Annotated in this window: 222 protein-coding genes, 1 tRNA gene, 1 other RNA gene, 1 pseudogene, 2 riboswitches and 6 other annotated features (2 of these 233 only partly in view); of the genes and pseudogenes, 37 read left to right on the forward strand and 188 right to left on the reverse strand. The window is 37.7% G+C overall.

The window, feature by feature from the left end:
• The 10 genes from OU989_RS15160 to OU989_RS15205 form a co-directional block, all read right to left on the reverse strand.
• A protein-coding gene (locus OU989_RS15160) for a helix-hairpin-helix domain-containing protein (RefSeq protein WP_274793847.1) crosses the window boundary here: on the reverse strand, window positions 1-413 show its 5' portion. The gene continues 217 nt to the left of window position 1, outside the view; 413 of the gene's 630 nt are visible here — the first part of the coding sequence; it begins with the start codon at window positions 411-413; its stop codon lies off the left edge, out of view.
• A 223-nt stretch (window positions 414-636) separates the two neighbouring features.
• Window positions 637-1,377: a class I SAM-dependent DNA methyltransferase gene (locus OU989_RS15165; RefSeq protein WP_274793848.1), complete on the reverse strand. Its 741-nt coding sequence runs from the start codon at window positions 1,375-1,377 to the stop codon at window positions 637-639.
• A complete protein-coding gene (gene rsfS / locus OU989_RS15170; RefSeq protein WP_274793849.1) occupies window positions 1,378-1,722 on the reverse strand; it encodes a ribosome silencing factor in 345 nt (114 codons plus the stop codon).
• Window positions 1,719-2,291, reverse strand: coding sequence for a bis(5'-nucleosyl)-tetraphosphatase (symmetrical) YqeK (gene yqeK, locus OU989_RS15175; RefSeq protein ID WP_274793850.1), 573 nt, complete (start codon window positions 2,289-2,291; stop codon window positions 1,719-1,721). Before yqeK ends, rsfS begins: the two co-directional genes overlap by 4 nt.
• Window positions 2,260-2,850: a nicotinate-nucleotide adenylyltransferase gene (locus tag OU989_RS15180; protein WP_274793851.1), complete on the reverse strand. Its 591-nt coding sequence runs from the start codon at window positions 2,848-2,850 to the stop codon at window positions 2,260-2,262. Before OU989_RS15180 ends, yqeK begins: the two co-directional genes overlap by 32 nt.
• Window positions 2,851-2,859: 9 nt before the next feature.
• Entirely contained in the window at window positions 2,860-3,162 is a 303-nt protein-coding gene (gene yhbY / locus OU989_RS15185; RefSeq protein ID WP_205444536.1) for a ribosome assembly RNA-binding protein YhbY, read from the reverse strand.
• Window positions 3,163-3,167: 5 nt separating this feature from the next.
• Window positions 3,168-3,998: a shikimate dehydrogenase gene (gene aroE / locus OU989_RS15190; protein WP_274793852.1), complete on the reverse strand. Its 831-nt coding sequence runs from the start codon at window positions 3,996-3,998 to the stop codon at window positions 3,168-3,170.
• 32 nt (window positions 3,999-4,030) lie between these two features.
• A complete protein-coding gene (yqeH, locus tag OU989_RS15195) occupies window positions 4,031-5,134 on the reverse strand; it encodes a ribosome biogenesis GTPase YqeH (protein WP_274793853.1) in 1,104 nt (367 codons plus the stop codon).
• The gene (locus OU989_RS15200) at window positions 5,131-5,652 is read right to left on the reverse strand and encodes a YqeG family HAD IIIA-type phosphatase (RefSeq protein WP_274793854.1); all 522 of its coding nucleotides are present in this window, start codon (window positions 5,650-5,652) and stop codon (window positions 5,131-5,133) included. The genes yqeH and OU989_RS15200 overlap by 4 nt, the downstream gene beginning before the upstream one ends.
• Window positions 5,653-5,688: 36 nt before the next feature.
• Entirely contained in the window at window positions 5,689-6,471 is a 783-nt protein-coding gene (locus OU989_RS15205) for a phosphatidylserine decarboxylase (protein WP_274793855.1), read from the reverse strand.
• A gap of 136 nt (window positions 6,472-6,607) precedes the next feature.
• On the opposite strand from OU989_RS15205, the gene pssA reads away from it, so the two are divergent.
• Complete coding sequence (pssA, locus tag OU989_RS15210) at window positions 6,608-7,108, forward strand: CDP-diacylglycerol--serine O-phosphatidyltransferase (RefSeq protein WP_274797356.1); 501 nt, start codon at window positions 6,608-6,610, stop codon at window positions 7,106-7,108.
• An 86-nt stretch (window positions 7,109-7,194) separates the two neighbouring features.
• Complete coding sequence (gene sigK, locus OU989_RS15215; protein ID WP_274793856.1) at window positions 7,195-7,902, forward strand: RNA polymerase sporulation sigma factor SigK; 708 nt, start codon at window positions 7,195-7,197, stop codon at window positions 7,900-7,902.
• A gap of 129 nt (window positions 7,903-8,031) precedes the next feature.
• On the opposite strand, the gene OU989_RS15220 is transcribed toward sigK, so the two are convergent.
• From OU989_RS15220 to recD2, 17 genes are all read right to left on the reverse strand, one after another.
• Window positions 8,032-8,172: a 5'-methylthioadenosine nucleosidase gene (locus OU989_RS15220; protein ID WP_274793857.1), complete on the reverse strand. Its 141-nt coding sequence runs from the start codon at window positions 8,170-8,172 to the stop codon at window positions 8,032-8,034.
• A gap of 67 nt (window positions 8,173-8,239) precedes the next feature.
• On the reverse strand, window positions 8,240-8,932 hold the full coding sequence (gene mtnN / locus OU989_RS15225; protein ID WP_274793858.1) for a 5'-methylthioadenosine/S-adenosylhomocysteine nucleosidase: 693 nt from the start codon (window positions 8,930-8,932) through the stop codon (window positions 8,240-8,242).
• Window positions 8,933-8,991: 59 nt separating this feature from the next.
• Entirely contained in the window at window positions 8,992-9,657 is a 666-nt protein-coding gene (locus OU989_RS15230; protein ID WP_274793859.1) for a YrrS family protein, read from the reverse strand.
• A 156-nt stretch (window positions 9,658-9,813) separates the two neighbouring features.
• Complete coding sequence (gene greA, locus OU989_RS15235; RefSeq protein WP_274793860.1) at window positions 9,814-10,302, reverse strand: transcription elongation factor GreA; 489 nt, start codon at window positions 10,300-10,302, stop codon at window positions 9,814-9,816.
• Between the two features lie 175 nt (window positions 10,303-10,477).
• Complete coding sequence (gene udk, locus OU989_RS15240) at window positions 10,478-11,116, reverse strand: uridine kinase (RefSeq protein WP_274793861.1); 639 nt, start codon at window positions 11,114-11,116, stop codon at window positions 10,478-10,480.
• A complete protein-coding gene (locus OU989_RS15245; RefSeq protein WP_274793862.1) occupies window positions 11,116-12,396 on the reverse strand; it encodes a peptidase U32 family protein in 1,281 nt (426 codons plus the stop codon). Before OU989_RS15245 ends, udk begins: the two co-directional genes overlap by 1 nt.
• Window positions 12,397-12,411: 15 nt before the next feature.
• Window positions 12,412-13,344: a peptidase U32 family protein gene (locus OU989_RS15250; RefSeq protein ID WP_274793863.1), complete on the reverse strand. Its 933-nt coding sequence runs from the start codon at window positions 13,342-13,344 to the stop codon at window positions 12,412-12,414.
• A 5-nt stretch (window positions 13,345-13,349) separates the two neighbouring features.
• A complete protein-coding gene (locus tag OU989_RS15255) occupies window positions 13,350-13,982 on the reverse strand; it encodes an O-methyltransferase (RefSeq protein ID WP_274793864.1) in 633 nt (210 codons plus the stop codon).
• A 283-nt stretch (window positions 13,983-14,265) separates the two neighbouring features.
• The gene (mltG, locus tag OU989_RS15260) at window positions 14,266-15,393 is read right to left on the reverse strand and encodes an endolytic transglycosylase MltG (RefSeq protein ID WP_274793865.1); all 1,128 of its coding nucleotides are present in this window, start codon (window positions 15,391-15,393) and stop codon (window positions 14,266-14,268) included.
• A gap of 148 nt (window positions 15,394-15,541) precedes the next feature.
• On the reverse strand, window positions 15,542-16,072 hold the full coding sequence (locus OU989_RS15265) for a DUF1292 domain-containing protein (protein ID WP_274793866.1): 531 nt from the start codon (window positions 16,070-16,072) through the stop codon (window positions 15,542-15,544).
• A gap of 867 nt (window positions 16,073-16,939) precedes the next feature.
• On the reverse strand, window positions 16,940-17,248 hold the full coding sequence (locus OU989_RS15270; protein ID WP_274793867.1) for a DUF1292 domain-containing protein: 309 nt from the start codon (window positions 17,246-17,248) through the stop codon (window positions 16,940-16,942).
• A gap of 18 nt (window positions 17,249-17,266) precedes the next feature.
• Window positions 17,267-17,683: a Holliday junction resolvase RuvX gene (gene ruvX, locus OU989_RS15275; RefSeq protein WP_274793868.1), complete on the reverse strand. Its 417-nt coding sequence runs from the start codon at window positions 17,681-17,683 to the stop codon at window positions 17,267-17,269.
• A gap of 2 nt (window positions 17,684-17,685) precedes the next feature.
• Entirely contained in the window at window positions 17,686-17,952 is a 267-nt protein-coding gene (locus tag OU989_RS15280; RefSeq protein ID WP_004226839.1) for an IreB family regulatory phosphoprotein, read from the reverse strand.
• Between the two features lie 88 nt (window positions 17,953-18,040).
• The gene (alaS, locus tag OU989_RS15285) at window positions 18,041-20,701 is read right to left on the reverse strand and encodes an alanine--tRNA ligase (protein WP_274793869.1); all 2,661 of its coding nucleotides are present in this window, start codon (window positions 20,699-20,701) and stop codon (window positions 18,041-18,043) included.
• A 115-nt stretch (window positions 20,702-20,816) separates the two neighbouring features.
• Window positions 20,817-21,032, reverse strand: a binding site (T-box leader).
• A gap of 68 nt (window positions 21,033-21,100) precedes the next feature.
• A complete protein-coding gene (locus tag OU989_RS15290; RefSeq protein ID WP_274793870.1) occupies window positions 21,101-22,066 on the reverse strand; it encodes a magnesium transporter CorA family protein in 966 nt (321 codons plus the stop codon).
• Window positions 22,067-22,313: 247 nt separating this feature from the next.
• A riboswitch (M-box (ykoK) riboswitch) is annotated at window positions 22,314-22,479 on the reverse strand.
• A gap of 56 nt (window positions 22,480-22,535) precedes the next feature.
• Window positions 22,536-23,969: a 4-hydroxyphenylacetate 3-monooxygenase, oxygenase component gene (gene hpaB, locus OU989_RS15295; RefSeq protein ID WP_274793871.1), complete on the reverse strand. Its 1,434-nt coding sequence runs from the start codon at window positions 23,967-23,969 to the stop codon at window positions 22,536-22,538.
• Window positions 23,970-24,120: 151 nt separating this feature from the next.
• Window positions 24,121-26,550: an SF1B family DNA helicase RecD2 gene (recD2, locus tag OU989_RS15300; protein WP_274793872.1), complete on the reverse strand. Its 2,430-nt coding sequence runs from the start codon at window positions 26,548-26,550 to the stop codon at window positions 24,121-24,123.
• A gap of 190 nt (window positions 26,551-26,740) precedes the next feature.
• On the opposite strand from recD2, the gene hisA reads away from it, so the two are divergent.
• The 3 genes from hisA to OU989_RS15315 all read left to right on the forward strand — a co-directional run bounded on the left by hisA (window position 26,741) and on the right by OU989_RS15315 (window position 28,735).
• Window positions 26,741-27,508 (forward strand): phosphoribosylformimino-5-aminoimidazole carboxamide ribotide isomerase, encoded by a 768-nt coding sequence (gene hisA, locus OU989_RS15305; RefSeq protein WP_274793873.1) that lies wholly within the window; start codon window positions 26,741-26,743, stop codon window positions 27,506-27,508.
• Complete coding sequence (locus OU989_RS15310) at window positions 27,505-27,792, forward strand: hypothetical protein (RefSeq protein WP_274793874.1); 288 nt, start codon at window positions 27,505-27,507, stop codon at window positions 27,790-27,792. Before hisA ends, OU989_RS15310 begins: the two co-directional genes overlap by 4 nt.
• 214 nt (window positions 27,793-28,006) lie before the next feature.
• A complete protein-coding gene (locus OU989_RS15315; protein WP_274793875.1) occupies window positions 28,007-28,735 on the forward strand; it encodes a GTP pyrophosphokinase in 729 nt (242 codons plus the stop codon).
• Between the two features lie 84 nt (window positions 28,736-28,819).
• On the opposite strand, the gene OU989_RS15320 is transcribed toward OU989_RS15315, so the two are convergent.
• From OU989_RS15320 to cymR, 5 genes are all read right to left on the reverse strand, one after another.
• Window positions 28,820-30,256: a DHA2 family efflux MFS transporter permease subunit gene (locus OU989_RS15320; RefSeq protein ID WP_274793876.1), complete on the reverse strand. Its 1,437-nt coding sequence runs from the start codon at window positions 30,254-30,256 to the stop codon at window positions 28,820-28,822.
• Window positions 30,257-30,420: 164 nt separating this feature from the next.
• Window positions 30,421-31,080, reverse strand: coding sequence for a tetratricopeptide repeat protein (locus OU989_RS15325; protein ID WP_274793877.1), 660 nt, complete (start codon window positions 31,078-31,080; stop codon window positions 30,421-30,423).
• 75 nt (window positions 31,081-31,155) lie between these two features.
• A complete protein-coding gene (gene mnmA, locus OU989_RS15330; protein ID WP_274793878.1) occupies window positions 31,156-32,280 on the reverse strand; it encodes a tRNA 2-thiouridine(34) synthase MnmA in 1,125 nt (374 codons plus the stop codon).
• 74 nt (window positions 32,281-32,354) lie between these two features.
• Window positions 32,355-33,503, reverse strand: a complete 1,149-nt coding sequence (locus tag OU989_RS15335) for a cysteine desulfurase family protein (RefSeq protein ID WP_274793879.1) — start codon at window positions 33,501-33,503, stop codon at window positions 32,355-32,357.
• A gap of 140 nt (window positions 33,504-33,643) precedes the next feature.
• Entirely contained in the window at window positions 33,644-34,063 is a 420-nt protein-coding gene (gene cymR / locus OU989_RS15340) for a cysteine metabolism transcriptional regulator CymR (RefSeq protein ID WP_008181126.1), read from the reverse strand.
• Between the two features lie 205 nt (window positions 34,064-34,268).
• Here cymR and OU989_RS15345 point away from each other — a divergent pair, with 205 nt between their 5' ends.
• On the forward strand, window positions 34,269-35,549 hold the full coding sequence (locus OU989_RS15345; RefSeq protein ID WP_274793880.1) for a replication-associated recombination protein A: 1,281 nt from the start codon (window positions 34,269-34,271) through the stop codon (window positions 35,547-35,549).
• A gap of 67 nt (window positions 35,550-35,616) precedes the next feature.
• On the opposite strand, the gene OU989_RS15350 is transcribed toward OU989_RS15345, so the two are convergent.
• From OU989_RS15350 to OU989_RS15425, 16 genes are all read right to left on the reverse strand, one after another.
• Window positions 35,617-36,333, reverse strand: coding sequence for a hypothetical protein (locus OU989_RS15350; protein WP_274793881.1), 717 nt, complete (start codon window positions 36,331-36,333; stop codon window positions 35,617-35,619).
• Window positions 36,334-36,608: 275 nt separating this feature from the next.
• Window positions 36,609-37,127: a hypothetical protein gene (locus OU989_RS15355; RefSeq protein ID WP_274793882.1), complete on the reverse strand. Its 519-nt coding sequence runs from the start codon at window positions 37,125-37,127 to the stop codon at window positions 36,609-36,611.
• A gap of 209 nt (window positions 37,128-37,336) precedes the next feature.
• Window positions 37,337-37,723: a hypothetical protein gene (locus OU989_RS15360; RefSeq protein WP_274793883.1), complete on the reverse strand. Its 387-nt coding sequence runs from the start codon at window positions 37,721-37,723 to the stop codon at window positions 37,337-37,339.
• A gap of 123 nt (window positions 37,724-37,846) precedes the next feature.
• The gene (locus OU989_RS15365; protein WP_274793884.1) at window positions 37,847-38,608 is read right to left on the reverse strand and encodes a tRNA threonylcarbamoyladenosine dehydratase; all 762 of its coding nucleotides are present in this window, start codon (window positions 38,606-38,608) and stop codon (window positions 37,847-37,849) included.
• A gap of 183 nt (window positions 38,609-38,791) precedes the next feature.
• Complete coding sequence (locus tag OU989_RS15370) at window positions 38,792-39,760, reverse strand: N-acetylglucosamine kinase (protein ID WP_274793885.1); 969 nt, start codon at window positions 39,758-39,760, stop codon at window positions 38,792-38,794.
• A 61-nt stretch (window positions 39,761-39,821) separates the two neighbouring features.
• Window positions 39,822-40,904, reverse strand: a complete 1,083-nt coding sequence (locus tag OU989_RS15375) for a DUF871 domain-containing protein (RefSeq protein WP_274793886.1) — start codon at window positions 40,902-40,904, stop codon at window positions 39,822-39,824.
• Window positions 40,905-40,928: 24 nt separating this feature from the next.
• A complete protein-coding gene (locus tag OU989_RS15380) occupies window positions 40,929-42,257 on the reverse strand; it encodes a PTS sugar transporter subunit IIC (RefSeq protein ID WP_274793887.1) in 1,329 nt (442 codons plus the stop codon).
• Window positions 42,258-42,303: 46 nt separating this feature from the next.
• Window positions 42,304-42,624, reverse strand: a complete 321-nt coding sequence (locus OU989_RS15385; protein ID WP_274793888.1) for a PTS sugar transporter subunit IIA — start codon at window positions 42,622-42,624, stop codon at window positions 42,304-42,306.
• Between the two features lie 18 nt (window positions 42,625-42,642).
• Complete coding sequence (locus OU989_RS15390) at window positions 42,643-42,954, reverse strand: PTS sugar transporter subunit IIB (RefSeq protein WP_274793889.1); 312 nt, start codon at window positions 42,952-42,954, stop codon at window positions 42,643-42,645.
• A gap of 224 nt (window positions 42,955-43,178) precedes the next feature.
• Complete coding sequence (locus OU989_RS15395) at window positions 43,179-44,354, reverse strand: GNAT family N-acetyltransferase (protein ID WP_274793890.1); 1,176 nt, start codon at window positions 44,352-44,354, stop codon at window positions 43,179-43,181.
• Between the two features lie 202 nt (window positions 44,355-44,556).
• Window positions 44,557-45,276 (reverse strand): SIS domain-containing protein, encoded by a 720-nt coding sequence (locus tag OU989_RS15400; RefSeq protein ID WP_274793891.1) that lies wholly within the window; start codon window positions 45,274-45,276, stop codon window positions 44,557-44,559.
• A gap of 4 nt (window positions 45,277-45,280) precedes the next feature.
• Window positions 45,281-46,003, reverse strand: coding sequence for a GntR family transcriptional regulator (locus OU989_RS15405; protein ID WP_274793892.1), 723 nt, complete (start codon window positions 46,001-46,003; stop codon window positions 45,281-45,283).
• 516 nt (window positions 46,004-46,519) lie between these two features.
• A non-coding RNA gene (gene ssrS / locus OU989_RS15410) (6S RNA) lies at window positions 46,520-46,719 on the reverse strand.
• 139 nt (window positions 46,720-46,858) lie between these two features.
• Window positions 46,859-48,628 carry an aspartate--tRNA ligase gene (aspS, locus tag OU989_RS15415; RefSeq protein WP_274793893.1) on the reverse strand — a complete coding sequence of 590 codons (1,770 nt, stop codon included), beginning with the start codon at window positions 48,626-48,628 and terminating at the stop codon, window positions 46,859-46,861.
• A gap of 61 nt (window positions 48,629-48,689) precedes the next feature.
• Window positions 48,690-49,958, reverse strand: coding sequence for a histidine--tRNA ligase (hisS, locus tag OU989_RS15420; protein ID WP_274793894.1), 1,269 nt, complete (start codon window positions 49,956-49,958; stop codon window positions 48,690-48,692).
• Between the two features lie 42 nt (window positions 49,959-50,000).
• The gene (locus OU989_RS15425) at window positions 50,001-50,123 is read right to left on the reverse strand and encodes a hypothetical protein (RefSeq protein WP_274793895.1); all 123 of its coding nucleotides are present in this window, start codon (window positions 50,121-50,123) and stop codon (window positions 50,001-50,003) included.
• A gap of 131 nt (window positions 50,124-50,254) precedes the next feature.
• Window positions 50,255-50,501, reverse strand: a binding site (T-box leader).
• A gap of 164 nt (window positions 50,502-50,665) precedes the next feature.
• On the opposite strand from OU989_RS15425, the gene OU989_RS15430 reads away from it, so the two are divergent.
• Window positions 50,666-52,249 (forward strand): N-acetylmuramoyl-L-alanine amidase family protein, encoded by a 1,584-nt coding sequence (locus OU989_RS15430; RefSeq protein ID WP_274793896.1) that lies wholly within the window; start codon window positions 50,666-50,668, stop codon window positions 52,247-52,249.
• 46 nt (window positions 52,250-52,295) lie between these two features.
• Here OU989_RS15430 and OU989_RS15435 read toward each other — a convergent pair whose 3' ends face one another.
• The 8 genes from OU989_RS15435 to OU989_RS15470 form a co-directional block, all read right to left on the reverse strand.
• A complete protein-coding gene (locus OU989_RS15435; protein ID WP_274793897.1) occupies window positions 52,296-53,702 on the reverse strand; it encodes a YfcC family protein in 1,407 nt (468 codons plus the stop codon).
• A gap of 119 nt (window positions 53,703-53,821) precedes the next feature.
• Window positions 53,822-55,129 carry a MarR family transcriptional regulator gene (locus OU989_RS15440; RefSeq protein ID WP_274793898.1) on the reverse strand — a complete coding sequence of 436 codons (1,308 nt, stop codon included), beginning with the start codon at window positions 55,127-55,129 and terminating at the stop codon, window positions 53,822-53,824.
• A 113-nt stretch (window positions 55,130-55,242) separates the two neighbouring features.
• The gene (locus OU989_RS15445; RefSeq protein ID WP_274793899.1) at window positions 55,243-55,458 is read right to left on the reverse strand and encodes a DUF2642 domain-containing protein; all 216 of its coding nucleotides are present in this window, start codon (window positions 55,456-55,458) and stop codon (window positions 55,243-55,245) included.
• A 70-nt stretch (window positions 55,459-55,528) separates the two neighbouring features.
• Window positions 55,529-55,969, reverse strand: a complete 441-nt coding sequence (dtd, locus tag OU989_RS15450; protein WP_274793901.1) for a D-aminoacyl-tRNA deacylase — start codon at window positions 55,967-55,969, stop codon at window positions 55,529-55,531.
• Window positions 55,970-56,004: 35 nt separating this feature from the next.
• Complete coding sequence (locus OU989_RS15455) at window positions 56,005-58,200, reverse strand: RelA/SpoT family protein (RefSeq protein ID WP_274793902.1); 2,196 nt, start codon at window positions 58,198-58,200, stop codon at window positions 56,005-56,007.
• A 206-nt stretch (window positions 58,201-58,406) separates the two neighbouring features.
• The gene (locus tag OU989_RS15460) at window positions 58,407-59,321 is read right to left on the reverse strand and encodes a pseudouridine-5'-phosphate glycosidase (RefSeq protein WP_274793903.1); all 915 of its coding nucleotides are present in this window, start codon (window positions 59,319-59,321) and stop codon (window positions 58,407-58,409) included.
• A gap of 4 nt (window positions 59,322-59,325) precedes the next feature.
• A complete protein-coding gene (locus OU989_RS15465; RefSeq protein WP_274793904.1) occupies window positions 59,326-60,417 on the reverse strand; it encodes a carbohydrate kinase in 1,092 nt (363 codons plus the stop codon).
• 111 nt (window positions 60,418-60,528) lie between these two features.
• Window positions 60,529-61,779 (reverse strand): MFS transporter, encoded by a 1,251-nt coding sequence (locus OU989_RS15470; RefSeq protein WP_274793905.1) that lies wholly within the window; start codon window positions 61,777-61,779, stop codon window positions 60,529-60,531.
• Between the two features lie 376 nt (window positions 61,780-62,155).
• On the opposite strand from OU989_RS15470, the gene OU989_RS15475 reads away from it, so the two are divergent.
• A complete protein-coding gene (locus OU989_RS15475) occupies window positions 62,156-62,614 on the forward strand; it encodes a MarR family winged helix-turn-helix transcriptional regulator (protein WP_274793906.1) in 459 nt (152 codons plus the stop codon).
• 41 nt (window positions 62,615-62,655) lie between these two features.
• On the opposite strand, the gene OU989_RS15480 is transcribed toward OU989_RS15475, so the two are convergent.
• From OU989_RS15480 to OU989_RS15515, 8 genes are all read right to left on the reverse strand, one after another.
• Complete coding sequence (locus OU989_RS15480) at window positions 62,656-63,168, reverse strand: adenine phosphoribosyltransferase (RefSeq protein ID WP_274793907.1); 513 nt, start codon at window positions 63,166-63,168, stop codon at window positions 62,656-62,658.
• A 31-nt stretch (window positions 63,169-63,199) separates the two neighbouring features.
• On the reverse strand, window positions 63,200-65,521 hold the full coding sequence (recJ, locus tag OU989_RS15485) for a single-stranded-DNA-specific exonuclease RecJ (RefSeq protein WP_274793908.1): 2,322 nt from the start codon (window positions 65,519-65,521) through the stop codon (window positions 63,200-63,202).
• A 160-nt stretch (window positions 65,522-65,681) separates the two neighbouring features.
• The gene (gene trpA, locus OU989_RS15490) at window positions 65,682-66,473 is read right to left on the reverse strand and encodes a tryptophan synthase subunit alpha (RefSeq protein WP_274793909.1); all 792 of its coding nucleotides are present in this window, start codon (window positions 66,471-66,473) and stop codon (window positions 65,682-65,684) included.
• Window positions 66,470-67,681: a tryptophan synthase subunit beta gene (gene trpB / locus OU989_RS15495; RefSeq protein WP_274793910.1), complete on the reverse strand. Its 1,212-nt coding sequence runs from the start codon at window positions 67,679-67,681 to the stop codon at window positions 66,470-66,472. Before trpB ends, trpA begins: the two co-directional genes overlap by 4 nt.
• Window positions 67,681-68,295 (reverse strand): phosphoribosylanthranilate isomerase, encoded by a 615-nt coding sequence (locus OU989_RS15500; RefSeq protein WP_274793911.1) that lies wholly within the window; start codon window positions 68,293-68,295, stop codon window positions 67,681-67,683. Before OU989_RS15500 ends, trpB begins: the two co-directional genes overlap by 1 nt.
• A complete protein-coding gene (trpC, locus tag OU989_RS15505) occupies window positions 68,282-69,082 on the reverse strand; it encodes an indole-3-glycerol phosphate synthase TrpC (RefSeq protein WP_274793912.1) in 801 nt (266 codons plus the stop codon). The genes OU989_RS15500 and trpC overlap by 14 nt, the downstream gene beginning before the upstream one ends.
• Window positions 69,079-70,110 carry an anthranilate phosphoribosyltransferase gene (gene trpD, locus OU989_RS15510; RefSeq protein WP_274793913.1) on the reverse strand — a complete coding sequence of 344 codons (1,032 nt, stop codon included), beginning with the start codon at window positions 70,108-70,110 and terminating at the stop codon, window positions 69,079-69,081. The genes trpC and trpD overlap by 4 nt, the downstream gene beginning before the upstream one ends.
• Entirely contained in the window at window positions 70,110-71,465 is a 1,356-nt protein-coding gene (locus OU989_RS15515) for a chorismate-binding protein (RefSeq protein WP_274793914.1), read from the reverse strand. The genes trpD and OU989_RS15515 overlap by 1 nt, the downstream gene beginning before the upstream one ends.
• A gap of 95 nt (window positions 71,466-71,560) precedes the next feature.
• Window positions 71,561-71,795, reverse strand: a binding site (T-box leader).
• A 321-nt stretch (window positions 71,796-72,116) separates the two neighbouring features.
• Here OU989_RS15515 and OU989_RS15520 point away from each other — a divergent pair.
• The gene (locus OU989_RS15520) at window positions 72,117-73,805 is read left to right on the forward strand and encodes a methyl-accepting chemotaxis protein (RefSeq protein WP_274793915.1); all 1,689 of its coding nucleotides are present in this window, start codon (window positions 72,117-72,119) and stop codon (window positions 73,803-73,805) included.
• 102 nt (window positions 73,806-73,907) lie between these two features.
• Here OU989_RS15520 and secDF read toward each other — a convergent pair whose 3' ends face one another.
• Window positions 73,908-76,175 carry a protein translocase subunit SecDF gene (gene secDF, locus OU989_RS15525; RefSeq protein WP_274793916.1) on the reverse strand — a complete coding sequence of 756 codons (2,268 nt, stop codon included), beginning with the start codon at window positions 76,173-76,175 and terminating at the stop codon, window positions 73,908-73,910.
• 342 nt (window positions 76,176-76,517) lie between these two features.
• Window positions 76,518-76,826: a post-transcriptional regulator gene (locus OU989_RS15530; protein WP_274793917.1), complete on the reverse strand. Its 309-nt coding sequence runs from the start codon at window positions 76,824-76,826 to the stop codon at window positions 76,518-76,520.
• 93 nt (window positions 76,827-76,919) lie between these two features.
• On the opposite strand from OU989_RS15530, the gene OU989_RS15535 reads away from it, so the two are divergent.
• A complete protein-coding gene (locus tag OU989_RS15535; protein ID WP_274793918.1) occupies window positions 76,920-78,437 on the forward strand; it encodes a putative polysaccharide biosynthesis protein in 1,518 nt (505 codons plus the stop codon).
• On the opposite strand, the gene OU989_RS15540 is transcribed toward OU989_RS15535, so the two are convergent.
• Window positions 78,434-79,069, reverse strand: coding sequence for a DUF421 domain-containing protein (locus tag OU989_RS15540; protein WP_274793919.1), 636 nt, complete (start codon window positions 79,067-79,069; stop codon window positions 78,434-78,436). The genes OU989_RS15535 and OU989_RS15540 overlap by 4 nt on opposite strands.
• A 156-nt stretch (window positions 79,070-79,225) precedes the next feature.
• Between OU989_RS15540 and OU989_RS15545 the strand changes: the two genes are divergently transcribed.
• Window positions 79,226-80,056, forward strand: a complete 831-nt coding sequence (locus tag OU989_RS15545; RefSeq protein WP_274793920.1) for a polysaccharide deacetylase family protein — start codon at window positions 79,226-79,228, stop codon at window positions 80,054-80,056.
• Between the two features lie 113 nt (window positions 80,057-80,169).
• Here OU989_RS15545 and yajC read toward each other — a convergent pair whose 3' ends face one another.
• The 7 genes from yajC to OU989_RS15580 all read right to left on the reverse strand — a co-directional run bounded on the left by yajC (window position 80,170) and on the right by OU989_RS15580 (window position 86,632).
• Window positions 80,170-80,436, reverse strand: coding sequence for a preprotein translocase subunit YajC (yajC, locus tag OU989_RS15550; protein WP_274793921.1), 267 nt, complete (start codon window positions 80,434-80,436; stop codon window positions 80,170-80,172).
• Between the two features lie 212 nt (window positions 80,437-80,648).
• Window positions 80,649-81,794, reverse strand: coding sequence for a tRNA guanosine(34) transglycosylase Tgt (gene tgt / locus OU989_RS15555; RefSeq protein WP_274793922.1), 1,146 nt, complete (start codon window positions 81,792-81,794; stop codon window positions 80,649-80,651).
• 57 nt (window positions 81,795-81,851) lie between these two features.
• Window positions 81,852-82,892, reverse strand: coding sequence for a tRNA preQ1(34) S-adenosylmethionine ribosyltransferase-isomerase QueA (gene queA / locus OU989_RS15560; protein WP_274793924.1), 1,041 nt, complete (start codon window positions 82,890-82,892; stop codon window positions 81,852-81,854).
• An 18-nt stretch (window positions 82,893-82,910) separates the two neighbouring features.
• A complete protein-coding gene (gene ruvB / locus OU989_RS15565) occupies window positions 82,911-83,915 on the reverse strand; it encodes a Holliday junction branch migration DNA helicase RuvB (protein WP_274793925.1) in 1,005 nt (334 codons plus the stop codon).
• A gap of 18 nt (window positions 83,916-83,933) precedes the next feature.
• Complete coding sequence (gene ruvA / locus OU989_RS15570; RefSeq protein WP_274793926.1) at window positions 83,934-84,554, reverse strand: Holliday junction branch migration protein RuvA; 621 nt, start codon at window positions 84,552-84,554, stop codon at window positions 83,934-83,936.
• Window positions 84,555-84,666: 112 nt separating this feature from the next.
• Window positions 84,667-85,545 carry an aminoglycoside phosphotransferase family protein gene (locus OU989_RS15575; RefSeq protein ID WP_312506780.1) on the reverse strand — a complete coding sequence of 293 codons (879 nt, stop codon included), beginning with the start codon at window positions 85,543-85,545 and terminating at the stop codon, window positions 84,667-84,669.
• Window positions 85,535-86,632, reverse strand: coding sequence for a LysM peptidoglycan-binding domain-containing protein (locus tag OU989_RS15580; protein WP_274793927.1), 1,098 nt, complete (start codon window positions 86,630-86,632; stop codon window positions 85,535-85,537). The genes OU989_RS15575 and OU989_RS15580 overlap by 11 nt, the downstream gene beginning before the upstream one ends.
• 141 nt (window positions 86,633-86,773) lie before the next feature.
• Between OU989_RS15580 and OU989_RS15585 the strand changes: the two genes are divergently transcribed.
• Window positions 86,774-87,307 (forward strand): transcription repressor NadR, encoded by a 534-nt coding sequence (locus OU989_RS15585; RefSeq protein ID WP_274793928.1) that lies wholly within the window; start codon window positions 86,774-86,776, stop codon window positions 87,305-87,307.
• Window positions 87,308-87,402: 95 nt separating this feature from the next.
• Here the strand turns inward: OU989_RS15585 and OU989_RS15590 are convergent, their stop codons facing one another.
• The 38 genes from OU989_RS15590 to OU989_RS15780 all read right to left on the reverse strand — a co-directional run bounded on the left by OU989_RS15590 (window position 87,403) and on the right by OU989_RS15780 (window position 128,984).
• Window positions 87,403-87,795, reverse strand: a complete 393-nt coding sequence (locus tag OU989_RS15590; protein WP_274793929.1) for a thiol-disulfide oxidoreductase DCC family protein — start codon at window positions 87,793-87,795, stop codon at window positions 87,403-87,405.
• A gap of 18 nt (window positions 87,796-87,813) precedes the next feature.
• On the reverse strand, window positions 87,814-88,695 hold the full coding sequence (gene pheA / locus OU989_RS15595) for a prephenate dehydratase (RefSeq protein WP_274793930.1): 882 nt from the start codon (window positions 88,693-88,695) through the stop codon (window positions 87,814-87,816).
• 166 nt (window positions 88,696-88,861) lie between these two features.
• Window positions 88,862-89,317 (reverse strand): ACT domain-containing protein, encoded by a 456-nt coding sequence (locus tag OU989_RS15600; protein ID WP_004226679.1) that lies wholly within the window; start codon window positions 89,315-89,317, stop codon window positions 88,862-88,864.
• Window positions 89,318-89,341: 24 nt separating this feature from the next.
• Window positions 89,342-90,631: a GTPase ObgE gene (gene obgE / locus OU989_RS15605; RefSeq protein WP_274793931.1), complete on the reverse strand. Its 1,290-nt coding sequence runs from the start codon at window positions 90,629-90,631 to the stop codon at window positions 89,342-89,344.
• A gap of 5 nt (window positions 90,632-90,636) precedes the next feature.
• A complete protein-coding gene (locus OU989_RS15610; RefSeq protein ID WP_274793932.1) occupies window positions 90,637-91,164 on the reverse strand; it encodes a Spo0B domain-containing protein in 528 nt (175 codons plus the stop codon).
• Between the two features lie 269 nt (window positions 91,165-91,433).
• Window positions 91,434-91,733, reverse strand: coding sequence for a 50S ribosomal protein L27 (rpmA, locus tag OU989_RS15615; RefSeq protein WP_024363181.1), 300 nt, complete (start codon window positions 91,731-91,733; stop codon window positions 91,434-91,436).
• Complete coding sequence (locus OU989_RS15620) at window positions 91,730-92,086, reverse strand: ribosomal-processing cysteine protease Prp (RefSeq protein ID WP_274793933.1); 357 nt, start codon at window positions 92,084-92,086, stop codon at window positions 91,730-91,732. Before OU989_RS15620 ends, rpmA begins: the two co-directional genes overlap by 4 nt.
• A 16-nt stretch (window positions 92,087-92,102) precedes the next feature.
• Window positions 92,103-92,411, reverse strand: coding sequence for a 50S ribosomal protein L21 (gene rplU, locus OU989_RS15625; RefSeq protein WP_274793934.1), 309 nt, complete (start codon window positions 92,409-92,411; stop codon window positions 92,103-92,105).
• Between the two features lie 14 nt (window positions 92,412-92,425).
• Window positions 92,426-92,504, reverse strand: a sequence feature (ribosomal protein L21 leader region).
• A 45-nt stretch (window positions 92,505-92,549) separates the two neighbouring features.
• On the reverse strand, window positions 92,550-93,161 hold the full coding sequence (locus OU989_RS15630) for a zinc metalloprotease (protein WP_274793935.1): 612 nt from the start codon (window positions 93,159-93,161) through the stop codon (window positions 92,550-92,552).
• Window positions 93,151-93,705 (reverse strand): peptidoglycan DD-metalloendopeptidase family protein, encoded by a 555-nt coding sequence (locus OU989_RS15635; protein WP_274793936.1) that lies wholly within the window; start codon window positions 93,703-93,705, stop codon window positions 93,151-93,153. Before OU989_RS15635 ends, OU989_RS15630 begins: the two co-directional genes overlap by 11 nt.
• 93 nt (window positions 93,706-93,798) lie before the next feature.
• Window positions 93,799-94,596, reverse strand: coding sequence for a septum site-determining protein MinD (gene minD, locus OU989_RS15640; protein WP_274793937.1), 798 nt, complete (start codon window positions 94,594-94,596; stop codon window positions 93,799-93,801).
• 1 nt (window position 94,597) lies between these two features.
• Window positions 94,598-95,266 (reverse strand): septum site-determining protein MinC, encoded by a 669-nt coding sequence (gene minC / locus OU989_RS15645; RefSeq protein ID WP_274793938.1) that lies wholly within the window; start codon window positions 95,264-95,266, stop codon window positions 94,598-94,600.
• Window positions 95,267-95,293: 27 nt separating this feature from the next.
• A complete protein-coding gene (gene mreD, locus OU989_RS15650) occupies window positions 95,294-95,818 on the reverse strand; it encodes a rod shape-determining protein MreD (RefSeq protein ID WP_274793939.1) in 525 nt (174 codons plus the stop codon).
• Window positions 95,818-96,732 (reverse strand): rod shape-determining protein MreC, encoded by a 915-nt coding sequence (gene mreC, locus OU989_RS15655; RefSeq protein ID WP_274793940.1) that lies wholly within the window; start codon window positions 96,730-96,732, stop codon window positions 95,818-95,820. Before mreC ends, mreD begins: the two co-directional genes overlap by 1 nt.
• A gap of 13 nt (window positions 96,733-96,745) precedes the next feature.
• Window positions 96,746-97,765 (reverse strand): rod shape-determining protein, encoded by a 1,020-nt coding sequence (locus OU989_RS15660; protein ID WP_274793941.1) that lies wholly within the window; start codon window positions 97,763-97,765, stop codon window positions 96,746-96,748.
• 621 nt (window positions 97,766-98,386) lie between these two features.
• Window positions 98,387-99,058 carry a RadC family protein gene (radC, locus tag OU989_RS15665; RefSeq protein WP_274797358.1) on the reverse strand — a complete coding sequence of 224 codons (672 nt, stop codon included), beginning with the start codon at window positions 99,056-99,058 and terminating at the stop codon, window positions 98,387-98,389.
• Window positions 99,059-99,085: 27 nt separating this feature from the next.
• Window positions 99,086-99,679 carry a Maf family protein gene (locus tag OU989_RS15670; protein ID WP_274793942.1) on the reverse strand — a complete coding sequence of 198 codons (594 nt, stop codon included), beginning with the start codon at window positions 99,677-99,679 and terminating at the stop codon, window positions 99,086-99,088.
• Between the two features lie 98 nt (window positions 99,680-99,777).
• Window positions 99,778-100,422, reverse strand: coding sequence for a hypothetical protein (locus OU989_RS15675; RefSeq protein WP_274793943.1), 645 nt, complete (start codon window positions 100,420-100,422; stop codon window positions 99,778-99,780).
• Between the two features lie 188 nt (window positions 100,423-100,610).
• Entirely contained in the window at window positions 100,611-101,861 is a 1,251-nt protein-coding gene (locus OU989_RS15680) for a bifunctional folylpolyglutamate synthase/dihydrofolate synthase (protein ID WP_274793944.1), read from the reverse strand.
• Entirely contained in the window at window positions 101,858-103,138 is a 1,281-nt protein-coding gene (locus OU989_RS15685) for a bifunctional folylpolyglutamate synthase/dihydrofolate synthase (protein ID WP_319023464.1), read from the reverse strand. Before OU989_RS15685 ends, OU989_RS15680 begins: the two co-directional genes overlap by 4 nt.
• 325 nt (window positions 103,139-103,463) lie before the next feature.
• Window positions 103,464-106,109, reverse strand: a complete 2,646-nt coding sequence (locus OU989_RS15690; protein ID WP_274793946.1) for a valine--tRNA ligase — start codon at window positions 106,107-106,109, stop codon at window positions 103,464-103,466.
• An 81-nt stretch (window positions 106,110-106,190) separates the two neighbouring features.
• Window positions 106,191-106,450 (reverse strand) — a binding site (T-box leader).
• Window positions 106,451-106,722: 272 nt separating this feature from the next.
• Window positions 106,723-107,478, reverse strand: a complete 756-nt coding sequence (locus tag OU989_RS15700) for a valyl-tRNA synthetase (protein WP_274793947.1) — start codon at window positions 107,476-107,478, stop codon at window positions 106,723-106,725.
• A gap of 92 nt (window positions 107,479-107,570) precedes the next feature.
• Window positions 107,571-108,017, reverse strand: a complete 447-nt coding sequence (locus OU989_RS15705; RefSeq protein WP_274793948.1) for an SRPBCC family protein — start codon at window positions 108,015-108,017, stop codon at window positions 107,571-107,573.
• Between the two features lie 244 nt (window positions 108,018-108,261).
• The gene (gene hemL, locus OU989_RS15710) at window positions 108,262-109,554 is read right to left on the reverse strand and encodes a glutamate-1-semialdehyde 2,1-aminomutase (RefSeq protein WP_274793949.1); all 1,293 of its coding nucleotides are present in this window, start codon (window positions 109,552-109,554) and stop codon (window positions 108,262-108,264) included.
• Window positions 109,555-110,535 (reverse strand): porphobilinogen synthase, encoded by a 981-nt coding sequence (gene hemB, locus OU989_RS15715; RefSeq protein WP_274793950.1) that lies wholly within the window; start codon window positions 110,533-110,535, stop codon window positions 109,555-109,557.
• Window positions 110,532-111,293: a uroporphyrinogen-III synthase gene (locus OU989_RS15720; protein ID WP_274793951.1), complete on the reverse strand. Its 762-nt coding sequence runs from the start codon at window positions 111,291-111,293 to the stop codon at window positions 110,532-110,534. The genes hemB and OU989_RS15720 overlap by 4 nt, the downstream gene beginning before the upstream one ends.
• Complete coding sequence (gene hemC, locus OU989_RS15725) at window positions 111,283-112,215, reverse strand: hydroxymethylbilane synthase (protein ID WP_274793952.1); 933 nt, start codon at window positions 112,213-112,215, stop codon at window positions 111,283-111,285. The genes OU989_RS15720 and hemC overlap by 11 nt, the downstream gene beginning before the upstream one ends.
• 18 nt (window positions 112,216-112,233) lie before the next feature.
• Entirely contained in the window at window positions 112,234-113,061 is an 828-nt protein-coding gene (locus OU989_RS15730) for a cytochrome C assembly family protein (protein WP_274793953.1), read from the reverse strand.
• Window positions 113,062-113,229: 168 nt separating this feature from the next.
• Window positions 113,230-114,594: a glutamyl-tRNA reductase gene (hemA, locus tag OU989_RS15735; protein WP_274793955.1), complete on the reverse strand. Its 1,365-nt coding sequence runs from the start codon at window positions 114,592-114,594 to the stop codon at window positions 113,230-113,232.
• Between the two features lie 232 nt (window positions 114,595-114,826).
• Window positions 114,827-117,745: an S-layer homology domain-containing protein gene (locus OU989_RS15740; RefSeq protein ID WP_274793956.1), complete on the reverse strand. Its 2,919-nt coding sequence runs from the start codon at window positions 117,743-117,745 to the stop codon at window positions 114,827-114,829.
• 18 nt (window positions 117,746-117,763) lie between these two features.
• A complete protein-coding gene (locus OU989_RS15745; protein ID WP_274793957.1) occupies window positions 117,764-119,212 on the reverse strand; it encodes an S-layer homology domain-containing protein in 1,449 nt (482 codons plus the stop codon).
• A 185-nt stretch (window positions 119,213-119,397) separates the two neighbouring features.
• The gene (locus OU989_RS15750) at window positions 119,398-121,056 is read right to left on the reverse strand and encodes a hypothetical protein (RefSeq protein WP_274793958.1); all 1,659 of its coding nucleotides are present in this window, start codon (window positions 121,054-121,056) and stop codon (window positions 119,398-119,400) included.
• Between the two features lie 146 nt (window positions 121,057-121,202).
• Window positions 121,203-121,376, reverse strand: a complete 174-nt coding sequence (locus tag OU989_RS15755; RefSeq protein WP_081011007.1) for a YjfB family protein — start codon at window positions 121,374-121,376, stop codon at window positions 121,203-121,205.
• Window positions 121,377-121,513: 137 nt separating this feature from the next.
• Window positions 121,514-122,095, reverse strand: coding sequence for a ribosome biogenesis GTP-binding protein YihA/YsxC (yihA, locus tag OU989_RS15760; protein WP_274793959.1), 582 nt, complete (start codon window positions 122,093-122,095; stop codon window positions 121,514-121,516).
• Between the two features lie 4 nt (window positions 122,096-122,099).
• Window positions 122,100-124,424: an endopeptidase La gene (gene lon, locus OU989_RS15765; protein ID WP_274797359.1), complete on the reverse strand. Its 2,325-nt coding sequence runs from the start codon at window positions 124,422-124,424 to the stop codon at window positions 122,100-122,102.
• Window positions 124,425-124,654: 230 nt separating this feature from the next.
• Window positions 124,655-125,926, reverse strand: a complete 1,272-nt coding sequence (clpX, locus tag OU989_RS15770; protein WP_274793960.1) for an ATP-dependent protease ATP-binding subunit ClpX — start codon at window positions 125,924-125,926, stop codon at window positions 124,655-124,657.
• A gap of 665 nt (window positions 125,927-126,591) precedes the next feature.
• Window positions 126,592-127,881 (reverse strand): trigger factor, encoded by a 1,290-nt coding sequence (gene tig / locus OU989_RS15775; RefSeq protein WP_274793961.1) that lies wholly within the window; start codon window positions 127,879-127,881, stop codon window positions 126,592-126,594.
• Between the two features lie 119 nt (window positions 127,882-128,000).
• Entirely contained in the window at window positions 128,001-128,984 is a 984-nt protein-coding gene (locus tag OU989_RS15780) for a hypothetical protein (RefSeq protein WP_274793962.1), read from the reverse strand.
• A gap of 212 nt (window positions 128,985-129,196) precedes the next feature.
• Between OU989_RS15780 and OU989_RS15785 the strand changes: the two genes are divergently transcribed.
• From OU989_RS15785 to OU989_RS15815, 7 genes are all read left to right on the forward strand, one after another.
• Entirely contained in the window at window positions 129,197-129,661 is a 465-nt protein-coding gene (locus tag OU989_RS15785; RefSeq protein WP_274793963.1) for a hypothetical protein, read from the forward strand.
• Between the two features lie 243 nt (window positions 129,662-129,904).
• The gene (locus tag OU989_RS15790) at window positions 129,905-130,747 is read left to right on the forward strand and encodes a DUF2785 domain-containing protein (RefSeq protein WP_274793964.1); all 843 of its coding nucleotides are present in this window, start codon (window positions 129,905-129,907) and stop codon (window positions 130,745-130,747) included.
• Between the two features lie 827 nt (window positions 130,748-131,574).
• A complete protein-coding gene (gene qoxA, locus OU989_RS15795; protein ID WP_274793965.1) occupies window positions 131,575-132,480 on the forward strand; it encodes a cytochrome aa3 quinol oxidase subunit II in 906 nt (301 codons plus the stop codon).
• 61 nt (window positions 132,481-132,541) lie between these two features.
• Window positions 132,542-134,485, forward strand: coding sequence for a cytochrome aa3 quinol oxidase subunit I (gene qoxB / locus OU989_RS15800; RefSeq protein ID WP_274793966.1), 1,944 nt, complete (start codon window positions 132,542-132,544; stop codon window positions 134,483-134,485).
• A gap of 1 nt (window position 134,486) precedes the next feature.
• The gene (gene qoxC, locus OU989_RS15805) at window positions 134,487-135,086 is read left to right on the forward strand and encodes a cytochrome aa3 quinol oxidase subunit III (RefSeq protein WP_274793967.1); all 600 of its coding nucleotides are present in this window, start codon (window positions 134,487-134,489) and stop codon (window positions 135,084-135,086) included.
• Window positions 135,086-135,370 carry a cytochrome aa3 quinol oxidase subunit IV gene (gene qoxD, locus OU989_RS15810; RefSeq protein WP_274793968.1) on the forward strand — a complete coding sequence of 95 codons (285 nt, stop codon included), beginning with the start codon at window positions 135,086-135,088 and terminating at the stop codon, window positions 135,368-135,370. Before qoxC ends, qoxD begins: the two co-directional genes overlap by 1 nt.
• A 247-nt stretch (window positions 135,371-135,617) precedes the next feature.
• Window positions 135,618-136,475 (forward strand): DUF6612 family protein, encoded by an 858-nt coding sequence (locus OU989_RS15815; protein ID WP_274793969.1) that lies wholly within the window; start codon window positions 135,618-135,620, stop codon window positions 136,473-136,475.
• Window positions 136,476-136,550: 75 nt separating this feature from the next.
• Here the strand turns inward: OU989_RS15815 and OU989_RS15820 are convergent, their stop codons facing one another.
• The 7 genes from OU989_RS15820 to OU989_RS15850 form a co-directional block, all read right to left on the reverse strand.
• On the reverse strand, window positions 136,551-136,970 hold the full coding sequence (locus OU989_RS15820) for a universal stress protein (RefSeq protein WP_274793971.1): 420 nt from the start codon (window positions 136,968-136,970) through the stop codon (window positions 136,551-136,553).
• A 47-nt stretch (window positions 136,971-137,017) separates the two neighbouring features.
• Window positions 137,018-138,094, reverse strand: coding sequence for a PQQ-dependent sugar dehydrogenase (locus tag OU989_RS15825; RefSeq protein WP_274793972.1), 1,077 nt, complete (start codon window positions 138,092-138,094; stop codon window positions 137,018-137,020).
• 61 nt (window positions 138,095-138,155) lie between these two features.
• Window positions 138,156-138,320, reverse strand: a complete 165-nt coding sequence (locus OU989_RS15830; RefSeq protein ID WP_274793973.1) for a hypothetical protein — start codon at window positions 138,318-138,320, stop codon at window positions 138,156-138,158.
• Window positions 138,321-138,472: 152 nt separating this feature from the next.
• A complete protein-coding gene (locus OU989_RS15835; protein WP_274793974.1) occupies window positions 138,473-138,889 on the reverse strand; it encodes a YugN family protein in 417 nt (138 codons plus the stop codon).
• Between the two features lie 148 nt (window positions 138,890-139,037).
• On the reverse strand, window positions 139,038-139,994 hold the full coding sequence (locus OU989_RS15840; protein WP_274793975.1) for an alpha/beta hydrolase: 957 nt from the start codon (window positions 139,992-139,994) through the stop codon (window positions 139,038-139,040).
• Between the two features lie 31 nt (window positions 139,995-140,025).
• Window positions 140,026-140,757, reverse strand: a complete 732-nt coding sequence (locus OU989_RS15845) for an SDR family NAD(P)-dependent oxidoreductase (RefSeq protein WP_274797360.1) — start codon at window positions 140,755-140,757, stop codon at window positions 140,026-140,028.
• Window positions 140,758-140,777: 20 nt separating this feature from the next.
• Entirely contained in the window at window positions 140,778-142,403 is a 1,626-nt protein-coding gene (locus tag OU989_RS15850; RefSeq protein WP_274793976.1) for a flavin-containing monooxygenase, read from the reverse strand.
• Window positions 142,404-142,547: 144 nt separating this feature from the next.
• Between OU989_RS15850 and OU989_RS15855 the strand changes: the two genes are divergently transcribed.
• Window positions 142,548-143,243, forward strand: coding sequence for a response regulator transcription factor (locus tag OU989_RS15855; protein WP_274793977.1), 696 nt, complete (start codon window positions 142,548-142,550; stop codon window positions 143,241-143,243).
• 195 nt (window positions 143,244-143,438) lie between these two features.
• On the opposite strand, the gene OU989_RS15860 is transcribed toward OU989_RS15855, so the two are convergent.
• The 4 genes from OU989_RS15860 to OU989_RS15875 all read right to left on the reverse strand — a co-directional run bounded on the left by OU989_RS15860 (window position 143,439) and on the right by OU989_RS15875 (window position 148,078).
• On the reverse strand, window positions 143,439-144,629 hold the full coding sequence (locus tag OU989_RS15860; RefSeq protein ID WP_274793978.1) for a Ger(x)C family spore germination protein: 1,191 nt from the start codon (window positions 144,627-144,629) through the stop codon (window positions 143,439-143,441).
• Window positions 144,626-145,723 carry a spore germination protein gene (locus OU989_RS15865; protein WP_274793979.1) on the reverse strand — a complete coding sequence of 366 codons (1,098 nt, stop codon included), beginning with the start codon at window positions 145,721-145,723 and terminating at the stop codon, window positions 144,626-144,628. The genes OU989_RS15860 and OU989_RS15865 overlap by 4 nt, the downstream gene beginning before the upstream one ends.
• Before the next feature lie 21 nt (window positions 145,724-145,744).
• A complete protein-coding gene (locus tag OU989_RS15870) occupies window positions 145,745-147,274 on the reverse strand; it encodes a spore germination protein (RefSeq protein ID WP_274797361.1) in 1,530 nt (509 codons plus the stop codon).
• Between the two features lie 291 nt (window positions 147,275-147,565).
• On the reverse strand, window positions 147,566-148,078 hold the full coding sequence (locus tag OU989_RS15875) for a GNAT family N-acetyltransferase (RefSeq protein ID WP_274793980.1): 513 nt from the start codon (window positions 148,076-148,078) through the stop codon (window positions 147,566-147,568).
• A gap of 93 nt (window positions 148,079-148,171) precedes the next feature.
• Between OU989_RS15875 and OU989_RS15880 the strand changes: the two genes are divergently transcribed.
• Window positions 148,172-149,176, forward strand: a complete 1,005-nt coding sequence (locus OU989_RS15880) for a nucleoid-associated protein (protein WP_274793981.1) — start codon at window positions 148,172-148,174, stop codon at window positions 149,174-149,176.
• 31 nt (window positions 149,177-149,207) lie between these two features.
• Here OU989_RS15880 and OU989_RS15885 read toward each other — a convergent pair whose 3' ends face one another.
• Complete coding sequence (locus tag OU989_RS15885; RefSeq protein WP_274793982.1) at window positions 149,208-151,220, reverse strand: helix-turn-helix domain-containing protein; 2,013 nt, start codon at window positions 151,218-151,220, stop codon at window positions 149,208-149,210.
• Between the two features lie 137 nt (window positions 151,221-151,357).
• Here OU989_RS15885 and OU989_RS15890 point away from each other — a divergent pair, with 137 nt between their 5' ends.
• The 5 genes from OU989_RS15890 to OU989_RS23750 all read left to right on the forward strand — a co-directional run bounded on the left by OU989_RS15890 (window position 151,358) and on the right by OU989_RS23750 (window position 157,532).
• Window positions 151,358-152,602, forward strand: a complete 1,245-nt coding sequence (locus OU989_RS15890; RefSeq protein ID WP_274793983.1) for an MFS transporter — start codon at window positions 151,358-151,360, stop codon at window positions 152,600-152,602.
• 13 nt (window positions 152,603-152,615) lie between these two features.
• Complete coding sequence (locus tag OU989_RS15895) at window positions 152,616-154,061, forward strand: M20 family metallopeptidase (protein WP_274793984.1); 1,446 nt, start codon at window positions 152,616-152,618, stop codon at window positions 154,059-154,061.
• 284 nt (window positions 154,062-154,345) lie between these two features.
• Entirely contained in the window at window positions 154,346-155,479 is a 1,134-nt protein-coding gene (locus tag OU989_RS15900) for a hypothetical protein (protein ID WP_274793985.1), read from the forward strand.
• Between the two features lie 165 nt (window positions 155,480-155,644).
• Entirely contained in the window at window positions 155,645-157,129 is a 1,485-nt protein-coding gene (locus OU989_RS15905; RefSeq protein WP_274793986.1) for a serine hydrolase domain-containing protein, read from the forward strand.
• 187 nt (window positions 157,130-157,316) lie between these two features.
• Window positions 157,317-157,532, forward strand: coding sequence for a YjcZ family sporulation protein (locus tag OU989_RS23750; protein ID WP_396631778.1), 216 nt, complete (start codon window positions 157,317-157,319; stop codon window positions 157,530-157,532).
• Window positions 157,533-158,306: 774 nt separating this feature from the next.
• On the opposite strand, the gene OU989_RS15915 is transcribed toward OU989_RS23750, so the two are convergent.
• The 19 genes from OU989_RS15915 to OU989_RS16005 form a co-directional block, all read right to left on the reverse strand.
• On the reverse strand, window positions 158,307-160,268 hold the full coding sequence (locus tag OU989_RS15915; protein WP_274793987.1) for a lipoteichoic acid synthase: 1,962 nt from the start codon (window positions 160,266-160,268) through the stop codon (window positions 158,307-158,309).
• A gap of 575 nt (window positions 160,269-160,843) precedes the next feature.
• Window positions 160,844-161,587 (reverse strand): LytR/AlgR family response regulator transcription factor, encoded by a 744-nt coding sequence (locus tag OU989_RS15920; RefSeq protein ID WP_274793988.1) that lies wholly within the window; start codon window positions 161,585-161,587, stop codon window positions 160,844-160,846.
• Window positions 161,588-161,596: 9 nt separating this feature from the next.
• Entirely contained in the window at window positions 161,597-162,895 is a 1,299-nt protein-coding gene (locus OU989_RS15925) for a sensor histidine kinase (protein ID WP_274793989.1), read from the reverse strand.
• 100 nt (window positions 162,896-162,995) lie between these two features.
• Entirely contained in the window at window positions 162,996-163,127 is a 132-nt protein-coding gene (locus tag OU989_RS15930) for a cyclic lactone autoinducer peptide (protein WP_274793990.1), read from the reverse strand.
• A 2-nt stretch (window positions 163,128-163,129) separates the two neighbouring features.
• Window positions 163,130-163,732, reverse strand: a complete 603-nt coding sequence (locus tag OU989_RS15935) for an accessory gene regulator AgrB (RefSeq protein WP_274793991.1) — start codon at window positions 163,730-163,732, stop codon at window positions 163,130-163,132.
• 203 nt (window positions 163,733-163,935) lie between these two features.
• Window positions 163,936-164,775 carry an ABC transporter permease gene (locus tag OU989_RS15940; RefSeq protein WP_274793992.1) on the reverse strand — a complete coding sequence of 280 codons (840 nt, stop codon included), beginning with the start codon at window positions 164,773-164,775 and terminating at the stop codon, window positions 163,936-163,938.
• A 19-nt stretch (window positions 164,776-164,794) separates the two neighbouring features.
• Entirely contained in the window at window positions 164,795-165,526 is a 732-nt protein-coding gene (locus tag OU989_RS15945; protein ID WP_274793993.1) for a SagB/ThcOx family dehydrogenase, read from the reverse strand.
• 23 nt (window positions 165,527-165,549) lie between these two features.
• Entirely contained in the window at window positions 165,550-166,383 is an 834-nt protein-coding gene (locus tag OU989_RS15950; RefSeq protein ID WP_274793994.1) for a thiopeptide-type bacteriocin biosynthesis protein, read from the reverse strand.
• 14 nt (window positions 166,384-166,397) lie between these two features.
• Window positions 166,398-167,564: a hypothetical protein gene (locus OU989_RS15955; protein WP_274793995.1), complete on the reverse strand. Its 1,167-nt coding sequence runs from the start codon at window positions 167,562-167,564 to the stop codon at window positions 166,398-166,400.
• A 19-nt stretch (window positions 167,565-167,583) separates the two neighbouring features.
• Complete coding sequence (locus OU989_RS15960; protein ID WP_274793996.1) at window positions 167,584-169,260, reverse strand: YcaO-like family protein; 1,677 nt, start codon at window positions 169,258-169,260, stop codon at window positions 167,584-167,586.
• Complete coding sequence (locus OU989_RS15965) at window positions 169,260-170,684, reverse strand: hypothetical protein (protein WP_274793997.1); 1,425 nt, start codon at window positions 170,682-170,684, stop codon at window positions 169,260-169,262. The genes OU989_RS15960 and OU989_RS15965 overlap by 1 nt, the downstream gene beginning before the upstream one ends.
• Before the next feature lie 5 nt (window positions 170,685-170,689).
• On the reverse strand, window positions 170,690-171,430 hold the full coding sequence (locus OU989_RS15970; RefSeq protein WP_274793998.1) for an ABC transporter permease: 741 nt from the start codon (window positions 171,428-171,430) through the stop codon (window positions 170,690-170,692).
• 12 nt (window positions 171,431-171,442) lie between these two features.
• On the reverse strand, window positions 171,443-172,168 hold the full coding sequence (locus OU989_RS15975; protein ID WP_274793999.1) for an ABC transporter ATP-binding protein: 726 nt from the start codon (window positions 172,166-172,168) through the stop codon (window positions 171,443-171,445).
• An 11-nt stretch (window positions 172,169-172,179) separates the two neighbouring features.
• A complete protein-coding gene (locus OU989_RS15980) occupies window positions 172,180-174,657 on the reverse strand; it encodes a lanthionine biosynthesis protein (RefSeq protein ID WP_274794000.1) in 2,478 nt (825 codons plus the stop codon).
• A complete protein-coding gene (locus tag OU989_RS15985; RefSeq protein ID WP_274794001.1) occupies window positions 174,626-175,663 on the reverse strand; it encodes a hypothetical protein in 1,038 nt (345 codons plus the stop codon). The genes OU989_RS15980 and OU989_RS15985 overlap by 32 nt, the downstream gene beginning before the upstream one ends.
• A gap of 141 nt (window positions 175,664-175,804) precedes the next feature.
• Window positions 175,805-175,978, reverse strand: coding sequence for a thiazolylpeptide-type bacteriocin (locus tag OU989_RS15990; protein WP_312507378.1), 174 nt, complete (start codon window positions 175,976-175,978; stop codon window positions 175,805-175,807).
• Between the two features lie 77 nt (window positions 175,979-176,055).
• Complete coding sequence (locus OU989_RS15995; RefSeq protein WP_100795899.1) at window positions 176,056-176,229, reverse strand: thiazolylpeptide-type bacteriocin; 174 nt, start codon at window positions 176,227-176,229, stop codon at window positions 176,056-176,058.
• A 79-nt stretch (window positions 176,230-176,308) separates the two neighbouring features.
• On the reverse strand, window positions 176,309-176,482 hold the full coding sequence (locus OU989_RS16000) for a thiazolylpeptide-type bacteriocin (RefSeq protein ID WP_100795898.1): 174 nt from the start codon (window positions 176,480-176,482) through the stop codon (window positions 176,309-176,311).
• A 525-nt stretch (window positions 176,483-177,007) separates the two neighbouring features.
• Window positions 177,008-177,081: transfer RNA gene (locus OU989_RS16005), tRNA-Arg, on the reverse strand.
• A gap of 220 nt (window positions 177,082-177,301) precedes the next feature.
• Between OU989_RS16005 and OU989_RS16010 the strand changes: the two genes are divergently transcribed.
• Together OU989_RS16010 and OU989_RS16015 are read left to right on the forward strand one after the other, a co-directional pair.
• Window positions 177,302-178,048, forward strand: coding sequence for an SDR family NAD(P)-dependent oxidoreductase (locus OU989_RS16010; RefSeq protein ID WP_274794004.1), 747 nt, complete (start codon window positions 177,302-177,304; stop codon window positions 178,046-178,048).
• An 89-nt stretch (window positions 178,049-178,137) separates the two neighbouring features.
• The gene (locus OU989_RS16015; RefSeq protein ID WP_274794005.1) at window positions 178,138-178,788 is read left to right on the forward strand and encodes a hypothetical protein; all 651 of its coding nucleotides are present in this window, start codon (window positions 178,138-178,140) and stop codon (window positions 178,786-178,788) included.
• Here the strand turns inward: OU989_RS16015 and OU989_RS16020 are convergent, their stop codons facing one another.
• The 13 genes from OU989_RS16020 to OU989_RS16080 form a co-directional block, all read right to left on the reverse strand.
• Entirely contained in the window at window positions 178,789-179,466 is a 678-nt protein-coding gene (locus OU989_RS16020) for a YqjF family protein (RefSeq protein WP_274794006.1), read from the reverse strand. It abuts the gene before it with no gap.
• Between the two features lie 59 nt (window positions 179,467-179,525).
• Window positions 179,526-179,696: a DUF2639 domain-containing protein gene (locus OU989_RS16025; RefSeq protein WP_274794007.1), complete on the reverse strand. Its 171-nt coding sequence runs from the start codon at window positions 179,694-179,696 to the stop codon at window positions 179,526-179,528.
• A 93-nt stretch (window positions 179,697-179,789) separates the two neighbouring features.
• Entirely contained in the window at window positions 179,790-181,250 is a 1,461-nt protein-coding gene (locus OU989_RS16030) for a protein adenylyltransferase SelO (protein ID WP_274794008.1), read from the reverse strand.
• A gap of 133 nt (window positions 181,251-181,383) precedes the next feature.
• A complete protein-coding gene (locus tag OU989_RS16035) occupies window positions 181,384-181,887 on the reverse strand; it encodes a metallophosphoesterase (protein WP_274794009.1) in 504 nt (167 codons plus the stop codon).
• Between the two features lie 12 nt (window positions 181,888-181,899).
• Window positions 181,900-182,493, reverse strand: coding sequence for an XTP/dITP diphosphatase (locus tag OU989_RS16040; RefSeq protein WP_274794010.1), 594 nt, complete (start codon window positions 182,491-182,493; stop codon window positions 181,900-181,902).
• Window position 182,494: 1 nt separating this feature from the next.
• On the reverse strand, window positions 182,495-183,244 hold the full coding sequence (gene rph, locus OU989_RS16045; protein ID WP_274794011.1) for a ribonuclease PH: 750 nt from the start codon (window positions 183,242-183,244) through the stop codon (window positions 182,495-182,497).
• A 132-nt stretch (window positions 183,245-183,376) separates the two neighbouring features.
• The gene (gene racE / locus OU989_RS16050; protein ID WP_274794012.1) at window positions 183,377-184,174 is read right to left on the reverse strand and encodes a glutamate racemase; all 798 of its coding nucleotides are present in this window, start codon (window positions 184,172-184,174) and stop codon (window positions 183,377-183,379) included.
• A gap of 10 nt (window positions 184,175-184,184) precedes the next feature.
• Complete coding sequence (locus tag OU989_RS16055) at window positions 184,185-184,637, reverse strand: MarR family winged helix-turn-helix transcriptional regulator (protein WP_016991542.1); 453 nt, start codon at window positions 184,635-184,637, stop codon at window positions 184,185-184,187.
• A gap of 74 nt (window positions 184,638-184,711) precedes the next feature.
• On the reverse strand, window positions 184,712-184,933 hold the full coding sequence (locus OU989_RS16060; protein WP_004226437.1) for a helix-turn-helix domain-containing protein: 222 nt from the start codon (window positions 184,931-184,933) through the stop codon (window positions 184,712-184,714).
• Window positions 184,934-185,199: 266 nt separating this feature from the next.
• Window positions 185,200-185,664 carry an acyl-CoA thioesterase gene (locus OU989_RS16065; RefSeq protein ID WP_274794013.1) on the reverse strand — a complete coding sequence of 155 codons (465 nt, stop codon included), beginning with the start codon at window positions 185,662-185,664 and terminating at the stop codon, window positions 185,200-185,202.
• 260 nt (window positions 185,665-185,924) lie between these two features.
• Window positions 185,925-186,704: a succinate dehydrogenase iron-sulfur subunit gene (gene sdhB, locus OU989_RS16070; RefSeq protein ID WP_016991544.1), complete on the reverse strand. Its 780-nt coding sequence runs from the start codon at window positions 186,702-186,704 to the stop codon at window positions 185,925-185,927.
• Window positions 186,705-186,709: 5 nt separating this feature from the next.
• Window positions 186,710-188,464, reverse strand: a complete 1,755-nt coding sequence (gene sdhA / locus OU989_RS16075) for a succinate dehydrogenase flavoprotein subunit (RefSeq protein ID WP_274794014.1) — start codon at window positions 188,462-188,464, stop codon at window positions 186,710-186,712.
• Between the two features lie 65 nt (window positions 188,465-188,529).
• Window positions 188,530-189,138: a succinate dehydrogenase cytochrome b558 subunit gene (locus tag OU989_RS16080; protein ID WP_274794015.1), complete on the reverse strand. Its 609-nt coding sequence runs from the start codon at window positions 189,136-189,138 to the stop codon at window positions 188,530-188,532.
• Between the two features lie 272 nt (window positions 189,139-189,410).
• Here OU989_RS16080 and OU989_RS16085 point away from each other — a divergent pair, with 272 nt between their 5' ends.
• The gene (locus OU989_RS16085; RefSeq protein ID WP_274794016.1) at window positions 189,411-189,845 is read left to right on the forward strand and encodes a YslB family protein; all 435 of its coding nucleotides are present in this window, start codon (window positions 189,411-189,413) and stop codon (window positions 189,843-189,845) included.
• A gap of 90 nt (window positions 189,846-189,935) precedes the next feature.
• Here the strand turns inward: OU989_RS16085 and OU989_RS16090 are convergent, their stop codons facing one another.
• The 14 genes from OU989_RS16090 to zapA form a co-directional block, all read right to left on the reverse strand.
• A complete protein-coding gene (locus tag OU989_RS16090) occupies window positions 189,936-191,162 on the reverse strand; it encodes an aspartate kinase (RefSeq protein WP_274794017.1) in 1,227 nt (408 codons plus the stop codon).
• A 134-nt stretch (window positions 191,163-191,296) separates the two neighbouring features.
• A riboswitch (Lysine riboswitch) is annotated at window positions 191,297-191,475 on the reverse strand.
• Between the two features lie 105 nt (window positions 191,476-191,580).
• On the reverse strand, window positions 191,581-193,371 hold the full coding sequence (uvrC, locus tag OU989_RS16095; protein WP_274794018.1) for an excinuclease ABC subunit UvrC: 1,791 nt from the start codon (window positions 193,369-193,371) through the stop codon (window positions 191,581-191,583).
• 100 nt (window positions 193,372-193,471) lie between these two features.
• The gene (trxA, locus tag OU989_RS16100) at window positions 193,472-193,783 is read right to left on the reverse strand and encodes a thioredoxin (protein WP_274794019.1); all 312 of its coding nucleotides are present in this window, start codon (window positions 193,781-193,783) and stop codon (window positions 193,472-193,474) included.
• 118 nt (window positions 193,784-193,901) lie between these two features.
• Complete coding sequence (locus OU989_RS16105) at window positions 193,902-195,221, reverse strand: amino acid permease (RefSeq protein ID WP_396631780.1); 1,320 nt, start codon at window positions 195,219-195,221, stop codon at window positions 193,902-193,904.
• Between the two features lie 83 nt (window positions 195,222-195,304).
• Window positions 195,305-195,539 (reverse strand) — a binding site (T-box leader).
• 137 nt (window positions 195,540-195,676) lie between these two features.
• Window positions 195,677-196,654 carry an electron transfer flavoprotein subunit alpha/FixB family protein gene (locus OU989_RS16110; protein ID WP_274794021.1) on the reverse strand — a complete coding sequence of 326 codons (978 nt, stop codon included), beginning with the start codon at window positions 196,652-196,654 and terminating at the stop codon, window positions 195,677-195,679.
• A gap of 50 nt (window positions 196,655-196,704) precedes the next feature.
• Window positions 196,705-197,478: an electron transfer flavoprotein subunit beta/FixA family protein gene (locus tag OU989_RS16115; RefSeq protein ID WP_274794022.1), complete on the reverse strand. Its 774-nt coding sequence runs from the start codon at window positions 197,476-197,478 to the stop codon at window positions 196,705-196,707.
• 111 nt (window positions 197,479-197,589) lie between these two features.
• On the reverse strand, window positions 197,590-198,363 hold the full coding sequence (locus tag OU989_RS16120) for an enoyl-CoA hydratase (RefSeq protein ID WP_274794023.1): 774 nt from the start codon (window positions 198,361-198,363) through the stop codon (window positions 197,590-197,592).
• Between the two features lie 14 nt (window positions 198,364-198,377).
• Entirely contained in the window at window positions 198,378-198,959 is a 582-nt protein-coding gene (locus OU989_RS16125; protein WP_274794024.1) for a fatty acid metabolism transcriptional regulator FadR, read from the reverse strand.
• A gap of 147 nt (window positions 198,960-199,106) precedes the next feature.
• Window positions 199,107-200,801 (reverse strand): AMP-binding protein, encoded by a 1,695-nt coding sequence (locus OU989_RS16130; protein WP_274794025.1) that lies wholly within the window; start codon window positions 200,799-200,801, stop codon window positions 199,107-199,109.
• A 444-nt stretch (window positions 200,802-201,245) separates the two neighbouring features.
• Window positions 201,246-201,659 carry a DUF350 domain-containing protein gene (locus OU989_RS16135; protein WP_008179180.1) on the reverse strand — a complete coding sequence of 138 codons (414 nt, stop codon included), beginning with the start codon at window positions 201,657-201,659 and terminating at the stop codon, window positions 201,246-201,248.
• Window positions 201,660-201,681: 22 nt separating this feature from the next.
• Window positions 201,682-204,048, reverse strand: a complete 2,367-nt coding sequence (locus OU989_RS16140; protein WP_274794026.1) for an endonuclease MutS2 — start codon at window positions 204,046-204,048, stop codon at window positions 201,682-201,684.
• Between the two features lie 18 nt (window positions 204,049-204,066).
• Window positions 204,067-205,776 carry a DNA polymerase/3'-5' exonuclease PolX gene (gene polX, locus OU989_RS16145; protein ID WP_274794027.1) on the reverse strand — a complete coding sequence of 570 codons (1,710 nt, stop codon included), beginning with the start codon at window positions 205,774-205,776 and terminating at the stop codon, window positions 204,067-204,069.
• A 59-nt stretch (window positions 205,777-205,835) separates the two neighbouring features.
• Window positions 205,836-206,375: a CvpA family protein gene (locus tag OU989_RS16150; RefSeq protein WP_274794029.1), complete on the reverse strand. Its 540-nt coding sequence runs from the start codon at window positions 206,373-206,375 to the stop codon at window positions 205,836-205,838.
• A gap of 5 nt (window positions 206,376-206,380) precedes the next feature.
• A complete protein-coding gene (zapA, locus tag OU989_RS16155; RefSeq protein ID WP_016991554.1) occupies window positions 206,381-206,641 on the reverse strand; it encodes a cell division protein ZapA in 261 nt (86 codons plus the stop codon).
• A 135-nt stretch (window positions 206,642-206,776) separates the two neighbouring features.
• Here zapA and rnhC point away from each other — a divergent pair, with 135 nt between their 5' ends.
• On the forward strand, window positions 206,777-207,703 hold the full coding sequence (gene rnhC, locus OU989_RS16160; RefSeq protein ID WP_274794030.1) for a ribonuclease HIII: 927 nt from the start codon (window positions 206,777-206,779) through the stop codon (window positions 207,701-207,703).
• 119 nt (window positions 207,704-207,822) lie between these two features.
• On the opposite strand, the gene OU989_RS16165 is transcribed toward rnhC, so the two are convergent.
• From OU989_RS16165 to OU989_RS16190, 6 genes are all read right to left on the reverse strand, one after another.
• Window positions 207,823-208,320 (reverse strand): hypothetical protein, encoded by a 498-nt coding sequence (locus tag OU989_RS16165; protein WP_274794031.1) that lies wholly within the window; start codon window positions 208,318-208,320, stop codon window positions 207,823-207,825.
• A gap of 47 nt (window positions 208,321-208,367) precedes the next feature.
• Window positions 208,368-209,306 carry a nuclease-related domain-containing protein gene (locus OU989_RS16170; RefSeq protein WP_274794032.1) on the reverse strand — a complete coding sequence of 313 codons (939 nt, stop codon included), beginning with the start codon at window positions 209,304-209,306 and terminating at the stop codon, window positions 208,368-208,370.
• Window positions 209,307-209,487: 181 nt separating this feature from the next.
• Entirely contained in the window at window positions 209,488-210,222 is a 735-nt protein-coding gene (locus tag OU989_RS16175) for a hypothetical protein (RefSeq protein ID WP_274794033.1), read from the reverse strand.
• Window positions 210,223-210,260: 38 nt separating this feature from the next.
• Window positions 210,261-212,678 (reverse strand): phenylalanine--tRNA ligase subunit beta, encoded by a 2,418-nt coding sequence (gene pheT / locus OU989_RS16180; protein WP_274794034.1) that lies wholly within the window; start codon window positions 212,676-212,678, stop codon window positions 210,261-210,263.
• A 12-nt stretch (window positions 212,679-212,690) separates the two neighbouring features.
• Entirely contained in the window at window positions 212,691-213,728 is a 1,038-nt protein-coding gene (pheS, locus tag OU989_RS16185) for a phenylalanine--tRNA ligase subunit alpha (RefSeq protein ID WP_274794035.1), read from the reverse strand.
• Window positions 213,729-214,120: 392 nt separating this feature from the next.
• Window positions 214,121-214,885 carry a TrmH family RNA methyltransferase gene (locus OU989_RS16190; protein WP_274794037.1) on the reverse strand — a complete coding sequence of 255 codons (765 nt, stop codon included), beginning with the start codon at window positions 214,883-214,885 and terminating at the stop codon, window positions 214,121-214,123.
• Window positions 214,886-215,079: 194 nt separating this feature from the next.
• On the opposite strand from OU989_RS16190, the gene OU989_RS16195 reads away from it, so the two are divergent.
• On the forward strand, window positions 215,080-215,475 hold the full coding sequence (locus tag OU989_RS16195) for a (deoxy)nucleoside triphosphate pyrophosphohydrolase (protein WP_274794038.1): 396 nt from the start codon (window positions 215,080-215,082) through the stop codon (window positions 215,473-215,475).
• Window positions 215,476-215,737: 262 nt separating this feature from the next.
• Here OU989_RS16195 and OU989_RS23800 read toward each other — a convergent pair.
• Both OU989_RS23800 and OU989_RS16200 read right to left on the reverse strand, forming a co-directional pair.
• Window positions 215,738-215,794 (reverse strand): annotated as a pseudogene (locus OU989_RS23800) (hypothetical protein); the annotation flags it as partial.
• 90 nt (window positions 215,795-215,884) lie between these two features.
• Window positions 215,885-217,234, reverse strand: coding sequence for an FAD-binding oxidoreductase (locus OU989_RS16200; RefSeq protein WP_274797363.1), 1,350 nt, complete (start codon window positions 217,232-217,234; stop codon window positions 215,885-215,887).
• Between the two features lie 143 nt (window positions 217,235-217,377).
• Here OU989_RS16200 and OU989_RS16205 point away from each other — a divergent pair, with 143 nt between their 5' ends.
• The 3 genes from OU989_RS16205 to OU989_RS16215 all read left to right on the forward strand — a co-directional run bounded on the left by OU989_RS16205 (window position 217,378) and on the right by OU989_RS16215 (window position 219,296).
• The gene (locus OU989_RS16205) at window positions 217,378-218,787 is read left to right on the forward strand and encodes a glycoside hydrolase family 18 protein (protein WP_274794039.1); all 1,410 of its coding nucleotides are present in this window, start codon (window positions 217,378-217,380) and stop codon (window positions 218,785-218,787) included.
• A 140-nt stretch (window positions 218,788-218,927) separates the two neighbouring features.
• Window positions 218,928-219,092, forward strand: coding sequence for a YfhD family protein (locus tag OU989_RS16210; protein WP_274794040.1), 165 nt, complete (start codon window positions 218,928-218,930; stop codon window positions 219,090-219,092).
• 12 nt (window positions 219,093-219,104) lie between these two features.
• A complete protein-coding gene (locus OU989_RS16215) occupies window positions 219,105-219,296 on the forward strand; it encodes an H-type small acid-soluble spore protein (protein ID WP_274794041.1) in 192 nt (63 codons plus the stop codon).
• Between the two features lie 48 nt (window positions 219,297-219,344).
• Here OU989_RS16215 and OU989_RS16220 read toward each other — a convergent pair whose 3' ends face one another.
• Both OU989_RS16220 and OU989_RS16225 read right to left on the reverse strand, forming a co-directional pair.
• The gene (locus OU989_RS16220; protein WP_274794043.1) at window positions 219,345-221,471 is read right to left on the reverse strand and encodes a putative bifunctional diguanylate cyclase/phosphodiesterase; all 2,127 of its coding nucleotides are present in this window, start codon (window positions 221,469-221,471) and stop codon (window positions 219,345-219,347) included.
• Window positions 221,472-221,668: 197 nt separating this feature from the next.
• On the reverse strand, window positions 221,669-222,193 hold the full coding sequence (locus OU989_RS16225; protein ID WP_274794044.1) for a sigma-70 family RNA polymerase sigma factor: 525 nt from the start codon (window positions 222,191-222,193) through the stop codon (window positions 221,669-221,671).
• A 236-nt stretch (window positions 222,194-222,429) separates the two neighbouring features.
• On the opposite strand from OU989_RS16225, the gene sspI reads away from it, so the two are divergent.
• Both sspI and OU989_RS16235 read left to right on the forward strand, forming a co-directional pair.
• The gene (gene sspI / locus OU989_RS16230; RefSeq protein ID WP_274794045.1) at window positions 222,430-222,639 is read left to right on the forward strand and encodes a small acid-soluble spore protein SspI; all 210 of its coding nucleotides are present in this window, start codon (window positions 222,430-222,432) and stop codon (window positions 222,637-222,639) included.
• A 78-nt stretch (window positions 222,640-222,717) separates the two neighbouring features.
• Entirely contained in the window at window positions 222,718-224,097 is a 1,380-nt protein-coding gene (locus tag OU989_RS16235; protein ID WP_274794046.1) for an FAD-binding oxidoreductase, read from the forward strand.
• 278 nt (window positions 224,098-224,375) lie between these two features.
• Here the strand turns inward: OU989_RS16235 and argF are convergent, their stop codons facing one another.
• The 3 genes from argF to OU989_RS16250 form a co-directional block, all read right to left on the reverse strand.
• Window positions 224,376-225,341 (reverse strand): ornithine carbamoyltransferase, encoded by a 966-nt coding sequence (argF, locus tag OU989_RS16240; protein ID WP_274794047.1) that lies wholly within the window; start codon window positions 225,339-225,341, stop codon window positions 224,376-224,378.
• A 194-nt stretch (window positions 225,342-225,535) separates the two neighbouring features.
• Window positions 225,536-226,624, reverse strand: a complete 1,089-nt coding sequence (locus OU989_RS16245) for a M42 family metallopeptidase (RefSeq protein WP_274794048.1) — start codon at window positions 226,622-226,624, stop codon at window positions 225,536-225,538.
• 95 nt (window positions 226,625-226,719) lie between these two features.
• The gene (locus OU989_RS16250) at window positions 226,720-227,205 is read right to left on the reverse strand and encodes a dUTP diphosphatase (protein WP_274794049.1); all 486 of its coding nucleotides are present in this window, start codon (window positions 227,203-227,205) and stop codon (window positions 226,720-226,722) included.
• A 105-nt stretch (window positions 227,206-227,310) separates the two neighbouring features.
• Here OU989_RS16250 and OU989_RS16255 point away from each other — a divergent pair, with 105 nt between their 5' ends.
• Entirely contained in the window at window positions 227,311-227,706 is a 396-nt protein-coding gene (locus OU989_RS16255; RefSeq protein WP_274794050.1) for a sigma-w pathway protein ysdB, read from the forward strand.
• A 23-nt stretch (window positions 227,707-227,729) separates the two neighbouring features.
• Here the strand turns inward: OU989_RS16255 and OU989_RS16260 are convergent, their stop codons facing one another.
• From OU989_RS16260 to thrS, 5 genes are all read right to left on the reverse strand, one after another.
• On the reverse strand, window positions 227,730-227,993 hold the full coding sequence (locus OU989_RS16260) for a DUF1294 domain-containing protein (RefSeq protein ID WP_274794051.1): 264 nt from the start codon (window positions 227,991-227,993) through the stop codon (window positions 227,730-227,732).
• A gap of 172 nt (window positions 227,994-228,165) precedes the next feature.
• Window positions 228,166-228,525 carry a 50S ribosomal protein L20 gene (gene rplT, locus OU989_RS16265; protein ID WP_004226314.1) on the reverse strand — a complete coding sequence of 120 codons (360 nt, stop codon included), beginning with the start codon at window positions 228,523-228,525 and terminating at the stop codon, window positions 228,166-228,168.
• A 57-nt stretch (window positions 228,526-228,582) separates the two neighbouring features.
• Complete coding sequence (gene rpmI, locus OU989_RS16270; RefSeq protein ID WP_004226312.1) at window positions 228,583-228,783, reverse strand: 50S ribosomal protein L35; 201 nt, start codon at window positions 228,781-228,783, stop codon at window positions 228,583-228,585.
• 31 nt (window positions 228,784-228,814) lie between these two features.
• Window positions 228,815-229,318, reverse strand: a complete 504-nt coding sequence (gene infC / locus OU989_RS16275) for a translation initiation factor IF-3 (protein WP_016994853.1) — start codon at window positions 229,316-229,318, stop codon at window positions 228,815-228,817.
• Window positions 229,319-229,733: 415 nt separating this feature from the next.
• Window positions 229,734-230,686, reverse strand: partial view of a threonine--tRNA ligase gene (thrS, locus tag OU989_RS16280; RefSeq protein ID WP_274794052.1) — the 3' end only. The gene runs 979 nt beyond the window's last position; the window shows 953 of its 1,932 coding nt (coding positions 980-1,932); its start codon lies off the right edge, out of view; its stop codon occupies window positions 229,734-229,736.

Below are 230,686 nucleotides of genomic sequence, written 5' to 3' on the forward strand. Positions count from 1 at the left end.
GGCAAACTAATAAAATTAGTAGTTCCTTCCTCTAGTTGTTCACCTTTTTCGGGAATATAAATGACCATTTCGTCCCGCACTTTTTGAGCATGATTTATAAGCTGTGTGTCTGCATCCTCTGTATAGCCGCCTGCAAGTTGGACAGCATCTCGAATACGTTGGTCTTGCTGAAGCTCATAAACACCTGGGTATAGTACAGCACCCTTTATATCAACAAACACTTGCTGTATAGCCGTTTCTTTAGTCGAATCAATAAGGTTATTTTCTTCAATAGGTTGGATTGTTTCGATGAGCTCTTCTTGGGGAGGTGAAGAGTCTGAACTCGAAAAATAGAAGTAACAAAGTCCACTGAGTACGAGTATGCCGGGGAATAACATACTTTTTTTATACTTTTGCCATAAAGATTGGAGCATAGCACCACCCTTTCTTTGCAAAAGATAATCATATGGAGGTACATATATCTTACACTATCTCATGTTATTTGCAAACCGGTAAAGAATATAGTTTTAGAACAGTCGTTCCTCTCATTTTATCCTAGAGTTCTATCCATCACTCTAGCCTTTCTATCGACCAATTCAAAGACTTTTCCATCAAAAGAGCCACACTGTTACTTGAACAATGTGGCTCTTTTCTAAATTATTTTACTGCACGAATAAAAATGCGCTCGCTGTCATATTCTGGTGCTTCATCTGTAAAATCTGCTGTAATTTCAACATGATCAAAACCTATGGTACGCAACCAAGTCATATACTGGTCAATAGAGAAGGTGCGTTGAATATGCTCTTCGTCAAAACGCTCATATAATTCACTCGCGATATCTCGAACATAAAAAGTCATTTGATGGATAACGGAATGCTCGTAATCTGCAGGTTCTGTATGCCATACATAGCTAATATCTCCATCATCATACGTAAACGGTCCATCTAAAAAGATCTCATTCATTTTAAATAAGGAGTGGACGTCAAAAAATAGCTGTCCCCCGTCTCGCAGAGCATGATAGATACGTTCTAATGTCGTATAGACAGCTTGCTCCTCTATCACATAATTAAGGGAGTCTATAGTAATTGTAACAACGTCCAATGCCTCAAAGCCGTCTAATTCATCCATAGACATACAATATAAAGGTGCATGATATCCTGCAGCAGTAAAACGTTCTGTAGCAATGGATAACATCTCTTCTGATAAATCTATACCGCTGACCTTATAGCCAGCCTGTGCAAATAACAAGCTAAGCACACCCGTTCCACAACCAATATCTAACAATGCTGGATATTGACTACTTGGTGCATGTTGTACAACCCAATCTACATAAAGATTATAAGGAATATCCTTTTGTAGCTCATCATAGACATGGGCAAAGCGTTCGTAACTACTCACTTAGGCCTCAGGCATGTCTAATTGTGGTGCATCGCCCCATAGACGCTCTAAATTATAATAAGCACGCTCATCCTTATGGAAAACATGTGCCACTACATCACCTAAGTCTACAAGTACCCAACGAGCTGCATCGAAGCCCTCGATACGGCGGATTTCATAGCCCTCTTTTTCCGCTATATCTTGCAATTCACGCGCAATAGCTTGCACTTGGCGATCTGAGTTACCGTGAGCAATGATAAAATAATCCGCTAAAAGGGAAATTCCTTGCATATTTAAAACGACAATATCCTCACCATGTTTGTCGTCGATTGCTTTGTACGCTGCTTGTAATAAAGTTGAAGTCATCCTTCACTATCCTCTCTGTTCATCATATCGTTATAACATTCTATTGATAAAGGAAAAATTGGCTGCTTTGTGTCTATTAAAAATGCCAATGTATGGCGGACACAAGCACTCATGGCCTTATCCAAATTTTTTTGAGCTTTTTTGCGCAGACGATCGACACCTTCAAATCGGCGATTCGGTTCAATCATATCTGCTACAAAAATGATTTTTTCTAAACGACTCATACTAGCGCGTCCTGTTGTATGGAAACGAATCGCATTTAGTATCTCTTGATCAGTGATGCCAAACTCGCTTTCTGCTATATATGCACCAACCGGACCGTGTAGTAATTCACTGCCCCAGCCAATTAGTTTTGGATCTAATTTTTTTTCACGAACGATGTCCTCCATCCATTCAATGTCGGCATATTTAGCAATATCATGGAGGATTGCTGCTGTTTCAGCTTTTTTCGCATCCTCCCCATATTTTTGTGCTAAAGAAATTGCCGTTTCCATTACACCGATTGTATGGACATACCGTTTTTCAGGCATTCTTGGCTTAATCGCCGCTAAATACTGTTCGCGTTCCATATAGACCTTCCTTCCGTATGAACGTCTCTACCGCTTCTGGTAGCAAAAATGTCACCGTTCCTCCAGTAGCAAGGCGTTCACGAATCAGTGTGGACGATAAATCGATTTGAGGCACTTCCACCATACATACAGGGTAATCTGTCGTAGCCGTTGTTCCTGGACGCTTTACTCCAACAAATTGCACAAGTTTCACTAAATCATCGATACAATGCCATGTATGGAGCGAATCAATCATATCTCCTCCGATGATAAAGTGGAATTTCACATTTGGTTCTCTTCTACACAATGCTGAAAGTGTCTCATAGGAATAGGATACGCCACCCTTCTCAACCTCATACGACTCTACAGAAAAATGTGAAAATGGACGAATAGCCAGCTTCACCATTTCAAGTCGTTCAGCATTACTTGCATCGAAACGAGCATGCTTATGTGGTGGTATTGCATTAGGCATAAAACGAATTTCATCTAATTCTAGCGCATGAAAAACTTCATTTGCCATCATTAAATGCCCTATATGCGGAGGATTAAATGTTCCTCCCAGTAAACCGACCCTTTTCATCGTTTCACCTTATTTCGTTGCTTTTGGTAATACAATCTTTTTATGATTGCGTGATTCTTTATATAAAACAACTGTAAGACCGATTAATTGGACAAGCTCTGCATGTGCGCCTGTTGCAAGTGCTTCAGCAACTTCATGTTTATCTTCTTCACAGTTATCTAAAATACGTACTTTAATTAGTTCACGTACTTCTAATGCCTCACGAATTTGCTTTGTCATTTCGTCATTAACGCCGCCTTTTCCTACTTGGAAAATAGGTGTTAAATGATGTGCTTCCGCACGTAAAAAACGTTTCTGTTTACCTGTTAACATAAAAATTAGTTTCCTCCTAATTGTGCCTTAAGCTGCACAATCATTGAATTTGTATTTGGATACTTTCCTATCCAGTGCTCAAAAGCGATGGCTCCTTGATGTACAAACATTCCTAGACCTGTAACAATCGTTGCTCCCCTTTTTTCTGCTGCTTGTAAAAAAGGCGTCATTAATGGATTATACACAATATCTGCAACAATTGCTCCTTTCGAAAGCAAATCTAAAGAAAATGGCATGGAAAAATTGCCCGTGGCAAGGCCAGCCGATGTCATTTGCACAATAATGCTGAAATCAGCTAAAGTCTCTTCTGCTTCTTTTAATGAAATCGCACGACCTATTCCCATTTCATCAATAATAGCTTGAGCATTAGCCACTGTACGATTGGCAATGGACAAATGGCTATAGCCTTGCTGCTGCATAGCAAAAGCAATACCACGAGCAGCGCCTCCAGCACCAACAAGTAACACAGGCTTGTCTTTATGCGACGTACCAACGGCTTCTTCAAGTGAGCGAACAAAACCGATACCATCTGTATTATAGCCTTTCAGCTTTCCTTCCATTGTTCGTACGACTGTATTCACTGCACCCATTTTTTGGGCCAGCTCATCTAGCTCATCTAAATAGGGTATGATGGCTGTTTTATGGGGAATTGTAACGTTCCAACCACTTGCTCCTAATGTTTTCAAACCAGCCACTGCTGACTCTAATTGATCAGAAGGGACATGTAAAGGAATATATGTCGCATCTATCGACATGTCCTCGAACCAAGCATTATGCATGGCTGGTGATTTTGAGTGTTCAATTGGATCACCCATCACTGCAAACCACTTCTTCATTTTCTAGCCCTCTCTCTACTTTATCCTTCGATTTATATAAGGGAAGGACGAATTGAAACTTGTACACCTTTTGGTGCATAAGCTGCCACTACTACATTGGCATGTTGAACTGTAATCCAGCCCAGCCCAGAGAAAACAACATCTGTTTTGGCTTCTTTAATAGAAAACTCATGACGAACTAATGGCGGTAGTTGATCGATGAAATCTGCAGTTGGTGGTGCCAGAAGTTCTCCTTTATGTTCTGCGTACAACGTATCTGCCTTCTCTAGCTTTGTTCGATGAATTGGTAAATCGTTGGCTACATGAATTGTAAAGGCAGAGCGATCTCCCTGAATGAAATCAAATCGAGCTAAAGCCCCAATAAATAAAGTTTGTCCAGCATTTTGCTGATAAACTTTTGGTTTAATTTCTTTTTTCGGCATAATATATTTTAATTCACTGGAATCAATATGATGAGCCATTTGATGATGATTAATAATACCAGGTGTATCATATAATGCACTACCATCATCTAATGGAATTTCAATCATGTCTAATGTTGTGCCAGGGAAATGAGAAGTTGTAATGACTTCACCTTCACCTGTTGCCTGTTTAATAATACGATTAATGAACGTAGATTTCCCAACATTTGTACAACCAACAACATAAACATTTTGCCCTTTTCTGTACGCGTCGATAGCTTCCATTGCTTCAGCCATCCCCTTGCCTTTATGAGCACTTACTAACAGGACATCGACAGGCTGAAGTCCAAGAGCCTTTGCTTCTCGTTTAAGCCAGTTGATTACTTTTTTAGGTTTTACCGATTTTGGTAATAAATCTGCTTTATTGGCAATCAACAGGACTGGGTTATTTCCTACAAAGCGGTGAAGCCCCGGTAACCAGCTCCCATTGAAGTCAAAAATATCAACAATTTTTACGATTAAGCCTTGCTGTGTACCAAGACCATTTAAAATACGTAAAAAGTCATCATCTGTTAATGACACTGGTTGAATTTCATTGTAATTTTTCAAACGGAAGCAACGTTGGCAAATGACCACATCCTTCTCTAAAGATGATGGGGGTGCATACCCAACTGCTGTTTTATCTTCTGTTTGAATTGTTGTACCACAGCCAATACAATTTGGCATTTCAATCATTCTTGTTCCTCCCAAGTTATAATTCCTTTTCGTTTCAAATCATTAAACACGCGACGTTCAATGAAACGATTCAATTTTGTTACAAGCCCATCCGATTGGGCAACAGGTTTAACTAACACTGTATGCAGACCTAAGCGATTGGCACCCATCACATCTGTAAGCAGTTGATCTCCTACCATCACTACTTCATTTGGACGCAAACCTAGCTGAATTAGCGCATTATAAAAAGCATTTTGAAGTGGCTTTCTTGCCTTGTGAATATATGGGATACCTAATGGCTCAGCAAAATGTTTTACACGTGCCTCATTGTTATTCGACGCAATAATAACACGAATTCCTGATTCTTTCATAATGCGTAACCATATGATTAGCTCTTCAGTGGCATCTGGACGATCCCATTCAACCAGCGTATTATCCAAATCTGTAATGATTCCTCTAATACCTAATTCTTGTAACTTCTCTGGTGTAATTTCAAAAATATTCGTCACAAATTCGTTTGGTAATAAAAAATTATACAAAATAGCGACCCCTAATCTTAACGTATTATTCGACCATTATAGCATATTTGCAAAGGCTTCACCCATTCTAATTGGGCTTCCTTTAACAACATTATCCGTAAATTCAATCGCATCCTTTTCAAACAGCATCACAACGGTAGAACCAAATGAGAAATAACCAACTTCTTGCCCTTTACGCCATTTCGTTGTTGTATTAGTAAGCACAATTGAATTAACAAAGGTTGCGCCCACTTTTATAAATGCTACATGTTGCTTATTGTCTACTTTCAATTCCGTCACTAAACGATAATTATGAGAAATTGGTTTTTTACCGTATGTAAGACCAAGCTGATTCACAGGATAAGATTTCTGACCAAGTGTATATTGTCGTAATACTTCTCCATCAATCGGACTATGGATACGATGATAATCTGCAGGACTTAAATAAAATACGATATAATGTCCATCCGCATATTGTGCTGCTCGTTCTGTATTGCCGAGTAAATCCTGTAATGCATAGGGTTTACCCTTTACAAGAAATGTCATATCCCACTCAATGCGTCCAAAAGATTCCACTTTAGCATCTACTGGACTGGTAAAAATGGCTGGATCTTTTTCAATTGGCCGAGCATCTTCTAGCAGTTCTCTTGTAAAAAAATCATGTAAACATGAAAATTGTTGTTGTTTTTTTGAAACTTCTTCAAGGTTAATATCGTATAACTTCATGTAGCTTGGAATTATACGTTTACTCCACTTCGCTTTTGCAATTGTCTGCAAAAGATGGGAAGATTGCTTACCATTCGTTAGTTCTATCAAGCGTTGATATAGTTTTTCTTTCATTCAGTAAAACCCCTATCCATTAATTTAGACTGTCAATTTTTTCGCATTCGAAGTATAATGGTACAATATCTTAAGTGCAAAGGAGTGATCCCCCTTGTTTTTTTATCACAAGTTGGTGGATACCACGGTTAAGAAAATGAAATCGCACGCTGCTAACTTCATCACAATTAGTAATATGTCCTTTGGAGGCGCGGCTATTATGGCCACTTTACATGAATACTATAGCTATAGTGTCTTGTTTATCTTTATTGCAGCTCTTCTTGATCGCTACGATGGTAAGGTAGCGAGAGCGCTCGGACAAGTGTCAGAGCTAGGTAAACAATTAGATTCTATGAGTGATATTATATCATTTGGCGTGGCGCCTGCATTACTAATGTATGAAGTTGTTCTAGTTGATTTTGGTTTTGCCGGCATGATGATGGCCGTATTATTTATCGTCTGTGGTGCGATGCGTTTAGCTCGCTTCAATATTAGTGAAGCGAATGGTTATTTCACAGGTTTACCTATTACAGCTGCAGGTACGTTCTTAACTTTAACGTATTTCGCGGCCAATACGTTCCATCCGGCATTTTATCTTTTCCTTTTTCCCATTTTAGCTTTACTAATGATTAGTACATTTACGTTAAAAAAAGTGTAACAGCGCATTTGCTGTTGCACTTTTTTCATTTCCCACAGCTTTTAAACATATACTGTCGAAAAATGGGGAAAGGATGAAATCATTCAATGAGCGGAATTTTCACATCAATGTTGCAGTTATGGCTTGAGATCCCTGCGTTGCTTGGCTACTTAAAGGGGCAAACATTCCATAAACCCTTTTCAAAAGAAGAGGAAGCTGCTTGTATTGAACGATTTTTAGGTGGCGATGAGCAAGCGCGTCTTGATCTGATCGAACGTAATATGAGGCTTGTCGCGCACGTCGTTAAAAAATTCCATCCAAAACATGAGCAACTCGATGATTACATTTCCATAGGAACAATCGGTCTAATGAAAGCAGTAGAGAGCTATACCCCTGACAAAAAAACACGACTCGCCACATATGCAGCTCGTTGTATTGAAAATGAAATTTTAATGCATCTACGGACACAAAAAAAGGTTCAGAAAGACGTTTCTTTGTTTGAGCCTATCGGGACTGATAAAGACGGAAATGCACTGCAAATTCGTGATTTACTTCAATGTGATGAAGAAAGTGCAACAGAGAAGTTGGAGCATAAAGAGCATGTAGCACAGTTATATCATTATTTGCATATGCTTGATGAACGCGAACTTGAAATTGTAACACTGCGATATGGCTTAAATCAACAGGATGCACTTACACAAAAGGAAATTGCTGCTCGATTAAATATTTCACGAAGCTATGTATCTCGCATTGAAAAACGAGCACTTATTAAACTCTACCAACTGTACAAACGAGACCAAAAGTCGGTTGAATAATTTATTGTAAAATGGACAATAGAAAAATTCAATGCTTCTTTGGCGGAAGATGTGCCTATTTCATGGCATAGAAAAAAGCCCCTTGCGACACTACTATGTCGCAAAGGAGCTTTTCCGTCATACATACTATTAATGTGCTGATTCTGATAGTTCTGCTGAAATCAGTGTGCCGATTAAAGTTGTTAAAATGACTACACCCGCTGTTAGAAATAACATCGTGAATGCCTCCCATTCTATTATGAAGAGATTGATTAGTCTAAAGTGTAGCATTTGTCCTTTATTCTAACTGTGATTTTTCTCACAGAAAAATCAGCACATTTTGACCATTTTGTGTAGTTTATAGTGAGGCAATGGCTTTTAATACTACTTGTGTCGAATGCTTTGCAGCAACTGGTAAAAACTCATCAAAGCTAATATTCGATTCTTTCCCAGCAATGTCTGATAGCGCACGAATAACAACAAAAGGTGTCGCAAATTGATAACACACTTGTGCAACCGCTGCTGCTTCCATTTCTACAGCCTTCATTTGAGGGAAATGACGACGAACAGCTTCTACGCGTTCAGGATCATTCATAAAAGCATCCCCAGAGCAAATTAATCCAATACCATACTGATGCTCTCCAACCGCCTTAACAGCCTCTTCAGCTACTTTCATCAATTGTTCATCTGATTTATAGGCTGCCGGCATACCAGCCATTTGTCCGATTTCATAGCCGAAAATAGTGACATCTACATCATGATGACGAACTTCATCGGAAATGACTACAGCGCCAACATCAAGAGCTTCATCATACCCACCTGCAGATCCTGTATTAATGACAACATCTGGCTTAAACTCATGTAAAAGTATTGTCGTAGACATGGCAGCATTCACCTTACCAATACCACTTTTTAATAACACGACTTCCTTACCCTCATAAGTTCCTGTTGTGTATTCACTACCTGCGATGGTTGTACTTTGTGCATCGTTTAATGCTGCTCTTAGTAGCTCTACTTCCTCTTCCATTGCGCCAATTACTGCAATTTTCATGAACTGTTACTTCCCTTCTTTATCAACTCTATTAAAAATAATCAAAAGAGTGATTTTCGTCAATAGGCGCCTTCTAATGTGTTCAGTTGCTCTAGCTTCACAGGCAACCAGCCTTCATTGTCAACCCATTCCATGCTGACACGGTACATTTGAGATTTATCTTTACTTGAAACCGTTGCAATGGCTGAATTAGGACCACCATTATTTTGCATACGCCAGATGATCATATTGCTTTGGTCGATACCTGTCACAGTAGAAACTGTTGCTACTTTTTCAGCCCAGTCTACAGACGTATCGTCATATGAAGACACATGCTGGCCTGTTTGTGTTGTAGGTGTTGGCTGCCAGTTTTTATTCGTGATGACCTTGTCTACAATAGGATTATCTGAAGTCGATTCCTCAGGTGTCCCTTGCTCCTCTTGTGATGTCTCAGATTCCGCTTCTTCCTCTTCCTGTGAAGGTTTTTCTTCGTCGACAGCAAGATCTTTATCCTCTTCATTCGCATGCTCTTTGTCCACTTCTTTTTCTTTATCACCGCTCTTTTCCTCTTGAGCTGGCTCATCTTTTACTGCTTGATCTGCATCATCTTGCCATTTAAACACATAGGTTGCTGTGATAATAATAAGTACGACCACAACGCCAATTAAAACATTCAATAGTTTATCTAGCTTTTTATTACGAGATGGCTGCAAATGACGACTACTTCGAGTTTGTCGTTCACTCATAATGTCTCCCCCTCTCTAGCAAATATTCTATCAAGTTCGACAGCACTTGCAAAATAATTATACTCACTAAATTACTAGGAAGCCTGATAATCAAATAATGGTAAAAGCAGTTAGCCTCTCTTGGAAAGAATGGCCAACTGCTTGTACATGTTAACATTATTTAATAGAAATAATTTTTACTTTCATTTCGCCACCAGGTGTTTGAACAACTACTTCTTCGCCTTCAGCGCGGCCTAGTAGACCTTTAGCAATTGGTGATTCATTTGAGATACGGAATTCCATAGGATCTGCCTCTGCTGAACCAACAATTGTATAAGATTCTTCTTCTGTCGAAGGTTTACCATTAATAATTTCTACAAATGTAACCGTTTTCCCAAGTGATACTACACTGTTATCTGTCTCATCCTCAGAAATAATGACTGCGTTACGAATCATTGATTTTAATGTAGAAATACGACCTTCTAAAAAGGCTTGTTCTTCTTTTGCTGAATCATACTCAGCGTTTTCAGAAAGATCTCCAAAATCACGTGCTATTTTAATACGTTCAACGATTTCTTTACGTGTTTCAGTTTCTAATTTTACTAATTCTTCTTCTAATTTACGTTTCCCCTCAGCTGTCATAGGGTACTGTTTTTCATTTGCCAAAGTCCTTCACTCCTTGTTTCTTCAATATAAAAACATAAAACTCGACTAAATGCTTGGAAATTGCACTTAATCGAATTTTATTATTTTTAAACGTTTTCAAATTACGCTTTGACCTAATAGTATGCATACCTTTTTAAAATATGCATGAAAATATTGTCAATACCACTCTATCTTATTACAATACGTTGTCGGTTTCAAGAATAGTTTTAATTTTCGTGACCATTAAATCAATTGCTACCTCATTATCCCCACCTTCTGGAATAATGATATCAGCATAGCGTTTTGTTGGTTCAATAAATAAATTATGCATAGGTCGAACCGCCGATAGATACTGCTCAATTACTGAATCTGTTGTACGTCCACGCTCTTTAATATCACGCATGATACGACGAATAATTCGTAAATCCGAGTCTGTATCCACAAATAACTTAATATCCATTAAATCACGTAAATCAGCATCCTCTAGCACTAGAATACCTTCTAGTATAATAACATCCACTGGCTCAACATGAATGACTTCTTGTGCTCTCGTATGCTGCACGTAATCGTAAACAGGTTTTTCAATTGGTTGACGCACTAAAAGTTTTTTTATGTGCTCAATTAATAAATCGTTATCAAAAGCTAACGGATGGTCATAGTTAGTTCCTAGGCGCTCTTCAAATGTTAAATGACTCTGATCTTTATAATAAAAGTCTTGTTCAATGACAACAACTGAATGATCGCGAAAAACATCATAAATAGCACGTGTCACACTCGTTTTCCCTGAGCATGAACCACCAGCGATTCCGATGACAACTGGACGCTTTACTGCCATTAGTTATTCTCCTTTCGCATCATGTTATGCGGCTTTAATGGTGTCTCACATTTAAATTTAACAATTTGTAATGGATGACGGGCTGCATCTAGGCTATTGCCATCCTCATCCCATATTTCTCCCATTGTCATTCGGAAGTTCTCGATTTCAGGTCCAAAGAACTCCACTTCATCACCTGGTTTAAAATAATTACGTTGCTGCATTGTGACAATTTTTGTCTCTGGATCATGATCTAAGATCAAACCAGCAAATTCATACGTTGTTTTACGACCATGCAAACCAAACATTTGCTCTTCGAAGCCAGGTGCATCATGGAAGAATGCTTCAGCTGTATCACGATTTGCACATTTATCTAGCTCTTCAAGCCATTCTCGTTTAATTTTAAAGTTATCTGGATCAGCACAATAGGCATCAATTACTCTACGATAAACTGAAACAACTGTCGCTACATAGTGAATGGACTTCATACGACCTTCAACTTTTAAAGAGTCGATGCCAAGCTCAATCATATGAGGAATTGCTTCGATTAATTTTAAATCTTTTGGGCTCATAGCAAATGGTGCATGATTATCATCGAAAAGTGCTTTTTCTTCACCATCTTCTAATTCGTATAAATCATAGTCCCAACGACATGATTGGCAGCAACCACCACGGTTGGAATCACGCGCAGTCATATGATTGGACAGAACACAGCGACCAGAATAGGCAATACACATTGCACCATGAACAAAGGCCTCGATTTCAATATCAACCTTTTCCTTCATTAGCTTCATTTCTTCGCCGCCTACCTCACGTGCTAAAACGACACGATGTAAGCCTTCTTCTTTCCAGTACTGTACTGCCTTCCAGTTAGATAGCGATTGCTGTGTTGAAAGGTGAATTTCAAGCTTAGGTGCTGCTGTACGGCATGTTTCGATAATCAGCGGATCCGCGACGATAATACCTGTTACGCCTGCTGATTCAATATCCTTTAGGTAACGCTCTAAGCCATCCATATTTTCATTGTGGGCAAAAATATTTGTTGTCACATAAATTTTTGCGCCGTATTTATTGGCAAACTCCACACCCTCACGCATTTCCTCAATCGAGAAGTTATCTGCATTGGAACGAAGACCAAACTCTCGTCCACCGATAAATACTGCATCTGCTCCATAATGAACAGCGACTTTTAATTTTTCTAAGCTACCTGCTGGGGCAAGTAGCTCTGGTTTTTTAGTAATGACACGTTTACCGTCGACAATCTCACGGATTTTGTCATTTTGTTCTAACGCTAATGCCATGTTATTGCCCCCCTCCTAGTAAACTGTTTCCTTGAAGATAAAGCCTGTATCTAATGGTCTAATGGCTGGTTGAATATCTTCAATTTTTGCTAATAAAGTATCTTTTATCTCTTCATACGCTTCTTCGGATTCATCAAAATACGCATCAATAGCTTGACGATAGGCTTCTGTTACCGTTACGACATAGTCAGCCGTTTGTAGAACACCTTCAATTTTCAGAGCATCAATGCCACCTTCAAATAATTCGCCCAGCTCATCAATAATACACATATCATTTGGACTGAAAATATGTGTTCCATTCACATCTTCGTAAATTGGATATTTATTATTTCGCTCATCATCATGTAGGAACATATTGCGATTTTCTTGACGATTTTCAATAGCCATTACTTTATCTTGGTATAAGAAATAATGACCAAGTAAAGGACGTTTAGATTGGAACATACAAGTCATACCATGTACTTGTACCTCAATTTCCACCTCGGCATTTTCTTTAATTTCTAATACTTCATCAAGAGAAAGCTCACGTGCTAACACGGCACGAGTTGCACCACGTTTTCCCCAATAGTTCGCTGTAAACCAGTTTGTAGCAGTTGTCTCTGGGTTCCAATGTAATGGAATTGTAACGCCCTGCTCACGACGAATAATTAATACCGCTGGATCCCCGTAAATTAAACGATCCACTCCGATACGTTGCATTTCTTTTAAATAGTCAGCAAGTGCGTCTAGTTTCTCATTATGGAATAGTGCATTGACCGCAACATAAACCTTTTTACCTGCTGCGTGAATAAGCTTCGTTGCTTCTTCCACTTCAGCAACAGAGAACTCCCCTGCTAGACGTAGACCAAATTGTTGTTCACCAATAACAAAAGCATCTGCTCCAGCATCTAATAGTGCTTTTAAATGTTCTACTGATTGTGGTGTCACAAGCAATTCCGGTTTTTTCATAGTAGTCACCTCTTCAAGCATAGTAATAAACCGTCACCGACTGGTAAAAAAGCACTTGTATAATCCGGGTGCTTCATGATCCAATCTGTGAAGTTTTTTAAATTGCGAATCATTGTCCGCTTACGACGTGGAACATCCTTCAAATCTAAATCAGACAACCCATGCATGTACATATTATCGATATACAAAACTCCACCTGATTTTACTAAAGGGGCATATTTTTCAAAAAAGCGTTGGTATTGTCCCTTTGCGGCATCGATAAAAACAGCATCGAATGTCGTGTGAATGGCCTCATCGTCCACCTCTAAAGCATCACCTTCAATGACCGTAATTCGTTGTGATACGGTTGAACGTTCAATATAGGCTTTCGCCCTTGTTACACGCTCTACATCACGTTCAATTGTAACAATATGGACGTCAGGCAAGGCCTCCGCCATTCGAATAGCAGAATAACCAATTGCCGTGCCAATCTCTAAAATTTTTGACGGATTTTGAATACGTAACAGTTGATTTAATGCATCAATCCCTGCTAGTTGCATTATCGGTACATGATTCTCCTCCGCATATGCTTCCATTTCTAAAAGCAATTCATTACGTGGCTGTATAAATGATTGTATATATGCATCTGATAATTCCATTGTTTCACCCTCATTTAAAAAGCAACAAGCATTTTGCTGTTGTCTGTACTTCATCATTTATCAACAAAAAGAAAAAGACCAAACGTGATGTCTTGGTACTTTGCCATACAAAAATGAGCAATTGTTTAGATATGCAAACAATTGCCACCACGCATATTTGTCCCGCATAAATGAACGGATTGATCAAAAATCACACTTTATAATAGCATGAAAATAGAAGGAAAGCTATTTTTCTTTCCTTCTATCCATCTGTTTGCTATATGCTTTTAAGCTTTACATAAGCTTACTCTTCTTTTTGTAAATATTTTGCTATTTTCTGTAAATGTTCATCATATGTTTTCGAGAAGTGGTTGACACCCTCTTTATCTGCTAAGAAATAGAAATAATCTGTTTGACTTGGGTTCAAGGTAGCCTCAATCGAAGTCTTACCAGCACCAGCTATTGGTCCAGGTGGTAGGCCTTTATTTTTGTAAGTATTATAGGCATTATCGACTTCTAAGTCCTCAAATAGAACACGATCTTTATGATCTCCAAGTGCATATAAAACAGTTGGGTCTGTTTGTAAAGGCATTCCTTCGTTAATACGATTATAGAAGACGCTTGCTATTGTCTCTCGATCTGTTTGAGCAGTAGCTTCCTCCTCCAATAATGAAGCAAACGTTAATAGTTGATGAACTGACATTTGTTTTTCTGCTAAAACATCATGATAGTTCTTAACCACATTATTTGTGGCTGCTATCATCTCTTCTACGATTGCTTGTAAAGATGGTTTTTCTTCAAAGTAAGAATAGGTCGCTGGGTATAAATAGCCCTCTAAGTCATAGCGAATGTTATCTGCTAACACAGCATCTGTTACAAGCTCAGGATAGTTTGCCATCATTTGTTGCACAAATTCGTCACTTGTCACAAGATCCATAAATTCTTTTTGTGTGTATGGTGTTTTCTTTTCAATTACCTTACCAATTTGCTCAAGTGTTAAGCCTTCCGGAACAGTCATCGTAAAGACTGGCTTACGATATACTTTCCCTGTTTTCAAGCTTTCAATGAGTTCATCAAATGTCATTGACTGTGTTAAATCATAATTTCCTGCCTGGAATTGAGATTCATTTTTAAATTTAGCATAGTATTTAAAAACACGTGCATCTTTAATGACACCTTTTTTCTCTAGTAATGTAGAAATGGAGGTTAAACTCGAACCTATTGGTACTTCTACTGCTATTGTTTTTGTTGCATTAGGATCAAGTGGTTTTAATGCACCCTTTACATAGTTGTACCCAAATAATCCAACTACACCTATTATTAGCACGAAAACAACGGCAATAATTGCAACGATTTTTCTCACAACTTTTACCTCAGATTTTCTTTCTTGCATTTTTGAAAACATTTCTTGTTTTTTAGAACCGTTATCCACGGGTTTCCCCCCTATCACTAAACATTATCATACTAGAAATCAACTTTCACGACAAACAGAAATCGACAATTCAGGAGAAATTACATATGTAAAAAATCTGCCAACAATCATTGTTAGCAGATTTTTGAGCTTAAAGAAATCGTTCAAACTATAAAGTATTTAATACTTCCTCAACAAATTCCCACTCTTCATCCGTCTCAATCGGCAACAATTCTTCAATTTGTCCATCGTTTCCAGCAATATATTGTGCAGCAAATATATCTCGTTCGTCAATAGGTTCATCCGTCGCTTGAACATATAAAACATACGATTTGCCAAATTGTTCAGATGAAAACGTATGAATTACCTCACAAACATGATCTGTCCCGTCTTCCTCTGTCACCGTAATAAGTTGTGGTTCATCTTCCTCAAACTCATCAAGAAGTGTTAACACCACTTCATTAATCATTTCCCACTCCGCATCTGTTTCAACAGGTTGTAAATTTATCATCTCACCACTATTGTCATCATAATCAAATGTCATCGCTGAAAGATCACCTGGGATTTCTTGACCACTCTCATCTAAAATTGAAAATAACACATAGGACTTGTCTTCTGCATCAAATGTAAAGACCACATGGCAGCGTTGTTCCTTCCCATCTTTTCCGATTATCATAAATTCTTGCGTTTCTTCATTCATTCGATTTCCTCCTTTTATGACAGTTTATTGTCATGTTATTGAGTATTTTTTGTTTTCTTAATTAAGCTAGTTACTTTTTAAATGCTTTCATCCTATATCTAGGTAGGATTGGGGATTACCTTTTGAGCAGTTTCACTCTGCTTGCGAGCGGGGCCTGCCTATGTTTGAGCGCTTTCTACTCACTTCCGAGCGGCTACCACCTGTTTATGAGCGCTTACCCTTCACTTCCGAGCGGCTTCAGCCTGTTTATGAGCACTTACCCTTCACTTCCGAGAGGCTTCAGCCTGTTTATGAGCACTTACCCTTCACTTCCGAGAGGCTTCAGCCTGTTTATGAGCGCTTTCTACTCACTTGCGAGCGGCTACAACTAGTTTATGAGCGCTTACCCTTCACTTCCGAGCGGCTACAACTAGTTTATGAGCGCTTACCCTTCACTTCCGAGCGGCTTCAGCCTGTTTATGAGCACTTACCCTTCACTTCCGAGCGGCTACAACTAGTTTATGAGCGCTTTCTACTCACTTGCGAGCGGCTCCTACCTGTTTATGAGCACTTTCTCCTCACTTGCGAGCGGCTACAACTAGTTTATGAGCGCTTACCATTCACTTCCGAGCGGCTACCACCTGTTTATGACCGCTTTCTACTCATTTGCGAGCGAGTCCTGCCAATACATGAGCGCTTATCCTCTATTCTTAAGCGAACCCTGCCAGTTTATAAGCAATCTCATTTATCATTAACAACCTTTCTACTCTCTAAACACAATCGGATTCACATATTTAAGGTTTTCCGCACCCCTATAAAATAGACCCCAATAAAAAAGGAACAAGGACTGCAAGTTGCGATCCTTGTTCCAAGCTTTAAGTAAGAAGATTAGTCTTCGTATTCATCCTCTAAAGCGTTTAAAACGTCCTCTACCATATCCCACTCTGCTTCAGTTTCGATTGGTGTTAATTCACCATCTTCACCATTTTCAGAAGGTACGAATGAAGATACGAAAATTTCAACTGAACCATCTTCATCTTCTTCTGCGCCTACCATTGAGTAAAATACGTATGATTTCCCAAACTCTGGAGATTCATGAACGTGAATCACTTCACAAAGCTGCTCATTTCCGTTCTCGTCAATCACTGTAATGTGTTGAACGTGTAATTCTTCTTCATGGTTATGCTCTTGTGCCATGTATTGTCACCTCATCAATTAATTTTTGCTATCTAAGTAGCCTTGTAAAATCATCACTGCTGCCATTTTATCAATGACCTGCTTACGCTTTTTGCGACTCACGTCCGCCTCGATTAACATACGTTCAGCAGCCATCGTTGTTAGACGTTCATCCCATAATTTGACCGGTAGTGAGAAATGTTCTTCTAATAGCTTTTTATAGTTCTCAGAAGCCTCTCCACGCGGTCCAACCGTATTATTCATGTTTTTCGGAAAACCTACAACAAATTCTGTTATAGTGTATTCCTTTACTAGCTCGGCGATACGTTCAATGCCGAACTCACCATTCGCTTCATCAATTTTTACGGTTTCAATACCTTGGGCGGTCCAACCGAGTGCATCACTTACAGCAACGCCTACGGTTTTTGACCCAACGTCTAATCCCATAATTCTCATTTCTAGTCCTCGTTATTCTTTTTGATATAAAATTTAACAAGCTCTTCTAGAATTTCGTCACGCTCAAGCTTGCGAATTAAATTACGAGCATCCTGATGGCGAGGAATATACGCCGGATCACCAGAAAGTAAGTAACCAACAATCTGATTGATAGGATTATATCCCTTTTCCTCTAATGAAGAATGTACTTTCAACATTACCTGCTTGACTTCCTGTTCCATTGATTCTTCTGGAAAATTAAATTTCATCGTTTGATCAAATGAACTCATGACCAGCACCTCGCTTTCAGAAATAAGGAGATGTGCAAACAAGCTCATCTCCAATTTCTCTTTATTATAACATGTTTTGGTGAATTAATTAAATGGATTTAACATAATCATACACAGAAAGTAGTGCTTCATCAAGTTTTGAAGCATCTTTTGCACCTGCCATCGCCATATCTGGACGACCGCCACCTTTACCACCACATGCTTCTGCGACCATTTTCACAATATTCCCTGCATGGTAATTGCCACCAACTAATTCTTTGGAAACACCTGCACATAGCATTACTTTTTCGCCATCAACAGCGCCAAGTACGATAACTGCTTTTGGCATTTTCGCTTTCAGGTCATCCATCATTTGACGCAGTTGATTGTTATCCTTCGCTTCTACTTTTGTAGATAGAACCGTCACATCTCCAATTGTCTGTGCTGCATCAACAATAGCTCCTGCTTGAGCATTAGCGATTTTTTGCGATAAAGCTTCATTTTCACGTTGTAATTCTTTATAGTCAGCTTGTAATGCCTGAACTTTCGTTACGATATCTTTAGGGTTTGCTTTTAATAATGCAGCTGCTTCATTTAAAAGAGCCTCTTCTTCTTTAACCGCTTCATAAGCAACTTTACCTGTAACAGCTTCAATACGGCGAGTCCCTGCACCAATACCACCTTCTGAAACAATTTTGAAGAAGCCGATTTCAGAAGAACGTTTTACATGAATACCACCACATAGCTCAATAGAATAATCCCCGATTGAAACTACACGAACAACATCACCATATTTTTCACCGAACAATGCCATTGCACCCATTGCTTTCGCTTCATCTATAGCTTTTTCTTCAATAATGACCTCTATATCATCCCACACTTTTTCATTTACAATACGTTCGATTTGTTGTAACTCTTCTTTTGTGACTTGACCAAAGTGTGAGAAGTCAAAACGTAAACGGTCAGGACCTACATAAGAACCAGCTTGGTTAACATGGTCGCCTAACACATCTTTTAATGCACGTTGCATAATATGTGTTGCTGTATGGTTTTTAATAATTAAATTACGGTCATCACGATTTACTACTGCTTGCACTGCATCTTCTACATGCATTTCACCAGATTCAACTACTACAGTATGAAGTGGTTGCCCATTTGGTGCTTTTTGAACATCTTTTACTACAGCAGTAAAGCTATCATTTGAAATTGTACCGCTGTCGGCAATTTGACCGCCCATTTCAGCGTAGAAAGGTGTTTTAGCTAAAATGACTAATGCTTCTTGACCTTCTGAAGCTACTTTGGCAACTTGGCCATTGACGATCATTGCAGCAATTTCAGTATTAGCTGTTAACGTATCATAGCCAACAAATTCACTTGCAACTGTTAAGTTTGCTAATACCTCATTTTGTACTTGCATGGAATCAACATCTTGACGTGCTGCACGAGCGCGCTCACGTTGCTCTTCCATCGCCGCCTCGAAGCCATCATGATCAACTTTCATGCCTACTTCCTCTGCGTATTCCTCTGTTAATTCGATAGGGAAGCCATAAGTATCATATAAACGGAAAGCATCTGCACCTGGAATATAATCATGGCCTGCTGCTTTTTGTGATTCAACTACTTCATTAAAGATAGCAAGACCTCCATCTAATGTTTCATGGAAACGAAGTTCTTCATTTTTAATAACGCGTTGAATAAATTCACATTTTTCCGTTACCTCTGGATAGAAGTCTTCCATAATTTTACCCACAGTTGGCACTAATTCAAACATAAATGGTTTTTCAATACCAATTTGTTTTGCATAACGAACAGCACGACGTAATAAGCGACGAAGTACATAGCCACGGCCTTCGTTTGAAGGAAGTGCTCCATCACCAATTGCGAATGCTACTGTACGAATATGGTCTGCAATCACTTTAAACGGTGTATTAATATCTTCCTCTGAGCCGAAAATTTCATTTAAATCTACTTCGGACGGACGTTTATATTGACGGTTAGCAAATTCCTCGATTTTTTCAATAATTGGCATAAATAAATCTGTATCAAAGTTCGTTGGTACATTTTGAACAACGGATACAATACGCTCTAAGCCCATACCTGTATCAATATTTTGTTTTGGTAGTGGCGTGTAAGTGCCATCAGGATTATGGTTAAATTGAGAAAACACAAGGTTCCAAATTTCAAGATAACGTTCATTCTCCCCACCTGGGTACATCTCAGGGTCATTTTCATCTGAGCCGTATTCTACGCCACGATCATAAAAAATCTCTGAGTTCGGACCAGATGGACCTTCTCCGATATCCCAGAAGTTCCCTTCTAAACGAATTAAACGTTCTTCTGGAATACCAATTTCATGATGCCACACATCATAAGCTTCTTGATCTTCAGGGTGAATTGTAATCGATAATAATTCTGGATCAAAGCCCATCCACTTCTTATCTGTTAAAAACTCCCATGCATAATGAATAGCCTCTTTTTTGAAGTAGTCACCAATAGAGAAGTTTCCAAGCATTTCAAAGAACGTATGATGACGAGCCGTTTTCCCAACATTCTCAATATCGTTTGTACGAATTGATTTTTGTGCGTTTGTAATACGTGGATTTTCAGGAATGACACGACCATCAAAATACGGTTTAAGTGTCGCAACACCAGAGTTAATCCAAAGTAATGATGGATCATTTATTGGCACAAGAGGTGCTGATGGCTCATGATGATGCCCCTTTTCTTTAAAAAATTCCAAATACATTCGGCGAATATCTACTGCTTTCATTGGATAAATTCCTCCTATTTTTTATATTGTAAAATCACGATATGAATCCTGCAATCTACATGAATTACACCTTTAAGGTTCTACCGAAGAAAATAAAAAAAGCCCTCATCCCCAAAAAAGGGACGAGGACTTGTCATTTGTCTCGCGGTACCACCCTAGTTGTAAGTAAACGCTCTTACTTACCTCTTTAGCACTTGTAACGTCAGTGAACGGCAGGGATTAGCTGCACTCTGGAGTAGCTTTCGGCATTTGCTGTTGTGAGGATTTTTTCAGCCTAGAAATCCCTTTCTTTTCACATACAAATACGTACTGTCTCCATCATCGTTTTTACTTTTTCTATCGAAAATTATAAAAAAAATTTGTTGTGCTGTCAATTAGTACTAGTATAACAAACGATAGCTATGCAATCATTTTTTTGAAGTAGACCCACATGCCCCATGTAAATAACACTAAGAAGGCACTGATCGTAATTGTTGTAATCGGCGAGTCTTGATAAGGTAAAGGTACATTCATACCAAAAAAGCTAGTAATCACAGAAAGTGGTAACATAATCGTCGAGATTACAGTTAATAAGTTTAGTTTTTCAATAGATTTCCCACTAATAATTGAAAAATACGTATCTAGCGTACTGTTGACTAAATCACGATAGGTCTCCGTAGAATCAACAAGACGTTCTAAATGGTCATTTAAATCTTTATAGAATGGAATATTATCTTCTTGAATGTCAAATTTCCATTGACCATTCATAGTTGAAAAAATTCTTCTTTGCGGCATAATAGCTTGGCGAATTAAAATAATGTTCCGCTTCAGCGCAAGAAATTCCTCGGTAACGACTTTTGGTTGATAATCATAAATTTCCTCTTCCAGTTCATCAATGCGTGCTCGGATGCGCTCTAATACCGGAAAATACTCATCTGTAATTCCATCAATAATCGTATGCAGTAAAAAATCAGTGCCTTTTTCCATATACGTTGAACTATTGAAGCAAACCTTTTCCATATGACCAAGCCATTGTAATTTCTGTTTATGAACAGTGACTACATAATTTGGCCCCATAAAAATATTTAACTCAACAGTTGTAATTTCATTGTTACTTTTTTCATTGTAGATAGGCGCATGGAAAACAAAAAATTTATAATCACCATAGTTATCCATTTTAGGACGTGATCCTTCATGTAAGCAATCTTCCACTGCTAGTGGATGAAAGCCAAAGACATCTGCTATATTATTTAATTCATTATATCGATAAGCATATAAATCCACCCATAATAAATCTCCGTTAGGAATAGGAAGTTGTATATCAAGCATATTGAAATCATGTTGCACTGTCTTACTATTGCTTTCATAATAGTGAATTTTAATCATTATACTTCACCTCGTGTTTCGTTATGAGAAAGTAACAAAAGGTAATCAAACTTACCTTTTGTCTGCGTCGGTGATCAGAAATTGACGACTTTTTAATTGTTGCTGTTTACCTAAATAGTACTTATTCGGCTCAGGACTACTATCCATTTCTCATCACCTTCCTTTCATAACAAAAACACGCCTTCTACGAATGAAGGCGTGTTGAATACACATATCAAAAAAATAGCAATAAAAAACATTGCATGCTTGTTACCTTCAAACGTTGAGTTTTAGCACTATGCGGCATAGGATTATGTCCAGCTACGTTAAAAAACACCTTATTTCGATGATTTCTGTTGACCCATTGGCGTCTCTCGACATTTTTGGGTAGTAGCGTATCTCCAGCATAGGAGCCTCACCTAACGAAGGGAGTTTATTCTTTTATTCCTACAAATCATAGCGGATACAATCACAACTGTCAAACAATTAATCAATCACTCTTCAAGAAATCTTCCACTCTCTGAACGAAATACTCCCGATGATAAGACTGATAGAGCAGGCTAGTTAAACGTACAGGGTCACCAAAGAAAAAGCGTTCATAAAGTGTTTGTCTTGTGCCAAAACTACTCATCGTTAAATCCCAAGCCAAACGGAACTTTTTTACTCGCTCTTCGCCTGTATCTCGGATTGATTGTAAGTAGTGATCAAGATCACCGTCATCTGTTGCAAATGCTTTTGCACTTGGTATAGACATTAAACCGCTTGCCCCAAGTAGCTGGACAATATCTGTGAAGGTTGGATACACTTTCGGGAAAATTTGAATCGCGACCTGTAGCGTGGATAGGTCAGGTCGTATAAAGCCAAACAAATCTCTCTGTGCCTCTATTTCTGATTTTAATTGTAATGCTTTCATCGTTTCTAAAGCCACAATGACATCCACCACTTTTTGATGTACATGTTGGTATTCTCCAATATTAATTGTATCCACAATTGATTGTATGACCCCTAGGATAAACTCCGTCTTGGCAATTTGACGAGACAGTACTTGATGCAAGCCATAGGCCTGGAATCCACTCACATTCATAAATTGATTAGCAACGTCGACATTTTCATAGTAAAAAACACGATCCCATGGGACAACTACATCATCAAATACAACGATCGCATCCATTTCTTCAAAACGAGCACTCAAAGGGTGATCAAAAGTAGAATGTCCGCCTACAAAAGATTGTCGACATAAAAACTTTAAGCCCTTCGTATTACTCGGTATAGAAAAGCCGAAACCTTTTCCTTCATCATAGCCATTTGTAGATAAAACGAGCAATTCATCTGTTATACCACCCTGTGTTGCTAATAATCTTGCCCCTTTAATGACTAAACCTTCACTTGTCTTCTCGGTAATTTTTGCCGCAATCGTAATATCTTCATTTTCATGGTAGTAGCGCTGACGATTCACTTGTGGTTCGATAAAGGTATGTGTCATCGTTATATCATTTTCACGAGCATACTCATAAAACTTTAGTAAATGCTCAGGAAAACAGTTTGGTTTATCTTTTAAAAAATCTGATGCAGAAGCTAGGGCCATTAACGTCGTATTCATATAATCAGGACTTCTTCCTAAAAAACCGTTAGATGCTAAGGCCCATTCCCTTGCAGCTTGGCGTCTTTTCACAAGATCTTCTGGGGTCAAAACCTGAAGAAATGACATGCCGACTCTCTCTTTACTAGTTGGCGATTCGTATGTCATTTTTTCAAGAAGTGCCCTTTGATGTTGTAGATCAAAAAGTTTCGCTTGACTTTGCATAACCCCTTTAAAGGCAGGATGTTCTGACACCTTTCCTGTCACAACTTCTCCATCAATCGAAATATACGTTTTCAAAGCATCAATGCGCTCAATATACTGCTGCCCTGTCATTATTGCCATACTGTCACCCCTATACATTTCCTATGTTTTTGTACTTATCTAGTATATGAAATGTTCAAAAATTAGGTGACGACACAGCTAAGTAGAAAAAACCCGATTAGATACTGTCAGTCTAATCGGGTACATGTTCTTATTGATCGAGGTAACTACTTTAGTCATCCAAAAAATCATACGGAGAGATATCCTCCATACCAATCATCGGATGAATATAAGGTGCTGTTTCTGCCGTTAGCTTTTGTTCATTGGATAGCTCTTTACTCTCTTCTTCTTCCACTGAGACTGCATCGACTTCAATAATCTCATCATTCAGATCCATTGGGTTGAGTCTAGCTCGTAAGGAAGTGAATCGCTGTAGATCGTCCGTACGCTGTAAGCCATCTGCCAGCACATCAGGTTCGCCACAAAGTATCAAGAAATTTTTTGCACGTGTAATGCCTGTGTATAAAAGGTTACGACGCAACATTTTTGAATATCCTCTGACAACAGGCATAATAACGGTTTGAAACTCAGAGCCTTGTGATTTATGGATTGAACAACAATAGGCTAATGTCAATTGATTTAAATCACTACGTTGATAGGTTACTTCAATACCATCAAAGGAAACGACTAGTAAATCTTGCTTTTCTATTGTTTCCTTCGCCTTAATAATACTTATGACTTCCCCCATATCACCATTAAAAACATTACTTTCAGGTTGATTGACTAGCTGCAGGACTTTATCCTTTATCCTATAGGTGACATCGCCGAAGACAAGCTCTTTTCGAGTACCCGTATCATTTGGATTGATGAGCTCTTGTATCATTTTGTTTAAATTATCAATGCCAGCAGGTCCTTTATACATGGGGGCTAGCACTTGAATATTACGAATTTCTTGACCTTTTGCCACCGCACTTTTTACAACTTGCGTAACGACATTCGCAACCTGATCAGCTGAAGCCTTAATAAATGAACGATCTGATGTTTTGGCTGTAAGATCATTGGGAATGGTTCCTTTTTTTATTTGATGGGCAAGTTCAATAATCGTAGAACCTTCAGCTTGCCTGTAGACATCAGTTAATTCAACCGTCGGCAATTGCTTGGATGCTAATAAATCCTTTAACACCTGTCCTGGACCTACGGGTGGAAGCTGATCCTGGTCACCAACAAAGACAACCTGAACATCTTCATGTAATGCTTTTAATAACTGATGAGCAAGCCATGTATCCACCATGGACATTTCGTCCACAATAATCAGCTTGCCAGTCACCTCACGCTCTGTCTCTTCTTCTTTTTCTTGCCCTGTAAAGCCAAGTAGTCGATGAATAGTCATTGCAGGAAGTTCAGTCGATTCAGCTAATCGTTTAGCAGCACGTCCAGTTGGTGCACAAAGAATGATTGGAAAAGGCTCCTCTTTTTGCGCATATTCTTTTGGGTTTAATGATAAGCCATGCAGCTTTGCATATACTTCAACGACTCCACGGACAACAGTCGTTTTCCCAGTCCCAGGGCCGCCCGTTAAAATCATGACCGCTGAATTTAAGGCTTGCTCAATAGCATTGGCCTGTGTTTCGGCATAGGTAACATTAAGTAACTCCTCTGTTTCACCAATAGCTTTACGAATTTCATCTTTACTAAAATGCTCCGCCTTATTATTTCGTTCAATGAGCGAAACAATTTTCGATGCAATGCCTACCTCAGAAAAATAAAGTGATGGTAAATATAACCGAGTTTCTTCACCACAAATTTTTCCCTCTTCACGCAGTTCGATACACGCTTTAGAAATGTCTTCAAATGGGATCTCCTGTCGTTGGCTTTGTTCAAGCATATCCTTAACGAGGGGCAAAACATCTTCAGCATCAAGATATACATGTCCATCCGATAATGCAGCCGTATTTAAAACATGGAAAATCGCTGCTTTGACACGATCAGGATGTTTGCCAGTAATGCCTAATTTCGCACCTAATTCGTCAGCTCGAAAGAAACCAACCCCCTCAACATCTTCAATCAAACGGTATGGATTTTCTGTTAATAATTCAATTGTTTCAGTTCGATAGGTTTGATAAATTTTCATCCCGAGCTGTGGTCCAAAGCCCCACTCATTTAACTGAATCATCACTCGTTCTAAGCCTAAGTTTTGCTCAATGGTGCGATGAATCACTTCTTTTTTTTCAGTAGATAGCCGTGGTACAGCATCGAGCGCGCTAGGATCTTCCAAAATAACACGGAGTGCATTAGCTCCTAATTTTTCAACAATCGTTTCAGCCGTTTTTTTCCCAATTCCTACGAATAAATCACTGGATAAGTAATGTATAATGCCTTGTTCGGTTGCAGGTACCTCTTTTGTAAAAGTCTCAATTTGAAATTGAGCTCCATATTTAGGATGTTGCTTTAAAATCCCTGTAAAACGATATTGCTCATCCATTTGTAGCGGTGGAAAATAACCAACAACGATAATCTCTTTATCTTCATATTGTAAGTTTGTCTCTTGAATTTTCACACGTACAATCGAATACATATTTTGTGCATTATGAAAAATGGAGACGATTGGACGTCCGAGTATAAAAAATTTATTGAGCTCGAATAAATCTAAATGATCTGTCATGTTCGGATCGTCCTTTCTTAATTGTTTTCAATCTTTTTATTTTACCATAGCCTAGGAAAAATATCGTAGAGAAAAATGTTTTCCTCTCTTTATTTTTACATTATTTTGACAAATGACAATTCTCCGCCTTTTACTATCGTTCCATGCTATGATGAATATGAATTAGTAGCACGGAAGGATTGTGAAGTCATTGGAATTTAGACCTTGCATCGATTTACATGAAGGCAAAGTAAAACAAATTGTCGGGAGCACTCTAGGGTATACGGATCAAGCCGTCGTAGAAAATTATATTTCTAATCATGATGCTAGCTACTTTGCTCAACTGTTTGCAAAAGATCAGTTGACGGGTGGTCACGTCATCATGCTTGGTTCAGGAAATGAAGAAGCCGCTTTAGCTGCTTTAGCTGCCTACCCCCAAGGCTTACAAATTGGTGGTGGCATTACAGCTGAAAATGCACAAAAATTTATAGATGCAGGGGCTTCACATGTCATTGTCACATCCTATATTTTTCATGATGGTCAGCTAGATTTAGTACGTTTAAAACATTTAAACCAATTAATTGGTAAAGAACGTCTCGTCATTGACCTCAGTTGTAAGATGCGTGATGGAAAGTGGTTTGTCGTAACAGATAAATGGACCAGATTTAGTCATTTCGAAGTCAATGCAACGTCCATAGCCTATATTGAGCAGTTTTGTGATGAACTTTTAATTCACGCTGTTGATGTGGAAGGGAAAAAAGGCGGAATGCAAGAAAGTTTGGTACGGGATTTAGCTGCTTGGACTTCCATCCCAACCACTTACGCTGGCGGTGTTCGTTCAGTTGAAGACTTAGAAAAATTTAACCTATTAGCCAACGGAAAACTGCATGTGACCATCGGAAGTGCCCTCTCTCTTTTTGGCGGAGATTTACCATATACAGATGTAGTGAAATATTGTAAAAAGGACGGGATTTTGTGAAGCTAATTTATAAGGATTTTGTTTTCCCTTTTCAAGAAACGAATTTAGAACGTATCATTGACGGAAAATATTTCAAGGTTAATAAAAAAGACGATTCTCTTGCGATTCACGTACAACTGGATAACGAGCAAATGTTACTAGAGTTTTCAAAATCATTAAAGGCTACATGTGGCTTCTTACGTGATCAAGAGACCGAACCTTATATTGGAACCTATATAGATTTACAAGTTTTTGTAGATGAGTTTAATAAGCGTTATAACTTAAATGCTGAAATAATTAGTTAAAATAAAGGGGCAACTCATTCCCCTTTGTTTAATCCCCACTTCTCATCCTATTAATCCATTCTTGTCTTTCTGAAACCTTTTATTTGTAATGGGAGTTCTATATTGTATAGCATATAAGCGTATTGGAGTATCATCGCCTACTACATTAAAAGCTACATAAACGAACCATCGCACAAATAATAAGTATTTTACTAAGAGAAAGGATTTATGAGGTATGAAAACCGAATTTGAAGTAAACTCTTTAAAGTCATTTCAAACTGAACTCACACGCTTCTTTTTAGCCTATAAATTTGCCCTACAAGAAGTGGAGACGAAAATTAATATCTTACAAGAAGAATTTAAGTTAATACACGAATATAATCCAATTGAGCATATATCGACACGTGTAAAAACACCAAAAAGTATTTTAGCGAAGATGATGAAAAAAGAGCTTCCTCCTTCAATGGAAGCCGTTCGTGAAAACATCCGTGATATAGCAGGGGCTCGGATCACCTGTTCTTTTGTAGAGGATATTTACAAGGTAAGCGCCATGTTACAGGCGCAGCATGACATAGAGGTTGTAGAGGTAAAAGATTATATTGCCCATCCAAAAGAAAATGGTTACCAAAGCTTACATCTCATTATTAAAATCCCGATCTTTATGTCAGACCATATGGAAAAGGTTTATACAGAAATCCAAATTCGTACAATAGCAATGGATTTCTGGGCAAGCTTGGAACATAAAATTTATTATAAATATAACAAAGAAGTACCCGAGCATATACGAATTGAATTAAAAGAAGCCGCCCTACAAGCAGCTGAGTTAGATCGAAAAATGGAACGACTAAATAAAGAAATCAATATTTTAAAAGAAAATGAGACTGAGCCTTCATTGTTAGATAGTACCCCTATCTCTCATTTAGCTAACTATTTAGCAGAATTTCCTAGCAAAAATAAAGAATAAGATGATAAAAATCCACTTGGTGTTCTGCGAGAAAAATAAATCATGTTCCTTCCCGCAGAAGGTCAAGTGGATTTTCCAATTAAACTATGCTTTGGACTTTGTTGCTACAAAGAAAGAGAAAATCAGGGTACAAACTGCAAAAATAAGGGTAGCTATATATACATAGCTTACACCATTTGCAATAGTTTCCTTTAAAAAGCTAATTTCTTCTAGACTAAAGCCACCTTTTGCAAATTCCCCATTTAATTGAATTTCACCTTTGGCCAATGAAGCCATTTTTTCACTCGTTGCAAGGTTAAAAATCATCCCAAATAGAGCTGCGCCCATTGCTTGACTAAATGTATTGGTAAATGAGTTCAAGCCTATAGATATACCAAGTTGCTTTGGATTGGCAACCTTTTGGATTGAAATCATTAACATCGGCATAATAAAGCCCATACCCAATCCAATTAAGGAGGAACCAAAATAGGCACTGAAATCACTGGAGCCTTCAGATAATCTTGCAAGCAATAGTGTACCTATAACAAGCAAAATCGTTCCCATTTGAATAATGCGCTTATTCGTTAAACGTCCAATTAAATAACCAGCCAAAATGGAATTCACCGTCCAGAAAACTGACATCGGTGTTAATATTAAGCCTGCTTGTGTTGCATTTTTTCCAAGAACACTTTGTGCAAATATCGGTATATAAACTGTTACACCAATGACAATAGACATTGCGCTTAATGTTAAGGCATTAATGACCATGAGTCGACCATTTTTAAACAGTGTTAATGGAATAATGGGTTCTTCAGCTCGTAGCTCTACCCAAATAAAAACACCTAAGAATATAGCTGCGATTCCATACATAAGAATTGATTGACTTGATAACCAAGCCTGCGTTTTGCTGTTTTCAATTATGACAAATAACAACGCCACCATACCAATAGTAAATAACATAGCACCGAGGTAATCAATTTTACGCTTTACGGCCTCAAGCTGTTCCTTATAATGTTTAGCTATTAAATAAATAGAAGCTAAGCCGAATGGGATGTTAATGAAAAAGATAAAATGCCATGACACTTGGTCAACGATAAAGCCACCAAATAAAGGACCAACCACGCCAGACACGCCCCATACCATACTTAAATAGCTTTGTCCTTTGGCACGTTCTTTCTCAGATTTAAACAGCTCTCCAACCATCGTTAATGTGATTGGTAAAATGGAACCTGCACCAATCCCTTGGATCGCACGAAACACAATTAATTGCTCCATCGATTGTGCTAAGCCACATAGCATGGAACCCGTTAAAAAAATAATGATTCCGATAATAATCATCCGTTTGCGACCAAATAAATCGGCTAGCTTTCCAAAGATAATGGCGGCAATTGCAGAAGCCAGTAAATAAGCGGAATATATCCAGCTTATTAAGTCAACTCCTAATAAATCAGCGGTAATACTTGGAATGGCTGTACTAACAATGGTACCTTCAATGGCAGCAAGTGCTGTTACAAGTAATAGTGCAGTAAATACTTTATTCATTTTGTCACCTTTTCCTTTCCTGCATGACATACATTACCAAGTTTGAACTGAAAAGAAAAGAGGAAGGGATTATTTTTATGTAATAGATTGACGGTAACACCACCGATTGAGATAAAATACAAAAGCAGCAAGTTGTCAATTCGGCTCTTGCTGCTTAGCATGTATTAGTTAAATCGTTGTGCAATCATATCGTAAATATAACGTGCTTGATCATATTCAGGCTCTAATGTAAATGCTTGTTTCAAATGATACATCGCATCTTCTGTTTGTTCTGTGGACACGGCATACAGTACACCTAAATTATAGTGTGCATCTGCATTATTCCAATCCTGCTCAATTAAAAGATCCAGTTCCTTCTTCCCTTCCTCAAACATTTCTAACGCACATAGCACAATGGCATAGGCTAATCGAATCTGTGTATCTTCGGGAGCAAGCTCCACGGCACGTTGTAAATAAGGCAATGCCAATTTTGAATTTTCCATGCGTTCAAAACATTTGCCCATCATATAATAGACATCCGCGCCTTCAATATGATGCTTTAATGCTTGCTCATAAAGCTTCACTGCTTCATTATAGCGTTCTGCATTGTAATATAGATTGGCTAAACCATAATAAGCTGTAGCCGCTGTTTCATCCACAGTAATGGCCTTCTGAAAGAAACGCTCAGCACGTTCTGTATCTTCGAGCACCGCTAATAGATTCCCAAAATTCACATATCCAATAGCATTTTCTGGCTCTGCTTCAATTGCTTTTGTAAATAATTGTGCAGCATCCTCATAACGTTTTTCTTGAAATGCTTGAATGCCTTGTTCATTAAAATTCATTCGTTCTTCACCTCTTATGTAGCGAAAGACTGCTTCTATGAAGCCAAGAGGCAGTAAAAGCAGTCTTAACGCAAACTATCCAACATATGTTAGTTTTTCATTACCTTTAAAGACTTCGTCAATTGTTCCGCCACCCATACATTCTTCTCCATCATAAAGAACAACTGCTTGTCCAGGAGTGATAGCACGAACAGGCTCAGCAAAAATAATATGAGCACGGCCATCTGGTAAAACTTCAACTTCTACTGGAGTATCAGTTTGACGGTAACGGAATTTTGCTGTACATGAAAATTTCCCAGGCAATTTTTTTGTCGAAGTATAATTCATTTTCACAGCAGTTAAAGATGTAGAGTATGAATACTCGTTGTCAAATCCTTGTCCTACAAGTAGAACATTTCGCTCTAAATCTTTTCCTAATACAAACCATGGCTCACCATCTCCACCAATACCAAGACCATGTCGTTGACCAAGTGTATAGTACATTAAACCATCATGCTGTCCCATCACAACGCCATCCATCGTTTCCATTTTGCCAGGTTGAGCTGGTAAATATTGACTTAAAAATTCTTTGAAATTACGTTCTCCGATAAAGCAAATGCCCGTTGAATCTTTTTTCTTTGCAGTTGCTAATCCTGCTTCTTCTGCAATTTTACGCACTTCTTTTTTCTCAATATCACCAATAGGGAACATGACGTGAGATAATTGCTCCTGTGATAGTTGGTTTAAAAAGTATGTTTGATCCTTATTGTCATCAACACCGCGTAACATTTTGACTTCCCCGTCATCACTGCGGTCAATACGTGCATAGTGACCTGTTGCTAAGTAATCAGCGCCAAGGTTCATGGCATGCTCTAAAAATGCTTTAAATTTAATCTCTTTATTACACATTACATCAGGGTTCGGAGTACGTCCTGCTTTATATTCTTCTAAAAAGTATGTGAAAACTTTATCCCAGTATTGTTTTTCGAAATTAACGGCATAATATGGGATACCTATTTGATTACATACTTTTATTACATCATCATAATCTTCTGTTGCTGTACAAACACCGTTTTCGTCCGTATCATCCCAGTTTTTCATAAAGATCCCGATTACTTCATACCCTTGTTGTTTTAACAAGTATGCAGCCACCGAGGAATCAACCCCACCAGACATGCCGACAACAACGCGAATTTGTGAGGGGTCACGTGTTTCTTTCATTGTGTTCACCTTTTCTTTTATCTATTTACAGTTCGTTCTTCAAAATTTGTAGAACATAACATTCGTTTCGCAAATTATTTTTTAGCTAGTTTTTTCACAATTTGTGCCGTCTTCTCAGCTGCACTTCGAATATCATTTTCCGTTAAATCCTGACCAAAGCTAAATCGAATGGAGTTTCTTAATTCCTCTGAACCTTGTCCAAACATAGCGACTAACACATGTGATGGATCAATTGATCCAGCAGTACATGCCGATCCACTCGATACACAAATTCCTGCTATATCAAGATTTACTAAAAATGATTCTACTTCCATGCCATCAAAACTGATATTTAGAATATGCGGTAATGACTGCTCCTCATTGCCATTCACATGGAACGCTAACTTTTCCTGTGAAAAAACATCAAGCATAATTTGCTTAAAGTGATTGTATAGTGAACGCTTTTCTTCACGCAACTCATTTGCAACTTGTACAGCTTTTGCAAAACCAATAATAGCTGGTATATTTTCAGTACCTGCGCGACGTTTTTTCTCTTGTGCGCCTCCTAAAGCATAACTCGCTAACGGTGTGCCCGTCTTTTGGTAAAGGAATCCAATTCCTTTAGGACCATTGATTTTATGAGCGGATACACTTAATAAATCAACTTGTAATTGGTCTACATCTATCGCCTCTAAGCCATAAGCCTGTACAGCATCTGTATGGAATGTAGCCTTATGATTACGCAATAGCTCACCAATTTCCGCAATAGGCTGAATCGTACCTACCTCATTATTACCATACATAATCGTTACTAAAATGGTATCTTCACGGAGTGCTTTTTGGACATCCTCCACCGCTACACGTCCCATTTGGTCTACTGGTAAATAGGTCACGTCGAAGCCTTCCCGTTCAAGTTTTTCACAAGTATGTAACACCGCATGATGCTCAACTTGAGTTGTAATAATGTGTTTTCCTTCATTCGCACGGGCATAGACAGTCCCAAAGATAGCCGTATTATCAGCTTCCGTACCACCACTTGTTAAAATAATCTCCCCCGCCTGAGCACCAATGGAATTGGCTAATACCTCACGAGCATCGTCCAAATATTTTCGTGCTTCTCGACCTGCTCCATGAATACTTGATGCGTTGCCAAATACTTGCTGCATAGCAGTTGTCATCGCTTCTATGACTTGGCCGTTCATCGGAGATGTGGCTGCATGATCGAGATAGATATATGAATTCATGTTTAAAAAACTCCTTTTTGATAAAAAGCGCTGGAACCCACATTGATTATCATTCGCTTGTCAAAAGCATTCAGCTTGAAGTCCATTACTTCAACCAACATATGATAAGAATGGGGGAGCAGCGCTTTAGCCTAAACATTTTAAATATAGAACATATAGCCTTCTGCTACATTTTCTTCTGTATATTGTGCTAAATCTTCAATTGTTGTTGTATCTAATACATTTTTTACCGCATCACGAATACGAAGCCATAGCTCTCGTTGTGGTGCTTCCTCATTTTCGATACCCTCTACAGGTTGAATCGGCCCTTCTAGTACACTAATAACATGGGCAGCTGAAATTTCGCTAGGTGGATTCGCTAGCATATAACCACCATAAGCACCACGTACACTTTTTACTAAGCCTGAATTACGAAGCGGGGACACTAATTGCTCTAAATATGCTTCAGAAAGCTCTTTTTCCGCAGCAATTTTACGCAATGGAATAGGTCCTTCCCCATAATGCTTTGCTAATTCAATCATAATCGTAAGCCCATAACGGCCCTTTGTTGAAATTTTCATTTTATCACCCTCAATTAGTCTAGTCAAAAATACTACCAACAGTATATCATAATCTCCTCTTGAAGAACTCGGAAATACACCTAGAAGGATATGATATACTAATAAATGCGATTCTTACTCGTTCAAAAATGACCATCAGCGCTTTATTTTAACGTAAAAACATGGTCGAAGCAAAACATGACAACGACTGAAAGGGGGAATTATTATGCACAATGAACCACTCGCTTTTCGAATGCGTCCTTTAACCCTTGATGAGATTGTTGGTCATCAGGATTTCATTGGTCCCAACACAGCCCTTTATAAAATGATTCAAAACGAACATGTACCTTCGATGTTGCTATACGGAGAGCCCGGCATTGGTAAAACATCTATCGCGAATGCTATTGCAGGAAGCTCAAAGCTCCCTTTCTTTGCACTGAATGCAACTCGTGCTGGTAAAAAAGATGTGGAAGATATTGTACAAGAAGCTAGAATTTCCGGAAAAGTACTCCTTTTTTTAGATGAGATTCATCGTTTCAATAAATTACAGCAGGATACTTTATTACCACATGTTGAAAACGGCTCCATTGTATTGATTGGTGCTACAACGGAAAATCCTTACCATGATGTGAATCCAGCTATCCGTTCACGTTGTGGGGAGATTTATCAACTAAAACGGCTAACAAAAGATCATTTAATTGAGCTTATAAAAAAAGCTCTAGCGGATGAAAAACGAGGCCTTGGTAAATATCATTTTGCATTAACTGATGCTCAAATCGAACAAATTGCTGGAGCAGCTAATGGAGATGCACGAAAGGCATTGACTTTACTTGAATCTATTTACTATGCAAGCGATGAGGTGGATGGGCAAGCCATTGCAGCTGACCACATCATTGAGCACCTCATTAGCCGCATTGGTGTTTATGGCGATAAAAAAGGTTCTCATTTTTATAATTTACTATCTGCCTTGCAAAAATCTGTACGAGGTAGTGACACAAATGCCGCTTTATATTATTTAGCGCATTTATTAGAAACAGGTGATTTAGTAGCTGTCTGCAGACGACTCCTTGTTATGGCCTACGAAGACATAGGTTTAGCCAATCCTGAAGTCGGCCCTCATATGTTGGCAGCAGTCCAAGCAGCAGAACGACTCGGATTACCAGAAGCGCGAATACCACTTGCAAGTGCTGTTATTGAAATGTGTTTATCATCCAAATCCAATTCCGCTATTGCTGCAATTGATGCTGCCATAACGGCCATTCATGAAGGGAGAACAGGTGATATTCCACACCATTTACGCGATGCTCATTATGAAGGTGCGAAAGATTTAGGGCATGTCGGCTACCAATACCCACATAACACGCCGATTGGCACTTTTGGCGGTTGGGTGGATCAGCAATATTTACCCGATGAGCTTGTAGGAACAGAATTTTATAAACCGGTGATTGCTGGTGAAGAAAAACGAATGGCAGGCATTTACGAAAAGCTCAAATCATTTCATCAATAAAAGCACAAAAGCAAAGTCACGATTGCTAGTGACTTTGCTTTTTTTATAATGAAGACTACACTGGCAATCATCCTGTAAAGCTCGGGTTATTAGTTGTGTAACGTTCCTTGTAAAATTGTTTTAAAGGTTCAGCTATATGGCGAAGCGATGGCAAAATGGATTCTTCTCCATCTTCTTCATTTGCCTTACTATGCAAAAAAACAATTAAATTATACGATTGATACAATAAACTTGCGAACTCTTGATTGTTTTCTCTTACTTCAAAGCGAATGGCTTTTACAGCAACTGCTTCTGCAATTTTTTGTTCCCTTGTTTCAAAAAACTCCTCATCAAGTACTTCATCATCTGACACCCGATATAATAGTTTTAATGAACCATATACTTCTTGATTGTTACTAAAACGATCCTTTAACCACTGCAAGACAAATTGTAAAAGAATAACGGCATAAATAAGGGAAAGACATTCATCATCTCGTGACTTTTCAGCTAAACGTTGAAAGTATTCTGCTTGTGTAACTAACTCAAAAAGAATTAAACGGATTGGAAATAGCATGGCATGACCGCTATTGACGTATAATTTATCTCGATCCCTATACAGCGCCAACCAAATATCTTTGACTAATGAAATCGATTTTCTTGTAGAAAGAGCTAATTGACATTGAATCAACTCATGCTCAATCGTTGAGTGGATAAGTCGTTGAAATAGATGCTCATCTTCCTCGCTGATTAGTAATAGTGGTTTTTCCAAATTCGCCAGATCTATTTCTATTCCGTTTACTATCATTGCCTAGCCCCCTTCCAATAAGTTTGACAACATCAAATAGAGTGAGCATATGTACTACCAATTTTTTAACTAATTCGACAAAAATTCATAAATACCTTTTAAAAAAACATGTCTTTTTTATGCTTGTATAAAAAAAGAATCTACAAGACTTAATAAGCAAGTAAATCGATTATCTTCTACACCGTACACTGTAGAAAAAGCTAGAATTAATTGAATAAGTTATGTAGATTCTTGTCTAATATGCTATTTTCTGAAAATAGATGGTCTAGTCTTGTCTATGCTGACAGTTCTTGATCAACAAATAATTTAAACTGTTTTAGACAGCTCTTCACATCACCTTTTTGGGACAACACTTCATCGCGTATTATTGTCGTTTTTTCTTCATCCTCTAGCACTTCCGCTAAAAGGGCCAAGATATCTGTTAATAATTGTTCATTCTCTTCCTGTTCGATACTTGGTAAAGAATAGGCAGCTATTGTTAATAAACGCTCCACTTTTTCAGGTGTTTTTTGTAAAGCATTTGAGGAATAATAAGTCGATGCTGCTAAAAAGTAACATAATTTTGCACAGCAATCGATAAATAAATGCCAATACGTATTCGCACTTGGTAATTCTCCAGCACGCTGATCAATATACGCCTTATAATATGTTGTTACTTGTGTATATAAAGGATTTAATTCTCTCATGGCTTTCGGATAATTGTTGGAGGTATCCAAATAGTCAAATACAATGGCATTCATTTTCTCTTGAAGTTTAACAATATCTAAATGATCACGAATTACTTGAATTTCCATTTTCCCACTCTCCCATATGTCATTTGTTGTTTTCGCATTTTGCTATTCATTGAGTAGCAATGAGCAACCCAAACAAACTGATCGATTATCTTATGGATGATTCAAATTATAGCAATAAACCATATGAAGAAGTGTAGACATGAAAAAAATAAGACAATTTCGTGAATTAATAGCATTTTATGTACATAAGAGGAACTATTTTGGTAAAATTATACCCTTTGTACATATTCATCAAATAACCATTGTTCCTGTGCTTGATCAACAATTTCGAGAATACTACCCTGCATATATTTTTTAATGCGCTTTTTTGGTGTATAAAAATAAGCATTATTCCTAATTAACCACTCACTTAATGTTAAATCACCCTCTACATATTGATCTGTTAATATTTTCTTATGGCGCAGAACATCCGCCATTTTATAAAAACCATCTGATAATTCATAAGCCGATACATCGAAATTAAAAATGGGGCTGACAACCTGTCCAACGTCAAAAATATGGATGGTTTGCTTTTCTTCATCTATAGCTAACTCTACTGTGCTAATTTCATCGAAAAGATTTAAACCTCTATATTCCATTTGATAAATTTTTTCCATCTGTTTACGCCTCCTTTTTAGAACGGTCTAATTGTAACACAGAAAAAGTAGCTACCTCTAAAAATTGAAGGTAGCTACTTCTACAAAAATAATCCATGATATTGTTTGTTGCAATGTATGGCTTTAACCTTGTACACGAGTAATTTTAACATCTTTTAAGATGGTATTGACTACCCAACTAGCAGCAATTAAACCTGCAACTGACGGCACAAAAGCATTGGACGATGGCGGCATCTTTGCTTTGCGGATCGCCGCATCTGGCTTCCCAACATGTTCTACAACATCTGGTCGAACGACAATCGGGCTCTCATCCGAAAATACAACGGTTACCCCTTTATGAATTCCGTCTTTTCGTAGCTTTGTACGTATGATTTTAGCTAGAGGGTCTGTGTGTGTTTTTGATATATCAGCAATTTGGAAGCGAGTAGGATCCATTTTATTTGCTGCACCCATACTTGATATAATAGGAATATTACGCTTTAAACATTCCTTCATTAAATGAATTTTGTACATAACTGTATCACTTGCATCGATTACATAATCAATGTTTTGTGCAAAAAATTCCTCATATGTTTCTTCCGTGTAAAACATATGCATATCAATCACTTCACATGCTGGATTAATATCTGCTATGCGCTCTTTCATTACAGCTGATTTAGATTTGCCCACAGTAGATAGATATGCCACTAATTGTCTGTTGACATTTGTAATATCTACATTATCTTTATCAACTAAAATGATGCGGCCGATCCCACTGCGTGCACATGCCTCAGCAGCGAATGATCCCACACCACCCACACCAAGAATGGCAACCGTTGTTTTTTTTAATTTTTCGAGACCCTCTGTTCCTATTGCGAGCTCGTTACGTGAAAATTGATGTAACATCCTGACACTCTCCATCTATGAAATTTTATTAGTAAACCTAGTTATATACTAAGATAAAAAACACAACCTATCTTACATTTTATCATGTTATTCATCAAGTGAAAATTATAAAGAAAAAAATAGTTGCCTACTTATAGTCATACTATAAAGAGCAATTGAATCACTTCAACTACTCTTTGATTACTACATATAATTTTTTTGAAATGCTTCAACAAAAGACATATGAGGCTGAACGTTAAGCTGTTGAAATGCTGCTATTACTGCCCCACCAATTGGTGGTAAAGCTGGTGTCTTAAAGCTAAAAGGTAATGCTTCCTCTAGTGCCATAGCTTGAAGTCTTGGAACAAAATGAGCTTCATTGGTAAACACCCCACCTACTAAGACGACTGGTACTTCGTCTTGCTCCCACTGCATATCCAAATAGCAAGCCCTAATCGCCTTATAATAGTTTTGACAAGCATTTTCTATTATTTGCTTAGCTACAAGATCCCCATTGTCAGCTGCTTCAAAAATATACACACTCAATGGGGCGACGACCGTACGTGGATGTTCCTCGCCATAAATATGGGCTATTAATTGTGGCACAGTTTTTACAGAAAAATGATGCAGCACAGCTTCGGTTAAGAGTGTAGCTGTTGCTCTTCCATCATAACTTTGAAATACGGCTTTTAGCAGCTGAACACCTAAATCATAGCCGCTACCTTCATCATCAAAAAGATAGCCCCAGCCACCTACTCGATGAAAGCGTTGGTGACAATCGTACCCCATCGTAATGGCCCCTGTTCCAGCAATTTGAACAATCCCTGCTTTGCCAAGTGTACCTGCATAAAGAGCAATTAATGCATCATTATCCACCCTAATTGTTGCGGCTTTGGAAACATAGTGTCGTAAAACAGCTTCAACCATGCCTCCTGCTTGTAGCTCCTGAACTCCTGCCATACCAGCAAAACAGCTAGCAACTTCTGCAAGTGCTTGTGGATTTTGCTGCTGTAAATTTTGCATGATTGTATGCAAAATTGCCTCAAAATAGGTTCTATCCATCGCTGTTGGATTACTTCTTGTCGTCACCACTTGAGCATAAATATTCCCCTTTTCATCACAAATAACTGCTGACGTTTTCGTTCCACCACCATCAATTGCTAATACATACATAACAATGTTTCCCCCCATAAAGAAAAAGAGATTGATAACTCAATCCCTTCCTCTCCATTCTTTACTTTGTAAACCCAAATGATGCCCATGGTTGAATATATGGTAATAAAAATCGCTCTTCCTCGACAATGCTAGCAACGACATTGCTGGAACCAGCATTTGGAATGTCCTTCAGAACAATTTGGAGCTCACCTTTATAACGAACATCAAGATTATTATCAATCGTAACATCACCTAGTTTAAGTGGACGTGTATCATGGATAGGAAAATCCTCATTTTTATATTTAACTCGAGATTGAGTACTCCGAATGACATAATCAGAAACATCACCACGATTAAAATGAGGCTCCTGAAAAAGAATGGTCTCCTCTAAACTACTAGTATCTGAGGACTGGCTCACCTTTAATTCAAGCTTATAGCGATTTAATTGACCTAATGCTCGTATTTCTTCCTCTGAAGCATACATATTGCCAATAATACAATCATCAATTAGCCCCGTGTGCCATAAATCTTTTGCCTGTACAGTAACTGGTAGTTGACGGTGCTCCTCTAGTGTTGGTAAACCATGTTCCGTTTGCTCCCAAGGTCCAAATTTACCATGCTGTGAGGAAATCATCGCTGCCGTTCTTATATTGTGTTCCTTAAAGCATTGTGATGTTTGTAAAAAATGCTGACGAGATAAACCAGTAAAGCGTCTTGGATAAAAATTATGACAGCCAATAATATTCTCTTTATTTGCCTGGTAAGATAACACATTATCGACATACTTCGTACCATTACTAATATTTAATTCTATCTTCAGATTACTTGCGTCAAATGACATCAGCGCTTCTTCCTGACCTGAAAATCCCATGTCTAAACGTATAGCTGCCAAAGAAAAATGTTCTTTTAAATAGCCAATATCCCTATAGGTATAGCCTAAATCATCAAAAACGGCTGGTGCGATATCAGCTGAAATGTCAAAACCTAACTGTTGAGCAAATTGGTTAATTTGCTGTAATTTCTGGCGTTCTTCCTTCTGCTTTAATGACATCAGACATGTAAAAATACGGTCAAAGCCATTGTCATGGGCAAGCTGAACATAGCGCTTCATTTCGTCAAGTGTAGTATGCTGCGGATAGAGCGAAATTCCTAATCTTCTCACTTTAAACCCTCCATTAGTTCACGCTTAAACTTCTACTTTTTGCCCTTCTGCTTGGACAACAGCTTGTTGTTCATTTTGTGCTGCTAAAGCAGCTTTTTGCTCATTCTGCCTTGCCATACGGTTTGCCATCGAAATAAATGGCAAATAAATACAAACGGCAATGACAATTAACACAATACTTAAGACTGCCCCACGCCAAGATTGAGTTGCTAGGAATCCGTTAATAATCGGAGGTGTTGTCCATGGTGGTGCTACAGTAGCTGCTGGCACCCAGCCCAACTTCGTTGCAAAGAAGGCAATCGTTACGTTTACCATTGGTGTCAAAATGAAAGGTACGAATAAAACCGGGTTTAATACAATTGGCAGTCCGAAAAGTAATGGCTCATTAATATTGAAAATCCCAGGAGCTGCGGATAATTTTCCAACTGTATTATATTGCTTATTCTTTCTTGCAAATAGGAATATCGCAATAATAAGTGCTATTGTCGTACCAGAGCCTCCCATGTTAATAAATGCATCAAAGAATGGTTTATTTACAATGTAAGGCGCTACTTTACCAGCAGAGATAGCAGCAACGTTTTCGTTAATAGCTGGTAAATTAATCGTTTGCATAAATGGTTCAATGATATTTGCTCCATGAACGCCAAGTGTCCATAAAAATGTAGGGATAAATGCCAAAATTAAAGCCGCAAGCCATGTATTTGTTAGACCCATAAATGGCTCCTGAATCGCCGTGTAGAAGGAACCCACAATATCTGGTATATCAAAACCTGCCGAAATAATTGTTCGAACTAGAGCAAATAATCCAATAGTTATTATGGCAGGTAGTAACGCTGCAAATGATTTCGCAACAGCTGGTGGTACACCATTTGGCATTTTAATTAGTAACTTGGGATTGCCAGACAATTTACAAAACAATTCTGTAGAAAGTAGTGCAATGATCAGAGCAATGAATATACCACCTGTACCTGTAGTTAATCCTGTTAATCCACCTTCACCAAACGTACCAAATGTCATATAGCTAGCAAGCCCTATTACTCCACCAGATAATGCATCTTTGTCATAGCTTTTCGTCAAATGATAGGCAACACAAAAGGCTAGTAATAGTGAAATAATTCCAAATGTAGCTCCCCAAATATTGCCACCAAACTGTGTCCATGTCTCATGCTTCCAAATGGCATCGAGTGCATTTTGATAAAATTTGATAGGCAAATTGTTAATAAGTACAGCCAGAGATCCCACAATCGTTAAAGGCATAATCGTAATAAATCCATCACGAATGGCAACTAAATGACGCTGATTTCCAACCCTTGCAGCAACCGGTACAAATTTCTCTTCTAAAAAACGGAACATCCCCATACACTCCCTTTGCTTTTTATTGTGACATCAAAATTTGATGTTACTCCCCTTTGATTCGTTCATATAGCTCAATCATTTCCTGTGCTAAATCACGAAATGTAATAGCATTCATTAAATGATCTTGTGCATGAATTAATAACATAGAAACCTCTACTTTTTCTCCCCTTGCTTCTTGAGACAGTAACCCCGTTTGAGCGTGATGTGCATCAATTAGAGATTCATTCGCTAATTTGATTTTCTCCTTCGCCGCCTCAATTTCCCCTTTTTTTGCTAGCTGAATAGCTTCCATACACTCACTTTTCGTATTACCACTATGCACAATAAGACCCATAATCGATTCCATTAATGCTACTTCTCCCATTTCCCGTTGTCCCCTCTTTCATCCTATTAATTGCAGGGCTTGCTTCAAGACATTCTCCCCATTCATCATGCCGTAATCCGCCATATTAATAACATCAATAGGAAAACCCATATCCTTGTATTTTGATTCAAACGTGCCCTTTAAGTAGCGTACCTGAGGGCCTAGTAAAAGCACATCCGCCTTTTTCGCAGCTAATACTTTTTCAACCTCTCCTTCTGCAATAGCATAAATATCAGCTTCAATATTTTTCTCCTGTGCGGCTTTTTGCATCTTCGATACTAATAAGCTAGTACTCATGCCTGCTACACACACTAACATGATGTTTTTCATTCGAAACACTCCTTTAATGTTTTTATTTTGTAATCGCTTACTTATGTTGAGAATAGCACCTATTGGTATATACCACAATACAATTTTTACATTAAATATATGCTAAGCTAATAAATTACAAAATTGGGCTATTGCAGTTGTATAGCATAATTAACGATTCTTTTTAACTGGTATAGTCCAGAAAAAAGTTCAAAAAATTTTTATATTTCCATCAAATTTAATGCCTAAAAATACTCATAAAAAGCAGGTTTTTCTGAAGGTAACGCCCTTTGCCAATGATCAATTATCTTTTTCTCTATAGGCTGATTAGCATAGATAACTGCTTCTTTTACAGAAAGATAGCCCACCATCATTGCAGAAAAAAGATTAATTGGTAGTGTTAACATATGCATGGTATCGGTTGAATTTGTCTCAATTATTGAGACATGACCATTTTTATTTATTTGATAGACATGCTCATTCCAATGACAAAAAGAATCTTCAATACGAATAGTCAAAATGTCATTAATCTCTCCCCATGGATACTGCTGCATGAATGCATAAACGTCCACCACCCTAATCATGACATCCTGAACGACTTCCTTTTTGAATTGTGGCTCTTTGAAATAAAAGCCAAATGGATAATGATTGCTAGTAACTCCTGTAATGTTACTAACACTTGCTGCGTGCGACGTAATATAACGCCATATTGCTTGTTCCGCTAAATGATTGGCTACAATAAAATCTTGAACTTCAAATGTCTCCTGCCTTATTGCATAACGAATATACCCCTCTAGATGCCCATCTAGAAAATAAGCTGCAAAATGACTATCAGGGCTCCTTCTCTCAATTCGTTTCCACCAAGCATCATCACGTACCATGCCACCATGTTGTACGATTGCCATTGCATTATGAAATTCCTTAATACCCTGAAAAAGATCGGGATCTAACCATTCAAAGCTCATCCTTTTAACGACATCTAGTTGTTTACCTAAATCTGGAAAATTCGCTTGTGGAATCGTATAATGAAGCTTCTCAAAAAATAGTTCCCACCCAAAATATCGATAGAATGACACGGAATAAGGTGCTAAAACAGAAATCGTCTGCCCATTGTTCCGCATTTTTTGCAGTGCTTCCGTCATGAGCCTTTTCACAATTCCCTGTTGCCGATACTCTGGATATGTAGCGACAAATCCTATCCCCCCCATTTTGTACTGGACGCCATGCACCGTCATGTTTAATGGTAATATTAGAAGCTGCCCAACGACTTTTTTATCATCATAAGCCCCTAGTGTTGTGCTATGCTCAATCCAATAGTGAAAATCGTCTCGACGAGCCTTTGTATATTTATTTGAAAAACAATAATCCCTCAATTGATGTATTTGCCAATAATCGTTAGGTGAGACAATGTTAATGTTCATACTTAACCACCTCTGTTTAATGAATATTCTGATAAATATTGATAAATAAATGCTTTTTCCAAGGGCTCTTTTGCAGTGGTATAACAACAACCACTGCAAAATCCCTTAACACTCTTCTCCAAAATTCCCTTAACATCTTTGTTATTCCTAGTGACGAACCGCACTTAACCCATTTTCAACGTAAATTTCCTTTTGCTATTGCTCATGTAAAATCTATACGATGCTGGTATTTTGCAATCATTGTTTCATTATGTGACCAATCTGAATCCACATTATTACTAACAAAAATAGGTAATTCAGTTGAGTTCTTTGCTATCTCCTCAATGATTTCGCTAAATAACGCATTTAATAGTAGTGAACCAATAACAGTAGATGCTGGCGCATATTGCATTTCATGTTTATGCAAAACGCCATCACCAATAGGTATATGTGTGTTGATGATGAAATCTACCACTTCTTCTAGTCTTTGCCCGCTATGATGACGTGTAGGCTGCTCTTTATAGAAGAGCGATTGTAGGGATAGAACAAAAACACCTCTAGCCTTTGCTAATAAAGCGGCGTCAATAGGTGCTGAATTTCTCCCGGAAGTCGAAATCACAATGCACACGTCATTTTCACGAAAATCAAACTGTTCCTTATGTTGTTCAATAATAGTCGGGTCCTTCTCATTACTTGAGGAAGCTAAAGCCCCCGCATGTAATGCTAACGGTTCAATAAAAATAGGACGCACAGGAACTAAACCACCTGCTCGGTAAAATGCCTCCTGAGCTAATAACTGCGAATGTCCACAACCAAAAAGTTGGATAATGCCACCTCGCTGAAGGCGCTGCACAATGATACGAGCAGCTTCATTAATCCGTACAGCTTCCTGCTCTTTTACAACTTGGATTAGCTTTTCGATTTCAGAAAAATATGCATGCATATGATCACCTTTTAATTTCACTTATAAATTTGTAGCGATCCGCTCGATAAGTACTACGTACAAGCTCAAACGGCTTACCATCCGATAAATAACTTGTTCGTTTAATAATTAAAACTGGTGCTGTTTGATTAATCTGCAAAAACTTACTATCTTCTTTTGATACAATGGCTGCCTCCATTTGCTGAACAGCATTTCCAATTTTTTGATGGAATTTTGCTTCAATTAAGGCATAAAGCGAGCCCATAATTTGCTTTTCATCCAATTCAGGATATATTTTCACAGGGATATACGTTCTTTCAATCGCCATTGGCTGAGAATCCGCATTTCTAATCCGAACTACAAAGAATACCTCTTCTCCTGACTCAATCATTAAGTCTCTGGCGATATCCATCGGCGGTACGATTTTCTCAAATCGTAAAACTTTACTGCTCGGTTCCATGCCTCGTGCGCGCATATCCTCAGTAAAACTCGTTAATCCCTTTAATGGCTGCTCTAATTTTGGATTGGCAACATAAGTACCTCTCCCTTTTTCTCGATAAAGAAGACCACTATTTACTAGATTGGTAATGGATTGACGTACAGTCATTCTACTAACGTCAAATTGCGCGGAAAGCTCTCGTTCTGAAGGAATTGTTTCACCAATTTTGTATTCTTCTAAATAAATTCGTTGTTTAATAATCTCTTCTATTTGTATATAAATAGGAATATGGGAATTTTTCTCTAACAAATCTTGCACCTTCCTTATGCCTCATTTATGATATTCCAAATACAACTTTACCTGACAAATCGTTTTTTGCCCATGCAAATGTTGAGTAAGCAATACACAATTCACATGAAAACCATCCTTAGCTTTCTTGGTAAGTCGTAATTTTTTAACATTGGCTTACACTATTTTTTGTATTGACTACTTTGTCATGGCATCTCTATTTCTACTGTCTACTCCATCATTAATTGAATGCCTTTTTATGCATCGTTTGCTAATGGAGACTTTTTTGCTTCCAACTCATGTTCATCATATTACTAGCCAATTACGAAGATAATGTTTGCCTGAGCATTTTTTCTGTAAGGCTAACTTTGCCATTGATGAAGGTATAGTTGTCTATACCAATTATATGCTGATTAACCAAAAATAAAAAGTAATTCTTTCATATTTTCAAAATTTTCCTATTTTTCAATAGCTATGTCCCTTTTTCAACATAAAAAAAGGAGCTATACTCAAGCTCCTTTTAATCCTATGTATAGGACGAATCCCAATTGTGCCGTAATGCCAAGAAACATTCGTTTTGAACCCGCAATTTGCAGGGGGGTGCCCGCTTTGCAGCTTTAAACGTCCCGCTCCGCTAGGGGCATGTTTGCGACTACAAAATGAAGGCTCCCGATTCGATAATGTTCGGTCAAAACTGTGAAGTAGAGTTAGCAGTTAGACAAACACATCAGGATTCGTATTACAGATATCATACCACCACTTTTCTGATAATTCAAACGATTTTCTCTAACAATCTATAATTTCATAAGAAAACGCAAAAAATACCTAGGTTCCCAACAATATTTGCTAGGAAACCTAGGTATTCTGTATTATTGTTTATTTTCTAAATGGTTTAATTGCTAAACTTAATTCGCTTAGTTGCTCTGGTGATACTTCACTTGGTGCTTCTGTCATTAAGCAGCTAGCACTTGCTGTTTTCGGGAATGCAATCGTATCCCGTAAATTGTTACGTCCCGCTAATAACATAACAAAGCGATCAAGACCAAAGGCAAGACCAGCATGTGGTGGTACACCATATTCAAATGCTTCTAATAAGAAACCAAATTGCGCCTGAGCCTCTTCTTCTGTAAAGCCAAGTAATTCAAACATTTTTTCTTGTAGATCACGTTCATAAATACGTAATGAACCACCACCAAGTTCGTAGCCATTTAATACAATATCATATGCTTGAGCACGAACTGCTGAAGGATCTGTGTCCATTAACGGGATATCTTCATCAAACGGACGTGTGAATGGATGGTGTGCTGCATAGTAACGTCCATCTTCCTCAGAGTATTCAAATAATGGCCAGTCAGTAATCCATAGGAAGGCAAATTGAGATTCGTCAATTAAATTTAGATCCTGCCCTAATTTTGTGCGAAGTGCCCCTAAAGATGCGGCTACTACAGCTGCTGTATCTGCTACGAATACTAGAATATCGCCCACTTCTGCACCCATACGTTCTATTAATGCAGCTGCTAATGCTTCATCAAAGAACTTCGCGATTGGACCATTTAAGCCTTCTTCTGTAACCTTTAACCAAGCAAGACCTTTTGCCCCATAGATACCAACAAACTTTGTTAATTCATCCATGTCTTTACGTGAATATTTGTCGGCTGCCCCTTTAATATTGATACTTTTTACTTGCTTCCCTTGTGCCACTGTATCTGCAAACACTTTAAAATTACAACCTTCAAAAACATCATTTAATGCTACTAATTCTAAGCCAAAACGAACATCTGGTTTATCTGAACCATAACGATCCATTGCTTCTTGGTATTTCATGCGTTGGAATGGTGCAGGGATATCAAGCCCTTTCACTTCTTTCATTACGGCTTGGATTAAACGCTCATTCATTTCTAATACTTCTTCTTGTGTTAAGAAACTTGTTTCAATGTCTACCTGTGTAAACTCTGGTTGACGGTCAGCACGTAAATCTTCATCACGGAAACAACGTGCAATTTGGAAATACTTTTCAAAGCCAGCAACCATTAATAACTGTTTAAATAACTGTGGTGATTGTGGTAAAGCATAAAATTCACCTTCATGTACACGTGATGGCACTAAATAATCACGAGCACCTTCTGGCGTTGACTTTGTTAAAATTGGTGTTTCAACTTCTAAGAAGCCTTCATTTTGTAGGAAGTTACGAATTGTACGTGTAACATCAGAGCGCATTTTAAAGGTATCGAACATCACTGGACGACGTAAGTCCAAATAGCGATATTTTAAACGTAGATCTTCTGACACGTCTGTACGATCTTCAATTTGGAATGGCGTTGTTTTGGCCGTATTAATGACAACCAATTTTGTAGCTTCTACTTCAATTTTACCGTTCGGCACATTTGGATTGATTTGGTCCTCTGTACGAAGGATAACCGTTCCTTCTACTTCAATTACATATTCACTACGCACTTTATCCGCTAAAGCATGTGCTTCTGCAACGTCTGGACTAAAAACAACCTGAGTAATACCTGTACGGTCACGTAAATCAATAAAGATTAAACCACCAAGGTCGCGACGACGCTGTACCCAACCTTTTAATACGACTTTTTCGCCTTGTAACGCTTCTGAAAGTTCGTTACTAGCATGTGTTCTTGTAGCCATTGTTAAATTCCTCCAAAATATCTTCTTTTTATGTAGCATTTAACGAGAAATGCCATGTCTTTTAGGATTGTTGAGATAAATAGTTCACTAATTCTGAAAATGCAACCTTATGCTGCTCACCAGATTCCATATGCTTCACTGCTGCTGCTTGCTCTTCCAGCTCCGTTTCACCAAGGACAATCGTAAACTTCGCCCCTAGGCGGTCCGCTGATTTCATTTGTGCCTTCATTTTTCGATCTAAATAATCCATTTCTGTGGCAAGGCCTTTTGCGCGGAACGTACTAGTTAACTCTACAGCCTTTTGTTTCGCCTCATTGCCCATTGCAATAATATAAACATCTAGTCCAGAAGCCGTATCTAATTCCACACCTTCTGCCTCAAGCGCTAATAATAAGCGTTCAATACTTAGTGCGAATCCAATACCTGGCACATCTGGCCCTCCTATTTCTTGTACGAGACCATTGTAGCGTCCACCACCACAAAGTGTTGTAATAGCACCAAAGCCAGAAGCAGTCGACATAATTTCGAATGTCGTATGATTGTAATAATCAAGTCCACGCACAAGATTTGGATCAACTTCATACGTAATGCCCAATGTATCCAAATACGCTTTCACTTGAGCAAAATAGGCAGCTGAGTCCTTAGTTAGGAAATCTGTCAATGCTGGAGCCGTTTGCATTAATGGATGCTCGCGATCTACCTTGCAATCTAAGATTCGCAATGGATTTTTTTGTAAACGATTTTGACAATCGGAGCAAAACTCCTCTATATGTGGCTCAAAATGTTGTAATAATGCTGTACGATGCGTATCACGAGTTTCTTTGTCACCAAGTGAATTGATGACCAATTTCAAATCCTTTAAGCCCGCTGATTCATAAACATCCATCGCAAGAGCGATAACTTCTGCATCAATGGCAGGATCTGCTGAACCGATTGCCTCTACACCGAATTGCACGAATTGACGGTAGCGACCGGCTTGTTGGCGCTCATAGCGGAACATAGGTCCTAAATAAGAAAGTTTAACAGGTTGGTCTGGGGCACCAAACATTTTATGTTCTACATACGCACGGACAACTCCAGCTGTATTTTCAGGACGCAATGTTAACGAACGCCCCCCGCGATCTTCAAATGTATACATTTCCTTTTGCACAACATCCGTTGTTTCACCAACACCACGTGCAAATAAATCTGTCTGTTCGAAAATCGGTGTACGAATTTCGTTATAGCGATACACACGGCAAATATCACGAATAATCGCTTCAACCTTTTGCCATTTTTCAGATTGACCTGGCAAAATATCTTGTGTTCCTCGTGGCACTTTAAAACTCATGTAATTTCCCTCCTATATTGATTGCTTATGATTGAGCAGCTGTCATTCCACTTGGAGCGGCTTCGAGCTTTCTTTGAGCGCTTTCCTCTCCACTTGGAGCGGCTTCGGTCCTTCTTTGAGCGCTTTCCTCTCCATTTGGAGCGGCTTCCACCCTTGATTAAGCACTCCGCTCACCAGTTGGAGCTATTTTTCTTGCTGTTCAGTGAAGCATCTTCCACATAGCGCAGAATTCACCCCATTTTCAGCAGGGTCGATTGCTTTTTAGACAACAAAAAAGCCCTCGTCTCCTTGCCATTGCAAGGGACGAGAGCTGTATAAGCTTCCGCGGTTCCACCCTAGTTGACACAAAATATAAATCTGTGTCCTCCTCATAATCGGATAACGGCCGATTCCGTTTTTTCCTAGTAGGCATTGCTGCTTTTCAGAAAAAAGCCTCTCAAGTGTTATTCGCATCATACATATTTGTAGGAAAGATTGCAGCCTAAGTCTTCCCCTCTCTTTTCCAATAGAGGTACACGCTACTTGCTTGGTCATAAGCGATTAATCATTTTTCGATTACCCTTTATGTTAGTCACTAGCCAAGCCAATGTCAACTATTTTTATATTTTTCATCAAACAGCAATGAAAATGACAAATTCCATTACCTTTTTACCACGAATTTTTATACAAAAGCATGGTAAAATAGCACAAGGAATAGGAGGAATCTGATGAGGACAAAAATTTTACATAGTATAATGATCTTCATACTAATGGTAACTATTGCGATGCCAAATAAGAACTTTGTTCAAAAAGCTTCCGCAGACACTAGTGATCTAAAAGTCGCTGGAACAATTCTTCATTTACGTGAGGGTCCTGGTTTGTCTTATCCTATCATTACAACATTAGAAGAAGGTGATCCTTTATCCTCAATTGGTCGTGAAGGTGATTGGATTCAAGTAAAAACAGGTAACTACGAAGGATGGGTTGCCTCTTGGCTGACAGCTCCTACAAATGCTAAACAAGCCTTAGATAAAACTGTCATCGCACAAGTTGACCGTTTAAATATTCGAACAGAGCCAGATATCTCATCAGCAGTGCTTGGGCAACTTTCGACGGGCAACCAAGCAAACCTCATTGAAGAAAATAGTGAATGGGCCAAAATTGATTGGAATGGACAAACTGGATGGGTTTCAAAGGATTATGTCACGATAAACGATAATCCTAAAAAAGAAATAGAACCAAAAGAAGATGCAGTAGAAGTAACTACTACTACAACACCAGTAAACAAGGATACTACTTTTACAATCTTAGTGGACGTTCTAAATGTCCGTAAAAAACCTGATTTAAATACTAAAAAAGTTGGTACTGTGACAAAAGGGCAAGCCTTTAAAGTACTGGCTCAAGAGCATAATTGGGTACAAATACAGTACAATGATAAAAAAACAGGATGGGTCTATAGTTTTTACGGTACATTCTCTAATAAAGTGAAGAGTACTTCCAAAACTTCCTCTTCTAAAGAGTTGGAGTCTGTTACGATTATTTATAATGGGACAAACCTACGAACAGATGCGTCAACAGATGCTGAAGTTGTTGAACGTGTCGATGCTGGCATTAATTACCCGATTGTCGGCGTGAAGAATGATTTTTATGAAATACAATTAGATGATGAAAAAACGGCATTTGTCGCGAACTGGGTAGTAACAACAAGTTCAAATAAAGCAACAATACCTCAAAAGGATAAAGAAGAACCTCGTAAAAAAGGAACTTTAAATGGACTGACGATTGTTGTGGATGCAGGACATGGTGGGAATGATCATGGAACAACAGGGCAGCGTGGTACAGAGGAAAAAGGCATTACTTTGAAAACAGCTACTCTACTTGCTTCTAAATTAAGTGCTGCTGGTGCAAATGTGGTCATGACGAGGGAATCAGATGAATATGTAGCTCTACGTAAGCGTGTATCAATTGCCCATCAATATGAGGCAGATGCCTTTATTAGTCTTCATTATGATGCAACAGACGACAGCTCTATTAACGGCTTCACATCCTATTATATGAATAGTAATCAAAAAGGACTTGCTGAAGCGATCCATGATGGCCTTTCAGGTAAATTAGAATTGAGAGATCGTGGGACACAGCAAGGTAACTATTTAGTACTTCGAGAAAATCGTCAAAAGGCTGTACTTATTGAGTTAGGCTTCTTGAGTAATTCAAGCGAGGAGCGAGTCATCACGACAGCAAAGTTCCGTGAGCAGGCCACTCTCGGTATTTATCAAGGTATACTCAACTATTTTAATAAGCAAGAGGAATAAACAAAAAGCTGTGGAAAGAATAATCTTCCACAGCTTTTTTCACGTTTTAAGTGATCCCTATTGCTACTGCAGCAATCAATGCAAGACATGCAATCACTGCCCAACCAAGTATCATCTTCCAAATAAATTTGATCCACTTTTCATATGGGATACCTGCTACAGCTAAATACGCCATTAGCGCAGATGAAGTAGGAATGATAGAATTTGTTAAGGAATCCCCATATTGAAAGGCTAACACAGCCACTTGACGTTCCAATCCTAATAAATCAGTAATTGGAATCATAATTGGCATTGTTGCTGCTGCCTGTCCACTACCTGATGAAATAAATAAATTCAAAAGTGCTTGGATAAATAACATGCCAATTGCGCTAATAGCATGTGGCAAATGGCCAATGGTTTCTGATGCTGCATAAACAATCGTATCAATAATTTTTCCTTGCTCTAACACAACAGTGATTGCACGGGCAAAGCCTACAATTAAGGCACCGAACGTTACAGCTTTTGCCCCATCAATAAAGGAATCAAAAATAGTCGCAGGTTTTAAACCGCCAATTAGCCCCGCAATTAACCCCATAATTAAAAAGGATGCTGTTAATTGTGTTAGGAACCAGCCCCAATTAAAGACACCATAAATATTAAAGCCAATTCCGCAAGCCATCACAATAAATACAAATTTATGCTTACCTGTTAATGTAGGAATGTCAATTTCGGATACAGTAGATTTAGCCTTTTGCTCAATGTCATAAATAACACTTGCTTGTGGATTCTTTTTTACTTTAAAAGCATAGCGAGACACATAAAATATGGCAAAACCTAGAACAAAAATATAGACAACTGCACGGAAACCTATTCCAGAAAATAGCGGTACATCTGCTAATGATTGCGCAACACCTACTGTAAAGGGATTAAGCATACCTCCAAAAAATCCACTGGCTGCACCAAGAGTAATCATAGCTGTCCCTGTTACAGCATCAAAGCCCATTGCACGAGCAATCGCTACACCAATCGGTACGAAAATAATTGTTTCTTCTGCCATCCCCATTGTAAAACCGCCAACAGAGAACAAGATCATCGATAATGGAATGAGTAATTTTTCTCTTCCCTCTAGCGCTTTTACACCTTTATAGACACCAGCTTCAATTGCACCTGTTGAACGGATAATGCCAAAAACACCGCTGACTAAGAAAATGTAGAAAATAATTTGAGCTCCTTTTTCAAGCCCCATTGGAATCGCTGTAAACATTTCGAAAAATGAAACTGGATCACTCTCAATATGATGATAGCTTCCATCTACAACGAGCATTCGCCCTTCCTCATCCTCTACACGGTCAAACTCACCCGCCGGAATAATATAGCTTGCAATACCTGCTAAAAAAATAATAGCAAAAATAATGGTATATGTATGAGGTACTTTGAGCCAACTTCTCTTTTTAACATTCTGTTCATTTTCCATAAATTCACTCTCCTTTTCATAGATTTAGACATCGGAACAATGTTGTCGTTATATGTCGTTAATTGAGAATAAATATACATGAGTTCAAATTTATTGTAAAGTATTAATTTTCTATTATTTCAGAATGTCCAATAGTTTGTTGCCTTATAAAGCTTTCGCGGACGGCCTTGATGATAAGGTTGCTCCTCTCCTACTAACTTAAAGTAATCATGCTCGATTAATCGATTAATAATGCGTTCAGCAGATCGACGTGACAGATTCATATATTGCGCTAATTCCGTAGCTGAAAATGGGCGATTATTAGTAACTGTGATAAATTGCTTCATAACATTTAAATTTTTAGCACTCATTTTCACCTTTTCAGCCATCTCTAAAATGGCTTTATGATGGCTACTTAATGCAATTTGATTATTATGTTCAAATAATTGTTCATGTAACTTATTCTCTGCATCTACTAAACAAATGACGGTCGATGCATCTCTCCATTTGGACGTGAAAAATAAAGCTTGGGAAGAATGAGTTTCTGCTTCATGTAATGAATATCCATAGCCAATGCCAATCGTAAAAGTGGTTTTAAATTGTCGTTCACACTGTTCAATTAATGATCTTAAATAAGCAGGTTCAAGTTGTTCAATTACCCCTCTAGTAGAAATGATTAAATAAGGCTCCTGTTGGGCTTGCGTGATCCTTGCCTGAAAACGCTTGCAAATATTTTCTAACGACTTTACAAATAGTTGTTGTTCATCCATCAACTTTTGTTTACTACAAATAGAAACGACAGCTATTTGCGACGAAGTCAACATTGTATGCTGATAAGCTTCAAGCGCTGAATTAATTGTCATTATGAATGTTTGTTTGCTTTCAACCATGTACTTCGAAGGTATACCTAATCTTTGTAACTCAACAAAAACTGCGTGTAAACTAGTAAGCGCTAAAGTGGTTTTCCCTGCTTTATATAATTCCTTATGAAAGTAAATAAAATCATTCACATTGAGCTTTGTGATTTTTTCTGGTTGATCATAAACCCATTCGTAATCTTTTACATAGACGTCAGTAGATGGAATACCGGCTTCCATCATTACCTGATGAAGACTATTCTGCTTAGGTACATCGATCGATAGCTGGGATAAATCCACCTTTTCATGATGTTGTAAGGATAATAACGATAGTGCTAGTGTCAATTCATCAAAAGGGATAAACACTGCTTGGATGTGAGATGCTTTTATTTTTTCATAGCAGTAATAATAGGGAATCGATCCAGCAAATAGTAATATATCCGAACAAGATGCAGCTTCATCAAAAAGATTTACACATTGATCTGGTGAAGTATAGGGAAAATGAATAAATTGTACTTGTGGAAACAACGTGAAATGTTCTTTTATATTATTCCAGAAAAATAATGAACCTAGAATCCCTATTGTTTTCAAAATGCTCAGCTCCTTTAATACGCACAATATTCCGATAATTTTAATCATTATACCGTAAATATATAAAAAAAGAACCTTCTATCAACTATTATGTTGAGAAGGTTCATACATACTTATTTTCTTGTAGCTTCCAGCGTTACCCATACAATCTCCTCCATTGGAATGAAGTAAGGCGTACGACTAATCTCTAGGATTAAATGGTCAGGTAGTATGGATAATAAAATACCTTGCTGAATATTTTTTTCTGTTTGCACGACAACTGCCTGACCAATCATCATTTTAAAAGTTTCGTATAAATATGGATTGGATATACTCCCCATCTGTGCCATGTGTAGACACCCCTTCCTATAAAACTAACCATACTCTTTAGTATATGAAGGAATTATAGGAAATGTACCATTATTTTGATTCTAGAAGTATTGTGACTGGACCATCATTAATTAGTGCAACATCCATCATCGCACCAAAAACACCTGTTTCCACATGTAAGCCATGCTCTCGCAGTGCTTGATTAAAAGCTTCCCACAACGGTTCGGCTACTTCTGGTCTAGCTGCACTTGTGAAACTTGGTCGATTCCCTTTTTTGGCATCCCCATATAACGTAAATTGTGAGACGGACAAAATAGCACCTCCATGCTCTAAAATGGAATGGTTCATTTTGCCATCAGCATCTTCCCAAAGGCGTAAATTGGCTATTTTTTTCGCTAAATAAAGGACATCCTCCTGTGAATCTTCATGTGTAATACCCACTAGAAGAACGTAGCCACTATCAATTGCTCCTGTGACAGCTCCGTCTACTGTTACAGAGGCAGCTTTACTGCGCTGTAATACTACTTTCATGCATTAAAACCCCAATTCTATGTTGTTGCTTACCATTAATTAATGACCCGTTGCACCGAATAAATATCAGGTGTTTGTTTAATTCGTTCCACAACTTTATGCAAATGAGAAATATTTGAGATCGAAATAGTTAAATGAATTGTCGCCATCTTATCGCGATCAGCACGACCACTGACTGCTAAAATATTCGTTTTTGTTTCACTAACAATTTGCATGATCTCATTTAAAATACCTGGTCTATCGAAAGCTGATACTTCGATATCGACTGGATATTCTTTTTTCTCTGGAATGACACCATGCTCCCATTCCACCTCAATTAAGCGCTCCTGCTCATCCTCGATTTGAATATTTGGACAGTCCGCACGGTGCACAGACACACCTCTCCCCTTTGTGATAAAGCCTACAATTTCATCTCCAGGAACAGGTGTACAACAACGTGAAAGTCGAATAAGCATATTATCAATGCCCTTTACAATGACACCAGATTCCGTACGTTTTTGCGGAATTGGATTTTTCATTTTTTGTTCGATTTTCTCTAAAGCTTCTTCCTGCTCACGCTCTTTACGGCGTTTTTCCGCTAAACGATTGACTACTTGCTGTGCTGTTATACCGTTTACACCAACTGCCGCATACAAGTCTTCTTCGTTCGTATAATTAAATTTATCACACACTCGTTTGAGGTTTTCTGATGACATTGTTTCCTTTAAATCGAAATCCTGTGCACGGATTTCTTTTTCGATCATCTCTTTACCTTTGATAATATTCTCTTCACGTAGATGTCGTTTAAAGAATTGCTTAATCTTATTTTTCGCCTGGGAGGATTGCGCTATCTTTAACCAATCGCGGCTCGGGCCAAAGGATTGCTTAGAAGTTAAAATTTCAATGATATCTCCCGTTTTTAGTGGTGTATCAAGAGGTACCATTTTCCCATTAATTTTGGCTCCAATCGTACGATTTCCGACTTCAGAATGGACACGATACGCGAAATCGATCGGCACAGAACCAGCTGGCAATTCAATGACATCGCCCTCAGGTGTAAAGACGTACACCATATCGGAAAATAAATCAAACTTTAAGGATTCCATAAACTCTTCTGCGTTGGAAGATTCATTTTGGAATTCTAAAATTTCACGGAACCATGTTAGCTTTTGGTCGACATTTTGCTTTTGATGGTCGACCTTTTTGCCTTCTTTATACGCCCAGTGTGCAGCAATCCCGTACTCTGCAATCTTGTGCATTTCCTTTGTGCGAATCTGCACCTCTAGTGGATCACCATAGGGTCCAATAACAGTTGTATGCAAAGATTGATACAGGTTTTGTTTTGGCATGGCAATATAATCTTTAAAACGGCCTGGCATCGGTTTCCATAATGTATGCACAATACCTAAGACGGCATAGCAATCTTTAATACTATCTACAAGTACACGAATGGCTAGCAAATCATAAATTTCATTAAATTGTTTCTTTTGTAGCACCATTTTTCGATAAATACTATATATGTGCTTTGGACGACCATAGACATCTGCTTCGATTTCTACCTCATTCAGCTGTGACTTCATCTCAGCCATGACATTCTCTAAATAAGCCTCACGTTCATCACGCTTTTTCTTCATCAAACTGACAATACGATAATATTGCTGTGGGTTTAAATAGCGAAGTGCTGTATCTTCAAGCTCCCATTTGACTGTTGAAATTCCTAGGCGATGTGCGAGTGGTGCAAAGATCTCTAATGTCTCTTTGGAAATACGTCGTTGCTTTTCAGCAGGTAAATGCTTAAGTGTACGCATATTATGAAGACGGTCTGCTAGCTTGATTAAGATGACACGGATATCCTGTGCCATCGCTACAAACATTTTCCGATGATTCTCTGCTTGCTGCGCCTCTTTAGATAAATATTTAATTTTCCCCAGTTTAGTAACACCATCAACTAGCACTGCTACTTCCTCGCCAAATTCCCGTACCAAATCATCCCGCGTAAAATCTGTATCTTCGACAACATCATGTAAAAAACCTGCCGCTACAGTTTCCGGGTCCATTTGTAATTCAGCTAAAATACCTGCTACTTGTACTGGGTGAATAATATACGGTTCACCAGAGCTACGGAATTGCTCAATATGAGCATCCCTTGCTAATTCATATGCTTTTTTCACGAATGCGACATTTTCATCATTCATGTAGGATTTGACTAACTCAAAAACGTCCTCAGGAGTCAAAATTTGCTCTTTCGCCATAACATGTCCACCTTGCTCGTCAAATTTTTCAGATTAGATATAAACTTAATTGTATAAAATATTATGGTCTATTGTAAAGAGACTGTATCATTTAGTTTAGTTAATCTCGTGAACAGCTTGAAAAATGGAAAAAATAATCTCTTTTTTAATAAAAAAGACCCTTGTGACGATATGCGCCACAAAGGGTCCTTGTTTCGACAAGAGGATTAGTGTAATTGGTTGTAAGCTACAGCAATTTTCGCGCCTACTACTGCATTGTTTTTCACTAATGCAATGTTGGCATCAAGACTTTTACCTTCTGTCAATTCTTTCACTTTACCTAGTAAGAATGGTGTAACGTTTTTACCTTGAATACCATTTTCTTCAGCTTCTACTAAAGCTTTTTCAATAATGTTAGTAATAAATGTATGCTCTAATGCTTCAGCTTGAGGAATTGGATTTGCAATAACAGCGCCGCCTTTTAATCCTAATTGCCATTTCGCAGATAGCATTGCAGCAATTTCTTCTGGCGTATCCAATTGGAAGTTTACATCAAAGCCACTTTGACGTGTATAGAATGCTGGCAGTTCATCTGTTCCGTAACCTACAACAGGCACACCTTTTGTTTCAAGGTATTCTAGTGTAAGACCGATATCTAAAATAGATTTTGCTCCTGCACAGATAACAGCAACATTTGTTTGTGCTAATTCCTCTAAGTCTGCAGAGATATCCATTGTTGTTTCAGCACCACGGTGAACACCGCCAATACCTCCAGTAACAAAGATTTCAATGCCTGCAAGCTCTGCACAGATCATCGTAGCTGCAACTGTAGTAGCACCTAATTTTTTCGTTGCAAGTAGGTAACCTAAATCACGGCGAGATGCTTTTGCAACACCTTGTGCATTCCCGAACATTTCAAGTTCTTCATCAGATAGACCAATTTTAATTTTTCCATCAATTAACGCAATTGTTGCAGGTACTGCTCCGTTATCACGAATAATTTGCTCTACCTCACGCGCAGTTTGCACGTTTTGTGGGTATGGCATACCGTGTGAAATAATTGTTGATTCTAATGCAACGATTGGTAGACCTTTTGCTTGTCCTGCTTTTACTTCTTCTGATAATACGATGAATTCTTTCATGTTGTTATTCCTCCATTTCACTTGTTAACAAATCTACGGATAATTCTGGTCTTACTGTATAGGGAGATGCCAAAGTATTTTTAGCATTTGTTAAGCCAGCATCAATGCTTGTCGCAAAGGATTGTCCTGTCAACCAGCTATGTATGACTGCGCTGACAAAGGCATCTCCTGCTCCTGTAACATCTTCAATTTTTTCTATCACTTTGGCAGCAAAATGACTTGGAGCAATGGTAGTAGATGCTGCATATACACCCTTGCTGCCTGCTGTAATAATGACATGTTCGGCACCTAGCTGCAGGAGCTGTTGTAAAGCTTTTTCATAATGGGTAGCGTTTTCAATTTTATGTCCAACAATTGTTTCCGCTTCATCCGTGTTACAAATAAACCATGTTACTCCTTGTAATGTTTCAGGTAGTCGATTCATTTTCGGTGAAGATACCGGCACAATGACAAGTGGGATATTACGAGCAACGGCTACTTGTTGGATATAGGCTACTGTTTCTTTTGGACAATTTAAATCCAGAATAAAGCAGCCTGCGTTGACTAACATTGTTTCATGCTTTTTCAATAAGCTAGGTACTAGTAGATCATACACTTCCATATTGGCTACAGCTAATGCTAGCTCCCCTTGCTCATCCATAATGGCTGTATAAGAACCCGTTGAAGCCTCTGCTAGCTGCTCCACATAACGTAGGTTCATAAAGGATTCCGAAGCTTCTTGGATGACTTGCCAATCAGCATCTTTCCCAGCCGTTGTCAGCAATGTCACTTGATGGTTTAATCTGCCTAAATTTTCAGCAATGTTTCTACCAACACCACCAACACTAAAAGAAGAGCTAGCAGGGTTAGATGTCCCAAATTGAACATTGCCTTTCACGTGGAATTTTCGGTCTAAATTGGCTCCCCCGATGCAAATAATTTCATTTTCCTCGGGTAAAATATATGCACGACCTACAATTTTTCCTTGCTTTGTTAAACTAGACACTAAATTAGCAAGCACTGGACGTGAAAGATTCATTGCATCTGCCATCTCTTGCTGAGACATAAACGGATTTTGGCGAATTAAAGCAAGCACCGCCTGTTCTCTTTCATTCATAGCATCACCTTTTATTATATTTGTTTACATTATAAACTTTTGTTTGATTCATGTCAAAGGATTTTAAAAAAAGTTGAACCTGTTATGTTGAGGTTCAACTTTTTTCGTTTATTATACATGCTGTGGTGTTTGTTTTTTGACAATGATAACGAACAGGCTAGCCATGGCACAGAATATACCCGCAAGGAAAAAAGCCCATGTATAGGAATTAAAAAATTGATAGATCAATCCACCACCATATGCAGCAACAGCAGCTCCTGCTTGATGTGAGGCAAATATCCATCCGTAAATAATACTACTTTTTTGCATACCAAAAATTTGTCGTGTAATACTGATCGTTGGTGGTACTGTGGCAATCCAATCGAGTCCATAAAAGATAGTGAATATCGTCAGTAAAATAACAGAACCTTGTGATAATGCATAAGGGAGTAATAATAAGGAAGCTCCCCGTAACAAGTAATACCAAAATAACAGCCAACGATTATCGAAGCGATCTGATAGCCAGCCTGAGGCAGTCGTCCCTAGTAAGTTAAACACACCCATAAATGATAAGAGTGATGCAGCGGTGACTAAAGGAACGCCAAAACTAATACAATACGAAACAAAATGAGTCCCGATCAAGCCGCTCGTTGAAAGTCCACATATAAAGAAGCTTCCTGCTAATAGCCAAAAGGCTTTAATCTTAACCGCCTCTAGTAAACCGTTAAACGCAATATGAATCGGATTTTTCTTCTGCTGCACTGTCTGTTCTTCAATAAACTCCTCTTGTCCATATGGGTTTAGCCCCACATCCTGAGGCTTATTTTTAATAAAAATAGCAATCAAGGTGAACATCAACGTACTTAGAAGAAGAATTAACCCCATTGCCCAGCGCCAAGAATAATGTTCAATGATCATGGCTAGCACTGGTAGTAGAATTAATTGTCCTGTAGCTGTACTAGCCGTTAATATACCAACTGCTAACCCCCTGCGTTTGACAAACCAATGATTAGCTACATAGGGACTAAGGACCGTTAAAAAAAGGCTTGCACCAAGGCCGATGATGCCACCCCAAATCACAATTAACTGCCATGATTGATTCATCAAAAATGTCAAAGTGATCCCTACAATTAACGTAGCCATCGCGCTTAGCATCATTTTCTTTAAGCCAATAACTTCAAGCAATGCCGCCATAAATGGCCCTGATATACCATATAAAAATAGACTTATGGCGAAGGCTAGGGCAATAGTTGACCGCTCCCATTGAAATTCCTTTTCAAGAGGATTGATAAAAACGCCAGAGGATGACAATGTAATACCTGCCACAATAATCGAGAAAAATGTGACAACTAAAATAAACCAGCTATAATGAACACGCTTCATCCAAACACCTACTTTTCATATGAGTGGCACTAAAAACATGTATATACATGTTTTTATGGTAGTAAAAAAATAACATTCTCTAATGGGATAGGTGAAAAAAGGCTTTCCATTCTATGCTACTTACTTGCCGCTTCAGCCCGCTAGTTGGAAAGCTAAAGAAAACCCTTGTGAACTAGCGTTAGACATAAGGTACATCGTAGGCTCCATGAAAAGGACGCAGCCCCCCTTGCCATAGGTTCTTTTTCATGTCCTACCAATTATATGTATATACATGTACAATGATAATAACTGCCGCTCATATAGCTGTCAAGAAGTAATTTCCACCTCTAAGGTGTATACTTACAATTAGTAGAATCCCTTAAAAGGAGTACTGACCATGAAGAACCAACTAAAAAATATTGATTATACGCAAATATGTGTTTGTGCGAACCTTCGAAAAAAAACGAGGGCTGTCACACAATTATATGATAAGCTGCTACAGCCTACTGGATTAAAGGTAACACAATATTCAATGCTTGCACACATTGACCTTCAGCAAGCTGTCTCGATTAGCCGTCTAGGTGAAATTTTACAACTCGATCAAACTACGGTGACACGTAACATAAATCTCTTAAAGCAACATGGCTATGTGGAATTAAAGCGAGACACAAACGATGCCCGTACGAAACAGATTACACTTACTGAAAAAGGGTTAGAAAAGTTGCATGAAGCTGCTCCCATTTGGCAAGCAATTCAAGATAGAATTATTGAGGATATCGGGATTGAAAAATATGCAGATTTCTACGATACATTGCGAACAATGCAAAAAATCATCCAATCCTATGAGGAGGAATAAAAAAAGCGCCCCATTGTTTTTAGGGCGCTTTCTTCTTGCTCTTAGTATTGAATAAGTGTCTTAATATTTAAATCGCCAAGTTTAGCACGACCATTTAATTCTAAAAGTTCGATTAAAAATGCACAACCTACTACCTGACCACCTAATTGTTCTACTAAGCGAACTGTTGCTTCCACAGTACCACCAGTTGCTAGTAAGTCATCACAGATTAAAACTTTTTGACCCGGCTTAATCGCATCATGATGCATTGTTAATGTATCTTTGCCATATTCAAGACCATAGTCAGCACTAATGACCTCACGCGGTAATTTACCAGGTTTACGAACAGGGGCAAAGCCGATTTCAAGTGCATAGGCAACTGGGCAACCGATAATAAAACCACGAGCCTCAGGACCTACTACAATTTCAGCTCCTACTTCTTTGGCGTATTCTACAATTTGATCTGTTGCATATTTGTATGCAGCTCCATTGTCCATAATTGTCGTAATATCTCTGAAGATAATGCCCTCTTTCGGCCAGTTTTCAACCGTAGTGACGTATTGCTTTAAATCCATGTTATTGCTCCTCCTACGAAACATTTTTCGTCTAGTCATGTATTCGTTCATCAAACCATTGTTTTAATTCTATATAAGGAGCGTAGACAAGCTTTTGCTCCATTTCAATCTGTTCTGAACGTTGTTTGTAAGACGGTGCCTCTGTTAGTGCCTGTTTTGGGGCATTCACGTTGACAGTCGTCAGTCCACTCTCCATTTTAACAAAACCAAGCTCAAAAAACACCTGTGTCATAAATTTTAATGCATCTAATGGCCATCCTGTATGCTTCGCTAAATCAGCTATGTGCATATCAAGCGGAAATGCTGGTCGATTTTTCAGGAATTTATAAAACCAAGCAAATTGCTCTCGTGTAGGTAAACCACTGAAATATTGTGAATCTGGCATATAAAAGTGCGCATAAATTCGTGAAGGCTTCGTTTTCTGTAATACTTCTTCTAATCTTTGAACATTTTGTGGCAAATCTAAAAGCACAATATAATCACTTTGATCAACATTTGAAAGTGTAGGGTCCACTACTGTAATAGGTACACCAATCAATGACTGATAATAGGTCATCGTTTCAGGACGAAAGGCTATAAACATCGCCTCATCCTTCGGCACTGTATTAAGCCAACGAGCTGTTTGACGGATTCCACGGATATCAAATAGCTGCCATTCTGTTGTTTGGACATCTTCAATCATAAATTGAGCTTTTTTTCGCCCTTGCCATTCGTTAATTTGTAAATCACCTATAAAGGAAACTTTGATGCCATACGTTAGCTCATCATGTAAATGACCTTTATTAAAACCGACACTATCTAATTTGTCATAGCCATTCGTTAATTCCATTTTAATATGATTTTCTGCTGCACCAATTTTACGCATGGATGAAATTTCTACATCCTCCAGTACATAAATAGGCTTTGGAAAATCAGTTCCAAATGGGCCAAGTGCTGAAATTTCTTCGATAGCATCTGCTGAAATTTCATCAATACTTAGTGGTATATCAATATGGACAATAGGGGTTAAGTGCTCCTCTGTTAAACAGGCCCTTGCTTGAGCATCTAAACGTCTACGTAGTTCATCAACATGCTCTAACGATAAGGTCATTCCTGCTGCCATGGGATGTCCACCAAAGTGAGGCAAAATATCCCGATTTTTTGCTAGTTCGTTATATAAATGGAAGCCTTCAATGCTTCGGGCGGAACCTTTAGCTATCCCTTTATCAGGATCGAGTGAAAGGACAATGGTTGGACGGTAATATAACTCCACAAGACGAGAAGCAACGATGCCCACAACCCCTGCATTCCAGCCTTCCCCTGCCACAACAAGAACTAAGGAATTGCCAATCGTTTCATCGGCTTCGATAAGGGCGATAGCTTCATCTGTAATGCTTTTCACAATATCTTTTCGTTCTGTATTGCAAGCATTTAACTGTTTTGCCAGCGCAGCTGCCTTGGCATTGTCCTCAGCCATTAATAACTCGACTCCTGGAGCTGCTTCTCCGAGTCGACCAACAGCATTTAATCGAGGGCCAAAATAAAAGCCAATCGTTTCTTCAGAAATTTTTGCCTGCTCTGTACTCGCTATGTCACACATTGCTTGTACCCACGGACTAAGGGAGCGACGCATTTCCTGAATACCCCGTTTGACCAGATAGCGATTTTCATCTACTAGCGGCACTAAATCTGCTACAGTGCCAATCGCAACAAATTCAATTAAGTGGATGGGTAGCTCTCCATATAGAGCATGTGCTAGCTTAAAGGCTACACCTACTCCAGCTAACTCTCCGAACGGATAATGCCCTTCTGGTAATCGCGGGTGAAGAATAATATCTGCTGGCGGTAGCTCCTCCCCAGGTTCATGGTGATCAGTCACAATAACATCCATGCCAAGCTCTTTCGCTACTCGGATAGGTTCAATTCCTGAGATCCCATTATCCACTGTAATGATTAATTGTACCCCTTCTTCATAGGCTTCTCGAAATAGAGCCTCATGTGGTCCATACCCATGGATAAAACGATTTGGGATTTTAAAAGATACATCGGCACCAAGATCCAATAACACATTTAGCATGACAGTCGTACTTGTCACACCATCCGCATCGTAATCGCCATAGACTAATATTTTCTCACCATTTTCTAGTGCTTGCTCAATTCGCGCCACCGCTTCAGCCATGCCATGCATGAGAAATGGATCATGAATATTTGCTTCGGTCATATTTAATAAGCTTTCTGCGTCAGCGGTTGTTTCACAGCCACGTGCTGCTAAAATTTTTGCTGCAATCGCAGAAAGTTGTAAGTCATTTTGTAATGTTTGGACAAGTGTGGCATCTGGACGCTCCACCTGCCATCTTTTTTTCGATAGGATCATCTTCTCACTTCCTTACGAAAGCTATTATACCGAAATTCGATTGGTTACGCACTATCCATTAGATTGATAGTTTTACCATCCATTCGAGATGTATATCCATCACTTTTCCTTAACTATGCTTCAAATTAAATATTCACTCCCAAGCAAAAAGCCTACTCTTTTAAAGAGTAGACTTCGCTAGTATACCTTTAGAAGCAGCTATTAATGCTTCCACTGTTGCTATATCTCCATCATGCAGGGCCGTTACAATGGCGCTCCCGACAATAACCCCATCCCCTAATGCCCCCATCTTTTTGACGTGCTCAGGTGTCGAAATACCAAAGCCCGCCAGCACTGGGATTGGACTTGCCTGACGTAGACCTGCAAAATGATGTTCTAAATTATTAGCAAAATGAGACCTTGCTCCCGTAATACCATTAACGGTTACTGCATAAACAAAGCCCTGACTAGCAGCTGCAATACGGGCAATTCGATCTGGAGGGCTAGTTAAAGAAACGAGTTGAATCACATCAATACGATGAGGGTTTAATGTTTCACGTAGCAGTGCACTTTCTTCTAATGGGACATCTGGTACAATTAACCCTTTTACTCCTGCTGCTACACAGTCTTTGGCAAAGGTCTCTAAGCCATAAGCTAACACTGGATTGAAATAAGTCATGACCACTAGAGGCACCGTTATCTCCTCTCTAAATGAAGCGAGCGTTTGCAACACTTTCTTTAATGTCACACCAGCTGCCAGTGCGCGTTCTCCTGCACGCTCAATCGCCGTTCCATCCGCTACAGGATCTGTAAAGGGAATACCTACTTCAATCGCTGTCACACCGAGCTGTTGAAAAGTTAAAATCGTCGGCTTGATTGTTTCTAGCCCCCCATCACCTGCCATCATATAGGGGATAAAAGCTTTATTTCCTGTAGCCTTTGCTTGTTCAATTGCTTGTTTTAGTGTCGTCATTTAGCATCCCCTCCTAGTACCGCTCGAACTGTGTGAACATCTTTATCTCCACGACCAGATAAGCATACAACTATAATAGAATCCTTCGGCATTGTCTTAGCAAGCTTTGCTGTATAAGCAATGGCGTGGGAACTTTCAAGTGCAGGAAGAATGCCCTCTGTTCGACTTAACAATTGCAAGCCCTCTAGTGCCTCATCATCTGTAATGGAGTCAAATTGAGCTCGGCCAATATCATGTAAATAACAATGTTCGGGCCCTTTCCCTGGATAATCCAATCCGGCTGAAATAGAATGTGCTTCTTGAACAAAGCCATTTTCATCCTGTAATAAATACATATAAGCACCATGTAACACCCCTTGCTGTCCACCGGCAATGGCCGCTGCATGCTTTCCAGTATCAAGACCACTCCCTGCCGCCTCAACACCATATAGGGCTACTGATTCATCATCAACGAATGGATGAAACATACCTATAGCATTACTGCCACCGCCAATACAAGCAACTACTACATCTGGTAAACGTCCCTCTTTTTGCAAAATTTGCTTTCTTGTTTCAACGCCGATTACACGCTGGAAATCCCGAACAATTTTAGGAAATGGATGAGGGCCTAATGCAGAACCTAAAATATAATGCGTATCCTCAACATTTGTCACCCAATAGCGCAATGCTGCATTCACCGCATCCTTTAAGGTTTTAGAACCACTTTCCACCGACTCGACCTTCGTGCCAAGAAGCTCCATGCGAAACACATTTAGCTGTTGGCGTTTGATATCCTCTGCCCCCATAAAAACAACACATTCTAGATTTAGTAAGGCACAAGCAGTAGCAGTTGCCACCCCATGCTGTCCTGCACCTGTTTCGGCAACAATTTTCTTTTTACCCATACGTTTAGCAAGTAGCGCTTGCCCTATGGCATTGTTTATTTTATGAGCCCCTGTATGGTTTAAATCTTCACGCTTTAAATAGACCTTTGCGCCACCTAGCTCCTTCGTTAAATTTTCAGCATAATAGAGAGGGGTTTCTCGTCCAACATACTCCTGTAAATAATAGGTAAGCTCCTCTGTAAAAGTTGCATCTTTTAATGCATCATCATAGGCGGTTTCTAATTCTAGTAATGCGGTCATTAAAGTTTCTGGCACAAACTGACCACCAAATCGGCCGAAACGTCCTTCCTTTGTCGGTACACTATTTGCAATTGAAATCCCCATTAGATGATCCCCCTCTTTACTGTCTTTAAAAATTCCTGTATTTTTGCAGAATTCTTCATTCCATCTGTTTCCACACCACTCGAAACATCCACCATAAAAGGGGCTACCGTTGTGATGGCCTCTTCAATATTGTCCACGTTGAGACCACCAGCTAATAGTAATTTTTCTCGTGGGATACCTACCTCCTCCAGTAGGCTCCAGTCAAAAGTATGGCCACTGCCACCTTTAAAATCTGTCCCAGGTGCATCGAATAAATAATAATCTACCTGATAATCAGCTGCAGCTTGAATATCCTCTTTGCCTCGTACCGACAATGCCTTAATAGCTGGATAACCTTGTTCTTGAATAAATGCGGGCGTTTCTTCTCCATGATATTGCACATAGTCTAATGGCACACGTTCTACCGCTTCCTTTAGTTCAGCTGCAGACGGATTGACAAAGACACCAATTTTTAATACCCCTTGAGGTACTTCGTTCGCTAAAAGCTGAGCTTGCTCAATAGTTACGCGACGTTTGCTCGGTGCGAAAACAAAACCAATGGCATCTGCACCAGCCTGAATAGCTGTTATGACATGTTCTTGTTTTTGAAATCCACAGATTTTAACTTTTGTCATACAGAAGCCCCTCCTTTCGTACTTGAAAACATTGTAGTGCCTGCCCAGCATCTCCACTGCGCATTAATGCCTCCCCTACAAGAATTCCACTAGCCCCCATGGCTGCAACTTGTTGTGCATCTTCCTGTGACCAAATACCGCTTTCACTTATTAATACACGGTTTTCATTAAATGGAAAAGCGTCAGCAATTTCTTGTGTACGTTGTAAACTGACCTCAAACGTGCGTAAATCTCGATTATTAACACCAATCAACTTTGCATCTACTGCAAGTGCACGGTCGAGCTCCTCTCTATCGTGCACTTCCACTAAAACCTCTAAGCCTAACCCAGTTGCGTAGCTATATAAATCTCGTAAAGATTCGTCTGTCAAAGCAGCTACAATTAATAAAATAATGGATGCTCCTGCTGCCTTCGCAAATCGAATCTGCACCCTATCAATCATGAAATCCTTACATAGTAGAGGGATATTCACAACACTAGCAACCGCTGCTAAATCGTCAAAAGAGCCTTTGAAAAATTCTTTATCGGTTAAGACAGAAATGGCGGCTGCTCCTGCTTGTGCATAGATTTGTCCTTGGGCAACTGGATTTGCCCCTTCTGCAATTAGCCCCTTGGAAGGAGAAGCACGTTTCATTTCAGCAATGACTTGTAACGTATTCGCCTGTCGTAGCGAATCAAATAACGATGGACGTGTCTTTTCTGTATAACTTGCTAGAGGATCAGGTTGCTCTAATAAAGCATCTACTTCTATCCTCTTTTGCTGTAGAATTTTGTTAAGTATATTCATAAACCTACCTCCACTTTTTTTATTTGCTCGCTAAAGGTAACTACCGCTTCCAATTTTTGAAGTGCTCGCCCACTAAAAATACTTTCCTTTGCCATGGCTACCCCTTCTTTAATCGTTTCTGCTTGACCATAGCCAAATAAGCCAATACCTGTATTGAATAACACAGTATCTAAATAGGCACTCTGCTCCCCAGCTAATAGTTTTCTCATGAGTACAGCATTTTCATCTGCATTGCCACCTCTGATTGCCTCTAACGGTGCAAATGGGAGACCAACATCTTCTGCTGTTAAGGAAAAAGGAATTAAATCCCCTTTATCTACTAAAACTAGCGTATTTTGACCCGCTAACGAAGCTTCATCTAAGCCTTGTGGTCCTGATACGACAATGGCTCGTTCACGCCCAAGCATTTGTAAAACAGAAGCATATTCCATTACAAAATTAGGTCGGTTAATTCCCGTGAACTGTGTTGACAATGGGACTGGATTTGTTAAAGGTCCAACAAGATTAAAGATTGTTGGTTTCCCTATTGAACGGCGAACCTCCCCAATCCGCTTTAATTTTGGATGAACATTTGGCGCATAGAGAAAGGCGATTCCTTCTTTCTCCAATAACTCAATAGTTTGCGGAATAGAAATAGCTGTATGAATACCTAATGCCTCCAATACATCGGAACTGCCCGAGGAAGATGATATTTTGCGGTTTCCATGCTTGGCTATTTTGACGCCTGCTCCAGCTAGTACAAAAGCGGAAGCTGTACTGATATTAAAAGTATGAAGTCCATCACCGCCAGTACCGCAATTATCCATATAGCCACTAGCTTGTATGGCTACCTCACGTGCAAAAGACCGCATAATTGTTGCTAATGCTGCTACCTCATGCGCCGTTTCTCCCTTTACTGATAAAGCTGTTAAAAAGCATGCCATTTGGTCTTTAGGTGTCTGATCATCAAATAACCATTGTGCCGCCTTCAGCATTTCCTCATACATTAAGTGTTCGCCTTGCAACACTTTTTGTTGTAATTGTTCCATTAATCCTGCCCTCCATTGTTCGTCAGTAACTGTAAAAATGCCTCTTGTTCCTCTTTCACTCGATCTAATACTTTCTGCACGTCTGTATATTTCGTCACGGTGATGGTCGTTTGCATATTCATGGATTCATGATCAGCTACAATGGACTGTCCTGTTAAGGCAAAATCTAAATGTCCATTAAATCCAATAAAGCCTAGAGCTCCACCAAAATTGGACCTTTTTTTAATAGATCGTGCTATCTGTTCATTTGGAAATCCCACAGTCGAAAATGTTGGCAATGTTGCTGCTAATACGTCAAGCGCATGAAGCATAGGTAAAAGCTGCCCCTCCACCGTTGATGTCATATGCAATGCCTGTTTCGATTCCTCAATACGCATGGCATCAATAATTTGAACAGAGTCTCTGAAGCAAACAGACTGTAAATCTTGTTGAACTGTACGAACAAGAAGCGCATGTGATTTTCTAATGGCCGAATGATCGTATAATTTGCGCTCATTTTCTAGGTCTTCACTTTTTGTCTCCCCTCCTGGATATGTCCCCTCCATAGGTGTTGCAATGACTTTATCTCCTTTGACACGTATCAGACTTTCAGGGGAAGTTCCTAATACAACATAATCATCGAATTCTATATAATACATATAGGCTGCTGGCTTCATTTTACGTAGCTGTCGGTATAAGGTAAACGCATGCCCCTGAAAGTTTGCTACATATTGCTTGGGCAGTACAACCCGTGAGATATCATTAGTTAAACTTTCTTGTATTGTCTGTAAATCTTTTGCGAATTGTACATAGGACATCCTCTCGAGTCCATGATACCGAGAAGTTGCTTCATCACTTACATGTCCGTTTAACAATTGTTGTGCCAATTCTTCTAAACTAGGTTGTTGTTTTTCCGCATCAATATTTGTATGAATTAATGTCACTTCATCGGTTAGATGATCAAACACAATAATTGTTTCATACACATGAAAATGGGCCTCAAGCATTTCTACTTGATTGTCGTTGAACACCTTTGTTCCACTATGACCTATAAAACCAACAGCCCCTCCAGAGAATGGAAATTGTGTCGTATTGGTAATGCGTGGCATTAGTCGTTTAAGTAGGACAAAGAGGTTTCCTTTATGCACATATGTTTTTCCAGTTTCATGGGAAATCTCCTGAATTTCTTGGCCCATTCCTTTATAAGTCTTTCTTGGATTCGCTCCAATAAATGAAAATCTTCCTGCTCCCTCATGCTGGGAGGAGCTCTCCAGCAAAAATTTATGTGTACCCTGTAACCGTCTAAAAATCAAAATAGGTGTTAAAGAATCGCCATTAATGGTTTTCATTTTTGTCCTAGAACTCATTGTTTGCATAGCTATTAAACTCCTTTTTAAAGATTCTTTTTCACTGTTTAGTCGAATGCTGAATCAAATAAAAAAGCCCTCTGCAAAAAGGATTAATCCTAATTGCAGAGGACGATCATGACCGCGTTGCCACCTCATATTAGAGCATTTGCTCTCACCTTTGTGCTTTCCAGCTCTGTTTTACATATGGAAAAGCACCCCTATAACGTGGGGAATCACGTTCGCTGTTTATTAGCGACTCTCATAAGTCCATTCACATAAGCTGTAAATCAGTTTACACCAACCACTGACTCTCTACATTACAGGACTTATGTTACTACTCTTATTCAACAATTTCTCAGCTATTCTCATCTAAACTCAGCTCATCTGTTCTTAGGCTGACCTCGCTCCCGAAGCCTTCTACCTGATCCGAACAAAAAGTTAGCCTTAATTCTATGCCAAAGCAATATAATTGTCAATAAATTCTGAAGAAAAAGTGGTGATACATGCTTTTTGAGTAGACCTTTATAGTGGGTATATTCTCCTTTTAAATACCCTTTAATAGGGAAGTTGATTTCCTACTATTGAATATTTTCTTAGTATTGACCATGTAAATATATCAAGTTATAGTAATTTCAGAACATTATTTTTTCCATATAATTAAAGAAAGTAGGAACGTATATGACCGTTCGCAAAAAACTAAATCTTGGCTTTATTTCTTTAACATGTTTACTTTTCATTTCAAGCATCCTATCATTTCTTCAATTTAAAACAACACAAAATGATTTAGAGGAAGTCTTGAATCATCGTATTGTTCAAATTCAATTAACCGAGAAAATACAGCAAGAACTTGCATCTCAAGGATTGTTTTTACGGTCTTATATTTTAAATAATAAGGATGAAACTGCTAAAGCCAACTTAGAGCGCTATGAAAAGCTATTACCTGAAACCGTAAAAGAACTATCTACCATTGTCCGCTCTGATTATACGAAAAACATTATGCAGCAAATCACAGAATTGCAAAATGAATTATTAGCAAATTCAGCAAAAGCACAGCAAGCGTTTAATAACGGTAAAACGGATTTGGCACTTACATACATAAATGTCGATGTTACAAAATACAATAAGGAAATTTTTAAGCTAACGAAAGACTTATTAGAATATCATGATCAACAGCTTCAAAAGGTTGATCGTGATGTTAATCAAACCGTTTCTAGCGCAATAATTATTGCCATTAGCCTCCTCATTGCTAGTGTAGTAATCGGTTTATATTTTATGTACTTTATTAAAAATAGCATTGTTATGCCACTTCGGAAGGTCATAAATGCAGCAGATACATTAGCGCAAGGAGATTTAACGATTGCTGAGCTTAACCATCAAGCAAAGGATGAGATTGGCACACTAGCAAATGCAGTCAATTCATTAAAACAAAATCTCGCTGGATTGATGACAAACATTCAAGATAGTGCATCCCATCTATCAGCTGTCTCTGAAGAGCTTTCAGCTAGTACAGAGGAAGTGACGGCAACATCGGATGATATTGCCCAAAGAATTCAAGAAAACGCAACACATATCAATTCATCTGCTAGTGCTTCACAGCAAAGTGCGGTAGCTATGGATGAAACGGCCGCTGGTGTCCAACGCATTGCGGAAGCAACGCAAAGCCTCCATCAAAATGCAGAAAGTATGACGAAACTTGCCCATACAGGTGGAGCAACTATTTCAACAGCGAAAGACCAAATGGATAGGATTTCAGAGGCTACTACAGAGATTGCTCAATTAACTCAAAAATTAAGTAAGCAATCTGAAGAAATCGGTCAAATTACAACAGTCATCACAGCCATATCAGAACAAACCAATTTACTAGCACTCAATGCTGCTATTGAAGCTGCAAGAGCTGGTGAGCATGGTAAAGGGTTTGCAGTGGTAGCTGATGAAGTGCGTAAACTGGCTGAGGAATCGAATCAATCTGCCAATCAAATCGTTGCTATTACAAAAGAAATTCTGACAGATACACGCAATGTTGCAGCTGCGGTTGATAACGGCTTAGCATCTGTAAAGGATGGCGTAGTTAAAATTCATGAGGCTGGAGATGCATTTTACTCTATTACTTCAGCCGTTGCAGCCTTTACCGAGCAAATTGAAGAAATTTCTGCTACATCAGAAGAAATTTCAGCAAGTGCCGAGCAGGTCTCGGCGTCTGTCACGGAAATAGCCAATGTCTCGAATCTGTCAGCAAGCAATTCACAATTGATTGCAGAATCTGTAGACGAGCAGGTTGCAACAATGCAGCAAGTAAATGCTGTTGCGGAGGAATTAAGCCAAAATGCGCAACAGCTCCAAGAATTACTTCAACAATTTAAATTATAAACATATACGAAAATCTGCTACCTTTTAAAAAGGTAGCAGATTTTTTTGCATAGAAAAAGCAGAGAATAGAAACTAAATTGTTTTCTATTCCCTGCTCACTACTTATACAACAGGTTCGTCTGTACCCCATTGTTTTTTCTCTTTTTTGTGTAGCTGTCCATCTGATTTTTTCATTTCACGAATTTTTAATGAATACCAAATTTGAGCTGCAATACAGATTGATGAATACATACCTGTAATTAAACCGATTAATAACGCGATAGAGAAGTTTTGAATAGATGGTGCACCAAAAATTAATAGGGACACAACGACGATAATAACTGTTAACACAGTATTAACAGAACGTCCCATTGTTTGACGGAGCGATTTATTCACAATATTCGCCAATACTTCACGGTCAGTAATCGTGTCATATTGATCTAAGTTTTCACGCATACGGTCAAAGGTAACGATCGTATCATTAATGGAGTAACCAACAATCGTTAACACAGCCGCAATGAACGTTATATCCACTTCTAAACGCATGAAGCTAAAGACAGCAACGATGAGGAATACGTCATGCAGTAGTGACACAATTGCGCCAATACCCATGCGCCATTCAAAGCGAATTGCCACATAAATAATAATCCCTATTGCTGCAAGGGCTAATGCTTTAATGGCATTTTTCACAAGTTCCTTACCTACTGTAGGTGAAACAGTACTTACAGTTGGTTTATGGCCATATTTCTCCGTTGTTTCTTTTTGGAATTTCAAAATATCCGCTTGTGATAAATCAGTTTTATATCGTACAACTGCAGAATTGCTCTTTTCTCCTGAAAGAACAATATCGTCAGAAGGAAAACCGATACTATCTACATATTTTTCAACTTCCTCTTTTGTCAACGATTGTTCTGCCTCAATTTGAACACGTGTTCCGCTCGAGAAATCGATACCTAGGTTTAGACGGAAAATACCCAGAACGACTAGACCTGCCACTAAAATAGCTAATGAGAATGTATAGAATTTCTTACGGTTGTGAACAAAGTCAAAGCGATCAAATTTCGTTGATAAATCTAATGTACCAATGTTTTCATCCAGACTATGCTGTTTGGACTTCGCAATTCCAAACCATGCTGAACTGTTGAAATAGCCACTGTTAACAAGTAGACCTAATAGGACACGTGAGCCCCATACCGCTGTTAAGAAGCTTAACAAGATACTAATGATTAATGTTGTTGCAAATCCTTTTACAGAGCTTGTCCCGAAATAGAAAAGAACACCTGCTGCTAATAATGTAGTCAACTGTGCATCGACAATGGCCGATAATGATTGTTTAGAACCAAGCTGGAAGGCTTGTTTCACAGAATAACCTACACGCAGCTCTTCCCGAATACGTTCTGCCGCTAAAATATTAGCGTCTACTGCCATCCCGATCCCAAGGACAATGGCTGCAATACCTGGCAGCGTTAATACTGCATTAATCCAATCAAATACCACCAATACTAGGAATGTGAAAATAGCTAATGTGATGATGGAAATAAAGCCAGGTAAACGATAGTAGAATAACATGAACAAGAAGATGATTACTACCCCGATAATACCTGCTAAAATAGTACTTTTCAGTGCTTCATCACCGAATTGTGCACCAACAGATGTTGAATAAATTTCATCAAGCTTCACAGGTAATGCCCCTGCATTTAAAATACCTGCTAAATTTTTTGTTTCATCAACAGAGAAGTTACCGCTAATCATAACGTCTGTTGTATTTAATGTTTGATTAACTGTTGCAGCCGATGCATAGCGAGGCTTCGCTTTTTGTGACTCAGCTTTATAGGAGTCAACACCCTCTTCAAAGTCTAACCATACAACCAGTAAATTTTGGCCTGCAGGTTTCGCCGCAATTTTACTTGTGATATCAGCAAATTTTTTCGCATCTTTTAATTTAAGCGATACAATTGGACGATTTTGTTGGTCAAAGGAAGCACTTGCTCCATTTTCCTTTAAATCATCTCCATCTAGTAATAAATTGTCATCCACATCGCGGAATGTTAAATTCGCAGACGTAGACAATAACTTACGTGCAGACTCTTGGTCCTCAACACCTGCTAACTGCACACGAATACGATTTTCTCCCTCAACCTGAATGCTTGGTTCACTTACCCCAATCGCATTGACACGGTTGCCTAGAGCTGTTGCCGTAGCTGTTACAATTTCCGGTGTGATTTTTTGTCCTTCTTTTAATTCATTCACCTCATAAAGCACCTCAAACCCGCCCTGTAAATCAAGACCAAGCTTAATGTCCTTTAAGACGCCGTTTACAGTCGTACTAATACCTGCTGCCAATAGCACGATAATCAGTAGGAATGCAACTATACGACTTTTTAGTTTCATCAATAAATCCTCCTCGAATTGGTGTAAGGGCTGTCCTTACACGCCAAACAAGTAACTTGCAAACCTTTTGAAACGTTTAATCCTCCTTTTCATCTAGAATTGTGTTACCTTGCTTCAAAAAGGTTGCATACTTATTTCAATCGTTCATAACGCGCAAGTTTTTCTTTGTATTATTAGGTACTAGCCTCCAAGCTTAAGTAAAGCTAAAAAAGACTTATGTAAGTAAGAACTTATTCAAAATAAAAAAAGCGCAACACACTTATTATGAAACAGGTTGCGCTTGGTGTCAATTCAACACATTAAGGATTCTATGAATTGTTGTAAAATTTGACACATCATTGATTACGTTTTGACTGGACCAAGCAGTAATTGCAATTCTTCATTATTGACTTCTTCAAACCAATTATTACTTTGTAAAAACTCTACTTGATTAAATGAGACGATATCAGATGGTGATACCGCAAAAATAGTAGAAATAACTTCATGTAACCGTAGCTGTTCAACCTTCTTTTTACGCCATTTTTTTTCAACACAGTAACGCCAAAGTTCTTCCGCTGTAATGGCATCATATTGATAATACTTAAACTCTGCTATCTTACTATCAATTGCCGGACGAATTTTTTCAAATAGCTGCTCATACTGCATACTCATTTTGAATCATCTCCAATCAAAGTCGTAACGTAAGACATGCTTGCATACAAATAGTGTAAATGAATTTTTGCGGCTTGAGAAGGGACGGATGGCATGAGTTCTTTTGTACGGGGTACATTATTTTTAATGTTTGTCATTTTTTTATCTAAACTTTTTGGCTTCTTTTATAGAATGCAATTTATGCGTATTGCTGGTGAAGAGGCAGTCGGCATTTATATGACCGTCTATCCTGCATTTATTTTCTTCATCTCACTCATTCAACTTGGACTACCTATTGCAGTTGCTAAAATCGTAGCAGAATTACTAGCAAAAAATAAACGTGAAAGCATATTTGGTGTCATGCGTACTGCCATTCTTTGGTCATTTATTGGCATGATTGTATTTATGCCACTCGTTGCACTCACAATACCATATATTTCGACGACGCTATTACATAATGAACAGACTACATTTACGCTATGGATTGCTCTCTTTGCAGTACCTGTATCAGTTGGATCTGGTTTATTACGTGCTTATTTACAAGGTGTAGCTAAAATTACCCCAACAGCTTGGGCACAAATGATTGAGCAAGTTGTTCGTATTAGCTTTATTACACTAATGCTTCCTTATGTGGCCAACTTTAATAATGCTGCTGTGACAGCTGCGGCAGCAATGGGGATTACTCTTCTTGCGGAAGTTGTAGCCTTCCTTTATTTATGGCTGCATTATATCGTCTCCAAAAAGAGATTATTAACACGTAAAACTAAAATCGAAGGGTATCCTGCGTCTCCAATGCTTCGGATAGCGCTACCCTCCGCAGGCAGTAAGCTGTTTGGATCGTTCACTTGGTTTTTGGAACCGATTATCTTTTTAAAAGCTTTAACTGTGGCCGGCCTAACAGCATCGGCAGCCACAATTCTTTACGGTGTCATCTCAGGTGTTTTGGTGCCATTACTGCTATTCCCTGCGTTTGTGTCAACAGCATTATCGATTGTCCTCATTCCTGCTGTTAGTGATGCTGTTGCTCGTCAACATATACCACTACTACAGGAGCGAATTTCGGTCTCACTAAGATTATCTTCCTTAGTAGGCTGCTTTGCAGCTACGTATTTCTTTGTCCATGGTGATGAATTGGCTATGAAGCTCTTCCATTTAGAAGAAAATCGTGGGTACGTAAAAATTTTAGCACCTATTTTTTATTTTTATTATATTCAAAGCCCACTGCATTCCATTTTGCAGGCGATTGGAGAAGCTCGAGCGGCTATGATGAACTCCATCTATGGTGGACTGGGTAAACTATTTGTAATGTTTGTACTTGCCTCACAACCTGGTATACAGGAAAAAGGCGCCGTTGTAGCAATTGGCTTTGGTGTTTTATTAACATCCTTCTTGCACATCGCAACTGTTAGACAAAGAAAAAATTTACGTGCTGGCTTTAGGATGTTCATCGTACCATATAGTTGCTTTATTGCCGTATGCGTAGCACAGTATTTCCTTATCCCAATATTGTCCTTACCATTTATTTTGAGTAGCTGTGTTACATTATTTTTACTTTTTACTTTTTTATTAGTGAGCAACCAGCTACGGATAACAGATTTCCGCTACATCCGAAAATTAGCAAAAAAAGTTTAAGTTTCTTTTAATTGGATGTGTAACTTATTGTCTTCCCAAATACAAAAAAATACAGTTTCACTATCTGTAATATTATTTTTAGCTAGCTCACCCTTTAACCATTCAACATCTTTATGCATAGTGAATAAATGTCTTTCCTGAATATCACCGTCAATTATCAGTGGATACACGAATGATTTTTCATCTTTTTTGTAGACCGAAAGATTGCCTGAAGGCTCTAAATACGCAAATGCAACATCTGTCACAGAGGCAATTCCATTTTCTCGTAATTGCTGACATAAATCATCTAAATTATAGCGGTGTTTTCGCATTTCACTCTCTAAAATAACACCGTCCTTTATTAATAAAGCTGGATCACCATCGACTAAGTCACGAATTCTCTTGAACTTTAACGATAAAAAGGCACTTAATATTTGAATAAAAAGCAAGATGATAATAGGTAGAATGGCATTAAAAAGAGGATTTTTATAATCATCTAGCGCAAAAGCAGCCACCTCTGCAATTAAAACAAAGACAACCAAATCAATGACTGATAATTCTCCTACTTCTCGTTTGCCCATCAATCGAAAAACAATGATGATAAACACATATAAAAAACAAGTTCTAAAAATAATATGGAAATACTCTTCCATAGAAACACCCCCATACTATCAAGGTGACCTTACTCATTGTTTTTTATACAGGTTTATAGTCCGATGTCACTGAAAAAAGTGATTTGCAACGAATAGTCCTTAAAAGAAGGTAAACAATATAAAGAGCCAAATACTTAAAACAAACAAGGTGAGAACATGACAAGGAAAATAATTGTTGTCGTTTTTGTTTATATAGTTCTGTTCACTTATCCTTTTCCCATCCATGGATACCAAGAACAGAAAATACCCGTTCTTATGTACCACCATTTAGCGGAGAATATAAACAACAATACAGTTATTTCACCCAATAATTTTGAAAATCAAATAAAAGCACTTAAAGCAGAGGGTTATCATGCTATTTCAGTGCAAGAATTGTACGATTACTTCAATAATCACATAAAACTACCTGAAAAGCCTATATTGATTACATTCGATGATGGCTATCTCAGCAATTACGAAAAAGCCTATCCTATTTTGAAAAAGTATGACATGCATGCAGAAATCTTTGTGATTGCAAGCCGGATTGTTCATACAAAGAATGACTACCCAAAGGAAATTGCCAAGATGAATTGGGATCAATTAAATGAAATGCAAGATTATATAACCATTCAAAGCCATACATGGGACTCTCATTATAAATTAACTTCAAAAAATGGAAGAGTATATGGGGCAATTTACGGTCCAAGCTATATAAATGGACAACTAGAAAGTCAGCAACAATTCGAAGAAAGAGTTCGTCATGATTTACTTTACTCAAGACAAATAATTAAAGAAAAATTAGGCTATGAGCCTATCGCTATTAGCTATCCGTACGGTAATCAATCTCCAGCTACCATTCAAATAGTAAAGGAGGCTGGTTTTAAAATGGGCTTTGTGATTCAAAATAAAAGTGTCAGAATGGGCGATGATTTATTTACGCTAAGTAGAATAACTGTAAATGGACATGATACAGGTCCTGAGTTAATTCATAAATTAACTACGCAATGAAATAATACGAAGAAAGCAGGAAGGTTCGGCGTCCCTTCTGCTTTCCAATTATAAGAAAAGGCTTACAACATAGCTATTGCCTATTGTAAGCCTTTTTCTTTAATTACTTATTGTCATTGATTTTCATTGACAACTCGTCCAATTGCCTGACGGTCAAATTTCACACGTACATTGTCAGCAATTTTTAATGTCACTGCAGTGTCCTCAATTGCATCGATGACACCATGTAGACCACCAATTGTAATGACTTTATCTCCACGTTGCAAACTATTTTGCATATTTTGAGTTTGCTGCTGTCTTTTTTTAGCTGGACGGATTAAGATAAACCACATTGCAACGAACATTAATAATATTGGTGCTAATCCTATTAATTGATCCATACTACATCTTGCCCCCTTTCTAAATCTCACTTTTTTAGTATAGACTATTCCACCTGCAAAAAGCGATGGACATGCCCAAAAATTTTCTCAATTACTAATATTTTTTCTATGATTGACAATATTTTGCTAGAAATATTCACTTTTTACAAAGTTTTGAATAACTTTTCCTAACTATAGCTCTTAGTTGACGTTATTACGCCAAAGCGAATTACTTAAAAGTTTTTCGCATTTGGGCCATTAAAGCCATATTTTTCAAAGAATTCCTCACGGAAATCACCAAGACGGTCTTGACGAATTGCCTCACGTACTTGTTCCATCAATTTTAATAGGAAATGTAAATTATGATAAGTTGTTAAACGAATTCCAAACGTTTCTTCTGTGCGAATAAGGTGGCGAATGTAGGCACGAGAATAATTTTTACATGTATAGCAATCACAGTTTGGATCTATTGGGCCAAAGTCACGTGCATATTTGGCATTTTTCACTACTAGACGTCCCTCAGAGGTCATTAGTGTACCATTACGTGCAATACGTGTTGGCAGTACACAGTCAAACATATCAATTCCACGAATAGCTCCATCAATTAAAGAGTCTGGTGAGCCAACCCCCATTAAATAACGTGGTTTATTTTCAGGCATCATTGGTGTTGTGAATTCTAAAACTCTGTTCATCACATCTTTCGGCTCACCAACAGATAAACCACCAATTGCGTAACCTGGGAAGTCTAATTCTACTAAGGCTTCTGCCGAACGGCGGCGTAAATCCTCGTACTCCCCGCCTTGAATGATACCAAATAAACCTTGGTCTTCTGGACGCTTATGTGCTTCTTTACAGCGTTTTGCCCAACGAGTTGTACGATCGACTGATTGCAACATGTATTCATGTGTTGCAGGATATGGTGGACATTCATCGAAAGCCATCATAATGTCAGAGCCTAAATCATTTTGAATTTCCATTGCTTTTTCTGGACTTAAAAATAATTTATCTCCATTTAGATGGTTACGGAAATGAACGCCTTCCTCTTCAATTTTACGGAATTGGCTTAGTGAGAACACTTGGAAACCACCTGAATCCGTTAGAATTGGACGATCCCAGTTCATAAATTTATGAAGTCCCCCTGCTTCCTTGACAATATCATTACCTGGTCGTAGCCATAAATGGTACGTATTGGACAAAATGATCCCTGCATTCATTTCTTTTAATTCTTCTGGGGACATTGTTTTAACTGTTGCTTGTGTCCCTACAGGCATAAATGCTGGTGTTTCAAAGGAGCCATGTGGTGTATGCACGATACCAAGACGAGCTCCTGTTTGTTTACAAGTATGAAGTAATTCATATCGAATTGCTGGTTGTGTCATAAAATAAAAAATCCTCTCTTATCTGAAGTAAAAACAGTACTTCGATTTAATCCCCGATTATTTTTTCGGACGTATAAACATCGCATCCCCAAAACTGAAGAAGCGATATTTTTCCTCTACAGCTTGTTGATAGGCGCTTAAAATGGTTTCGCGTGTGGCTAGTGTACTAACAAGCATGACAAGCGTTGATTTTGGTAAATGGAAATTGGTAATTAACCCATCTACCACCGTGAAGTTGTAGCCCGGATAAATGAAAATTGATGTCCAACCCTGTTCAGCCCGCACTTCGCCATCGTATTTAGAGCCAATCGTTTCTAATGTTCGTGTAGAGGTTGTCCCAACAGCTATTACCTTACCACCGTTACGCTTTACACGATTAATTGTGTCTGCTGCTTGTTCGGTAACACTATAAAATTCAGCATGCATTTCATGGTTTTCAATTGAATCTACACTCACTGGACGGAAAGTACCAAGTCCTACATGTAATGTGATAAAGACTACTTCTACACCTTTAGCTTTCACTTGCTCTAATAATTGCTCTGTCCAATGCAGTCCTGCTGTAGGCGCTGCAGCTGAGCCACGTTCTTTGGCATAAACTGTTTGGTAACGATCCTTGTCCCCTAGTTTTTCACGAATATATGGAGGCAACGGCATCTCACCAAGCTGTTCTAATATTTCATAAAAGATTCCATCGTAATGAAATTCAAATGTACGTCCGCCATGTTCAAGCTCACCCGTACAAGTCGCTGACAATAAACCATCTCCAAATGTGATAGTTGTCCCTACCTTTACACGCTTCGCTGGTTTTACAAGTGTTTCCCACTCATCTGTACCAGCTAATTGCTTCAATAGCAATACTTCTATATGTGCACCTGTTTCTTCTTTGACGCCCATTAAGCGAGCAGGTAAGACTCTTGTATCATTTAATACAAGACAGTCTCCTGCATGTAGCTCATCTAAAATATGAGCAAAATGGTGGTGCTCTACTTTATTGGAACCAGGTGTTACGACCATTAATCGACTTGCTGTACGATCGGCTAATGGTGTTTGGGCAATGAGCTCCTCTGGTAATTCAAAATCAAAATCTTCTACACGCATGAAAAAAACTTCCTTCTATTATGTTTGTTGGGGATATTCATATCCAAAATGTTCGTAAGCTAAATGTGTGGCTACTCTTCCACGTGGTGTACGCTGAATTAGGCCAATTTGCATCAAATAGGGCTCATATACATCCTCTATCGTAACCCTTTCCTCACCAATTGATGCAGCAAGTGTATCTAAGCCCACTGGACCTCCTCGGAAGCGCTCAATCATGTTCGTGACAAGTTTATGATCAATATGATCAAGACCCCTAGGATCGACTTGTAACAGTTCTAGCGCTTGCTGTGCAAGTCCCTCCGTTATCATACCATCTCCAAGCACTTGTGCATAATCTCGCACTCGTTTCAATAGACGATTGGCTATTCGGGGGGTTCCACGTGAACGCCTCGCCATTTCCATTGCCGCTACTTGCTCAATTTCCACTTCAAATAAATGAGCACTGCGCACCACAATTTCTGCAAGAGAACGATCATCGTAATATTCTAATCGTAGTAAAACTCCAAAACGGTCTCTTAGAGGGGCAGATAAGGCGCCAGCTCTTGTTGTAGCACCTACAAGGGTAAAGGGAGGTAAATCAAGTCGAACTGAACGTGCTTCTGGACCTTTCCCAACCACAATATCTAAACAGAAGTCCTCCATTGCTGGATATAACACTTCTTCAATGGCACGGGGGAGTCGATGAATTTCATCAATAAATAAAACGTCCCCAGGCTCTAGTGAACTTAAAATAGCTGCTAAATCTCCTGGACGCTCAATCGCTGGTCCACTTGTCATACGGACATTGACATTCATCTCATTCGCGATAACAGCAGCTAATGTCGTTTTCCCAAGTCCTGGAGGCCCATATAACAGCACATGATCTAAACTTTCTTGGCGAAGCTTTGCTGCTTCAATGAATATTTGTAAATTTTCCTTTACTTTATGCTGCCCAATATACTGTGCTAGTCTTTGTGGGCGTAAAGATAATTCAAATTGCTCATCATAGCTTCCTGCCTCACTTGCCATCATACGTTCAGACATGTACCTTCCCTCCTTTTCTTATTTTAATTTTAACAGTAGTTGCAGTGCTTGTTTCATAAAGGCATCTGTCGTCTCAAGCTTGTCATTATCCTCAAGCTGTGGTCGAATTTTTTCGAGCTCCTTTTCAGAATAACCAAGTGCCATTAAGGCAAGTATGGCTTCTTCTAGTTCATGTTTATAAGGATTGACACCAAATAACGGTAGCTCATCTTCTGTACTAGGTAACTCTATTGTATCTAATAGAGAGCCTAGCTTACCTTTTAAATCTAGTATCATTTGACGAGCTGTTTTCTTCCCTACTCCAGGGAACTTTACTAAAAACGCCTCGTCTTCCCGTTCAATCGCACTAATAACCTGTTGCGGGTTGCCTGTAGCTAGAATAGCTAGAGCCCCCTTTGGTCCTATACCAGATACTAAAATTAGCTTTCTAAACAGTTCTCGTTGATCTAGATTAGGGAAACCATATAAAACCTGTGCATCTTCTCGAACATGCAAATGAACGTATATCTGTTGTTCAAGAGCAGATGCTCGAAACGCAAACGGGTTAGGGGTATTAAGTTGCCAGCCAATACCCTGTTGTTCAAGTACAATATATTCTGGTGTAATACGAGTAATTTGTCCTTTTAAATAATCATACATCCATAATCCCTCACAATCATCGTCTTCGATTATAGCATATAGCGAACGAATGCTCGACAAAAAGTAGTATGAAAAGCGTTGCTCTCAGACAAAAATGACCGCCAAATGACGGTCATTTCTTGACAAATCTATCAATATCGTACCACAGTTTTGGCCAATAGGTGAGGGCTCGTTTTGTAAATGGCACTAAATAATCTAAAAATACTAGCTGTTGCTCTAATGGTAAATCCACTGCAAAAAGCCATTCACGTAATAATTCATTCGGATATTTCAAACGATGGAGCTTTCTTTTATCCAATCGCTTCAGCTCCGGTAATTCAGCAAAAACCTTTGCAAGGTCATAATCGACAGCTGGTAATACCCGATGCAACCATAAAATATATTCATCATCCGCTTCTCCAAGATGTGCTAAATCAAAATCAATTAAACGCAATTGTCCATCAGAGCACCATAAAAAATTATGATGGACAACATCCCCATGTAAGAGTGTGATGTCTTTTTCTGGTACATCCTCTAGTGCAATCAATTGTAGCGATTTATCGCTGTAGTGCAAAATTTGATCTATTTCTTCTTTTGTTAGAAATGCTCGAAACTCATTTCTTCTACTTTTAAAACGCATATGACGCATTTGCCACTTTAAAAGTTGTGAGTAGGTATGCAAGCCTGGCACTCGCTGCCAAGCAATTTTTTTATGTGTATCATGTAAAGCAATTAATAATTTAAGAGATTCCTTACGATCCTTTTTATGTGCAAAGTTAGCGCCATGACTTCCCTCTTGCCAAACTTGCACAATTAATTGCTCATCATCGCTTTGGACTATTGGTAAAATGAGAGAAGGCTCCAATCTTCCTAACTGGCGATGAATAGCTCTCACCTTCTCCGCAATTTCCACTTGCTTTGCTCGTTTAACAAAATAATTATTCGATTGATACTTATATTTCCAAATATTTGGCTTTACCTCTTCTACTATATACGCTTTTTCACCATCGATAAGGCGTCATCCCGCCTGGGAAATAGTGCGGTGACATCCATGGTCCTGCTCCTGATGGGCACGGCGGTTGACATTGGCAAGGATCCATTTGCCAATTAGGCATCATCATTGGTTGGTTATGACAACCACAGTCTGGCATTGGCATTGGTTTTGTACCACAGCCACAAGATTGACCCATATTCATGTCTGGCATTGGCATTGGCATCGGCATTGGTTGGCTACCACAACCACAAGATTGGCCCATATTCATATCAGGCATCCCCATATTCATATTAGGCATCATATCAAATTGTGGTTTCATTTGCTCATTATGAGTAGGGAAAAACGGTGACGTAGATTCTAAAAAGTCTTCCATCCCCCCAACCTTATGATCTGGCATATCATAGGACATCGGTGGCTGTGGCATCGCATAATGCTCTACCTGTGGCTGCATCTGCATTGGCCACCACATTTGATGATGATAAATCGGCTGGTGACAACTTGAGCAATGTGGTACAACAGGCATTTGTGGCATGATATGCATTGGTGGCTGTGGTGCTGGTTGTGGCACGGGCATTGGCTTTGGTTTTGCTACTGGTGGTGGTGGCGGTGTAGGTGCTGGCGGCGGAGGTGGCTGTATTTGTACGGGTGGTGGAGTAACAGTTTGTTCTACTTGTGGCATTACCACTTGTTGGTGCCAATTCATTTCCACAGGCTGCGGTACCCACATCGGTTGTTGGGGCATCTGCATTGGCATTGGCATTGGTATTGGTATTGGAATCATTTGTGGTTCTGGCATTGGCATAGGAGCTGGTGGTGGTGGTACAATCGGCGGTGGCGGTGGCATCGGTCGTTGTACCTCCTTTTTAGGGCTTTCCTTTGTCGGTGTCTCCTTATGCACTTGTGTTTCCTTTTTCGGCATTTCTTTATGTGAATCTCTATGCGGCTCTTTGTTTATTTTTTCAGGCAATATAATCTCCATGCCTGGAACAATATAGTCTGGGTTGGCAAGATGGACATTGAGCCGCTTCAAATCTTCAAACGAAATGCCGTACTCTTTCGCAATCTTCCACAATGTGTCTCCCTTTTGAACAATATGAATACGCAATTTTTTCCTCCCTTCCTCTCTACGTATCATATGTTCAATGTTTCATTTGGATACAAAAATTTCAGCAAGTTAGAAATGCTTCATGGTACACTTAATCATAAGGAATGCGGATTCCTTTACTATGAGCAGAGGTGAACTCTTATGAAAAAAATGTTAGGCGAAGAACGCCGACTGCAACTATTAACACAATTAAAAAAAAGTAAAACTCCTATAACTGGGACAGACTTGGCTAAGTTTGCTAATGTTTCTAGACAAGTGATCGTCAATGATATGACTTTATTAAAGGCAAGAAATGAGCCCATTATTGCAACGAGTCAGGGCTACCTTTATATGCATCAGGAACATTTACAGCAAACTGTTGAACGCACTCTCCCTTGTTTGCATACCTCTGATCAAACAGAAGATGAATTAATGACGATTGTTGATTGTGGTGGTACAGTGAAAAATGTCATTGTCGAGCACCCAATATACGGAGAACTCATAGCATCGATTATGGTATCTAACCGTCATGAAGTGAAACAATTTATAGAACGTGTTAACGAAACACAGGCAAATTATTTATCAGCTCTCACAGGCGGCATTCATTTGCATGTTATTACTGCACCTTCTGTTGAGGTATTAACTTTGATTGAACAAGCTCTAGAAAAAAAGGGATACTTAGTGCAAGATCAATAAATAAAAAAGCACCGTCTGGGATATCATGTCAAACGGTGCTTTGTGTTTTATTGTAGGTATAGTCTAGCCTTCTCTCCGCGGGTACCCCCATCATATTAGGAGAGGAATCTTTGTCGTTGAGAAGGTGTTGGCAAAAGACATTCACTTTTCTGACCGAATAAACGATAGCGATATTTGGCAAATAGGCGGTATAGCGCATTGCGTATAAATGGTGGCACGAGGATGAAAAGATACAAGCAAGGCCACAGCCTATCTAATTTCTTACATATTTTTAGAGCAGCTGTTGATTCAAAAAAAACTTGCCCATGTTCAATAAGAATCACACTATCTATATTCTTTGAAATATTGAACTGCGCTAGTAGGTTTTGGCCAAAATCACTTTGAAGTGAGGCAAATTGAAAATAGCCAGCTTGATCACGCTTAATAATAAATTGAACCGTGCTATCACAAAAATTACAGACACCATCAAATAAAATGATCCCACCCATCACATTTCCTCCTTATCGTTACTCTGCATCGTCTGAAGTTAAATAAGTAAAGTAGGTACCCAGTGACTTGACCTTACAGCCTAGGGCAGCAAGCTCTTCCATTGCCCCACGCATCATCGGTTCTTTTTCATCTGCTAATACATCAATCATGAAGAAATAATCGCCTAAACCTGTTTTAAGTGGACGTGATTCAATTTTACTTAAATTCAGTTGACGCCAGGCAAAAACAGAAAGCACCTGATGTAACGCCCCTGAACGATCAGTCGGCAATGTTATCATAAATGTCGTTTTTGCTTGCCCCTCTGATAGCTCTTGTGGCAAGCGTTTATTTTGTTTAGACAATACAAAGAAGCGTGTATGGTTAAAATGGAAATCATGGATATTCGACTCCACTATTTCAAGGCCATACTTTTCCGCTGCCGCCGCATTACCGACTGCCGCTATACATTCTTCTGGGTTTTCAGATACATATTTTGCTGCAGCTGCAGTTGAAGTAGTTTGATGTAATGGTACATGACTGAAACGATAAAATAAATATTTATGACATTGTGCAAGCGCATGAGGATGGGAATAGACACCCTCGATCGATTGCCAATGATCCTTCTGCGCTTTATTGACCATTAAATGTTGCTGGATTTTAAGGAGTAATTCACCAGTCACATACAGTGTTGCCTCATGGAATAAGTAATCTAATGTTAACGTTACAGAACCTTCTAAGGCATTTTCTAAAGGTACGACAGCTAAATCAACCTTTCCCTCTGCGACAGCCTCAATACATTCTGGAATCGTTGCGCATGGTATAAGCCACTCATTTGGAAAAGTAGCCTTTGTTGCTAAGTATGTAAATGATGCTTCTGGTCCTAAATAGGCAATTCGATTTTCCCATTGTTGCTTTGTCATTGCAAATACCTCCTTTATGGCACAATAAGGAGCAGTCCCTCCTGTGCAATCACTGTTGGGACAGCTCCTTATTTGAGCTTTGTTATCGTATTTTTTACCTATAGACTTATTCAATACGATAATTGTCATTTTTATCAAAAATTAAAGGCTTTGAACACTACAATACTTATAATGCACCAGAACTAATCACTTCTGCTGATTCAACAAAATCTAAGCGTTTTAATTGCTGGATGAGATCATCAAGGTCACAGGTCATGCTCGTTACATCCAATGATAATGTAACATTAGCACGACCCTGAATAGGGATTGTTTGATGAATTGTCAATACATTACAATGTGTAATGGTCACCGTTTCTAAAAGCTTGGCAAGTGTTCCTTTTCTATCTTGAAGCTGTAAAAAGACTGTTAAAATGCGTTCCTGCACAATTGAATGAAAAGGAAAAACCGCATCACGATATTTGTAAAACGCACTTCGCGATAAATCCACCTGCTTTACCGCATCCCAAATGGAGGATACTGAACCACTTGATAGTAGGTGTTTCGCCTCCAAAGTTTTTTGCATTGCATCCGTTAAAACATCCTCACGAACTAAATAATATCGCTGATTCGCAACATTCTTCATACGCTTCCCCCTAAAACTCATGTCTTAATCGACAAATTCAAATTCAAACTCTTGTAGGCGTACTGTATCGCCATCTTGTGCTCCACGTTCTCGAAGAGCCTCGTCCACACCCATTGCACGCAATTGTCGAGCAAAACGACGAATTCCATCTTCACGGCTAAAGTCTGTCATTTTAAATAAACGTTCAATCGCATAACCACTAATAATAAAGGTACCATCATCATCACGAGTAATTTCGAAATCTTCGCCTTTTGCTTCATGCTTGTACATGACTGTTGCCTCTGATTGCTCCTCTAAGTCATCATATAGAGGGAATTCAGGCGTTACTTCTAATAGATCCGCAATGGCAAATAGAAGCTCTTTTAACCCTTGACGTGAAATAGCAGAAATCGGGAAGATTTGTACTTCCTCTCCGACCTTTTGGCGGAATTCCGCTAAGTTTTCTTCTGCATCTGGCATATCCATTTTATTGGCAACAATAATTTGTGGACGCTCTGTTAAACGAAGATTATATTGTTTCAGTTCTTCATTGATTGTTAAATAATCCTCATACGGATCGCGGCCTTCCATTCCTGACATATCAATGACATGAACAATAACCCGTGTACGCTCAATATGTCTTAAAAATTGATGGCCTAATCCTACCCCTTCGTGTGCTCCTTCGATTAGCCCCGGTAAATCTGCCATCGCAAAGCTTCGGTGATCATCTGTTTCAATCATCCCTAAATTCGGTACAATGGTTGTAAAATGATAAGCACCAATTTTTGGTTTAGCTGCAGAAACAACAGATAAAAGCGTTGATTTACCAACACTTGGGAAACCTACTAACCCTACATCTGCTAAAACTTTTAACTCTAATATAACATTTAATTCTTGTCCTGGCTCACCTTTTTCAGAAAGTTCTGGCGCTGGGTTAGCAGGTGTGGCAAATCTTGAATTCCCACGGCCACCGCGTCCTGCTTTTGCAATAATAGCTCTTTGTTGGTGCTCGACTAAATCGGCAATGACAGCGTTCGTTTCCTCATTGATAACCACTGTTCCTGGTGGCACTTTAATAATTAAATCATCAGCATTTTTACCATGCATGCCTTTACTCATCCCATGTTCACCACGAGGAGCCTTAAAATGGCGTTTGTAACGGAAGTCCATTAATGTACGGAGACCTTCGTCTACTTCAAATACTACATTACCACCATGTCCACCATCGCCACCTGCTGGACCACCATTGGGTACATATTTTTCACGACGAAAGGCTACCATACCGTCTCCGCCGTCGCCACCTTTAACATAAATTTTTACGTGATCGACAAACATTTAGTTCACTCCCTATTTGCACTCAAGACATATTGCCAGCGCGTATTTGACTGCTCAATTGTTTGAATGTCGAATTGTTTCAAACCTTTTTCGGTGAATGCATCAGCACTCCATAACCCATTTAGCGTGAATGTCACGGCAAATGTATGATCGTCAACACGTACATCAAGCGTTAGGATCTGCTCTGTAAACGGATCTAATGTATCATAAACATGCAAAACTGTTTTGTTTAAATAATCTACAACTTCCTGATCAATATCATTGGTCACAGGCTTTTTTATCTCACCGCTTAGCTTCCATGCTAATGATGGATAACGCCATCCTGCTGTTTGTAGCCATTCTATTGTTTGTGGTAATTGTAGTCGATTGAGGATAGAAAACACTCTTAGTTGTTCTGAATAATGCTGAATAAGTTCCTTTGTTTCATCAATTCTACCTAAATCTAAATTCATGCGAATCAGTTGCAGTTGATTCACATAATCATGATTTGCAAAACGTAATACTTCACTAATGGTTAGTGATTGATTGTTCATCCCATTCACTCCAATAAAGTTATCCTTACTAGTATAACAAGTTTTGCTGTAATTTTCCCTAATTCTTTATTCAATTATGCCTTAGCATAATATGTTTCGATTGGAAGTTAACGTGATAAACTACATTCTTCTCATCACCTATAGAAGAGGGAGACTTCTGTACCTGTTACTATGCTTTCATAAAAACATGTACTAAAAGTCATTGAAATTTAGCCAAAAAAAGGACTGCAATAAATGCAGTCCTCCGCTTTATGTTATCTTATAAAAGATTAAGCTTCTTGTGTTGCTGGGTATACAGATACTTGTTTGCGATCGCGACCTAAACGTTCGAATTTCACAACGCCGTCAACTTTAGCAAATAGTGTATCGTCACCACCACGACCTACGTTTGTACCTGGGTAAATTTTTGTACCGCGTTGACGGTAAAGAATTGAACCACCAGTTACGAATTGGCCATCAGCACGTTTAGCACCAAGTCGTTTAGACTCAGAGTCACGTCCGTTTTTAGTAGAACCAACCCCTTTTTTCGATGCGAAAAGTTGAAGGTCTAATGCTAATAATAATTTCATCGAGTTCCACCTCCTACTTGGTTGTAGTTGATTTGGATGTATTGTCCGTAATTTTGCACCATAGAATACACTTGGGCAGTCATTACTTGAACAATTAACTGTAGTTTTGCATCTATTTCAGGCTCTAAATCTAATGGTAAATCTACCTTCAGATAGCCTCCACCTTCAGCTGCTTGTTCGATTTCTGGTTGAATCTGTAATAATGCATAAATAGCATTGACTGTACCAATGGCAATAGTCGACGCTCCTGCACATACTAAATCTTTGCCAGATTCATCGTAACCAGCATGTCCTGAAAATTCGAATGCTGACACATGTCTATTTTCATCGTGATGAATCGTAACTTGTATCATTCGCTACACCTCACAATTAAGCGTTGATTGCTTCAACTACTAATTTTGTGTAAGGTTGACGGTGACCTTGTTTACGACGGTAGTTCTTTTTAGCTTTCATTTTGAAAACAACGATTTTTTTCGCACGGCCTTCTTTCACAACTTTAGCTGTTACAGTAGCGCCTTCTACGAATGGAGCGCCAACTTTAACGTTTTCGCCACCTACGAATAAAACTTTATCAAAAGTTACAACCTCGTCAGCTTCTACGCCTAATTTTTCAACATAGATTTCTTGACCAGCTTCTACTTTGATTTGTTTACCACCAGTTTCAATAATTGCGTACATTTTACTGCACCTCCTCTTAGACTCAGACTCGCCTGTTTAATAAAGGTGATCCTATCAGATACTTAAACCTTTCCAGAGCGGTTGTAGTAGCACGGGTGCTACAAACAATAACATTAAAATATTACCACATGATTTATTTTAAGTCAATCTATTCATAACATATTTTTCAAAGGCTATTCGATATTTTCGATAATGCCATTCTTTCCATGCTTGAAGCCAAATAAATAAAATGATAATTGCTAAAAAAATAGATTGTGGCAAAAAAAGCAACGTGATGAATAAAAGTATAGTCGAAACGATGAAGGATAGCCAATAATAACTTTCCACCAACTGAGCTCTTGGGTGATGTAAAAAGAGCCAGGCTAAAAATATTCTCCCCCCATCTAACGGTATGATAGGAACAATATTTACAGCCAATAACACTAGTTGCACGCTTATAAGTCTAGTAGCAAGTAGTTCAGGCATAAAAAAAGCGAGGCCAATCCCAATAATGGTAGCGATTGGTCCTCCTAATGCAATCCATAGGAGTGACGACGCTTGCACAACCGCTGGATTTTCAAATTGAATTTCTCCCCCATATGGTGTAATGACGCATGATTTCACCTTGACACCGCACAATAATGCTGCAATTAAGTGCCCTGCCTCGTGCCATAACAATGAAAATAATATAATGGCGTAATAAGCTAATTGCCCACTCAAAATCATGACAAACACAAGAGGGATGCACAGAAGATGTAATTTAATCTTCATTGGTCTCCGTCATTTCGAGCCATTGTACAATTTGCTCTAAATCGTAATGGGTATCTCCCTTTTCAATGGAAAGATAAAGTTGACCCGCTTCTTTCATGCCAATTAAATCATTTGCTTGAATAGATGTATAAGGTAGTTGTGCTAAACTATCTAGCATCCCATAAGATACTGTTGTACCATCTTCGTAACTAATGGTCATGGTCTTACCTGTATACTTTGTATGTCCAGTAAAAACAACTAAGCCTGTCTGACCAGCATAGACTGGCAAACCTACATCATACTGCAATAAATAGCCTTCTTTAAAAACTTGGGCGTTGGCAAATGTTAAAAGATCTGCTTGCCCTACATCACTAGATACCATGATCGTCTCTTTTTCACTTTCGAACCAGCTTTGCCCGAGCTCACTTAAATACGTTAAATCAGCAGAGGTTGTCACAAGCTTCCGAACAGGTGTATCCACTACACCCTGATCCTCTAAACGAATTACAAGCATAATTGCTGCCACAAGTAATATCGTGACGAACCATTTCCATTTTTTAAACAAGCTCTCATCCTTTTTTCCACACTATATGAGATTGCATGTCCAAACATGCACAAGAAAAAACCTTCTCGTACAATTGCACGAAAAGGTTTTAATTTATTTTGAAAATAGCGCTTTAAGTTTAGAAAACATTCCTCTTTGCTCGTCTTGAATAGCCATCAAAGGCACCGATTCACCTAAAATACGACGAGCGATATTTCGATAGCCTAATGATGCTTTATTGGATGGGTCCATGACGATTGGCTCCCCTTTATTTGAAGAAGAAATTACTCCTTCACTATCTACAATAATACCTAATAAATCAATAGATAGATGGGTTGTAATTTCATTGACATCCAATGTGTCACCGCTCTTCATCATATGTTGTCGTATACGGTTAATGATTAGTTTAGGTGCTGTAATTTCCTCTTGCTCAAGTAAACCGATAATTCGATCCGCATCACGAACAGCAGAAATCTCAGGTGTTGTGACAACAATCGCATGATCTGCACCAGCAACGGCATTACGATAGCCTTGTTCGATACCAGCAGGACAGTCAATTAACACATAATCATAATCTCTTTTCAATTCCTCTACTAAGCTCTTCATTTGCTCTGGGGTAACAGCATTTTTATCTGTTGTTTGAGCAGCAGGTAATAAAAATAGTTTTTCATCTACGCGCTTATCCTTAATTAATGCTTGGTGAATTTTGCAGCGTCCTTCCACCACATCAACTAGGTCATAAATAATACGATTTTCTAGGCCTAAAATTACATCTAAATTACGCAGGCCAATATCTGTATCGACTAAACATACTTTTTTACCTTGTAGAGCCAATGCAGTCCCAAGGTTAGCCGTTGTCGTTGTTTTACCGACACCGCCTTTACCTGAAGTTATGACGATCGCTTCTCCCACACTAGCTTCCTCCCTTAGACACATTTAACAATGGTCGAATATTTTTTAAGGCATGAATTTGATCGTACGTAATCCGTCCATCGTAGCCAATAAAAGCACAAGTCATTTCTGCTTGATTCATCGCTTTTACATGTTCATCTGACATTGCCTGAGCTTGATCGGCAATCATGATATGTGTGGCTTCGAATCGAGATGCCGCAATGATGGCTTCTTTATTACCATGCACGCCTGCATGTGCAATCCCTTTCAATTTACCTAGGACATATACATTACCACCAGCCTCTACACGACCATTCGGATTTACATTTCCAACGATGATAATGTCTCCTGACGAACGCAGAATTTGTCCTGATCTGACCACGCCAATATATGTATCTTGTTGACTTTCAATCATTTTCTGGTTGCTTTCATGGACAGTCAGTACTTCACTTTGCACCTTTGATACAATAAGTTGCTCTGTTTCTTCGACAATTTTGATCAATTCATTAATTTGGTCATCAGTACAGTATCGATAGCCTAAGTATAATTGTACATCTACTTTACCATCGATACCGCCTTCTAAAACTTTTTTCTTTAATTCTTCCACTAACTCGCCATACGCACATTGGTCGTCTAGGCGTAGTACAAAACCGTCCTTCGTTCCCTTCATATTAACTAACTGTTTTTTCATGAATGCCTCACCTCACGTTGTTCTTTATTAAGAAACTTCACGTGCTCTCTGTAAGACACGCGCATTAATTAGATATTTGAAGGCCCAACCAAGAATCATTAAAAATAAAGCATTGGCAATGATTGTTGGCAATAGTCGTGAACGTAAGAAATCCGCTAAAGGTATTGCTGTAAAATCGATTAAGAAGAAGAATTGATAGAGTATAAATTCTAAAATTGCTACTAGAACAACTGAAATTGTCGTTGTCACAACTAAGTGCTGATGTATAACTTTCACGATAGACCCTGCTAAAAAACAAATAAGTGGATAAAGTACTGAATATAATCCAATAATATCAATGTAAAAGACATCATACAAGACACCAAAAAAAAGTCCATACATTACCGCACGTTGACGGCTGTAATAGATGGATATAAAAATTAAATATAAGATTAAAAAACGCGGTATCAGATAATAGACTTCCCCTTTAATTTCAATTGGGGAAAGCATGGCAAACTCTGGTTCTACTAAGAACAGTAAAACCGCCACAGAGGGAATGAGAAATCGAACCATCACTCCGCCTCCTCTTTATTCGCCTCTGGCGGATTCGATAAATCCTTATTTGTTGCATTGCCATCTGAGCCATCAATAGCTGTTGACGTACGCTTTGCAATCACGACATGCTCTAAAATTGAAAACTCAGCAGATGGTTTGACATAAGCCATTTTCGTTAAGCCATGATCATCTGTACTAACTTCTGTAATTTCTCCAATCGGGACACCTTTAGGGAAAATTCCACCAAGCCCTGAAGAAACTACTTGCTCGCCTTCCTTAACCTTCATGCTAGAATCGATTCGCTTCATAATGAGTTCATTACGTTCTTCATCAAAGCCCTCGATTAAACCGTATGCTTCTTTTTCTCCTAACACCATCGCAGATACACGATAGTTTGGATTATTTGTATATAAAAGCTCTACCTCAGATGTGAAAGGTGTTACTAGTGTAATCTTACCAACTAGTCCTTTCGCCGTCATAACTGCCATATTCTTTTGAACTCCATGAGAAGACCCTTTATCTAAAATAATTTTCTCTTCCCATTGGTCAGGATTTCTAGCAATCACTGTTGCATGAATTGGATTAAATGCTTTTAAGCTCTCAGTTTTACCCAATAGCTCTCGAAGCTTGCTATTCTCTGATTTTAAATCCGTAGCCTCAGCTTGTACAACTGCAAAATCTTCTAAGCGTGCTTTTAAACGTTTATTTTCTTCGTACGTGTTTAAGAGGGAGTCAATATTATTAAAAATGCCATTAATATAATTTGCCGGCTTCGCAACAATTGATTGTGCGACGCCGACAGTATCTTTAATAATTTGCTCTGGTAAAGTTGCATTCGTCCGATCACGTAATGAGAAGCTAATCAATGCCACAAGAAATACCATGCCTACGAGCAGCAAAATTACTTTCTTATTGAAAAAAAAGTGTGGCATTGCCTAAACCCCCTTACCCTTTAACTTGTTGTTGACGAATTAAGTCGATATGATCTAAAGCCTTACCTGTACCGATTGCTACACAGTCTAACGGATCTTCCGCGATAAATACTGGCATGTTTGTTTCTTGGCTAATCACTTTGTCCAAGTTAGTTAATAGCGCACCACCACCAGTTAAAACAATTCCGCGTTCCATAACGTCAGCAGACAATTCAGGAGGAGTTTGTTCTAATGTTTTTCGAACACCATCAATTATAGATGCAACAGCTTCACGTAATGATTCAGAAATTTCCTGTGAAGAAATTTCAATTGTCTTCGGTAAACCAGTTAACAGGTCACGTCCTCTAATTTCCATTTTTTCCTCTGAACCTTCTGCTAAGGCAGTACCAATTTCCATTTTCACAGCTTCTGCTGTACGTTCACCAATTGTTAAATTATACGTTTTACGAATATATGAGATGATAGATTGGTCCATAGCATCCCCACCAACACGTACAGATTCACTTGTTACAATACCACCTAATGAAATAACTGCAACTTCTGTTGTACCACCACCGATATCAACAACCATTGACCCAGTAGGATCCCATACAGGTAGATTAGAACCGATCGCTGCTGCAAATGGCTCTTCGATTGTGAAAGCCTCTTTTGCACCGGCTTGTCGAGCAGCATCAATAACCGCACGTTGTTCAACTGATGTAATACCGTACGGCACACAAATCATAACATTTGGTTTTTTCCAGTTACCGCCGGAGTTTTTACATGCTTCTTTTAAATAATACTCAATCATTGCTGTTGTAATATCGAAATCAGCAATAACACCATCTTTCATTGGGCGAATTGCTACGATTGAGCCAGGTGTACGACCAATCATATTTTTCGCATCATTACCAACGGCAACGATATCTCCTGTTTTTGTATTTTTTGCTACCACTGAAGGTTCACGTAAAACGATTCCCTTTCCTTTAATAAACACTAATGTATTCGCTGTGCCGAGGTCAATCCCGACATCTTTACTTCCTAGTCCAAACAAATTGTGTACTCCCTTTCTATATAAGCCATACTTTCGTTGACATCCATTATCTTTGACGACAATGTATAGGAAAATTGAATTGTGTAGTGTATCTACACAATTGACTCCTCTCAAAATCCATAACATCCGTCAAATTGTTTATCTTCATCAGCCGGTGATTCACACCACGAAAAAACTACACACTCATTCACCTCACCACCAATTTTCGATGGGAGTCCTTCCTGAATAAAGATAAAATTCATACCTTTCATTATAACGGAATAACGCAAGAATTTGTAGTGCCACATACTCCATCTCACAGAAAAGATACTATTTTAATTCCCTCTTAAACTAAAAATAGTACGTATAGATTAGCATATAATTTTTATTCTCATAAAACAATGTGTATCAGGCTACCAATTTTTGTGAAGATAATAGAGTTTCTATGAATACATTAACGATTTGTAAGGAAAAAGGTTCGCCAATATACCACAAAAAAATACAAAAATTTTATGACTACCTATCATTGACACTTTGATGTTATTATTGCACAGATTTTTTAGCTGACTTACATGATGTAATCAATAGGTATTGCTAGCCCCTCCTACCGAAAGCAAAAAACTCTGCACAATACATGCAGAGTTAAAAATATCCTTTTTCCTTCAAACTAATAAATTGATGATCACCAATAATAACATGATCGATTAATTCAATGCCGATAATATAACCAGCTTCAACGATACGCTTCGTAACTTCAATATCCTCCGTACTTGGCGTTGGAACTCCACTAGGGTGATTATGGGCACAAATAATTGAAGCAGCAGATCTCTTGACAGCTTCACGAAAAATTTCCCTAGGATGTACGATGGAGGCATTTAAACTGCCAATAAAAATCGTTTGTTTATGAATAATTTGATTCTTGATATTTAAAAACAGAACGACAAAATGTTCCTGTTTAAGCGAAGTCATATCAGGCATTAAATAGGCCGCTGCATCTTGTGGAGAGCGAATAGTAAATTTTTCATCATTATGCTTCTGAGCCAGACGTCTTCCAAGTTCAATGGCTGCTAATAATTGAATAGCTTTTACCTCTCCTATTCCTTTAATGGCCACCATTTCTTCGATGGTTGCGTGCTTCAGATGGTGTAGTCGTTCAAAAACATTTAAAACTCTATTGGCAAGAACTAGCACAGATTCTTCCTTTGTGCCTGTCCTTAACAAAATAGCAAGTAGCTCTTGGTTAGACAAACTTTCAGCCCCTTGCCGTAGTAGCCGTTCACGGGGGCGATCCTCCATATTGACATCACGTATCATTAAAGTTGGTACTTCTAGCAAACATACTCACTCCTTCGCAAATTGGACTATTTGTAGCGCTACCAATTGCGAAAACAAAGCTGCAAGTGGTAGACCTACAACATTGTTATAATCTCCTTCAATTCGTTTAACTAATAATGTACCGATTGTTTGAATGCCATATCCACCAGCTTTATCGAATGGATCACCAGAATCTACATATGCTTCGATTAGTTTTTGTGTTAATTGGTGAAAAACAACTGTAGTTTCTTCCACAAAAACAGTTTCCTGACCACTTGGCTCAATAATGGCTACAGCCGTCATCACAACATGCTTATTGTCTGATAGACGTTGTAAGTGAGAAATAGCTTCCTCACGAGATTTTGGCTTATGTAGTAGCTCATTGTCGTACACTACGATTGTATCCGCGCCAATAATCGTGGCTTCTGATGCTTTTTTGGCTACATCGCGTGTCTTTAATAAAGCTACTCCTTTTACATAATCCTGCATGGTTTCTGCTTGTACACTTGTTTCTTCCACTTTACTTGTCATAACCTCAAATGGAAGAGCTAACATGCCAAGCAATTCCTTCCGTCTAGGTGAAGCAGAAGCAAGTATAAGCTTATGATTTGTTTTCAACATTATCTGACCATTCCTCCTTATCCTTATGATAGCGAAGAATGGGCTATTTGAAAATTTTTTAAAAATCAAGATAACGAGGATTTCGCTATGTTTTATGATTAAAATTTAACCTGTAGACACGTATTCTTCGATTGATAATGAGAAAAAACGTGCAAGCGGATGATATTAAGATCGTTGGAAATAGTAGAGGCTGCCGCACCAATAGATTGCCAATCCTCAGGTAATGTGGAATCTTTTCCTTTTTCCTTAAAATTTAATTTTGTGGCATTTTTATCTGCTAAAGCTGCAGGTATTTCTGCAAGTGTGGGCTCCTTACAACTTTCACCACTAACACTAAAGGCTTTTTTAAATGTTGCAGGTTCCTGTAAAAATTCAAGCTGACTTTCTTCAGTCACCATGCTTGTCCATACATAAAATTTCCCATCAACTTGAACAATTGCGCTCTCTTTTAACGCAGGGTACTCTGCAACGAATGAACTGGCACTCTCATAATTTGAGTAGACACCTGCTTGGCTAGCAAAAAACATCGATGCATTCGATGTATTGCTTGTCTCACCGGCAGTTGGAATCGTCTCTGATTGTGATTGATTATTTGCCACTTCACTACCGTTTTTCTTTAATGGTAATTGCGTACTCGCTTGTAAAGCACCCAAAAAAATAGCTACCCCTAATAGACCAACAAATCCACCTATAATCATTGCTCGAAATATTTGTTTTTTCATCACATGATTGACAATTTTCATTCATCTTCACCTCATCCTTCCACCTATCTATCCTACGAGTAACTTTTTCAAACATACTATGATTCAATATGATATAAGTATATGTAGGTTATGAAGTGTAAATGCGAAATTATTGTTTTTTGATACATAACTAGGTTTGCTAGTATATATAAAAAAACTAGGACCCTCTCTCAAGAGCCCTAGTCTTTTCATTCTTTTAATCTATTACGGACAGCAGTTAATAAATATAACGAGCCAGATACAACCGTTCTTTGCTTGCTCTGTGATTGTGCCTGTAAAAAGGAGGCATAATCAACTAGGACGGTCTTTGAAGTTGCATTAGAAAGCTCTAGCATTTTTTGCGCAGTCATGGCACGTGGATTGTCAAAATCAACAAAATAAAAATCATCACTAACCTGCTCAAAAATTTGTAAAATCTGCTGAACATCTTTATCTGCTAGTATACCAATGACAAATGTGATCGGTTCACTAGGAAACTCATTCTTAATCGTTTCTACTAATTTTTCTGCACTTGCTGGATTATGAGCACCATCCAAAATAATAAAAGGCATTATTTCTTCAAAACGTCCTAAAATCGAGGCATTTTGCACCGCTTGTCTAATGGCTGAATGATTGATCGATACATTTAAAACAGAAGCCACTTCAAAAAACGCTGTGATAGCTAGTGCCATATTATTTGCCTGATGTCCACCTTTCATGGAACGTGTTAGGTTTGAAATTTGGCAATGTTGGGCTTCATTCGTATAGCATTCCCCATCAGGAGTGGCCATAATCGCAAAATGATGGCCTAATTCAAAAACAGCGGCTCTTTTGTCAGAAGCTTTATTATAAACAACACGCTTCGCTTCGTCTGGTAATTCACCAATAATGACCGGGCAATGTTGTTTAATAATCCCCGCTTTGTGATGGGCAATACTTTCAAGTGTATCCCCTAAAAACTTTGTATGTTCTAAAGCTATGCTCGGGATAATTGAAGCAATCGGTGTTACGACATTCGTGCTATCCAATAAACCACCCATACCCGCTTCAATCAACGCGATATCCACCTTCTTATTTACAAAATGTAAAAAGGCTACTACCGTTAAGAGCTCAAAATCTGTTAATTTCCCACTAAGTCCTGCTTGCTGCATTTGTTGAAATACTCGGTCCATTTCAGTAGCTGAAATAGCTTGACCATTTACTTGAATTTGATCATGAACATCAACTATACAAGGTGACATAAATTTACCCACTCGTAATCCATGTTCTTGAGCAATGGCCTCTAGGAAGGTTAATGTAGAGCCCTTCCCATTAGAGCCAGCTAAATGGACAACACGCAATGTTTGTTGCGGATTACCTACTAGAGACAAAGCTTGTTCAATGGCCTCTAGACCAGGTTTAATGACATCATCACTTTCGACTTGCCACTTCACTTTATAATGATCAAAGCTTGGTATCATTGTCCATCCCCCTGTAGCCATTGTCGAACTTCCGCTATAAAGTATAAAGAACCTGTAATCACCACAATATCTTCTTTATGTCTCTCATGTAAGACTGTTTGAACGGTATGTTGCCATTCTTGATGATGTCGTTTATTAGGATTTGTTGACAATATCGCTAAGCTTTCGGCATCCATCGCATTTGGTAAATTTATTTGTGTAAAAGCAATAGAAGTTGCAACGGCATCCATTAACGCAATGCTGTTGGCATGATCCTTATCTGCTAATGCAGCATAAATAAAGTGATATTTTTTTTGCGGATAGACTCCTTCTAGTGTTTTAATAAGGGCAGCTGTACCTTCGGAATTATGCGCCCCATCTAGAATTATATGATTAGGCCATTGTTCAAAGCGTCCTGCCCATTGCGCACGACGTAGACCGTGACGTATTGAATCGTCAGCAATGGTGATTGCTCCTTCCTCACGTAAGATGAGCATAGCCGTTATCGCAAGACTTGCATTACTAATTTGATGAGGGCCAGCCATTTTTAAGGATATATTTGACATCCTGAACTGTTCTCTTTCATATGTAAATTGCTGAAAGTCTGTATTTTGGGAAATAGAGGAAACCTTGAAATCTTGCCCTAAAATAAAGCACGGTGCATGTCGTTCTTCTGATGTAGCTTTTATGACAGCCAATGCCTCCTCATGCTCCACACCAACGACAACAGGTACGCCATCCTTGATGATTCCAGCTTTTTCGGCAGCAACCTTTGCAAATGTGTCACCTAAAAATGCTGTATGTTCAAGAGAGATTGTTGTAATGATGGCTAAAAGTGGTGTTACAACATTTGTTGCATCTAAACGTCCTCCAAGACCTGTTTCAATAAGCGCTAAATCTACTTCTCGATCGGCAAAATATTGGAACATTATTAATGTCACTACTTCAAAGAAGCTCGGAAAATCTCCATTGTATTGCTCTTCTATTATTTCGGCAACTTGATTGAAATAGTATAAAAATTGTTCATCAGAGATTTGTACGCCATTAATGGTTATACGTTCATTAACTCGCTCTAAATGCGGGGACGTAAATGCTCCTACTTTGTAACCTGCATGTTGTAGCATTTCTCTTAGTGCATTGACTGTTGAACCTTTGCCATTTGAACCGGCCACATGGATAACGCGTAGTTTGTCTTGTGGATTGTTCAAATGAGCTAGTACTTCCCGCATGAGTACAAGAGGCTGACGTTTATGATCAACTGCTTTTAAAGTAAAGATAAATTTTGTACATTCCTTCATTGTGTTAAACAATAGAAAACACTCCCTCTTACTGCAATACCTTTATTTTAGTACAAGTATCATTTAATAACATAGCTAAATGTCAAAACTCTAAAAAACACGCAGTGAGCGACTGCATGTTAGCACTCTCTTTTGTTTATGCATCTGGTGAGCATCTAGAAAAGCACCCATATTGTCTAAAATAATTTGACGTCATTATTTATCAGTGGAAGTTCTTTTTAGTATTGATATATAAATCCAAAGATTATTGTAAATAACACTATATGTTTTTCCTAAGCCGCACAAAAAAAGCAATGGATGACTTTCCTCATCCATTGCTTCTAGCTTACATATTTTTTAACTCTTCTAAACGTTTTAAAACAACGGCATGTTTACTTTCATAATCCGCTAATTTTTCACGCTCTGCATTCACTAATGCTTCAGGTGCTTTCGATACAAATTTCTCATTTGATAGCTTACCTGTAACAAGCTTCACTTCTTTTGCCCATTTCTCTAACTCTTTTTCAAGGCGAGCGATTTCTTCCTCTAGGTTAATAAGTCCAACAAGTGGTAAGAAAACTTGTGCTCCTGTCACAACTGCCGTCATTGATTGACCTGGCGCTTCTAAGCCTTCACCAATTGTTAGTGTATCAGGATTACAGAATTTTTCTAAATAAGCTTTATTCGCCTCAAGAACCGCCACTGTTGCAGCATCTTTTGCTGAAATAAATAACGGTACTTTTTTGCTCATTGGTGTGTTCACTTCCGCACGAATATTACGTACTGAACGTATAATATCCATTAGGAGCTTCATATTATCTGCTTCATCAGCAAAATGAAGGTCCTCACGTACTGTTGGCCATGCAGCCACAGTAATAGATTCACCATCATGCGGTAAGTGCTGCCAAATTTCCTCTGTAATGAATGGCATAAATGGATGTAATAGACGCATTGTTTGATCTAGAACGTAAGCTAAAATAGAACGAGTTGTCTTTTTAGCTGCTTCATCCTCACCGTAAAGTGGTAATTTCGCCATTTCAATGTACCAAGAACAGAAATCATCCCAAATGAAATTGTAAAGTTCACGGCCTACTTCTCCAAATTCATAGCGTTCTGCAAGAGAAGTTACACGTTCGATAGTCTCATTTAAGCGCGTTAAGATCCATTTGTCAGCAACGGATTTTTCACCTGTTAAGTCGATTTCATCAAATGTCATACCGTCCATATTCATAAGCGCAAAACGTGATGCATTCCAAATCTTATTAGCAAAGTTCCATACTGATTCTACTTTTTCGGTTGTATAGCGCAAATCTTGACCAGGTGATGAACCTGTTGCTAAGAAGTAACGTAATGAATCAGCACCATATTGTTCAATAACATCCATTGGATCAACACCATTGCCAAGTGATTTACTCATTTTACGTCCTTCGCCATCACGTACTAAGCCGTGAATTAATACATCTTGGAATGGCCGTTGACCTGTGAATTCTAAACCTTGGAAAATCATGCGAGATACCCAGAAGAAAATAATATCATAGCCCGTTACAAGTGTATTTGTTGGGTAATAGCGTTTATATTCTTCATTCGCTTCATCCGGCCAGCCCATTGTAGAAAACGGCCATAGTGCAGATGAGAACCAAGTATCTAGGACATCTTCATCCTGTGTCCAATTTTCTGCATCAGCTGGGGCTTCTTTCCCTACGTAGATTTCGCCTGTTTCATTATGATACCAAGCTGGGATTTGATGACCCCACCATAATTGACGAGAGATACACCAATCACGAATATTTTCCATCCAGCGAGAATATGTGTTTTCAAAACGAGCTGGTACGAAGTTTACTTTCCCTTCTGCGTCCTTTTGTAGTTCAAGGGAAGCATCAGCAAGTGGCTGCATTTTAACGAACCATTGTGCTGAAAGATATGGCTCAACAACAGCACCTGAACGTTCCGAGTGTCCTACTGAATGCATATGCTCTTCAATTCGGATTAGCACGCCTGCTTCTTGTAAATCAGCAACGATTTGCTTACGGCATTCGAAACGGTCCATTCCTTTATACTTACCAGCAAGATCGTTCATTGTGCCATCTTCATTCATGACAAGGATGCGCTCTAGATTGTGACGGTTACCTACTTCAAAGTCGTTTGGATCATGGGCAGGAGTCATTTTAACAACCCCAGTACCAAATTCCATGTCAACGTAATCGTCTGCAACAATTGGAATTTCGCGGCCTACAATCGGTAAAATAACCGTTTTACCAATTAAATGCTTATAGCGCTCATCATTCGGGTGAACTGCTACCCCAGAGTCACCTAGCATTGTTTCTGGACGTGTTGTGGCAACTTCCACATATCCTGAACCATCAGCTAAAGGATATTTCATATGGTAAAAGGCACCTTGCACATCCTGGTATATTACCTCGATATCTGACAATGCTGTTTTCGCTGCAGGGTCCCAGTTAATAATGCGTTCACCACGGTAAATTAAACCTTTTTCATATAATTGAACAAACACTGTTTTAACAGCATCTGAAAGACCACTATCTAATGTGAAACGTTCCCGCGTATAGTCTAATCCAAGGCCAAGCTTTGCCCATTGATCGCGAATATGTCCAGCATATTCTTCTTTCCATTCCCATGTTTTTTCAAGGAATTTTTCACGACCTAAATCATAACGTGTAATATTATCTTCACGCAGTTTCGCTTCTACTTTAGCTTGAGTGGCAATACCTGCATGGTCCATACCTGGTAGCCATAGTGCATCGTAGCCTTGCATTCGTTTCATACGAATAAGAATATCTTGTAATGTTGTATCCCAAGCGTGACCAAGGTGTAATTTTCCTGTTACATTTGGTGGTGGAATAACGATTGAATAGGGTTTTTTCCCGCTTTCAGGCTGTGCCTCGAAAAATTTCCCTTGCAACCACCATTCATAGCGACCTGCTTCTATGGACTGCGGGTCATATTTTGTTGGCATTGAAATGTTTTCTGTCACATTGACTCCTCCTAATGTCTGTAGAATGTTGGTAAAATAACGCTGTTCATTTTTTTACCCAACAAAAAAACTCCTCTCGTCAAAAAGGACGAAGGAGTTTTAGTTCGCGGTACCACCTTTAATTCCAGCAGTAGATAAGATAAATGTAAATAAATCACATTTTCTCAGCCTAAATTACTGGCTCTTAATTCGGTAACGGTGTTTAACCGGCTTTAACTACTATTAGTTCACTAAAGCTGCTCAAGGGCTACCTTCAATTACGTACAAATAGAAACTTCTCAGCAACCGTTTCCTCTCTGAAAATGTAAATATAATTTACTCTTCCCCATCATAGCATCTGTATTTGATTTTCCTTATTGTACCGCAGAAACGTGTCATTTTTCAAGTGATTTAGTCATCTTTTAGTAAGAGTAAAGTAAATAGAAAGGAAGTGAGTATTCAAATGCGACGACGCAAGTATAACCCTTGGCTTTTACCACCTTGGCTACGGCAGGTTCGTTTTTATTGTAGAACTATTATCGTACCCATTTGTGCTTTTCAATTTATCCGTGTCATTATTGTGCCAACATCAGGTGATCTAATCTTCTTATTGCTCCTGCTACTTCTCTGCTATTTACTTTTGAAAGACATCATTTGAAACACGGACTTTAAGCGGTGTATATTCTTCTGTAAGGTCCCAAATCATGGAAGGCACTTCATGCCAGGAGCTGGATTCACGCACAACAATATGACTGGAGGATTCCCTCATCACTGCTTTTTGGTCTACTGTTGTCACTTTTTCTTGGCGTGAAGCTGCTGCTACGGCTTGGGGTTGTTCTATATTCATACTTTCTTCAATCGTAGCAATCGCCTTTTCTTGCTCGAAGGCTTGAACAGAGAGGTGTTGACTGTCTAACATATCCTTTTCAACAATGGGCTCATATTCATTAAAAATACTTGTTACTGTCCACTCAAGCTGACACATTTGATTTGTTAGACTAGGACGAATATCTTTGACCATTAAATCTTTAAGATCCGATTCTTTTGGTAAATCCACATGTAAAGGTACAGCATACTCAAAATAACCAGTATCGCCTTGGATATCAAGGGCATCAATTGTAATTAGTTCTTCATCGTCTGTAAATACTTCCATATCTTGAAAATCAAAGCGAACGTGAGCGGTGATGTGGTAGATGCCCATAAGTCGAAGTGAATCCTCTAACTGCATTGCCTGCCACTGAGGCTTAATTTGCACTGCTGCTATTTCAGTTGGGCAGCCGTATCCAGGAAAACAAAATGTTTCGCGCATATTCCATGTTTTTTGTTCGATAATAATCCCTCCCTTTGCATCATATGACAATTGGGAGGGTAGTATGCTAGAATGCTTCAAGTTACATACAACGATAAGAGTATTCTAGTAAAAAAATGGCATGCTAGAGAATTTCATCTAGCATGCCATTTTATGAATGATCTTCCATTCAATTAAACATGTACTAATTTAATTTTATTCGCTACACGATCTGTTAACATTTGTGTTGCTTTTGGAACGATCGGTTTGAAAATTGGATTTAAAACAGGTCCTGCCAAGCCGCCAGCGACTACTTCTAAAAAACCTGTCATTTTTGTATTTTCAGCATCAATGCTTTCTGCAAGGAAATAGCCATTTCCAGTGAAATTATCAGAAAGCCCCTTTAATTCGAATGTTACTTTTGAGGGCGCTACCCATTCTAAAATGATAATTTCTACTTCTACTGTTTTTTTCAAAACACCAACATTACCTTTAAATGTCCATGTTGAATGTTTATCATCAATCATTTCATGTGCATTATAACCTGGGACAAGTTTTGCCCATTTTTCCATATCACTGACGAAATCCCATACATGATCAATTCCTACGGGTACTTCGACTGTATGTGTGCCTGTTGCCATATCAATTCACTACTTTCTTTTATGAATAGCTATATTATAAACGATTTCGCCCACAATTTGGCTATGCTGAAAGATATAATTTTGACAAAAACAGGTCCTTCATCCAGTATAGATGATCTTGCTTACTAGTTAATATATGCTAGTTCCTCATTTTTCTCATTCATTCCTCAAGCACTACCTTATTTTCCATTTTGGTCATCAAAAAAGAGCATGATAGAAATTCTTCTATCATGCTCTCTCATTTTTATCGCGCTAATTGCGCAAACACTTTATGGAATGCATCTACTGTTTTAGTAATGTGTTCTTCCGTATGAGCTGTAGAAATAAATAATCCCTCAAACTGAGATGGTGGTAGGAAGATGCCTTCCTCTGCCATCAATCGGAAGTATTCCGCGAATAATTGTAAGTCGGATGTTTTAGCTGAGGCAAAGTCAACAACCTCATCATTTGTAAAGAAGAAACCAATCATCGAGCCAGCACGATTTACTGTATGTGGAATATTGTATTTCGTAGCTGCCTCACGGAAACCAGCCTCTAGCTGATCACCTAATTGTTTAAAGTAATCATATGTTCCGTGATCTAAACGTGATAACGTTTCATAGCCAGCCGTCATCGCCAACGGGTTTCCTGATAATGTACCCGCTTGATAAATCGGTCCTGCAGGGGCTACTTGCTCCATAATCTCTTTTTTCCCAGCAAATGCACCTACAGGGAGGCCTCCACCAATAACTTTACCTAATGTAGTGATATCAGGCGTTACCCCAAAATAACCTTGTGCACAACCGTAGTCTACACGGAAGCCTGTCATTACCTCATCAAAGATTAATAACGCGCCATGCTCAGATGTAAGTGCACGTAAACCTTCTAAGAAACCTGGTTTTGGTGGTACAACACCCATGTTCCCTGCAACAGGCTCTACAATCACTGCTGCTAGCTCTGCACCAAATTTTTCGAAAACAACTTTTGCCCCTTCTAAATCATTATAGGCAACTGTTAACGTATTCCGTGCAATATCTGCTGGAACACCAGGGCTATCAGGTAAACCTAATGTCGCAACTCCTGAACCTGCTTTAATTAATAAAGAGTCTCCATGACCATGATAAGAACCTTCAAATTTTAAAATTTTATCTCGCCCTGTAACCCCACGAGCTACACGTAACGCAGACATTGTAGCTTCTGTTCCTGAAGAAACAAAGCGAATCATTTCCATGCCTGGTAGACGATCTAATACTAATTGAGCTAAACGATTTTCTGTATAGCTTGGCGCACCAAAGGATGAACCTTTTGCTGCTGTGTCAGCAATCGCTTTGACTACCTCTGGATGTGTATGTCCCAAAATTAATGGACCCCAAGATAGTACGTAATCAATATACTCATTGCCGTCAATGTCTTTAATGATCGCACCATGGCCAGATTCCATAAAAATCGGGTCCATATTCACTGATTTGAATGCACGTACTGGGCTGCTAACACCACCTGGCATTAACTGAACCGCCTCAGCATAGGCTTGTTTTGATTTTTCGTAAGAACGTGTCATTTATTTCTCCTCCAACCAACGTGCAACATCTTTTGCATGATACGTGATGATTAAATCAGAGCCTGCTCGTTTCATGCCTAATAATGTTTCAAGCACAACTTTTTTCTCTTCAATCCAGCCATTTATAGCTGCCGCCTTAATCATCGCATATTCACCAGAAACATTATAGGCAACAAGCGGTAATGGATAGTTATTTTTCATATCTCGGATAATATCTAAATAACTAAGAGCCGGCTTCACAATTAAGAAATCTGCTCCCTCTTCAATATCTGATTCTGCCTCACGGAATGCCTCTAGGCGGTTCGATGGATCCATTTGGTAGGATTTACGATCGCCAAATTGAGGAGCTCCATCTGCAGCGTCACGGAATGGACCATAGTAGCTAGATGCATATTTGACTGCATAAGACATAATTGGAATATGTTCAAATCCTGCTTCGTCAAGTCCTGCACGAATCGCTACAACAAAACCATCCATCATATTAGATGGAGCAATAATATCCGCTCCTGCTTTTGCTTGTGATACAGCGGTACGGGCTAACACGTCTAATGAAGGATCATTTAAAATTTGATCGCCTTCTATTAATCCGCAATGTCCATGATCTGTGAATTCACATAAACATGTATCCGCAATAACTAATAGCTCAGGATGACGTTTTTTTATTAAACGAGTCGCTTCTTGAACGATACCATGATCATGGAACGCACCTGTTCCAACAGCATCTTTTTCAGCTGGTAACCCAAATAAAATAACTGCAGGTATGCCTAAAGCTACAACCTCATCAATTTCTACTTCCAATTTATCCAATGAAAATTGAAAAACGCCAGGCATAGAAGGTACTTCATTTTTAATGTTCTCGCCTTCAATTACAAAAATAGGATAGATCAGGTCCTCTTTATGTAAATATGTTTCTTTTACCATTGATCGCATTGTCGCATTCGTACGCAAGCGACGATGTCTTTGAAATTGTAATTTTGTCATGATTTGTCCCCTACTTTCATAATTTCTTCGATGACTGCTTGCATTGTATATACACTTGGCATAATATCCACAGTAGCACCGTATTGTTCAAGAGCCGCTTCTGTAATATGACCGATGGCTGCGATACGCGTTGCTTGCCAGCCAATCTGTGACGCTACATCCTTTGCGTATACATCAACCGCTGAAGGACTAGCAAAAATCACAGTAACATCTTGTTGGTGATGAATACAATTCATAATAACAGATGTCTGATCATGTCTTTCCACCGTTTCGTAAACTGTCCACTCAACTAAATCAAACGGCAGTCCATCCTTTAGTGTACTTTTCGCCTTTTCTCCTCGTATAAACAGGCAACTCGGACAGCTACCCGCTACAGCCGGAAATTCTTTAACGAAAATATCAGCACTAAATACAGAGGGCATAAAGCTCACTTCAAAGCCAAGCTTTTCTAACGCTGATGTTGTTTTTGTCCCTATAGAGGCAATTTTCCCTCTAAAATTATCGACCCTAAATTGGTGCTGTTGCATCTTACTAGCAAAAGCATCGACAGCATTTTGACTAGTAAATATAATCCAATCAAATTGACATGCCTTTTTCAATTGCTCAGCATCATTACTGCCCAATCGTTCACAAGTTTCAATTAAAGGGGCAATTACAGCATGGCCACCTAATGCTGTGATGTCATCTACAATAGTAGCTGTCTTAGATGTACCAGTTAAAACGATTGTTTTACCCTTTAGAGGTAAATTATTTTGCATCTTGCTCAGCCTTTACGCGCTGAATTAATTCGAATGCACCTTGTTCTGTTAATATTGCTGCAAGCTCTTCTCCAATTTTTTGTGCATCTGTCCCCACTACTGTTTCCTTATAGATAACAGATGCATCAGGAGCGGCAACTAAGCCTGTTAAAGTAATTTCATCCCCATTTGAAGTGGCGTAACCAGCGATAGGTACTTGACAGCCACCATCCATTGCTGCTAAAAATGCGCGTTCTGCATGTGCTTCTTGCCATGTTAATTGATCAGTAAGCTTTGCTAATTCAGCCAATAGCTCCTCATCATCTGCGCGACATTCAATTCCTAGAGAGCCCTGTGCTACTGCTGGTAAGCAATCTTCTACTGGTAAAAATTCAGTAACGACATCATCACTCCAGCCTAATCGTTTCAAACCAGCTGCTGCTAAAATAATCGCATCATATTCTTCATCTTCCAGCTTAGCTAAACGCGTATCAACGTTTCCTCGAATCCATTTTATTTCGATATCAGGGCGTACTGTTAATAGCTGTGCACTACGGCGCAAAGAACTTGTCCCCACTACAGCACCAGCAGGAAGATCTGCAAATTTAATATGTCCTTTTGAAATAAATGCATCACGTGCATCTTCACGTGGAGGAATACAACCAATTACTAAGCCATCTGGCAATACAGCAGGCATATCTTTCATAGAATGAACAGCAAAATCTATTTCTTTATCGTAAAGGGCTTGCTCTATTTCTTTAACAAACAATCCCTTCCCTCCAACTTTAGATAGCTGTACATCTAAAATTTGATCACCTTTGGTCACGATTTCTTTCACTTCAAATTCGAATGGTACACCAGCCTCTTTTAACTCATTGATAAACCAATTAGTTTGAGTTAGCGCCAACTTACTTCTCCTAGAACCTACAATAATTTTTCTCAACAGTCTCCAACCTTTCTTCTAATACCATAAATGGAATCGCGATAAACTGCTTCCTAAGAAGAAGTTCACAACAACTAATAAATAGGCATATATATGTACCCATGCATAAGTTGTACCTGTCAGCTTGCTTTTGCGATTCACATATAAGATAACGCAATACAAAATTAAAATGATGAAGGACCCTATGATCTTTGCATCGAAAATCGAAAGACTCTCTAATGTTAATAGTGCCCATTCAAAGCCCAATATTAAACTTATAAATAAAACTGGAATTCCAATAAAAAATGACATATTCATCCAGCTACTTGTCTGCTGTAAGGATGGTAACCTTGTCCATAGATGTGACCACTTTTTCTTTTTCAGCAAACGATATAAAACTAAGTATAATATGGCAAACACAAATGTTAACGTGAATGCGGCATAGGACAATATCGCAAATGATATATGAATAAAAAGCATTTCCGAAATTAATGTATCCCCAACAGCGCCTGTAGGACGTTTTGGCATAAAAGTAAATATACTAGCGAATAAAAACCCTAGTATATTAATAATAAATACAGGCAAATCAACCCTAGCTATACAATGTAGAATGATCGATAGCGTCACAAGTAACCAGGAGTAAAAGAGAATCCCCTCTGACAAAGATAAGATCGGAAAACGCTTCGTTTCCACAAACGTTAAAATGATAATAGCGCTTTGAATCATCCATACAAATGAAACAAGCCAAAAAGCTATTCGTCTTGCTCGCACTTGCTTATAGAAATAATCAGTAAAGTAAAAAACTAGACTGATCGCATACAAGACGATCATCACTTCATAAAGCCTCGTCATGGTCAAATCAGCCAATAGACATCCCTTCTTTATAGTGAAATTGTAAAATTACTATACAAAAACAAAAAAACGTTTTCGTATCCTAAGTTTACCATACAGATACGAAAACGCCTCATGTAATATCAGTAGAAATCCAATAGCGTCAACACTATCGTACATTTGTGTATGCGACGCATCAGATATTTAGAAAGAGTACTTTGGTTCAACGGAAGTTTGAGAAGCCTCTGCGCGTTCTTTGCGCTCAAGCTCTTGCTTCGTCATCTCTTGAACTTCAGCTTCCACAGCATCCTCTATACCAAAAATTTGTTGGAATAAACGTAACTGTTCATTTGCTTTTGGTGAATTTGCCATTTCTTTCGCTTGTAAGATTGGCTCTTTTAACAATTGATTAATAATAGATTTTGTATGCTTACTTAAAATTTTACGTTCACGTTCCGTTAAATCTGGCATTTTATTTTCGATACTAGTCATCGTCTCTTCTTGAATTCGATTAGCCTTTTTACGCAAAGCTGAGATCACTGGTACGACGCCTAGTGTTGCTACCCAATCTTTAAATTGCACAACTTCATTACCAATCATATCCGTAATATCAGCAGCAGCACGTTCACGCTCTGCTAAATTCGCCTCGACAATTCCTTGTAAATCATCGATATCATACAAGAAAACATTTGGCAGGTCGCCTACTCGTGGATCAATGTCACGTGGAACAGCAATATCTACCATAAATAAAGGTTTACCTTTACGTAAACGTTCCACAAATTGCATTAACTCATAATCAATGACATAATCTGTTGCACCTGTAGAAGTAATTAAAATGTCTGCTTCTAATAATGAACATTGTAATTCCTTCATTGATTTAGCTTCCCCATGGAATTTAGCGGCTAGGCTTTCTGCTTTTTCAAACGTACGGTTAATGACCGTAACTTTTCCTACACCACTACCATAAAGGTTCTCAATCGCAAGCTCTCCCATTTTCCCTGCACCTAAAATAGCTACATGCTTGCGTTGTAAAGAGCCAAAAATTTTCTTTGCTAATTCTACTGCTGCATAGGAAACGGATACCGCATTCTCACCAATTGCTGTTTCATTATGAGCACGCTTAGCAAATGTTACCGCTTGTTTAAATAGCTGATTGTATACCGTTCCTGTTGTGCCAATCTCTTGTCCACTTAAAAAGCTTTTTTTTACTTGTCCTAAAATTTGTGTTTCCCCAAGAACCATTGAATCGATCCCTGCAGTCACTTTAAATAAATGTTCGATTGCCTCATCTTCTTCTCGAATTGTTAAATAGGAAGAAAATGTCTCCACAGGCAAGTCAAACCAGTTCGCTAAAAATTGTTTCACAAAATGACGTCCAGTATGCAATTGATCCACAACAGCATATATTTCTGTACGGTTACATGTCGAAACAATAACGTTTTCTAATATACTTTTTTGCTTTTGCAGCGCTTCCATTGCTTGTGGTAGTTCACTCTCTATGAATGATAACTTCTCACGTATTTCAACAGGCGCTGTTTTATAATTCAAGCCTACTACGATGGTATGCATGAATAACACCTCACACGTTCTAATTCACAAATCTCATTATAGCACAGTTCGACAATAGTTCACGTATAATTTGTGAACATGTCATGAAGAACTGTCATTCGTCATCTACATTAGAATTATTATAAACTAAGTGTAACAAATTATACGTCTTGTTTCAAATTAAAAAACTGCACCTTCAATTGTTAGATCAATCTAACAATTGAGGTACAGTAAATTTGTGATCAGTATTTTCTTAATTTGTCATTGTGACAGTTTTCATTGCAATAATATTACCATCTTTATCATAGGCTATAAACTCAATGTCATTATTAACTTTAAAGTCCTGCATAGTTTGTACTGTTTTCGTTAGCATATAAACTGAATCACTACGTTTTTGTAAATCAAACTGTACATCTCCACTAACTGAATTGAAGCGTACATTCATCTTTGCAACATTAGAACAATTACCATCAATTCGAGCACTCATAGTAATATAGCCTTTTCGTAGCGAAACGCTTGTTTCTTCAAATAAATCTTCAGGATTGATACAGCTCGAAGCTGGTGTTTTACATAAAATTGTATCAACTAGCTTTTGGAATACTTGATGCAATTGTAAATTATCAATGGCGTGGAAATAAGCGCCGCCAGTTTGCTCTGCTACTTGCATTAACGTAGCATCATTGATTTGTGATTTCTTGCCCATACTAATTGTATAAACTTTCACACCTTGCTTTTTCGCTTCATTGATCGCCTTAGTCATTTTAGATTTACTTGTTTTACCATCCGAAACAACAACAATGGCCTTCGATGTTTTAGTATCATTAGAGAATTTAGTTAAGGCGATATCAATGCCGGCAAAAATATCCGTCGCACCTTTATCTTTGGATGCTTTATAAAGATCTTTTTTCAGTACATTTTCTGTCGTACCTTCACCTAGAACAGTTGCTTTTGTATTCGTTTCAATAACAATATTATTTTTTGCCTTTATTTGATTGATCAATTCAATCATCTTTTTACCACGGTAATTTGTTGGATCAACCGCCTTCATCGAAGAAGAATAATCCACTACATAGGCAATTTCCGTTGCTAAAGAACAAGAGTTTTTACTAAAGTATGGATTCGTAAATATTTCTTTCGTTACTGTCTTATCTTTTAAGCCCTTCAAAATTGTTGCATAGCGTGGATCTAATGGATTAACGAGCGTTGCCTCTACTTTAGATTTTCCATAAATAATTGAGTCAAAGTAAGCGACGGCCGTACCTGGACTACCTGTATTATTTAATGGATCTGAAGTATTTGTTATAAACGACGCTGTTTTTTCCACTCCATCAAATTTAATTTTGACCGTTCCCTGATAGTCCGAAACGGGCTCCCCACCTGGACGAACTAAAGTCACCATAACTTTAGTATATCGATCTTTCCCTGATGGTCTTGATGCAGCATCAGCACTTTCTTTCAATGCTTCAACACGTTTTTTATAGGCTTCCACTTGTCCAAGTAATTTCCCGCCCTGATATTTTAATAACACAGTTCGGTCATAGTTACTTAAGTTTGTGAAGATTGCATAAATCTTCATCACACTATCGTAATGCTCTAATGTTAAATCTTTTTCGTTTGGCATATGATTCATAAGCTGAATGATAGCTCCGACCGGATTAATATTTTCTACCTGAGAAGCAATATCATCATCAATCCCTTGAACACGATAAATTGGTCGTCCATCATCAGAAATCATATACATAATTTCAGTTTTGGCAGGCGTTGTTACTGAGTTATCAAAACGGCGATTTAAGAGCTCTTCAAATAAGTATACTGAGATATCATAGTTTTCAAATTGTAATATTGCATGTTCATATCCTAACGCTGGGTACCTAGGATCAGATCCACCGTAGCGCAAATAAACATTTTGTACGTTCCCTAAAGCATCCGTTACATTTGTTTGCTGACCAATACTAAATAACTTTTCATCAGAGTCAGGATCTAAAGGTACTGGAGCATACACATCAATTAAGTTTTGAGTAAAGAACTCTGGCAATTTTTCATATGGAACATAAGGAGGTGTTACACTACCATTATCATCTGTATTTGTTGGATCATATACTTGGTAATCAATACGTAGTTCTGGCTGTGGTGCATAACGCACTTCTGCATTTAACTTCTCCCCCACTAAACACTTCATAGCAGGGTCTGTATTATTAACTAGCTCAAAAGAAATCGTATCACGGACAGATTTTGTTAGTGATGGTGCGATTACGATAGCAGATACAGTGGAGCCATCAGATTGAACCGTTTTAACCGCTTCACCGGATGTATCCACAATTGTCCCATAGGATGACGTCACTTTGAATGTATACGATTTATCATCCGCAATTGGGTCACCATTACAAGCCTTTAACGATACCGTCACAAGTGTAGAATCCACATCATTTGCGATTAAATCCGGTTTTTCAACTACAATACTTTGCAATGCATTATTTACATATTCTGGTCCAGTAAAGTCATTTGAGTTATCTTTTGGTTCTTCAAAATCAGCACTGTTAGATCCCATGAAACCTGGTGGTAACGTGATGCTATCATTATCACGGCCAGCAGCACTTCGCTTTAATCCTTGTACAGCAAAATTGCCATTTTGAACAGCTCTATATAAAAATGTAGCAACATCCGCACGTGTTAATTTAGTAGATGGATTAAAGCTAGCAAAAGTCTTTTTACCTGTACCACTGGTAGAAAGATCATTCGAATATAAATATTGTACAGCCTGTGGTTCATCTAAATCTAAACCTTTGAATGCAGCGTAGATCTGGGCAAATTGGCCTCGTGTCACCGCTTTTGAACGATTAGCATTCACATGTGTGCCGTTAAATGGTAAATAAAATTCACTGTAGAAATTATAGGCAACACTATCAATATAAGATAACGCATAATTACGATCTAGCTTGGCAAACATTAGCACAAGCTCTCGATCAGTTACTTGTTCATCTGGTAAAAAGTTATTAGCACTGTTCAAGGACATGAGGTCATTGTCCACTGCCCAGGAAATAGCCTTATAATTATTACTATTTGAAGGAACATCTCTTATTGTGGTAGCTGCTTGCGTGACAACAGGTGTTGCCGTCATCAGTAGTAACATGAAGCAAAGCAAAGAGAGCAATGCTTTTTTTACATATGTCATTAATGTTCAGTCCTTTCTTTAGTTAAAGAACAAGATATCATCACGATAGTTTTGTTTTAGATCATCTTCTAAATATTTTAAGAATCGCTCAAGGACAAGAGAAGCCTCTGCACGAGTTAGCGGCTTATTTGGATTAAAACGGCCAGCGGAATCACCAATCATTAACCCAAGTTCATTTGCAATATAGATGCCGTCTCTAGCATAGTTTGGAATTTGATTGTTGTCTGTAAATTTTGTTAGATAGCCAGGATCAGGCGCTCTATTTTCAAGTCCTAAAGCACGCACAAAAATAGTAGCTGCTTGTGCTCTTGTAATGGCATTATCTGGTTTAAAGTAGTCAGCTGAAACGCCTTTTATTATGCCTTTATTTAATGCCGATTCAATATAGCCATAATCTTTAACCGTACGCTTTAAGTCTTTAAACACACTTGTAGTAGGAGTCTTTTTCGATTTCTTTTCTTCAAATACACGTAAGTCTACGGCTTTACCGATTGCCGTAGTAAAATCTATACGTTTCATTGGTGTATTTGGAGAGAAGAAATTACTTGCATCTGAATAGATACCTAGTGAATACATTTTTTCTATCGCTTCTTTAGCAAAATGGTTTGTTAAATCACGGAATTTAGGGATAATAAGACGTTCAATAGTTGGCATGTATTCTGTATCTAAATCAAGCGTCCCTTTTTGTCCTGAAGATAAGTCGTACGTGTACTCAGAAATAACATCTTTTTCACTTACAACTGCATAGCCACCCTCAAAACTACCCAAGCTTCCAAGATTCTCCTCATAATTTAAAACACGAGATTTACTTGTAGATAAGCGGTTTTTTACATGGCTTGTTTTGCCATCACTGTAGGAATAAACAGACTCTGTGATTTGAGTTTCTGTTGCTCCCCAGAAGTTTTCATAGCCCGCATGGCGACTATCGGTTTCAATCGTTACTGTGTTTTGGACAGCGTTTTTCCCTTTTCCTGTTTCAAAAGCATAGGTTTTTCTAGAGATTACATTCCCCGAATAATAATCAGAGGCAGCTCGATTATCTGTCACCGTTCCTTGAGAGAATTGATAATCAACTAACGTATAAGTAATCGCTCCAATTGTAATTTTTTCAGTGTATTTCTTTACCTCACCATTAGACGTTTTTTGACCAAGAACTGCATAGTCAACAACATCAGATTCATAGGCGATATTTCTTGTCAATGTGGCTCCATTATTACCTGTCAACTTCATGTTATAAGTTTCAGTTAATCTGCCTTTAGATTCCTTTTGTGTAATTTTAATATCTTTACTAGTGCCCTTAAAAATAACAGGTGACCCTGATAGGAAGACAGCTTCTTCATATGTATACTCATTTTTTACTGCACCAGTTGTTTCTAATGAAGCAGCCGATGCATTGAACGAAATAGTAGTTCCCATTAAACAAATAACAAGAACGACTACCATTAGTTTGGCTAAATATTTTTGCATTCGCTTGTCCTTTCTTTCACTGTGCACTGTTATGCATAATGAAGCATATTTTAATGACTAAAAATCTGCTCGTCTTTCGAACATTTTGCCTATGCGAAGTAGCCTTCTCATCAAATGTGAATACATCGCCCTTTTGCAAATATTATTCGCCTGAGACTAAGCAGATTTTCAGTCTATATTTACTTTTAATCTACTAGAATAAAATGAGCTTTTACAAATCGATCTGATAATACAACTAAACGGTCGGATGCTTGTAGATCGGAAGGCTGTATCACTTTACCTGCTTTAATGATTGTTGCTTGGTCAATATTCATATCCACCATTTCACCAGCCTCATACCAACGGCCATTCTGCCATTGGCTTACACTTTTTACGTTAATTACAGCTGGATACTTCGATTTTACAGACTGTAGTTTCCCAGTCAGCATTAATGGGGCTACTGGTTTAGCATTATCTAAAATATGAAGTGCTTGTACATGGCCTTCCTTCACATAGAAGTAACCATAATCACCTTCGGATAAATAAAGCTCAATATCTGGCATGACGCTGTATGTTTTATTGCCATCATCGACCATTGCCTTTGTTGAATTACTAACTGATAAGACAGTATCTTCTGTTTTCTTGAAAACATTTGATTCAATTTTCATCGCATCATCAATTTCAATTAAATACCCATCAGCTTGAGATAAGCGTCCATAATATAATTCATGTCCAGCTAAGTTAGGTGACATAAAGCTATCACTTGTCACTTGTACAACCTGCGCATAATGGTCACGTGCAGCACCATCTGCAATGACAAATGCCGTACCATACGCTAAAAGACCAGTTGGTTCAATTAAACGTCCATTACGAATTAAAATAGTTCCATTATGGAAGTACAATGTGCCTGCAGATTTCAGCTTCAATAATTGGTAATCTGTATCTACAGACAACATGGGTTCGTAATATGTTCGTTCATTGTTTTTCAATACTACAATTTTCTCAATGACTTCTTTACCGAATTGTTTAACCGTCGCATAGTATGCTTCACTACCGATATAATTTTTCAGTTGACCTTTTTCGACTTTCGTATTGCCAACATATATTGGTACCTTGGATGTAAAAGACATTGTCGATAGATCATTGGTTGTTTGAGAGCCAAATTGCCAGTTAATAAAGGCATGTTGATTTTTCACCGTTAATTTATTGGCATTAGGATTGACTGCTTGTATTTCGCCTTTGTATAAGTTTTCAACTAATGTGCCTGTCTCACTAATGGCTACTTTTGTTACGACAGAAGTGTTTTTATTTTTAAAGTTTAGTTTAACTCGATCCCCAACGTATAACGCACTAATATCAGTGGCTGAAGAGCCTTTTTGATAATTAGTCTCTTTGTTAATATAATAAGTCGTTTCTTCACCTACATCTGGCTTCACTATAATAAATAACCCATTTGGATCGATACTCGTTACTACACCAGCTGTTGTTTTACTGCTACTTCCTGATCCTGTGGATGGTCCATTCGGTTCTGTTGCTGTTGTAGATGTACCTCGCAGTTCAACAACACTTCTTAGAGAAATTTCAGCTTCAACTTCCATTCCCATCTTAAAGCCCTCGATAGTCGTGGCCGTGTTGTTAATATATAATCGAGTATTTTTATTAATATTAAAAGTCACTGTTCGGCCACGATCATTTTGCAAAGTTACTTTACTAAGTTGTTGTTCTATCGTGCCATCTGGCTTTGTGTATTCTGAAAATGTTACATCCACAAAGGTTCCAGTAACTAATTGGGCAGCTTTAGCCGGCTGGTTAAAGGCTAAACCGACAACCAGAATGATCATGATTATGTATGAATATTTCTTCAAAAATCCTGCCTCCTTACTAAATATTAGTAATCATTATATCGTATTATTGGTAGCTTTTCTTATTTAAAAAGTTACAATTTAGACTATTAATCTTTTCAAGCGATAAAAATAGAGGTAGCTTCCTACTTTCAAGCTACCTGCCTGTTTCATACTTGAATATCAATTGTATGTCCAGCTGTCGGATGTGGAGCATCTAACATTTCAACTAACTGCTCTGTGTTTTGTTGTTGCATCTCCATTGCCTGTTTCGTAACAGCTAAAGAAACGTTTTGCATAAGTGTTGCTTGATTCATTGCCATCGATAAAGCTGCAATATCCATCTAGTCCACCTCCTATCTAATTTATCGGACAAATATTTTAATCATCAAGCATTTTCTACAACTTTCTACATTACCTTCTGTAAAAATGAAAAAAACATCTACTGTCCTAACGACTAGACACAATAGATGTTTTTACATTACATTTTATTTTCAATTGTTCTCCAAGCTTCTTCAAAGCCAAGACCCGTTTCTGAAGAGAAGACAATTAGAGTATCGCCTTTTTCCATTTCCAATGTTTCTTTGACAATCTTTTTATGCTTATCCCATTTACCTTTTGGAATTTTATCTGCCTTTGTTGCAATCACAATACAAGGAATATTATAGTGCTTTAGGAAATCATACATCATGCGATCATCAGCCGTTGGAGGATGACGCAAGTCTATAATTTGTACAACTGCTTTTAATTCCTGACGCCCAGTAAAGTAGCGCTCTATCATTTTCCCCCAAGCTTCACGCTCAGACTTTGAAACCTTTGCATAACCATAACCCGGTACATCCACAAAAAACAATTGCTCTTCAATTTTATAAAAATTAAGGGTTTGTGTTTTACCAGGCTTAGAAGAAATACGTGCTAAAGCTTTACGGCCGATCATTCGATTAATGAAGGAAGACTTTCCTACATTCGAACGACCAGCTAATGCAAATTCTGGCAGTCCATCTTCTGGATATTGGTCTGGCCGTACCGCACTAATGACCATTTCGACGTTATGGACTTTCATTTTTCTAAAAACCTCCGTCCAGTGCATAGGCTAAAACTTCATCAGCCGATGACACTAGTTTAAATGTTAGTTGCTCACGTACACTGTCAGGAATATCCTCTAAATCACGTTCATTATCTTTTGGACATATGATTGTTGTTAAGCCTGCACGATGAGCACTTAATGTTTTTTCTTTTAGACCTCCGATTGGCAATACACGGCCCCGTAATGTAATCTCGCCTGTCATACCAACTTCACGGCGAATTGGGCGATGTAAAATAGCGGAGACAATAGCAGTTGCCATAGTAATACCTGCAGAAGGTCCATCTTTAGGTACAGCGCCTTCAGGTACATGGATGTGAATATCATGTGTATCGAAATATTCCGCATCCACATCAAGATCTTCCATTTTCGTGCGAACATAGGATAATGCTGTTTGAGCAGATTCCTTCATGACTTCCCCAAGCTTACCAGTAAGCTGTAACTTTCCTTTACCAGGTGTCAAGGATACTTCGATTTGTAACGTATCTCCGCCTACAGTTGTATAAGCAAGCCCAGTAGCGACACCGACTTGGTTTTCCTTTTCAGCCTGCCCATAACGGAATCGATGTTTACCGATTAACTCTTGTAGTGATTTTGAGCTAACAGTTACCCGTTTTTTCTCACCAGATACAATGATTTTGGCAATTTTTCTGCAAAGGGTTGCGATTTGTCGTTCTAAACCACGAACACCTGCCTCGCGCGTATAATAGCGTATAATATCGATGACTGCTTCATCTTTAATCACTACTTGCGTTTTTTTCAATCCATGTTCTTTCAATTGCTTAGGGATTAGGTGATTTTTCGTAATTTGAGTTTTTTCAATTTCAGTATAACCTGCAATAGAAATAACTTCCATACGGTCTAATAATGGACCAGGAATACTACTCAAATCATTAGCTGTTGCAATAAATAACACATTCGATAAATCATATGGCTCTTCAATATAATGATCACTAAATGTATTATTTTGCGCAGGATCTAATACTTCTAGCATTGCTGCTGCAGGGTCGCCTCTAAAATCATTAGACATTTTATCAATTTCATCTAATAAAAATACCGGATTAATGGTACCTGCTTTTTTCATTCCTTGAATAATACGACCAGGCATTGCGCCAACATACGTACGTCTATGTCCACGAATTTCAGATTCGTCACGAACGCCGCCTAACGAAATTCGAATAAATTTGCGATCTAAGCTTTCTGCGATGGAACGAGCTAAAGATGTTTTACCTACCCCAGGAGGTCCAGCTAAGCATAAAATAGGTCCTCTAAGCGAATTTTTCAGCTGACGTACGGCTAAATATTCTAGAACACGTTCTTTCACTTTTTCTAACCCATCATGATCACGATTTAAAATATTCTCGGCATGTGTAATATTCATGCGATCTTCTGTTGCTTTTGTCCATGGTAGTGAGATCAGCCAATCAATATAATTGCGAATAACGCCGCTTTCTGCACTAGCGCTTGGCACTTTTTCATAGCGATCTAATTCTTTGAGTACAGCTTCTTTTGTTGAATCTGGCATACCTGCTTCATCGATACGCTTACGCAATTCTGCAACTTCTCCAGTTTTCCCTTCGCGATCGCCCAGCTCAGTTTGAATAGCCTTCATTTGTTCACGTAAATAATATTCCTTTTGCGTACGCTCCATGGACTGCTTTACTTTGGAATTAATCTTCTTTTCCAAATCCAATACTTCTTGTTCATCGTGCAAACGGATAATTAAGTGATCAAGACGTTTTTTAACACTTAGCATTTCCAATACTTCTTGCTTATCCGCAATCTTAAACGGTAAATGAGAAGCGATAATATCTGCTAGACGTCCAGGTTCTTCGATATCCGTTACAGTATTGATTGTTTCAGTTGTGATTTTATTGGAGGATTTTGCATATTTTTCGAAATACGTCAATAATGTACGCATCAATGCTAGCGTTTCTACATCTTTATCTACCGATTCCTCTTTAATGACAATATCCACAACTGTATACTTGTCTAACGCCCGATAATTTTCCCAGGTAGCACGAGCAACCCCTTCTACTAAAATTCGCAGCGTACCATTTGGTAATTTTAGCATTTGTTTGACATATGCAATTGTACCAACGGAATATAAATCTTGCTCCTCAGGCTGTTCATCGTGCATTTCCTTTTGTGTCACCAATAAAATCATTTGGTCCTCTAACATCGCCTGCTCTAGCGCCGCTACAGAACGATTTCTACCCACATCAATATGTAACACCATCGATGGGTATACTAAAAGTCCACGTAAAGGCAATAATGGTACATTTGTTGTTTTTTGTATTGTCACCATGCGGGCATTCACCTCCGTCAAAATTTTCATGTTCACATCCCGCGCTACTAGTATGTGTTTAAAAAATTGATTCACACTAGTTATTGAAGCGAGCCAAAAATTTCTTCAAGTTACAATTAGCTTTATGTAGAAATGAATAAAAAGCTGACTGTCGATATGTGCGAATATTGCACAATCGAAGTCAGCTAATTACTCTCTATCTCACAACGGTAGACAGCCATATCTATTCGTTATGCTGAAGTTTTTGTATCGCTACCTTCATCGAGTTCAGTGCCATCTTCAAGAAGCAATTTCGGTTTTTCTTTATCCGTAATTGTTTTTGCTGTAATGATACATTTTTTTACGTCCTCACGTGAAGGCAATTCGTACATTACATCAAGCATTGTTGACTCAATAATTGAACGAAGACCACGCGCACCTGTTTTACGCTCAATTGCTTCTTTTGCAATTTCAACAAGAGCACCTTCATCAAATTCAAGTTCAACGCCATCTAGTTCAAGCATTTTTTGATACTGCTTGGCTAGTGCATTTTTTGGCTCCGTTAAAATTTGTACAAGAGCAGCTTCATTTAATTGCTCTAGACTCGCAAGTACAGGTAATCGACCAATGAACTCTGGTATTAGACCAAATTTCAGTAAATCCTCAGGAATCAGCTTTGACATGATAGAACCTTCATCTACGTCTACTTTATTCGGATCTGAACCGAATCCAATTACTTTTTCACCCTGACGGCGTTTAATGATCGTTTCAATACCATCAAATGCACCACCAACGATGAAAAGAATATTAGTTGTATCGATTTGTAAAAACTCTTGATGAGGATGTTTACGTCCTCCTTGTGGCGGAACACTTGCAACCGTTCCTTCTAAAATTTTAAGGAGTGCCTGTTGAACACCTTCGCCAGAAACATCACGTGTAATAGATGGATTCTCCGACTTACGTGCTACTTTATCGATTTCATCAATATAGATAATCCCTTTTTCAGCACGCTCAATATCATAATCTGCTGATTGGATTAACTTTAATAAAATATTTTCAACGTCCTCACCTACATAACCTGCTTCAGTTAGGGAGGTAGCATCCGCAATTGCGAATGGAACATTTAGTATACGTGCTAACGTTTGAGCTAATAAAGTTTTACCGCTACCAGTTGGGCCGATTAACACAATGTTCGATTTTGCTAATTCAACATCATCAATTTTACTATTCGTATTGATGCGTTTATAGTGATTGTAAACTGCGACTGCCAATGCCTTTTTAGCACGTTCTTGTCCAATTACATACTCATCTAGAATCGTTAGGATCTCTTTTGGTTTTGGAATATCTTGAAATTCGATTTCCTCTTCTACACCTAGTTCCTCTACAACGATTTCGGAACAAAGCTCGATACATTCATCACAAATATAAACACCTGGACCTGCAACTAATTTACGTACTTGTTCTTGTGGTTTTCCACAAAATGAGCATTTTAAATTGCCTTTTTCATCATTAAATTTGAACAATATGTTTCACCCCTATTCAAGCAACAATCTTACAAGATTATTGAACCTTTATCAAATAAATTGTCTGCATCATTTACGCCAAGGCATTCATGCATGTATAGATTATAACGCATCATCATGTTCTTTTCTTCATTTGCTTACCAAAGTATCCTCTAGGAACGTGTTTACTTCGTGACTTTACATGATTCTTTCGTATGGCACTTCACTTAGATTACACCAAAACCAACTATCCATCGTTATGAATCTACTACATTCATCTACCTAGGGTTTATTCATTCAAAATTAGTAATTTTATTATATATGACTTTTCTGAATGAAGTTTTTAGCATCGTATCAATTTCGCCTTAAATTGTACAGTGTCTAGGTTTTGAATTCCTTGACTCTGGCCATTGGCTTTATCTTCATTCAGTCGTCGTTTAACATACTAAAAAGCTTCTGTGCATACAGTTTACCATCTATTTAGATGGACATGTTTTGTACTTAACATTTTACATTCCGTACAAAACATCTGTTGAATGAAGATAAAAATTAAAACAATACTATGTATAAGTGAAGTATAAAGTGAAAAAAACTATAAGGGGACCATTTTTTAGAGTTTATGTGATAAAACAAGGCACGGTTTAATGCCGTACCTTGTTTTGTTTAGCTATCTAGTTACACAAATCTTATTCAGTAATTTTAGCGTTTTCTACTAAAAATTCAACTGTTTTTTGGATTTTGATGTCGTTTTCAAGTACTGCAGTACCACCTAAAGCACCTGTAATTTGATCTTTAGTCATATTGAATTGAGCAGCCATTTTTTCTAATTCTGCTTCAATATCTGCTTCAGTTGCTTCAATTTTTTCAGCTTCAGCAATCGCTTCAAGTGTTAAAGATACACGTACACGGCTTTCTGCTTCTTCTTTCATTTGACCACGTAAGTCTTCTTCTGATTGACCAGAGAATTGATAGTAAAGGTCTAAGTTCATGCCTTGCATTTGTAAACGTTGACCAAATTCTTGTAACATACGATCAGTTTCAGAGTTAATCATACCTGCTGGCACTTCGAACTCAGCGTTTTCAGCAGCTTTTTCTACTAGCTCATCACGAAGAGCTGCATCTGATTCTGCTACTTTTTGAGCTGCAGTTTGTTCTTTAATTTTAGCACGTAAAGCTTCTACGCCTTCAACTTCTGGGTCAAGTTCTTTTGCAAATTCATCATTTAACTCAGGAAGAACTTTTGTTTTAACTTCTTTTACTGTTACTTTGAAAGTTGCTTCTTTACCAGCTAATTCTGCAGCATGATATTCTTCTGGGAATGTAACAACCACATCTTTAGATTCGCCAGCTTTCACGCCAACAAGTTGCTCTTCAAAACCAGGAATGAAAGAACCCGAACCGATTTCTAGTGGATAGTCTTCACCTTTACCACCTTCGAAAGCTTCTTCACCTACGAAACCTTCGAAATCGATAACAGCTGTATCACCTTCTACGATTGCTTCGTCTTCTTTAATTTCAAGCTCAGCTTTACGAGCTAATTGGTCTTGAATTTGAGCATCCACTTCTTCATCAGTTACTTCTACAGGAAGTTTAGATACTTCTAGACCTTTGTAGTCACCAAGCTTTGGTTCTGGTTTTACTGTTACTTGTGCAGTAAATGTGAAATCTTGACCATGTACAAAGTTTTCTGTACCAGAAATCTCTGGGTAATCAACTGGCATAATTCCAGCTTCATCAATTGCTTTTGCATAAGAATCAGGAACGATAATTTCTAATGCATCTTGGTATAGTGATTCGATACCAAAGCGTTGTTCAAACATTTTACGAGGCATTTTACCTTTACGGAAACCTGGTACGTTAATTTGTTTTACAACTTTTTTAAATGCTTGATCCATCGCTGCATCTACTTCTACAGCAGGTACTTCGATTGTAAGAGTACCGATATTACCTTCTTGTTTTTCCCATTTTGCTGACATGTATAAATACCTCCAAAATAAATAATCAAGTTTAGATGTTAGACAATTCATTCGTAACTACGATTTTGACAACCATTTTAGTATAACATAGATGTGTATAGTTTCAACTTATTTCATACCTAATGTAGTTCTGTTAGCTTTTCTAACATTTGTAAAAAGTCCATGATCTCATAGTCCATTTCTTGCACATTTCCTAGCATTGTTAAGACAAAATCAATATAACTATAAGCAACATCATCAGCTTGGAATGGATGCCACTCAAACGGATACGTTACAATGGCATGTTTCGCCATTAAATATTGTACCATTTCCAACGTCGTAGGGTCTTGCTCTAACTTCATTTCAATAATATTTTTTATTTCTCCATATTGCGGTAATTGATTAGGCAATACTAGATTGGCTGGATTCACGACTTTTGTTTGTTCAAATTTAGAAACTGTTATGTCTATGGCTACTTCCTGTTCCACTAACAATATTAATGCTAAGCTTTGTACAAAAGGATGAATCGTTGAGCATTCAATAATAGCCTTTAATGCCGTTTTTAATTGTCTTACATTGCTATCCATAAGGCGGTGTAAGCGAATAGATTGTTCATTTGGTGAAAGTGCACTAAATTTCGCAAGCTCATATTCTTGTTCCTCTATTAAATGTTGTGCATTTTCTCTCTTTTCTAGATTTCTAGACACTTCTCTATTCAAACTTTTTAATCGTTCAAATTTTTCAACTTGATCATGCGGCAGTACATTTTCTTCAAGTAAAGTCGTTATTAACGTCTCCACTTGATGGTAATCTTTTAACTGCATGCATATGGTAATGTACAATTCCATCACTTCTACATACAATGACGTACCCATCGTAAATAGCTGCTCACATACATTTTTCGCTTTGTCATAGTCCTTTATTTCATATAAAGCAAAGGCATAGGCACTCAGCGCAAATTCATCTCCAGTTTCATATACAAATGCCTTTTCAAAACTCGCCACTGCCTTTTCATATTGATAATTCTCTGCAAACAAATGTCCTTCACGTATTAAAGTTTGGACAGCGCCTGGAAAAACAACAATATTGTCATGTTTAATGACATGACGCTTTCGTTTTGTCATTTTTCTCACCTCTTTATTTCTATTTTTTTATTCGGTTATTTACTAAAAAAATCCACAAGTTTCTTATTTTTAACAAAAAATCATTGCTTTTGGATTCATATTTTGTAATAAATTGTATTATAATTAGAATAATCTAAAATTTATTACAATGACAGACATCACCTTTATTGTCTGTTTGAATAAAACCAAGTTCTTAACAAGGAGTGGAATCCATGCAATTACTAGATACAATTACTGAATTTAATCATTGTATCTCACCTGCATTCGAGGCATTATCGATTAAAGTCATTTCTTTTTCTACCACAAACGGACCGTTTCAAGATAAGCCGATAGAATTTGATTTTTTAACACGTACTAAAATTGATGTCTATACACAAGAAGCAAGTACCTATATTTTACGTATTCAAGGTTATATTCCAGGTTCTATTGCACTTGGTCACCAAAATGAATCACTCTGCATTATTCCTCAAAAAGTAAACATTGAATGTAACTACAAACTATTACATGTTGATAAAAAAGATATGCAGCAAATTTTACAGCATCCAGAACCAAATCGTCATTACAGTGAATGGCTCATTGATGCTATAAAAAACACCCATATTCTTGTCGAGTTACAGACAAATCAGGACTCCCTTATTGAATGGCCAATTGGCATAAAATCAGCTGTCGTCCTCTAATGAGCCAAAGAGACATACTTAAATAGGTATGTCTTTTTTTTGCGCTTAATTTAAGCTTTACCATTTTGTTGCGTTTCTATCATAACAACTTTCTATAGGTTCAGGAAATAATATTGTAAAAAATTCCGTTCAAGAGGGACGTTATGTTGCCGTTCTTTCTTTCCGAAGTTTCAAATTTGTCAATTCGAAATGAAAAGCGGCTATAATAATAGAAGAAAAATTATTATGGGGGCTTTTTCAAACATGACTATTAAAGAAACATTACAGTCTTTTTCTACAATGACACTTTCTGAACGCCAAACTTTTATGTCACAACACAGTGATTGGCTATTACAAGAAATGCTAACTCATATAGGCACAGTCGATGCAGAATTACGGGATCAGTACATATATCGTACATTCATCGATTTACTGAGCGATAATTTAGTAAACCCGCAACAATTACAGATTTTATTTGATACAGCAACTAGTGATGATTTCTTGTACTTACAGATAGGTGAAAAATCAACAGATAGCGTCTTTACTCGTTCATTTTCCGCTCTACTAGTTGCAGGTATTCTTGCAAAGGATGCAGAGTTATTGATTTTAAACAATGATCGTTTGCAAATTTTCTTTAAAAAAATCGGACGCTATTTATTATTAGAACAAGATACTAGAGGTTTCGTCCCAGATAAAGGATGGGCGCACAGCATTGCCCATGGTGCTGATTTAGCCTCAACGACCATTAAACACCCAAAATTCGATTTACAATATGCCCCTTCCATCTTACATGCTTTAAAGCTTGTCACTTGGAAAGACACCGTCTATGTCAATGATGAAGAGGAACGTTTAATTAACATAGTAGATGCATTATTAAATCAAAATTACTCCGAGGAAGCACTAATTGAATTTGTTGAACAAGCTTTTGATAAATTTGAAATGCACCTAATGATGCAAGGCTATAATGAAAGCTTTTTTAGCGGACGTACTTGCACATTAAACTTTATGAAAACATTGTATTTTTTCTTAAAAATGAATAATAAAGCTCCTCAATTACAAAACACAATTTATGGAAAGGTAGCCAAATGGCTGAAGCTTGGAGATTGACTGTCAATTTAAAAATTGCTGATTTACTACACATCCTTCTCCATAACATAAAAATTTTCTAAAACACCAGCAAACTAGGACTGCTCTTAGTTTGCTTTTTTACTTTTCGAGTAGAATATATCAAGTAAATATATGGATATTAAAGAAAGCAAATTATTATATTAACATAATCAATATGATAAGACAGTTATTCCCTTTCCTCTCATTCCTTTGATTGAAAATTCATCCTAATGTTTCCACACACCGTCATTGCGACTACTCCTTTTTTTTAAAAAAGGCAACCCAAAAGTATTGAAAAGACCGATATTACGTTGATTTTATTACAAAACAGCGTCCAAAATGTGAAATGCAATTTTTCATAAAAAAAATTATTTACTTAGTTAAACATGAGGAATGCAGTATTTTCAACGTTTTCACAGTGTTTAATAATTAAAACCTTTAAATACCAATACTAAAATAACGATTTTTGTTCAAAAAATGTTCAAATTCAACACCTCTTTACTATCTTTTTCATAACAAAATTATGTTTTTTCTTAAAAACAGGGCGTATAATCCAATGTGCAAACAACGACACACTGTGACAATCGTCATTAGGCAAGTACGTATTTAAAACGATTGCACAATCATTAGTTTTGCTAACGCTTGCATCAGATCAATCAACACAAGATTTTATGTTTCATATTGAACCATGCCATTGTAAATTCTTATGTTGTTGATTGATACGCCAAGATAAAAGAGGTGACCTCAGTACCAACTATTTGTAAATGTGAGACTGACAAAAAACACATGAATTTTATGAATAGCCGTTCTATAGAAAGGAGTCAAACATGAAGAAAAAATTAAGTTTAATGTTTGTAGCTTTGAGTGCTCTTGCACTTCTTGCTGGATGTGAACCATTAACAGTGTTCAATCCAAAAGGACCAAATGCCGAAACATTATCAAACACAATTATTTTATCCATTATTACAATGGCCTTTATATTACTAGTCGTGTATGTGCTTTTAGCCTTTATGCTAACAAAATACCGTGCATCAAAAGCATCTGCAGATTATGAGCCTCCTCATGAAGAAGGAAGCCATCTTCTAGAAATTACATGGACAGTAATTCCAATTATTATCGTAGCATTCTTAGCTGTTGTGACAGTTAGAACAACTTCTACAGTAGAAGCTCAACCAGCAGGTTATGACGATAAGGAACCATTAGTTATTTATGCATCATCATCAAACTGGAAATGGCACTTTAGTTATCCAGAACAAGGTGTTGAAACAGTTAACTATGTAAACATTCCGGTGGATCGTCCAATCGAGTTCAAACTTTACTCATTTGGTCCAATTACAAGTTTCTGGATTCCTCAATTAGCAGGTCAAAAATATGCCATGAGTGATATGTTAACAACTATTCACCTTGCGGCAGATGAAGTTGGTTCATTTATGGGACGTAACTCTAACTTTAATGGACGTGGCTTTGCCGAAATGGAATTTGAAGCACAATCTATGACACAAGAAGACTTCGATAAATGGGTTGCTGATGTAAAAGCTAAAGAGGCACCATTAACTGAAGAAAAATTTGATGAGCTATTAAAAGCAGAGCACGTTGGTCGTCAAAGCTTCTCATCTACACACTTAGACTTCAGTCCAGCTCCAATGGAACATGGTAAAAACATGGATATGGATAACATGGATCATGGTGATATGTCTGAAGAAGACATGAATAGCGAACATTCAGGTCACTAATTTAACGTTAACTTCGAACGAATATTTACATTAATTTTTATTTCTGAAAGGAGCGCATCCAATGAGTATGGAAGAATTATTCCATCCAATGCAAGAACCGATGATTTTAGCGGCAGCTATTAGTATCGTAGTTGGTGCAGTGGTTATCGTAGCAGGCCTTACTTATTTTAAAAAATGGGGCTTTTTCTACAAAAACTGGCTATCAACTGTTGACCATAAAAAAATCGGGATTATGTATATCGCAGTAGCATTATTAATGCTATTCCGTGGTGGTATTGATGCACTATTAATGCGTGCACAAACAGCCGTTCCAGATAACGGACTTCTTGATGCACAACATTACAATGAGATTTTCACAACACATGGTTTATTAATGATTCTATTTATGGCGATGCCATTTGTTATCGGTTTAATGAACATTGTAATCCCACTACAAATTGGTGCACGTGACGTTGCTTTCCCACGTCTAAATGCTGTTAGCTTTTGGCTATTTGCAGCAGGTGCTGGTTTATTAAACTTATCTTTCATTATCGGTGGTTCACCAGACGCTGGTTGGACAGCCTACTTCCCTCTTGCAAGTACGGATTTTAGTCCTACTGTAGGGAATAACTATTATTCTTTAGCACTTCAATTATCAGGTATTGGTACATTAATGACGGGTGTTAACTTCATCACGACAATTATTAAAATGCGTGCACCTGGTATGACATTAATGAAAATGCCAATGTTTACTTGGTCAATTTTAATTACAAACGTTATTATCGTATTCGCGTTCCCAGTATTAACTGTAGCGCTTGCCCTAATGATGTTTGACCGTCAATTCGGCACAAAATTCTTTGCGATGCAAGACGGTGGTATGGATATGCTCTGGGCCAACCTATTCTGGGTTTGGGGACATCCTGAAGTTTATATCGTTATCCTACCTGCTTTCGGTATCTTCTCAGAAATCATTGCAACATTTGCACGTAAAAACTTATACGGCTACAAATCAATGGTTATGAGTATGGTTATCATTTCTTTACTATCATTCTTAGTATGGGCCCACCACTTCTATACAATGGGTCATGGCGTAATGGTAAACAGTGTTTTCTCTATTACAACAATGGCAATCGCAGTTCCGACTGGTGTAAAAATATTTAACTGGTTACTCACAATGCGGCACGGGAAAATTCAATTTACAACCCCGATGCTTTATGCATTAGGCTTTATTCCTATCTTCACTATTGGTGGGGTTACAGGGGTTATGTTAGCAATGGCAAGTGCCGACTACCAATATCATAATACGATGTTCTTAGTTGCCCACTTCCACTATGTATTAATTCCAGGTACAGTGTTTGGTGTACTTGCAGGTTACCACTACTGGTGGCCAAAAATGTTCGGTTTCCGTTTAAACGAAAAATTAGGGAAAGCTGGTTTCTGGTTTATTGCTATCAGCTTCAACGTAACGTTCTTCCCATTATTCATTTTAGGTTTAGATGGTTATGCTCGTCGTATGTACACTTATTCAGAGTCTACTGGTTACGGCCCATTGAATATGCTTTCGTTCGTTGGTGCTCTAGGACTTGCAGTTGGCTTTGCATTGATCGTTTATAACATTTACTACAGCTGGAAACACATGCCTCGCAATGAAAAGGCAGATGTTTGGGATGGTCGTACACTTGAATGGGCTACTCATTCTCCAGTACCAGAATACAACTTTGCTGTAGTACCAACAGTTACTCGCTTAGATGAGTTTTGGTTCGCGAAAAAAGAAGGTCGCGATATTACAGCAGGTACAATTGAAAAAATTCACATGCCAAATAATACAGGCACACCATTCTGGATGAGTGGATTCTTCTTCCTTGCAGCATTCTTCGCTGTATTTAATCTATGGATTCCAGCCATCATCAGTATGCTTGGTGTATTTGGTTTCATGATCCATCGTTCATTCGAAAAAGATCATGGTCGTTACATTTCAGTTGAGGAAGTTATGGCAACTGAGAAAAGCTTGAGAGGTGATAAATAATATGAAAATCGATTCTTCACTTCCATTAGAATATAGTACAGAGGAAAACCGCCTAAAAATCTTTGGTTTCTGGGTTTTCCTTGGCGCCGAGATCGTGTTATTTGCCACACTATTTACAGTGTATTTCACACTTCATACACGTACAGGTAGTGGCCCAGATGGCGCTGAAATTTTCGAATTAACTCCAGTTCTGTGGGAAACATTCTTATTATTAACAAGTAGTTTCACAATTGGTCTTGGTGTTCATGCAATGCGTATTGGTCATAAAAAAGCAATGATGACATTCTTCATCATTACCCTTTTACTAGGCCTAGGCTTCTTAGCTATTGAGATTGATGAGTTTGTCACATATGTACACGAAGGCGCAACGATTCAAACAAGCGCATTCTTATCGTCATTAATGACTTTACTTGGAACGCACGGTGCCCACGTAACATTTGGTTTCTTCTGGGGCTTAGCTATTTTAATCCAAGTAGCTAAACGTGGTTTAAATCCACAAACAGCGAACAAAGCGTTTATCTTCTCATTGTACTGGCATTTCCTAGACGTTGTTTGGATTTTCATCTTCAGCTTCGTCTACTTGAAAGGACTGATTAGCTGATGAAGGAATTATTCCCAAAACAACATGTCATGGGCTTCGGCTTCTCATTATTATTGACAATTGTCGCTTTAGCCGTTGTAACCTTTGATATGAGTTATAAAATGGCATTCGCTATTTTACTAGTAACTGCCCTTGCACAAGCAACTGTACAATTAGTTTTATTCATGCACATTGGTGAATCTGAAGATAAGAAAACGTTATATACAACGATTTTATACTCAGTATTCGTAGGTGTTGTAACAATCATTGGTACATTATTCGCTATGATCTGGGGTTATAATTGATCCATTACGCCTTGGCGTAAAAAAGAAGCTGTCCCAACTATCGTCCTTATGCGATAAGTTGGTGACAGCTTTTTTGTTTTTCCCTTTATTCATTTATTAATTATAACGTATACTACTAATATCAGTAGGAAAAATGTTGTTTTTTTAATAAAAATCTAGTACTTTTTTAACAATTTACGAAACTTTTCCTTTTCTAGCGCGTATAGTAGTAGATAGTGTTTTTTACCAAGAATAGGAGATGAAAGAAATGAAGAAAGTTTTTAAAGTATTAGCAGTTGGAACACTAGCATTGACACTTGCGGCTTGTAACTCAAGCGCTACCCCTACGAAAGACACAACGAAAACAAGCAAGCTTACTTTAGAGCAAGTGTATGACAAAGCGGTGGACCGCCAGGCTGACATTAAAAGTGCGAGTGCCAAAATGGACATGACACAGGTGACAAAGGTTGGATCTGGAGAAGAGGCAATGGAGTTTTCTATCGACTCTAATATGGAAATGGACATCATTGTTGACCCACTTGCAATGCATTTATCAGGGTCTATGTCGATGCCAGATATGATGAGTGAAGGTGAAGAAACAACGGACATGCCAATGGAAATGTATATGAAAAAAGATACTGGCCTGTTTATGAAAGATACGACAACTGATAGCTGGATGAAGCTTCCTGATGAAAACTTTGAAGCAATTTTAGATCAAACAGCTGCTTCTGCAGATGCGAAAGAACAACTAGAACAACTAAAAAAATTCATTGGTGATTTTTCATTTGAGCAAACAGATGATGAATATGTTCTTACATTAGAAGCAAAAGGTGATAAATTTAAAGAGCTAATTGATTCTGAAATTAATAAATCGATGCAAGGTATGGGGTTAGAGGAAAACCCACTGGATCAATTAACAATTGAAAAAATCAACTATGTACTTCATATCGATAAAGAGACTTTCGATACAAACAAAATGGATATGAATTTTGATTTAAAAATGGCAGTAGAAGGTGACGAATTAGTAATGAATACAAAATCAGTCGTTACTTATACTGAATTTAATCATCTAAAAACTATCGATATTCCTCAGAGCATTATTGATAACGCTCAAACAAGACAATAATATAAAGCACCTGCTTGTTTTCTAATACAAGCAGGTGCTTTTTATGCCGTCTATTTAATAATTACTTTCTCTATACTAGCGAACTAGTAAGACATCACATAGAGCATGGCGTACAATCTTTTCGGCAACGGATCCTAGCATCATCTTTTCCATACGATTTAATCCAGTCGCGCCACAGACGATTAAATCAACATTCGGTAATTGTGTTAAAATACCCTTCGGTGAACCTGTTTCTACTATTGATTCCACCTCGTTGACACCTAATTGTAACGCCTCTTTTTCTAGTTTTTCCATTTTAAGCATATTTTCTTTCTTTAATTCCTCTGCATATTTTAAATCATAAGCAGATACCGCTCCAAACGATTTCGTATCAATTACGTTCACCAATTGTAAAATAGCCTGATGCTGTATTGCTAAATGATTTGCTCTGTCGAATGCTTTGAGTGATTGCTCTGAGAAATCAATTGCGACAGCGATTTTAAGATAATTAGCCATGTTAGTCCTCCCATTCACTTATCTTCCATGTTTTCACAACTATTATATCACAACGGTGTTCGATAGAGCTTATCGTCACGAGATTGTGGATTTCCACGACCATCCGTATTATTGCTTATAAAATAAAGGTATCCTTCCTCCACAAAAACATCCCGAATTCTACCAAATTCAGTAAAAAGCTCATCTTGTTTATTGTTTGTCACATCGAACTGTAACACAGCTGAGCCTCTTAGTGCTGCAACATATAATTGATTATTGACGATGGCCATACCCGATGGTGCCCATGTTTTAGAAGCACCCGATGTATAGAGTGGTGTTATCATACCTTGCTGTTGGTCCATTCCTTCAATGATTGGCCAACCGTAATTTTTTCCTTTTTCAATCAAATTAATTTCATCATTTGCTGAATTGCCATGTTCACTTGCATACATTGTCCCATCCGCTGCCCATGCCATGCCTTGTGGATTTCGATGTCCATAACTATATACATACGATTTTGGAAAAGGATTATCGTTTGGTACGGAGCCATCCAAATTGATGCGTAAAATCTTCCCTTCTAGGGCATCCAAATTCTGTGCTAAGGATGGTTGTGTCGCATCTCCAACCGTAGCATACAGCTTACCATCAGGACCTATTTGCAAACGACCACCATGATGATAGGTACCACTTCTAATGCGATCAATAATGAGATCCGTCTCTTGCCACCTATTATCGCTCAACGTTAATGTCACAATGCGATTAAACTGTTCCGATCCCTCGACATACGTATAATAGGCATAGGCAACCTGTGCTGTAGAAAAATTAGGTGCTAGTACAAATCCCAACAATCCGGCCTCTGGCGCTGTTGAGAGCTCTTTCTTTAGCATGACCTGTTGCCTATCAACAGCCCCTTCCTCAATCTTCACAATATTTCCCGGCCTTTCAGCTATATAAAAAGCAGTTCCACTTTTTTGAATAGACCATGGTGTTTGCAATTGATCTGCTACTATCTCAGCAGTTGAATTGGTTGTGAGTGTAGAACGCGTGTCTTCGTTATCAGGCCTTTTATGCTCCTTATCTTTGATTGAAGTACAAGCAACACATAAAACTATTAGTAGCAGGAAAAATGGCATGAGTTGTTTCATTGTTTATCATCCTTTCCTTGATATTCTAGCGATACGTTATAAAAATAGAAAAAGACGTCATCTAGACGCCTCTTTTATTACCTTTTATACTATCAAACATAATTATTTCACCATATGCTTTTGTTTTTTCTAATACTTCAAGATACGCTTCTTTCCGATGGATGAGTCGTTCTTGTTGCAATTTTTGATGGGAATGTTGAAAATCATCAATAGCTACTTTGTCCATAAACTCACCTCTTATAGTAGTATAGAATATCACTATTATAATATTGGAAAATTCTTACGACAATTCTATTTCTATTTTTGATTACAAGTTCCCAATCAGAAAAAGGATAAAAGACATAAAAATGTTGTTAATAGCTATTCAAATTTATCTAGCTAATGCAGGAAATAAGGCAGCACTTTCTCTTCTACTGCTTGTTCTCCTGCCTGAATCCATCTACTTTTATCATGAATGTGTCCATCTGTATCAAGTGGTGTTTGGAATTGGCTAGCACCAGTTGCGTCTAGTAAAGATCCCTCGTCATAATCTAAGCCAATATTGGCAACATGCTTAATGACAAACGGCTTTTGAAAACGAATTTGGCAATCTTCATTATCAAGTTCTCCAGATGTTACGATGAAGGGGACGCGTAAATATATAGTTTCGCCCGCTTCTTTCCATAATACCGAATCGAAACTGCCTTTATAATACTCCCAATTACCTCCGATTGTAAAACCACGATCGGCAATTTTATCTCGTAAATAACCAAAACCAATCTCTTTCCCAACAATTTTTGAATCAAACTGTAACAATTTGCACTCTCCTCCTTTCACTCAATAAAAGTCTAACCTAAAAGGTGGCATTACAAACTTGCTATGTACTAATTAAAAATTGGTGAATGAACACTATCAAAAAATCTCGAAGCTTGATATATCAAAGCTTCGAGACATTCTAAAATTTTTATAGAGGAACCGAAATATTGCGGTTTAAAACATATTTAGCTGCTTCTACATACTCCGTAACAGCTCTTTGACTTATATCAGCAGTTGGAACAATGCTTTCAAAGCCATGATAGCATCCAGGATATAAGTGGAATTCTACATCTACTCCTGCCTGGCATAACTTTGTGACATATTGTAAAGTCTCATCACGGAATGGATCTAATTGACCAACACATGTATACGTAAACGGTAAACCTGATAGATCTTCTGCTCTAGCTGGAGCGGCATATTGAGACACATTAGCACTGCCGTTTTCTCCATTCAAATACATTTCCCATCCCTTTTGATTAAGATCATGGTTCCAAATCATATGCCCAGTAATTTCTAATGAGGATGGTGTATTATTACGATCATCTATCATTGGATATAGAGGCATTTGGAAGCTAAGCTTTGGATAGTTACGATCACGAGTAAGTAATGCAAGGGCAGCTGTTAGCCCTCCACCAGCACTTGCGCCTGCAATGCCTAGACGATTAGGATCGATTCCTAGTTCATCTGCATGATCCGCTACCCATTTTAATGCGGAATAACAATCTTCCAGCGGTGCAGGATATGGGTGTTCAGGTGCAAGTCTGTAGTCTACAGATACAACGACACATTTTGCTTCATTGACAAAGCGCTGACATAGTAAATCATCCCCCTCCGGAGCACCTAACACATACCCACCACCATGAATCCATAGCAGCCCTGGGTAAATCTCATTTTGCTCTTTTGGCTTATAAATTCTAACGCGCAGTGAATCATGATGATCAGCAGGCCCCTGAATCATTTTATTCTCAACTGCAATATGTTCATCTATTGGTGCTGGTACGGCAACTGCCGCCATTCCCTCTCGTGTAGCCTGTACATTGTCTAAATCTAAAGGGGGAAATAAAGCTAATGTTTCTTTTAGTTCTGGATTAATTCGATGTTCCATTCTGATCCATCCTCTCTTATTTAGCTATTTTTCAAGAAGTTAATCCGCCATCAATAGTTATGACAGCGCCGTTTACATAGGAAGCTTCTGGTGAAATTAAGAAAGCGATTACATTTGCAACTTCAATAGGGTCCGCTAATCTTCGCAATGGCCCATTTTCTTCTGGGCTTGATGCTAATCCCTTTGTCATGTTTGTCATCACACCACCAGGACAAATTGCATTAACCCGAATACCACTTGGTCCATATTCAATAGCAGCTGTTTTCGTTAGCCCAACAACACCGTGCTTACTAGCTGCATAGCCACCTAAATAGGGTTGTCCTTGTATACCTGCTGCTGATGCGGTATTGACAATAACACCTGACTGTTGTTGCTCCATTTCTTTCAACACATACTTTAAACCTAAAAAAGCCCCTTTAAGATTGACCGAAATTACTCGATCAAACGTCTCTTCATCTAAATCTCCAAGAAGTGCTGGAGGGCTTAAAACACCTGCATTATTAATAAAGGCATCAATCCTGCCAAATGTTTCTTTTGCAGCGTCCACATACTTTTTGACATCTTGGCTTTTTGCCACATCAGCTTGGACAAAAATTGCGTGTTGTTGATGTTTCTTCACTACGCTTAATGTATCTTGACCATTTTTTTCATCAAAATCTACTAATACTAAAGCCTTGTCCTTTTTTGCAAGTAGTTTAGCAGCCTCTCTGCCTATACCACTTCCGGCACCTGTAATAATGACTACTTGTTGCTCCATATTTATATATGCTCCTCTCTCTCAAACTATGATATCGATTTTAATTTCATTAGCTTAAAGCCCTCATAATGGTTTTGAGCAACTTCATTGCACCGTTTTGTATAATAATCAAATCCTCCAAGATAGATTAAAAAACTTCGAGGTTTCCCTTCAATATTAGCTCCTGTATACCAGGAATCACCTTTGACGTATAGTGTTTCATTAGCAATCTCTCTACAATGCTTGCTCCATGCTATTTCTGCTTCCTCAAAGGGTTCCATTATTTCAATGTCGTGTTCACGTAAGTAGTTAATGCATTGTGCAATCCATTCTACATGCTGTTCAATAGCGACAGGCATATTCACAAGTACAGAAGGGCTTTCTGGTCCCGTTATCATAAATAAATTTGGAAAACCAGCTGTTGTAAGTCCGAGGTAGGTTTGAACAGATGCACCATTCTCCCATTTTTCTTTCAGTGTCACGCCACCCCTTCCCCGAATATCAATTTTAAATAACGGCCCCGTCATACCATCATAGCCAGTAGCAAAAATGATGATATCTAAATCGTACTGATCGTCGGATGTCTGAATACCTGTTTCGGTTATTCGTTGAATAGGTGATGCTTTCACATCCACAAGTAAAACATTATCTCTGTTATAGGTTTCAAAATAATCGCTATCTAAAACTTGTCTTTTTGTCCCATACATATATGTAGGACATAATCTTTCAGCTACAATTGGATCTTTGACAGTTTGACGTATTTTGGAGCGAATAAATTCCGCTGCTTCTTCATTGGATTGTTCATTCGTTAACAAATCATGATAAGTCACTGAGAAGGCAAAGCCACCTTGTGCCCAAGCCTCTTCAAAAACCTCTAGCCTTCTATCATCACTATCCTCCATGGCAGACTGCTGATTTTGTGCAAAGGGTGTACCCGAAACAGAATTTCTCATCGCATGCTTTAACGTTTCGAAGTTTTGCTTTGTTTCTTTTATAAAGTCGTTATCATATGGATGATTACGGGCTGGGATCGTGTACTGTGGCGTCCGTTGGAATACGGTTAAATGTGCTGCTTCTTTTGCTATAACAGGTATTGCTTGAATGCCACTTGAGCCTGTCCCAATAATCCCTACTCGTTTTCCCTTAAAGTTAACTTTTTCATGTGGCCAATGCCCAGTATGATACCATTTTCCGTGAAATTGTTGTAACCCTTGAATGTTAGGAATATTAGCAGCAGATAAACAACCTATTCCTGTTATAAAGTACTTTGTTAAAATCTGCTGTCCATCATTTAAATGAATGAGCCATTTATTCTGTTCCTCATCAAAATGTGCTGCATGGACACGTGTGTTGAATTGGATACTTTCTCGTAACTGAAAACGATCTGTCACATAATTTAAATAGCGCAATATTTCTTCTTGTTCTGGGAATCTAGATGTCCATGTCCATTCTTCATATAATTCCTTTGAGAAAGTATAATTGTAATAGATGCTTTCGATATCACACCTAGCACCAGGATAACGATTCCAATACCATACCCCTCCTACACCATCTCCAGCCTCATATACAATGGTAGAAAAACCATTACTCCTTAGCTGATGTAACATATACAAGCCCGCAAACCCTGCACCTAAAACAACTGCATCCACCTCGTTGACTGTTTGACTCCCCAAATTTTGTGCCCCCTCATCTTCATAATTTACTTAATACGAACTAAGAAAATAATGGATTTTCTTAACTTAAATACTACAACTTACAGAATATATTGAAAATTCCTTATTTTAAGGGTAGTATATACCTAAAAAAGGGGATAAATCATGTCCAATCTTTATACCATTCAAAAACGTTTCGACACGATCCAAAGTTTTGCTAATCATGAAGAGTTGTTGATACACATTTTGCAGGTATATTTAGATTCTTTTCCTCTCAAGGATGCCTATTTATTAAGGTATTCTCCAATAGGCTTTGTAGCTGAAGGCATAATTTTTTTGAATGAATCTGGTGGTAGTCATATCGGTGAAATTCGAGAAGAAATTCGTAGTTTTCCTATTATTTACTCTGCTATCGAAGATAAGAAAGCTAAATTTTGTACAGGTATCGATTATTTAAAGAATATTAGTATTAAATATTCTATTCACTCGCAAAATAATTCGTTTTTAATTGTCCCCATTTTTATAGGTCAATATGTTTTTGGATATATTTGTAGTACACAAATGGAGGAAGGGACTACTATAACGGAAAAGATCTTAGAAGACTTAACGACCTTTGGGAACATTATTGGCCAGCTTTTCATTCAAGCAAGAAACGGTAAAAAAGAAGTCTCACTTAGCAAAAGAGAGCTTGAGGTAATGCGACAGGTAGCAATAGGAGAAAGTACGAAGGAAATTGCAGGTTTTATGAATCTTAGTGAATTAACTATTACTCAATATGTTAAATCTGCTATCAAAAAATTGCATGCTAAAAATCGCTCTCACGCCATTAGCATTCTTTATCAGGAAGGCATCCTTCTATAAAAATAAGGGGAGCTAGTTACTCCCCTTATTTTTATTAACTTTTATATTCAAATTGAGTGTCAGGAACTCTATCAAAATAAATAATTTCTAATGAGAAAAAAATCTTCCTTTTAAAGTGGTTCATGCATATGGTCAATGAGTTCAATCGATCTCCGTTTCCATCATATTCCGACTCAAAAAAGGTGATTAAACAAGTTAATCACCAGACGTGCCGTAATCCTTGATGGATATAGTAACATCACATGTAATTGGAACTTCACTAAAAATTTGATCCCAATCTTTTTTTACTTTTTTCCATACCTTTGGATACTCAATTCTCAATTTATTGCCAAACCCTGCAACATCCGTCTGATATTCTTGTTGCAATTTATCCAATGTTTTCATCACTAAACGTTCAATTTCTTTCTCGATTATTTTCTCTGCTTTTTTCAAAAATTGATTATTAAATGTTTTGTCTGCTAGTACCCAATGCTCTGCTATTCTGCCTTCGGAATTTATTTTGATTGTAAAAGAAATACGATCCCCTTCAACATGCGGGATAATCTTAGTTTTCAAAGACAATATTTCATATACGATAGGGGAATTCGACGCTTCATCAAAACCCTTTACTAAGCCTCCCTTTCCTTCACCCGTAATCCATGCAATACCCTCTAAGTCACTTTCATTTAAAAAACCTTTTAGTTTTTTGGATTTCCCTTCAATGACCGCAGCTCCTGAAAATTTTACTTCCTCATCTTCTACCACCACATTTTGTAATAAGAAGCTAGAATGTGAATACAGTTTCCCTTCTAATTTAGCTATCGTCATAGGAGGCAAAATCTTTGTCGTTCGTTCGTGTCCACGCATCATTTCTACCAATTGAAAGGCTGGAATTTTAGTTGGTTCATTTGTTTCAAGCACCTGCCTTGCTTGCCCCTGAGCAATTAGCAATATTCCGCTTGGTCGTATTTCCAACTCTCTTAGAAAAAAATCCAACGTTTGTTGCAAGTTGATAGTACTTGCAAGGTCCTCTCCAATCACAATCACTTTGGAATGTTCAGCAAAAGCACGTTTATCAATCTTTAACACCATATTCCGTAGTGTAGGCAAAACGGCATCTCCTGTTTCCGAAACGTTTTTGTAGGCTTTCTGATGTATTGGCCCTGTTTTGGTACCCGTAGAAGTTGTCTCTGAAGTGACAAGTTGATTCGTGACCGTAAGCAGCTCTCTATTAGCATATCTAGCCTCTTGTTGCTCTTCTGACGTAACGTCCCCAGTTTCTAAATCCAAGGACGTACCTACAATTAGCCCTAAGTCTTCAATCTCTTTACTACTCCAGCAGCCTGTGAGAAGTAGGGCAACCATCATCACTAGTAAAAGATGCACATATCGAAGAGTTCGCTTCATGATTTATGTCCTCTCAGTTTTGATATAAGGAGTAAGGTTATAGGGATTACGCCAAATAAAATTAATGCAACATTGCCAATTTTATCTCCAAATTTAAACAGTTCATTAATATTCTTTGGCGTCATAGCAATGATATAAATAACAGGCAATAAGCCATATAGGAAAGGATGTATAGTTTTGTTAAAAAGCTGAGCTAATCCTAAGGCAGCAGCATAATAAGTAATCGTAAAGGTCGCAAATATTTGCATAATCCATATGACAAGCAAAAATGATTCAAAGCGTTCAAAAATTAAGCCAGGAATTTCAAAACTTCTCATTAGTTCAATTGTTGGCCATGTCCTTGTCACTACCCCATCAATAGATAGAGCACCTATCACCATCACGACAGTAATGACATAAAAAAGTAAAGGTACTGTGATGCCAACTAAAACTACCTTAATCGCTTTCGATTTATCTGATGGATACATAAAAGCAACTAGCAACAGCATAATTTCAGGTCCTAAAAAGGCTAATGTAGCTGTTTTTACACCTTTTAACATCGGTACTAATCCTAAACCTAATACGGGTCTAAGATTATCAATCTCAAATATGCCTATGCTTAAAAAAGCAACTAGTAAAAAAATAACAAAGGTTATGGGGAAAATGATTTCGAATAATCGTGCGATTGAATTGATGCCACTACTAATCAAATACAGCCCAACCCATAAGAAGGGTAAAATAATGGCCCATGTTGGCGTTCCCTCCAATAAAAAGAGGGAGGTCACTTCAGCCATTATCCGAACCTCAAATGCAGAAATAGTAAAAAAATAAACAATGACACAGGAGCTAATCAACCAGCCTAGCCATTGGCCAACAATGTCTTGAGTATATTGATAAAAAGTTTTATCTGAATATTGTTGACTAAGCTTGACAATGATAACGCCCGCTATCATTGCGACGATGCCACCTAAAAAAACACTTATCCAAACATCTGGCGTTTTCACCTTCTCTACCGATGCACGAGGTAAGGTAAGAATCCCAGTTGCTAGAATATAGTTAATAATAATAACAACTGCTTGTGACGTTGTTATTTTATCTTTTGAACGATCGGACATGGCAATTATTCTCCCTTCCTCCTAATTCCCTTTGCGAATAGTGTCTTTAGGCTTTAACAATTTTGGTCGACGTTTCATCATCTTTAACGGCATACGTACCATAAAATCCTTCCAATCCCCTGCTCGATAAGGAACGGTTGGGCTAACAAAAGGTACACCAAAACTTTTCAACTTTACTAAATGACTGCACAGGAAAAGGAAAAATAGAATAATTCCATATAACCCAAATAAAGCAGCAGAAAGCATTGCAATAAAGCGTAGCATACGTAACGAAATCCCTGCATTATATTGTGGAATAGCGAAGGATGAAATAGCTGTTAATGCTACGACTATGACCATAATGGGGCTAACAATTCCTGCCTGGACAGCCGCTTCTCCGATGACAAGTCCGCCAACTATTCCCATTGTGGGACCAATCGGCTTAGGTAAGCGAAGTCCAGCTTCTCGTAGGATTTCAATCGCTATTTCCATGATCAGTGCTTCGATTAATGCAGGAAATGGAACACCTTGCCTTGTCGACATCATCGATAAAGCAAGTTTAGTCGGGATTAGCCCCTGATGAAATGACACAAAAGCAATATATATGGATGGTCCAAACAATGTAATACCTGCCGCAAGAAAGCGAAGCAAACGAATAAGTGAGCTAGGTAACCAACGTTCGTAATAATCTTCCGGAGATTGTAAAAGCATATTAAAGGTTACTGGCACAATGAGAGCAAAAGGGGTCCCATCTAATAAAATGGCGACACGCCCTTCCATTAAGGCTGCAAAAACACGATCAGGACGTTCGGTGCTTTGAACTTGCGGAAAAGGACTAAGGTAATTGTCCTCAATCAATTGTTCAATATAACCAGATTCAGGTAGATTATCTAGATTTATTTTGCTGATTCGTTTCTTCACCTCTTCAATTAAATCGGGCTCAGCAATTTCATCTATATAGGCTATTACTAGCTCTTTTTTGATACGCGTGCCAACTTCCATTTTAATGATAGCTAAATGCTGATTTTCACCTTGTTGCCTTAATAAGGAAGTATTCACGCTTAAATTTTCTGTGAAGCCTAATCTTGGTCCGCGCACCAATGCTTCTGAAATAGGCTCATCAAGATTGCGTGTCTTTCCTTGTGCAGTACCAAGTATAAATACACTTGGTATACCATCAATAATTAATGCTGTTGCCCCAGTTAGTACCCCCCCTACAGATTTCATCACGGTTGATTCCTCGAATAGATCGCTCACAGGAAGAACTTCATTTTTTATTAATTGCTGCAATTCATAGCCTTTTATAATCGTAGGATTTTCAGTTAGTCCCTCCATTAATGATCTCAAAATATGCTTATCGATCATTTCTTTATCGCATAATTCTTTTAGAAAGACGATGGCTGCACGAATACCTGTATTCCCTATGTGAAACTCTCTGAATTGTACATCCCAATTATGTTCCAATTCTTTCTTTATTTTTAAAAGATCAACATCATAAACTCCTGTAAATTGGTCAAGCGTTTTTGAAACAGATTCGTACTGCTCCTCACCTTGCACAGTTTGTTCTTTCATATCAATCATTCCATTGTTCTTTTTTACAAATAAAAAACCATTAAACAGTTTGAAAATCAAAAATGGAATTAAAAATGCTAAAAATGCCTGCATAAAAACTTGCCAATGTGGCATGTAGGAAATCACTTTTTCCCACACAAATCATCACCCTCTTTAGTAGACATCATACATAGTATCTCTACATGTTTTTATCATTATCTAAGCCACCATATTTTAAACTTCTAACCATCAATATTCTGAACAGGAACCTAAAAAAACCAGCCCCCAAAAATTGGAGTACTGGTAGTAGATTTAGAATACAATACTATATTGAATGAGTTGACTGGTTTCCCCTAAATATTCCGCACTTCCCCTTCTACTTATTTCTCTAAACCCTATTTTCTCTAATATGGCTCTTGCTCGCCAATTTGTTTCGTGTGTTTCTGCTAGCAACTGATCAATCCTATTGTTTTCAGAGGCAAAAGCTAGCATGCATTTTGTCGCAATCGTACCAAACCCTTTTCCCCAATAGGAACTATCTCCAATAGCAAGTCCTAGCTCAGCTGTCTGCTCCTTCATATCCACTAAATCGGCATAACCTATGAGTGTACCATTATACGCTATCCCCATTCGTACAAAATCAGCAGAGTTATTTTCCACATATCGGAGCCACCATTCATAAAGTTCTTCATAACTGCTATTAATATTCCATCCATTGGCTGAACAAAACCTATCATCTTTACTCCATTTTAAAACACTAGGAAAATCCTCTATTGTAATCGCTCTTAATTGAATGCCTTTTGAGTTTATTTTTGACTGATCCATCTTATCCTCCCAACATTTTAGAACATGATAAATGAAATCTATTAAATAGAATATGGTATACTAGCTACTATGAAAAATTAGAAGGTGGAATTTATGCTTGAAGTTAGTGAAAGTAAATTAGCACAATATAGTCTACATTTTTTGAACGAGACACTTATTTTGGGTGAAGAAGCCTTTACTCAGCCCGAGGTCATGTTAGAAGCAGCCTTTACACAGCTTGCATTTAGTAAGATTGATTTGGAGCAACAATTCGAATTTTTCCATGAAACAAATATTGCTCTCAATGAAATTTATACGTACGCCAAGGCCATTTTTGAACAAAACAGTAGCTTTCTAGAACAATCACAAAATATAGCTAGACACTTACATAGTGTGTCACAGCATCCCAATATTAAAAGCGGTGAACTGTTTATTGGCTTATTTGAAAACTGTTTACTATTGAATGAGGAAAAAAAGATTATTGCCATTGTTAAAATTGATGAAAAAGAAATATTTTTAGATGTTAAAAATGATCAAAATCAAATGATTGTCAACGGCATTGATGGCATTAACGTCAAAAAAATTAATAATATGGCCATTATTGTGGATATGGGGCCAGAACAACCTCCTGCTGTATTTATGAAAACTAAGCGTAAAGAGGATATCATTTATTGGCAAGAACGTTTTTTAAAAATTAAAGTTGCAGATGAATATTATCATAAAACTGATTTAGCGCTCACTGAATGTAAAAAATACATTTTAAAGGAAGAAAATTATTCAAACACAGAGAAGCTAGGACTTTTGAATAAAACATTGGATTATTTTAGAAATGAAGAAGAGTTTCAAGTAAACCATTATATTGAAACTGTATTTGAGCAAGCTGATGCTACACAAAAGGATATACTGATCAACTCAGTCAAACCCTATGAAACGGTTATATCAGATAGTGCATTAGAAAAGGCCGAAAAAAAATATAAACGTAAAATTAAGCTCGATGCCAACATTGAAATACAAGTAAATATTCAACATATCGACCAAATCGATGAACTGATTGAAGTAGGATATGATGAAGCAACAAATCGAAAATTTTATAAAATTTATTTCCAGGATGAGATGTAGAAGAGGCATTCCCTTAAAGGGATGCCTTTTTTTAATGTACCATCCCTTTTAAATAGCAGGCAAGCTGAAGCCTTAATACATCATCTGCATTTTGAAAAGAGATCGTTAACTTTTCTTCGATTTTTCTTAATCGCTGATACAAAGTATTGACATGAATGTGTAATTGTTTAGCAGTCTCCCCTACAGAGCCATTTTGTTTTATATACATAAGCAAGGTTTCTTCTAGTAGGTGATGCTTTGTTTTCTCGTTTCGTAACGGAAGGAACACTTCATTCACGAAACCTAGAAGTTCTTCCTGTGTTTGATGGATAAATAGTCGATTCACACCAATCTCCTGATAATGCATGATACCCCAGCGCTGGCGGGTCATTAAAAACGACAGTGCTTTATCTGCTTCATTATAGCTTTTTGCTATTTGATCCATCCCCGAATACAATGTACCAACTCCAATTTTCAATGAATTGTTTTTAACCTTCTCCCAGCTTCCTTGAAATTGCTGCACGAGGTGTAGTAGCTCATTACTTATACGTTTAAATTGGCAAAGGACCGTTATTTTATGACCAAAACCAAACACTATTGGGGCATGATCCTGAAAATGTTTTTTAATTTCACTAATCAACAGATGTACTTGCATATCCATTGCTTGAATATCTGTGCCCGTAGATAATTGAATTAAAACGACAGCATAATTGGCATTTGACTGAATACCAAGCTCTTCCCCTTTTTTCATGAGTTGCCCAGGGTCCTTAGACGTTAAAAAATCATGAAAAAGATCATGTGTTTTTTTATAAAACGAATCTACTATTGTTTGCTTCCGTATCAGCTCTAGTGCAATAATGGAGCTTGCCTGTTCAATAATTAATTTGTGAATCGATTCTAGCTTTTGTTCATTGATCTCGATAAGCAGTAAACCAAGAATTTGACCAACACCGATGATAGGCTGAATATAGTAATCAACTTGCTCATTCTCTACTTCAAGTGAATAAAATGCTGGCGTTTCTGTTAAATGTACAAAACGGAACAAATCACCCTTTTCAATCCAATGACGTGGACTTGCATAAATTGAATCATCCATTAAATCCATAATAACGAGGCGTAAATTTAACATATGTCTTATTTCATTAACAATGACTTGCATACCTGCATTTTGCAAGGAAAGTTTCATAAAGGTGTGGTGGATTTGATCCCGTTGGAGTAGCAATTCATTTTGAAGTTTTAAATTCTGAAATAGTTTTGAATTCGTAAGTGCAATGGATACTTGATCCGAAAAGCTTTCTAACAGTTGTTTATCTTCTATAGTTAGTAAGGCATTTTCTCCATTTTGATAAATAATAACCACACATAATGTCTGCTCTTCTACAGCAATTGGAACAGCAATAACCGATTGTAAATATTCAAAAGTATAGGCATTTAATAAATGACGTAAATTCTCTTCTGTCACAGAAGAGGAGGCTTTTAAAACGTCTGTATACGAATTTAAAATCATAGATTGGTTATCTTTGAAAGTCTTTCCGATAATCCCTTCGCCAACTTTCATGCGCATATTTTTAATGTCCTCACCAGGTCCCCCCACCCAAGCCTTTGGTACAAGTGCAGCTTCACTTTCATCATACATCCATAAAACTCCAAAGTCTGCAGACGGTATAACCGATAGCGCATTCTCCAAAATCTTCGTCAACAATGTGTGTATATCATTTAGTACTGAAATTTCCCGTATACTTTCCATCATTTTGTCTCGAATAAATTGCTCTTTTTCTAACATTAATTCCAAATAATAAGCATGAAGTAATGTTTCGATTGCTTGGTTTTCCGTAGCTGATAGTGCTCTATGGAGCCGTAAGACCAATTGTCTTTTTTCATGGAATTGAAATTGATACTCATATACGTCTATATTTTTCTTGTCATGTGAAGGAGCCAGTTGTTCTTCCATCCCCTGAGAAATGACAAGAGAGAAACGATCCTCATTGATATTTTTCCATATCTGAAATTGCGAAAGATTGCAAAAGTCAGATAGAAATTGTTGTAGCCTATCTACTATTAGCATCACGATATACCTCACCCTTTATGTATATATATCTATATTTAACGCCTTTATTATATGAAAACATACATTGTTAGAAAAGTCTAAATTTTTTATACTTTGCAATATAACCAAATTTACTATAGCTAGGAGGACAAACGATGACAGCAACAACTAAAGCTCGAAATACAAAATATATTGTTATAGCCATGTTATTTTTAGGATGGTCGTTAGGGAATTTTGATCGTTTCATCATAAACTTTGCCATTCTTGATATTTCAAAGGAATTACAATTAACTGAAGCATTAACTGGCATTGTTTTAAGTAGCTTTTTTGCAGGCTATGCTTTAATGCAAATTCCTGGTGGCTGGTTAGCCGATCGCTTCGGCTATCGAAAAGTGCTCATTTCAACCATTTTAGTGTGGTCAATCTTCACCGTATTAACGGGAGCTGCCTGGTCTTTCCTTTCTATCATTGTCATTCGATTCCTGTTCGGGGTTGGTGAAGGTAGCTATTTCCCTGCTGCTTCAAAAGGTATTGCCAATTGGTTTCCTGTCGATGAGCGCAGTAAAGCTATGTCCATAATGTTAACATCCGGCTCCATTATGGGCGTCGTAGCACCCATTGTAGGAACATATCTCATGCTGGCATTAGGCTGGCGAGATATTTTTTATATCGTAGGGGCCATCGGTATCGTTGTTGCACTTTGTTTCTTCTTCCTAGTGAAGGAAAAAGAAATACCAGCTATCCATCAAGTACAAACACAAACTTCAAAAGCACCATTAAGGGATGTCTTAAAGACACCTATGATATGGAAGTTGTTTATTGCCTACTTTAGTATTTATGCAGTGAACTGGGGCTTAACCTCTTGGATGCCTACGTATTTATCTAAAGTAAGGGGTTTGGAGTTGACTGCTGTCGGTATCTACTCAGCCATTCCTCCGTTTGTAGGAATCTTTGCAATGCTGTGTAGCGGTTATATTCTAGATAAAATGCCACAAGGACGAGATAAACTTGTAGCAGGAATTTTCGCTATTATTGCAGGTATTGGTCTTTTACTCATGGCGAATGCACCGAGCATGCTAGTCTTTACAATATGTCAAAGTATTGTAACCGTCATGCTATCCTTTAATATTATTTTAATTACCTCTGTGCCACTGAAGATTTTACCAGAGGCAGTTGTAGGAACGGCAAATGGCTTTATTAATACCGGTGCACAATTTGCAGGCGTACTAACACCTATGCTTATTGGATTTTTAGTGGAGGCTTTCGGTGGTTCATATAGTCCCGCATTTGCTATGTTAATTGGCTTTACCATTGTGTGTGCTGTGTCATTATTCATGATTCGTCCAACTAAACAAACAGTTGTTATCAATCCCCCTTCCATAAACGAGATCATTGACTAAGGAGTGAAAGATTATGAGTTTAACTGAAAAAATTGCAAACTATATCGATCAAAAAAGTGGGCTGTACAAAAATGTAAGCGATAGCATCTGGGACTATGCTGAAACAAGATTTGATGAAGTACGCTCCGCTGATTTACTATGTAAAACATTAGAGAATGAAGGTTTTCATGTCGAAAGAGGTGTTGCGAACCTTGAAACTGGCTTCATTGGTACCTTCGGAAATGGGAAACCTGTAATTGCCATTCTTGGTGAATATGATGCACTTGCAGGTCTTAGCCAACAGGCAGGGAGTGCGAATTATGAACCGATCATTCCGAATGGTAATGGCCATGGCTGTGGTCATAACCTTTTAGGTGTCGGGGCACTTGCTGGAGCCATCGCTACTAAACAATACTTAGAAGATAACCACTTAACGGGAACTGTCAAATACTTTGGCTGTCCAGCTGAAGAAAGTGGCTATGGCAAATCCTTTTTGGCAAGGGATGGTTATTTTAAAGATGTAGATGTTGCTTTTTCATGGCATCCAGGAACGATTAACACTGTTATGCATGCGAGAGCAAATGCCGTTATTAATGCTACTTTTAAATTTAAAGGACGTAGCTCCCATGCTGCGGCATCCCCTCATTTAGGGAGAAGTGCATTGGATGCCGTAGAGTTAATGAACGTTGGTGTTAACTATTTACGTGAGCATATTGTAGATGAAGCGAGAATTCACTATGCCGTAACAAATACAGGGGGCGTTGCACCAAATGTAGTACAAGCAGAGGCTGAGGTGACTTATTTGATACGAGCACCTAAACCAAATCAAGTCAAGGACTTATATAAGCGTGTCCTCAATTGCGCACAAGGAGCTGCTTTAATGACTGAAACAACTGTAGAAGAGCAAATTGTTGGCTCTTGTCATAATTTAATCCCTAATAAAACATTGGAAAAAGTGATGCATCAGCATATGCAGGATTTGGGTAGTGCAAAATTAACAGAAAATGATATTCATTTTGCCAAGGACATCTATAGCACGCTATCCGAAGAGGAAAAGAAGGTAGCGGCTTTACAAGTAGGAAAAGAAGTAGCACAGATGCTTGTTGACCGACCTATTATTGATTTTCTTGCACCACTTCCAGAAGAACCATTTTTCATGGGTGGCTCAACAGATGTGGCAGATGTTAGCTGGAATGTCCCAACGGCTCAATGCTCGACAGCTACATGGGCATTTGGCACACCATTCCACACATGGCAGGCAGTCGCACAAGGAAAATCATCCTATGCTCATGAGGCGACGATGCTAGCTGGAAAGGCGATTGCTTGTACAGCCATTTCTGCGCTAGAAAATCCTACATTGATCGAAAATGCGAAGGCAGAATTAGTGGAACGTCTCGGTGGTGAAACATATGAAGCTTTGATTCCAAAAGATTTAATCCCTCCTAAATCAAACCGAGAATCAGCTGCAATAATGGCATAACTTGTACAAAATAAGACTTTCTATCATCAACAATAGAAAGTCTTATTTTTTATCGGTTTATATTTGTTATAGCCTCTCTTTCTAGGCCAATCATATTAATCATTTAGTTGTTGTCCAGGATGGCATAGATACACTGCTAGGGGAAATGTTCGATAAATGACATGAGTTTTTTTAAATTCTTTTTTAAAATAATTAAATTTTTTTCTAAAAAGTTAAAACTTTTTCAATTGGTAAAACGTCTAATAATTGGTAACAGAAGTTAACCTAAAGGAGAATGGATAAACATGAAAAAACCTGTTAAAAAAACATGGCTTTTGGCTTCAGCGCTTACACTAGGAATGGCTGTCTTAACACCGCTTCAGGCTGGTGCGACATCTGTAGAAACAACAAAAAATGTCACAATTCAAATAGAACACCAAATAAAAGGGACCATTAAATATTTTGATGGCTATGGCTTAACTATGAAAGGAACAGATGGAAAAAATTATTTCATTGGCTTACACAAGTTCTCTGATAAGCAAATCGAGCAATTAAAGCTTGTAGAAGGTCAAGAAATTTCTGTTGAGGGCACTATTCTAAAAGATTACTCAGACTTCTTTACCTTTGACGTATTCAAAAAAAGTTTACCTAAAGGGGTAACAAAAGAAGAGATTGTCCAATTAGAAAAGCTTTTTAACGACTTAAAAAAGTTTGAAAAAGAAGAGAATTATGAGGAAATGGATCGAATCTATGAGGCGATGAATGCCATTACAAGACCGTATGAATTAGCAAACTGGCAACCAGAGCCCTTTGAGGAATTTATCAATGAAGCAGCTTTCGCTGAAAAAAATATCGTTATTAAAGCACAAGATAAAGAGCAGCTAAAAACACTTTATTCAGAATGGATAAAATTTGTAAAAGAAGATAATATGGATGCAGCTCAAGAAAAAATAGATAAAATTTATTCGATTCTTGATATTTATTACGCAGAACTATATCCACCACTTACGTTTGAACAATATATGGCAGACTTCGAAGTAGAATTAACAAAAGAGGAACTAGCAGAACTAAAAACGGTCTATGAAGATGCTCAAAAAGCAGACAAAGAGAAAAATGAAGAGCTTTCAACGAAGCTTTGGGAGCAATTTTACGAAATGCTAAACTCACACTTTAAATACGAGCCTATTTCTTTTGAAGAATATATGGCTGATATTGAATTCGACATTAGTCAATCAGATTACACTAAATTAAAACAGCACTACGAAGAAGCCGTGAAACTTGAGCAAAATGGCGAAGAAGAAAAAGCTGGCGAGCAATGGGAGGCCTTCTACAAAATTTTAGATCCTTATTATGAAGCTAATAGAGACATCCTAATCTCAGCATCTAAACTAACAATAAATGGGCAAGTTGTACTTCCAGAACCAGAGCTAACTCAATAAATTTTTAAGGGCTCTCCTATTGATATAGGAGCAGCTCTTTTTGATGTGACGAAATTGTCATGTTATCCCTTAAATAGTCATGTTAATCGATGGTTTGACCATAATTTGCTTGTTATAGTAATCCATGTTGAAACAAACAAATTACATCTTAAGGAGAAAATCTACATGACAATGTTCATAAAAAAATTCGTGATGATGGCTGTAATGTTCGTATTTTTTACTTTCATACCCGAAGTAGTACAGGCAACATCGAGGGATACCATTCATAAAATTGACCAATTTATTGAGGAACAACAAAACATTAGTAAAATCCCAGGTCTTTCAGTCATCATTGTTGATAAGGGCGAAACCGTATATCAAAAGAGCTTTGGCTTTGCTGATACAGAAACAAAAACGCCTGTCACATCTGATACCCTTTTTGAGCTAGGGTCCACATCTAAAGCATTTACAGGGCTTGCTATTTTACAATTAGAAAAGCAAGGTTTGTTAAAACGATCAGATGATGTTCGAAAGTATATCCCGTGGTTAACATTAACCTTTAATGGCGAGGAACAGGTTATTACCATTCAGCAGTTATTGTCACATACCAGCGGAATTCCCTCAAATTCAATTACTCGGATTCCAGAAAGTACGGCTGATAACGCTCTTGAGCTAACGGTCAAAACATTACTGGACCAACAGCTAAATCGTAAACCAGGTAGTTCCTTTGAATATGCAACAATTAATTATGATGTCTTAGGATTAGTAATTGAACAAGTTTCAAAACAGCCATTTGATCGGTATATCCAACAAAAAATTTTACAGCCAATTGGTATGAATGAATCTTTTGTAGGAATTCACCAGGTACATTCTTCAAAAATGGCTTCTGGTTATAAAATAGGTCTGATGAAAGAACAGCCATACATACCACCTGTCTATCGCGGCAATATCCCTGCAGGCTATGTCATCAGTAACGCCAATGATATAGCGAGATGGTTAAAATTACAGTTAGGGAACAGTAGCATCTATTCTATCAGTAACCATGTAATACAAGAATCACATACTCCAGATCAAACAGTGGAGCCTTTTGATACCAATACTTATTATGCAAACGGTTGGGCCATTGTGGAGAAGGATAAAAAGCCATACATTTACCATGCTGGTGAAAACCCAACCTTTACCTCGTACTTCATCATGCAACCTGATGAACAAATAGGCGTAGCTATTTTAGCCAATATGAATACAAGCTTTACGACAGCGATTGGACAAGGTGTCATGGATATATGGGAAGGTAAAACGGTTCAAGGACAACATGTTAGTAGCTATCAAAAACTAGATAAAATTGTAACTATTATAAGTGCCTTCGTCATCGTAATCAGTATAATATTCTGTTATCTATTATTTAAAATTGCACAAAGATTTTATAAAAAACAACGTGAGGTCGCAACATTAAATTATAAGAGAATTTCCCTTATTTCTGTCCATATAGTAATTGTTGCTTTGCTAATGGCAGCTATATTTATAGTCCCAAATATTGTCGGCTTAAATTGGACATTTATAAAAGTTTGGGCACCTACTTCTATCACGGTATTATTGTATAGTACCATTATGGCAAGCTCCCTATATTTATTATTAGGTTTATCACTCACTGTTACTAAAAAGAATATCTAAGAAGATTTATTTTAAAGGAAAGCTTCCATTATGGAGTATGGTCTACATCAGTTCATCTGTGCTACCATTCACCATTGCCATTCTTGATCGGTTTTCTTTTGTCCAATATAGAATCATCGACTAGACGAAAACCCCCTCTCCTTTCAACGTCTTGACATACAATAAATTGAAGAAAGGAGAGGTCTTTATGGGATACTACGGAAATGCAGGCAATTATAATTGTTGTTACGGCGGCTATGGTCATGGCTATGCTGGAAGTTATGGTGGAGGCTATGGTAACGAGTATGGCGGTGGTTATTGCATGGACTATGGTAAGAATAATAGTTCACCATTCGTATTAATTGTTGTACTATTTATTCTGCTCATTATTGTAGGCGCAACATTCGTAGATAAAGAATATTAATTTTTAGCATCTTTCATTACTGGTAAGAAATCTCATATTCTAACGCAAAAGGGTCGCTGTCAGGTGACCCTTTTTATTTATAAAATTTACTTTCAGCCCGTCTCCCCTAGTAGCTTAAAACCATATGTTTATTTCAACAAAATCGTCAGAAAATGAAACGAACTACAACTTTGAAACGTAAATATACTTAAGTAAAGTTAGTAACTATTATTGAAAAAGGGGATGAGTTCCATGATCGAATGGTGGCAAAAAAGGAAAAAGAAAACGAGAAGAAACAGAAAGAGTTATAATAAGTCCCCTCTAGTAGAATTATTTATTAACGTACTATTTTTGATACCTGAATTGTTTTTATTCCCATTCAGATTAATTTATTGGTTGTTAAGAGGGGTGGGAAGATTTATTGGAGAGGTCATTTAATTTTTTTCTTGAACTTGGATGCTGTGATCTCTTATTTTAATTGTTTTACACAAAAAACACTCAAAAACTTGTATTCATAAGATTTTGAGTGTTTTTTATTTTTCAAGGAGTGAATTTTGAATGGACAGCATCCTACTGTTTTTTTATATAGTAAATAAATGCATCAAATTGCTGTATCACGAGCCATCATAAATACCATATAAACTTATGCAAACAGCTGTTAGAGAGAACACCTTTTTATCTTCTATCCAAAACAGCCCATACAAAAAGGCAATTCAAGAAAACGGTAAGATATCATAAGTTACTTAAACTTTTGAATATCCACCATATTTTCTTAAACTGCCCATTAAAAATCAATTAATTAGATTCTACAGTCGTGTTCTTAGTGTCTTTAGAGTAATTATACTTTGATGGATCTACAGGTGTATACCCTGTTGGTGTATAGAATCTCAATAAGTCACCATTGACGACTTGATCCGATAATTTTAGTTTATGATCTACTTCGTTTTTCATCGACTTAGCAAAGTCTAATTGACTATCATCTAGAGGCAAACCTGTTTTATTATCATAAAATTTTTCATTAATTGAATAAATCGTAGGACTAACAAAATCTCCATTTCTGAATGGTACGATTTCATCATGCTCTTCTGATAATAAATCAGAACCAAATTGAATGAAATTTTGCGTATCAATTCCTAGTAAATGCAATAACGTTGGAAGAAGATCTATTTGGCCACCATAAGTATGGTTAGTTCCACCTTGCATTCCTGGAACATGGATAAATAATGGTACGCGTTGCAAATTAGCACTTTCATAAGGTGTAATTTCTTTGCCAATCACTTGCTCCATTGCTCTATTATGATTATCTGAAATACCGTAATGGTCACCATAAAGAACAATCATCGAATTATCATATAGGCCCGACTCTTTTAATTGATTGAAGACCTGTTTGATTGCTTCATCTGCATAGCGTGCTGTTTGGAAATAATTATCAACACTTGCATCGCCAGTATTCGCTTTATCAATTGTTACTAAATCTTGACTCATTTTATACGGATAATGGTTACCTACTGTAATTAATTTTGTATAAAAAGGTTGTGGTAACGAACTTAAAAGACTTTGTGATTGTTCAAAGAACGGTTTATCTAACAAACCATATTCAGCCATATCACCTGAAGAACCAGTATTATAATAACTTGCATCAAAGAAATGCTCGTATCCAAAGGACTTATAAATCACATTTCGGTTCCAGAAGCTTCCGTTATTCCCATGGAATACAGCTGATGTATAACCATGATCTTTTAAAATGCTTGGAGCAGCCTGGTACGTATTTTGTGCTTTTGTAATATAAGCAGACCCTTGTGGTAACCCAAATAAAGAATTTTCTAGCATAAATTCAGCATCTGAAGTTTTACCTTGACCTGTTTGATGGAAGAAATTATCAAAATACATTGTATTCTTATCTTTTGTTAATGAGTTTAAAAATGGTGTAACTTCCTCACCGTTTAATTTATAGTTGATAAGAAAATTTTGGAACGATTCTAAATGTAAATAGATAACGTTCATGCCTTTTGCTGCACCAAAATAGTCTGCATTAGGTTTGGCATGATTTGATTTTGTATAATTAATTACTTCTGTCGTATCACTACTATCTGCCAAAGCTCTCTGTGAAGAAGCTTTCATAGTTTCTACTGAATCATAAATCGTATAGTTATACATCCCTAAATATTTCACAATATAGTTTCTATCAAAACCTCGTGTTAACAATTGTGGACGACTAGTTTCAGCTAGGCCTAAATTTACAATGGATACTGCTAATGCTAATGCAATAATTGCCGTTGCTTTTTTATACCCTACACGTTCAGTTTCTTTTTGTATTTTTCTTGAGAAACGTAGATAGAACATGACAAGAACATCCACAAAGAACAAGATATCATAAGGCTTAAGTAAAGAAAGAACACTACCACCTAAATCGCCAAAGTTCTGTGTTTGGAAAATTGTTGGTAATGTAATGAAATCACTAAAAAATCGGTAATAAACAATATTGGCATATAAAAGAATAGACATCAAAGTATAAACTATTACTAAAGATGAATATTTTCTTTTTCCTTTAAATAAAAATGAAAATCCTAGAAACAGCATGGCTGATCCTAGTGGATTTAATAGTAAAAGGAATTGTTGAAGAGCTCCTTCTACACCTAGTTCAAATTGTGTTATTTGAGTGATATATGTTTTAATCCATAACATTAAAACAGCTATAAAATATATTCCTAAAAAGTTGTTGAATAGGTCATCTTTTTTACTTACTAGATTTTTCATTACTACACCTACCTTCTACTTATTAAATTAAAAATCTAGTTGTATATGAACGTAGACTATAAGTATTGTAATGCATTGCATTAGAAAAATGTTACTTCACAATAACTTTTTTTAGTAGCTAATGTATAGTACTCCCCATTTAGAAATCTGTCAAGTTGTTAACTAGCACTAAAGACAATTAGTATAAAAATTTCTAGTTACTGTAAATATCATCATAAAAAATACCCTGCAAATGTTAGCCTGTTGACTATTATTTACCGGGCAATATTAACTATCATATTCTTTTTATCTCCTTTCAGTTCAAGCATGCAATTGTTTCATTGCTGTGCACACTTTTTTTGTAGAAAGTTGAAATTTATTGCATGATCAACTAATTTATTTATCCTAGCCTATGTATATCTATTTACTGGATGCTCATGTATATTTTGATCATTTACTCACTTAAATATGGACAAATTTTTCTGCTAAACTTATTTATAAAAACAAAAAGCCATACAACCATTGTTGCTATATGGCTTTGCTAGAAATCCATGCAGAGAATTTATGTGGCTCTTATTGAGTCTCTACACTATTTCTTATTCGCTATCATTCATTTCTAATTTTTTTTGTACAGCTTTAATCATTCGAGCAGACCCATAGCAAATTTCCCCATTTTTCATTAGAATTTCTTTGTTCTTAAAGTCAACTTCCTGTATATTGTCTATATTCACTACGAAAGAATTATGGCAACGAATGAAGCCTTCATACTCTTTCTCTACATCTTTCAACTTCCCATAAAACTCTACTTGGCGATTGTCCAAATGTAAAACAACTTTATGTAATGGGGAGGATTCAAAAAACATGATATCATCATAATTGACACTAATAATTTTATCTGCAATTCTCTGAACAAATTTTTTATTAGAAGTCCTGTTTGTTACTTGCTTTCTTTCATTTGCCACCTTCAAACAGCTAACAACTTTGCTCTGTATAGAATTAACATCATCTTTAATAATAAAATCCATCGCGGCTACCTTATAAATGAAATTTAAATAAGTAAGTTCGGAGTGAGTAGTGACAAAAACAATATCACCTGTTGGATCAATTTTTCTAATTTCCGCGCCAAGTGTGATGCCATTCATCTCATGATTCAAGTCGATATCAAGAAAATATAAACCTGATCGATTGCTCTCTTTTATATACGTTAATACTTCTTCTGGATTTGCGGTTGTTAGAACCAGTTGCATATCAAGGTTTTCAATCATAATATAATTAGAGACATACCTGGCTATCCTTTCTCTTTGTTCCTTTTGATCTTCACAGATAAAAACATCAATCATCTTGATCCCTCACTTTAAAATTACAATTTCCTGCTTAAAATAATTATCCTCTATCACTGTATCCAACCGTGTCTTATTTTCTTGATCTACCATTTTCTTCAGACTATTCAGCCCCAACCCTCGATTTTCTCCTTTTGTTGAGAAACCTTTTTCAAAATATTGAAAGAGCTTATGCCCAGTATCTCTAAACGTATTCCAAACCACAAAGGATACTGATTGTTCAAGTTCTACAAATCCAACTCGAACCATCCCCTTTTCTACTTCTTCTGCTGCTTCAATTGCATTGTCTAAAATAATTCCGATACAGCGGCACAACAGTACACTATCCATATTCAGATCATGTATTTCGTTAGGACATTCAAAAACCACATCTATCCCCTTTTCCTGTGCAGTAATCAATTTGGAGGATACCAAACCTTTTACTTCAGGAATTTTAATTTGAGACAAACCCCTCATCTTAAAATCATTGTCACGAATCTCTTGACTGACACGCATTATATTGTCATTAAAATAGCTCTCTAAAGCTGTCATATCACGATTGGTGATGTATTCAGACATAGAAGACAGGATATTGATGTAATCATGGCGAAAAGTTCGCATTTCATAATAATTTTTTTCCAGCTGTTCCGTGTACATTTGTATACTGTTTAGTTCAATTTCTTTTTCCCTCATCTCAAACTGCTTTCTGAAGGTATATACTAGAAACGACAAGCTGACAGCAAAAATAGCAAAATAGATAAATAAGTACATGGTATTCATCAATACCAGCGTATTTTGGTTTCCCGTTAATCTTACATACACAATCATTGTAAAATAAATCACATATGTAAAAAGCCCCAGGAAAGCTAAAATACGCTGTAAATTCCTGTCATTCTCATCCTTTTCAAAAATCCGAATATTCAATCTTTTCCAAAAAGTTATAAAGATAAGCCCAGTAATTAGGGTAATAAATTGATGAAGTAATATCACCGGAAAAATGGTTTCATTTGATTCTGAAACAGTACTAATCTCTAAGACTTTTCCCATAATAAAAGTTGTTAAATGATCAATCAGAATCATAGCAATCAATAAAATTGATGCGTCGTACAATGCAGGTATCCATTTTCGATAGGTATGCTTTAAAATAGCTAGAACAAATGCAAATATTAATAATGAACCAAAAATGTCTAAATAAGGATATAGCCAGGCCATCATTAAACTAAATAAGATGACTGCAATAATATTTTCCTTTTGAAAGAAACGTTTACCTAAAACAAAGCTTACCAAAATACAATAAATTGCTACTTGTATGAATGCTAATATAGTCAATCACTGACCCCTCATTTCTATATAGTAAACTTTCACTATATATTATACTATAGATCAGTAAATTGTAATATCAGGTAAATTTATACTTTTTGCTTAAAATCTACTTCTTTAATTCCTCTGGAATTTCTGGTTCAAAATTATACAACAAACAGAAATTCTCCACGCTTAACGCACCTACTCCAATAAATAGATTGATTAAACCTTCAGTAAACATTCTTTGAATTTTTTTCATTTTCATCTTCCTCTCTTATTTATTAATATTTTATATGTTATTGGAAGGATACAAATTACAGCTAGTAAACTTCCAAAAAATACTTGATTGATTACTACTTGTGAACTAGTACTAACCATAACTGCCACACATATCGAATAACCTATAATGGCTCTGTTTCTCAGCCTTGCTCTTAACACCTTATCGTTAATGCGGTTCTTTTCTGTATCTTGGGGGGCATACTTATAAAGACAGCTATATACAGCTAGAATAACAATCCAGATAATCGGTTCTGATAGTGAAATATCTGGTACCATTATCGGTAATATTCCGAATAGGAAAACACTTATTAAAGTGCAGGTACTACTTTTTTGAGCATGAATACCTCTAGCATTTAGCCTTATCAAGAAATAAGCACTGTGAAAAATAAATGTCAGCCAAATAGAATGAAGTAAAAATGCTGTCATATAAACTGGAATTGCTTTACCCATATTTATGAGGCAAACTTCAATACCTAATTTACACTTCAACTCTTGAATTCTAGTCAGGTTATGTCTTTTTTTTAATTTCCTAACCATATATTCTGACAACACTTCTTCTCTGAATCCTCTTAGCAATACTTCCATTTTTACCCCTCCCTTGTTTTTCTTTACAATTATAGGATAACCTTCTTTACTCTATTATTATCAAAAGTATATTAGGTTATTCATTTCATTACATAAATGTTAAAAAAAAATAGGAAAATACACAGTTATGAGTATTTTCCTTACAATCATGATTTATTTTATACAAGCGACTAACTCATTACTTTCGAGTGGTTCCACCCTAGTTATACAAACTCAACTAAATATTTTGGATAAAGTGTAACCGCTTCACTGTACCCTTGGAGATCCATTCGATTTATACAGACTTTGTTTCTAGTTGGGAAAAATTCATTTTGCCGCATTTTATTATATAATTTGAATAACTGAATAAATAGAATTCTCTCTAAGAAGAAACACATCAGTAATTCTTCATGATGCATTATTGCTGCATTCTGCTCTCCTTCTAATGAAAACTTAGGAATCTCGAATTTGGTTGTATTAATTAATGGACCTATCTCCAAACTATTTTCCTGACAGCTCAATGCCAGTACATAGTTTGCAAAAGAGTCTATTTGAGTTGTCTCTACAATTTTCTTTTGTGTTCCAATTAGCAAATCAATATTGTTCTGTTGTTTCTCATCGTATACAGTTTGAATAAACGGTGATTTTTCCAGAAACTCTTGAACATTTGGGAATTTATCTTCTAAAAAGACTTGAACGTTAAATATTTTCCCCGTCTCAATAATTTTTTCTGCAAAAATCACGTATTCACTAATCGCTTCTGTTGATATAAAATACGGGGTAAAGAATTCCGTATAGCTTCTAACTAGATTCAAAAGATCTCTAGATTTTTGTTTTTCATAGAAAGTAAACAGTTTAGAATCCTTTTCCAACAGTTGCTTCCCAAGCCTATTCTCCGAACTGTCTGTTGTTTCATCTATACCATGATAGACAATTTCTTTTAATTTATTAAACTCCATATCTTTGACTTTAAAAGCCATGACGGTTTCTAATGTTACACAATCCTGAATCATAAAGAAATCGTTGACTTTTTTTACTTGATATTTCAATTTTAAGCAATACATATTCCATCTCAGCTCCTTTCTAGCCTAAAAGAAATGCATACAAAGATGTTTGATTATCTCTCAAAAGTCTTGATAACTCAATATCATAAAAACCGCCTAAGGGTACACTTTCCAATCCTAGATAGTTCGCTACTAACTGAATATTCTGTCCAATATGTCCAGCCTCTTGTTGCACCAACTTGTACGAGATATCTGTATACTTCCCAGAGATCTCAGACATGTCACAACTTAATGCAATAGCGAACTGTGCTGTATTAGCAAGATACTTTTGAATAAATACGTTACTGATTTCATTCCACGGCTGATATTGTTTAACCAATAACTTGTGAGTATCACTATTCAGCCGCATAATATTTCCCTGCTCTATTAAATCAATATCTACCAATTGCTCGTTGAATAAAAAGTAAATGTTGACATAATACTGTGCCCCACCGGAAGGGTATGTACGACTCTCTCTATCTCCGCCAATCATAGCCAATTGAGCAAATTGTGCCATTAACTTTCTATCAACCTTTACCTTGGCTTTGAATGGTTCCCTTGCCGAATATCTTGTAGCTAAAATTCTTTCAAATAAATTTTCTTGGTCAACTGTATAATCCAAATCAATTAGTGGATAATTACCATTTCCCTGTATTTCCCTCGGTCTGTGAGCATATACTTGAGTATTGGTGAATTCAGGTTCATTGATCGACATCATATGATAATCCATGAATTTTTTTTCAATATTCCGCTCACCTTTAAAGTTCCACAAATTAAACTCCCCCTTTTAAGAAATCATCCAGCTTTAAGGAAAGCATCTGAGAAAATGAATTCAAATTCCGGAGAAACGCCTAATCGATTATTCAGCATATGAAGATGAGAGATGACTATATAAAAGGCGTACTCTGGCTCGTAAGTCGTTTGACATAGTTTTATTTGGGCAAGCAATGACTTAAAAACCTTGAGATACGGCTGATAGATTGCAGTCGCAAGTTCTCCCTTTTTCAAGCTACTAATTCTGTTGCTAATCACTTTGTATAAATTCTCCGAAGTCTTATTCTTAGAAAATTGTGTCCATATTTCTCGATACGCAAGGAACATTGTCTCATGCTTCTCAATATATCCTAATTCTTCAGCAACTTCTGTACAGAGGTACATGAGATCAATTGCTAATACATAACGTTGATTTCGGTTTAGCTTTTGAATAATTTGCCCAGCAAATCTTGACGAGTGTACAAACATTTCTTCGGACAGTCCCATCGCTTTCTCTCCCCCATAACGGTTAAGCTCTGGTACATAATCAATTGTTTGAATTGAAAAATTCGGATATGGAGCAGTTGGTTTAATGCCTTCTGTCTGTACAATCGCATCATCATATGAAATAGGTTGGAACGTATGATTCTTATGCTTTTGATGAAATCTCTCCAGTAATTGATTTAAATCTTTTTCAAATTTATCTGCTACTTCAGGTTCTGTTTGGTATCTCAATCGGATATGAGGACCCCCATCCCAATAGCGAATGAAGAAATATCGAACCTTTTCTTCATCTAAATAAGGCAACAGACAATCTTTTAAAAATTCCTCAATTAATAGATAATCATGAATGAATAAGTGTTTAGATATCCACATACTACTACTCCCCTTTATTTTAAAAATATACTGTGACTTGTATTCCAGCTCTTAAAAAGATTTAATGAGTAGCCAATCTGTTTATTTTCTTCTAAATTGAATTTCTCTTTTATTGTAGTGTCATTATAATTTTTAATCCCACGAGCTGCTAATCCATATTTCGCTGCAATAATGGATAAACGTTGAGCAAAATGACCAATCTTCAAAAACATTTCATCATAATCATGTCCCGTATTTTCAAATGTAAAGAAGAACCAATAATTCATTCCCTCTAGATTAGTGAAATCTTGATATTCATGTAACATCTTCTTATACATAAATTTTTCATTGGGTTGAATAAATTCACACTTTTCTCCAATCTTGTAAAACCCGCTTCTGAAATCAGTAATATTATCTATAAAACTCCACAAACCTATTTCAGGATAGTCTTGCACAGCTACTTGACACTCCTTCAATAACTGACGATGAGTATCAGCAGACAAAATCTTTCTTACGACTGCGTCACCTCGAATATTTTGCTCCGATACCCTTTTCCTGAAAAATTCTGTTTCTGGTTGCTCTTTTATATCTTCTGTACTCAAATGATATTCTTGATCCATAGCTATTTCTAAAACAAGAGGAATTGTGACAAATTCACGTGGTTTCTCCAACGAAATCGTTGTTAGTCTACGATGCCGAATTTGATGACCATTTAAAACAAAGTCAAGATTATAGAGATAGTGGCCTGTATTCAGTAAACCTAGCATCGTTGAAAAATCACCATAGATTTTTTGGAGCTGACGATTATCATTTACTATGACTAGATAGTCTTTTTCCGCATTCAATCCTTTAAAATACTCTTGCTTATACACATAAATTTTGTCTGTTAATGCATTGTAAACAAACATATGTGTCTTATGGACAAACACCAATTTGAGACTATCAATATTTCTAGCTTTTGGAGAAAAAGAGTGGAAATAGTATTTGCTGAAAAAATCTATCCGTTGTATCATTTCTAAATAATAGTAGAGATCATAAATAATCGAACTCCAGCCATCACTTTTTCCAAGCTCTTTCAAAAATTTCATGTCAATCACATCTATATGATTTTTAAACAACAAATCTCCATCAATTTTTGCAGCAGACAATGTTTGCTTATAACGATCCTCCCCGAATCGTTCTAAATAATGTTGATCAATCATCCTTATTCCTCCCATTCATTTATGGAAATGGATGCGGTGTCTTTTCTATCCAGTCTTTATCTAACTTCCCTTTCTTCTTAAACTGAATAGCCTTTTCAATACGCTGATTTACGACTCGTCTATTTTGATGTCCAAAGGTCATCGTCAGCATACCAGGTACTATATATTTTACGTTCACAAATCCTGCAGAAAATAAATTCGGATTCTCTGTCTTAGCCCGATAAGCTTTACCAGAGATGATGACCAATTGCTCTTCAAGCGCTCGAACAACCTCTAAAAATTTCCCTTGATATGTTGTATACCCTGCTTCTAATTGCTCGAAGGAAGAAACCATTTCAGTATCTAATGCAAATTTAAATGCATTTTTCATTTCCTTATTTGAATAAAGAAGCAAATGGTCTTCCAACCTGTGAACGGATTGAGGATTCTTCAACAATTGTCTTTTTCTAGTCTGATATTCCTGATTATTGAATACATTTGTAAAAACAGTAATCGCTGTTGTAGCCTCAATCAATGCTCGTTCTATAGACTCTTCCAAGTCAAAAGAGGCAGCTGCAGCTGTATAGAAGGCCATTTCATTTTCCTTAGGCTCCTTCTTTTCTAATAACACCCAGATTGTCGGGATTCTCACTTCCATAGATATATCAAACAAATGAACACGGATATCTTTTCGCTTGAGAGATTCTAGATAAGCCTGTATTTTTGTAGAATAAATGCTTGATTCATCAATTCTGACAGGTGGAATCTGTCCATACCATGTAGCTAAAAAAGCATCTCTTTCAATTAGTTCTAGCATCGCATGCAGACTCGCTTCAGCCTCTGTTGAACCGAGAGCACTACCATTGGAGCTTTCATAAATATATCTCTTTTCATCAGAAACAACATGAGAATTGTAATAAATCAACTGCTCGGGAATTAAAACTTCTTTTTCACTGTGCAATGCCCAAACTTTTTCATAGTTTAAAGGCTGATCTTCTGTATAATTCTCTGGATTACCATAATCGCATTGTGTCATTACTTCACTCAGCGTAAGATCAATAATTTCACAATCCTTTTCTCGTATCGCGTTTTTTTGTTTTTTATAAGGAAACGCTGTAGCATAACGCTCCAACGATTCCAGAATAGAAATATATTTTGATTTTTCAAAAGTCCCTGTTCGACCATAGGAAAGCATTGAAATCCCCTTATACAGTACCTCGGTCTGTACCATCGGTGTCCCATAGGAATCTCCTGAACGCGTTAATGCATTCACAATCGACGATGGATGCGCATAGATTAACCTCTTGTTTTTTTCAATTTTCTCCCGAACCTTTTCAAAGCTCAGTTGTCGGTTATCTTTTGGATCGAAAATCGTATCCAATTCAATGGGCTGATTCGAACTTGTGTTTACATTACACTCACAATCTCCTCGCTTGAAGGTTGCTTTCGCCTGAATTTCCAATGTATCCCGATTGAGCTCATATAGGAACGGTTCATTACTTTTTTCAAGCTTCTGAACAAGCATAGCGATTAATTCAGATTCTAGCTGGTTTGGCTGATCCTCTAGCCAACCGAAATACTGTTGATAGCATTTTAATTCTTTTGTTCGCTCTTTATAGCAGTTGAAACAAAAGGAAGAGTCATTCTGTGATGAATGAATAAAAATATACTTTTGGTTTATCAGAATTGTAGTAGCTGCAATTGTTTGTATGGACATTACTCCACCTCCAAAAGTTCATATTCAAAACCATTTTCATCGAGAATTTTTCCCACAGTAGTCTGCTGTCCGCTTACTTGTTTTTCTTGAATAGATATGTTCCAATTTAAAGAACCATCTTCCTTGAATCGGAACTCATTTAAATCTACAGATTTAAAGAATGACTCTTTGACAGATACATCGTTTTTATACATACTAATCCAAGTCAGTATGACTGTTGTCAGCTGAGCAGCTGTTCTTACAGGGATTTGGAAAATTAGTGTCTCTGAATCGTTATTTACAACATATAAGTAATACCCTCCACCTACACAAGACTGGAGATAGAAATTTACTGATAGCTTTTCTTGATTCAGTAAACTACTGATAAGGTCGGATTCCTCTAACTCATTCAAATCTAATCTGAAAAGTTCTCCTGTCTTATCGTGTTGGGTACTATATATGATTTTTTCCTGTTGCTTCAGTAAAAGTTCTTTTGAATAACTGTTTTTTAGGATCTCAAGAAATGCTGCTTCTGCAAGAAATTGTGCCAGCCTTTCATAAGAAATATCTGCGAAATAGTAATTTTCTTCGTCCTCTGTTTGTACGGTAATAACCTGCAATGGAGATTGGTTGTAATTGAAATATGCTTTATCATTATTAAAGGAAACGATCTTTGAATCATATTTCTTTACAAAGATTTCAAGCGAATTAAAATTCTTTATAGCGTCTTGATGCGTCCGTCCAGAAAATTGATAATCCACTTTTTCAATTCCGTCAAAAGCCACTTTTCTTTCAACTTCCATCATAGTATTTATATTGAATACAGGGGAATTTTTACCAATAGCAGATATAATGGCGCTATAAAATAGGAAACCTGACAGAAGTTTCTCTGAAATATCCTCTGCTGATACCTCTTCAAAATTCCTATGGTTTCTTGTTGAAACCCAGATTCTTTCTCCTTTTTTTCCAATATGATATTTTGCAACAATTTTTCCATCTGTCAGAACTTCAATATTCTCTACATTTGTAATTTCACTTTTAATTTGATTCTCTTCCAACAATTCTTTTAGGCAAGTTGCACCAAAAAACGATTGGGGAATATTTACACAGATTTTTTCAATTTCTTTTAGACCTTTTTCCACGGATAGACAATGCTCTTCTACCCATGGCAAATAGATACTGCTTTTGTGAATGTTATAGATTTCCGGATCAACCAGATAAAAAATATGTTTTTCTATAAGAAACTGAGTCAATTTCCTATAGCGCATAAACTCTTCAAACAGTTCTGTTTCTTCACTTCCTTGGTATGCCTTACTAATCAAAGAAGTAATGTTTTCATATTCAGAAACGCTCAATTTTAATTTTATTTTTTCGTTTGGCCCATATATAAATAAATCTGGTTCATTATAGTGATATCGAATATTTCTTCTAGCTTTAATAATCATAATAATCACTCCTTCTTGTTGTTGAGCTTAATAACAACTAATGAAATAATGAGGAGAGCCGAAGCGTAACCAACCGAAATTAACATATCTTGATTAAGTTCAAATGACTGATTCCAAACAGAAATATATATGTTATTTAAATGATAGAACGGATTCGCATAAGATACATATTGAATAAAATTAGGCAGACTCTCCACAGGAACAGAAAAGCCACCAGTAAACATAACAATTTGGAATAAAACAATAGAAATAATTAATGCTGTTTTTACTTCTTTGAAATTTGAATAAATGGCATGAGAATAAACCAACATTACTGCATTGATAAGCAGCAAGCTTAGATATGAAACCAAAAAGTTAACAATAGAAAGTTTCAAATCATAAACAAGAAGGCCAATTAATGTTATTAAGAAAAATCCTGCAGTTGCAATAATGAATGACTTAGCAATACTGGACATTAAAAGAATTTTATCTGTTATTGGTGTAATGAAAAGCCTTTTTTCAATCCCAGCTGCACGATTCATTACCTGATCAAAACCAAAGGCAAAAAATACTACTGAAAAGCTAATTAGGACAATAAACGATGGCGTATACACTTGAACATAGTTCATTCCACCACTATAGGTAGCATTACTGAACATTTGTCCCATTAAAATATATGTTACGGGTGGTACAAAAACTGTGAATACTAAATAGAATAGCTCTCTGAAGAACATCTTTAAGTCATATTTAATTTGCGTTAATAACATATTTATTCCTCCTTATTTGGCAATTTTATCAAGATAGAAGCTATTAATTGATTTATGACCGGATTTCAGTATATTTTCAGGAGTATCAAATACTTCTGTTACACCGTCATTAATGAAAAGAACTTTATCACAGTAAAGTTCGATTTCGTCCATGTAATGCGTTGATAAAATCACTGTACTGTCATTTTTTTTAATATAGCCAGTAATGCTTTCCCATAAAATGTTTCGCATATGTGGATCCAGACCAGTTGTCGGTTCATCTAAAATAATCAAACGTGGTTTTGAAGAAAAAGCAATCGCAAGGCTAACCTTTTGTTTCCATCCTCCTGATAAGTTATCAAAAAACGTATTTAAATGCTCTTGTAGTTCAAATTCTTCTATAATTTCTTTTAAATCTACTTTGCTCCCATAATAGGAACGGAAAAGATCTAGTAATTCTTTTACTTTTAATTTTTTATAAAACTGTGTTGGCTGAAGTACAGCTGAAATATTACTTTTGATTTTTCCCAAATCAGCTTGATCAATTTCCTTCAGGTTATTACCAAAAACAACGACCTTCCCGTCATTATAATCTTTAATCGTCATTAAAATTTCCAAGAATGTCGATTTCCCAGCACCGTTTTTACCGATAACACCTATAATTTCACCTTTTTCAGCAGTAAAGTCTATTCCTTTCAAAACAGCTTTTTTTCCATAATTCTTTGTTAATTTTTCTACCTTTACATTATAGTTTTGCATGGTTCACCCTCCTAATTGTCAATCGTATATTCAACAACATATTCTTTAAGCTTATTTTCAAATTCAGGTAACACCTCTTCGATATAAAACATAGGATCTTGATTTTCTTCATGTATAATTTCATTAATAAAATGTTTGAATAATATTGGTACTGTGATATCAATAAACAATGGCTTCATTGCAGAGATTTCTTCACCCCTACGGTATTTCTTTAAAAAGAATGTTTTAGGTAAATGCTTATTTAAAAAATAGTCATTAATAAGTAAATACAGCTCTAATTCATTTGAAGCCTCTTTGTTTATATTTGCAAAGTCTTCAAGTTTTAAATTCCACTTCTTTCTGTACATCACAATATTTTCAAATATTATTCTTGGCATATCACTTCTTTTTTTCAGGAAATAATTAATATCAAAATTAATTCTCCCGCTTTGAAACAGAAGTAGTAATACAGATAGAACACCTGGGAGAAAGACTGGAACTAATGACGATTTGTAGGCCACCTTCGCTTCTTTCTTTTGATGATCAAGCACTTTCAGTTTTTTCGTTTGCTCATCATATTTAACGGAAAATTCAGATATACTCGGATGCCCTACATCATGAAACCTCTGATTTCCAAATTCCAAATTCAATTTTTGATCATAATATCTATCATGAATTCCACCATTAAAACCAAACAGCTCTGTCACTTCATAATAATTCTTCTCATAATAATTTTTTTGAACATATTCTTGATATAGTAAATCGTCATTCAAATTCTCAAAAAAGTCTTTAAATCTAGATAGAAATTTTTCCTGACCATCATAAATATCGTTTAAAATTACTTTGTCCTGAAAAAGTTGATAAAAAAACGTCATACTAAATTCATTGCCGTATTTAATATACTCAGGAATTTTTTTAGAAAATGGTTTGATAAGTTCTTGAAAATCTATTTCTTTAGTGTTATTTTCATCTAAGTATTGAGAAAAGAATGCCTTGAATTCATCTCTAAGATCATCCAAAATCTTTATTTCAGGGGCAATTGCTTCATCATAGCGGTAATCCATGTCTTGGAAATAAGGGAAGAAGTATCTCAATTTTTCAAAGAATACGTTGTTTAATAAATTGCTGTCAGATAAACTGGTTTCTGAATCCCCATATAATTTCTTATAAAGCGCAGCAACTTCATATTGCACACGAATATTCACATCAAACAACAGTAAGAATGCTGTAATTTCTTCAAAAAAATGATTAGAAAATTTATTTTCAATATCTTTAAGACTGCTCTTATTATTTTGAGCATCAAACAATATATCTTCATAAAGAATTTCTGTACCAAAATTCGGAATGTTTTCACTCAAATTTTTAATAACATCCTCAATTTTTTTCCAAAGAACTAACCGCTCATTAGTACCTGCCTCCTCGAACTTCTTTTTTAATTCATTCATAAACTGAAGCTGGAGTGATAGATCTTCACATATGCCCTGTTCTTTTAAATAGGTAATCATTTCTTCAACAAGATTTCTTTTAGCATTTACTGTAATTTTTTGAACTAATATTTTTGTGGAAACAAGTCTTTTAAATACATCCAACTCGTGTTCCGAATATAGTTCATTTTCTCTAAGAAATTGAGCAAAGTCTTTATAAAATATCGTTTGACCCTGATTTTTCTTTAGAAATTGAATTACTTCTTCCGCAATTCCCATTTCAACCAGCTTATCTCTTGTTTCATATATTTTCTTAGATTGCGGAACATTTTCTTGAGTAACATAGAAAATCTTGGAGTCTCTTTGGCCAAATTTAGAAACATGGACTGGAATTTTTTCTAATGCTTCTTTATCCGAACGAATGATTTCCAAAAATATTCTAAAAAGTAACGCATGGTTCAATTCAATGTTTGCTTTCTTTTTAATTAAAAATCGATTTCCAGAGGAGCCCGTTTGAGTAAGATAAGAAAACGGACTAGTTTTCATTGAGCTACGCATTAACAAATTGATAATAAAATTATCCAACTTTTTTTCTTTTTTATTATGTGTCTGTACAGGTTTTGATAAGTATTTTTCAATGTTCTTATAAATTGTTTGATTGAAAAATAAAACTGTCTTTTGCAATTGGTCATTTGCTATTTCTCGCTGAAGAATCTCTCTTGATTTCACTACCGCCTCTTCATAACTTTGTTGCAGCATTTCTTGATATAAATCTAATTGATTTAAAAGTTCTACTAGACGACTCAACAGAATGGGTCCTTCGTATTTCTTTAAACGAACACTGCGTAAATTATGAACATCCCGTTTCAAATTCAATAATTTTGGATCCTTTTGCAAAGAAAATTCTTCTTCGATTTGACTAACTACATTTTCCTTCTCTCTTTCAATTTTTTCATGAATTTTGTTAATATCGTCTATAAATGTATGAATTTCCTTTGCTTTATCTCGCATTTCAAAATACCACTGATCAGAGGTATTGGTTCCTCGATAAACGCTAAATGGATTTTGAGTAACTGTTATAGTCAAGATTTAACTCCTCCCTCCAAGTCTTCCCTTTATTTTTTTCTACTTCTCTGTACGCCATATAAATATACTTTTGCTTCTTCAAAGCACTAATATTAAAATAAGGGAGTATTAAATACAGCAAATTTACAGTAAATCGATAAGCCGTTGCTTCGGGATTTTCCATAAAATTATTTCTTTTTGAATAGCCAACAAAATTCCTATGAAAATCATTTTCAAAATTCTTCTCTAATTCCTCAATCGTACGAGCCAATTCCGCTTTATAGTGATCATCTATTAATTCATCCATCTGGCTTAAACAACATCCATAAAACTCCGAAAAATACTCAAACCATCTATTAATTAATTGTGAATGTGCTTGCTTAGAGTCCTTAAAACCCGTTTGTTTTTCTAAATAAAGTGCCTCAAATGATTTTTCGGTATAAGGTTTCTTTTGCTTGGCTGAAAGCTCAAAGAAGCCTTGAACATGCGAGACAAATGAAAGGTAACCTTTATTGTTATTTTCTTCATGATAAATATCTGAGACCCTTGAAAAAATAAGTGGGAATAGCTCCTCAATGCTTACATTTTGCGTTTCTAGATATTTTCTGGTATCTAGTAGTAGTTGGTAATGTCTGAATCGTTCATCCACATATAAGCTAGTTATACTTTCATTATGAAAATGAAAAGAATATGGAAAGATGTCTATTTCACCATGTTCTCGAATCACTCGTTCATTTTTCTTACTCTCCAAATTTGAAATCAATTGGAAACTTTGATGATATTTTTTCTTTACTTTTTCAATGTACGATTTGTCTAAGGGGTTTTCTTCAATGAGACGGCCGACTCTGTTTTCCAAAGATGTATACTCAGAATCCAATATTTTATTTTTTGTAATCAACTGAATATGTGGCCCGCCTTCCCAGCCTTTTGAAACAAAATATGGAGTACCTTTCCACATATCATCAATAAGTGATAGCAATGATTGTTCTAATGTACTGTCATAGTTATATATACAGGTTTGATACACAACAACACATCCTTACCTTTATGTAATTTTTCTAAAAGGCAATAATCTACTCGAAAAATTAATTTTTTCACTCTTCTTTAGTATAATCAGGCGGTTGTCACAATTCTTTGTTTCAACCGCCTGATAATTATAGTCAAGTCATTAACAAGAACCACAGCACGATGTTGAGCCGCATGTAGACGATGCTGAACAGCTTGTTGAGCCACTGCTAGCTGTTGTCTCTGGAATCGCTGATACTTCATCAAGATCTAATAGTTCTACTTCTAAATCGAATTCTTTTGTATTTACTTCCTTAGTATTCATTGGTTTTGTCATCATTTGTTCCTCCTATAGAATAGTAATTTTTTTGTTTATATTGTTTTACAAAACTGACTCTTGACCTTCAATAACTATTAACAAGAACCGCAGCATGATGTGGAGCCACATGTTGACGATGCCGAACAGCTTGTTGAGCCACTGCTAGCTGTTGTTTCTGGAATGGCTGACACTTCATCCAAATCTAATAGTTCTACCTCTAAATCAAATTCTTTTGTGTTTACTTCCTTAGCATTCATTGGTTTTGTCATCATTTGTTCCTCCAGTTCAAAAGTAATTTTTTGTACATCTTTTCCTTCAAAAACTGACTCTTAGCCTTCTAGATGATTATTAACATGAACCGCAGCATGATGTTGAGCCGCATGTTGATGATGCCGAACAGCTTGTTGAGCCACTGCTAGCTGTTGTTTCTGGAATGGCTGATACTTCATCCAAATCTAATAATTCTACTTCTAAATCAAATTCATTTGCATTCAGTTCTTTTTCTCGTAATTCTTTTGGCATCTTTTTTTCTCCTTTCATTTTTACTACATACATAACATAACCCGAGACTTCTACAGTTTTTCATTTCATTCATACAAACCGCTCCTCAATACTTAAATGTCCTAAGTATCTGATTTAGGTGTTATATTTTCCTTCCTAACTGTCATCAAAATACCATGTGACTTCACTTGTTTTATAAGTTCAGCTGTTTTGAAGAGACTGATGGTTTCATGATTCCGACTTCCATTTGTCCTGAACGATAGCAATATAAACATTATTGTTTCAAATTAAAATACCCGCTTAAGAATTTTTCTTAAGCGGGACGGTATGTTTCTCTTTAAGAATGATGAATGAATTATACTATCGTTGGAGCTAATAAACCTAAACCGAACATTGTTTGACTCCGATGAGAATGTATAGAAACTTTTCATTTTCTATCTTTTTCCAATATATTCTCAAAAAAAGAAAAGCGCTTCAAACCCTTGAGATTAAAGGATTTGAAGCGCTTTTCAGTTGGTTCAAGCTTATTCTATCTGAACCTTTTGACGTCCCAGGAGGGATTCGAACCCCCGACCGACGGCTTAGAAGGCCGTTGCTCTATCCAGCTGAGCTACTGAGACATGATGTCGTTTCTTATGTATTCCATAGGAAGGACAATATTTATTATATGTACTTTATAGCATAATGTCAACATTAATTTTACTATGTAGGCAAGGTTTGCCTCATATTTTTTATCATATGCTGTGATAGTATCAATTATACCATCTCTTCACCTTCTAAAGGGACGAATATAAAAAATTTTGCTACACTATTTGCGATAAAAACTTGGAGGTATGTTTGATGTTTAAGGATTCAGTTGTTATTGTCACAGGTGGTGCACAGGGGATTGGGAAAGGTATTGTTCATGCCTATGCACGACAGGGAGCAAAAGTAGTGATTGCCGATTTAAATGAAGGGCTTGGTCAACAATTAGAACAGGATCTGCTTGCTAAAGGCTACTCTGTATTATTTGTTCACACGGATGTGACGAAGGAAGAGGAGATCGTTCATTTAATGCAACGAGCTGTTGAGCAATACGGGACGATTCATATTTTAATTAATAACGCTGGAAAGTTTCAGCATAAATCTCCTTATGATGTGACGTTTGAGGAGTGGAGTGATCTTTTGCATACGAATTTAACGAGTACCTTTTTTTGTGCAAGAGAGGCAGCAAAGGTGATGAGACACAATGCGAAGGGTGGTGCGATTGTTTCATTGGCTTCGACGCGAGCGGAAATGTCTGAGCCTGATACAGAAGCCTATGCGGCTACAAAAGGTGGAATTGTGGCATTAACCCATGCTTTAGCCCGATCTTTAGGGCCTGATCAGATTACTGTGAATTGTATTTCGCCTGGTTGGATTGAAACGGGCGATTATGCAGCTCTTCGTCCAATAGATCATGCGCAGCATTTGTCGGGAAGGGTTGGTGTACCAGAGGATATCGCACAGGCTTGTCTCTATTTAACCAATCCGCAGAATAATTTTGTGACAGGCATTAATATTACCGTTGATGGTGGTATGACCAAAAAGATGATTTACGAAGAGTAATCATAATCTCCTTTACTTTCTTGTTCTTCATACTTAGAGATTGTGCGGAGTATGCTACTGTAGGAGAAAAAACAAGAAGGAGTGAAGCCTTGTACCCCTATTCAAATGGTTTTACTTTAAGCCAGCTGTACCAAGGTCCCTATGGTCAATATACGGCACCGATTCGACACATTTTAAATTCCAATGATTATCGTCGTTGTATCAGTAAAAACGAAGCAGATTTTATGGCCATGAATCGCTTACTCTGGATGGAGCATGTGAATTGGACACGGATGACGATCATCAGCATTGTCTTTAATTTACCTGATTTACCTTTTGTGCAGCAGCGTTTGCTACGAAATGCAACCGATTTAGGGAATTGTCTACGGCCCTTTTACGGTGACTCTGTAGCAGATCGCTATGCGGCCTTAATTAAGGAGCATTTACTTATTGCTGCACAATTAGTAACAGCAGCTGCTAAAGGAGATGCTTCAACAGCGGAAGTGAAAGAAAAAGAATGGTATCGCAATGCAGATGATATTGCCATATTTTTGCATACAATCAATCCTTATTTAAGTAGAGAAGCTGTACAAAAAATGTTTTATACGCATTTAGCTTTAACGAAAAATGAAGCGGTGACGATGATACAAAAAGATTATCAAGCAGATGTAGAGGTTTTTGATGAAATTGAAGCAGAGGCACTTGCGATGTCTGATATGATTGCCAGCGCCATTGTGATGCAATTTTGTTACCTCTTTTAATTACGTAAGCTTTTTATGTTCCATTACTGGTGGGAAAACTCTAGCCACCTTGTTCTTGGCATAATGGGCAATAGGCTCCATATGTTGAAAAGTTTTTTTCATAAAGGAAGCGAGTGAATTGCTTTGAATGGTTACTCTGGCTCGTTGCAACTCCCAAGGTGAGTGGTGGATATCAATACGAAGCAGTTTATTGTTGTATTTTGACCATGAATGATAACGTTCTACGATCCAGTGATCAAAATTCGTGGCTGTATGATCCCCCAATGTAAAAGTAACTTTTAATCTTTCATCACATGCCTTGTAATGGCTTGTATAAGAAAAGTGATGATCAATTTGTTTGCCTACTAATTGTGAATAACGATATGGTAAGCTCCCGATTGCCGTTACCTTTGATAGTAAATAATTAGTCACATCTAGATGAAAAAAATAGATTCCTTTCCTACCGTTATACTTGACATATGTTCGGACATTCAACTGTAAATAGTTATTCATGCCAGGGATGGGCGGTAGAAAGCGAAGTCGATGTCGATGAACTTTAAAAAGGACAGCACTAAGCCAAGCATTCTCTTCAAAGAGATCGAGCTGTAACTCATTCGGTATATATTTTTGTAGTTCTTGGGGAGATATAGGCCAATGTAAGAATAATACATCTTGCCATGTTTGTGTCATCATCCACATAATAAAACTCCTTTCTAACGACTAGTTTTTCCTAGAAAGGAGTTATTCAAACAAACGAACTATTTATCTTGCTCAGCAGATTCTATTTCAACATAACGATAATATAAATTACGTAATTCAGATTCTTTATACAAACCTAAATGACTTTTGTATTGGGGATGTACCATTATCCCCTGTGCTCGTAATTTTTTGACAAACCAACCTTTTGAATATTGATGCACCGAACCCATTCTCCTTTATCTTTATTCATACATAGGGTATGCACTTGAATTCTTGAGGGTGCCTTTGTGCAATAAAAAAAGAGAGGCGGTATCCTCTCTTTTTTAAGTGCCACAAAAAGTGCGATATGGTTGACTACACGATTCAGGCAGTGAAGCATAGTTCTGTTGCTCTTTTGTATGGGCGTAGGGCTGCGCAAGGACTTTTAATAAGTTGTTCATCACACTATAATCCCCTCGTTCTACTGCCGCTTCTAATGCCTCTTCTACTCTGTGATTGCGTGGAATAACAGCAGGATTATGCTGTTGCATTACTTGTTGTGACATTTCTTTCGTCTGCTGCTGCCTCTCTAATCGCGCTTGCCATTTTTGATACCATTCTTTAAAAGCTGATGCAGTAAATAACTCAGATTCATTTACCTGGTCAAATGTTAACGCGATAAATGTATTTGTATAGTCTGCTTTGTATTGTTGCATGAGCTGCAAAAGTTCTTCAATTAATGCTGCATCCTCTTGTTCTTCAGTAAATAATCCTAGCTTAGCACGCATCCCCTTCATCCAATTTTGAGTATACAGCTGGGGATATTGTTGCAGAACATCCTGTGCCAGTTGAATAGCTTCCTCCTGATCTTCATGAATTAAAGGGAGTAACGCTTCAGCCAAGCGTGTGACATTCCAGCCACCTATATTTGGCTGGTTGCCATAAGCATAACGACCTTGATGATCAATTGAGCTAAATACTGTCGCTGGATCATAGGTGTCCATAAACGCACAAGGGCCATAATCAATCGTTTCACCACTAATCGTCATATTATCTGTATTCATCACACCATGGATAAAGCCAACTAATTGCCACTTAGCTATAAGAGACGCTTGTTTTTTGATTACTTCCTGTAGTAAATAAAGATAACGATTTTGGTCTCCTAAATCTGCTTGGAAATGTCGCTCTAATGCATAATCAGCTAAGAGCTGAAGCTCCTCATCCGTCCCCCAGTTTGCGGCAAATTGAAAGGTTCCTACACGCAAATGGCTACTGGCAATTCGTGTGACAATCGCACCTGGCAATTCAGTTTCACGCATAATCGTTTCACCGGTAGTCACGACTGCTAAACAGCGGGAAGTAGGAATTCCTAACGCGTACATCGCCTCACTTATAATATACTCCCTTAACATTGGACCCAATGCAGCTCTTCCATCACCACCACGAGAATAAGGTGTTCTACCGGAACCTTTTAATGCGATATCATAGCGTTCATTATGGGGGGTTATTTGTTCACCATATAGCAGCGCCCGACCGTCACCTAGCATATTAAAATGACCGAATTGATGTCCTGCATAAGCCTGCGCAATTGGTTCGCCACCTTCTGGGATTTTACTACCAGCCAAAATGGCTACTGCCTCCTCATCTTGTAAAGCTTCAATGTCTAGGCCAAGTGATGTTGCTACTGCTTCATTAAGCAACACCAGTTTTGGTGAACGTACAGGATTTAATGAAATGTCGGAATAAAAAATACTTGGTAGTCGAACATAACTATTATCAAAATGCCAGCCAATTGTCTTTTTCATGATGTCTCCTTTGGTTCCTTTTGAGTTTATTTTTTCTATTTCATCATCTTTCATTCATAGACAATTTTACCACTATTCATAGTCAATATAAAAATCCGCAATAACTTCGGAAGTCTTGCGGATTCATTTCCTCTTATTTTCTTTGAAATGTATGACTAGCTATACATTGGTGATCGTCAGTCCAGAATGCCACTTTAAAAGTAGAAGCCTCTATTTCCACAATAGCAAAGCTTTTCTCTTTGCGACCACGTGGTTTTAATAAGCTTCCAGGATTTAAAAATAAAATATCATCTATCATTTCAGCACCGAGGATATGGGAATGACCAAAGCACACAATTTGTGCATCTAGCTCTTTAGCCCGATAGGATAATGAAAGAATGGAATTTTTCACATTGAACAAATGACCATGGGTGATAAAAATCCTTACGTCATTATTCATGAAAATTTCTTCTTCTGGATAAGCCTTCTCATGATCACAGTTCCCACGTACTTTTATCATTCCCGCTAATGACTCATGCGCGAAAGGAAGTTCACTATCTCCACAATGAATCACAGTGTCTATTTCTGGATAAAAACCCTTTACTCTTTCAATGACTTGGCTGTCACCATGTGTATCACTCATAACAAGTATTTTCATGGATATCACCTCTTATTTTATAAGATTCGGTAATTGCTCCTTTAACTTGCGAATGGCATTGCCACGATGAGAAATTGCTCCTTTTTCTTCTGGAGAAAGCTCTGCCATCATACGGTTTAAGCTTGGTACGAAAAAGATAGGATCATAACCAAACCCGTTCGTTCCACGTTTTTCATGTGCAATGACACCTTCACATGTACCAAAGACCGTTGTTGTTGCAAATTCGGGACCTGCTATAGCAATGCAGCAGCAAAAACGTGCTGTACGTTTATCATCTTCGACCCCTTGTAAATTTTCTAATAGTTTTATCATGTTTGCTTCATCATCATGATCGCCAGCATAGCGAGCAGAATACACGCCTGGTTCACCATTTAAAGCATCTACTGCTAAACCACTATCATCAGCAATCACAATCGTACCAAGCTCTTTTGCTAAGGCTTCTGCTTTTAAGATTGCATTTTCTTCAAACGTTGTCCCTGTTTCTTCTATTTCCATTTCTGGTGCCACTTCAAACATTGTTACTACTTCATAACCAAGTGGTCCAAATAATGCTTCGAAATCCTTTGCTTTTCCTTTATTTTTCGTTGCGATTACTACTTGTTTCATATTATTGATTCCCTCCAACCTTGTTTGCTAGTTCACCAAGTGTTGTTTTTTGGAGCTCTACTAATTGCTGAATGCCCTTTTCACCTAACGCTAACAATTCATTCAGTTCTTCACGGGAAAAGGTTGCTTCTTCGCCAGTTCCCTGTAATTCAACAAATCGCCCTGCACCTGTCATCACAATGTTCATATCAACAGCAGCAGCTACATCTTCAACATAATTTAAATCTAAAATGGCACCCTGCTCTTCTACGATACCTACACTAGTTGCTGCTAAAAAGTCTGTTACTGGGAATTTCTCGAATGGCTTTTCTTCAGCAAATTTAGCAATAGCTTGTGTCATGGCAACAAATGCACCTGTAATGGATGCTGTACGAGTGCCTCCATCTGCTTGAATGACATCACAGTCAATCCATACTGTACGTTCTCCCAATGCTTCTAAATCCACTACAGCACGCAATGAACGCCCAATTAAGCGCTGAATTTCCATCGTACGTCCATTGACTTTCCCACGAGAAGATTCACGAGGTGTACGTTGAGCTGTTGCACGAGGGAGCATTGAATACTCAGCAGTAATCCATCCTTTTCCTTGCCCACGTAAAAAGCCAGGTACTTTGTCTTCAATTGTAGCTGTGCAAATTACTTTTGTGTTTCCCACTTGAATCAATACGGAGCCTTCTGGATGTAAAAGATACTCACTATCCATTTTTATCGGTCGTAGCCCGTCTGCATTTCTTCCATCGAATCTTGTCATATATTTCGTTCCTCCTAAAAGCTTTCGCGCACTCATCTTATCATAATTTGTTTCATCAAAAAAGTACTCGTCGGCTTATGTATGATGCTGAAAACGGCAAAAATCAGCCTAGCCAGTTGCTAAGCTGATTTTTTATTTTAATGTCATACGTTTTATGTCAAGAGTACCTTGCCCTAGCCAATTCTCAGCAATCGAACGGAAAATTGGAACAGAACCGGTTGCAAAAAATTTATGAGCAGGCACCGTATTTGCGTTTGCTAAAGTGCCGTTATACGCTAACATTTCTTGAACATCCTTTGCTGTTTCTTCCGCAGAAGAGAGTACATTAACATCTTCTCCGACAACAGCTTCAATTTGTTTTTGTAGGATAGGATAATGTGTACATCCTAAAATAACCGTATCGAATTGTTGATTTTTCAACGGCTTTAAGCCTTCCGCTATCAGTTGATTAGCAAAGTCACCTTTGTATTCGCCACTTTCTACAAGTGGTACGAATGTTGGACAAGCTAGTGGAATAATATGAGTTGACGTATTAAGTGACAATAAGGCTTCTTCATACGCCCCACTTTTTATTGTTCCTTCTGTTGCAAGCACAACGACTTCATGTCGCTTCGTTTTCTTTACAGCTGCACGTGCGCCAGCATTTATAACACCTAGTACCGGAAAAGGCATATTTCTTTGTAAACTTTCGAGTGCTACTGCAGTCGCTGTATTACAAGCAATAACAAGCATCTTAATATTCATTTTTTCAAGTGCTTTTGCCATTTGCCATGTAAAATTCCGTACTTCCTGACGACTTCTTGGACCATACGGACATCTTGCTGTATCGCCAATATAATAGATCGTTTCATTTGGCAATCGCTTCATAATTTCTTTTGCTACGGTTAAACCGCCTACTCCTGAGTCAATAACGCCTATCGGGGCATTCATACTTTCCGCCTCAATCCTGTTTCATGTGTACATGTAGTTTTTCTAAATAGCTTGATAATTGCGCGACTTCTTGTTCATTAAAACCAACAAGCATCTCTTGCAAATATTGCTGTCTTTTTTCAATAACTTCTTGAATAATACGTTCGCCTTTTTCGAGAAGATGAACGACAACGACACGGCGATCATTTTCATCACGCACACGCTTGACTAATTCATTTTTCTCCATACGGTCCACTAAATCGGTTGTCGTACTAAAAGCTAAATATAAACGGTTTGATAATTCGCCAATTGTAATATCACCAAGCTCTTCTAACCACTGTAATGCAACAAATTGTGGCGGCGTGATCGCATAATCGGAAACAATCTCTCTTCCCTTTTGCTTCACGATGGCCGCTATATAGCGTAATTCCTTTTCAACCGTTGCAACGGTTTCAGGTGAGTGCTTTGTTACTTCATCCGACATATAACTATTTCACTCCTAAAAATACGTTGAATAGTTCTATTTTGTCGTTTTTTTCACGAAATAGCAAGTGTCCATTAGTCTAATTTAAATTCTTCCAAGCGTAACAGCTCAATTAACGCCTGAGATCGATTCGTTACACCTAGCTTTTGAATTGTATTGGAAATGTGATTCCGCACTGTTTTTTCACTAATACCAAGCTGCTCTGCAATATCTCTCGTTGTTTTTTCAGCTAATAAAAGCGCAAATATTTCACGTTCTCGGTTTGTTAAAAGAGAACGATGATGAGAGCCATTCATTCAGTTACACCCTCCTCCCCCGCACGTATTGTAACTTATGTTAAGGGGCTTGAAGCGGTGACGGCTATTTGCATGATTATTACATGTTTTCTTTAAAAATTTCGGAAATTGCTTCGACACATACGTTCGTTTTCTGTTTATTGGGTCCATATCTCACCACAATTAAGCGTCGAGATGATTGCCAATGTAGTTTGGTTAGCGGTTTACTCGCAAACAGCTATCACGAAATTGAACAAGATGACTACACTCCTCACTATTTACACTTTTTACTGAGAAATAATTGCTAGACTAATTAAATGAGCTCTCTCCTCCTCTGAAATCGGCACACTCTTGCCTGTTCGAGGATCCATTTGCACAATTGTTCCGCGACCTGTAAAGCATATTTCATTCTTCTGATTTTTTGCTAGATAATGAATGTCCATTGAAGAATTCCCGACATTCGCTATCTTTGTGTAAATTCGTAGAACATCATCAAAGAAAACTTGTTTTACATAATCACATTGTAAATCAGCTACTATCGGTATAGCTTTTACACCTTCATCCACTGCTGAAGGCATTAAAATACCTAAATGACGAAAATAATCAATTCTTGCTTGCTCAAAATATGTAAAGCTAACGGTATTGTTCATATGCCCGTACATATCCGTTTCCGAAAAACGTACATGTACCTCACTATAAAAGGAAAAATCCTTTTGCCACTCTTGTAAATTTTCAATATATTTTGCCTTCATGTTACACATCCCCTTTTCATTGTTTGCCACTCCTATTTTAAGTCGAGTAATGCATTTGCACTTTTATTAATCATGGCAAATAGTAAATGAATCAATATTCATTATAAAAGAAATTGCTTTATTAGCATAGAAAAATTCACTATTTACCTATTTTTATTGCAAATATTGCTACCCATTACTTCATTAGATTGGTTTCTATAAATATAAAAAACTCCCTCACACAAAAGTGTAAGGGAGTTTGAAAGCCCGCTTATCCGATATTAGTCTACGTAGTGATCAGAACCGAAGAAGTTACGGAACATTTGCACTGTAGTTGCACGGTTAAGTGAAGCGATAGATGTTGTTAAAGGAATACCTTTTGGACATGCAGCAACACAGTTTTGAGAGTTACCACAGTTTGCAAGGCCGCCATCACCCATAATAGCATTTAAACGTTCATCTTTAATCATTGCACCTGTTGGGTGAGTATTGAAAAGACGTACTTGTGATAATGGAGCTGGTCCGATGAATGAAGCTTTTTCAGACACGTTTGGACATGCTTCCATACATACACCACAAGTCATACATTTAGATAATTCATAAGCCCATTGACGTTTACCTTCTGGCATACGTGGACCTTCACCTAAATCATAAGTACCATCGATTGGTACCCATGCTTTAACTTTTTTAAGTGCATTGAACATACGTTCACGGTCAACTTGTAAGTCACGAATAACAGGGAATGTTTTCATTGGCTCAAGTTTAATTGGCTCTGTCAATTGGTCAACAAGCGTTGAACATGATTGACGTGGACGTCCATTAATTACCATTGAACATGCACCACAAACTTCTTCTAAACAGTTCATATCCCAAGTTACTGGCGTTGTGCTTTCACCATTTTCAGTAACAGGGTTTTTTTGAATTTCCATTAAAATTGAAATTACGTTCATACCATGACGGTAAGGTACTTGGAATTTTTGCCAGTAGCTATTGCCGCCTTGTGTATCTTGACGTAAGATTTCCACTTTAACCATTCTTCCAGTATTAGCTGCGATTTGCATAACTTTTAGTCTCCTTTCGCAGAGTAGTCACGTTTACGTGGTGGGATTAAAGAAACGTCGACTTCTTGGTACGTGATAATTGGGTTACCAGTAGTTGGGTCAAACTTCGCCATTGTTGTCTTTAAGAAGTTCTCATCATCACGGTTAGGGAAATCAGGTTTATAGTGTGCTCCACGTGATTCATTACGTAATAATGCACCTTTTGTCATTACTTTCGCAAGAACTATCATATTCTTAAGTTGACGTGTGAAGTGTGCACCTTGGTTACTCCATTTTTGCGTATCGTTAATGTTGATATTATTCCAACGCTCAGTTAGCTCATCAAGTTTTTTCAGTGTTTCTTCAAGCTGATCATTGTAACGTACTACAGTCATTGTAGCAGTCATCATTTCACCAAGCTCTTTGTGAAGTAAGTAAGCGTTTTCTGTGCCATCCATTTTCATGATAGCTTCCCATTTAGCTTGTTCTTCTTTTACGCGAGCATCATAAAGGTCTTGTGGAAGATCTTCAGCATGCTTTTTAAGATGTTTTACATAATCTACTGCGTTTGGTCCTGCAACCATACCACCGTAGATAGCAGATAGTAATGAGTTTGCGCCAAGACGGTTTGCACCGTGTTGTGAGTAATCACATTCACCTGCTGCAAATAGACCAGGAATTTCAGTCATTTGGTTATAGTCAACCCATAATCCACCCATTGAATAGTGAACAGCTGGGAAGATTTTCATTGGTAATTTACGTGGGTCATCCCCTACGAATTTTTCGTAGATTTCGATGATACCACCAAGTTTAACGTCCAATTCATGTGGATCTTTATGAGAAAGATCTAGATATACCATGTTTTCGCCGTTGATACCAAGTTTTTGGTTTACACAAACGTCGAAAATTTCACGTGTTGCAATATCACGTGGTACTAAGTTACCATAAGCTGGGTATTTTTCTTCTAAGAAGTACCAAGGTTTACCGTCTTTATAAGTCCAAATACGACCACCTTCACCACGAGCAGATTCTGACATTAGACGGTTTTTGTCATCTCCAGGAATCGCTGTTGGGTGAATTTGAATGAACTCACCATTCGCATAAGAAGCACCTTGTTGGTATACGATAGAAGCAGCAGAACCTGTATTAATAACAGAGTTTGTTGTTTTACCGAAGATAATACCAGGGCCACCAGTCGCCATAATAACAGCGTCTGCACGGAATGATTTAATTTCTTCTGTGCGCATATCTTGCGCTACGATACCACGGCAAACGCCGTCTTCGTCGATAATAACACCAAGGAATTCCCAGTGCTCATATTTATTTACTAAACCAGCTACTTCGTGTGAACGAACTTGCTCGTCAAGTGCGTATAGTAATTGTTGTCCAGTTGTAGCACCAGAGAAAGCTGTACGGTGGTGTAGTGTACCACCAAAACGACGGAAGTCTAAAAGTCCTTCTGGTGTACGGTTGAACATAACACCCATACGGTCCATTAAGTGAATAATGCCAGGTGCTGCATCACACATACCTTTAACTGGTGGTTGGTTCGCTAAGAAGTCCCCACCATATACTGTATCATCAAAGTGGATCCATGGAGAATCCCCTTCACCTTTTGTATTTACCGCACCATTAATTCCGCCTTGCGCACAAACAGAGTGTGAGCGTTTTACAGGAACTAATGAGAATAAATCAACTTCAGTACCAACTTCAGCTGCTTTAATCGTTGCCATCAGACCGGCAAGACCACCGCCGACAACAATTATTTTGCTTTTCGCCATGATTATTTCTCACTCCTCTTAAAAAATTGCAATGATTGCATGTGTCTATCCTAGCTTCTATGGAATTAAACGAAAGCTAAAATAGCAGCCACACCAACTACACTTAGAATTACGAAAATAATGTTTGTTACGTAAGTAGCAATCTTTTGAGACTGAGGAGATTGTGTAATACCCCAGCTTACTAGGAATGCCCATAAACCGTTAGATAAGTGGAAAGTTGCTGATAAAATACCAACAATGTAGAATCCAAGCATGAATGGATTATTCACGATATTTGCCATCATGTCGTAATCAACGTGTGTGCCAAGTGCTTTTTGAATACGAGTTTGGAAAATATGCCATGCAATGAAAATCACTAGGAATACACCAGTGAAACGTTGTAAAGAGAACATCCAGTTACGGTACGTGCTGAAACGTCCTGTGTTTGGTGTAGCAGTGAATGCAATGTAAACACCATAGAATGCGTGGAACATTAATGGAATATAGATGACAATCCATTCAACTAGGATAAGGAATGGAATCTTTTCCATTACTGCGGTAGCATCGTTGTAACTTTCTGCCCCGCCTGTTGCTGTAAAGTTAATGAACAGGTGCATCGTTAAAAACAGACCTACTGGAATGATCCCAAGTAGAGAATGTAAGCGACGCCATAAAAACTCTCGATCTTTCGACAAGACTGTTACCCCCCTTAGTACTTAAAATAGCACAACAAAAGAAGTCATCATTTTGTAAATGATACTTCATTGACTGTGTATTTCATCATGGTACAATATTATGACATGTTTATTGTACTCTCAAGAGCTACGAGCGTCAAGGCAACTCGGAGTTTTTCATAGAGCTTATTAAAGAACTAATATAGTACATGATGCGTCGTTTTTTCTCGAAAAATCTATCATTACTTTATTACCGCCAAATTTTAAGAATATTCTAAGAAAGAAGGATAACAATGTTAAACACTCCATCTCCTACAATCTCATCATTTGGTTATGAGATCATTCGCGATCATATTCTATCTTCTATACTTGGTAAACATGAAGATGATGTCCTTTATTGGGCAGGTAAAGAGCTTGCACGTAAGTTTCCATGTAAAAGTCAAGACGAACTTATCGCATTTTTCGCAGATGCCTGTTGGGGTACATTAGCGTTATTAAAAGAATCAAAGGATGGTCGCATTTTCGAATTGACTAATGACCCAGAAATATTACAAATCAAACAACGTAGCTTTAGACTTGAGGCGGGATTTATAGCTGAACAAATTCAATTAGCTAAAGGCTATCTTACAGAATGCTATGAAGAAAAACGAGAAAAGCAACACCATGTCATGTTTACAGTCAAATGGGATGTTAAGGAACGTATTATGAATACCATCCCTACAGAGTAATGAAAAGGATTGCCTCCCTTATATGGGATGACAATCCTTTTTTCTTCCTATCATTTCGAACAATTACATAAAATGCTGTTTCTTCTATTATTATATATAAAGTGCTTGCTCTAAATTAAATTCATCATGTAATGCATTTGCTGCACGGATCATATCATCCTGTGGTACGACAACTGATACTTTTATTTCAGATGTGCTAACCATTTTTACGGGAATGTTTTCATGGCGTAATCGATCAAACATACGGGCAGCAACACCAGGATTAGACGCCATACCTGAACCAATAATGGAAACTTTCGCTAACCCTATTTCGAAGTCAGCAAAGCTAAAGCCAAGTGATACTTTGCTATCTTCTAGAACCCGCAATGCTTCCGCAAATTCCTCTTTTAAAATGGAAAAAGATACAGTCGGCTTTAATCCATCAATAATCGCTTGAACAATAATATCTACATTGATCCGATTTTCTGCTAGGGTGGTAAACATATCGGCTAATGAACCTTCGCTATAGGCATCATACCCAACTGTTAACCGAATAATATCTGCTTCAAAAGCTACACCGCGAACTACTAAATTTTTCTCCATTTCCACTTCCTCCTTCAATAAAGTACCTACCGACTCTACTGAACTAGAGCGGATGATAACTGGTAATTGAAACTTCTTCGCTAACTCTACTGCCCGTGGATGTATAACATGTGAACCTAAATTGGATAGTTCCAACATTTCATCGTAAGAAATTTCCTGTAGCTTTTGGGCATTTGTAACATAGCGTGGATCGGCTGTATAAACACCATCCACATTGCTATATATATCAACTCTCTCTGCCTCTAAACCTATGGCAAGAGCTACAGCTGTTGTTTCCGCTCCACCCTTTCCAAGAGTTGTTATATTATAATCGTCGTCAACACCCTGTTCTCCAGCAATGACTACAATTTGGCCTTGTTCAAAATGTTCTTCAATACGATGGACATCTAAATTGTCTATACGTGCATGTCGATACATACGATCCGTATGAATACCTGCCTGCCATCCAGTTAATGACACTGCCTTATAGCCTGCTTCTTGTAATGCAATAGCAAATAAAGAGCTAGATAATTGAGTACATGTGGACATCACTGCAGCTAATTCTCGCTTTGACACATCGTCAGTGAAACGCTTCACCATCATCTTTACGTCTTTTGCAGTTTGTCCCATTGCCGCTACTACCACTACTACATCAAACCCTTTATCCTTCTCAGCAATAGCTTTTCGAGCCATTTCTTGGATGTGGCCCGTTGATGCTAATGTAGCTCCTCCAAACTTCATCACAATTCTAGCCATTTTTTTGTTCCCCTTTCCAGTCTGCGTATTTCACTTAACTTCGAAGTGTAAAAACAGTCTCTAGAAAACTAAAAAAGCAACTTCCACATAACGTGAAAGCTGCTTATAACATGTACAATAATCGTAACTTGCGCATGTGTGATAGCTCTCCGAAACGTTTAGAATCGACAGTCTTACATTTCTTAAATGCAAAACCAGTACAACAAAGGAAACAACAATGCTGTACTTCGGCAAGCTCCCCTTTCACACAATGTCTCTGGACTTGTTCATCCTCCATTGTGCTATTCTTGAATCTTGCACCTCTATCATCACCTTAAAAGTGAAGTATTAAATTTATTAGCCCTGGCGTCCACTAACTAGCCATCCAAAGGGCTGTTTAACATTGAACAACAATGTTATTTACAACCTTAGCACATGTCTATTCCTTTGACAACGATTCTTGCTGAAAATAGGAGTAAATTTGGCTTGCTAACTTAGCAGGCATACCAGCCTCCTGTAAAGCTAGTTCGCTCGCCTCTCGAATTTTTTTGACTGACCCAAAATGTTTAAGCAACTGTTGCTTACGTTTAGGTCCTATCCCTTCGATTTGATCAAGGACAGATTGAATAGCATGCTTCTCATGCTGTTGACGCAAGAACGTAATAGCAAAGCGATGGACTTCATCTTGAATTCGTTGTAACAAATAAAAACCATCACTTGTACGCTTTAAGGCGATCACTTCTGGCGGATCACCAAACAATAGCTGCGATGTATTATGCTTGTCATCCTTTGCTAAACCCGCAATTGGTATAACAAGCCCTAGTTCATCTTCTAATACTTCACGAGCTACTTCCATTTGCCCTTTTCCTCCATCAATGAGGACTAAATCTGGTAATGGTAAACCCTCTTTTAAAACCCTCGTATAACGACGACGGATGACCTCCTGCATAGCGCCATAATCATCATGCTTGGCTGCTGAACGCGTTTTGTATTTACGATATTCCTTTCTTGCAGGCTTTCCATCAATGAAAACAACCATAGCAGAGACGGCATCCGTGCCATGCATATGACTATTATCAAAAGCTTCGATTCGTAATGGCGTCGTTATACCCATTGCCTCACCAAGAGCCTCACAAGCACCAATTGTACGTTCTTCTTGTCGTTCAATCAGCTGGAATTTAGCTGCCACAGCTATTTCAGCATTTTTGGTCGCTAAATCTACCAATTCCTTTTTCTGTCCTCGTTTTGGTGTGAGTACTTTGATATCTAATAATTCCGTTAAAATGGCTGCATCAATGGCTTGTGGAATAAAAACTTCTTTTGGCTTAATATGCTCAGGTTTCTCATAGAAACGCCCAACAAATGTTAAAAATTCTTCTTCAGCATCTTGATAGATCGGGAAAATGGAGACATCACGTTCTATTAATTTACCTTGTCGGACAAAAAATACTTGTACACACATCCATCCTTTTTCAACAGCATAGCCAAATACATCGCGGTTTGTTGTATCACTTGATACAATTTTTTGTTTTTGCATAACTGTATCAATGTGTGCAATTTGGTCTCGGAACTCCTTCGCACGTTCAAATTCCAAATTTTCAGCAGCTGCAAGCATTTTAGCTTCCAGCTCCTTTTTAACTGCCTCAACACCACCATTTAAAAACTTTGTCATATCCTCAATCATTTCTTGATAAGTTTGACCATCAATTTCCTTTACACAGGGAGCCAAGCATTGACCCATATGATAGTACAAACAAACTTTTGAAGGTAATTGTACACATTTGCGTAGCGGATATAATCGATCTAATAGCTTTTTCGTTTCACTTGCCGCATATGCATTAGGATAGGGACCAAAATATTTAGCCTTATCCTTTTTAACCTTTCGTGTTGTAATAAGACGCGGATGTTTTTCGTTGGTAATTTTTAAATATGGATATGTCTTATCATCCGTTAGCATGACATTGTATTTTGGATCATGTAATTTAATGAGATTCAGCTCTAAAATAAGTGCTTCAATATTGGATGATGTCACGATATACTCAAAATCTTCTATTTCACTTACAAGTCTTTGCGTTTTCCCCTCATGTGTACCTGTAAAGTAAGAACGCACACGATTTTTCAGTACTTTCGCTTTACCGACATAAATAATTGTCCCCTGTCGATCTTTCATCAAATAGCAGCCAGGCTGATCGGGTAAAATATCCAGTTTACGCTTAATTAAATCGTTCATTACCTACCTGCCCCCCTAAGTAGAATTTCCTCTCCATATTATATAACGAAAAAAAGCCGAACACATCAATTGATGGCTCGGCTTTTATAAACTTCATTTATTACGCATGTTTTGCGATAAATGCTTCTAAAGCTTCTTTAGGTTGGAAGCCTACAGTTTTGTCAACTAATTCTCCATCTTTAAATAATAGTAAAGATGGGATAGACATAATTTGATACTCAGCTGCAGTACCTTGGTTATTGTCTACGTCAACTTTTACAATTTTAGCTGCACTACCAGCAGCGTCCATTTCTTCAAGAACTGGCCCAATCATTTTACAAGGTCCACACCAAGCAGCCCAAAAGTCTACTAGTACTAACCCTTCTTTAATATCGTTTTGGAACGTAGCATCCGTTGCATGTACAATTGCCATTTGAAATCCTCCTTAAGCTTACTATGATTGTAGTATAGCATGGATAAATTCACTTGAGCGAACAATCTGCCTACAATGTATTTTTTATGAAAAACGATGTCGAAAAACGTAAGATTGACTATTCATTTTCTTGATAACGGCCTTTCAATACATAGGATAATGTAATAAAGAGATAAATGCCTAACGTAATGCCTGTGATGATAATGGAAGTTGTGAAAATAATCCCAATTAAAATGGCACTTAACGCAATTATAGCGATCCATGTTGTATAAGGGAACCATTTCACTTCATAGGCACTTGTATTTTCCGCTTGTTTTTTTCGTGATTTCAAATGGGCAATCGCAATAATTAACCAAATGAATAACACCGTATAACCAAGAGATCCCATTAAGAAATCAAAGGTCTTGCTCCCAGCATATAGAGATAAGATTACACCTAAATACATGGCCACTGTACACATTAAAATAGCATATACTGGCACTTTACGTTTAGATAAATAGCCAAAGATTTTAGGTACACGCCCGTCTACAGCTTGGGTATACAGCACACGAGATGAACCATAGAGTCCTGAATTCATGGAGGAAATAATGGCAAGTAAAACGACAGCGTTCATAATATGATCTGCACCAGGAATGCCGATCATTTTAAATACCATTACAAATGGACTTTCAGGTACCCCGTTTACATTATTCCAAGGTATTAAGCTGACAATAATAAAGAAAGGTAGCAGATAGAACGTAACAATACGTACTAGTGTACTGCGAACAGCTTTTGGTACAACTTTTTCTGGATTCTTCGTTTCTGCTAATGTAATCCCAATGATTTCGGTTCCCCCATAAGAATAAATAACCACCAACATGGCAGCAATTAAACCCATTGAACCATTAGGGAAAAACCCTCCGTGCTCCGTTAAATTAGAAAAACCTACAGCTGTATGATGTCCAAACGAAACTAGTAATAAGATAAGTCCCGCTATAATGAACACAATAATAACCGTTATTTTAATTAAGGCTAGCCAGTATTCGGTTTCAGCAAATATTTTTACGGACAATAAATTAATGGCTGTCACTAAAACTGAAACTGACAAGGCAAGTATCCAGATGGGGTATTCTGGCAACCAATATTGAATAAAAATTGCCGCAACGACAGACTCCGCTGCGATATTTAAAACCCACATTTTCCAATAGATCCAATCGAGGAAATAAGCTGGGTATTTTCCTAACACCGATTGAACTAAATCTCTAAACGTTCTGGCTTCTTTATTTCGAACGGCCATTTCTGCGAGGCCTTGCATAACAAATAATAAAATGATGCCCCCTAATAAATACGCAATGAGCACTGACGGCCCTGCCATATCGATAGCAGCACTACTACCTTTGAATAACCCTGCCCCAATTGCCCCACCTAGAGCCATCATTGTGATGTGACGTGAGGTCATTGTTCTTGTTAATTGTTGACTGTTTTTTTCCACTTTCTTACCTCCTAAAAATCAAAAAAGCATATCGTCTCTTCTTTCATAAAAGAAGAGACGATATGCCATTTAGCAAACCGCGGTACCACTCTAATTGGTTCTTTATAGAACCCAGCTTAAAACCTTGTAACGAAGGTTAATCGTCAAACAAATAGAATAATCAGATAATTCTATCTATCTTACCACTCCTAGGCAAGTTCAAAGCCTTATTGGACTGCGTTGCACCATCCCGCAGCTCTCTTCACCGAATAATGAGCTTTTACTACTCCTAATCTTTGCGTTTCAAATCATTAATGTATCAACCACTATAATAGCTATCGTTAATTATGTCAATATTTTATTTTGCAATAATTTTCAAACACTAATTATTTCTTTCGCCCATTATAAAAAGCAGGAAGGATCTTCCCTCCCTGCTTAACACTTTATGCGTTCACTTTTAATGCTTTAAATTCTTCAATTAAAAGCGGAATAACTTCAAACAAATCACCAACGATACCGTAATCCGCTACTTTGAAAATATTTGCTTCTGGATCTTTATTGATGGCAACAATTACTTTAGAATTTGACATTCCTGCTAAATGTTGAATGGCACCAGAAATACCCGCCGCAATATAAAGGTCAGGTGTAACTACCTTCCCTGTTTGACCGATTTGAAGTGAATAGTCACAGTACTCAGCGTCACATGCACCACGTGATGCTCCAACTGCACCGCCTAGTAAATCTGCTAGCTCTTTTAATGGCTCGAAACCTTCTTCAGACTTCACACCACGACCACCTGCAACAACAACTTTCGCTTCTGAAAGATCTACACCTTCTGAAGATTTACGAACTACTTCTTTGATTATTGTGCGTAGGTTTGTAATATCTACAGTGATAGCAGAAACATCGCCTGTTTTTCCTTCGACTTTTTCTAATGGTGTAATATTATTTGGACGAATGGAAGCTAAAACAACGCCCTCTTTAACTTTCACTTTTTCAAAAGCCTTACCAGAGTAAATTGGTCGGATGAATAGAACATCATCACCGGCACCCTCAATAGAAGTGACATCGGATACTAGACCTGCTTGTAATTTACTAGCGATTTTTGGAGATAAATCTTTACCATTTGCTGTATGCCCGAAGACAATGCCAGCTGGTTTTTCTTGCTCAATAACAGCTAATAATGCCTGACTATAACCATCAGATGTATATTGCTTTAAATGTGGGTGTTCCACTGTTACCACACGGTCAGCACCATATTCAAATAATGGACCTGTTAAACCTGCTACAGCATCCCCTAAAAGTACTCCAACAACCTCGCCACCATCTGCGATTTGTTTTGCAGCTGCAATTGCTTCAAAAGAAACATTACGTAAGCTTCCTTCACGAACTTCACTTAACACTAATACTTTTTTTGACATAGAATATTCCCTCCGTTACCCTTTAAGATTCGATTAACATCATCAAATAATTAAACAACTTTTGCTTCTGTGTGAAGTAGATTTACTAGTTCTTTTACTTGTGCAGAAAGGTCACCTTCAAGAACGCGGCCAGCTGCCTTTTGAGCTGGTAAGAAGATGTCTACTGTTTCAATCTTCACTTCTACATCATCTTCATCGATATCTAAATCATCTAACTCAAGTTCTGCAAGCGGTTTCTTTTTCGCTTTCATAATACCTGGTAATGATGGATAACGTGGCTCATTTAAACCTTGCTGAGCTGTTACTAATAATGGTAAAGAAGTTTCAATGACTTCTGAATCTCCTTCGATATCACGAACAATTTTCGCAGATGTTCCGTCAATTTCTAGTTTTGTAATCGTCGTTACATAATTAATATCCAGTAAATCTGCAACGCGTGGACCAACTTGACCAGAACCACCATCAATTGCAACATTTCCAGTTAAAATTAAATCCGCATCTTTATCTTTTAAGTATTCAGCTAAGAGATAAGCAGCAGCATTTTGGTCTAATTCATCTAAATCATCTTCGGTATTAATTAATACGGCTTCGTCAGCTCCCATAGCAAGCGCTGTACGTAATTGCTTCTCTGCATCCTCGCCACCAATTGTGACAACTGTTACTTTGCCACCAGCAGCATCACGCACTTGAATTGCCTCTTCAATGGCATATTCATCATAAGGGTTGATAATGAATTCCGCGCCATCCTCTTGGATTTTGCCACCCGACACAACGATTTTTTCTTCTGTATCAAACGTACGTTTAATTAATGCAAAAATATTCATATATCCATACCTCCTGGAACGTTTTTATAATTCTAAGTAAACTTATAAATATTATATATTTTCAGTTTCGATAACGCCGATAACATCTTTGTGCTATCGACATTTGGAAAATTATTTACCAGTAAACACAGGCTCACGCTTTTCAATGAATGCTTGAATTCCTTCTTTTGCATCCTCTGTCACGAATACTGTTCCAAAGGATTTCGCTTCTGCTTCAATGCCTTCATAGAACGATGCATGCTTTGCAAATTGCAATGTTTGAATAGCTGCCTTTAAAGCTATTGGGCTTTTCTTAGCAATATTCTTAGCAATCTTTAACGTTTCATCTAGTAGCGTTTCGTCTGAGAATGCACGGTTTGCTAAGCCCCATTGAACAGCTTCTGTACCTGAAATTGGCTCGCTTGTAAACATCATCTCCGCGGCCTTTGCTACCCCCACATAGCGTGGCAAGCGTTGGGTACCGCCAAATCCAGGAATTAGACCTAATTGTAATTCAGGTAAACCTAGCTTTGCAGATTCAGTGACGAATCGCATATGACAGCTCATTGCTAACTCAAGTCCGCCACCTAATGCTGCACCATGGATGGCCGCAATCACAGGCTTAGAGAATGATTCAACACGCTCAAATACTTGCTGTCCATTGCTAGCTAACTTCGTAAATTCTTCCCCAGATTCTACCCCAGTAAATTCTTTAATGTCTGCTCCCGCAGAGAAGAAACGGCCTTCACCATGAAGTACAAGGACTCTTACAGCATCATCGTGTTCTAAAGCATCTAGAACAGCGTTAACTTCTGCAATAATACCGCGAGATAAAGCGTTTGCTGGTGGACGTGCAATTGTAATCATTGCTACCCCATCTTCTACTTTCCAACTTAGAAATTCCATTTCTCCACATCCTTTTAAGCTTTAATGCCGTTCAGGATTAATGCCTGAACCTTTGGAACCTGTTCCATTAAATCATATCGATAGTCATTCATAACCCACGACGTAATAGTTTCATCAATTGTTCCAAAAACCATTTGTCGTGCCAAGCGTACATCCATCGTTTGATTGAACTCACCTGAAAGCATACCTTCGATTAAAATCTGATCGAGTAAGTGTAAATACTCACGTAGTACCGAATTAATTTTTAATCGTAAGTCTTTGTTTGATTGGCGTAGCTCTAATTGTGTGACGGTTGCTAGGTATCGATCTGTCGCTAGAACATTAAAATGATTTTCAATCATTCGTGAAAGTTTGTCTTTTGACGTACTTCCATTTTCTATTATATCTTGTAATGACTCTACAAAAACAGCCATTTTTTCATTAAAGACAGAAATTAATATATCTTCTTTATTTTTAAAATATAAATAGATTGTTCCATCGGCCACCCCTGCCTGTTTGGCGATTTTCGATACTTGCGCTTGGTGATACCCATTTTCCGCAATAACGATGACAGCTGCATCAATAATTTGCTTATATTTCGGCTTATCTCGTTTCACTTTTATATCACCACCTAAAAAACATGCGCACGTCTACATGATCCATATGACGTGTGAACCTAAAAAAATATGAAAATATGAATGGTCATTCATTCATATTTTCATATTATATTTTACAGCATTGCTTGTCAATACTTTCACACGTATTTATTTCGCTTCTTTATTCGCTAATTTTGTTTTTTCTTCTTCTACCAAAGTGCGACGCAAAATTTTCCCTACGGCTGTTTTTGGTAGCTCATCTCTAAATTCATAATAACGCGGAACCTTAAATGCCGCTAGATGTTGACGGCAATATTTATTTAATTCGTCCTCTGAAATCGAATATCCTTCTTTTAATACAATATAAGCTTTAACTGTTTCTCCTCGATATGGGTCAGGTATGCCAGCGACTACACATTCTTGAATTTCTTCGCGTTCGTACAACACTTCTTCCACTTCACGCGGGTAAATATTAAAGCCACCTGCTATAATCATATCTTTTTTACGGTCTACTACATAGAAAAAGCCCTGTTCATCCATATATCCAAGATCACCTGTTAAAAACCAGCCATCTACAAATGTTGCTGCAGTATCCTCTGGGCGGTTCCAGTAACCCTTCATCACTTGTGGTCCTTTAACAGCGATTTCACCTACTTCACCAACTGGTAGCACCTCTGTATCGCCTGTACGTAAGATGACAGCGTCTGTATTTGGCCATGGTAAACCAATTGAACCAATTACTCGCTTCCCCCAAATTGGCGTAGCATGTGTTACAGGTGACGTTTCTGTTAAACCATAGCCCTCTACCAGTTTGCCACCAGTTACAGCTTCAAACTTCTCTTGCACCTCAATAGGCAATGAAGCAGAACCACTTAAGCATGCTTTAATAGACGATAAATCATAATTTGCAATGTCCGGATGATTGAGTAAACCAATGTATAAGGTTGGGGCACCAGGGAACAGCGTTGGTTTTTGTTTATCGATTGTTTTTAATGCTGTTTCTGCATCAAATTTTGGTAGGAGCACCATTTTATTTTGAGTAAATACCGATAACAGCATAACAGTCGTCATCCCATAGACGTGGAAGAATGGTAGAATGCCCATAATGGTTTCTTCCCCATGCACACATTTATACATCCATGCATCACACATTGTCGTATTGGCAATTAAATTTTTATGTGTTAGCATGACTCCTTTTGGAAAACCTGTTGTTCCACCTGTATATTGAAGCAGTGCTAGATCTTCTTCAAAATTAAATGAAATATTCTCAATCACCTTAATTGGTGCAGAGCGCATTATTTCTGAAAACAAGTGATTTTGTCCACTATGCTCAACCTTGACACTAAATCCATACTGCCTTTTTTGAATAAAAGGATAAACTAAATTTTTTGGAAACGGTAAATAATCTTTAATAGCTGTCACAATAACATTTTCGAGAGCCGTCTCCTTCATAATTTTCATCACGCGTGGATATAAAATATCCATGACTAAAATAACCTTTGCCCCAGAATCAGCCATTTGATATTGAAGCTCACGTTCAGTATAAAGTGGATTTGTTTGAACGACAACAGCACCTGCATACATGGCACCATAGTAAGCGATTACACTTTGTGGCGAATTAGGAAGCATAATAGCCACTCGATCACCTTTTTCCACACCAAGTGCTTGTAAATAGTTTGCAAATCTTAAAGCAGACTCATATAGCTCAGTGTACGTCAAATCCTTCCCCATAAAATGAATCGCAATTTTAGATGGATTCTTTTTATAGGCACGTGTCAAAAACTCTTGCACTGGAATTTCCTCAAACGTTAAAGACGATGGTACTTCTTCAGGATAATTTGCTAGCCATGGTTTTGCTGTCATACGTCCTCTCCCCTTTGTCCCAAACTTTGTCAATTCTTATATTTATTATAATGAAAAAGAAATACAGTTTCAAACAGAAAATAGAAAATAAATGCATTTTCGATTAATTATTATGCAATTTACAACATTAATATGACTGATATTTATTGGTGTTTGTACGGATACACCTTATGAATACTCATTCATTCTTCATTATTTCTGCTAAAAAGCTACTCGCATATTCCTATATTATAAAAATAATCTTTTTCAATGTTCCGTTAGATGATTGAGAGAAAATTAATAGTTTTTAGTAGAAATTTATGTAGATTCATTCACAAAAAAACGCACCCTCCTAAGAGAATGCGTTGTTCTTTATACAGTCATCATATAGTAGACGCCCACTGCCAAAAATGCGATACAGACAATGATTAGTACCTTCGCTAATTTTTCCATGTCATGACACTCCTATGCAATACTTGCCCCAATAACAAACGATAGACCGACAGAAATGGTAAAGGAAATAAAACCTACTGAGCGATTATCATTGGCAATCTCTTGATCAACATTAAAACGAGGTGTCATAAATTCAAATAAGAAATACGCTACAATCAATAGTGTAAAGCCAAAAAGACCCCAGCCAATCATTTCACTCAATGTGCTATGGCGTGCAATGGAAAAGCGAAAGATATTGCAAATGCCAAGTATTTTACCACCAGTTGCAAGTGCCACAGCGACATTACCCTTTTTAATTTCTTCCCAATTCTTATATTTCGTAACGACTTCGAACAATGCCATCGAGACGACTAAACATAATACTACAACACTAAAATATCCTGCCGTTTCGATAATTGGATATCGCCAAAAGCCAGAATTCAGCATTTTTCTCCGTCCCCTTTTTAGCTTATTTCAATTCTACAACTGTGACGCCTAAGCCCCCCTCGCCGGCTTCACCAAAACGGAAGGATTTCACGCGTTTATGCTTTTTCAAATAGCTTTGAATACCTTGACGTAAAGCTCCTGTACCAACTCCATGAATAATAGAGACTCGACCATAATTAGCAAGCAACGCATCATCAATATACTTTTCCGTTCTCAAAATCGCGTCCTCATAGCGTTCACCACGTAAATCCAATTCTAATTTAACATGGCTATTTCGATTTTTCACACCAGCTGTTCGTAAAACAGGCTCTTTTTCAGGTTTAATATACTCCAAATCACTATCCGAGATTTTCATTTTTAAAATCCCCATTTGGACAACCCATTCGGTATCCGACACTTTTTCTAACAATGTACCTCGTTGTCCATAGCTTAACACCTTTACCTCGTCCCCGACAACTAAGTTTTGTGCACGGGCTTTAACTTGTGCAGCCTTTTTCAGCACTTTATTGTTATCAAGCGGTGTTGCTTCCTCCAAGCGTTTGCGGGCTTCAATCAATTCATGTTCCTTGACAACTTGGTCAGCATTTTTGCGCATTTCTCTCAGCTCAGCAATAATTGATTCTGCTTCTTTTTTCGCTTCATCAACAATTTTACGAGCTTTTTCCTTCGCTTTCTTATCTAGCGCCTCTTTACGCTCCTCATAGGCTTGTAATTTATCTTGAAGCTCTTTACGTAAAGTTTCAGATTCTACCAGCAATGCATGGGAACGCTCTGCATCATCTTCTGATTGGCGACGTGTTTCTTCTAATGAGGCAATCATCGATTCAACCTCATGTCGATCTGTCCCTGTAAAGCTCTTAGCTTGATCTATTATTGATTCTGGAAGACCAAGGCGACTGGATATTTCAAATGCATTAGAACGTCCAGGTACACCAATAAGTAGTCGATAGGTTGGGCTTAATGTTTCAATATCAAACTCTACACTAGCATTGGCAACACCTGGTCGATTATAGCCATATGCTTTTAGCTCTGGATAGTGGGTTGTTGCCATCACACGAGCTCCTCGTCCATGCACTTCATCTAAAATAGAGATAGCTAATGCTGCACCTTCCTGGGGATCAGTACCTGCTCCTAGCTCATCAAAAAGAACAAGTGATTCATGATCAAATTTCTTTAAAATATCTACAATATTGACCATATGAGAAGAGAACGTGGAAAGTGATTGCTCAATCGATTGCTCATCACCTATATCAGCAAACAGTTGCTTAAATACTGCAAGCTCCGACCCATCCAATGCTGGCACTGGTAATCCAGCCTGCGCCATTAATGTGCATAAGCCCACCGTTTTTAACGTCACCGTTTTACCGCCCGTATTCGGACCTGTAATAACAATGGCTGTAATCTCTTTGCCAAATTCGATATCATTTGGTACAGCCACATCGATTGGTAAAAGTGGATGGCGTGCACGCACTAATCGAATATAGCCATCCTGATTCATTTTAGGCATTGTACATTTATTGGCTTGTCCATATTTACCTTTTGCTAAAATGACATCGATATCACCTAAAACTTTCACTAGGTTAAATAAATCTGATGCTACTTCTTGTACCATTGCACTTAATGCTAGTAATATTCGCTCAATCTCTACCTGTTCCTTCATTTTTAAACGATGTATTTCATTATTCGCTTGTACGACAGAGTCAGGCTCAATAAATAATGTTTGACCGGAAGAAGATTGATCATGCACAATACCACCATAATGATGACGATATTCTTGTTTCACCGGAATAACAAAGCGATCATTACGAATGGTAACAAGTGTATCAGAAAGCATTTTCGCTGCATTACTTCCACGGATTAAACTTTCCAGCTTTGAACGGACTTTTCCTTCTTCAGCACGTAAAGATTGACGAATGGAGCGCAATGTTTGACTAGCTGAATCTACAACAGCCCCATTGTCATCAATACAATTGTTGATTTCATGCTGCAATCCTGTTAAGACAGGCATGGCTTCCTTCTTAGCGATGAAATGTGGAATCTCAATCACTTCATCAGCCTCTATATCTTCAATAAAATTACGTAAAATTCGACTTGCTCGAATCGTACTGGATATTTCCATTAGTTCTATTGCTGCAAGCATGCCTCCTATTTGTGCACGTCTTGCAGATGGGCGAACATCAAAAATCCCTCCCATTGGTACATTGCCCTTAACTCGTAAAATAGATAAACCTTCATCCATTTCTTCTAGTAATTGTACTACTTTATCAAAATCAGTTTGCGGCACAAGCTCCTCAATCGCAGATTTACCAATTGAAGAAGTACAGTATGAAGCCACTTGCTGACGTACTTTATCGTATTCTAGTGTTTTCAATGCGCGTTCTGCAATCACTGAGAACACCTCCTCAGTCTATTTATTTCGTCGTATGAACGCTTCAAACTGGTCACGCGTCCATGTATTCACAATCATATCTTTTGGTAGCCATGCTCTATTGGCATAGCGAACACCAATATCCATAAAACGTAAATGCGCAATATCATGGGCATCTGTATTAATGGCTATAGGAACACCTGCTGCTAAAGCCATTTCTAAATGTTCTACACATAAATCCAGACGGTACGGATTTGCATTTAACTCTAAAATTTTACCATATTCTTTCGCCCAAGCAATTAACTGTTTCATATCAGGATTATAACCATCACGATCTGCAATAATTCGACCAGTTGGGTGGGCAATCATATGGACATACGGATTTTGCATCGCTGTCAATAAACGTGCCATGATTTTATCCTGAGATTGAGTAAAACTAGAATGAATAGAGGCAATAACAAAATCCAGCTCTTTTAACACTTCATCATCGAAATCAAGGGATCCATCTGGCAATATATCCATCTCTGTCCCCTTAAACAAGTGAAAATCAGGATGGCACTCATTAAATGCCTCAATTTCGATACGTTGCTTCTCTAAGCGCTCTGGTGTTAAACCATTTGCTACTCTTAGAAATTGAGAATGATCTGTAATGACGCTATATTGATAGCCCCGTGCTCGTAGTGCCTCTCCCATTTCTGCCACAGAGTATGCACCATCAGACCATGTCGTATGCATGTGCAAGTCTGCTTGAATATCCTCTAGTCGAACTAATTGAGGAATCGTGTTGGGTTGATCAAATTCACCTTTTCCTGTACGAAGGCTCGGTGGAATCCAAGGTAGATCAAAATGGGCAAAAAATGCCTCTTCATCTTGAAACGTCAAGATAGTACCATCTTGCTGTTCAACCCCATATTCACTAATTTTTTCACCACGTGCTTTTGCAAGTTGGCGCATTCGCACATTATGATCCTTTGAACCTGTAAAATGATGCAGGGCAGTGGCATATTCATGATCCTTTACTAACCGGAAATCAACACTCACTGGCTCATCTAAATCTAAAATTACTGAAATTTTAGTATCGCCCGCTGCTACGACTTCCTGAATGGCCAATCCATTTAATAAATTGTCACGTACAGCCTCAACCGCTTCTGTCACTACAATAAAATCAATATCTTTACTTGTTTCTAGTGCTCGACGGAAGCTTCCAGCAACTGAAAAACGTTCCACTTCCTTCATACTACCTAGAAGCGCCTCAATTTGTAAAACCACAGGCTCAAGCTGCCATATTGGTAAGCGTTCAGAACGATTAGCAAAGTTGGCAAGTTCCTTTAAAATTTTCTCCTCGGTTTTTACAGCAAAGCCCGCTAATTCACGAACTTTTCCTTCTTCACACGCCTTTTTTAAGCTCTCTGCTGAATCAATACCAAGTTCTTGATGTAGTTTCGCAATCTTTTTGCCCCCTAAGCCAGGCAATTTTAACAATGGCAGTAACCCTTTTGGGACAATTTCTTCTAACTCTTTTAATAAACTTGATTCACCTGTTGCCATCAAGTCCTCAATAACAGCAGCCGTCCCCTTACCAATACCTTTAAGTTTTGTTACATCGTCCATTTCACTTAACGAACGCTCGTCCCCTTCAAGTGCTGCAGCTGCTTTTCGAAAGGCAGATACCTTGAATGGATTCTCTCCTTGTAATTCCATATATAAAGCAATTTTTTCGAGTGTACGAATAATTGTTTTTTTATTCATTGGTAATTCCTCCTATCGTAAAAACACTTCTCTCAAATCAGAGAGAAGTGCATAGTTTACTATTGCATATAAATATACCACCAGTTTTGGAACATCTTTGTAATAATCGGAGTATGCTCCAACATAAGACCACTTAACAATGATTTCGACATTAAATTTTGAATAACCTCAATCGGTAATAAGGCGCACACGTATAGCAAAATAAACATAATTAAATAGTTTTCAATCATGCCAAGTAACGCACCAAGCCAACGATTGACTGTATTGAGCACAGGTAAGTATGCAATAAAATCAAATATCGATGCCACAATTTGCAACGTAATTTTCACTGCAAAGAAAATAACAGCAAAGGCGATTACACGATAAAAGGTACGGTCTAAATCTAGGCTATCAATGACGACACTAAGGCTACCTGTATCAGTAACGCCTGGATATGGAACCCAAAATACAAATTTTTGTGCTAATGGCTTATAATAAATATACGCAACAATCAGTGCTACTACGAAACTGACAATGTGCATCATTTGTACAATGAAACCTCTTTTTGCACCGACGCCAATTCCAGCTAACAGTACCACTAATATGATTAAATCTAACATTCTCTTCAACCCTTTAATTTTTTCAATTCTTCTTCTAACTGCTCCATTCGTTCTTTTAATAGTAAATAATCATGTACTGTATTTACTGCTGTCAGAACAGCAAGTTTTGTGCTATCAAGTGAGGGATTATGTACGTTCATTTCGCGCATACGGTCATCAACAATCGAAGCAACAAGTCGCATATGGCCAATGGATTCAGAGCCGACCATTTTATACGTATGACCATATATTTCCACAGAAATTTTATTCTTTTCTTGTTTTTCCATAGTCGCACCCTCCTATAAATTGAATGCTCACGCGATTTTTTCGGTTTGCGAGCACCATCACACAAAAAAGCTATTTATTATCATACCATGAAAGGTATAAAATTGTGAACAATGAGGACAGAAAGGAACGATTAAATGTCAAATATTGTGCTATCCATTTCAACAAATATTCAAAAAGAGGTAATGGCTTACTATGCAACCTATTTTATTGAACGAAAAGCTCCAGGCGTTATTTTTGCTGCAAAACTACCAGATGCCACTATTACTATGTATAAATCTGGAAAATTAATGTTTCAAGGAGGAGGTGCTGAACGTGAAGCGGCTCGTTGGGGAACAGTTGAAAAAACAACTACTCAACATTCCTCGTCTATTGGGGCAAAGGGGGATATTCTACCAGACAAATTCGCGACAATGTCTGTCTTAGGCTCTGATGAAACAGGCACAGGTGATTATTTTGGTCCCATCACCGTAGCGGCCGTTTATGTACCTACATCCAAAATCGAACTTATCAACGAGCTTGGCGTAAAAGATTCAAAAATGCTAACGGATGATTATATGCGAAAAATCGCACCCGATTTACGTGCAGCCTGTGTCCATAGCGTTCTTGTATTACGAAACGAAAAATATAACAGTCTACAAGCAAAAGGCTATTCACAAGGGAAAATGAAAGCTATGATGCACAACAAGGCTCTACAAAATACACTCACAAAGATGGCACCCGAAAAACCAGAATTTATTTTAATTGACCAGTTTGCTGAACGCGGAGTTTATTACAATTACCTAAAAAATGAACGTGAACTGGTACAAGAAAATGTCCTCTTTTCTACAAAAGCGGAGCAACTACATGTAGCTGTAGCCACAGCATCTATTCTAGCCCGCGCTGCATTTTTAAAGGAAATGGATCGCTTGAGTGAAATAGCCGGTCTCCCATTAATGAAAGGAGCCTCCAGCAAAGTAGATGTGCAAGCAGCACGAATCTGGCGTAATCAAGGCGAGGATTTCCTACGCTCCATCACAAAATGGCATTTTGCCAATACAGAAAAAGCACGGAAAATGGTGTAACGGAAACATTTAATGCCTACAACTGTGGAATACTTTTAGAAATGCTTTGCGGGGAATTATAGGGTTATGTAAATGTTGATTTCTATTCCGGGAAAATGCTTTTCGTCATTTTAAACATGCTACTGGCTTAGGGTATTTTTTTTAGGGTTTCCTACCTGATTGGAGCGCTTTGGGACCCTCTTTGAGAGATTTTTTACATGGTTGGAGCGCTTTTGGCTCCTTTTTGAGCGGCTATTTTCTTGGTTGGAGCGCTTTGACCTCCTTTTTGAGCGGTTTCTACCTGGTTCGAGCGCTTTAGTCACTCCTTTGAGCGGTTTTTTACCTGATTGGAGCGCTTTGGCCTCCTTTTCGAGCGGCTTTCTGCCTGATTGGAGCGCTTTAGTCACTCCTTTGAGCGGTTTTTTACCTGATTGGAGCGCTTTGGCATCCTTTTCGAGCGGCTTTCTGCCTGATTGGAGCGCTTTGGGACCCTCTTTGAGCGGTTTTTTACAAACTGGAGCACTTTTGGCTCCTTTTTGAGCATTTTTGCCTGGTTCGAGCGCTTCCAACCCCTTGGAGCAACCTGATTGGAGCGCTTTAGGCCCTTCCTTAATCAATCTTCTACCATAAAGGAGCATTTTCGTCCCCTTAAAGAACCCCCTCAAGCACTAATTAAAGCAATTAATCATAGAAGAATTTGATATTCCCTTCGTTTCGATGCACTTTCTTTCCGATAGCAACTAGTCATTAACATCCTTTTTATTGTATGACGATTGTTTAATCGTAAAAAATGCTGTGCTTGACTGTTAGTAATGCCTTTATTTATTAGCATCCCATAATCTTGTAGAGCACATTTATGGGCTTTTTTATTGCTATAAAGGCAACTTGAGCAAATCCATTTCATCTTTAACCATTGCATCTGTCCAATCTGACATTCTGGACAGATCACCCCTGTTTGAATGGCGTCTATCTCTATGCCATAGTAACGACAAAGCGGGAACAATTCATATGGCTTATGGTGCTGCACAAGTAATGCACTAATAGACTGAGAATCTATGGTTTTTGTCTTCAAAGAACGCTGTTGTAAATAACCTGTTACCTCCCTAGCCATCAACACTGGAAATAAACTATCCTCATATTCGATACGAGCATTGTTAAAAAAAAAAACAATGATACCATGGACAGGTACTTCAATTTGATTTTGATTGAAAAATTCTTTTAAATTGTACATATATTCCTCAAGCTGTACTTCAGGATGGTGAAATACACGCCGTTCTCCTGTCTCAAGAGTACGAATCATTTGACGGGGACGATTTTTTAATTCCACTTCTCCTTTAATATTTTTACTTTCAATAATGATTACCTCATATTTGGTTATCACTACAATATCTAGTTGCATCGGAAACGGCCGTTGAAGAGAAATATTATGTAAAACGTGAATACCCCTTACAAAAGATAATTTCTCCAGTTGTTTCATAATAAATTTTTCTCCATGCTCCCCTGCCTCAGCCTGTAGTAACTCTCTTGTTATTTGATCATATAGGGGATGCTTTGATGTAAGTCTTCGAGCTAAAGCCCGTAGACCTAATGTCATTTTTGCTTCTTCATATGGTTTGATAAACATAACATCACGCCCTTTTTTACACGACTATAGCAAGGAAAAATGGTCACGCCTAGACAATTTGATAAACTATTTATTTGATCAACTCTGGGGCTCCAAATTTGATTTTTTATGAATTTATGTGAATATCCAACTGTTTCTATAGTATGTTTTTAAAACTTGATCATCTTTTACTTACTTTCAATCATGTTGTTCCATCTTGCTCCTCGCCTTGGAGCGGTTGCTTCCCCTTTTGGATCACTTTCTCCTCGCCTTGGAGCGGTTTCATCCTCTTTTGGATCACTTTCTCCTCACCTTGGAGCAGTTTCATCCTCTTTTGGATCACCTTCACTTCAATTTGGAGCGGTTGCTTCTCCTTTTGGATCACCTTCACTTCAATTTGGAGCGGTTGCTTCTCCTTTTGGATCACTTTCTCCTCGCCTTGGAGCGGTTTCATCCTCTTTTGGATCACCTTCACTTCAATTTGGAGCGGTTGCTTCTCCTTTTGGATCACTTTCTCCTCGCCTTGGAGCGGTTTCATCCTCTTTTGGATCACCTTTACTTCAATTTGGAGCGGTTGCTTCTCCTTTTGGATCACTTTCTCCTCGCCTTGGAGCGGTTTCATCCTCTTTTGGATCACCTTCACTACAATATGGAGCGGTTGCTTCCTCTTTTGGATCACCTTCACTTCAATTTGGAGCGGTTGCTTCTCCTTTTGGATCACCTTCACTTCAATTCGGAGCGGTTGCTTCTCCTTTTGGATCACTTTCTCCTCGAATTGGAGCGGTTTCATCCTCTTTTGGATCACCTTCACTTCAATTTGGAGCGGTTGCTTCTCCTTTTGGATCACCTTCCATCCCTTGAGCGAATCATTGCCTTCGACAGTATTAATGTAAATCGAGACTTTTACAAAGACGTGTTTAAACCATTCTTCAAACAAAAAAGACTGCCTCGAAAGACAGTCTTTTGATAATAATTTTAGCGTACTTCTGTGCCTGGAATCGTCGCAATAGCTTTTAACACTTTGTTATGTGCAGCTACTACTTCTTCGTCTGTTAAAGTATGTTCTGGATCGAAGTATGTGAGTGAGAAGGCAACAGATTTTTTACCTGGCTCCATTTTCTCTCCTTCGTAAACGTCAAATACGCGGATGTCTTTTAGTAATTTCACGCCTGCTGCATCAATAGCATTGATTACTTCACCTGCTGTTGTGTCACGGTCCATAATAAGAGCGATATCACGTGACATAGCTGGGAAACGAGGCACTGGTGTGTAAGCAAGTGGTGCTTCTTGTGTCGTTGCATGTAAGAGAGCAACTAAGTTCATTTCCATGACATATGTGTCTTTTACACCCCATGCTTTTTGTTCTGCTGGGTGAAGTCCTCCAATAATGCCCACTTGTTCGCCATCTAATAAAATGCTAGCTGTACGTCCTGGGTGTAATCCATCTACTTGTGCCTTCACAAATGAAATGCGATTTTCTAAGCCTAGTTTTCCGATTACGCCCTCTACAATACCTTTCAGTACAAAGAAATCTACCGCTTTTTTCTCGCCTTGCCAAGCATGGTCTAACCATTTACCAGTTAGTACGGCTGCCACATGCTCTTCCTCATACGGTTGCCCCTCATTTGATTGACCAAGGAACACTGAACCAATTTCGTATAAGGCCACACCTTCAGCTTGACGCGCTACATTGTACGCAGCCGCTTCAATTAAATGCGGAATAAGACTTTGACGTAATGTAGAACGCTCCTCACTCATTGGCATTAGTAAACGAGTTACTGGCTCGGCTTTCAAGGCAAAGCGTTGTGATAATGCATCAGATGTTAATGAATATGTTACAGCTTGATAAAGCCCTGCACCCTCCATGAAATGACGCACAACACGACGATTTGCTTGGTAAGATGTTAGATTGCCCACTTGTGTTGCACCCTCTGGTAACGTCATAGGGATTTCATCATACCCATAAAGACGGGCAATCTCTTCTACGATATCTTCTTCAATTTTAATGTCTTGGCGACGTGTTGGAGCATCAATAATTAATAAACCATTTGCTGCCTCTACACCAAATTTTAGACGCTCTAAAATTGAAAGCATATCTTCTAAAGAGATCTTCATTCCTAAACGCTCATTAATAAAATCTGGGGAAACAACAACTCGTGCTGGTGCTTTTTCTAATTCATCTACTACACATGTACCCTCTAATACTTCACCACCTGCTAATTCAGCTAGTAAAGCGGCAGCACGTTCAGCAGCAGGTAAAACACGGTTCGGGTCTACCCCTTTTTCAAAACGTGCAGATGCATCTGAACGTAGGCCAAGGTGACGAGACGTTTGGCGCACTGTTAAACCATCGAAATAAGCTGATTCAATGACTACAGTCGTTGTAGAATCCGTTACCTCTGAATTGGCACCACCCATTACACCCGCAATTGCGACAGGCTCTTTACCGTTCGTAATGACTAAATCTGAAGCTTTTAATGTGCGTTCTTGATCATCTAATGTTGTAATTTTTTCACCTTCTGTTGCTTTACGAACGACGATTTCGCCAGTTGCAAGGCTATCATAGTCAAAAGCATGCAGAGGTTGACCATATTCCATTAGTACATAGTTCGTTACATCTACGACATTATTGTGTGGGCGTACACCCGCAGCCATTAAGCGATTTTGTAGCCACATCGGTGATTCACCGATTTTTACGTTTTTCACTACTTTTGCTACATACATTGGGTTCGCTTGTAAATCTTCCACACGAAGCTTCAGGAAATCCTGTGCTTTTTCACTAGCTACTTGATACGCAATTTCTGGATATTTAATTTCCTCTGAAAGAATTGCGCCTACCTCATAAGCTACACCTAGCATAGAAAGAGCGTCTGAGCGATTCGGTGTTAGGCCTAACTCTAGTACTGTATCACGTAAGCCTAAAATTGCCAGTGCATCTGAACCTACTTCTACATCCGCTGGCAGTACGTAGATCCCTTCTGAATAAGCCTTAGGGACAAGCTTCCCTTCGATCCCAAGCTCTTGTAATGAACAAATCATACCATTTGATTCATGGCCACGAAGTTTAGCTTTTTTAATTTTAATGCCACCTGGTAAATGTGCACCCGGGCGAGCAACAATTACTTTTTGACCAGCATCTACATTCGGAGCCCCGCAAATAATTTGTTGTGGCTCTTCTTCTCCTACATCTACTTGGCAAATATTTAATTTATCTGCTTCTGGATGTTTTTCTTTTGATACAACATAACCTACCACAATTTTATCCATGGCATTAGCTCGATCGATTACTGCGTCTACTTCGATACCAGAGCGTGTAATTTTTTCAGCTAATAGCTCAGGTGCCAAGTCCTGTGTACTAACATAATCTTTTAACCATTCTAATGATACTAACATGTTTTATCCCCCTTACGCTTCTGTTCGCTCGAATTGTGATAAGAAACGAGTGTCGCTTGTATAGAAATGACGAATATCATCGACACCATATTTCAACATCGCAATACGTTCGGCACCAATACCAAATGCAAAACCAGAAACTTTTTTCGGATCATAGCCAGCCATTTCTAAGACATTTGGATGAACCATACCTGCACCTAGAATCTCGATCCAGCCTGTGCTTTTACATACGTTACAACCTGCTCCACCACATTTGAAACAAGAAATATCCATTTCTACTGAAGGCTCAGTGAATGGGAAGAAGCTCGGACGAAGTCGAATTTCACGGTCTGCACCGAACATTTTTTTCGCTAATGTATCGAGTGTTCCTTTTAGATCACTCATACGAATATTTTCGCCAATGACTAAACCTTCAATTTGCATAAATTGATGGGAGTGTGTTGCATCATCATTATCCCGACGGAACACTTTACCAGGACAAATGATACGAATAGCTTCTCCTTTTTTAGCTTCCATTGTACGAGCTTGTACTGGGGAAGTATGTGTACGAAGTAATATTTCCTCGGAAATATAGAACGAATCTTGCATATCACGAGCAGGATGTCCTTTTGGTAAATTCAGTGCCTCAAAGTTATAGTAGTCCTTTTCTACTTCTGGACCCTCAGCAATTTCATAACCCATTCCGATAAATAAATCTTCAATTTCTTCAACGACACGTGTCAAAGGATGACGATTGCCAACTTTGATTTCACGACCAGGTAAAGTAACATCAATCGACTCACTTGCCAATTTTTCAGCAATAGCCGCTTCTTCAAGTACAGCAACTTTTGACTCCAATACTGCTGTCACATTTTCACGAACATTGTTCACTAAAGCGCCCATTTTTGGTCGCTCTTCAGCTGATAATTTCCCCATCCCTTTTAATAAATCAGTGATCGGTCCTTTTTTTCCTAGATATGCAACACGCACTTCATTCAATTCTTTTAAATTTGCAGCTGTTTCAATTTTTGCAAGTGCTTCTTGCTCTAATTGTTTTAATTGCTCTTCCATGATAAAACCTCCTTAGAAAATACATGCCTGTTTTTTAACATAAAAAAACTCGCCCCTAAAAAGGGACGAGGACATATTCGCGGTACCACCCTAGTTATTGCAAGGTCAACTATCCTTACAATCACTTCATTGACATAACGACTTGATAAAGCCGGCATACCTTTACAGCATCAAGCTGGTCCCGGTTGCTGCTCGCGGGCTGAATTCAAAACTGCATTGGTACGGCGTTGGCTCTCAATCTCTGGCCTTACGCTCCCTGTCGTCCATTCACAATCTTTACTACTTCCCGGTCAAAGCATTTACTATTTAAACTTAATTTTAGCTTAGATTATACATGAATAAACTGTCGCAAATCAAGAGACAACCGCCTGAATCTCGCAATTATCTTTAAATTACTTCACAAAGCCATATAAAACGATTCCCGTTGCTACTGCCACATTTAAAGATTCAGCCTGTCCAAAAATAGGAATAATCATGTTTTGATCAGTCTTCGCCAGCAGTTGTGGCTGAATGCCGCTTCCTTCATTCCCCATAATAATCGCAAATGAACCCGTATGCTGGATATCACTATATGGTACTGCATCCTCATCCAAAGCAGTTCCAAATACAGGTACACTTTGCTCCTGTAGCAAATCGATCCATTCAGCCAATTCTCCACGTACTACTGGGATATGGAAATGAGAGCCTTGTGCGGCACGTAGTGTTTTAGGATTGTAAATATCGGCACAACCCTTTCCTAAAACAACAGCATCTAATCCTGCCGCATCTGCTGTACGGAGCATTGTACCGATATTACCAGGATCTTGGACAGCATCAATTAATAAGACTTTGCGCCAAGTTGCCATCACTTCATCCTCTAATACCGGCTGTTTGCACACAGCAAAAACACCTTGTGATGTTTCAGTTTCAGCAAATTCCTTCGCTACCACTGCCGTTACCTCTACAATAGCGACATCATCAATCGGCCATAACATCGGTAAATCAATACCTTCACGTACAATAATTTGCAATACTTGCTCTTTATTTTTTAATGCTTCTTCAACAAGATGAAAGCCCTCTACTATGAATTCACCTGATCGTTCACGTTCTTTTCTAGTTGTCGCTAGCTTCTTCCAATATTTCACTAACGCATTTTGCGTAGATTCGATTCTTTTCATCGCTACTTCTTACCGCCTTTTTCCTATATAGTGACCATTATTATACCTTAGAAAATGGCTAATTTCATAGCCATGTGAAAAAACTGTTATTTTTCCAATCATCAAAAGACGCGCTTAGGCAACTGATAAGAAATAAACATGCTATACTTATACATATTTGAAAGTATTTGTTTAATTAAGGACGGGAGAATGTAATGAAACAAACAATCCATGTAGTCGGTGCAATTATCGAAAATGAGCAACAAGAAATTTTCTGTGCTTTAAGAAATCCAACGATGGTACTTGCAAACTATTGGGAGTTCCCTGGTGGGAAAATAGAACAAGGCGAAACTCCTAAACAAGCACTTTATCGCGAAATCCTTGAGGAATTTAACTGTATGATTCGAGTAGGTGAACAGGTAGCCGAAACCTTTCATGAATACGATCAATTTTTCGTTCACTTAGAAACTTATAAAGCTTCTATCATACAAGGCGTACCAGAAATACTTGAACATACTGAAGCAAGATGGGTAGCTCGTAATCAGTTGCTTGACCTGCCATTTGCACCAGCAGATCTTCCATCTATCGAAAAATTATTAGCTGAAAAGTAAAACTCATTCCTTTATTTCATGAAAATGAGTGACTTGATTGATCCTTAATGTTTTGACCATATAATGCTTCGTTTGCTTTTTTCAATGTCACTTCTGTGATTCTTCATTTCAATGCCTAAACCAAAGATAATACACTCTGTTCAATATAGCTGATAAAATCATAACTAATTCTTCACCACCGTAGCGAGCGACGATATCTTCTACAAAAGCTTGGTCTATTAACAGCTGCGCAAATTAAGAGTTATAACATCACATGGTTTGATCACAGACAAATCCATGTACAAAAATAATGGATTGATCCTCTTGACCGATTTCTTTCACCTTATTACGAACAACTATTTCTATTCTAATGACTAATCATGCAATCAAAAAGAGCAGCAATGCCTCTGCACCCTGCTCTACTAAATGTTTATAACCATTTTCTAATAGGTGGAATACTCTGTGGAAATTGAAATACATTTAACGGATCATATTTTGTTTTCACTTCTCGAAGCCTTCTAAAATTACGACCATAATAGGCTGTTGGCCAGTCCGGAATCAAAAGATCTGGAAAATTAACATAATCACCAGCTGTATAAGGTGATAAAGCTCGCCGTAAGTTTTCTACCCATTTGATATTTGGTTCTTCTTCATTTGGATTTTCCCAGGATGTATTATATTCTTGAGCAATTAATGCATCTCGATAGTAATATGCCGTGCGATTTGGTGCAATTTCACTGACTGCACCTCCTAAAGCTTGTTGCCAAATCGTTGTATTTAGATTGGGAGCATTGACTAAATAATCTTTCATTGTTTGAATCGCCTTATATGGAAAGGGTCTTTTAATAAATGATCCTGACCGTTTTCGAAGTGCTGGGAGATTGCCACTTGGTACATCAAAAAATTCTACTGCTTGGATATAAGGCACTTCCTTTATCCATATGCTTGTTGGCGAACCTGTTTTTCTTAGGGGGCGAAGTAATTTCTTTAATTCAGCTGCCGTTCCAATAAACTCCCCTTGTGCGACAATTTCTCCAATTTCCCTTGTCTTTAACTCAATTTGAGAGGTTAGACGTTTATCGGTATAGGGAGCCCATTTCTGCCATGCATCAAAAGCTACTTCAAAATCATCCCATCCCCAGGTAATAGAGAAGAGTGATACATCATGGATAGCATGTAACTTAAATGTCAATGCGGTTACAATGCCAAAGTTTCCACCCCCGCCACCACAACTTGCCCAAAAGAGCTCATTATTTTTTTGCTTATTTGCTTTGATTACCCGAACCCCCTCCTGTCCATCAGCGACCACCAATTCTATTTCTATGAGACTATCACAAGTTAAACCAAATGGACGTGATAGCATCCCAATTCCCCCGCCAAGGGATAAGCCGACCACCCCCACACTGCTTTCTGTGCCACCAGGAATGGTTACACCGTGTTCCCATAATGCACGATATACTTTACCCATATTGGCTCCAGCATCGATTTTAGCTGTCATTTCTGACCGATCAATTGAAATAGAATTCATGTCGCTTACGTCAATGACAAGACCTTTATTTAATAATGAAAAATTTTCATAGCTATGCCGTCCACTTCTAATTCGAAAAGGCTCATTGTTTTCTCTAGCCCACTTCAATGCATTGACCACGTCTTTCGTTTCTTGACAAAACACAATGACACTCGGATATTTAGGGTTATTTAGATTATTGTTCGTCCTCGCTTTTTCATAATCAGAATCTTCAGGAGTAACGATTCTACCCGTGAGCTTTACCTTTTTCAACATCAAACCCCTTTCTCACAATGATACTTATCCTATGCAACTAATTTAGAAAGAATTTGCTTTTATACTAGACTCAGCCTAACATTCTCTTTTTCATAATTGAAACATATGATGCACTAATATCATCGTGTTGGAGGTGTTCTATGCTTATTCATGTAGTGAGTGCTTGTGAAACACTGTGGCAAATTGCTAATCGTTATACTGTACCTGTTCAAACGCTCAGTCAATTAAATGCATTGACTACACCCGATCAATTAGCTATCGGACAATCACTGGTTATTCCTTCTCCTTATATAATTTATACCGTTCGAAGTGGAGATACGTTATGGTCAATCGCACATCAATTTAGCGTTCCTGTACAATCCATCGTGACAGCAAATCATCTAACAAATCCTGATAGGATAACACCTGGAACAAAATTATTGATTCCACCAATTATTCATAGCGTGCAGCCAGGAGAAACATTATGGCAAATAGCTCAGCGATACGGAACAACGATTCAAGCCATTGCGGCGGAAAATAATATTACTAATCCTAATATGCTTTACATTGGTACTCATTTAATTATTCCAAGGAAGTTACCACTGATTGAAGTCAACGCTTATTCCTACCAACCTTCAGAAGAAGCAATTGACTCCATTAATGCAATTGGTCATTTACTAACTTATTTTAGTCCCTTTGCTTATATGATGAAGGAAGATGGTACGTTACAACCAATAAATGATGAAAAAATGATTATGGCTGCAAAAGCTAACAACATCATCCCTATGTTAACGCTCACTAATTTTACTTCTACAGAAGAGGGCTCAAATTTAGCACATGTCGTCTTATCCAATGCAGATCTGCAAAAAAAGGTGATGAATAATGTTTTACAAGTGATGCAAAATAAAGGTTATAAAGTCTTGAATATTGACTTTGAAAATGTTTTGCCAGCAGATCGTGAAAATTATAATGCATTCATTCAACTAGCAGCTGATACACTTCATCCAAAGGGTTATCTTGTGTCCACGGCTCTCGCACCCAAAACGAGTGCTACACAGGCTGGAACGCTATATGAAGCTCAGGATTACGAGGCACACGGTAGAATAGCAGATTTCGTAGTATTAATGACATATGAATGGGGTTACCGCTTTGGCCCTCCTCAAGCCATTTCTCCTATTAATGAAATGCGAAGAGTGGTGGAATATGCTTTAACGGAAATGCCTGCTGATAAAATTTTATTGGGCTTTGAACTGTATGCAAGAGACTGGCTTTTACCACATGTCAAAGGGCAAGAAGCCGAAACATTCAGTCCACAGGAAGCATTGGATAGGGCCATCAAGTATGGGGCAACGATTCAATTTGATCCGATAGCACAATCTCCTTTTTATCGATATGTTGATGAGCAAGGAAGAAATCATGAGGTATGGTTTGAAGATGCAAGGAGTGCACAGGCTAAATTTGACATGGTTAAACAATATAATCTTCGTGGTATCAGTTATTGGGCATTAGGATTCCCATTCCCTCAAAATTGGGCTTTGTTGGATAATAATTTTTCCATCAAAAAATCTTAGTTCTACTTATTGTTCTCATAAAACAAAAATTGATGCGACTTTTCCACATGTGAATTAGCGTTTTACTCATTTTAATTACGGGATAAAAAATTCAGTTCAAAGCCATATTAAAAGATATCAACATGAAAGGAGCAACTCACATGGGAAGAGATAATAAACAAGGTCAAAGTAATAATAAAGGTTCATTACCTCAAACACCAAAAAACCAAAAGATAGCACCAAACAAGGTTAGTGAGGAATTTTCTCAAGAGTTCATGGAGCTGATTAACTCAGTTGCGCAAAATAAAAATAAGAAGAAAAAATAAGGGGGGCTTCCGTTGGATTATCAGCGTGCACAAGAAATTGTCGCCTCACCGCTAGAATATGAAGTGAGCTATAATGGCGTTTCCATCTGGATCGATAAACTCCATGACGATGAGAGAACAGCGACAGTTCACCTCCGCCGTTCATTAGAAGAGCGATCAGAAGTGGATATATCAGAATTAAAGGAAGAATATCTTGTTCACTAAAGATCAAAAACCTGCTTATTATTGGAAATAAGCAGGTCCTTTTTTATTTTAAATCATATAGTCCTCATTATATTGTAGCGGTGTTAAAACGTTTTCCACATGACGGTGTAGCTCGCTAAAGGTTTCTGAAATTTGCTGTGGAGAGATTGGCTTACTAAATAAGTAGCCTTGGATATAATCACAGCCACCTTCTATTAGAAAAGATAGTTGCTCCACTTCTTCAATGCCCTCCGCAACAACCTTCAAGCGTAAATGTTTAGCCATTGAAATAATCATGGATACAAGCGCTTCATCATTCGGATTATTTGGAACATTTCTTACAAAGGTGCGGTCGATTTTTAGACAATCAATTGGAAAATCCTTTAAATACGATAAGGATGAATAGCCTGTTCCAAAATCATCGACGGCAATTTGAATGCCAAGTGCCTTTAACTCATGTAAAAGCTGTGTCATTTGATCGATATTCATCGTCATACTTTCAGTAATTTCTAATTGAAGAAATTTAGGTTCTAAATTTGTACGTTGCAATATATGTTCTACCATTTCTACTAAATCTTGCTGGAACAATTGTCCAAGGGATAAATTCACTGCTACTTTCATCTGTGGTAGCCCTTGTCTCTCCCATGTTTTCGCTTGCATACAAGCAGTTTCTAAAATCCATTTACCTAATGGAATAATTAGGCCACATTCCTCAGCAATCGGAATAAATACATCAGGTGGAATAAAGCCACGAGTTGGATGACGCCAGCGAACTAATGCTTCAACAGATTCAATGGTCCCGGTTTTTAAATTAACCTGTGGTTGATAATCTAAATAAAATTCCTGATTTTCTAATGCATTATGTAAGTCCTGCTCTAACAGAATTCGATCTGCGATGCCCTTTGACATATACGGTTTATAAAAAAGAAACCTTTGAGGTATTTGTTTAGCCTCACGCATTGCTAGCTGTGCATGCATCAGTAGCTCTTCGCTAGTCCATTGATCCTCATAAAGAGCAATCCCCATATTTAGATTGCCATTTAACGAAAATAATTGTACCTGCAATGGATCTTTCATGGCACTTTTGAGATTTAAGCAAAATTGTAATAATTCTTCAATTGTTTTTACATGGTTAATATAAATAACAAATTGTCCCTCTTGTAATTTAGTAGCAAAATAATGGGGAGGTACAATTGTTTGTATACGCTTGGCGACAAGCTTCATCATTTTATTAGAATTGCTTATCCCTATCGATGAACGAATAGCTGCAAAACGGTCAATTTCTATGGCTATGATTGCTTTTTGCGTTTTATTATTATCGTGTAATTTGTCTTTTAATGTTTTTAGTAATAAATGTTCATTTGGCAGCAGTGTAATATCATCATGATAAGCTTGAAACCGAAGTTCTTGTTGGGATTGTTCAAGATCCTTTTTTATTTTTAACAGTTGTTGAAACGGCTTTTCAACAGATGTATAAAAAATGGCTTTTAAGAAAAAGTAAAAAGCCAAAAATAGATAGATCAATGCAGAGAAATCCCAAATAGCATTTTGATCTTGACTAATTATAAAAAAGGCATCGCTAATTATTAAGGAGATAGCTGCACTAATCAGCAACATGGATTGCTTCGGTATTTTTTTTATGTACCTACTAATAATAACAATAGTTAAAATTTGAAAAATAATGGCCAATAAGTGTACGATATTATCGATAAGATCCAGCAACTGACCTGTCATGATGTCGGCCGTCATATACACCAGAAAAATACTTCCTATTACGAAAAGCAATGAACTTGCATATGAAAACTTTCGATAGTTGAGGGTCATTTGTTTTCTAGGATGTAAAATAAGAAATAAAAACCCAAATGAAAGGAACAAACGCAAGATTATATGTAATGATTGATTTTGACTAGAAAACAAGCCTGCTAATTCTAGTAATGAAACGACAAAAAACATATTACCTATGTATAAAGTTTGATTTGATAATAAATGTGAAAATACTAAATAGGATTGGATGGCAATCGCCATTGTAAATGCAATAATTAATACTCGTATCACTAATTCTAAATTACTGTAGATGTCTCCTTGAAAAACATCGTATAGCTGATGACTGAAGCTTAATAATGGTATGACAAGTATTAGTGGCAATACTATAAACCAAACCTCTTTTTTCTCTACCCGATTAAACCATTTCTCCAATACAAACCCTCCATACCACTCTATAAACATTCACTAGGAAAATTTATCTATCTATATTGAATAATAAATTTAGACTTGTATATTTCTTTGACTTCTTACAAATCATAACACTTTTATCGGAATTTGTATGCACTTTAACAAAGTATGCTAATATTCATTTTATTTCAATATTAGCATACTTTTGATATTTTAGTGCTTTACTCTACTTGAAAAATTGGTTCTCTTAGCCTTTGAATGACTCTCATTCGTCTTTTTTTACTGACAGCGTTAGATAAACCTAGGATGTCAGCAATCTCTCGATCATTATAACCAGCTACATAATAAAGAACGATTATATGTCTTTCTCCCTGCTCTAATTGGGTAAAAATACATTCAAGGTAGTCGGAACTTTTTTGACTCTCCCCTCTCTCACGTTCACTAAGCATATAATGGAGTGTTTCATCCTCAACAACTGTTATTCGCTCTAAATAATTTTTTTCCTTAGATAATTCATTTAAAATCTCTCCTTTTATCGAAGAATATATATAAGCTGAAAATTGTCCTTTTGCTGGTTGTGCTTTTAGCCATGCTTTCCATACAGCAATAGAAGCAATTTGACGATAATAATCAAAATCCTTATAAATTTGAAGCTTAGTTATTATCGATGTAATCATTGGTTGCACAGCTTCTAATACTTCTTCGAACGTCTGAGTAGACGACAGTTTTTTGCTCTCAATGGTCATTTTCTTCTTTCCAATCGACTATGCACAGTCCTAATTCCTAGGTAATCCTATCTTAGTGCTGCTGATGATAGAAGGCGAATGGTCTTTTTCGTCATTACATAACTTAGAATGGCTCAAATTCTTTACATATTTATACATAATTACAGTATGTTATTGTAAAAATCTTATATTTTCTGTGGGATTTCATACATATTTAAACGAAGGTTGGACAAATTACTACTAAGGAGGCGAAATAGATGAATTTTCAAATAAGAGATGCCATTACAGCGAATGTCCATGGTCAATCTGCAGCTGAATTTAAAGATATTGTCGAAGATGCAATTAGCCGTGGAGAAGAGCATTTACTCCCAGGACTTGGGGTGTTTTTTGAAAAATGGTGGAAACAATCAAGTACATCTGAACAAGATGCATTCGTTCAAAAACTAGAAAAAGCATTTGCTAACTGATTTTTTATGAAGAGTGCATTCCAATTCCAATAAATGCATGATAAAGTTTTAGTTATCAGAAAATTTGGAGGGATTGGAATGACTATTGCTGTAGAATTAATTGTCAATCAACTCAAACAGGTCTTAGTAGAAGATCAAGTGTCAACTAACGAAACGGTACGACAGCTACATGGGAAGGATGAATCTCATCATGCGATGAGCCTACCTGATATCGTTGTTTTTCCCCGCTCCACAGCAGATGTCAGTGCCATCCTAAAAATTGCGCATGCACAATTTGTTCCTGTTGTACCATTCGGTGTTGGCTCTAGCTTGGAAGGCAATGCCATTCCCATTTCACATGGTATTTCTATTGATTTCTCTGAAATGAATGCTATTTTAGAAGTTCGACCAGATGACCTTCTTGTAAAAGTACAGCCTGGTGTCACACGCTCCCAATTAAATAAGGAGTTAAAAAAACATGGTCTTCAATTCACAGTAGATCCAGGTGCAGATGCCACACTGGGTGGTATGGCAGCAACTAATGCTAGTGGTACTACTGCTGTGCGCAACGGTGTCATGCGTGACCAAGTTCGTGATTTAGAAGTTGTACTTGCAGATGGCTCTGTTATCCATACTGGCAATTTGGCGGCAAAGTCCTCTTCTGGTTATCATCTAAACGGTTTATTTGTCGGCTCAGAAGGGACACTTGGCTGCTTTACTGAGTTAACTTTGAAAGTCTATGGTATACCGGAATTTGTAACTGCAGGGCGTGCGGTTTTTGACACAGTAGGAGATGCTGTCAGTGCCGTCACTGCTTTATTGCAGGCAGGTATTGCAATTGGACGAGTGGAATTGGTCGATGAAGCCTCTATTACACAAGCCAACATCTATAATGATACTTCCTTCAACGAAAAACCAACTTTATTTTTAGAATTTCACGGTAATGAAGCAGGTATGCATGCAGATATAGCATTTGCCACTGAAATTTTTGAGGACTTTCATTGTCTATCCGTTGAATTTGAACAAGATACTGCTGCTCGTAATAAACTTTGGGAGGCCCGTCATTCGTTAGCGTATGCGTATATTCATGCATACCCCGGGAAGAAGCTTATGTCAACGGATGTCTGTGTACCGATCTCTATGCTTGCAGAAACCATTTTATATGCACGTGAACAGCTTGATCATGTTGGACTTGCCGGTGGGATTGTAGGCCATGTAGGTGACGGTAATTTCCATGCTCTCTTAATGTTAAACCCAAATGACAAAGAGGAGCAGGCAAAAGCAGACCGCTTCAATGAACAGATCGTTCAATATGCTTTACTTCGAGGCGGTACATGCACAGGTGAACATGGCGTTGGCATTGGCAAAATGAAATATCAAGCCACTGAGCATGGTACCTCTTTAGCAGTCATGAAGAGTATAAAAGCAGCACTCGATCCACATAACATTATGAATCCAGGAAAGATTTTCAACCTATAACTAGCAATAACCCGCTGATTGTCGAATCATCAGCGGGTTGATTGTTTATTCATAGCAAAACGTCAATCTGATCTTTGTTCACAAGTAAAAAAGTAACCTAGCGTCTCCCAGGTTACTTTACTATGTAGCGATGTAGCCATCCATCTTGACAACAAACATCGCGCGCGGTATACATCCCTCTGTCTGCCTACCACAGTATGTTATTCACATGGATACCCTCTGTTGCCCAAGTGAACTCTCTTTATCGTACTTCTCAAACTCATAAGAATGTCCAAATTCTAAGCTAAAATCGATGCTAGCACTGCTTTTTGTGCATGTAATCTATTTTCAGCTTGTTCAAAAATATAAGAATTAGGACCGTCAATAACAGAAGTCGCAACCTCTTCTTCACGATGTGCTGGTAAACAATGCAAGAACATATAATTCGATTTTGCATAGGCAACTAGTTCATCATTAATTTGATAGCCTGCAAAATCTTGTAATCGTTTTGCCGCCTCTTCCTCTTGACCCATTGATGTCCAAACATCCGCATAGACCACATCTGCATTTAATACAGCTTCTACAGGGTCATTTGTGATCATAATTGTACTGCCATTAGCCGCTGCAATTGCCTGTGCTTTTGCGATTACTTCTGCATCACATTCATAACCAACTGGCGTTGCCACTGCGACATTCATCCCTACATGTGCTGAAGCAACAACAAGTGAGTGCGCTACATTGTTGCCATCTCCCACATAGGCAATTTTAAGCCCTTTTAAAATTCCTTTATTCTCTGCAATCGTTTCTAAATCCGCTAATGCTTGACAAGGGTGATAAATATCCGTTAATCCATTGATAACTGGAATGGCAGCATGCTCCGCCAACTCTTTGACCATTGCGTGAGAGTTTGCACGAATCATAATACCATCTAAATAACCTGATAATACATGGGCTGTATCATAAATTGATTCCCCACGACCAATCTGTAAATCGCGAGCATGCATAAACATACTTTTTCCACCTAATTGATTCATGCCAACTTCAAATGAAATACGTGTACGAGTTGAATGTTTTTCAAAAATCATGCCAAGTGTTTTACCTTCTAATAATCTTGGGCATTTCCCTTCTTTTGTAATCATTTTAAGCTGTGTCGCTAATTCAATAAGTTCTTGAACCTCTTGACTAGTATAGTCTAGCAAAGTTAGTAAATCCTTTCCTTTTAAACTAGACACTAACTTTAACTGGACTTCTTCGAGTAATTTCATAGCATTCGCTCCTTATATCGTTGCTGTTGAAATTAGTATAACATGCATAAATATAAAATCAACTGAATTTTTATAATTTATTTCAGTAATTATTCATTCGTCTTCAAATGTGACAAAAATTCGTACTTTTGAATAATTATGCATACAACATAAAAAAGATAGCTAGTTTAAACTAGCTACCCTTCATCTGCTTATTAGTCAAATGTAATTTTATTCACTGCTTCACGGTCTAATTTTTTAATGACTTCTACCATTAATTTAACAGCATTATCATAATCATCACGATGTAGGATACCTGCATGTGAATGGATGTAGCGTGTCGCAATACCGATGGATAGTGCTGGTACACCATTTGCTGTTACATGGATGGAGCCAGCATCTGTACCACCGCCAGCCATCGCTTCAAATTGATATGGAATATTGTGCTCATCTGCTACATCTAATACAAACTCACGTAAGCCACGGTGTGAAACCATTGATGCATCATACACAACGATTTGTGGGCCAGCACCCATTTTACTAGTTGATTCTTTTGCTGTAACTCCTGGAGTATCTCCCGCTACACCTACATCAACTGCAAAGCCAATATCTGGTTGAATTTTATGTGTTGCCGTTTTAGCACCACGAAGCCCAACTTCTTCTTGCACATTTCCTACAGAATAAAGAATATTTGGGTGCTTTTCATTTTGTAACGCTTTCATTACATCAATAGCAATAGCACAACCGATACGATTATCCCAAGCTTTTGCTAATAGATACTTGTCATTCTTCATGACGTTAAATTCAAAGTATGGTGTTACCATATCGCCAGGACGTACGCCCCATTCAAGTACTTCATCCTTAGAAGCAGCACCTACATCAATAAACATATCTTTAATGTCTACCACTTTATTACGCACATCTGCAGGTAAAATATGTGGTGGCTTTGAACCAATAACCCCAATCACTTCGTCACCTTTACGTGTAGTAATTGTTACACGCTGTGCAAGCATAACCTGGCTCCACCAGCCGCCTACTGTTTGGAATTTAATAAAGCCTTTGTCATCGATTTGCGTAACCATGAAACCTACTTCATCTAAATGTCCTGCTACGACAATTTTTGGACCGTTTTCATCGCCCACTTTTTTAGCAATTACACTACCTAAGTTATCTGTTTCTACAGTGTCTGCATATGGTGCAATGTATTTTTTCATGACCTCACGAGGTGCACGTTCATTACCTGCAATACCATTCGCATCTGTTAAATCTTTAAACATTTGTAATGTTGGATCTAGTTGTGTCATCCTTTGGCCTCCTACTTCTTGTATCTTCTTTATTATACTTCGTTTACCGAAATATTCCTAGCTTAATCGTCTGAAAATTGGTGTATTTCTTAATTTTAATAGCCTGAGCGCTGACGATTATAATTTTCTTGATTTTTTTCAATATAAGCACCAACAACATCCTCAAATGTAAATCCAAGATTATACGCTAGTAATCCATAGCATTGCCAAATGGTTAAATAGTGATCCTGAGTAGGTTGTTGAATAAATGTTAAAATAGCACTTTGTGTCTGTAAAAAAGTTTCCGTTAAATTTCTTTGCTCTTCAATTACTGGCCACTTTTCAATGGATGTATAGCCCTTTAATAAGCCAAGGGATAAGATAAAATGGATAGAATCAACATATTCCTCTAAAATGACTTCACGTGCTGATGGTCCTTTAGTACTCCAAAATTTAAAGCAGCGCGTTTCATTGGCAAGCTCAGCAAGCTCTACCATTAATGCCAAGCCCTTTTCTTGAAATACATCTTGTTGAATATTTTGTGTTTGCTCGATAAAATCATCAAGCTCTTTTTGCATAGTAAACAATTGTTGTAAATTCATTTTTTTCTCCTAAATTTCTAAAAAATATTTAAGTAAAAGTGAAACTATTTGACCTCTCTAATCGTATAGGAAAGAATAACCTTTCTTCAAGGGGGAAATTTAAACATGTTGCCGTTACTAATTCGACTTGCTGTAATAGCGCTTATTATCTATGTATTTTATAAAGCGATTCGTTATATAACCGATCCTAAACGCAAACTTGATGAAGCCTATGAAAAAGGCCAATATTATTTTTATGATGACGTTAAAAATGTCCGCAAAAATTTCTTTATTTCTTATAAGGGTGCTCTTTTTGAAGGTGAAAAATACCTGGGTACGACAGAAGATGCCTTCGAGGTTGTCACTATCTTCGTTGGTGCTCGAGATGCCGCAACGTTGCAAGGCTTCACCAAGAGCGACTTTGAATATTTACAGCAAGAAATTTTATTGAACTATCCAAGTGCTAAAATTAATTGGAAGCAGCCCATTGAACAGCTTATGCGGAACACATCCTCTTCATGAGGATGTGTTTTTCTTATTTTCGTTTAAACCCACAATTGTACAACAATAAATAGTTGAATGGCTGCTAGTAGTGGAAACCCAAATGCAAAACTATTGTGGCGTGTTTTGTGGCGGAATAAATACATACCAAGTACACCACCAACTGCCCCTCCTACAATAGCTAATGTAAACAAAGTGCGCTCTGCAATTCGCCATTCATGCTTTTTCGCACGAGATTTGTCCATACCCATTAAAATGAGCAGCACAATTGATAGTATACCCATATAAGCTAATAATGCTTGTCCCATTCTCTACTCCTTATCAAAAAACGTTATACTACTAATCTAACATAAAAAAGACTGATGGAAAAATCCATCAGTCTTTTTGGCACCTGTCGCTACGCTTTCGGTGTAGGAATCTCCTATTTTGCACCTGTCGCTACGCTTTCGGTGCAGAAATAATAATTGACATTGTCAACTATTATTTAGCTACTGCTTTTTTTGCAGCGTCTGCTAATTGAGTGAATGCTGCAGCATCAGTTACAGCAAGGTCAGCTAACATTTTACGGTTAACTTCGATACCTGCAACTTTTAAACCGTGCATTAAACGGCTGTAAGAAAGACCATTCATGCGAGCAGCTGCGTTGATACGAGTGATCCATAATTTACGGAAATCACGTTTTTTCTGACGACGGTCACGGTATGCATATTGACCTGACTTCATTACTGCTTGGTTAGCAACTTTGTATAATGTATGTTTTGAACCATAGTAACCTTTAGCTAATTTTAATACTTTTTTACGACGTTTGCGCGTCACTGTTCCGCCTTTTACGCGTGGCATATGAATTACCTCCTGCTTTTCATTAAAAAATGAATGTTAGTATTTTTTTGTAGTCAATTATTTCATGTAAACAAGTAAAGATTTGATGCGTTTGAAGTCACCAGATGAAACGATGTTTGCTTTACGTAGGTGACGTTTTTGTTTCGTAGATTTGTTTGCGAATAAGTGACTTCCATAAGCACGGTCGTATTTTAATTTACCTGAACCCGTTTTTTTGAAACGTTTCGCAGCTCCACGGTGAGTTTTCATTTTTGGCATGTCGAATTCCTCCTAAACTGTTCGTCTAATATTATTTCTCGTTCTTTGGTTGAAGAACTAAGAACATGCTTCGGCCTTCCATCTTCGGTTTTTGTTCTACCGTTGATACTTCAGCACAAGCTTCAGCAAAACGATCTAACACACGTTGACCAATCTCTTTGTGTGTAATCGCACGACCTTTGAAACGTAGGCTACATTTTACTTTATCGCCTTTTTCAAGGAATTTAATCGCATTACGTAACTTCGTTTGGAAATCATGCTCATCGATAGTTGGGCTCAGACGAACCTCTTTCATTACGATGACCTTTTGATTTTTACGAATTTCACGGTCTTTCTTTTGCTGTTCAAACTTAAATTTACCATAGTCCATGATACGAGCGACTGGCGGCTTGGCTTGAGGGGCCACAAGGACAAGATCCAAGTTTACACGAGCGGCGATTTCTAGCGCTTCATTACGTGTCTTTACACCAAGCTGGTCACCATTGTGATCGATTAATCGAAGTTCACGTGCGCGAATGCCTTCGTTTACATACATGTCTTTGCTAATAGTAATCCACCTCCAAGTAGTTGTCGCGAATACATGGTTTGGGCAAAGCCTTGCCCGGTTGAACGGTACATCCTCTTGTCATGTCCATAAAAAAAGGACGGACATTTTTGAAGATGTCCGCCCGCTATATGTGCATGCGCAAGTTTACGCAAAACAATTCAACGTGTCATACCTGTTCACAGCCTTTAAAGCGTTGTATCAGGTGAGAAGCGGGCAGCCTCTACTTCAACCACAAACTTTGTATTCATTAACCTTAATTATATTAGCATGTATATGATAAGTTGTCAAATGTTTAATTTCTTATCTCTACCATATTGACCTAGAATGAAATATTTTATACAAAAGTAAGATTTATTTTATACAGAAACCCTCACTTATGCAAGCGAGGGTTTCTTGTAAATGCTTATTTAGTAATTTCAGCTTTAATCGTTGCTAGGAAATCTTCAAAGCTAATTGTTTCAGAATCTTTTGAGCCATAACGACGTACATTCACGCCATTTGCCTCAACCTCTTTATCCCCAATGACAAGCATATACGGAATTTTCTTCATTTGCGCTTCACGGATTTTATAGCCTAATTTCTCTTCACGGTCATCCATTTCTACACGTAAACCAGCTGCAGTTAATTGTTCTTCAATTTGTTTTGCATAGTCGAAGTGAGCTTCATTTGATACTGGAATGACTTCCACTTGTACTGGTGCTAACCATGTTGGGAATGCGCCTTTGTACTCTTCAATTAAGAAGGCAACAAAACGTTCCATTGTTGATACTACACCACGGTGAATAACGACTGGACGATGTGGTTTACCATCTTCTCCAACATAAGTTAGGTCAAATCGTTCAGGTAATAAGAAGTCTAATTGAACTGTTGATAAAGTTTCTTCTTTACCAATCGCTGTTTTTACTTGTACGTCAAGTTTTGGTCCATAGAAAGCAGCCTCACCTTCAGCTTCGAAGTAATCTAAGCCAAGCTCATCCATCGCTTCTTTTAACATGCTTTGTGCCTTTTCCCACATTGCATCATCATCAAAGTATTTTTCAGTATCCGCTGGGTCGCGATACGATAGACGGAATGAGTAATCATTTAAATCAAAATCTTTATAAACTTCTAAAATTAATTGTACAACTTTTTGGAACTCCGCCTTAATTTGGTCTGGACGAACAAAAATATGAGCATCGTTTAAAGTCATCCCACGTACACGTTGTAGGCCTGAAACTGCTCCTGACATTTCATAACGGTGCATTGTACCAAGCTCTGCAATACGTAATGGTAGGTTACGATAAGAATGCATGCTGTTTTTGTAAACCATCATATGGTGAGGACAGTTCATCGGACGCATAATTAATGTCTCGTTAT

This window comes from Lysinibacillus irui (genome assembly GCF_028877475.1).
In the GTDB taxonomy this organism is placed as follows: domain Bacteria; phylum Bacillota; class Bacilli; order Bacillales_A; family Planococcaceae; genus Lysinibacillus; species Lysinibacillus irui.

Coding starts and splice junctions, on each gene's coding strand:
- rsfS (WP_274793849.1), bottom strand. CDS start 1,722: ATGACTTCAACTTTATTACAAGCAGCGTACAAAGCAATCGACGACAAA.
- yqeK (WP_274793850.1), bottom strand. CDS start 2,291: ATGGAACGCGAACAGTATTTAGCGGCGATTAAGCCAAGAATGCCTGAA.
- OU989_RS15180 (WP_274793851.1), bottom strand. CDS start 2,850: ATGAAAAGGGTCGGTTTACTGGGAGGAACATTTAATCCTCCGCATATA.
- yhbY (WP_205444536.1), bottom strand. CDS start 3,162: ATGTTAACAGGTAAACAGAAACGTTTTTTACGTGCGGAAGCACATCAT.
- aroE (WP_274793852.1), bottom strand. CDS start 3,998: ATGAAGAAGTGGTTTGCAGTGATGGGTGATCCAATTGAACACTCAAAA.
- yqeH (WP_274793853.1), bottom strand. CDS start 5,134: ATGATTGAAATGCCAAATTGTATTGGCTGTGGTACAACAATTCAAACA.
- OU989_RS15205 (WP_274793855.1), bottom strand. CDS start 6,471: ATGAAAGAAAAACTATATCAACGCTTGATAGAACTAACGAATGGTAAG.
- pssA (WP_274797356.1), top strand. CDS start 6,608: ATGAAATCGCACGCTGCTAACTTCATCACAATTAGTAATATGTCCTTT.
- sigK (WP_274793856.1), top strand. CDS start 7,195: ATGAGCGGAATTTTCACATCAATGTTGCAGTTATGGCTTGAGATCCCT.
- OU989_RS15220 (WP_274793857.1), bottom strand. CDS start 8,172: ATGCTACACTTTAGACTAATCAATCTCTTCATAATAGAATGGGAGGCA.
- mtnN (WP_274793858.1), bottom strand. CDS start 8,932: ATGAAAATTGCAGTAATTGGCGCAATGGAAGAGGAAGTAGAGCTACTA.
- OU989_RS15230 (WP_274793859.1), bottom strand. CDS start 9,657: ATGAGTGAACGACAAACTCGAAGTAGTCGTCATTTGCAGCCATCTCGT.
- udk (WP_274793861.1), bottom strand. CDS start 11,116: ATGGCAGTAAAGCGTCCAGTTGTCATCGGAATCGCTGGTGGTTCATGC.
- OU989_RS15245 (WP_274793862.1), bottom strand. CDS start 12,396: ATGGCATTAGCGTTAGAACAAAATGACAAAATCCGTGAGATTGTCGAC.
- OU989_RS15250 (WP_274793863.1), bottom strand. CDS start 13,344: ATGAAAAAACCGGAATTGCTTGTGACACCACAATCAGTAGAACATTTA.
- OU989_RS15255 (WP_274793864.1), bottom strand. CDS start 13,982: ATGGAATTATCAGATGCATATATACAATCATTTATACAGCCACGTAAT.
- OU989_RS15265 (WP_274793866.1), bottom strand. CDS start 16,072: ATGAATGAAGAAACGCAAGAATTTATGATAATCGGAAAAGATGGGAAG.
- OU989_RS15270 (WP_274793867.1), bottom strand. CDS start 17,248: ATGGCACAAGAGCATAACCATGAAGAAGAATTACACGTTCAACACATT.
- ruvX (WP_274793868.1), bottom strand. CDS start 17,683: ATGAGAATTATGGGATTAGACGTTGGGTCAAAAACCGTAGGCGTTGCT.
- OU989_RS15280 (WP_004226839.1), bottom strand. CDS start 17,952: ATGAGTTCATTTGATCAAACGATGAAATTTAATTTTCCAGAAGAATCA.
- alaS (WP_274793869.1), bottom strand. CDS start 20,701: ATGAAAGCAGTAGATATTCGCCGAATGTATTTGGAATTTTTTAAAGAA.
- OU989_RS15290 (WP_274793870.1), bottom strand. CDS start 22,066: ATGATTAAAATTCACTATTATGAAAGCAATAGTAAGACAGTGCAACAT.
- hpaB (WP_274793871.1), bottom strand. CDS start 23,969: ATGGCAATAATGACAGGGCAGCAGTATATTGAGCGCATTGATGCTTTG.
- recD2 (WP_274793872.1), bottom strand. CDS start 26,550: ATGACAGATCATTTAGATTTATTCGAGCTCAATAAATTTTTTATACTC.
- OU989_RS15315 (WP_274793875.1), top strand. CDS start 28,007: ATGAAAACCGAATTTGAAGTAAACTCTTTAAAGTCATTTCAAACTGAA.
- OU989_RS15320 (WP_274793876.1), bottom strand. CDS start 30,256: ATGAATAAAGTATTTACTGCACTATTACTTGTAACAGCACTTGCTGCC.
- OU989_RS15325 (WP_274793877.1), bottom strand. CDS start 31,080: ATGAATTTTAATGAACAAGGCATTCAAGCATTTCAAGAAAAACGTTAT.
- mnmA (WP_274793878.1), bottom strand. CDS start 32,280: ATGAAAGAAACACGTGACCCCTCACAAATTCGCGTTGTTGTCGGCATG.
- OU989_RS15335 (WP_274793879.1), bottom strand. CDS start 33,503: ATGAATTCATATATCTATCTCGATCATGCAGCCACATCTCCGATGAAC.
- cymR (WP_008181126.1), bottom strand. CDS start 34,063: ATGAAAATTTCAACAAAGGGCCGTTATGGGCTTACGATTATGATTGAA.
- OU989_RS15345 (WP_274793880.1), top strand. CDS start 34,269: ATGCACAATGAACCACTCGCTTTTCGAATGCGTCCTTTAACCCTTGAT.
- OU989_RS15350 (WP_274793881.1), bottom strand. CDS start 36,333: ATGATAGTAAACGGAATAGAAATAGATCTGGCGAATTTGGAAAAACCA.
- OU989_RS15355 (WP_274793882.1), bottom strand. CDS start 37,127: ATGGAAATTCAAGTAATTCGTGATCATTTAGATATTGTTAAACTTCAA.
- OU989_RS15360 (WP_274793883.1), bottom strand. CDS start 37,723: ATGGAAAAAATTTATCAAATGGAATATAGAGGTTTAAATCTTTTCGAT.
- OU989_RS15365 (WP_274793884.1), bottom strand. CDS start 38,608: ATGTTACATCAATTTTCACGTAACGAGCTCGCAATAGGAACAGAGGGT.
- OU989_RS15370 (WP_274793885.1), bottom strand. CDS start 39,760: ATGTATGTATTAGCAATTGATGGTGGTGGAACGAAAACGTCAGCAGTT.
- OU989_RS15380 (WP_274793887.1), bottom strand. CDS start 42,257: ATGTTCCGTTTTTTAGAAGAGAAATTTGTACCGGTTGCTGCAAGGGTT.
- OU989_RS15385 (WP_274793888.1), bottom strand. CDS start 42,624: ATGGGAGAAGTAGCATTAATGGAATCGATTATGGGTCTTATTGTGCAT.
- OU989_RS15390 (WP_274793889.1), bottom strand. CDS start 42,954: ATGAAAAACATCATGTTAGTGTGTGTAGCAGGCATGAGTACTAGCTTA.
- OU989_RS15395 (WP_274793890.1), bottom strand. CDS start 44,354: ATGAACATTAACATTGTCTCACCTAACGATTATTGGCAAATACATCAA.
- OU989_RS15400 (WP_274793891.1), bottom strand. CDS start 45,276: ATGCATGCATATTTTTCTGAAATCGAAAAGCTAATCCAAGTTGTAAAA.
- aspS (WP_274793893.1), bottom strand. CDS start 48,628: ATGGCTACAAGAACACATGCTAGTAACGAACTTTCAGAAGCGTTACAA.
- hisS (WP_274793894.1), bottom strand. CDS start 49,958: ATGAGTTTTAAAGTGCCACGAGGAACACAAGATATTTTGCCAGGTCAA.
- OU989_RS15430 (WP_274793896.1), top strand. CDS start 50,666: ATGAGGACAAAAATTTTACATAGTATAATGATCTTCATACTAATGGTA.
- OU989_RS15435 (WP_274793897.1), bottom strand. CDS start 53,702: ATGGAAAATGAACAGAATGTTAAAAAGAGAAGTTGGCTCAAAGTACCT.
- OU989_RS15445 (WP_274793899.1), bottom strand. CDS start 55,458: ATGGCACAGATGGGGAGTATATCCAATCCATATTTATACGAAACTTTT.
- dtd (WP_274793901.1), bottom strand. CDS start 55,969: ATGAAAGTAGTATTACAGCGCAGTAAAGCTGCCTCTGTAACAGTAGAC.
- OU989_RS15455 (WP_274793902.1), bottom strand. CDS start 58,200: ATGGCGAAAGAGCAAATTTTGACTCCTGAGGACGTTTTTGAGTTAGTC.
- OU989_RS15460 (WP_274793903.1), bottom strand. CDS start 59,321: ATGAAAGAATTCATCGTATTATCAGAAGAAGTAAAAGCAGGACAAGCA.
- OU989_RS15465 (WP_274793904.1), bottom strand. CDS start 60,417: ATGAATGAAAGAGAACAGGCGGTGCTTGCTTTAATTCGCCAAAATCCG.
- OU989_RS15470 (WP_274793905.1), bottom strand. CDS start 61,779: ATGAAGCGTGTTCATTATAGCTGGTTTATTTTAGTTGTCACATTTTTC.
- OU989_RS15475 (WP_274793906.1), top strand. CDS start 62,156: ATGAAGAACCAACTAAAAAATATTGATTATACGCAAATATGTGTTTGT.
- OU989_RS15480 (WP_274793907.1), bottom strand. CDS start 63,168: ATGGATTTAAAGCAATACGTCACTACGGTTGAAAACTGGCCGAAAGAG.
- recJ (WP_274793908.1), bottom strand. CDS start 65,521: ATGATCCTATCGAAAAAAAGATGGCAGGTGGAGCGTCCAGATGCCACA.
- trpA (WP_274793909.1), bottom strand. CDS start 66,473: ATGACGACACTAAAACAAGCAATTGAACAAGCAAAGGCTACAGGAAAT.
- trpB (WP_274793910.1), bottom strand. CDS start 67,681: ATGGGGATTTCAATTGCAAATAGTGTACCGACAAAGGAAGGACGTTTC.
- OU989_RS15500 (WP_274793911.1), bottom strand. CDS start 68,295: ATGACAAAAGTTAAAATCTGTGGATTTCAAAAACAAGAACATGTCATA.
- trpC (WP_274793912.1), bottom strand. CDS start 69,082: ATGAATATACTTAACAAAATTCTACAGCAAAAGAGGATAGAAGTAGAT.
- trpD (WP_274793913.1), bottom strand. CDS start 70,110: ATGGAACAATTACAACAAAAAGTGTTGCAAGGCGAACACTTAATGTAT.
- OU989_RS15515 (WP_274793914.1), bottom strand. CDS start 71,465: ATGCAAACAATGAGTTCTAGGACAAAAATGAAAACCATTAATGGCGAT.
- OU989_RS15520 (WP_274793915.1), top strand. CDS start 72,117: ATGACCGTTCGCAAAAAACTAAATCTTGGCTTTATTTCTTTAACATGT.
- secDF (WP_274793916.1), bottom strand. CDS start 76,175: ATGAAACTAAAAAGTCGTATAGTTGCATTCCTACTGATTATCGTGCTA.
- OU989_RS15530 (WP_274793917.1), bottom strand. CDS start 76,826: ATGAGTATGCAGTATGAGCAGCTATTTGAAAAAATTCGTCCGGCAATT.
- OU989_RS15535 (WP_274793918.1), top strand. CDS start 76,920: ATGAGTTCTTTTGTACGGGGTACATTATTTTTAATGTTTGTCATTTTT.
- OU989_RS15540 (WP_274793919.1), bottom strand. CDS start 79,069: ATGGAAGAGTATTTCCATATTATTTTTAGAACTTGTTTTTTATATGTG.
- OU989_RS15545 (WP_274793920.1), top strand. CDS start 79,226: ATGACAAGGAAAATAATTGTTGTCGTTTTTGTTTATATAGTTCTGTTC.
- yajC (WP_274793921.1), bottom strand. CDS start 80,436: ATGGATCAATTAATAGGATTAGCACCAATATTATTAATGTTCGTTGCA.
- tgt (WP_274793922.1), bottom strand. CDS start 81,794: ATGACACAACCAGCAATTCGATATGAATTACTTCATACTTGTAAACAA.
- queA (WP_274793924.1), bottom strand. CDS start 82,892: ATGCGTGTAGAAGATTTTGATTTTGAATTACCAGAGGAGCTCATTGCC.
- ruvB (WP_274793925.1), bottom strand. CDS start 83,915: ATGTCTGAACGTATGATGGCAAGTGAGGCAGGAAGCTATGATGAGCAA.
- ruvA (WP_274793926.1), bottom strand. CDS start 84,554: ATGTATGATTATTTAAAAGGACAAATTACTCGTATTACACCAGAATAT.
- OU989_RS15585 (WP_274793928.1), top strand. CDS start 86,774: ATGAAAAAAATGTTAGGCGAAGAACGCCGACTGCAACTATTAACACAA.
- OU989_RS15590 (WP_274793929.1), bottom strand. CDS start 87,795: ATGGGTGGGATCATTTTATTTGATGGTGTCTGTAATTTTTGTGATAGC.
- pheA (WP_274793930.1), bottom strand. CDS start 88,695: ATGACAAAGCAACAATGGGAAAATCGAATTGCCTATTTAGGACCAGAA.
- OU989_RS15600 (WP_004226679.1), bottom strand. CDS start 89,317: ATGAAGAATGTTGCGAATCAGCGATATTATTTAGTTCGTGAGGATGTT.
- obgE (WP_274793931.1), bottom strand. CDS start 90,631: ATGTTTGTCGATCACGTAAAAATTTATGTTAAAGGTGGCGACGGCGGA.
- OU989_RS15610 (WP_274793932.1), bottom strand. CDS start 91,164: ATGAACAATCAATCACTAACCATTAGTGAAGTATTACGTTTTGCAAAT.
- rpmA (WP_024363181.1), bottom strand. CDS start 91,733: ATGAAATTATTATTAGCATTAGACCTTCAACTTTTCGCATCGAAAAAA.
- OU989_RS15620 (WP_274793933.1), bottom strand. CDS start 92,086: ATGATACAAGTTACGATTCATCACGATGAAAATAGACATGTGTCAGCA.
- rplU (WP_274793934.1), bottom strand. CDS start 92,411: ATGTACGCAATTATTGAAACTGGTGGTAAACAAATCAAAGTAGAAGCT.
- OU989_RS15630 (WP_274793935.1), bottom strand. CDS start 93,161: ATGAAGATTAAATTACATCTTCTGTGCATCCCTCTTGTGTTTGTCATG.
- minC (WP_274793938.1), bottom strand. CDS start 95,266: ATGAAAAAACAGTTAGTTAATATGAAGGGAACGAAGGACGGTTTTGTA.
- mreD (WP_274793939.1), bottom strand. CDS start 95,818: ATGGTTCGATTTCTCATTCCCTCTGTGGCGGTTTTACTGTTCTTAGTA.
- mreC (WP_274793940.1), bottom strand. CDS start 96,732: ATGCCACACTTTTTTTTCAATAAGAAAGTAATTTTGCTGCTCGTAGGC.
- radC (WP_274797358.1), bottom strand. CDS start 99,058: ATGATACGTGATGTCAATATGGAGGATCGCCCCCGTGAACGGCTACTA.
- OU989_RS15670 (WP_274793942.1), bottom strand. CDS start 99,679: ATGTTGAAAACAAATCATAAGCTTATACTTGCTTCTGCTTCACCTAGA.
- OU989_RS15675 (WP_274793943.1), bottom strand. CDS start 100,422: ATGAAAATTGTCAATCATGTGATGAAAAAACAAATATTTCGAGCAATG.
- OU989_RS15680 (WP_274793944.1), bottom strand. CDS start 101,861: ATGATACCAAGCTTTGATCATTATAAAGTGAAGTGGCAAGTCGAAAGT.
- OU989_RS15685 (WP_319023464.1), bottom strand. CDS start 103,138: ATGAAGGAATGTACAAAATTTATCTTTACTTTAAAAGCAGTTGATCAT.
- OU989_RS15705 (WP_274793948.1), bottom strand. CDS start 108,017: ATGGCAACAGGCACACATACAGTCGAAGTACCCGTAGGAATTGATCAT.
- hemL (WP_274793949.1), bottom strand. CDS start 109,554: ATGACACGTTCTTACGAAAAATCAAAACAAGCCTATGCTGAGGCGGTT.
- hemB (WP_274793950.1), bottom strand. CDS start 110,535: ATGACAAAATTACAATTTCAAAGACATCGTCGCTTGCGTACGAATGCG.
- OU989_RS15720 (WP_274793951.1), bottom strand. CDS start 111,293: ATGCAAAATAATTTACCTCTAAAGGGTAAAACAATCGTTTTAACTGGT.
- hemA (WP_274793955.1), bottom strand. CDS start 114,594: ATGCATACCATCGTAGTAGGCTTGAATTATAAAACAGCGCCTGTTGAA.
- OU989_RS15740 (WP_274793956.1), bottom strand. CDS start 117,745: ATGACATATGTAAAAAAAGCATTGCTCTCTTTGCTTTGCTTCATGTTA.
- OU989_RS15745 (WP_274793957.1), bottom strand. CDS start 119,212: ATGCAAAAATATTTAGCCAAACTAATGGTAGTCGTTCTTGTTATTTGT.
- OU989_RS15755 (WP_081011007.1), bottom strand. CDS start 121,376: ATGGATATTGCAGCTTTATCGATGGCAATGAATCAAGCAACACTTATG.
- yihA (WP_274793959.1), bottom strand. CDS start 122,095: ATGAAAGTCCATAACGTCGAAATGGTCATTAGTGCGGTACGGCCAGAC.
- lon (WP_274797359.1), bottom strand. CDS start 124,424: ATGGTGACAATACAAAAAACAACAAATGTACCATTATTGCCTTTACGT.
- tig (WP_274793961.1), bottom strand. CDS start 127,881: ATGTCAGCAAAATGGGAAAAACAAGAAGGTAATATCGGTACTCTTACA.
- OU989_RS15780 (WP_274793962.1), bottom strand. CDS start 128,984: ATGACAAAACGAAAGCGTCATGTCATTAAACATGACAATATTGTTGTT.
- OU989_RS15785 (WP_274793963.1), top strand. CDS start 129,197: ATGCAATTACTAGATACAATTACTGAATTTAATCATTGTATCTCACCT.
- OU989_RS15790 (WP_274793964.1), top strand. CDS start 129,905: ATGACTATTAAAGAAACATTACAGTCTTTTTCTACAATGACACTTTCT.
- qoxA (WP_274793965.1), top strand. CDS start 131,575: ATGAAGAAAAAATTAAGTTTAATGTTTGTAGCTTTGAGTGCTCTTGCA.
- qoxB (WP_274793966.1), top strand. CDS start 132,542: ATGAGTATGGAAGAATTATTCCATCCAATGCAAGAACCGATGATTTTA.
- qoxC (WP_274793967.1), top strand. CDS start 134,487: ATGAAAATCGATTCTTCACTTCCATTAGAATATAGTACAGAGGAAAAC.
- qoxD (WP_274793968.1), top strand. CDS start 135,086: ATGAAGGAATTATTCCCAAAACAACATGTCATGGGCTTCGGCTTCTCA.
- OU989_RS15815 (WP_274793969.1), top strand. CDS start 135,618: ATGAAGAAAGTTTTTAAAGTATTAGCAGTTGGAACACTAGCATTGACA.
- OU989_RS15820 (WP_274793971.1), bottom strand. CDS start 136,970: ATGGCTAATTATCTTAAAATCGCTGTCGCAATTGATTTCTCAGAGCAA.
- OU989_RS15825 (WP_274793972.1), bottom strand. CDS start 138,094: ATGAAACAACTCATGCCATTTTTCCTGCTACTAATAGTTTTATGTGTT.
- OU989_RS15830 (WP_274793973.1), bottom strand. CDS start 138,320: ATGGACAAAGTAGCTATTGATGATTTTCAACATTCCCATCAAAAATTG.
- OU989_RS15840 (WP_274793975.1), bottom strand. CDS start 139,994: ATGGAACATCGAATTAATCCAGAACTAAAAGAAACATTAGCTTTATTT.
- OU989_RS15855 (WP_274793977.1), top strand. CDS start 142,548: ATGTCCAATCTTTATACCATTCAAAAACGTTTCGACACGATCCAAAGT.
- OU989_RS15860 (WP_274793978.1), bottom strand. CDS start 144,629: ATGAAGCGAACTCTTCGATATGTGCATCTTTTACTAGTGATGATGGTT.
- OU989_RS15865 (WP_274793979.1), bottom strand. CDS start 145,723: ATGTCCGATCGTTCAAAAGATAAAATAACAACGTCACAAGCAGTTGTT.
- OU989_RS15870 (WP_274797361.1), bottom strand. CDS start 147,274: ATGAAAGAACAAACTGTGCAAGGTGAGGAGCAGTACGAATCTGTTTCA.
- OU989_RS15875 (WP_274793980.1), bottom strand. CDS start 148,078: ATGGATCAGTCAAAAATAAACTCAAAAGGCATTCAATTAAGAGCGATT.
- OU989_RS15880 (WP_274793981.1), top strand. CDS start 148,172: ATGCTTGAAGTTAGTGAAAGTAAATTAGCACAATATAGTCTACATTTT.
- OU989_RS15885 (WP_274793982.1), bottom strand. CDS start 151,220: ATGCTAATAGTAGATAGGCTACAACAATTTCTATCTGACTTTTGCAAT.
- OU989_RS15890 (WP_274793983.1), top strand. CDS start 151,358: ATGACAGCAACAACTAAAGCTCGAAATACAAAATATATTGTTATAGCC.
- OU989_RS15895 (WP_274793984.1), top strand. CDS start 152,616: ATGAGTTTAACTGAAAAAATTGCAAACTATATCGATCAAAAAAGTGGG.
- OU989_RS15900 (WP_274793985.1), top strand. CDS start 154,346: ATGAAAAAACCTGTTAAAAAAACATGGCTTTTGGCTTCAGCGCTTACA.
- OU989_RS15905 (WP_274793986.1), top strand. CDS start 155,645: ATGACAATGTTCATAAAAAAATTCGTGATGATGGCTGTAATGTTCGTA.
- OU989_RS23750 (WP_396631778.1), top strand. CDS start 157,317: ATGGGATACTACGGAAATGCAGGCAATTATAATTGTTGTTACGGCGGC.
- OU989_RS15915 (WP_274793987.1), bottom strand. CDS start 160,268: ATGAAAAATCTAGTAAGTAAAAAAGATGACCTATTCAACAACTTTTTA.
- OU989_RS15920 (WP_274793988.1), bottom strand. CDS start 161,587: ATGATTGATGTTTTTATCTGTGAAGATCAAAAGGAACAAAGAGAAAGG.
- OU989_RS15930 (WP_274793990.1), bottom strand. CDS start 163,127: ATGAAAAAAATTCAAAGAATGTTTACTGAAGGTTTAATCAATCTATTT.
- OU989_RS15935 (WP_274793991.1), bottom strand. CDS start 163,732: ATGGAAGTATTGCTAAGAGGATTCAGAGAAGAAGTGTTGTCAGAATAT.
- OU989_RS15940 (WP_274793992.1), bottom strand. CDS start 164,775: ATGTATTGCTTAAAATTGAAATATCAAGTAAAAAAAGTCAACGATTTC.
- OU989_RS15950 (WP_274793994.1), bottom strand. CDS start 166,383: ATGTGGATATCTAAACACTTATTCATTCATGATTATCTATTAATTGAG.
- OU989_RS15955 (WP_274793995.1), bottom strand. CDS start 167,564: ATGATTGATCAACATTATTTAGAACGATTCGGGGAGGATCGTTATAAG.
- OU989_RS15960 (WP_274793996.1), bottom strand. CDS start 169,260: ATGTCCATACAAACAATTGCAGCTACTACAATTCTGATAAACCAAAAG.
- OU989_RS15965 (WP_274793997.1), bottom strand. CDS start 170,684: ATGATTATTAAAGCTAGAAGAAATATTCGATATCACTATAATGAACCA.
- OU989_RS15970 (WP_274793998.1), bottom strand. CDS start 171,430: ATGTTATTAACGCAAATTAAATATGACTTAAAGATGTTCTTCAGAGAG.
- OU989_RS15975 (WP_274793999.1), bottom strand. CDS start 172,168: ATGCAAAACTATAATGTAAAGGTAGAAAAATTAACAAAGAATTATGGA.
- OU989_RS15990 (WP_312507378.1), bottom strand. CDS start 175,978: ATGACAAAACCAATGAATACTAAGGAAGTAAATACAAAAGAATTCGAT.
- OU989_RS15995 (WP_100795899.1), bottom strand. CDS start 176,229: ATGACAAAACCAATGAATGCTAAGGAAGTAAACACAAAAGAATTTGAT.
- OU989_RS16000 (WP_100795898.1), bottom strand. CDS start 176,482: ATGCCAAAAGAATTACGAGAAAAAGAACTGAATGCAAATGAATTTGAT.
- OU989_RS16010 (WP_274794004.1), top strand. CDS start 177,302: ATGTTTAAGGATTCAGTTGTTATTGTCACAGGTGGTGCACAGGGGATT.
- OU989_RS16020 (WP_274794006.1), bottom strand. CDS start 179,466: ATGTGGATGATGACACAAACATGGCAAGATGTATTATTCTTACATTGG.
- OU989_RS16025 (WP_274794007.1), bottom strand. CDS start 179,696: ATGGGTTCGGTGCATCAATATTCAAAAGGTTGGTTTGTCAAAAAATTA.
- OU989_RS16030 (WP_274794008.1), bottom strand. CDS start 181,250: ATGAAAAAGACAATTGGCTGGCATTTTGATAATAGTTATGTTCGACTA.
- OU989_RS16035 (WP_274794009.1), bottom strand. CDS start 181,887: ATGAAAATACTTGTTATGAGTGATACACATGGTGACAGCCAAGTCATT.
- OU989_RS16040 (WP_274794010.1), bottom strand. CDS start 182,493: ATGAAACAAGTAGTAATCGCAACGAAAAATAAAGGAAAAGCAAAGGAT.
- rph (WP_274794011.1), bottom strand. CDS start 183,244: ATGACAAGATTCGATGGAAGAAATGCAGACGGGCTACGACCGATAAAA.
- racE (WP_274794012.1), bottom strand. CDS start 184,174: ATGAATGCCCCGATAGGCGTTATTGACTCAGGAGTAGGCGGTTTAACC.
- OU989_RS16055 (WP_016991542.1), bottom strand. CDS start 184,637: ATGTCGGATGAAGTAACAAAGCACTCACCTGAAACCGTTGCAACGGTT.
- OU989_RS16060 (WP_004226437.1), bottom strand. CDS start 184,933: ATGAATGGCTCTCATCATCGTTCTCTTTTAACAAACCGAGAACGTGAA.
- OU989_RS16065 (WP_274794013.1), bottom strand. CDS start 185,664: ATGAAGGCAAAATATATTGAAAATTTACAAGAGTGGCAAAAGGATTTT.
- sdhB (WP_016991544.1), bottom strand. CDS start 186,704: ATGCAAATCGCAGCTAATACTGGAAGAATGGTTAAAGTGGAAATCTTA.
- sdhA (WP_274794014.1), bottom strand. CDS start 188,464: ATGGCGAAAAGCAAAATAATTGTTGTCGGCGGTGGTCTTGCCGGTCTG.
- OU989_RS16085 (WP_274794016.1), top strand. CDS start 189,411: ATGTTAAACACTCCATCTCCTACAATCTCATCATTTGGTTATGAGATC.
- OU989_RS16090 (WP_274794017.1), bottom strand. CDS start 191,162: ATGGCTAGAATTGTGATGAAGTTTGGAGGAGCTACATTAGCATCAACG.
- uvrC (WP_274794018.1), bottom strand. CDS start 193,371: ATGAACGATTTAATTAAGCGTAAACTGGATATTTTACCCGATCAGCCT.
- trxA (WP_274794019.1), bottom strand. CDS start 193,783: ATGGCAATTGTACATGCAACGGATGCTACGTTCCAAAACGATATTAAA.
- OU989_RS16105 (WP_396631780.1), bottom strand. CDS start 195,221: ATGACCTCACGTCACATCACAATGATGGCTCTAGGTGGGGCAATTGGG.
- OU989_RS16110 (WP_274794021.1), bottom strand. CDS start 196,654: ATGTCAAAAAAAGTATTAGTGTTAAGTGAAGTTCGTGAAGGAAGCTTA.
- OU989_RS16115 (WP_274794022.1), bottom strand. CDS start 197,478: ATGAATATTTTTGCATTAATTAAACGTACGTTTGATACAGAAGAAAAA.
- OU989_RS16120 (WP_274794023.1), bottom strand. CDS start 198,363: ATGGAATTTCTAAGTTGGAAAGTAGAAGATGGGGTAGCAATGATTACA.
- OU989_RS16130 (WP_274794025.1), bottom strand. CDS start 200,801: ATGACAGCAAAACCATGGCTAGCAAATTATCCTGAAGAAGTACCATCG.
- OU989_RS16135 (WP_008179180.1), bottom strand. CDS start 201,659: ATGCTGAATTCTGGCTTTTGGCGATATCCAATTATCGAAACGGCAGGA.
- polX (WP_274794027.1), bottom strand. CDS start 205,776: ATGAATAAAAAAACAATTATTCGTACACTCGAAAAAATTGCTTTATAT.
- OU989_RS16150 (WP_274794029.1), bottom strand. CDS start 206,375: ATGTTAGATTTAATCATATTAGTGGTACTGTTAGCTGGAATTGGCGTC.
- zapA (WP_016991554.1), bottom strand. CDS start 206,641: ATGGAAAAACAAGAAAAGAATAAAATTTCTGTGGAAATATATGGTCAT.
- rnhC (WP_274794030.1), top strand. CDS start 206,777: ATGTCAAATATTGTGCTATCCATTTCAACAAATATTCAAAAAGAGGTA.
- OU989_RS16165 (WP_274794031.1), bottom strand. CDS start 208,320: ATGCTCCTTTATGGTAGAAGATTGATTAAGGAAGGGCCTAAAGCGCTC.
- OU989_RS16170 (WP_274794032.1), bottom strand. CDS start 209,306: ATGTTTATCAAACCATATGAAGAAGCAAAAATGACATTAGGTCTACGG.
- pheT (WP_274794034.1), bottom strand. CDS start 212,678: ATGTTAGTATCATTAGAATGGTTAAAAGATTATGTTAGTACACAGGAC.
- pheS (WP_274794035.1), bottom strand. CDS start 213,728: ATGGAAGAGCAATTAAAACAATTAGAGCAAGAAGCACTTGCAAAAATT.
- OU989_RS16190 (WP_274794037.1), bottom strand. CDS start 214,885: ATGAAAAGAATCGAATCTACGCAAAATGCGTTAGTGAAATATTGGAAG.
- OU989_RS16195 (WP_274794038.1), top strand. CDS start 215,080: ATGAAACAAACAATCCATGTAGTCGGTGCAATTATCGAAAATGAGCAA.
- OU989_RS16205 (WP_274794039.1), top strand. CDS start 217,378: ATGCTTATTCATGTAGTGAGTGCTTGTGAAACACTGTGGCAAATTGCT.
- OU989_RS16210 (WP_274794040.1), top strand. CDS start 218,928: ATGGGAAGAGATAATAAACAAGGTCAAAGTAATAATAAAGGTTCATTA.
- OU989_RS16225 (WP_274794044.1), bottom strand. CDS start 222,193: ATGACCATTGAGAGCAAAAAACTGTCGTCTACTCAGACGTTCGAAGAA.
- sspI (WP_274794045.1), top strand. CDS start 222,430: ATGAATTTTCAAATAAGAGATGCCATTACAGCGAATGTCCATGGTCAA.
- OU989_RS16235 (WP_274794046.1), top strand. CDS start 222,718: ATGACTATTGCTGTAGAATTAATTGTCAATCAACTCAAACAGGTCTTA.
- argF (WP_274794047.1), bottom strand. CDS start 225,341: ATGAAATTACTCGAAGAAGTCCAGTTAAAGTTAGTGTCTAGTTTAAAA.
- OU989_RS16245 (WP_274794048.1), bottom strand. CDS start 226,624: ATGACACAACTAGATCCAACATTACAAATGTTTAAAGATTTAACAGAT.
- OU989_RS16250 (WP_274794049.1), bottom strand. CDS start 227,205: ATGAATTTACAACAATTGTTTACTATGCAAAAAGAGCTTGATGATTTT.
- OU989_RS16255 (WP_274794050.1), top strand. CDS start 227,311: ATGTTGCCGTTACTAATTCGACTTGCTGTAATAGCGCTTATTATCTAT.
- OU989_RS16260 (WP_274794051.1), bottom strand. CDS start 227,993: ATGGGACAAGCATTATTAGCTTATATGGGTATACTATCAATTGTGCTG.
- rplT (WP_004226314.1), bottom strand. CDS start 228,525: ATGCCACGCGTAAAAGGCGGAACAGTGACGCGCAAACGTCGTAAAAAA.
- rpmI (WP_004226312.1), bottom strand. CDS start 228,783: ATGCCAAAAATGAAAACTCACCGTGGAGCTGCGAAACGTTTCAAAAAA.
- infC (WP_016994853.1), bottom strand. CDS start 229,318: ATGTATGTAAACGAAGGCATTCGCGCACGTGAACTTCGATTAATCGAT.